Below are 223,394 nucleotides of genomic sequence, written 5' to 3'. Positions count from 1 at the left end.
CCTTACGACACCGGCGCGACCTTGCTGCGACTGCAGGCCGTCATCGCCGACTATCAGCCGTCCATCGTCATCAGCCTGGGCGACAGTTTTCACGATGGCGGCGGCGCCGAACGTATGCACGCAAGCTTCCGCGAACGGCTGGAGGCGCTGATAGCTGGCCGCGACTGGTTCTGGGTTGCCGGCAATCACGATCCGGAAGCGCCCGCTGATCTGCCCGGCGAGACGGTGCGTGAACTCGCCATAGGCTCGCTGCTGTTTCGGCATGAGCCGTCGAAGCAGCGTGTCGAAGGTGAAATAGCAGGCCATCTGCACCCGTGCGCGCGCATCGTGCAACGCGGCCGTTCGGTGCGGCGGCGCTGCTTTGCCGGCGATGGCGGCCGTATGATCATGCCGGCGTTTGGCGCCTATACCGGCTCGCTCAATGTGCTCGACCGCGCCTATGCCGGGCTGTTCCGGCTGGACACGCTGATGGCTTACATGCTTGGCACTGACCGCATTTTTGCGATTTCCCGCTCGATGCTGCGGCCGGGCTAGCGGATATTCAGATTTGCGCCATTGACGATCTGAGTGCAGCCGGGGAGGCCAAACTGCTCGCCCCATATGCATAACGAACCTGCTGCTGCATTGAGCGCCGCTCCGCGTTCTGTCAGCGAATAGACGACCTTCGCTGGGACCTCAGAATAGACCTTTCGGTCGACTAGTCCATCAGCCTCTAGCTCACGCAATTGTTGCGCCAGCATCTTTTCACTGACGCCGGGAAGCGCCTGTCTCAGTCGGCCAAATCTGCGCGAGGCCGTTCCGAGTTCGCAAAGGATATCTACTTTCCATTTTCCTTCGACCATCTTGACGGCCGCTGCAAAGCCATTGTCCGCCGACTTGTTCATCGCGCCTTCCTTACCGTTTGGTGACCACTTACGCCCGGGTGCGTATCGCGCGCCGCTCGTTTTGGCATACCTCTCAAAAAGATTCAGCAAAGCGCGGTCGCGCGCCGCCGATTGATATGGAGCATTGGGATGGAGCGTTCAATCACGGTCATTGGAACGGGCCGCATGGGGTCGGCGCTCGTACATAGCCTGCTTCGGTCGGGATATCGGACGACTGTCTGGAACAGAACAAGACACAAGACCGATCCACTGGTCAAACTCGGCGCGGCAGTTGCGCCTTCCGTGCTGGAAGCCGTCAATGAAAGCGAGATCATCATCGTGAATGTCAGCGACTACGCGGCGACAAAAGCGCTGCTACGCAGCGACCCGATTGCTGCGGTTATTCGCGGCAAGCTGATCGTGGAACTGACTTCGGGAACACCCAGCGGCGCACGGGAAGCTGCTGAATGGTGTACACAGCATGGCGCGTGCTATCTTGATGGCGCGATCATGGCCACGCCGGATTTTATCGGCACGGAAGCTGGAACAATCCTGATTTCGGGGGCCGTTGAGGCTTTCGATTCGAACAGTGACGTTTTTCGCGCTTTGGGCGGCAATGTCCAGCATATCGGCGAAGAACCGGGACGTGCGAACGCGCTCGATAGCGCACTTCTGGCCCTCATGTGGGGCGCTCTGTTCGGAACGCTCCATGCGATCGCCGTGTGTCAGGCCGAAGAAATTGAACTCGGTGAACTGGCGCGGCAGTGGACCGCAACCGCGCCTGTTGTCGACGGCCTTGTGGCGGACCTAATCAAGCGTGCGCGCGCTGGCCGATTTGCAAGCGATGACGAAACGCTCTCGTCGATCTCCGCGCACCATGGATCATTGCAGCATCTGTTGGAGTTGATGCAGTCCCGCAAGATCGACCGCTCCGTGGTCAATGGTTATGATGCGATCTTCAAACGGGCGATAACGGCAGGCTACTTGGAAGATGATTTCGCGGCGCTTTCACAATTTCTGGTGACAGGAAAATAGCATGTCGTTGCTGCATCTGATCGATACATATTGTGCTTCGTGGTCCACCGAAAACGCCGAGAAGCGGCGGGCGTTGCTGTTACCGATCTTGAGCGACGGGGCGACGTATACAGATCCAACTGTTCACGCTATTGGGGCGGAAGAACTGCTCGTCCACATCGCAGGAATTCAGAGCAAGCATCCCGGTGCCAGCATTCTGCGAACAAGCAACGTGGATGTTCATCACGGCATCGCGCGCTTCACTTGGAAATTCGTGATGCCAGATGGATCATCCTTGCCAGAGGGCTTGGACATAGCTTTTCTTGATGCTGAGCAGGTACAAATCACACGCATCATCGGCTTCTTTGGCTTGTTGCAACGGTCTTGATTTTTCGGGCTGGACCGTGTTTCGGACGGCAGGCTAAGGATCGGGCGACTGAGCAGATGACGAAGAGGCTCGAGCATCGGACCCAAAAAAATGGGTATTGGTTTTGAAAAATCCGATTCTCAAACAAGAAGATAGGGCTGCGACACAGTCCGACTTCAAGTTGCGGCTGTGGCTCTATCTTCCGTAGTAGAGCGTGACCGTGTGTTTCGCCTCGGCGAAGAACAGCCATCTTTCGACCAGCATGCCGGCGAACTGAGCGATGGCGGCAAGCACCGACAGCAGCGCCGCGAGTGGCCACGGCAAAGCGAACGCAATAGCAAGAAGCAGGACGGGCAATGCGAAGGCCAGAAGCTGCGTGATCCGGCGCAGGCGGGCGCTGTGCTTGCGCGCGATGCGGAACCCCATTTCCTTGAGCAGGTAGTTCTCCTCGGTATGCGGCCATTCCAGCGACCGTACCGTTCCGTCGGTCAGCCCTGTCGCGGTGTTGGCGGTGGTCGGGATTTCCAGCCGGTCATTGTAGCGCCAGGTCGCCAGTTTCCAACCCCAGCCGAGCAGACCCAGCAGCACCGAGGCCGCCAGAAGGGTCTTCGAGCCGATCGCAAATCCCTGCAGCAACGCGTTCAACAGCACACTGCCGGTCATCGCGGAGAAGATCAGGTAGGCCGGCAAAGTGAAGCGGCTGTACCACTGGGCGATCGGCTTGAGCGACGCATAGATCATGCCGGTGGTGCAGACAGTGACGACCGCGCCGATGGCCGCCAGCAATCCGGCGATGGCCACCCAGCCGTCGGTGCGGCCGAAAAACACCCAGCCGATGCCGAACAGTCCCGCCGGGATGAAGGTGACGACAGAGGCAACGCCTTCGCGCGACAGCCATGAACTGCGCCATTGCGAGAACGCCCGCCATGCGCGTTCAGGCCTGCCGAGGTGACCGGTCGAGGACAACAGCCCGGCCACGATCAGGCCGAGTGCCAGCCCCATGCCGATCAAGCCCAGCCAGAAACCGGGCGCGATGATCTGGAGGCCTCCGAGCACGCCCAGCAGCGCCAGCAGCCCATAGCCGGCGCCCGTGGCGGTGGTGAAGAAGACGACGGAGAAGGCTGGATGCATGGATGTCAGTTCGAAAGCATGCGGTCGACCCAGCCGAGGAAGCCGCCTTCGGCCCGCACCGGTTCGAGTGCCGGCGCTGCCACCGATGCGGCGCGCTTGGTGTGGGCGCGCGGCGGCAAGTATTTGTTGGTCGGGTGATAGCCGAGCTCCGGCATCAGGTCGACGCCGCCGCGCTCCGCCACCAACTGCGAGACGGCCGACGCGGGATCGCCGAGATCGCCGAAATGCCGGGCGCTGGTCGGGCATGCGGCGACGCAGGCCGGCACGCGGTCTTCTTCGGCCAGATTGTCATTGTAGATGCGGTCGACGCACAACGTGCACTTCTTCATCACCCCGACATCGGTGTCGAATTCGCGCGCGCCATAGGGGCAGGCCCAACTGCACAATTTGCAGCCGATGCACTTGTCCTCGTCGATCAGCACGATGCCGTCCGAGGCTCGTTTGTAGGAGGCGCCGGTCGGACAGACCGTGACGCAGGCCGGCGTTTCGCAATGCAGGCATGAGCGTGGGAAGTTCACGGTCCGCCCGCCCATCTCGGTGGTGTGTTCGTAGCTGTGGACGCGGTTGAACCAGACGCCGTCGACATGGCCGCCATAGGGGTCGATGTCGGTCAACGGTGCCATGTGGCCACCGGTGTTCCACTCCTTGCAGGCGGTGACGCAGGCCTGGCAGCCGACGCAGGTATCGAGATCGATGACCAGGCCGAGCTTCTTGCCGCTTTGACTTGGCAGACAGGTCATTCGGCCACCTCTCTTGCCCGCCGGAAGTCAGCGCCGAAACTGAGCTTGTCGGGTGAAGGTTCGAAATGCGGCGGTTGCTGGAAACGTTCGAATTGCGGCTCGGTGAAGCCGGCTTCTTCGGCCGCGCATTTGACGATGCGCACGCGCAGATCGAACCACGCGGCCTGGCCGGTCACGGGGTCGGAGTTCGAATAGCGCTTGCCATTGGTGTCAGCCGAGGTCTGGTCGCCGATGATGTGGTTGAGCAGGAAGCCGCGATTGGATTCGGCGGCGTCGTCCTTCAGCCCCCAGCTGCCGCGCCGCTTGCCGATGGCGTTCCAGGTCCAGACCGTGCTTTCGTTTACCCCGTCGACCAGCTTGATCTGCCCCTTGACCCTGCCGTTGATGCTTTCGATCCACACCCAGTCGTCATCGATCAGGCCGAGACCAGCGGCGGTCCGGTGATGCACGAACAGCCGGTTCTGGCTGGTGATTTGTCTCAGCCACGCATTCTGCGCGCCCCAGGAATGATACATATGCATCGGCCGCTGCGTCAGCGCATGCAGCGGATATTTTTCGAGGTCGACTGCCGCTTCCTCGAAGGGCGTATACCAGAACGGCAGCGGGTCCATGTAGGTCTCGATGCGCTGGCGGTCGCCTTCCGGCGGCAAGACGCGGCCATGGCCACGCGCGGCGAGGCGGAAGCGCTGCAGGGACTCGCTATAGAGCTGGAAGACGATCGGCTCCGCCTTGGGGACAAAACCCATCTGCACCGCGAAGTCGAGATAGGAGCGGTTCGCCATCTTGTAGTAGCGCTGATCTTCAGCGAAATCCTGGTGCCAGAAACCGCCATTGTCGATGTAGCGCTGCAATTGGTCCGGATTGGCCTCGCCCTTGCCAACTAAGCTTCCGTCCTTGCCGCGCCAGCCGGCAAGTGGGCCGATTCCGGGCGTCCGCTCGTGGTTGACGATGTAATCGGCATAGTCGCGGTATCTGGTGGAGCCATCATCATTGACGAAGCCCGGCAGGCCAAGTCGCGCACCGAGTTCGATCAGCACCGACTGGAACGGCCTGACGTCGCGGTCCGGCTCGACGACGGGATGGCGGATGGCGTCGCCCGGTCCGTCGGCATGGCTGATCGGCCGGTCGAGCAGGCTGATGCAGTCATGGCGTTCGAGATAGGTCGTGTCCGGCAGCACCAGATCGGCGAACGGCACGGTCTCGGAATAATAGGCGTCGGAATAGATGATGAAGGGGATCCGGTAGTTGCCCGCTTCGTCGCTGTCGGTCAGCATCGCCATCGTCTCGACGGTGTTCATCGAGGAATTCCAGGCCATGTTCGACATGTACATCATCAACGTGTCGATGGGGTACGGGTCGCCGGCCCAGGCATTGCGGATGACGGTGTGCATGAGACCGTGCGCGGCGAGCGGCGCATCCCAGGAATAGGCCTTGTCGATGCGAACAGCTGTGCCGGCCTCATCGACCAAAAGGTCGTCCGGGCCGCAGACGAAACCGAGTGGCATGCCGTCGAGCGGCGTCATCGGCTTGACGGTCTTGCCGGCGGGCTTCGGCCCGGGCGGCGCGGACCTGGGGTAGGGCGGCTTGAAACGGAAGCCGCCGGGAACGTCCACGGTGCCGAGCAGCACCTGCAAGAGATGGATGGCGCGGCAAGTATGAAAACCGTTCGAATGGGCGGAGATGCCGCGCATGGCATGCATCGAGACCGGCCGGCCCTTGATCGTCTCGTGCCGGCGCCCGGCCCAGTCGGTCCAGGCCACCGGCAGTTCGATCGTCTGTTCGAAGGCGACATGCGCGAGTTCGGCGGCGATCCTGCGGATCGTGTCGGCAGGAATGCCGCAGCGCTCCGCGACCGCATCGGGTGCGTAGCTCTCATCGAGGTAGCGGTCGGCAATGAGCTGGAACACCGGAACGCAGCGGCGGCCGTCGACGGTGAAGCTGCCGGTCAGTGCCGGTTTCGCACTGGCATCGGTGGCGCTGACCGGTCGCTTCGCAACCCTGTCCCAGCCCAGCGGGTTGCCGTCGGCGTCGCGGACGAACAGCCCGTCATCGGCCGCGCCCGGCTCCTGGATGACGAGCAAGTGGGCGTTGGTGTAGCGCAGGAGGTAGTCGAGATCGACGCGACCGGCCTTCAGCAGTTCGTGGATGAGGGCGAACACGAACAGGCCGTCGGTGCCGGGCCGGATGCCGATCCAGTCGTCGGCGATCGCATTGTAGCCGGTACGGCACGGATTGATCGAAACCACCTTGGCACCGCGCGCCTTGAGCTTGCCGAGGCCGATCTTGATCGGGTTGGAATCGTGGTCCTCGGCAACACCGAACAGCATGAAATATCTGGTGTTGTCCCAGTCGGGTTCACCGAACTCCCAGAACGAGCCGCCGATCGTATAGAGGCCGCCGGCCGCCATGTTGACCGAACAGAAGCCGCCATGGGCGGCGAAGTTCGGTGTGCCGAACTGGCTTGCCCACCAGCCGGTGAGCGATTGCGACTGGTCGCGGCCGGTGAAGAAGGCAAGCCTCTTCGGATCGGTCTGGCGGATGGCCGAGAGCCGGTCCGTGGCAATCGAGAAGGCTTCTTCCCACTCGATCTCGCGGAATTCGCCAGAGCCGCGCGGGCCTGTGCGCAACAGCGGCTTCTTCAGCCTTGCAGGACTGTAGTGCTGCATGATGCCGGAGCTGCCCTTGCCGCAGATCACGCCGCGATTGATCGGATGGTCCTTGTTGCCGTTGATGTAGCGGACCTTGCCGTCCTTGATGTGCACATCGATGCCGCAGCGGCAGGCACACATGTAGCAGGTCGTCTTGGCGATGCTGTCGGAAATGCTTGGCGAAGTGTCGACGCCGTCGCCTTCATCGGGCGCGCGCGTGTCCGCAAGCGGGCGTTGCGATGGTGCCGAATTCGCGCCGCGCGGCGGTCCGGGCATCATGATCTGGTGGTGCCTGCGCGGCCGGCGGATTTGGCTCGCGTCTTTGGCCCGGGGCCGCGCATGTAGTGCTCTTCCGGGTGATAGCGGTCGCCGGCCAGCCGCCGCCGGATGCCGCGGGTCCAATGGGCAAGTAGGGATCTGAACCGCCCGATCATTTTAGTCTCTGCCATCCAATGGCGAATTTTTTCTAACTTCGCTCGAAAACGTAGAATAAAGCTATCGATCTGTCTAATCAGTTGTTCTTGTAAATTCGATCGATATTGGTTCTTAATGCGCGCATGACCCTTGACCAGTTGCGGATTTTCGTCGCCGTTGCCGAGCGTGGCCACATGACCAAGGCGGCGGAGCTGCTGGGCATTTCCCAGTCGGCCGCGTCGGCCGCCATCCGCGCGCTTGAAGAACAGCACGGCGTCCATCTGTTCAACCGCGTCGGCCGCAATATCGAGCTCGCCCAGACGGGACACCGGTTCCTGCCAGAAGCCAAGGCTGTGCTGGAGCGAGCCGCCGCTGCCCGCAACGTGCTGGAGCATGTCTCGCAGACGGTCACCGGCAGCCTTTCGATCGCCGCCAGCCAGACCATCGCCAGCTATTGGCTGCCGCGCCGGCTGGCTTCCTTCCACGAAGCCTATCCCGCCGTCAGGCTGAGCGTCACCATCGGCAACACCAGGCAGGTCGAGGCCAATGTCCTCGACGGTGCGGCGGATCTCGGCCTGGTCGAGGGGCGCACCGAATCCGACATCCTGCGCCGCGCCAAGGTCGACGTCGACAGGCTGATGCTGGTCGTCGCCAGCTCCCATCCGGAGATCGCCGAGGTCTCTCAGGGCCGGCCCGATATCAAGGGCCTGCGCTGGATCATCCGTGAGGGTGGTTCGGGCACCCGCGAGGTGCTGGAGGATCTGGCCCGCCGCGAAGGCATTTCACTCGCGGACCTGCAGATATTCCTGGTGCTGCCGAGCAACGAGGCGATTCGCCAGGCGGTCGAGGCGGGAGCCGGCGCCACCATCATCTCGGAGCTTGTCGTGGCGCGCGCCGTCGCCGAAGGCAGTCTCAGATCCGTGCCGCTCGAATTGCCGAAGCGCGACTTTGCCATGATCACCCATCGCGATCGCCAGGCAAGCCTGGCCCAGATGGCGCTCAAGGTACATCTCGGCGCCGGCGCCGATGAAACGGTGCCCGCTCGCCCGTGAGTGGGGCGTGTCAGCCGAACTTCCGTTGTGCGTCCAGCGCGAGGCCAAGTCCGACCGAGCCGAACATGTCGCCGTCGATGACGGATGCCTGTGGCACCAGCGACAGGATCTCTCGTCTTGCCAGCGGGATCGCGGTCGATCCGCCGGTCAGGAACACCGCGGTGATGTCGGATGGCTTGACCTGGGCGTCGCGGATGGTCTGCCCGACCGTTGCGGTGACCCGCTCGATGTCCCGGGCAATCGTGGCGTCCAGCCCTTCGCGCGTGATGTCGGCGGCGAACGCCGCGCCCGGCAGCTTCACCGCCACTTCAGCCGATGATCTGTCGGTCAGCTCGATCTTGGCCTTTTCGACAAGCGCTGCCAGCGCATGTCCATAGCGGTGTTCGACGATGTGGATGAAGCGGTCCACCAGGTCGGCGCGCACCGCCTCGTAGCGGATCTGGCGCAGATGCGTCATCGCCTTGGCGGTGTAGACCAGGTTGATGCGCTGCCATGTCGCGAGATCGATGAAGTAGCTGGCCGGCAGGTTGCGCTTGCCGTCCTTGGTCGGGGTCAGATAGCCGAACTGCGGCATCACATGGGCGATGCTCAGCAGCCGATCGAAATCCGTGCCGCCGATATGGATACCGCGGCTGGCCAGGATGTCGTCCTTGCGGTCGAGCGACCGGGAGCGCTGCGGTGAGACGCGCACGATCGAGAAGTCCGACGTGCCGCCGCCCATGTCGATGATCAGCGCCAGTTCCTCGCGCATCACCTTCTGCTCATAGTCGAGCGCCGCCGCGATCGGTTCGAACTGGAAGGCGATGTGCTTGAAGCCCTGCGCTCGCGCGGCCTTTTCAAGCTCGCCCTGGGCGTTTGCATCGGCCTCGGGATCGTCGTCGACGAACTGCACGGGGCGGCCGAGCACCACCGTCTCGACCATGCCGCCGGCATCTTCCTCCAGTTTTTTGCGGAGATGGCCGAGGAACAGGCCGACGATCTCCATGAAACCGATCGAGCGGGCCTTGATGCGGGTCTTCTCGTGGGCAAGCGAACTGCCGAGCACGCTCTTCAGCGAGCGCATCAGCCGGCCTTCGATGCTGTCGGTGTAATTGGCGATGGCGTGGCGGCCGAAACAGGTGCGATTGTCCTCGAAGTTGAAGAACACGGCACTGGGCAGCGTGACCTGGCCATCTTCAAGCGCAACGAGCCGCGGCTGCCCGTTGCGGACCACGCCGACAGTAGAGTTTGAAGTGCCGAAGTCGATACCGCCGAATGCTGGTCGCATGGCAAGTTTCCTGTATTTCGTCTTTTGGGGAGCGGCAGCTCGTGTCCGGCCGGGCCGGGGGCGTGCTCTAACGCAAGACACCGGAAAGGGAAACCTTTTTTCGGAAAAAAGTCCCGCGCTTAAAGCACGTCTGGTTGAAACGGATTCATACGACGCGCTTCAAGTCTTTGTTTCCATGCATGTCGGTGTCTCAAAACCGGGGCCGCTTTCAAGCGACATGCATTAGTCCTTTCGGAACACCACTCTTCCGAGCCAGCCCGTCAGCATGGCCAGCGACACCGCAAAGACGCCGTAGAAAAAGGAATAGTCGTGGGCGACGCGGAAGATCGATTGCTCGAAACCGGACTTGCGGATTTCGAGCTGGGCCGAGCTTTCCTTGATGAACAGGCCGCTCTTGAACAGGAAGGCGCGCGCCTTGTGGGTGCCGACTGGAACATTCGGCGCCAGCCTGACCGTGGCGCGGAACAGATTCTGCGACAGGAATTGCACGCCGCCGACATTCTCGCTGTAGAGGCCGGTGGCCGACTTGCGGTCGCGCAGTGCCGCGGTGAATTCCTCGATGGTCGCCGGGCTGTCGCCGGCATCGGCGGGCTGCATGTAGAGGTTGGAGGCGCCGAGTGACAGCTGCCTGTAGCTGTTCGGTTCGGTGATGTCCTGCAGCGGCCGCGTCGTCGCCACCGAATAGGACATCGGCACGTTCTCGAAGGTTTCGGACTCAAGATTGACCCACACGCCGAGCACCCGGTCCTTGCGCCGCACCACCACCGGTCTTGGCGGACCCTCGAGCACGACGATGACATCGTATCTACCTTGACGGGCAACCAGCGGGTCGGGATTTTCCAGCGAGCCGAAAATGGTCAGGTCGGCGCCGGAGAAGCCGGCGGTGATCGACACATTGTCGGTGGAGAGCCCGATCTGGATGCCTTCCGTTAGCGGTGTCTGTGCCTTCGCTGGCACAGCGGCCGCAAGCAGCGACAGGAGAAGGACGGTTGCGAACGCTTTCGGGCCTGTCATCAGTTGAGGCCCGCGGCGGACAGCGAATAGAGATTGGGCGGGGTGACGAAGAGATCGATGGCGAGCCGGATCGCCACCGCCAGCACCAACAGCGCCAGCAGCGCCCTGAGTTGCTCGCCGCGCAGCCTCTGGCCGGCCTTGGCGCCATATTGCGCACCGGCAACGCCGCCCGCCATCAACAGGAAGGCCAGCACGACATCCACGGTCTGGTTGGTGGTGGCGTGGACCAGCGTCGTATAGGCGGAGGTGAAGATGATCTGGAACAGCGAAGTGCCGATGACGACGTTGGTCGGCACTTTCAGGAGATAGATCAGCGCCGGCACCATGATGAAGCCGCCGCCGACGCCCATGATCGACGACAGGAAGCCGATGCCGGCGCCCAGACCCAGCACCGGGATGACGCTGACGAACAGTTTTGAGGCCCTGAACCGCATCTTCAGCGGCAAGCGGTGGATCCAGTTGTGCTGGCCGGACTTCTTCAGCACCGGTGCCGCACCGCTGCGCGTGGCGCGTAGTGCATTGACGCTTTCGACCAGCATCAGCCCGCCGACGGTGCCGAGCAGAACGACGTAAAGCAGCGAGATGAACAGGTCGAGCTGGCCGAGCCTGCGCAGGAAGGCGAAGACGAAGATACCGCCAGTGGAGCCGACGATGCCGCCGGCCAACAAGACGCCACCGAGCTTGAAGTCGAGCGTGCCTCGCTTCATGTGCGAAAGAACGCCGGAGAAGGAGGAGGCGATGACCTGGTTGGCGCCAGTGGCGACCGCGATCGCCGGGGGGATATTGTAGAAGATCAGCAGCGGCGTGATGAGGAAGCCACCGCCGACGCCGAACATGCCCGACAGGAAACCCACTGCCGCACCCATAGCCAGCAGCACGAAGACGTTGACGGAAATTTCCGCGATCGGGAGATAGATGCCCACCCGTCAGTCTCGATCAGTTCTGCCTGTCGGTGAATGCAACCGTTGCGGGCATCTTGAACCCGACAAGCCAATTTGGTCTTGCGCTGGAGGTGCAACGAAGTCAAACGCGTCGCGCCGCCGAAACAAAAAACATCTCAATCAGTTAACAGGCAAATGTGTGGCAGGGGCGTCGTGGAAGCGACGCATCTGCCGTTATTTGCGCGCCAGCAGCGCCTTGACCAGTTTTTCATCGACCGCGCCGGTCGCCGGCATCTTGTTGTCGGTCTGGAAAGCCATGATCGCGGTCTTCGTCTTCTCGCCCATCTTGCCGTCGGCGTCGCCCGCATCGTAGCCATTTTTGTTGAGAATGCGCTGGATGTTCTGGACAGCCTTCTTCATGTCGATGCTGGCGGTCGTCTGCGGCGTGCCGTCCTGCCAGGATTCGGGAATGTCGGCCGAATTGGCTGCCGCATCCAGCGGCTTGGCCTTCCACAGTTCGGCCGCAGCGCGGGCGCGTTCGAGCTGCTCGGGCCGCAAAGCATTGGCGATCTCGTCGCGCTTGGCCGCTGCATCCTTGTCGCCGGTCTTGGCGACGAGGGCGAACCATTTGTAGGATTCCTCGAGGTTCTGCTTCATGCCGACGCCCTTGGCGGCGAGGATGCCGAGGTTGAACTGGCTGTCCTTGACGCCGACGTCGGCGGCCGCCTGGAACCAGTGCGCAGCCGATTCGTTGTCGGTGACACCATCCGCGGCCATGGCGAACAGCACGGCCAGATTGTGCATGGCGCTGGCGTTGCCCTGCTCGGCGCCGAGCTGGTACCAGGTCTTCGCTTTCTTGATATCGCGCGCGACGCCGATGCCCTTCTCGTAGAAATTGCCAATGCGGTATTCGGCCGGCGCGAAGCCGAGCTCCGCTGATTTTTCGTACCATTTGGCGGCTGCCGCCAAGTCTTCCTTGACGCCGCGCGACTCGGCGTAGCGCGAACCGATCTCGAACAACGCCTTGGCGTCGCCATTGCCGGCGGCATCGCGCAAGGCGACTGGGCCGACGTCGGTGGGAATGTCGATCTTGGCCGTGGCCGCCGGCGAAGCATCCGCCGGCGGAACCGCGCCTGTCGTGTCCTTGGCGGTGGTCGGCTCGGCCGCCATTGGCTCGGTATCGGCATCGCTCGCTTGCGCGGCGGTCGCGGCAGCCGGGGCCGAACCCGCTGAAGCTGACGTGTCGGACGCCGCCGCGTTCGCATCGGCGGGCGTGGTCGAAGCAACAGGCGCGGGAACCGGCTCCGCAGGAGGCGCGGCATCCATCGACGGCTCGATGGTTGGCGGCGTGGCCATCGTACCTTGCGCGGCCATGTCATCCTTGGTTGCCGGTTCGGACGGCTCGGCCTGTCTGACGGCACGGGCCGGTGCGCTTTCCACCGCCGAGGGCTGAACGTCCTTTTTCGGCTGGGCTGCGGTGTCCACCGAGGCGGTTTGCACCGGTTGCGGGGCGACGATCGGCGCGGCGTCGTTGCTCGCCACCTGCGCCGGATCGGCGAAGAAAGCCTTGCCCAGCTGCAGGCCGGCAAGCGCCAGCATGATTGCGGCGGCCGCCATCAGGATCGGCTTGCGCCGCGCCTTGAGCAGGTCGCCGATCCGCAGCGCCTTGACCGGTCCGGTCATCGTCGATTGCCGCTTCAGGGCATCGGCTTCGGCGGCAGCGGCCTGCGCCGCACGCCGGGCGGCCGCAATGAAGTCCGACTTGGCGGCATCGGTTTCGCTCGACTTGGCCGGCTGGCCGCGCTCGTCACGCACGCGCTTCATGATGGCATTGAGATCAGGTGCGCCGGAACCGGGCTCCAGCGGCCGGTTGGCCATTTTCGGGTCAAGCGGTTCGTCGAGGTCGACACGCGGGATCGAGGCAGTCGGCGCCGAGCCGGCCAGCGGTGGAATGTCCGCCTCCTTCTTGCCTTTGAATGCACGTGCCAGCCCGCCGAACAACGATTTGCGTCCGCCTGCCTGTTCACTTTTCTCGGCGATCGTGTCGGAGCTGAGAGCAGCCATGGCCGCGGCAGCGGCGGCCTCGGCCGGCGAGCGCGTGCCCGGGTCGCTGCGCATGCCCGGTTCATTTCGCGAACCCGGCTCATTGCGCAGGATGGCAGCGGCGCGGCCATCGAGATCGGCCATGTCTCCGGTCAGCGGCATCGGGTGATCGATATCCATCGACGGGGCATCGACGGCCATCTTGGAGCGCCGCGCGCCGCGCCGGCTGTTCGGTTCGACAGACGCCGCATCCAGGAGTTCGCTCACCGCCTCGACCGGCTCGCCGGGTTCCAGCGAACCCAGCCTGTCGACGATCTTGAGCAGCGTGTCGTGGATGGCCTCGAACGTTCTCGAATTGCGCTCGTCCGAGCGCCGCGTCAGTGTTTCAAGCGTCTTCAGGTCCTGGGCGAGGCCGGAAACGGCCGTCGTGTTGGCGCTCGAACCGGCCAGTGAACGCACAGCGTTCTCGGCTGCTTCGCGCGCCGCGCCGAGGATGGAATCGCGGGTTCCGGCCAGCGACTTCTCGATCTCGTTGAGACGCGGGCTGATGTCCTCGAATTCCGGCAGCGGCGTGCTGGGCTTTGAAAGGTGTAGGGACAGACCGGCGACCTGCGCCTCCAGGCTGCGGATGAGCGCCGGATCGATGCCGGCCACCTGCGCGGCCGACGCGTCCAGCCGGCTTGAGATGTCTTCGAGCCGGCTCTCCAGGCCCCGGATCGCCGCTTCGCCTGCGGGATCGGGAACACGCGTTTCGATGCGCTTGGCCAGCGCGGTGAAGCGAGCGTCGATGGCTTCCATGATGCCGGCGCTGTCGACTTGCGGCATGCGCTGGTCCAGCCTGTCGGCGACCTCGTCCAACCGTCGTTCGAGATCGCGAAACAGCATGTTGCCCTGTTCGATGGCGTCACCCTGCCGGCGTTCCATCATGCCCGACAGCACGTCGAAGCGTTGCTCCAGTCCGTGGAAGATATAGTCGGCGTCAGGCATGGCCGGCGCCTGGTCGATCTTGTCGGCGATGAGGGCGATCTGCTTGGCCAGGCGCTCCATCGCCTGCTCGGGCAGGTTGGCGCGGCCGGCGAGCTCGTCGACACGGCTCGACAGCGTGCTCAGCCGGTCCATGACCGCATTGCCGGGACGGTCCTGCGCCACCTCCTCGATCTGCTGGGCAAGCGAGTCGATCCGCCTCTCGATGCGCTCGAAGGCTTCGTGGTCGAATGAATTGGCTTGCGCCGCGACCGTCGAGGCGACGATGGCGCGGGAAATCTCGTCCAGCCGCTCGTCGATCATGCCAAGCGTGTCGCTGCCGCGATTGTCCTGCTGGCTGGCAAAATGGTCGACGGCGCCGGCGAGCGTGCGCACCTTTTCCTCGAGCGAACGCAGCGACAGCGATTCCGGCAGGTTGTTGACGGCATTGCTGATCTGCTCCAGCCGGTCGGTCAGAACAGACAGGCCAGGGTCGTCCGAGCGCTTGCGCTGATCGGCGTCGACGCGATCCTCGAAGGCTGTCCAGCGGCGATCGAAATCGTCCCAGCGGCGGTCGACCTTCTGCACGCTCTCCTCGCGCGCCAGTGTGTCAAGCGCGGCTTTGACCTGCTCGAGCTCGAGCCGCAGCATGTTGACGCTTCTGTCATCACTTTTCTCGGCCAGGGTCTGGATGGCGCCGGAAAGCCGCTCGAATTCAAGGCCGAGTTCGGCGCTGCCCTTGGTCGAGGCGCCGGGCTTGGCGCCTGACTGGAAAGCCCGCTCGATGTCATTGCGCAGCGCTTCGAATTCCCGCTGCAGCCCGGCCGTCATCTGGTGGCGCAGTTCCTCGCGCATGCCGCGCAACTCGCCGGCGATCTTGCCGACCATGGCAACGCCGTCTTCCTGGCCGCGCACGCGATCGATGTCGCGGGCAATGGCCTGGTAATTCTGCTCGAAAGCGGCGGCGGGCTGCATCGGGCTCTTCTGGCGCGGCGCCGGCTGCGGATCCTCATACCAGCGCTGCTGGCCGGTGGGGTGGGCAGCGGGATAGCGTGCGTCGGTGCCGTGTTGGCGGGGATCGGGACGTGCCATCGGGTCCTCGCGCGTCCGCTCCAGCCGCTGCTCCAGCGTTTCGAGGGAACGGTTCAACTGCTCGAGCGTGGTCTGCGGCCTGCGCTGCCTGCCGGCGTTGAGTGTGTCGAGATAGGACCGCTTGCTGTTCATCGTTGCGTCCGTCTTTCAGAATGGCTGGCTCGCGGCCAGGTTCCCCCAAGTCCCTGTCGGAACGAGGCGACAGCGGCTATGCCGCAGTGGAAGACGAGCTTCCCGGGTTCTCACCCGCGCTCCGAAAAACCGTGAAAAATTCGATACAGGATAAACACGGGTAGCCGACGCGCCCACATTTCGCCCAACGTGGTAAACAACGCGTTAACCAAACTTAATAAGTTGCAAGGATGTTGGATGCTGGCCTGACGGTGCGGCATAAAGCTCGGCGCGCAGAACGCCCTTGCGTCATGAGGCGGCTATCGGTATAGAATTGACGTAAACGTAAAAGGCGCATCGAGCGTGCTGTTTGCGATTTGTTTGTTGAAACCACGACCGGAAGCAAGCCCCCGCTTCCAGTCAGGCGACGCACGGTCAAGGACCGCGACGCCACCAGACGGGGAAAGCCAGTGACCATGAAGCTTATCTCGGCCGGCGAGACCGCGGCCAATACCAACAATATGACTGTCGAAACCAGCGAGGACCTTGTCCGCATCGGCGAGATGGCCAAGAAATATGGAGTGACGCTGCGCACGCTGCGTTTCTATGAAGACAAGGACCTGCTCAACCCGCAGCGCGACGGTTCGACCCGTCTCTACACGCGCCGCGACAAGGCCCGGCTGAAGCTGATCCTGCTTGGCCGCAAGGTCGGCTTCTCGCTGCGCGACGTCAAGCAGATGATGGACCTCTACGATCCGACCGGCTCCAACACCAAGCAGTTGCGGCTGGCGCTGGACAAGTCGGAAAAGCAGCTTGCCCGCCTGCAGAAGCAGCGGGCGCTGATCGATGACGCCATCAATGAACTGAGCGGCTCGATGTCGGCGGTGCGCCAGATGCTGGCTGATCGTTCGGCGCCGCAGGCGAGCGTCGCGGGTTAAGTCATCCGCTGATTGTCTGACTATCAAAGCCGCGTGGCCCTGCCGCGCGGCTTTTCGTTGTCTTGGCCACGCCCATGCAGCGCTGGCGTGTGCGACGTCGCACAGCTACGCTTCGCTGCACGCGGCGGGCGGGAAATCTTGTCGCATCGAAAAAATTGACGTTTACGCAAACGTCAATTTTTGCTATCCCGACCCCAACATAAGTCCGTATGCCGCCCCTGGCTGACTTGGGGGGCTTTCGGACCAGGTCTGCAGGGTGGAGAAAAAGCATGCCGACATACAGGGCCCCGGTCCAGGACACGCTGTTCGTGCTCAACGAGGTGCTGGGCTACCAGCGCTATTCGAACCTTCCCGGATTTGCCGATGCCACGCCCGATGTGCTGGAGGCCATCCTCGCCGAAGGCGCCAAGCTCGCCGAAAACGTCATGCATCCGCTGAACCGTGTCGGCGACATGGAAGGCTGCGTCCGCCATGACGACGGCTCGGTGACGACGCCGAAAGGCTTCAAGGAGGCTTTCGACCAGTATCGCGAGGGTGGCTGGATGGGTCTGGCCGCACCGGTCGAGTTCGGCGGCCAGGGCCTGCCCTACGCCGTGCACACCGCTGTCGCCGAATATATGGTGTCGGCCAACATGTCGCTGATGATGTATCCTGGCCTGACGCAAGGCGCGATCGCGGCGATCATCACCCACGGCACCGACGAGCAGAAAGCCCAATGGCTGCCGAAGATGGTCGAGGGTGCCTGGACCGGCACCATGAACCTCACCGAGCCGCATTGCGGTACCGATCTTGGGCTGCTGCGCACCAAGGCGGTGCCGAATGGCGACGGCACCTACAAGATTTCAGGCCAGAAGATCTTCATCTCGGCCGGCGAGCACGACATGTCGGACAACATCGTCCATCTGGTGCTGGCCCGCATCGAAGGCGCGCCAGAAGGCGTCAAGGGCATCTCGCTGTTCATCGTGCCGAAGCTCAAGCTCGATGCATCGGGCAAGCCGGGCAAGAGGAACACCGTCTCCTGCGGTTCGATCGAGGAGAAGATGGGCATCCACGGCAATTCGACCTGCGTCATGAACTATGACGAGGCCGAAGGCACGCTGCTCGGCGAGGCCAATGGTGGCTTGAAGGCGATGTTCACGATGATGAACGAGGCGCGGCTCGGCGTTGGCCTGCAAGGGCTGTCCCTGTCGGAGATCGCCTATCAGAATGCCGTCGCCTACGCCAAGGACCGCTTGCAGGGCCGCTCGCTGTCGGGGCCGAAGGCGCCGGACAAGAAAGCCGACCCGATCATCGTCCATCCCGACATCCGCCGCAGCCTGATGACCATGAAGGCTTTCAACGAAGCAGGCCGCGCGCTGGCGCTGTGGACGGCGATCAAGTCCGACATCGCCCACCGCTCCGCTGATGACAAGGACCGCCAGGCCGCCGACGACTACACCGGCCTGATGACACCGGTGGTCAAGGGCGTGCTCACCGACAAGGGGTTCGACCACGCCGTCATGGCGCAGCAGGTGTTCGGCGGTCACGGCTATATCGAAGAACACGGCATGAGCCAGTTCGTGCGCGATGCCCGCATTGCCATGATCTATGAAGGCGCCAACGGCATCCAGGCGCTCGACCTCGTCGGCCGCAAGCTCGGTTTGAATGGCGGCCGCGCCGTGCAGGCCTTCTTCAAGGAGGTCGGCGAATTCTGCGAGGAAAACCGCTCCGACGAGAAGATGGCGCCCTTCACCAAGGCCCTGAAGAAGGGCCTCAACGATCTGCAGGCGGCGACCATGTGGCTGCTGCAGAACGGCATGGCCAAGCCCGACAATGCGGGCGCCGCCTCGACCGATTTCATGCATCTCTTCGGCCTTGTGGCGCTGGGTTATATGTGGGCGCAGATGGCCAAGGCGGCACTTGGCAAAACGGGCGCCAACGGTTCCCAGTCCTTCTACGACAACAAGGTTGTGACGGCGCGCTTCTTCATGGAGCGGATCATGCCGGAGACCGGCGCTCACCTCGCCCGCATTTCGAGCGGTGCCGATACGCTGATGGCTCTGCCGGCGGAAGCGTTCTAAGCTCGAACGCCGGCACCGCCGGTCCTGTCTGTCGATACGCGGAGGAAATCGTGGCGACAAATCCCGCCGAAGTGCTCTCTTTGCCGAAGCCCGCCTGGGCGGCGGATGAGGTCGGCATGCTCTACGACATGGCGCACCGCTTTATGTCGGAGGAGATCGCGCCGCGCTACGACGAATTCGAGAAGAACGAGATGGTCGACCGCGAGAGCTGGCGCAAGGCCGGAGCTGCCGGCCTGCTCTGTGCCTCGATGCCGGAGGAGTATGGCGGCTCGGGCGGTACCTTCGCGCATGAGAGCGCCATCATCGAGGCGATCGGCCATGTCGGCGTCGACGGTTTCGGCATCGGCCTGCACAATTCGATCGTCGCTCCCTACGTCCTGCACTACGGCTCAGAAGAGCAGAAGAAGAAATGGCTGCCGAGGCTGGCGACCGGCGAATTGATCGGCGCCATCGCCATGACCGAGCCCGGCGCCGGCTCCGACCTGCAAGGCGTCAAGACGCGGGCGCAGAAGGATGGCAACCAGTACAAGATCAACGGCTCCAAGACCTTCATCACCAACGGTCAGTTGGCCAACTTCATCATCGTCGTCACCAAGACCGATCCGGAGAAGGGCGCCAAGGGCACCTCGCTGATCGTCGTCGAGACCGATGAGGTCGAAGGCTTCGAGCGCGGCCGCAACCTCGACAAGATCGGGCTGAAGGCCAACGACACCTCGGAGCTGTTCTTCAACGATATGCGCGTGCCGACCTCCAATCTGCTCGGCCATGAGGAAGGGCAGGGCTTTGTCCAGCTGATGCAGCAATTGCCGCAGGAGCGGCTGCAGATCGGCACCGGGGCGATCGCCATGATCGAGCGGGCGCTGGCGCTGACCATCGACTACGTCAAGGAACGCAAGGCGTTCGGCAAGGCGATCATCGATTTCCAGAACACCCAGTTCAAGCTGGCCGAACTCAAGACCGAAGCGACCATCGGCCGTGTCTTCTACAATGATTGTGTGACCCGCCACATCGCCGGCGGCCTCGATCCGGTGACCGCATCGATGGCCAAGTACTGGCTGTCCGACCTGCAGGGAAAGGTCGTCGATGAATGCCTTCAATTGCATGGCGGCTATGGCTACATGAATGAATATCCGATCGCCCGCATGTTCCGCGACGCTCGCGTCCAGCGCATCTACGGCGGCACCAACGAGATCATGAAATTGCTGATCGGACGCTCGCTCTGAGCTGCGTTCGATAAACCCAAGGAGCAAAAATATGGCCGAAGCTTATGTCTATGATGCTGTGCGCACGCCGCGCGGCAAGGGCAAGAAGGACGGATCGCTGCACGAGGTGCCGGCGGTGCGGCTTGCTGCCAAGACACTCGAAGCGTTGCGCGACCGCAATGGGCTCGACACCGGCACAGTCGATGACATCATCTTCGGCTGCGTCGATCCGGTCGGCGAGGCGGGTTCGGTCATTCCGCGCGCCGCCGCCTTCGAGGCCGGCTATGACACTAAGGCGCCCGGCATGCAGATCTCGCGCTTCTGTGCGTCCGGCCTCGACGCCATCAATTTCGGCGCCGCCAAGATCGCGCAGGGCGCCGATGAGATCGTCATCGCCGGTGGTGTCGAATCGATGTCGCGCGTCGGCATGGGCGCCTCCGGCGGCGCCTGGTTCATGGATCCTTCGGTCGGCCTGCCCGGCTGGTTCGTGCCGCAAGGCATCTCGGCCGACCTGATCGCCACCAAATACGGCTTCTCGCGCGACGACGTCGACGCCTATGCGGTCGAGAGCCAGAAGCGCGCGGCAAGATCCTGGGCCGATGGCCGATTCAAGAACTCCGTCATTCCGATCAAGGACCAGAACGGCCTGACCATCCTCGACCATGACGAGCATATGCGCCCGTCAACCGACATGCAGTCGCTGGCCTCGCTCAACCCGTCCTTCATCATGCCTGGCGAAATGGGCGGCTTCGATGCTGTTGCCGTGCAGAAGCACCCCGAGGTGGAAGAGGTCAATCACGTCCACCATGCCGGCAATTCGTCCGGCATCGTCGACGGCGCCGCCGCCGTGCTGCTCGGCTCTAAGAAGGCCGGCAAGGCGATGGGGCTGAAGCCGCGCGCCCGCATCCGCACCTTCGCCAACATCGGCTCCGAACCGGTGCTGATGCTGACCGGTCCGGTCGACGTCACCGAGAAGCTGTTGAAGCGCGCCAAGATGAAGCTGTCCGACATCGATCTGTTCGAGCTCAACGAGGCCTTCGCTTCTGTCGTGCTGCGCTACATGCAGGCTTTCGATATCGAGCACGACAAGATCAACGTCAACGGCGGCGCCATCGCCATGGGTCATCCGCTCGGCGCCACCGGCGCGATGATCTTCGGCACGGTGCTTGACGAACTCGAGCGCCGCGATTTGAACACCGCTTTGGTGACGTTGTGCATCGGTGCCGGCATGGGCACCGCAACGATCATCGAACGCGTCTGACGGGGAGAGAAGCGATGAGCTACACCAATTTCACCCTCGACATCGATACCGATGGCATCGCGCTGCTCACCTGGGACATGCCGGGCCGGTCGATGAATGTCTTCACCGAAGAGGCGATGCTGGAACTGAACGCCATCGTCGACAAGGTGGCGGGTGACGCCGCCATCAAGGGCGCAGTGATCACCTCCGGCAAGGACAGCTTCTCCGGCGGCGCCGACATCACCTTGCTTCAGAAGATGCTGACCACCTTCGCCGCCGAAAAGGAAAAGGATGTCGAAAAGGCCACCAGAGCGCTTTTCGACAATGCCGGCTATATGACCGGCCTGTTCCGCAAGCTTGAGACGTCGGGCAAGCCCTGGGTGTCGGCGATCAACGGCACCTGCATGGGCGGCGCCTTCGAATTGTCACTCGCTTGCCACGGCCGTGTCGCGGCCGATAGCGACAAGGTCAGGATGGCGCTTCCCGAGGTGAAGATCGGCATCTTCCCGGGCGCCGGCGGCACCCAGCGCGTGCCGCGGCTAACCGATCAGCAGCAGGCCCTGCAGATGCTGACCTCCGGTCAGACGCTGTCGCCGCAGAAGGCCAAGTCGATGGGCCTGATCCATGAGATCGCCGAGCCGGCCAGGCTGGTCGACACCGCCAAGGCGATGATCAGGAACGGCCTGAAGCCAGTGGCGCCGTGGGACGAGAAGGGCTTCAAGCTGCCCGGCGGTCCGATCTATTCAGTGGCGGGCGCCAATCTCTGGCCGCCGGCCATCGCCATCCTGCGTCGAGAGACCTATGGCAACTATCCTGCCGCTGCCGCGATCCTGAAATGCGTCTATGAAGGCCTGCTGGTGCCGTTCGACACCGGGCTGCGCATCGAGCAGCGCTATTTCACCGAGATCATGCAGACCAAGGAAGCGGCGGCGATGATCCGCTCGCTGTTCGTCTCGCTGCAGGAGCTGAACAAGGGCGCGCGTCGTCCGGCCGCAGTGCCGGAAACCAGGTTCAAGAAGATCGGCATTCTCGGCGCCGGCTTCATGGGCGCCGGCATTGCCTATGTCACCGCCAAGGCGGGTATTCCGGTGGTGCTGCTCGACCGTGACATGGAGTCGGCCGCCAAGGGCAAGGCGCATTCCGACAGCCTGGCCTCGGATCAGGTGAAGAAGGGCCGCGCCAAGCCCGAGGAGAAGGACAAGTTGCTGTCGCTGATCACGCCGACGGCCGACTATGCCGATCTCGCCGGTTGCGATCTGGTGGTCGAAGCGGTGTTCGAGGATTCCGCCGTCAAGAAGAGCGCCACCGAACAGGCGGAAGCCGTGCTGAAGCCGTCAGCGATCTTTGCGTCCAACACCTCGACCATCCCGATCTCGTCGCTGGCCAAGAATTCGGCGCGGCCGAAAAACTTCATCGGCATCCACTTCTTTTCGCCGGTCGACAAGATGATGCTGGTCGAGATCATTCTGGGCAAGAAGACCGGTGACAAGGCGTTGGCCACCGCGATCGACTTCGTCCGTGCCATCAAGAAGACGCCAATCGTCGTCAACGACACGCGCGGCTTCTACGTCAACCGCTGCGTGCTGCGCTACATGTCGGAAGCCTACAAGATGCTGATCGAAGGCGTACCTGCGCCAATGATCGAGAACGCGGCAAAGGCCGCCGGCATGCCGGTTGGCCCGCTGGCGCTCACCGACGAAACGGCCATCGACCTCGCGCAGAAAATCATGAAGCAGACCATGCGCGATCTCGGCGACAAGGCGGTCGACCAGAAGCAGATGGCGCTGATCAACACCCTGGTCGATACCCATGGCCGCTTCGGCCGCAAGAACGGCAAGGGTTTTTACGACTATCCCGCCAAGCCGGCCAAGAAGAAGCTGTGGCCGGGCCTCAAGGACCTCTATCCGCAGCTGGCACCGGAGAAGGTCGATTACGAGGAGCTGCAGCAGCGGCTCATGGTCACCATCGCGCTGGAAGCGGCGCGGGTGATGGAAGAGGGCATCGTCACCGATCCGCGCGAGGCCGATGTCGGCTCGATCCTGGCCTTCGGCTTCGCGCCCTACACCGGCGGCGCGCTGTCTTATATCGACGGCATCGGCGCCAAGGCATTCGTCAAGATCGCCAAGAGCCTGCAGAAGAAATACGGCGCCGAATTCAAGGCGCCCAGGCTGCTGCTCGACATGGCCGAGAAGGGCGAGACCTTCTACCAGCGCTTCGATCCCTACGCCAAGGGTGCCGTGAAGCAGGCGGCCTGACGCCAGCCGATGTATGTCTGGGCGTGACTACAGTGCCGCGCGTCCTTGGGACGCGCAAAGCACGCCAGGGCGGGTTGCGCTGTTATGGCGGCACAGAGTTTTGTTGGCGATCCGGCCGCACCCGGTGGACATCGCGGCGGTGGCGCGTTAGACAGGAAGAGGCATTTTTTCCTGTTTAGAGGGAGAGCGAGATTGCTCTCGCATGACCGTGTCTGGGCTGCCATAGATGCTCTCGCCGAACGCTATTCGCTGTCGGCTTCGGGCCTGGCCCGGCGCGCGGGGCTCGATTCGACCGCCTTCAACAAGTCGAAACGTCTGTCGTCGGACGGCCGCCCGCGCTGGCCTTCGACCGAATCGCTGGCCAAGATCATCGAGGCGACGGGCGCTTCCCTCGACGAATTCACCGGCCTGATCGAAGGCCGCGCCGGATCCGTCCAGGCCGCATCGGTCGCCCGCATACGCTCCGTGCCGTTGCTCGGCTTTGCCCAGGCCGGCGCCGGCGGCTTCTTCGACGATGCGGGCTTTCCGGCCGGGCAGGGCTGGGATCTGGTTGAGCTGCCGGCGCAATCGACCGAGAGCTCCTATGCGCTGCAGGTGCAAGGTGATTCCATGCTCCCGCTCTACCGCAATGGCGACGTTCTCATCGTCGAGCCGGGCGCCGTCACCCGCAAGGGCGATCGCGTCGTCGTCAAGACCACCGCCGGCGAGGTGATGGCCAAGGTGCTCGAGCGCCAGACCGTCAAGTCGATTGCGCTGGTCTCGCTCAATCCCGATCATCCGGACCGCGACATTCCCATGCGCGATGTCGAATGGGTGGCGCGGATCGTCTGGGCAAGCCAGTAGGCCCGGCCGGTGCGGCTCCCTCATCTTGCCCTGGCGGTTCTGATGGTCCCTGTGATGGCGGCGATCGTCGTCGCTGGCGGTCGCGCGCTGAAAGGAAGCGAAAGTGTGATCACGGTGGATCAGGTTGATCCGGGCACCGATACGCTCCCGCAGGAGGGCGCCGGGACGGTGCCCGAAGAGCCGGTCACCTCAGCCATATCAACCCCGCAGCCGCCAAAGCCGGCGCCACATTCGAGGGCGATCGATCCCGAAACTATCGCGCCACCTGAACTGCCCGCCGAGGGACTTGAGCGTGTCGAGCCGCGCGCGCCGTTGAGCAAGCTGGCGCTGGCCGTGCCGCCCAAGCCGAAAATGCCCGACGACTGGAACGGGACAAAGCTGTTCCAGCCGGTTGCGCCGGCTGCCGGCCTGATCCAGGCGAAGGGCTATTCGGTCGCGGTTTCCGGCGTCGACGTCGTCAGGCAGGACGAGACCTGTAGCGATGACGGCAAATCCTGGCCGTGCGGCGTCCGGGCGCGGACAGCGTTCCGCGCCTTCCTGCGCGGTCGGGCGGTGGTCTGTACCGTGCCGCCCGAGGGCGGTCGCGACCTGATCGCCGCCGAATGCCGGATCGGCAAGCAGGATGTCGGCCAATGGTTGGTCGAGAACGGCTGGGCGCGGGCCGCCAAGGGTGGGCCCTATGTCGAGGCCGGCGACAAGGCCCGCACAGCGAAGAAAGGCATTTTTGGATTGGCGCCGAACCTGTCCGGCATGCCGGCGATGCCGGCCGCACCGAGCCCGGCGCCTCAGGCGCCGAGCTCGATCCTGGAAGAGGTCGACGGCGTGCTCAAGCCAACTGACCAGCCAGCGCCCGCTCAATGAGCGCCCGCGTCTCGGCAATGCCATAGAGCGCCGCGAACGAGCCGAAGCGCGGGCCGCGCTCCTGGCCGATCAGCACCTGGTAGATCATCTGGAAGAAGGCGCCCGATACGCCGGGCCCGCCTTCCGGGCTCTGTTTGGAATGATCCTGATAGCGTTCGATCCTGCGCGCGACGTTGAGCGAAGCGTTCTGGATCGCTTCGCCGTTGGCGTCTGCCGGCAGCGCGCCAAGCGCCGTGTCGAGGGCTGCCAGCGCTTCGCGCTCGACCTCGTCGGCCGGGCGGAAGGTTTTCGTCGGCTTCACGAAATCGTCGAAATAGCGGATCGCGTGGCCGACCAGCTGGTCGAGCTCGGGATGCGTCTTTGGCGTCACGCCTTGGGTATGGCGCGAAATGAAGCCCCACAGCACATCCTTGTTCTGCGCGTTGGAGGCGCTGACCAGATTGAGCAGCAGCGAGAACGGCACCGGCATGTCGATGGCAGGCGGGTTGCCGTCATGCATATGCCAGACCGGGTTGCCGAGCCGCTCCTTCCAGTCCTGCCTGATATAGGCGGCAAGGAAAGTGTAATACTCGTCCACCGCCCTCGGGATGACGTCGAAATACAGTTTCTTGGCCTGCCGCGGCCGCTGGTACATATAGAGCCCTAGGCTTTCTGTCGGCGCATAGGTCAGCCACTCGTCGATGGTCAACCCGTTGCCCTTCGACTTCGAGATCTTCTGGCCGTTCTCGTCCAGGAACAGTTCGTAGACGAAATGCTCCGGCGCGCGCCCGCCCAGAATGTTGCAGATGCGGTCATAGACCACCGCATTGGTCTGATGGTCCTTGCCGAACATCTCGAAATCGACGCCAAGCGCTGCCCAGCGCATGCCGAAATCCGGCTTCCACTGCAGCTTCACCCTGCCGCCGGTGATCGAAAGTGTGGTCTCGGTGCCCTCGTCGTCGAAGGTGACGGTGCCGGCCTTGGCGTCGACATGCTTCATCGGCACGTACAGCACGCGGCCGCTCTTCGGCGAAATCGGCAGGAACGGGCTGTAGGTCGCCTGCCGCTCGGGGCCGAGCGTTGGCAGCATCACCGCCATGATCTGGTCATAGCGTTCGGCCGCGCGCAGCAGCATCGTGTCGAAGCGGCCCGACTTGTAATATTGCGTCGCGCTGGCGAACTCGTAGTCGAAGCCGAACGTGTCTAGGAAGCGGCAAAGCATCGCGTTGTTGTGATCGGCAAAGCTCGCGTAGTCGCCGCCGAAAGGGTTGGGGACCGACGACAGCGGCTTGTGCAGGTGCTGCTCCAGCGCTGCGCGATCCGGCACGCTGTCGGGTATCTTGCGCATGCCGTCCATGTCGTCGGAAAAGCACAGCAGCTTGGTCGCAACCTTGTCCTGCGTCAGGACGCGGAAGGCATGCCGCACCATCGACGTGCGCGCCACCTCGCCGAAGGTGCCGATATGCGGCAGGCCGGACGGTCCGTAACCGGTCTCGAACAGGATTGTTTCGGGAAAGTCGGTGCCTTTGTAGCGTTCGATGATCTTCTTGGCTTCCTCGAACGGCCATGCCTTGCTCTCGGTCGCAGCCGCCAGCAGCTCGGGATTGAGATCGATGATGTTTGATCCCGCCATGTCACTGTTTTCCAAATCATTCGCCGGGCCAGATCATTCGAAGAGGGGCCGGAGCAGGGGTTTTCAACCGGTCTCTAGGCGTGCATCGCCGGAGCGTCAACGCGTGCAACGCTTTTTCCTTGCGGTGCAGATACTGCGTTCCTACTTTCGGAGCCCATTCAAGGAGAAAAGAATGTCGTTGCCGACGCCGCATGAAGCGCTGATCTACCTGATGGTCATCACCTCGGCCTCCGATCGCGACATGACCGATGTCGAACTGGCACGAATCGGCGAGGTCGTCCGCTCATGGCCGGTGTTCGAGGATTTCAACCACGACCGGCTGGTCGGCGTCGCCCAGGCTTGCCAGCAGATGCTGCTAGAAAAGGACGGGCTGGAAGGCGTTCTTGCGCGGGTTGCCGAGGTTCTGCCCGAGCGCTTGCGTGACACCGCCTATGCCGCCGCCTTCGAAGTGGCCGCCGTCGATCTCGAAATGCGCATGGAAGAAGTGCGGGTGCTGCAGCTCATCCGGCGTCAGCTCGATCTCGACACGCTGACTGTCGCTGCCATCGGCCGTGCCGCCAAGGCGCGGCTGCGTACCTTGACCTAAGTCGGCTCTGTGTTCGCCTAGAAAAAACTGACCGGAAAATAGCGCAAATAGAATTCGGCGAACGTGCCTTTCATCGAGATCTCCTGCAGCGCGTAGTCGAGTGCTGCGGCCAGCGCCGGGTCGTCAGCCCTGGTGGCGATGGCCATGCCCGACCCCAGATATTCGGGCGCCAGATATGGGCCGCCGGCAAAGCGGCAGCAGCCCGCCGCGTCCGAGCCCCCAAGCCAGAAGGCCAGGCGCATGCCGTCGCCGAAGGCGGCGTCGAGTTTGCCGGCCTTGAGATCGGCATAGAGATCTTCCGGCCTGTCGAAGGGGACGATCTGAACGGTGTTGAAGTAGTCGCGCAGCATGCGCTCATGCGCCGAGCCGGCGACCACGCCGACACGCTTGCCGCGCAGCTTGTCGAAGACCGGTTCGACCAGCGCCTTGTTCTTCGGCACGACGAAGCGTGCCGGGAACTGCAGGTAGGAGCGTGAGAAGGCGTATGTCGAACGCGATTCCGGTGTTGCGGCGATGCCGGCGATGATCGCCTCGCCTTCGCCTTTCTGCAGCGCTGTCTCCAGCTCGGCCCAGGGCAAGGCCTGGATCTGGCATTTGTCGACAATGCCGAGCTCGGCGCAGATGGCGCGCGCCAGATCGATGTGAAAACCGGACAGCTTTCCTGCACCATCGAGGAAATTGAAGGGTGGGAAATCCGTGGTCGTCAGGAATCGCAACCGGGGCAGCGCCGAAAGGTCCGGCTTCGGCAACCGCTCCTTGGCATCCCATAGCACCGGAACCTGCGGCTGGGCGGCGCGCGCGGCACCGGCGACCGACAGCGCTCCGACCAGCACCGACGCAAGAGTCAAAAACCTCCACTGTAACGCCACGATAAACTCCGCCGCAGTCGTGTTGGCAGGGTTTTGGTACGAAAATGACACAGGTACAATGCTTTTTGATTTCAAAGCGTCGATTTCAGGGTATGCTTTAGGGGGATTGCAAATAGCAGTGGCTGCCTTGGTGGGGGACCAGGGTTGAGAACCACAACCGGAAACGAGCGCTTTGCAATCCATGGACCGTGGCGAAATGCAAAGCAGGCATGGACCATCGGTCTTAATGCATGAGGCAACATGGGGTTGATGTTGCGATGGGTCAGTTCGATCGCACGCTGGAATACATAGATCAGCTACAACACGCCGGAACGGCGGCGGCAGTCTGTGAAAAGCTGCTGGGCATAACGTCGGATTTCGGACTCACCGCACTGATGGCGGGAACCGTGCCGCAGCCTGGCACGCCGGCCGGCCAGCAAAAGCAGCATGTGCTTCTCTGTGACTGGCCTGTTGAATGGCTGGAGCGCTATGTCGCGCGCAACTATGTCGATCACGACCCGGTCGTCAGCCACATGAAGCAGCTGCAGGCGCCGTTCCAGTGGCGCGAAGCCTCGCAGGGCGCCCGCATCGACAAGGGCAGCGGCGAAGTGATGGGCGATGCCGGCGTGTTCAAGTTGCGCGACGGACTGGCCTTCCCGCTGATCACGCTCGACGGCCAGATCGTCATGGTATCGCTGGGTGGCGAGGCAGTCGAATTGTCGGCGGCCGAGTTTGGCCTGGTGTCGCTGGTGTCGACCTATGCGGTCGGCCGCGCCATGCAGCTCCATACGATGGCGGACAAGACCATCGATCATATCGTATTGACGCCGCGCGAGCGCGAATGCCTGCAATGGGCCGCCGTCGGCAAGTCCGAATGGGAGATTTCGCAAATCCTCGGCATCTCCGAACACACCTCGGAGAAACATCTTCTTAACGCCAAAAGCAAACTTGGTGCCGTCAACCGGGTGCAGGCCGTCGCGGAAGCGATAAGGCGCGGCTACATTAGTTAGGTCGGCCGTGCCGGCCTAGCAATTCTAGCCTACGCGATCACGCAATTTTCTCATCGAAGCACGGCCGTATCTTCCTCTGGAACCAGGAGATGACGGTATGCTTTTTTCTCTCAACCCAAGAATTGATGGAACGTCCAGACCTTTGGGAGGCCGTCCATCGCCTGCGCTACAAGATATTCGTCGAGGAGATGGGATGGGATGATCTCAGGCGCCCCGACGGGCTCGAATGCGATCAGTTCGATCATGACGAAGCCGTCCATCAAATCGTCATCAGGGGCAGTGAAGTCGCAGGCTACCAGAGGCTCTTGCCGACGACACGCGGGCATCTTCTGACCGAGGTGCTGACCGATCTCTTTGAGGGAACGCCACCCTCCGGACCGAGCATATACGAGTTGACCCGTTATGCGGTCGCTCCCGGTTACCGCGATGGCCGGCGCGGTGTGTCGACTGTCGGCACCGAGCTGATTGCCGGCTTCGTCGAGTGGGGGCTGAAGCGCGACGTCAACCAGATGATCATCGAGTTCGAGCCGATGTGGGTGCTGCGTGCATTGCAGCTGCATTTCCTGGCGACCCCGCTGGGCTATCAGCGCACCTATGGTAACCAGCAGGTCGTCGCCACCCTGCTTACCTTCAACGAGCACACGCTCGATGTGGTGCGTTCGCGCCGCAATCATTTTGCCCCCGTGCTCGCCAGGGGATATCCCGACATGCTCGGGCAAAGGCGCGCGTCATGAGATCGGAGACAGTCATGGGCGCACACCCGCAACCCGAACTCCGCAACCACACGCTGATCGTCACTGTATCCTCAGGTGACGGTCGGCCGGTGCTGGACAGAAGAGCCTACGAAAGCCTGGCGAAGACCTTCCACGAAGCCGCCGACAATGAGGAGGTCCGCGTCGTCGTGCTGCGCGGCCTGGCAGGCTGCTTCTGTCTCGGCGGCGATTTCTCCGAATTCCTCGACGCCACCAAGCACCAGAAACTGATCGCCGCCGTCACCGATCTGTTCCGCACGCTGGCGACGTTTCCAAAGCCCATCCTTGCCTGCGTCGATGGCGATGCCGTCGGCGTCGGTTGCACCATCCTGTTCCATTGCGACATGGTGATTGCGTCCGATCAAAGCACGTTCCGGGTCCCGTTCGTCGATTTCGGCCTGGTGCCGGATGCGGCGACCAGCATCCTGGCGCCGCAGAAGCTCGGCTATGCCGGTGCTTTCCGCTTCTTCTGCCTCGGCGACACGCTTCGCGCCGAGGACGCAAGGGCGCTGGGCCTCGTCGCCGAGATCGTGCCGGGTGGCAGCGTCGAGGAAGCGGCCCTCGGCCGGGCGAGACAGCTTGTCAAGAAGCCGGTCGCCGCCTTGCTGCAGACACGCGGCCTGCTCAAGGGCAACACCGGCGCGCTGTGCGACCGCATCGACCAGGAGATTTCGCTCTTCCAGCAGGCGCTGCAGGACGACACCACGCTGCGTCGCCTGCAGCGCATTGCCCGGCTGGTAGCTTAGGAGCCGCGAGCAAAAAGCATCGCCGCGCGGCCTCTGGCTGCGCGGCGCAAAAGCGTCAGTCCTGTCTCCCAGGCCAGCCTATTCTTTCAAAAACGACGGCCCTTCGCCGATGATCTTCTTGTCTTCCTTGCCGATAATTTCGAGATCGCGGCCGTCATAGGGCAGCGACAACAAGATGCGCCGCATCACCGCCAGCCGCGCGCGGCGCTTGTCGTTGGCCCGTATGATGATCCACGGCGCGAACTCCTTGTGGGTGCGCTCGAACATGGTGTCGCGGACCTTGGTGTAGTCGTCCCATTTGGTGATACCGGCAATGTCGATCGGCGAAAACTTCCAGCTCTTCAGCGGACTGTAGCGGCGATCGTGGAAGCGCTCGAGCTGCGTTTCCCGGCCGATGTTCAGCCAGAACTTGAAGAAGTGGATGCCCTCGTTGGAGATCATCCGTTCGAAATGCGGCGTCTCGTCGAGAAACTGTTCGTGCTGCTTCGGCGTGCAGAAACCCATCACCGGCTCGACGCCGGCACGGTTGTACCAGGAGCGGTCGAATGTGACGAATTCGCCCGATGTCGGGAAATGGGAGACATAACGCTGGAAGTACCACTGCCCCTGCTCGGTCGGGGTCGGCTTGGTCAGTGCAACATTGCGCGCGGTACGAGGGTTCAGATATTGGCGCACCACAAAGATGGTGCCCCCCTTGCCGGCGGCGTCGCGGCCCTCGAACAGCGCCATCACCCGTTTGCCGGTCGCCTGCAGCCACGCCTGCGCCTTGACCAGTTCGATCTGCAATTTCTCGAGCGTCTCGTCATAGTCGTCGCTCTTCATCTTCTTGTCGTAGGGATAGTCGCCGGCGATCAGCTTGTTGTCCTCGACCCAGTCGGGAAGCACGGGATTTTCGATATCGAACTCCCGCTCCTTGCCGTCGATCCTGATCTTCAGCGGACCCGACGACGGCGCGGCGGGAGTTTCCTTGGTTTTTTTCATCGAGACGAACCCCTTTCCTGCTTCCGGACTCATGCTATTGGGAGCCTCCGGAGCGGTCCAGCGGAAGTTTCCTTCAACCGTGCGACCGGTGTGAAGACGTGGGGTGCGGGCGCGCGAGCGAATGGCTGACCTGGACGCAGAGCAGAAAGGCATCGGGCAAGCCCTGGCCATCCGGCTGTGGAACAGCCGCTGGCTGCTGACCGCCGGTGTCGTCGCGGTCCTCGCTGTTTATGCTTTGGCGGCGATATCCGCCTATGTCGTCCTTGCGGCGCTGGCGCTGCTGCTTGCAACGGCAATGCTGCCGGCCACCGGCACGCGCCAATCAGCCGAGAGTGGCTCAGCGATCGAGGCAATCGGTCTGCAACGGCTCTCCGGCGAATATCTTGCCGCCGCCGTCGCCGACCCGCTGATCATCTTCGACCGGACCGCCACCATCGTCCATGCCAATGCCGCCGCTTTTGCCGCCTTCGGCGGGATCGCACCTGGCATGTCGCTGTCGCTAAAATTCCGGGCACCGGAAATGCAGGCTCTGCTGGACAGCGTGCTGTCGGGCGATGTCGCCTCCGACGTCGTCGACTATGCGGAAAAGCTGCCGGTCGAACGGGCGTACCGGGTGAGCGTGTCCTCGGTCGGCCATGGCACCGATCTCTACGTGCTGGTGTTCAAGGATCAGAGCGAAGCGCGCAGGATCGACCGCATGCGCGCCGACTTCATCGCCAATGCCAGCCACGAACTGCGCACTCCGCTCGCCTCGATCTCCGGCTTCATCGAAACGCTGCGCGGACCGGCCCGCAACGACCCGGCAGCCCGCGACCAGTTCCTGCAGATCATGCAGAGCCAGACCGGTCGCATGGCGCGTCTGATCGACGATTTGTTGTCGCTGTCGCGGCTCGAGATGAAGCCCTATCTGAAGCCGGGAACCGAGGTCGACCTGCGCGAGACAGTCGACAGCGTCATCGATTCGCTCGGGCCGCTGGCCAGCGAAAACAGCGTTGCCATCGAGCGGGACTACGCCGACGGGCCGTTAGATGTGCCGGGGGATCGCGACGAGCTGTTCCAGGTTTTCGAGAACCTGCTGGAAAACGCCTGCAAATACGGCCAATCGGGCGGGCGCGTCGTGGTGTCGATCGCACACAGCGATGCCGGCCCGCAGCCGGGCATCGACGTGACCATCAGGGACTTTGGCCCCGGAATTCCCGAGGAGCACATTCCGCGTATCACCGAGCGCTTCTATCGCGTCGATGTCGAGACCAGCCGCACCCAGAAGGGCACCGGTCTTGGTCTGTCGATCGTCAAGCATATCCTGACACGCCACAACGCTCGGCTTTCGATCAAGTCCGATGTCGGCAAGGGCGCTGCCTTCTCGGTTCATTTGCCGACGCACTGATACCGCCCTAGTTTCCACGGGACGGTTTCTTTTTTCTGTCATCCGGCTAGCGTATCAGCGGGGATTCGAGGAAACGACTCAAGTCAAAACAGCCGTGGGAAGGCATTCGTCCATGCAGTCCGTGCATACTGTCAGCGCCTATGACGAGGAGTTGAAATATCTGTCGAAACGGATCGCGGCGATGGGCGGCCATGCCGAGCGTATGGTCGAACAAGCGATAGCCGCCCTCGTCAATGCCGACCCCGGCCTCGCCCAGAAGGTCATCCGCGACGATGCCGTGCTGGATGAAGGGCAACGCGAAATCGACGACAAGGCGATCATCATCATCGCCAAGCGCCAGCCGATGGCGACGGACCTGCGCGAGATCGTCGGCGCCATCCGCATCTCGGCCGACCTCGAACGGGTCGGCGACCTCGGCAAGAACGTTGCCAAGCGGGTCGTCGCCGTCACCGACGGCCGCCAGCCGACCAGCCTGTTCCGCGGCCTCGAGGCCCTGGCCAACCTGGCGTTGACCCAGCTCAAGGAAGTGCTCGACGTCTACGCATCGCGCTCGGTCGACAAGATCGGCTTCGTGCGCGACCGCGATGACCAGATCGACGCCATGTACACATCGCTGTTTCGCGAATTGCTGACCTACATGATGGAAGATCCGCGCAACATCACGCCCTGCACGCATCTGCTGTTTTGCGCCAAGAACATCGAGCGGATCGGCGATCACGCCACCAACATCGCCGAGACCATCTACTATATCGTCACCGGGGAACAGATGCCGGCCGAGCGGCCGAAGGGCGACAAGACCGACAAGATCACCATGTCCTCGACACCGCCGGTTAATTGAACGGTCGTGCTCTCGAAGCGTCGGCCGAATTGCGCTAAGCTTTCCGGGCTTTCCTGTATCCTCGTCCGTGGATTTGTTTCGGGAGGTCGTGATGGAAAATGTTCGGAACCTGACCCCGGCGCCTGCGCCGACAGCCGGCATTATCGCTTGCAGCGTCTATACGGCCGGGCGTCGCATCGCCGACATTTCCATCGAGGAAGCTGGCGAATGGGCAAAGAAATCCGGTCATGTCGTCTGGATTGGCCTGCTCGAGCCCGACCGCAACCTGCTGCTGCGCGTCCAGGCACAGTTTCACCTGCATGAGCTGGCGATCGAGGATGCCGAGCACCCGCATCAGCGCCCGAAGATCGAGCAATATGGCGACGCCTTGTTCATCGTCGCCCGCACCGCGCAGCTGATCGACGGCCGGGTCACCTTCGGCGAGACCCATTTGTTCGTCGGCAGCGGCTACATCGTCAGCGTCAGACACGGCCCGTCCACCTCCTATGCCGCCGTTCGTCAGCATTGGGAAAGCTGTCCGCATTCGCTGGCCAAGGGCGAGGACTTCGTCCTCTATGCCATTCTCGATTTCATCGTCGACAACTACATGCCTGTCCTCGAGCAGATCGAGGACGAGGTCGAGGCGATCGAGGACAGGGTTCTGCTGAAACCGATGACCGGCCCCGACATCGAGCGGCTCTATATGCTGCGCCGCGATCTTTTGCGCCTGCGCAATGCGGCGCTTCCGCTGGTCGAAGTCTGCCGCCGGCTGACCAGCGCAGAGCTGCCGCAGATCCATACGGCCATGCATCCGCTGTTTCGAGACGTGACCGACCATATCCGCACGGTGCAGGAAAAGATCGACAGCCTGCGCGAGGTGCTGGCGTTTGCATTCGAGGCCAGCCTTCTGGTCGGCCAGAGCCAGGAAACGGCGAACACCAAGAAGCTCGCCTCATGGGCCGCCATCCTGGCGGTGCCGACGGCGCTCGCTGGCATCTACGGCATGAATTTCGACGACATGCCGGAACTGAAGATGGAATACGGCTATCCGGTGGTGCTGGCCACGATCGCGCTGATCTGCGCGTTTCTCTACTGGCGTTTTCGCAAGAACGGCTGGTTGTGAAAGAGGGCGAATAGCGAATAGGGGAAACAGGATTGCCGCCCTCGCGGACGCTCGATCAGTTTCTATTCGCTATTCGCTATTCGCTATTCGCTATTCGCTCAGCGACTCCGCCGCCGCTCCGATGCCGGCTGGAAAGCCAAGCGGGCGTGGTACTTGCAGTAGGGTCCGGTTTCGGCGGCATCGTTGCCGCAGAAATGGAAGTCCTCCGAAAGCGGATCGCCGTTCGGCCATTTGCAGGTCCGCTCGGTCAGTTCGACGAGCTGCAGATGCCGTGAGATCGGTACCACGACATTCTCGACCGGGCGGATGTAGTGGTGGCGCGCCACCGGTTCGGCGTCGAACTGCGTCTGCAAGGCCGTGGAGCCGATCGATGACGTGACATGACGGACCGCGCTTGCGGCGCGCGACACCGATTTCTGAACGGTCGATCCTTGCGCCGCCTTCTTCTGGCGTGCCGGCGTGGCGGTCGAACGTCCGCGGCCCGACAGCTTCAGCCGGTGCACCTTGCCGATGACCGCATTGCGGCTGACCCCTCCAAGCTGCGCAGCAATCTGGCTTGCGCTCAGACCCTCCGACCACAGTTTTCTGAGAAGTTCTACCCGCTCGTCAGTCCAGTTCATGAGACCGCGCTCCTCTAAGCGTGCGGCAATCGGAATCCGCTCCCGACCCGACAACATTTGCCGGGGCAGACACCACATATATCTGGTGATTAGGTCCGCCGCACGAAATCTAGTTATTTCTCGACTACAACTACTCTATGCGCTGACTCGGTGACAAGAGTCCCAAGTGCAACACGAATCGGTTTTTTCGGTTTTCCCCAACTTGCCCGGTCGCTCGTGAGCCGGCGCTGCGTTGGAGGGCTTGTTGCGCGCCACTACGCGACGTTTTCGTTGACTTCATGGCCGAAAAACACGATAAGCCGCAAAGGCCGCCGCTTTGGCGGCTTTTTTGATTTTCCGGTACCGGAGACGCATATAATGAGCGGTTCGGCGCTTTACGAGACCTTTGCTCGCGCCCCCCTGGCCTTCGACCACGGGGAAGGCACTTGGCTGATTACCGACAAGGGCGAGCGATATCTCGATTTCGCCGGCGGCATCGCCGTCAATTCGCTGGGCCACAGCCATCCGCATCTGGTTGCAGCACTCACCGAGCAGGCCACAAAGCTTTGGCATGTCTCCAATCTCTACGAGATTCCGGGGCAGAGCCGGCTCGGCGAGCGGCTGGTGGATGCCACCTTCGCCGACAAGGTGTTCTTCACCAATTCCGGCGCCGAGGCGCTGGAATGCGCGATCAAGACGGCGCGGCGCTACCATTTCGTCAGGGGGCATCCCGAACGCTTCCGCGTCATCACCTTCGAGGGTGCCTTCCATGGCCGCACGCTGGCGACCATCGCTGCCGGCGGCCAGTACAAGTACCTTGAAGGGTTTGGACCCAAGGTCGAGGGTTTCGACCAGGTCGGCTTCGACGATATCGATGCGGCCGAGAAGGCGATCACGCCGGAGACCGCCGCGATCCTGATCGAACCGGTACAGGGCGAGGGCGGTATTCGCCCGGTGCCGACGCAATCGCTGAAGCGGCTCAGGCAGCTGTGCGAACAGCACGGCCTGCTCTTGATCTACGACGAGGTCCAGTGCGGCATCGGCCGAACCGGCAAGCTGTTCGCGCATGAATGGTCCGGTGTCACGCCCGACATCATGGCGATCGCCAAGGGCATTGGCGGCGGCTTCCCGATGGGCGCCTGCCTTGCTACGGATGAGGCCGCCATTGGCATGACATCCGGCGTGCATGGCACCACTTTCGGCGGCAACCCGCTGGCCATGGCGGTTGGCAACGCCGTGCTCGACGTGGTGCTGGAAGACGGCTTCCTCGAGGATGTGCAGCGCAAGGCGCTGCTGATCAAGCAGGGGCTGGCAGCGGTCGCCGACGAGTTTCCCGAGGTCATCGAGGACATCAGGGGCACCGGGCTGATGCTCGGCCTCAAATGCGCGATGCCCAACACCAAGGTGAACATGGCACTGCGCGACCAGCACCTGCTGGCGGTTCCGGCCGGCGACAACGTCATTCGCCTGCTGCCGCCGCTCACCGTCACCGATGCCGAGATCCACGACGCGCTCAACCGCATCCGCGCCGGCGCCAAGGGCCTGGCGGAGGCGATCGCCTCCGCCGCCGCGAAGTAATCCCGGAACCATTGCTGATGTCAGTTCGCCACTTCACCGATCTTTCCGCCGTTTCCGAAGGCGATCTGCGCTTCATGCTTGACGATGCGGTGGTGCGAAAGGCTCGCCTCAAGGCCGGAGAGCGGACCAGGCCGCTCGACGGCAAGGTGCTGGCGATGATCTTCGACAAGCCGTCGACGCGCACGCGCGTGTCCTTCGACGTCGGCATGCGTCAGCTTGGTGGCGAGACCATCATGCTGACCGGGACCGAAATGCAGCTCGGCCGCTCCGAGACCATTGCCGACACCGCCAAGGTGCTGTCGCGCTATGTCGACGCGATCATGATCCGCACCACCTCGCATGAGCGGCTGCTGGAACTGACCGAGAACGCCACCGTTCCGGTCATCAACGGCCTGACCGACGACACCCATCCCTGCCAGCTGATGGCCGATATCATGACCTTCGAGGAGCATCGCGGTCCGGTCGCCGGCAAGACCATCGCCTGGACCGGCGACGGCAACAATGTGCTGCATTCGCTGCTCGAGGCCTCGGCGCGGTTCCGCTTCAACCTCAACGTCGCCGTGCCCGAAGGCAGCGAGCCGGCGCAGAAGCATATCGACTGGTCGCAAGCGCATGGCGGCAAGCTGCACTTCACCCGCTCGCCCGAGGAAGCCGTCGATCAGGCCGACTGCATTGTGACCGATTGCTGGGTGTCGATGGGCCAGGAGCATCGCGCCCGTGGCCACAACGTGTTCTCGCCCTACCAGGTCAACGCCAAGCTGATGGCCAAGGCCAAGCCGGACGCACTGTTCATGCACTGCCTGCCGGCGCATCGCGGCGAGGAAGTGACCGACGAGGTCATTGACGGGCCGCATTCGGTGGTCTTCGACGAGGCCGAGAACCGGCTCCATGCGCAGAAGGCGGTTCTGGCGTGGTGCCTCGGCGCTTGATCCGGGCCGACTTGATCCGGGACCGCGTGATGCCTATCTGCGGGCCATCACGCAAAAACAGCGCGTTTCGACGCATGCGCCCCGGAGGGCGGCATGGCCGCGCCCCGGAGCTTTGTCATGTTGGAAACCTATCAAGTGACTGAACATCACCCCAAACTCGGCGAATTCGGCTACGCCGGTGACGATCACGTCGTGCCTTTCGAGGTCGGTCCGCTCGATGTGCGCGGCCGCACAGTTCAGCTCGGGCCGATGCTCGATGCAATCCTGACCCGCCACGACTATCCCGAGCCGGTCGCCCGCCTGCTGGCGGAAGCCTGTGTGTTGACGGTCCTGCTTGGCACCTCGCTCAAATTCGAGGGCAAGTTCATCTTGCAGACCCGCACCGACGGGCCGGTCGACATGCTGGTCGCGGATTTTTCCACGCCCTCGGCGCTGCGCGCCTATGCACGCTTCGATGCCGACCGGCTCGAGGCGCTGGTCGCGGCGGGCGAGACGTCCCAGCAGACCCTGCTCGGCAGCGGCGTGCTGGCTCTGACCATCGACCAGGGCGCTCACACGCAGCGCTATCAGGGCATCGTCCAGCTCGACGGCGAAACGCTGGAGGATGCGGCACGCACCTATTTCCGTCAGTCGGAGCAGATCCCGACCGATCTCAGGCTCTCGGTGGCCAAGCTGTTGACGCCAGGCGTCGGCGGCGCCCGTGAGCAATGGCGCGCCGGCGGCATCCTGGCGCAGTTCCTGCCGCAGTCGCCCGATCGCATGCGCGTTCCGGACCTGCCGGGCGGGGATGGCGATCCACGCGAGGAGATCCACGATCCGGCCGACAATTCCTGGCAGGAGCTGCTGGCATTGCTCGGCACCATAGAGCCGACCGAACTGATCGACCCGACGATCGGCGCCGAGCGGCTGCTCTACCGGCTGTTCCACGAACATGGCGTGCGCGTCTTCGGCGGCGTTCCGGTCGCCGACCAGTGCTCATGCTCGCGCGACAAGATCCGCGGCATCCTCGAGGGCTTCTCGGCGCAGGAGATCAAGGACAGCACCGAGGACGGCGGCATCCACGTCGCCTGCGAATTCTGCTCGAAGCAATATGACTTCGATCCAGCGGAATTTACGGCGGCTCAATAGAGAAAAACACGCCTCACCGGCTGCTTCGTGGCCGGTGAGCGAACTAATTCACCGTCCGCCGCGTCCCCGGCAGATCAAGCGAAAAGGCGGGGATGGCGATGTCGAACGTCTCGCCCCGCTTGTTGCGCATGGTGTAGTGCCCGACCATGATGCCGGACGGTGTCGAGAGCGGGCAACCGGATGTGTATTGATAGCTGTCGCCGGGATTGAGTTCGGGCTGGTCGCCCACCACGCCCGGCCCGCGCACCTCCTCGACCCGGCCGGTGCCGTCGGTGATGTGCCAATAGCGAGACAACAGCTGCACGAAATCGTCCGACTGGTTGTCGATCGTTATCTGATAGCCCCAGACATAGCGGTTCTCGGACGGATCCGAGCGGTCCTCCAGATAGAACGGCCTGACCTGCACTTCGATGTTGCGCGTCACGGCGCGGTACATAAGCGGCTCCAAAACAATCCAGGTCGAACTGTCCTCGCTCCGGGCGAGCAGGTCAACATGCGCGTCCCGTCGCGCGCGGCCTGAAAGGCAGGTGCCGACAAAGAATGTCATTTAGGTGACACATGACAATGGTGGTGTGCACGAAGCGGGCGACTCGGCGCTCTATCGAACGGTTGAAAACGGCCATCACGCGAGCCGTCTTTTCTGGAGTGACCAGATCTCGATGGAACTCACGCTCATAACCGCCTCGCTGTCGATCGCTCTCATTCTCTCAAACCTCGCCAGCATCCTGCTCGCCGCTTCGCGTCTGAAGCGCCGCCGCACCATCGCGCCGCCGGCCGGCAAGCCACGACCGGTGTCGATCGTCGTGCCGTCGCGCGGCGTCGAGCCGTTCACGCAGGAGACGCTGGAGCGTGCCTTCTCGCTCGACTGGCCGCGCTACGAGCTGATCTTCTGCGTCGCCCATGCCGATGATCCGGTGGTCAGGCTGATCCGCACCGCCATCGCCCGTTTCCCCAGGGTGCCGGCGGCGACGACCGTATCAGCGCCAATCCGAAGCTCAACAATTGCGTCAAGGGCTGGGAGGCGGCGCGCCACGATTGGGTTGTCTTGGCCGATTCCAACGTGTTGATGCCGAAAGACTATATTCAGCACCTGATGGCGGCGTGGCGGCCAAATACCGGCCTTGTCTGCTCGACGCCGATCGGCTCGCGGCCGGCCGGGTTCTGGGCCGAAGTCGAATGCGCCTTCCTCAACACGTTGCAGGCGCGCTGGCAATATGCCGGCGATGCGCTTGGCCTCGGCTTTGCCCAGGGCAAGAGCATGTTGTGGAACAAGCCGATGCTCGACGCCAGCGGCGGCATCCGTGCGCTGGCCGCCGAGATTGCCGAGGACGCCGCCGCGACCAAGCTGGTCAATGGCCTTGGCCTGCGCGTCAATCTCGTCGCCGCGCCCTTCGAGCAACCGCTCGGCCGGCGCACGTTTGGCGAGATCTGGTCGCGTCAGGCGCGTTGGGCACGGCTGCGCCGCGTCACCTTCCCGCTGTTCTTCGCACCCGAAATCCTGACTGGCGCTGTGGTGCCGCTGGTGCTTGCGCTGGTTGCGGCGTCAGCCGCCGGCGTCGGACTCTGGGCAACCGCCATTGCCGTGCTGGCGGCCTTCTACCTTCCGGAGAGCGTCCTTGCCAGGTCCAAGGGCTGGTATCTGTCGCCGCGCATGGTCGCGGCGATCATGGTGCGCGACATGATCATCCTGCCTGCGATGTGGGCGCGCGGCTGGCTCGGCGGCGCCGTCGACTGGCGCGGCAACGCGATGACCATCAGCACCAAGGCGGCCGAACTGGAAGAGACGCCGTCGGGCGCCTGAAAGCCAAAGGCCGCCTATTTGGCCTTCAGCGCCTGCTCGATGTCTTCCAGAAGATCGTCGGCATCCTCCAGGCCGACCGACAGTCTGAGCGTGCCCGGCCCGATGCCGAGCTCGGCGCGGGCCTCGTCGCTCAGATTCTTGTGCGTCGTCGTTGCCGGATGGGTGATCAGGCTCTTGGCGTCACCGAGATTGTTGGAGATCAGCACGATGTCGAGGGCGTTCTGCAAGGCGAAGGCCGCCTGCTTGCCGCCCTTGACGTCCAGGCAGATCAGCGTCGAGCCGCCCGACATCTGCTTCTTGACGATGGCCGCCTGCGGGTGGTCGGCGCGGCCGGGATAGATGACGCGGGCGATTTCGGGCCGTTCGGCCAGGAAATCCGCGATCTTGCCGGCGCTTTCCGTCTGCTGGCGCACGCGTAGCGGCAGTGTCTCCAGGCCCTTCAGCAGTGTCCAGGCATTGAACGGTGACAGGCTGGGGCCGGTGTGGCGGAAGTAGTCGTGCAGGTTCTCGTCGATCCATTTCTTGTCCGACAGGATGACACCCCCGAGACAGCGGCCCTGGCCGTCAATGTGCTTGGTCGCCGAATAGACGACGATGTGCGCGCCGAGCTGCAGCGGTTTCTGTTGCAGGGGCGTGGCAAAGACATTGTCGACGATCAGCCGTGCGCCGATCGAATTGGCAAGCGAGGCAACCGCAGCGATGTCGACCACTTCCAGCGTCGGGTTGGTCGGGCTTTCCAGGAAGAACAGCTTGGTGTTCGGCTTGACGGCCTTTTCCCAGTTGGCGATGTCGGTGCCGTCGACCAGCGTCGCCTCGATGCCGTATCTCGGCGCCAGCGTCTCGACCACCCAGCGGCAGGAGCCGAACAGCGCGCGCGCCGCCACGATATGGTCGCCGGCCTTGGCGCTGCACAGGAGGGCTGCGGTCACCGCCGCCATGCCGGACGCCGTGGCGCGCGCGTCCTCGGCGGCTTCGAGCGCGCACATGCGCTTTTCGAACATGTCGACGGTCGGATTGGCATAGCGCGAATAGATGAAGCCCGGCTCCTCGCCCTTGAAGCGGGCTTCCGCCGCCTGCGCCGTTTCGTAGACATAGCCCTGGGTCAGGTACATCGCCTCGGAGGTTTCGCCGAAACCGGAACGCAGGGTTCCGCTATGGACGAGTGCTGTTTGAGGCTTCCAGTTGCGCTTCTTGGTGCTCATCGCTTTTGTTCCAGACACAAAAAAACCGGCCGCGAAAGTCGCAACCGGTCCATACGGCCTTGCGGCCCGACGGTCCTTTAGCGACTTGTTTAACGTGGCTGCAAGCCGACCGGCCAAATCACCACGGGATAACGACCCTTTAAACCCGCGCCACGCTTGCGTCAATTGCCGGCTTGATTAAGAGGTTTGTACCAAGCAGGTTCCGCAAAAGTGTTCCACGGTTTTGCGGCAGGAACCTGCGATCAGAAAACGTCTGGCCTAGGAGTGGAGCCTTGCGGCAGACAGGCATTCTTCCCGATCAGGACATTTCGGCGCTGTTCCAGTCCGGCGCGCTGAAGTCGGCCCGCGCGCTCGATATCGACCAGATCCAGCCGGCGAGCCTGGATCTGCGGCTCGGCGACAAGGCCTGGCGGGTGCGGGCCTCGTTCCTGCCGGGTCCCAACCACAAGGTTTCGGAAAAGCTCGACCGGCTGCAGCTGCACGAGATCAATCTTGCCGAGGGCGCGGTGCTGGAGACCGGCTGCGTTTATATCGTCCCCTTGCTTGAAAGCCTGGCATTGCCGGCGGACATTTCGGCCTCGGCCAATCCGAAGAGTTCGACCGGGCGACTCGACATCTTCACCCGCGTCATGACCGACCGTGGCCACGAGTTCGACAAGATCGCCGCCGGCTATCACGGACCGCTCTATCTCGAGGTCAGCCCGCGCACCTTTCCGATCGTCGCGCGCACCGGTTCGCGACTGTCGCAGATACGCTTCCGCACCGGCAATGCGCTGCTGTCTGAAGCCGAGCTGCATGACCTGCATCGCGCCGAGATGCTGGTTGCCACCGAGCCGCCGAACATTTCCGGTGGCGGCATTGCGCTGTCGATCGACCTCAACGGCGATCAAAACGGGCTGGTCGGCTATCGCGGCAAGCATCACACCGGACTTGTCGACGTCGACAAGCGCGCCGCGCAAGAGGTCGTCGACTTCTGGGAGCCGATCCACAAGAGCGGCGCCGGCGAACTGGTGCTCGATCCCGATGAATTCTACATCCTCGTCAGCCAGGAAGCAGTGCATGTGCCGCCGCTCTACGCCGCCGAGATGACGCCGTTCGATCCGCTCGTCGGCGAATTCCGCGTCCACTATGCCGGCTTCTTCGATCCGGGTTTTGGCCACTCTGCGTCCGGTGGTAGCGGCAGCCGGGCGGTGCTCGAAGTGCGCAGCCACGAAGTGCCGTTCATCCTCGACCATGGCCAGATCGTCGGCCGGCTGGTCTACGAGCACATGCTGAAGCGGCCGCAGGCGCTCTATGGCACAGATCTCGGCTCCAACTACCAGGCGCAGGGGCTGAAACTGTCCAAGCATTTCCGCCCCGCGCGCTGACCTCCCATTGCCGTCAGGCAATATGCTTGCCTGCGCCGGCTCGCCATGCTTGGCTGCATTGCTGGCCGTCAAGCTGGCGGCGTTCAAGGGGAACCAAGAAAATGCAGATTTCCAGATGGATCATATCGGCAGCTGGTGCTGCCATGCTGGTTATGGCCGCCGGCTCTCTGTCGGCGCAGGCGGCGGAGAAACTGAAGATCGGCACCGAGGGTGCCTATCCGCCATTCAACACCATCACCTCGGACGGCAAGGTCGTCGGCTTCGACATCGACATCGCCAATGCGCTGTGCGCGCAGATGAAGGTCGAGTGTGAAATCGTCACCCAGGACTGGGACGGCATCATTCCCGCCCTGCAAGCCAAGAAATTCGATGCCATCATCGCCTCGATGAGCATCACCGAGGAGCGCAAGAAGCAGGTCTCCTTTACCAACAAATACTATACGACACCGCTGGCGCTGGTGGCACCGAAGGACGCCGATCTCACCTCGACCGAACCGGCGGCACTTGCCGGCAAGACGGTCGGCGCCCAGGCTTCGACCACGCAGGCCGACTACGCCCAGAATGTCTATGGCAAGGCGGGTGCGGAGGCGAAACTCTACCCGACCCAGGAAGAGGCGATCACCGACCTGACGAACGGCCGCCTTGATGCCGTGCTGTCTGACAAGTTCGTGCTGGTGGACTGGCTGAAGAAGGCAAGCGACGGCTGCTGTAAGCTGGTCGGTGACGTCAAGGGCACCGAGACGCAAGCCGGCATCGCCGTTCGCCTGGAAGACACGGCGCTGCGCGACAAGCTCAACGCGGCAATAGACGCCATCGTCGCCGACGGCACCTACAAGAAGATCCAGGCCAAGTATTTCGACTTCGATATCTATTGAGGCTGTCGCAAGCCCTGGTCAGCCGCGAAAGAGATACTCTTTCGCGGCGCCGAGGCAGGCATGGAAATGGCCGATAAAGAGCAGTTCCCGCACGGCCACTCGCTTCCTGCCCCAGAACGCCGTGGTCCGCTTCTCCTCGTCAAGCGAGGCGCTTGATCCCGCCCCCAAGGGAAACTGCTGCTTGTCCAGGCAACCGAGGACATGCGACCTGGCTGAATCGATGCCGCAGGCTTTGGCATTGTCGTTCAACCTGTCGCTGCGAAGTGCGGAGGTCATCCGATCCGCATTGCGCATTAGGAAGCCGACCTGCGCTGGCGCGCCCGGTCTTCAAAGCGCCTTCACCGCCACCTTCACCGGCTGCTCGATCTCGAGCGGGTTGCGCAGCGGCAGGCCAAAATCCTTGGCCCCGATCTCGAACACGTCGCCGGCCTCGGTGTTGATGCCGTCGGCAAAGGACAGCGTCGCCGTGCCGAACATGTGCACATGCACGTCGCCCGGCTGGCGGAAGGCCGCATATTTGAAGTGGTGGTGTTCGAGATTGGCGATGGTGTGCGACATGTTTGCTTCGCCAGACAGGAACGGCTTTTCCCACAGCACCTCGTTGTCGCGATAGATGCGCGAGGTGCCCCTGATGTCGGCAGGCAGGTCGCCGATCAGGATCTCCGGGCCGAACGAGGCGTTACGCAGCTTGGAGTGGGCAAGGAACAGATAGTTCACCCGCTCGGTGACGTGGTCGGAAAACTCGTTTGACAGCGTGAAGCCGACGCGGAATGGCGCGCCGTCGTCCCCGATGACATAGATACCGGCCACTTCAGGCTCTTCGCCGGCGTCCTTGGCGAAGGCCGGTGACAGGAGTGCGGCCCCTGGCGCCACGGCCATCGTGCCGTTGCCCTTGTAGAACCATTCCGGCTGCACGCCGATCTGGCCTTTCGCAGGTTTACCGCCCTCCAGCCCCATGCGGAACATCTTCATGGAATCGGTCAGCTGTTCCTCGCCGTCGGCGTTGAGCTTCTTGTGCATGGAATCGCGCGTCGCGGCCGAGCCGAGATGCGTCAGTCCGGTGCCGGTCAGATGCAGATGCGCCGGATCGGGATGATTGATCGGCGACAGCAGCCGTCCCTTCTTGTAGGCGGCATCGAGATCCACCGCCTCGCCTAGGCCCTTGCGTTCGATCAGCGCGACGAGGCCGACGCCGGTGCGGGCGGCCTCCATCGCCAGCGAATAGACGCTGCGCGCGCCATTGATGATCCGGGTCTTGCCGCCGTTGCGGGCAACGACGCGGATGGTCTCGGCGTCGTCGAGAATCTGGGAGATCAGCATGATGAATCCTCTCTCATTTGCCTTGGCAGGGCTGCCGGAACGGCAAACCTTACCCAGCGCGGCCAGGACCTCGTCCCATGCCACGGGTGAAATTCTCCATTCGGATTGCGCTCGCGAGCCTGGTCCCTCTTGGGACTTCTTCGTGCCGCCTGGTTGCCGGACAGCGCCGCGATGTGACCCATATGCCTTCCTGGTTCCCTCAGCCCTTGTTCTTGTTGTAGACGTCGAACACCACCGCGCCGAGCAGCACCAGGCCTTTCACCACCTGCTGCCAGTCGACATTGACGCCCATGATCGACATGCCGTTGTTCATCACGCCCATGATAAAACCGCCGACCACCGCGCCGATGACCTGGCCGACACCACCCATCGCCGAGGCGCCGCCGATGAACACCGCGGCGATGACGTCGAGCTCGCTGCCAAGACCTGCCGCCGGCACCGCCTGCCCAAGGCGCGCCGCGATGATCAGGCCGCCAAGCGCCGACAGAACACCCATATTGACGAACACCATCAGGGTCAGCCGCTCGGTCTTGATGCCCGATAGCTGCGCCGCTTTGGCATTGCCGCCCATTGCGTAGATGCGCCGGCCGATCGTCATGCGTTTGGTGACGAACACGAACAGGGCGATCAGCAGGCCCATCACCATGAGTACGATCGGCAGGCCCCTGTAGCTGGCGAATTGGTAGACCAGGAACAGCGCCAGGGCGCTGGTCACCAGGGTCTTGACGACAAAGAGTGAGAACGGCTCGGCTTGGTAGCCGTGCTGCTCGCGGGTGCGCCGTGCCTTGAGCCCGAAATAGGCATAGGCGAGCACGGCGATCAGGCCCAGCACAATCGTCGTCATGTGCAGGGTCAGGCCGCTGCCCATAATGGTCTTGCCGGCGGCGTTCACCGTCGGAGGGATCAGCGTCAAGGGGCCGATCACGTCCGGAATGAAGCCGGAACTGAGCGCCTTGAAGCCGTCTGGAAGCGGCCCCACGGAAGACCCGCCACCCAGCAGCGCCTGGCAGATCCCGCGGAAGATCAACATTCCCGCCAGCGTGACGATGAAGCTCGGTATTCGGTGATAGGCAATCCAGTAGCCTTGGGCCGCGCCGATGCCGCCACCGATGATGAGGCAGATGATGGACACAACCAGCGGATTGCTGAAGGGGCCAAGCGGCCAGATGACCATCATCATTGCCGCCAGCGCGCCGATGAAACCGGCGACGGAGCCGACGCTGAGGTCGATATGGCCCGAAACGATAACCAACAGCATGCCCAGCGCCATCACGATGATGAACGAGTTCTGCTGCACCAAATTGCTCAGGTTCACTGGCTTGAACAGCGTGCCGGAGGTGGTGAACTGGAAGAACACCATGATGGCGATCAGCGCCAGGATCAGGCCGTACTCGCGCAGATTCGTGATCAGCGCCGAGACGGCCACACGCGGCCCCTGCTGCACATCTTCGGCAACGCCGCTTTTCGGCGCGGGAGCGCTTTCGGTGGTCATGATGCTTTTCCTTCTCCCCGAACAATGGCGCGCATGATCTTTTCCTGGCTGGCGTCGCTCGCCGCCATTTCGCCGACCATGCGGCCTTCATTCATGACGTAGATTCTGTCGGTGATGCCGAGCAGTTCCGGCATCTCCGACGAGATGACGACGATCGCCTTACCCTCCGAGGCGAGGCGGGCGATGATGGTGTAGATTTCGTACTTGGCGCCGACGTCGATGCCGCGCGTTGGCTCGTCGAGGATCAGCACTTCCGGATTGGCGAACAGCCACTTCGACAGCACCACCTTCTGTTGGTTGCCGCCCGACAGATTGCCGGTCATCTGATAGACGCTGGACGAGCGGATGTTGGTCTTGGCCTTGTAGTCATTGGCGACGGCGAGTTCGCGCAAATCGTCGATCACGGCGTGGCGCGACACGCCGCCAAGATTGGCCAGCGTGATGTTGTGTTTGATATGATCGATCAGGTTGAGACCGTAGGTCTTGCGGTCCTCCGTCACATAGGCAATGCCATGGTCAACCGCCTTGCTGACCGAGGAGACATCGATCGGCTTGCCCTTGAGCAGCACCTCACCGGTGATACGGCGGCCGTAGGAGCGGCCGAACAGGCTCATCGCGAATTCGGTGCGCCCGGCGCCCATCAGCCCGGCGATGCCCACCACTTCGCCCTTGCGGACGTTGATGTCGATGCCCTTGATCACCTGCCGCTCGGCATGGATCGGATGATAGACCGACCAGTCCTTTACCTGCAGCACGATCTCACCGATCTTGGGTTCGCGCGGCGGATAACGATCGTCGAGCGAGCGGCCGACCATCGAGGTGATGATGCGGTCTTCGGAGATGTCTTTCTTGGCAAGCGTCTCGATGGTCCGCCCGTCGCGGATGACCGTGACCTTGTCGGCGACCCGGTTCACTTCGTTGAGCTTGTGCGAGATCAGGATCGAGGTCATGCCCTGCCGCTTGAACTCGAGCAGCAGATCGAGCAGCGCCTGGCTGTCTTTTTCGGACAGGCTCGCGGTAGGCTCGTCGAGGATCAACAGCTTGACTTCTTTGCTGAGCGCCTTGGCGATCTCGACCAGTTGCTGCTTGCCGACGCCGATATTGGTGATCAGCGTCTTGGGGTCCTCCTTGAGGCCTACCTTTTTCAGCAAGGCGCTGGTCCGCGTCTCATTGGCATTCCAGTCGATGACGCCGAATTTGGCGTGCTCATTGCCAAGGAAAATATTTTCGGCGATCGACAGCATCGGCACCAGCGCAAGTTCCTGGTGGATGATGACGATGCCCTTGTGTTCGCTGTCGTGAATGCCTTTGAAATGGCATTCCTCGCCGCGATAGACGATCGCGCCGTCATAGGTACCGGATGCGTAGACGCCCGACAGCACCTTCATCAGCGTCGATTTGCCGGCGCCGTTCTCGCCGACCACGGCATGGATCTCGCCTTCCTCGACGCTGAGGTTGACGTTCGACAGCGCCTTCACGCCGGGGAACGTCTTGGTGATGTCGCGCATCTCCAAAATCGTCGAGGCCATCAGAAATACCGCTCCTCCGAGGTCCGGAACAATGCCGGGGGGCTAGTATGCGAATTTTGGATTCGCCGCGCTAGCAAAAAGGGGCCCCGCTGTGCGCGGGACCCCTGGCTTTGTAACCGAGATTACTTGAGCTCTTCGGCCTTGATGTAGCCGGAGTCGACCACCAGTGCCTGGTAGTTCGACTTGTCGACATCATGCGGCGTCAACAGGATCGAAGGAACGACCTTGACGTCGTTGTTGTAGGTCTTTTCATCGAGACCGTCCGGCTTGCCGCCCGAGAGCACCTTGTCGACGAGTTCGACAGTGGCCTTGGCCAGTTCGCGGGTGTCCTTGAACACGGTCGAGTACTGCTCACCGGAGATGATCAGCTTGACCGAGGCGGTCTCGGCGTCCTGGCCGGTCACGATCGGCCAGGGCTGAGCGTCCGTGCCGTAGCCGACAGCGCGCAGCGAGGCGGTGATGCCGCGCGACAAGCCGTCATAGGGCGACAGAACGCCATCGACGCGGCTGCCGTCCGAATAGTTGGCCGAGAGCAGGTTGTCCATGCGCGCCTGGGCGGTGGCGGCGAGCCAGCGCAGCGTGCCGACCTTGTCCATGCCGGTCTGGCCGGACTTGATCTTGATCGAGCCGTCATCGATCAGCGGCTGCAGGACGGAGATCGCGCCATTGTAGAAGAAGAACGCGTTGTTGTCGTCCGGCGAGCCGCCGAACAGTTCGACGTTCCACGGCTTGGTGTTCGGGAAACGCTCCTTGAGGCCCTTGACCAGCGAGTTCGCCTGGATGACGCCGACGCCGAAATTGTCGAAGGTGGTGTAGTAGTCGACATTGGCGGTCTTCTTGATCAGGCGGTCATAGGCGACGACGACGACACCGGCGTCAGCAGCCTTCTGCAGCGCATCCGACAGGGTGGTGCCGTCGATCGAGGCGATGATCAGTGCCTTCGGGCCCTTGGTGATTTCGTTTTCCAACTGGCTGAGCTGGTTGGGGATGTCGTCCTGCGCATATTGCAGGTCGACCGTGTAGCCGAGAGCCTCGAGCTGGGACTTGACGGCGTCGCCGTCATTGATCCAGCGCTGCGAGGTCTTGGTCGGCATCAGCACGCCGACGAGACCCTTGTCGGCTGCGTGCGCCGAGTAGGTCATGGCAGCGATGCCAAGGGCCGCGACGGCGGCCAGTGTCTTGATGATTTTCACTTAACTCTCCCTGGTTGATGGACGCGGCACCCCGGGGCTTCGCGGGCCGCGCAGTCGAGCGGAAGCGCAAGCGCGCCACCGCCGGCATATCGATCTCTGGTATCCTCCCAATGGTGCCGAGACGCTGATTTCAGTCGATACGATTTGCTCGTTACCGACCGTCAAGTCTCAGAACGCGGCATAGGGTGTGGCCCTTTGCCATAACTGTCAAATGCGATCTTTGATGGTTGCTATATCGAAACTGATATATATTAGGAGCGGATGAAAACGTGGCCCGATGGCCAGCTCATTATACGCGCGGGAGCACGGAAAATCATGGCGAGGGTGCGCAATTCTGTTGGAATCTCAGGCGGTTACGACGAGCGTTCAAGCGACGGCGAAACCCTGCTGCGTAGCGGCCTCAGCCTGCGCCACATGCGCATGATCGTCGCGCTCGACGACCATGGCCGGGTGAGCGCGGCAGCCCAGATCATGAACATTTCGCAGCCGGCGGCCTCGCGCATGATCAGCGAGATGGAGGCCGTACTGGAGGTCAAGCTGTGTGAAAGGTTGCCGCGCGGGGTCACCTTGACGCCCTACGGCAAGGCACTGGCCAGGCGCGCGCGCTCGATCCTGCTGGAAATGCGCGAGGTCGACCGCGAGATTGCTGAACTCAAGGCGGGCAAGGGCGGCTCGGTGTTCCTGGGTGCCGTGACGGCGCCGGCGATCGAACTGGCGGTGCCGGCAATTCGCGAAATCCGCCGCATCTATCCGCGCATCGAGATCACCATGCAGGTCGAGACCTCCAACGTGCTGGCACGCGAACTGATCGCCACGCGTCATGATTTCATCATCGCGCGCATCCCCGACGATCTCAATCCGCGGCTGTTCGAATCGCGCGTCATCGGCGTCGAGAAGGCCTGCCTGATCGTGCGCCGGGGTCATCCGCTCGCCAAGGGCGAGGCGGTGCGGCTGGAAGAGACCGCCGCCTATGACTGGGTTTTCCAGTCAGGCGGTTCGCCCTTGCGCCAGGCGATGGAGAGCAATTTCCTCAACCGCAACATCGCCCTGCCGGACCGCATCCTCAACACAAGCTCGCTGCTCTTGACCCTGGTCATGGTCGCACAGTCAGATGCCATTGCGCCGGTATCGATCCAGGTGGCGAAATTCATCCAGAATCCCGACGGGCTGGCCGGCGCCATCGACGTCGTCCAGACCGAATTCGACATCGAGGTCAGGCCCTACAGCCTGATCACGGTAAGGAACCGCGTGCTGTCGCCGGCCGCCAAGATGCTGCACGACTTCATTCTGCGAGAGGTGGGATAATGGTCAACTCGGGCACCTGCCGGGCGCCTAAAGCATATGGAAGAGCCGCCTGGCCGAGGCCGGTGAACAGCGAGCCGGGAACATTATTTCCTGCCGACGCGTTCATGATCTTGCAAGGGACGTTTCTTCTGGAGGTTGAACATGCGCAGCTTCGAAATCATCGATCTGCTTTGCGTGGTCGAGGCCTGCAAGCACGATCGGTCGGTCGGGAATTTCGTCTCGATGGCCGAAGGCGTGGAAGAATTGCGGGTCCTGACCGGTGATTTCGTCTCATCGGATGACGTAGTCGCAAACGCCCTCGCAACGGTGGCGCTTGCGCGAGGCTGCTCGGTTTTGTTCGACGAACAGGCAGGCGCTGAAATTGTTTTTGGCGCCTAGGCTGGAGCGGGTAGAGGGAATCGAACCCTGAGAACACGGGCCTGCGGTCGCGGCCTGTGGCCTTGCAATCCGAGCAGCCAAAGAGCCCGACCAAATCCCAATGCATCGAGCCGTGATCCGGCCCGACCCGTTCGACCAACGCTTGGATGTCGAGCTTCGTCGATTTGCAGCACACCGGGTGCTTGGCTGAACGTGATCGCCTATCTGCGAACGTCTCCGACTCGCCGGTTCCGCTGCCCTAATCTGCATGGCCTCGCCGGCGCGCGTTGTCATCGCGAGTGGCTTTCATTTGTCGGGCGGCGTGCAGCAATGCCGCGCCATCTCTTTCAATCTTGTCGACGAGTTCGCGGGCACTGTCCGCGTCTAGGCCCGTTTCTTTGGAGAGGAACAAGGCTCGAAAGGTCTTTTCTTCAGATGGAACAGTAGCAATAGATCCACCGCCATCGTGTCCCTCCTCGGCCAACCTCTTTGCACGCTTCCGCAGTGTGCGCTTTGGCTGGACAGTTGCCGGCATTGGGTCGACGGACATGCTCATGTCGGCCTACCGAAGGCCAAAAAAGCTCAATACCACCAATATGACGACCACCGCTCCAACAAGCCAAATGATACTGTTCATTGTCTCTCTCCTGGTGCTTCCGAAAGCTCGCGCCTGGCACATCCACCTGTTCGGGCCGCTTCTTCTTCGAGTTTCACAAGCTTTTCCCTGATCTCTTCCGGCTCGGCATGCTCCAACCCGACAACGTCGTTTCTGGTCTCGTCAAGCGCTACGATGATCTCATCGAGTTTGGCGTGAATAGCGGCGGTGTCGCGATACCCTTGTATTAGGACAACACCAGTGATCACGATGGCCGCAACCGACAGGGCATAGGTGACCGCATTTGTCAGACCAAAGGGCACCAGGGCGGTGCACAATACCATGGCTATGAGCATCACGTAGAAACCCGGTGGCCGAGATAGAAAGTCGGCCGCCATGAAAAGGAACCGGTTCATATCCTGCCCAAAGTCAACAAGGCGATCAGTGCTGTGATGGCTACGCAAATAGGCACTGCTGCGAGTAAGCCTGCCTCTAGGAAACGACTCTCTCTGTCGCGAAACATCAGTTCACCTGCTGTCTATAATTGAAGAAATAGGGTTCGCTCCCCGCTAGCGGCTTCGCGAACCCTATCAGCGCAGGAAGGGACATAGCTGCGCCGATCTGGAAAATGTCAGCCAAGCACTATTCCGATCGCGAGAAAGGTGACGGCGGTCGCGAACAGCGGTGCGAGCAACCAGCGCGCCTGACTAACACTTCTATCCATCTGATTTCTCCGAGCGTTCCGGAGAAACAATTACCTTCGAAGCTGGCTGTTCCACGCAATGTCATGGGTAGGACCATTGCGTTTTGCGATCAGACTTAGGTCCTGCCCTCCACAGACCGAAGCCTGGTTTGAATGCCGACTTACGATGCGCCGGTCGGAAGAGGAGAAAATCATGAAAATGCATCTTACGGGGGCTGCTGCGGCGTTGTTGCTCTTTGCCGGTGTCGGCGCGGTCGCTGCCAGACACGGTCGAGCTTCATGAAGTGCCCGACGTCAGATACCGCTATGTCGTGATCGACAATCGGACAGTTCTCGTGGATCCGGGCACTCGCAAGATTGTCAAGGTTTACGATTGACCAAGCCTTATGGCTGAAGCCGTCGCCACAAATGGCGACGGGGCTTCAGCTCAAGTGCCCGGTATGCGGCCAGTTGGTTGACATGCGGAATCTTCGGCAGGTGATCTGGCATGATCGTCCGAAGCACAAGCCGCTTAAAATGGACGCCTGGAAGCCCGCGAGCGTGCGCTGCTAGCCAAGGATCATTCCAGCTAGCAGCACCGTAACGAGAAGTGACAACGGAACGGCTAGAAGACCGCAGAACTCAATAGTTTTTGTGTTTTGCCGCGTGCCCATCTTCACCGCCTCGAGTCGTTGGCGTTGTCATTTTGACGCTAACGGGCAGCCGTTGGAAGCGGTTCGGCACGAGGCCGTTCGTAAAGCTCTCCTGTGCTGTATATTAGCAACACCTTGACGAGCTGACTGCTCGACCGGCGAACGAGGGACTTCAGTCTTAGTTGAGCTATCGCTAATATGGCGATAGATTGATCTCGGGCGGAACAGTGGTCGGTGCGGCCATCGTGTCCTCGAAAGCCGCAAGCTGCACCGGCCATTCCTCTACGGCTGGGTAGTGCCTACAGTCGCGTGAAGTTGGCAAGCCCCAGACGTCGCCTCTGGCCTTCCGCAAAGGCTAGGGCGAAGGATTCCAGCTCGAATAATCGGGTAAGTTCCTCGTCTTCCTCGACCACGCGGACGAACCATTCGCCGCAGGCCTCGACCACTTCAATGCAAGGATGAACCTTGCCGTTTAGCGTCACGTCATCCATCGCGTTGCCTCTTAGCAATGGGGAACGTCGAGTTTTGTAAATCCCTCAAATCCGAGTTTTCAAGAGGAAAATCCATACGGATTCGTATAGGGCGGCGGGTTGGCGGAAGGTGCGCCGGCGCGGGCCATGATGGCGCGCCGGACGCGCGCAAAAGCATTTTGGGGTTGGGCTGCAAATTGGGAATCCCTGGCGTTCGCCTTCACAAGAACGCTTCAGATATCGATTCCCATGAAAACATCACATCCAGGGATCGTGTTCAAACCGTTGCTTTGCAAGTGGAGCGGGTAGAGGGAATCGAACCCTCGCGTTCAGCTTGGGAAGCTGACAAGCTACCATTACATCATACCCGCGCGTGCCTTCGTTACCATGATGGCCCGGCTTCGGGCAATCGCCAAAACGGCACCCTGTAGGGCAACGAATCCGGGCTAACGGGTTCCTTCGGGACCCTCGCCGACGCGTTGGTTGACGAGCATCAAACGAAAAACCCGCCTGTGCGGCGGGTCATTGGCGCAAACCAGCACCATGCCTAAATTATTAGCATAACTGCCCTCACATGTCAATGAAAGCTACCGGCACAAGGACACCCGACACCGCTGGACCGGCCGTCGTCAGGCCTTTTGTCAACCAGAGTTCGAAGCCCTGACGGCCACGCGCGCCGGCGCGGCAGCTCAGGCGCCGGGCAGGTAGATCAGGGCGTACTCGTCCGAATAGGCGCGCTTCCAGCCCAACTCCTCGAAGAAGGGAATGCGCTTGTCGCCGGCCGCCAGCAGCGCCCAGTCGACTGCGTATTTCTTCAACTGGGCTTCAAGGAGCGGTTTGCCGTTGCTCTGTCCCATCTCGTCCTCGGTTTTTGTAAAACCGCCCAGGAACAGCTGGTCGGTCCGTCCGTCGATATAGGTCTTGATCCCATGAAAAATCAGCGTGCCGCCGAAATCGTAGGAATTCAGCACGTTGCCGGACAGATGATGGCTTTCGGCGAATGCCAGCGCTCCGCTGGCCGACGTCTTCGGGCTCGGCGTGAGCTGATAGACGCTGCCGAGCACGGCGATCGCGCCGATCAGCAAGACAGCTGCCGCGCCGCAGACCGCGTAGAACCGCCTGGCGACGAATTTTTCCAGTCCGTCGCGCCTTTCAACCAGCCAAGCGGTGACCGACAGCGAGGGAAACTGCTGTGCGGCCTCCATCGCGATCACCAGCGGAACCAGGAGGAAGAACAAATACATGAAACGCACATGGGCGAGAAAGACATGCAAGGTGAAGACGATGAACAACGCCTTGGCCCAGCCAATTCGCAACCGTGACACCAGCAGCCCGAACAGCGCCACCAGCATCAGAACTTCCTGGAGGGGGTAATCCTGCACATTGAACGGTCGCCATTCCACGATCAGCGACACGGCCTCATTGCCATAGGCCACCGCGAAGGTCGCCAGGATGGCCTGGACGCCATAGGGGTGGATCAGGCTGACCAGCGGGCAAAGCAGACCAAATGCGACCCATTTCGCCAAGAGGGCCGGTTTCGAGAGACCCGTACGTGTCAGCAGGTCGAGACCGGCGAAAGCTGCGATGACGAAGCTCACGGTGAAGGTCGCGTGCAGGTTCGCCCACAACACAACAAGCACAAGCAGCCACCAGGGCGGCGCCTGTTCCTCCCTTGCCGCTCGAAAGAGCACCGCCGTCCAGATGACGATGATCGGGAAGGTGAAGATATGTGGGCGCCCGGTATAGATCGGGGCAATCGCGACCGCCGCGACAAAGGCCAGCGTAACCGCCAGGATCGGCTTCAGCCATGTGCTGAGAAACCATCCCATCAGGAAAACCGTCAGGGAAATCGAGGCGATGATCAGCGTGACCACGCCGTTCCAGCCTCCGGCCCGGTAGGCAAGAGCCAGCATGACCTGGCCCAGCCACTCCTTGGCGATCCATGGCTGGCCGGCAAAAGTGTAGGAGTAGGAGTCGACCGTCGGAAATGTCCGGTTTGCCAGGAAATCCAGCCCGACCTTTACCTGCCACCAACTGTCTGGATCCTGCAGGACGGAATTGGCGAAGGCCCCCATTAACGCCGCCGAGACGCAGGCCGTGAACAGGCAGAATATCAGGCGGATCCGCTCGTCGTCCGTTGCGGCCTCCACACTGGCCAGGGCGTTGTCCATAAGTGCGCCGCCTTTAATCGTTTCCGATGACAGTTTGGTTCAAGGAGTTCGACTGGTCGGCGCCCGCCGGGGCCTATCGGTCACATGGATGTCCCGGTCGACCCTGTCGTCTGCGCGACCTTCGCGTCCGACAAACACGAAGTGAGCCGAGCCGAGGTAGAAGACGATCGAATAGACGCAGATCCCCGCCAGGTGAACCAGGGGGCTTTCGGTGATGCCTGCCGAGCGGGCGGCGATCACGACTGCCAGATTGATGCTGTAGGCGACCAGGAAGACGCCCCCATATCGCAACAGGGTTCCGGCTCGGAAGCCATCGGCTCGTGTGAAGGTCCATTGGCGGTTCAGGAAGAAGCCGAGGACAAGGCCAGCGGCATAGCCCGTGGCGTTGGCGACGATGTCGCCAAGACCCAGTGCAAGCCCGGCCAGAATGACCGCGTATCCCAGCGCCGTGTTCAACAGACCGACGGCGCCAAATCGCAGCATCCTCGGATAGTCAAATGGCAGGTTTGACCGCATGCGCAAAATATTGGGCTCCGACAGGAATCTTGGTGAGGAAACGCTCGAATGGCCTCAGCCTCGCAAGCAGCCGGGGAAAGAAAATCCGGTAGACGACCCGGGTGTTGGCAAGACCCGCCGCGGCCATGCGCCTGCGCATCTCGCGCGCATTGATCAAAACCGCGTTCTCGTCGAAGGCGCAATTTCTCACCGCGTGCGTGGTCAGCGGGTTCCACGGATTATGCTCGAAAACAAAGAAGCTGCCGCCATCGGCCAGCACCCTGCCGATCTCCGAGAGCAGTCCGATCTGCAGGTCCTCGGGAATATGGTGGAAGACGCAAGCCGCGAAGGCCAGGTCGAAGCTGCCGTCGGCAAACGGAATTGTCTTGCCATCGAAATGCGTGAAGGCGGCTTGGTCGGGAAAGCGCTTGCTGGCGATGTCGAGCGATTCCCGCGAAGGATCGAGCAAGGTGATCTCGCTGTCGGGAAACGCGTTGCGCATATGGCCGAGCGAATTGCCGACACCGGCGCCGAAATCGAGTATCCGTCGCGGTTTCACGCCGGCCCGCCGCAGCGTCACGGCGATATCGTCGATCTTGTACTTGTGGAAGAATTCCGGCGCTTCACCGCTCAGCTTTATGCTCGCGGCATGCTGTTCCTGGTATTCGCGCGCAAACTGGTCGAACTCCGCCTCAAGCACGTGCGGCCCTCTTTGCCATCTTCTGCAGGCGATGGACCGGCAGATCCTTGTCAGTGGCTGCCCGGTTACGCGAAACGATCTCGTTGACGAAGTAAAGCGGCCGCCGCTTTGTCTCCATGTACATGCGCCCGAGATACTCGCCGAAGATACCAAGCACCATAAGCTGGACGCTGCCCAGGATCAGCACGATCGCGGCAAGGCTGGTCCAGCCTGGCAACACGTTTCCGACCGACCATTCGATGAGGGTGTAGCAGAGCACAACCAGCCCCAGAAGCCCGAACAGCATTCCCAGCAGCGAGGCGAACCGCAGCGGCGCGATGGAAAAGCTGGTCATCGCGTCGACCGCCAGCAGAACCATCTTCTTCAGGGGATAGTGGGTGGTGCCGGCAAAGCGCCGGTGTCTTTCATAGGGGAAGGCAACCTGCTTCAGCCCGATCCAGCTCACCATGCCGCGAATGAACCTGTAGCGTTCGGGCATCGCGTTCAGATGGTCGAGAGCGCGGCGGCTCATCAGTCGGAAATCCCCGGAATTCGGCGCGATCTCGACGTCGACCATGCCGCGCAGCAAGCGATAGAACATCGACGCGGAGGTGAGCTTGAACCAGCTTTCCCCGTCGCGGCTCAGTCTCTGGCCGTAAACGACATCGAAGCCTTCATTCATCTTCGCCATCATGGCGCCGAGGAGCTCAGGCGGATCCTGCAGGTCGGCATCGAGAATCAGAATGCGCTGGCCGCGGCAGAATTCGAGCCCCGCGCTCAACGCGATCTGGTGGCCGTAGTTGCGGGCAAGGTCGATGGCGACGACATGGTCGTCCTTTTCGGCCAATTGGAAAATGGCCTCGCGCGTGCCATCGGTCGCGCCGTCGATGACAAGGACGATCTCATAGGAGGGCCCTTGTTCGAGGCATGCGTCCGTCACCCGTCGATGAAGTTCGGCCACCCCATCCAGCTCATTGTAGCATGGGACGACCACCGACAACATGACGGCGCTTCGCGCGGTGTTTTTCTCCATCTCCACCAAAAGCCCCTTGCTCCCGCTATTGGAATGGCAATAGCGGGAATTGGTTAGAAAACAGATAAACCAGCGGCCACGGCCTTGGTCGGCCTGCCTTTCTGCCGTCAGCGACCAAGATCACGAATGAACCTGCAATTCCATGCGGATCCGGGCGCCCCGCCAGGGCCGGTCAAAATCCGAATGGTGCCATTGTGCAGCAACGCGATCTGGCGGGCAAGGTTCAAACCCAGACCCGCGCCACGTGACATCCCGTAGACCTGTCGGCTTGAAGCCGGCAAGCCAAGTGCGTATGTCTGGACCGACGCCCCTCGGTATGGGCACCTCACTCGGAGACGGGCCTTGTCCGCACTGACGCGCTTTCTCGGCGACTCGCCGCTTAGGGTGATCCTGAAGCTTCTTGTGGTGTCGTTCCTCGTCGGCCTCGTCATGAATGCCTTCGGCTGGTCGCCGATGGACGTGCTTTACGGCATCCAGAGGTTTTTCCGCGACCTGTGGAATCTGGGCTTCCATGCCATCGACCGTTTCCTCGGCTATATCCTGCTGGGTGCGGCGATCGTCGTTCCGGCCTTCATCCTGCTCAGGATCGCCAGCTACCGGAAGTGACTTCTCAAGCGTAACCGGCTGCGACCTCGAACAACATGGCGTGGCGTGCGGCGAGTGCGGGCACATCCGTGGAGTAGCCGCCACCAATCACGCCGCAGACGGGGATGCCGAGCCTGCGGAAGTGACTGATCACCGTTTCGTCGCGGGCGCGCAGGCCGTCATCCGATAACGACAACCGTCCAAGCCTGTCCTCTGCGTGAACGTCGACGCCGGCATTGTAGAAGATGATGTCCCAGCGCCTTTGGGAGCTGAGTTCCGGCAGGATGGCGGCGAGCCCCTCCATGTAAGCCGCATCACCCGTGCCATCGGGCAGCGCGACATCGAGATCCGAGGCGATCTTGCGCGCGGGATAGTTGCGGTCGCCATGCATGGAAAAGGTGAACACGCGCGGATCGTTCGCGAGAATGTCCGCCGTGCCGTCGCCCTGATGCACGTCGAGATCGACGACCAGGATGTTCCGTGCGGCGCCGTCGGCGAGCAGCACCAGCGCGGCGACAGCGACATCGTTGAAGGTGCAGAAGCCGGCGCCTTGCGCGCGTCGCGCATGATGGCTGCCGCCGGCCGTGTTGCAGGCAATGCCGTGGCGCATGGCGAGCCGCGCCGCCAGCACCGTGCCGCCGGTGGCAAGCTGCGCGCGCAGCGAGACACGCGGGCCGACCGGAAAGCCGATCTCGCGCTCGATTTTTTCAGGCACGGAGCAGCTGATGACCTGATCGACATAGTCCGCCGCATGGGCGAGTTTCAACCACGCTGCCGGCGCCGGTTCGGCGGTGTTGAGTGCGTCGGGTCCGGCCAGTCCGCGTGCCCGCAGCGCTTCCATCAGCAGCGGATATTTGCTCATCGGGAAGCGATGGTTGACGGCGAAGCCGGCGTCGTAGTCGGGATGGTGGACGATCTGCAGGGGCATGGACTGGATCCGGCGGGCTCACGCCAGACCGGGGATTTCGGTTGGCCGTCACGGGATGGGTGATTGCGCGATGCCGGGAAAATGGGGCACACCGGCTGTTCGATCAAGCCGCAATCAGCAAGGCAGCAGTCCTTTGGACAAGGGTGCAACCCCAGCCGACGCCAAATCCTTTGTCGTCACCAATCGGTCCGTGCTCGCCATCGCGGTGCCGATGACGCTTGCCTATCTGACGACCCCGATGCTCGGCCTGGTCGACACGGCGGTGGTCGGCCAGTTCGGCGATGCAGCCTTGCTCGGCGGCCTGGCGGCCGGCGCGCTGATCTTCGACGTCGTCTTCACCACCTTCAATTTCCTGCGTTCAGGCACCACCGGCCTCGTCGCCCAGGCTTTCGGACGCGGCGACGAACTGGAGGAACAGGCGGTGTTCTGGCGCGCCGTGCTGATCGCGGTCGTCGCCGGCATCGTGTTGGCAGCGCTTGCGCCCCTGGTCGCCATCGCCGGGCAAAAGTTCATGGGCGCCGAACCGCGCGTCAGCGAGGCGATGGGCGTCTATATCCGCATCAGGCTGCTCGCAGCTCCGTTCTCACTGATCAACTATGCCATCCTCGGCTATGTCCTCGGCCGTGGCGAGGGCGGGCTCGGGCTGATGCTGCAATTGGTGCTGAACGGCATCAACATCGCGCTCTGTTTCCTGCTCGGCCTGAAGCTTGGCTGGGGCGTCGCCGGCGTCGCCTGGGCGACCGTCACCGGTGAATTCCTTGCCATGCTGCTGGGCTTGGCGATCGTCGTCCGCCGGTTCCGGGCGGCCCCGTCGTTGCCGCGCCACCGCCTGCTCGACATGGCGGCCTTCCTGCGCATGCTGTCGCTCAACCGCGACATCATGATCCGCTCGTTCTCGCTGCTCGCCGCCTTCGCGCTGTTCACCCGCCAGGGCGCGCAGTTCGGCACGGTGACACTGGCCGCCAACGCCGTGCTGATGAATTTCTTCCTCGTCGCCGGCTATTTCCTCGATGGCTTTGCCACCGCCGCCGAACAGCTGGCGGGCCGTGCCGTCGGTGCGCATGCCGCCACACCGTTCCGGCAGGCCGTGCGGCTCACCTTGTTTTGGGGGTTCGGGCTGGCGGGCGCGGCCACGCTGATCTTCTGGCTGGGCGGTGCCGGCCTGGTCGCCTTGGTCACAACGTCGCTGGACGTTCGCGGCGTCGCTGACATCTATCTGCCCTGGGCGGCGTTGACGCCGCTCAGCGGTGTGCTGGCATTTCAGATGGACGGTGTCTTCATCGGCGCCACCTGGTCGCGCGACATGCGCAACATGATGCTGCTGTCGTTCCTCGTCTTTTCAGCCGCGCTGCTGACCCTGGCGCCCACCTTCGGCAATCATGGCCTGTGGGCGGCGCTGCACGTCTTCCTGCTGGCGCGGGGCTTCAGCCTGCTGACGATTTTGCGGCTCAGGGTGCGGACGGCGTTCAGCTGAGCGGCTTCGACGCCCATTGATCGAGATGGCTGTCGCGCAATTCGCGAATGGATCTGAGTCGCCCCGTTTCGGCAAAGCGTGCCATTCCCGCGACGATCCGGCCCGGCAGTGCGGGTCCGGCATAGATCATGCTGGTGTAGAGCTGGACGAGATCGGCGCCGGCGCGGATCTTTTCCAGTGCCGCGTCGGTGGAATCGACGCCACCGACACCGATGATGGCGCGGTCGGGGCCAAGCAGCTTGCGCATCCTGGCCAGCACGATGGTCGAGCGTTCGAACAGCGGCCTGCCGGAGAGCCCGCCGGTCTCACGCGCGGCGTCGCCGCTGTGTAGCGGTGGCCGGGAGATGGTGGTGTTGGAGACGATGACGCCGTCGATCTGATTTTCAGTGACCTCGGCAGCGATGTCTTCCAGCTCGGCCTCGGCCAGGTCCGGCGCAATCTTGAGGAAGACCGGCGGCCGTGCTGTTGCTGTGGCGCGCGCGGCCATGACACGTGACAAAAGTTCGCCGAGCTGCTCGCGCGCCTGCATGGTGCGCAGGCCCGGCGTGTTGGGAGAGGAAATGTTGACTGTTAGATAGCTGGCGTAGGGCGCAAAGCGGGTAACGCCGCGCTCATAGTCGCCGATGCGATCGGCACTGTCCTTGTTGGCGCCGATGTTGACGCCGACGATGCCGGCACGCCCCTTGCGGGCAGCGAGGCGCTTTTCGGCGGCCGCTTGGCCTTCATTGTTGAAGCCCAGCCGGTTGATCACCGCTTCATCTGCCGTCAGCCGGAAGATGCGCGGCTTCGGGTTGCCCGCCTGCGGCAGCGGCGTGATCGTGCCGACCTCCGCAAAGCCGAAGCCGAGGCCAAGCAGCGCGTCCGGCACTTCGGCATTCTTGTCATAGCCCGCCGCCATGCCAAGCGGGTTCGGAAAATCGAGGCCGCAGACCGTCACCTTCAGCCGCGCATCGCGCGTCGTCCGCGCGCCGACAGGCAGGCCGCATCGCAGCGCCGCGATCGACATGCCATGCGCGGTTTCCGGATCGAATGTGAACAACAGTTTCTGGCCGATACGGTCGAGCACGCTCATTCGGCCTCCAGCGCCGGGAACTGGTGGGCACCGTCGGCGCCAAGCGGCAACGGTTGAACCCACAGGACGGCTTTCAGGTCCAGCACATCGTAAAGATGCGGAAACAGCGCGCCGCCGCGTGAGATCTCGTATTTCAACGCGGCGCCCAGACGCGAGTCGTCGACGGCGACCAGCAGAAGGCCGGTCTGGTCGGCAAAATGCTTTGCCGCCGTTTCCTTGACCTGCCCTGCGGTGGAGAAATGGATGAAGCCGTCGGCGACATCGATCGGCGCGCCGGTGTAGCGGCCATTGGCTTCGGCCTCGCGCCAGGGCGCTTCCGGGGTTATCTTGTAGATAATCTGAGACATGGTTGCGCTATAGTCCGAACCAGTCACGCGGGAAAGACCACGTCAGGGGTCTTCCCCATTTCCGGCGCAAACATGCGATAAAACTGACTTTGGCCATGGAGGACAACATGCGTCTGCAGCACATCTTGATCCCCGCCGCGCTCGCTTCGCTGGTCGCGGCTTCAGCTTATTCGGAAGAAACCGACCGCTACCGGCTGGAAAAGTCTGATAACGGCTATGTTCGGATGGACACGCAGACCGGTTCGATGTCGATCTGCGAGGAGCGCTCCGGCCAGCTCGTCTGCAAGATGGCGGCCGACGAACGCGCCGCTTTCCAGGACGAGGTCGACCGCCTCCAGACCTCGATGAAGGCGATGGACGAGCGTGTTACCAAGCTCGAGAATTCGCTCTCCGCCCGCCTCGAATCGAAATTGCCGAGCGAGGAGGATTTCAACAAGACGATGAGCTACATGGAGCGTTTCCTGCGCGGCTTCATGGGCATCGTCAAGGATATGGACAAGGACGACGGCGCCCAGCTCAACTCGCAGAAGACCTGAGCGCTCAAAATAGGGAAAACGCGGCGCGCTGGCTTTGCCGCTTGAAAACAGCGCGCAGCCCCTCATAATCGTCCAACTGGTCCCGGAAAAAGCAGAAAAACATCGGGGGATTCGGGGAGGGACATTTGCCGTCAGGCTATTCTTTCGTCATCGCCGACGATCACCCGCTGTTTCGTGGTGCGCTGCGCGAAGCGCTCGCCGGCATCGGCAATGTCGCGGCAATCCACGAGGCCGGGGATTTCGAGAGCGCCAAGGCGCTGGTCGTGGCCAACGAGGATGTCGATCTGGTGCTGCTCGACCTGTCGATGCCGGGCGCCAGCGGGCTTTCCGGCCTGATTTCGCTGCGCGGCATCCACCCGGCGGTGCCGCTGGTCGTGGTGTCTGCGCATGACGATCCGGCGACCATCAGGCGTGCGCTCGACCTTGGAGCTTCGGGCTTCATCTCCAAGTCGGCCAGCATGGAAGAGATCCGCAATGCCGTGCAGTCGGTGCTTGCCGGCGACATCGCCGCGCCCGTCGGCGTCGATCTCGGCGTCGAGCGCGATCCCGAGATTTCCGACCTGATCAAACGCCTGCAGGCGCTGACGCCGCAGCAGACCCGCGTGCTCGGCATGCTGGCCGAGGGCCTGCTCAACAAGCAGATCGCCTATGAACTCGGTGTCTCCGAGGCGACCATCAAGGCGCATGTCTCGGCCATCCTGCAGAAGCTCGGCGTCGACAGCCGCACCCAGGCGGTGATCCTGCTGTCCAAGATCGGCAACGACCCGTTGCAGCCGGCCGGCTGACACGCGTCCCCGGCGAAATCAAACGCCTGAATTATTCGGCCGCGGAGGCCAGTGGCCTGACCCTGGCCATCATCGAACGCAGCCCCGCCGGCTTCAGCGGCTTGTTGATCACCGGAATCTCGAGCGCACCCGCCGCTGTGCGCACCTCGTTGGAGCGGTCCGCGGTCACCAGCACGGCCGGCAGGCTATCGCCATGGATCGCGCGTAGCCTGACGACGATGTCGAGACCGGTTTCGCCGTCCAGATGGTAGTCGGCAAGGACAATGTCCGGGCGGTGTATCGCGGCCAGATCCCTCGAGCCGGACACTGTGTCGACGTTGCAGCCCCAGCCTTCGAGCAGGAGCCGCATGCCTTCGAGGATGCGGGCATCGTTGTCGATGCAAAGCACGCGTAGCCCGGCCAGCGACGCTGTGGCGCGGGAAGGAGCCCTGGTTTCGATCTCGCGTCGCGGCTCCTGCACGGCCGCTACCGGCAGGATGACGGAGAAGCGCGTGCCCTTGCCAGGATTGGAAAAGATCCGGATCTCCAGGCGCAACACCCGGGCGATGCGGTCGACGATCGAAAGGCCGAGGCCAAGGCCTTCGGCTTCGCGCGCGCCTTCGTCCAGCCGGGTGAATTCGTGAAAGACGGTGTTGAGCTTGTCTCCGGCGATGCCGATACCGCTGTCGATCACCTGGATCTCGGCCAGTTCACCGCGCCGGCGCACGCCAACCAGCACACGGCCGTGGCGCGTGTATTTGATGGCGTTGGAGACGAGATTCTGGATCAGCCGCCGCAACAGGTTGCGGTCCGTCTTCACGGTCAACGACGATGGCATGATCGTCAGGCGGAGCTTTTTCTCGGCGGCCAGCGGCTGGAAGTCGTTGCCGATCTGGCGCAGCAGTCCGTCGAGATTGAAGGCGGTGTCGTCCGGCTTCATCGCGCCGGCATCGAGGCGCGAGATGTCGAGCACGGCGCCGAGAATCGTTTCGACCGATTCCAGCGAGGATTCGATGTTGACCGCGGCCTTGCCGGCGGGCCCCTTGCCGGCCTTCTCGATCAGCGACGAGCAATATAGGCGGGCAGCGTTCAGCGGCTGCAGGATGTCGTGGCCGGCGGCGGCGAGGAAGCGCGTCTTGCCGAGATTGGCCTCCTCGGCCAGCATTTGCGCCTGCGCCAGTTCCTCGTTGACGCGGGTCAGCTCTATGGTACGGGTCTTGACGCGCTGTTCCAGAGATTCATTGGCGCGCTTGAGTGCCAGGTCCTGTTCGACGCGCCCGGAAATGTCGGCGTAGGTGGCGACGATGCCGCCATCCGGCATCGGGTTGGAACGCAGCTCCAGGATGCGGCCACTGGTCTTGAGTTCCATCTGCCATGGGCTGACGAAACTGGTCAGCCGGTTGAGCATCGCCACACGCTGGTCCGCGGGAATGTCGCCACGCTCGGCGAGGTGGCGCAGGATGCGGTCGAGCGAGACGCCGACCTGGCCCATCTCGTCGGGCAGGTCGAACAATGCCCGGTATTGGCGGTTCCAGCAGATCAGCCGGAAATCGCGGTCGAAGACGGTGATGCCTTGCTCCATTTGGTCGAGCGCGATCTGCAACAGGTCGCGGTTGTGCTGCAGCGCCTCGGTGGCGTCGTCGAGCAAGCGGAAGGCATCCTTGGATTCGCGGTCATGGCGCCGAAACAGCAGCGACAGGATCAGCCGCGCCGAGGAAGAGCCGACGGCGCTGGCCAGCAACTGCTCGGAAAAGCGGATGACGTCCATGCTCGCCTGCTCTTTGCCGTGCAGCGAGGTGCCGTTGGCCTTTTCGAACGACTGGAAGGAGCGCTCGGTGCGCTCGACGCCGAGATAGCGCGAGATCGTATCCTTGAGGTCATTGACGGTGATGGCGGTGCGGAAGCGGCGCAGGCTGGGCATCGGGCCGGCATCGCGCGGCACGAAGATCGAGGCCTGGATGCGTTCCAGCGGCACCGAGGCGCGGGAGAGGGAGCCGAGGATGAAGAACACCGCGTTGATCGACAGGCTCCATAACACGCCGTGGTTCAGCGGTTCGGCGACGGTGCCGAACAGCGCCTGCGGCCGCAACGCCTCGAAGCCGAACAGCCCGTGCACGATGATGCCGGTATCGGGTGCGGCAAGCGATGGAAACAGCAGCGTGTAGCCCCAGACGAGGATGCCGGCGACCATGCCAAGTGCCGCGCCCCTGCCATTGGCGCCGCGCCAGATCAGGCCGCCGATCAGCGCCGGCGCGAACTGCGCGATGGCCGCGAACGACATCAGGCCGATCGACGACAGGCGTGCGCTGTTGGTGCTCTCGCGGTAGTAGAGGAAGGCGATGAACAACAGGATGAAGATTGCCCCGCGCCGCACATTGAGGATCAGCGTCGACCAGTCTTCGTTCTCGGAGGTCGAGGTCTTGAGCAGGCGGCGCACGAACAGCGGAATGACGAGGTCGTTGGAGATCATGATCGACAGCGCGACGCTTTCGACGATCACCATGGCCGTTGCCGCCGACAGCCCGCCGATGAAGGCCGCCATCGCCAGCACGTCATGGCCGCTGAACAAGGGCAGCGACAATACGTAGAGGTCGCTGCTGGTTCCGGTGCCGACCAGCGACAGGCCGGCAAAGGCGATCGGCAGCACGAACAGGTTGATCGCGACGAGGTAGAGCGGGAACACCCATGTCGCGGTGCGCAACTCGGCCTCGCCGCGGTTCTCGACGATGGTGACGTAGAACTGCCGCGGCAGCATGATGATGGCAAAGCCGCTCAGGCAAGTCAGCACCAGCCAGGTGGCGAGCGAGGTGTTGTAGCCCATTGCCTGCCGGACCTGAGCATTCTGCGCCAGCTTATCGAACATGTCGCCCGGGCCGCCGAAGATCATGAAGGTGACCATCAGGCCGATCGCCAGGAAGGCGGCAAGCTTGACCACGGTCTCGACCGCGACCGCCAGCACAAGCCCGTCCTGGTGTTCGGTCGCGTCGGCGTGGCGTGTGCCGAACAGCACCGCAAACAGCGCCAGCAGCATGGCGACCACCAGCGAGATGTCACTGACGAACGGATCGAAGGAGGGTGGCGAGCCGGTGTAGTGCTCGACCATCAGGCTGACCGAACCGGAGATCGCCTTCAACTGCAGCGCGATATAGGGCACCGCGCCGATGGTGGCGATCAGCGTTGCGATCGCCGCGACAGTGAAGCTTTTGCCGTAGCGGGCGCCGAGAAAGTCGGCGATCGAGGTGATCTTCTCGGTCTTGGCCAGCCGCACGATGCGGTTGAGCAGCGGAAAGCCGAACACGAACACCAGCACCGGGCCGGTATAGATGCCAAGGAATTCGAGGCCGCGTTCCGAGGAGAGGCCGACCGAGCCGAAGAAGGTCCAGGACGTGCAGTAGATGGCAAGGCTGAGCGCGTAGATGAAGGGCCGCGCCCGGCTGGGTCCAGCTATGGCCGAGCGGCGGTCGCCCAGGCTGGCAATGGCGAACAGCAGCGTCACATAGGCGATCGCGATGATGACGATGAACAAGCCCTGCACGCCTGGAATTTCCTCCTTTGCCGTCTTTTTTGTCCGGCTTGCCCGGACGCAATCACAGCTTGGCGTCGGAGTCCATTGCGGCTTTGGGAGCATGATCGCGGCCGCGACATTCAGACAGCACGACCAAGCCGTCATCCGATGTGCCGGAAGGTAAGGAGAAACCGGTTGTTTCCTCTTTTTTGCCCATGTTGCAACCCCAGGTTTTTGTTATCTTGCCTCTGGGTCGATGCCGCAAGGACGGAACGGCAGCACGGCCGGTCATGACATGGAGGGTCGAATGCTGAAAGAATTCCAGGAGTTTATTTCCAAGGGCAACGTAATGGACTTGGCCGTCGGCGTCATCATCGGCGCTGCCTTTGGCAAGATCGTCGATTCCCTTGTCAACGACATCATCATGCCGATCGTCGGCGCGATTTTCGGCGGGCTGGACTTCAACAACTATTACGTCGGGCTTTCCTCGGCCGTCACCGCCACCTCGCTGGCGGACGCCAAAAAGCAAGGCGCTGTTTTCGCCTATGGCAGCTTCGTCACCGTCGCGCTGAATTTCATCATCCTCGCCTTTATCATCTTCCTGATGGTCAAGGCGGTGAACAACATGCGCAGGCGGCTGGAGCGCGAGAAGCCGGCAGCACCCGCTGCACCGCCGCCGGCCGACGTTGCGCTGCTGACCGAAATTCGCGACCTGCTCGCCAAAAGATAGTTCAGCAGAGCATGGCTGGACCAAGACCCCGGTCGTTCGCGGCCGGGGTTTTCTGTTTTCGCATCTGGTATGGAGCGCTGATCAACGCCCGAGATCGGAACGGACCTGCCCATGACCTTGATCGACAGCTTGCGCGCGGAAGCCCGCGCCGCTCCCGAAAGCGGCATTGTCGCCGTCGTCAATTATGGCCGCCTGCGCGAGGGCATGATCCCGCTCTGGGCCGGTGAGGGCGACCTGCCGACGCCTCCATTCATCACCGATGCGGCGTCGAAAGCGCTGGCCGGCGGCGAGACGTTCTACACCTGGCAGAGGGGCATCCCCGATCTCAGGCAGGCGCTTGCCCGCTACTATGCCAGGCATTTCGGCAAGACGTTCCCCGAGGAACAGTTCATCGTCACCGGGTCCGGCATGCATGCCATCCAGCTGGCGCTTGACGCGCTCGCCGGCGCCGGCGACGAAGTTGTCTATCTGTCGCCGGCCTGGCCGAATTTCGACGCTGCCGCGGCGATATCGGGAGCCGTACCGGTGCCGGTCACGCTGGATCACTCCGGCAATGGCTGGTCCTGCGACGTCGAGAAGATCGCGGCGGCGATTACGCCGCGCACCAAGGCGCTGTTCATCAACACGCCGTCGAACCCGACCGGCTGGACGGCCGACCATGAGACCTTGCAGGCGATCCTCGATCTCGCCCGCGCGAAGAATCTCTGGATCATCGCCGACGAGATTTATGCGTTGTTCCACTATGGCCATGGCCGCGCGCCGTCCTTCCTCGACATCGCGACGGCGGAAGACCGCATCCTGTTCGTCAACAGTTTTTCCAAGAACTGGGCGATGACCGGCTGGCGTGTCGGCTGGATCAAGACCCATCCTGCCTTGCAGCAGGTGTTCGAGAACCTGATTCAGTATTCGAACTCCGGCGTCGCCCAGTTCATGCAGCGCGGCGCGGTCGCAGCCCTTGATCAGGGCGATGATTTCATTGCCGAACAGGTGGAGCGGGCGAGGAAGGCGCGCGACCTGGTCTGCGGCATTCTCGGGGCCACAGATCGCGCCCGGTTCACCGTGCCGCAAGGTGCATTCTACCTGTTCTTCACCGTCGATGGCATCACCGATTCGCGGACCGCCGCTTTCGACATCGTCGACAAGGCCAATGTCGGCCTGGCGCCCGGCACGGCCTTCGGCCCCGGCGGCGAAGCCTTCCTCAGGCTGTGCTTCCACCGCCGCCTCGACCAGGTCGAGGAAGCGGCGCACCGTCTGGCGAAGTGGATGAAGACTGTTTGAGCCGCCGACGAAGCTCGAATTGAAAATCGCTCCGACGGATCAGATGGCGTCAGAGCGAGTTTCAAACGGGCTTTAGCCGCCTGATTTGGGCACCAGCAATGGAATGATCCGGTCGCTCTTGGCGACCGACGGCCGGCCGGCCGAGCCGTAGGGTATGCCGAGCGCATCCCAGGTCTCGACCAATGCATCCTGCAGGGCCGCGATCAGCGCGTCGGAATGGAACGGCGTCGGCGTGATGCGCAGCCGCTCCGTGCCGCGGGGCACGGTCGGGTAATTGATCGGCTGGATATAGATGCCGTGCACGCCGAGCAGGCGGTCGCTCGCCATCTTGCAGAGTTCCGGGTCGCCGACCAGCAGCGGCACGATATGGGTCGGCGACTCCATCACCGGCAGGCCGGCGGCGGAGAGGATCTGCTTGGTACGCGTTGCCTGCCGCTGCTGGGCATCGCGCTCGGCCTGCGAGCGCTTGAGATGGCGGATGGACGTGGTCGCCGCAGCGGCGATCGCCGGCGGCAGCGCGGTGGTGAAGATGAAGCCCGGTGCATAGGAGCGCACGGCGTCGATGACAGCGCTGGTGCCGGTGATGTAGCCACCGAGCGTGCCGAACGCCTTGGCCAGCGTGCCTTCGATGATATCGATGCGGTCGGCCAGGCCTTCGCGCTCGGTTATGCCACCGCCGCGCGGTCCGTACATGCCGACGGCATGGACCTCGTCGATATAGGTCATGGCGTTGTGGCGCTCGGCGAGCTCGACGATCTGCCTGATCGGCGCGATGTCGCCATCCATCGAATAGACGCTTTCGAAGACGATCAGCTTGGCGCGTTCTCGGCCCGCCGCCTGCAGCAGGCTTTCCAGATGCGCGACGTCGTTGTGGCGGAAGATCTTCTTTTCCGCACCCGAACGCCGCACGCCTTCGATCATCGAAGCATGGTTCAGTTCGTCCGAGATGATCAGGCAGTTGGGCAAAAGCCGGGCGATGGTCGAGATCGACGCTTCGTTGGAGACGAAGCCGGAGGTGAAGACGAGGGCGGCTTCCTTGTCGTGCAGGTCGGCAAGCTCCAGTTCGAGCTCGACCAGCGGGTTGCTGGTGCCGGAAATGTTGCGGGTGCCTCCGGCGCCAGAGCCCATCTTGCCCGCCGCATTCTGGAACGCGGCGATGACATCGGGATGCTGGCCCATGCCGAGATAGTCGTTGGAACACCAGACGGTGATTTCCTCGGCGCGGCCATTGGAGCGCCAGATGGCGCGCGGAAACTTGCCTGCAATACGCTCGAGGTCGGCGAAGACGCGGTAGCGACGCTCGGCATGGAGCTGGTCGATCGCTTCCTCGAAGAACCGCTGATAGTTCATGTCGACTTCCCAATTTTGCGCGGGATCATAATCATTGCCCGATTGGTCGTCCACCGGGCCAATTTGGTCAAAATGCCACGCCCCGGACCTGTTCCTAACGACCACGAGCCGTGGCCTATTCCATTGATGTGGATCAATTTTGTTTCAAGATGATGCCACATGCCGATGATACCGGTTACCACCGTTCTAATGGCAATGCGGCAGGCTTTCCAGTAAGGCGGTGGTTGAGACAGTTTCCGATAGATCTTGAGATGCGAGGATTTGGGATGACGGTTTTGGTGACAGGCGGTGCCGGCTACATCGGCAGCCATATGGTCTGGGAGTTGCTGGATGCCGGCGAGAGCGTGGTCGTTCTCGACCGTCTTTCCACTGGCTTCGAATGGGCGGTGGCGCCGGAGGCAAAGCTGGTCGTCGGCGATGTCGCCGACAAGGAACTGGTTGGCGGCATCATTCGTGACAATAGGGTCGACGCGATCATCCATTTCGCCGGCTCCATCGTGGTCCCGGAATCAGTCGCCGACCCGCTCGGCTATTACGAGAACAACACCTGCAAGACGCGCACGCTGATCGAAACCGCGGTGCGAGAGGGCGTGCCCAATTTCATCTTTTCCTCGACCGCGGCGGTCTATGGCGGCGCCGGGTTGGAGCCGGTGCGCGAGGATGCCCGCCTGGCGCCGGAATCGCCCTATGGCCTGTCCAAGCTGATGAGCGAATGGATGCTGCGCGATGCGGCGATCGCACATGGGCTCCGCTACACCGCGCTGCGCTACTTCAACGTCGCCGGCGCCGACCCGAAGGGCCGCACCGGCCAGTCGACACCGGGTGCCACCCATCTGATCAAGGTCGCCTGCGAGACGGCGCTCGGCAAGCGCCCGTTCATGCAGGTGTTCGGCACCGATTATCCGACGCCGGACGGTACCTGCATGCGCGACTATATCCATGTCAGCGATCTGGCGGCGGCGCATCGTCTTGCGCTGCAGCGGCTGCGTGCGGGGGGCTCCAGCCTGGTCGCCAATTGCGGCTACAGCCATGGCTATTCAGTGCTCGAGGTCATCGACAGCGTGCGGCGTGCCTTCGGTCATGATTTCGAAGTGAAAATGGGCGATCGCCGTCCCGGCGACGCCGCAGCGGTGGTTGCCAATTCGGATCTCGCCCGCGCGGAACTCGGCTGGACCCCGCAACGCGACGATCTCGACCAGATCGTCGCCGACGCGCTCGCCTGGGAGCGCATCCTGACCGGCAAGAACTCCGCGCGAGGCTGAGGCGCGTTCTCCCAGGGGCTCGCAAGGCGGGCAGTGAAGCGCTATTGAAGGCATTCGCGGCCGGCGTGGAGGCGCTGCGCCGCGGAGAGCTTTGGGGGATGGCATGAAAATAACGGTGCTCGGGGCCGGCGTTGTCGGTACGGCGGCCGCCTATTATCTGGCCGGCGACGGTCATCAGGTCACCGTGATCGAGCGCCATCCGGCGCCGGCGCGCGGCACCAGCCAGTCGAATGCCGGCCTGGTGTCGCCGGGTGATGCCACCGCCTGGGCCTCGCCGGCGGCACTGAAGACCTTCCTGCGCGCGCTCTACAACCATGATCTAGGCATCAAGGTGCGGCTGCGCTTCGATCCCTATTTCCTCGCCTGGAGCCTGCGCTTCCTGCGCCAATGCACGAAAGAGCGCTTGCGCGCCAACAGCCGGGTCAAGCTGCGCCTGGCGCTTTATTCGCGCGACTGCATCAACGCCATCTCCGCCGATACCGGCATCGGCTATGACGAGCGCAAGAAGGGCATCCTTTATTTCTTCCGCTCGCAGCACAGTCTCGACACCGGCACGGACAATTATCGCTATCTGGCCGAGCATGGCCTGCCGATCGAGATCGTCGGCCGTGACCGGCTGATCGAGCTTGAACCGGGCCTTGCCGGCGTGAAGGAAAAGATCGCCGGAGGCGTCTATTCGCCGATCGACCAGACCGGCGATTCCCGGCAGTTCGTGGAAAAGCTCGCCGCCCACGCCGCCGAGAAGCTCGGCGTGAAATTTCTCTACGGCACCACGGTCGAAGGCCTCGACATCGAAGGTGACCGTGTGCGCGCGGTGATGACCTCGGCTGGGCCGATTGCCGGCGATGCCGTGGTGATCTCGATGGGGCCGGAAAGCGGCCTGCTCGGCCGCCGCTACGGCATCGACCTGCCTGTCTATCCCGTGAAAGGTTATACGGCGACGATACCCCTGGAGGACGAAAGCAAGGGTCCGACCATGGGCGGCGCCGACGAAGACCAACTGATCGCCTACTCCAGGCTCGGCAATCGGCTGCGGCTCGCTTCGACCGCCGAATTCACCGGCTTCGATCGCACCCACAGGCCAAGCGACTTCGCCGCCATGTTCAGAACCGGCAAGGATCTGTTCCCCGGCGCCTTCGACGAGAAGAAGGCAGAGCTGTGGGCAGGTCTGCGGCCGATGATGCCGAACTCGGTGCCGGTCATAGGCCGGGCGCGCTACAAGAACCTCTATCTCGACACCGGGCACGGCCATGTTGGCTGGACCATGGCTTGCGGCTCCGGAAAATTCCTTGCCGATCTGGTCGCCGGCCGCAAGCCGGAGATCGATCCGCAAGGGCTGGTCTACGGAGGCTAGGAATGTCAGGACCGCAAGTCGCCATCGACCTTGGCCGCATCGAGCGCAACACGCGCACGATCGTCGAACGTTGTGCGCTGTCGGGCATCAAGGTATTCGGCGTCACCAAGGGCACCTGCGGCATGCCGCAAGTGGCGCGCGCCATGCTGCGCGGCGGCGTCGCCGGCATCGCCGAGTCGCGTTTCGAGAACATTCGCCGGCTGCGCGACAGCGGCGTCAACGCACCGATCATGCTGTTGCGCAGCCCGCCGATGGCGCGTGTCGAGGAAGTGGTGCGCACCGTCGACATCAGCCTGCAGTCGGAACTGACGATCATCCGCGAGATTTCGCGCATCGCCGAGCGCATGGGCCGCGTTCATGACATCATGCTGATGATCGATCTCGGCGATCTCAGGGAGGGCATCTGGCCGAGCGACCTGATCCCCACGGTCGAACAGATCCTGCAGTTCAAGGGCGTGCGCATCGCCGGTATCGGCACCAATCTCGGCTGTTTCGGCGCCATCATGCCGACCGAGGAAAATCTCGGGCAACTGGTCGCCCACGCCTACAAGACCGAGCGCCTGTCCGGTAAAAGCCTCGACTGGATCTCGGGCGGCGCCTCATCATCGTTGCCGTTGCTGCTTGAGGGCAAGCTACCCGCCGGCATCAACAATCTGCGCGTCGGCGAGGCGATCCTGCAAGGCGGGGTCGAAACCTTCCGCGAAGTGCCGTGGGCTGAACTCGAACCCGACGCCTGCCGCCTGACCAGCGACATCATCGAGGTCAAGCTCAAGCCGTCACGGCCGATCGGGCAATCCGGCTACGACGCCTTCGGCAACCAGCCGGTCTTTCCCGACGAGGGCGACAGGCTGCGCGCCATCGCCAATATCGGCCGCGAGGACGTGCTGGTAGAGGGACTGACGCCGATCGCCAAGGGTGTGCGGGTGCTCGGCGCCTCCAGCGACCATCTGCTGCTGGATGTGGCGGATGCCGACCCGCCGCCCGCCGTCGGCGACCGCGTCGCCTTCCGCATGAGCTACGGCGCCATGCTGCTGGCGATGACCTCGGAATATGTCGAGAAGGCCCCGATGCACGATGTCGAGGATTTTTCCGGCCGCAAGATGGTGTCGATACTGGCGGAACAGGGCGCCGCCGGCATCCTGGCCCGGGAAGGCACCGGCGCGCGGCTCGAGGCGATGAATTTCGACGTCGTCGAGTTGGCCGATATCGAGCGGCCGCCATCGGGGTTGATCCGGCTGACCGCCGGCGCCGATCGCCGCATCGCGCACAAGGCGCTGACGGCAACGGCGCGCGCGACGCATTCCTTCGGCCTGATCTGGATCGATTCCATCGCTGCCCTGATGCCCGAGGACGAGGATGGCATCGACCTTCCGGAACGAGCGGTGCTGGCCCGCGCCCTTGGCCTCGATCACAAGGCGGGTGCGCTGCAGCCGCAGCTGTCGCCGGAGAATGTCGTCATCGTTGGCTTGCGCCATGCCGATCCGGCCGAGGCGAGAGTGCTGAAGGATTCGCGCGTCGCGGCCTTCACCATGACCGATATCGACGCGATGGGCATGCGCGACCTGATGCACGAGGCGATCCGCATCGCCACTTCAGGCACACAAGGTTTTCACGTCAGCTATTCGCCTGATGTCACCGAATTCGCCGGCTGGGCGGCAGGTTCCGGTGGCCTCACCGTGCGCGAAACACATCAGGCGATGGAGGCGATCGCGCTCTCCGGCGGGCTGTTGTCGATGGATGTTTCGGGCCTGACCGCGGATCTGGAGCCTCGGATCGGCACCGACACGGTCAACTTCGTCATGTCGGCCTTCGGCAAGCGGATCCTGTAGTCAGCGCTGCGCTTCGACTGCCGCGCGCCATGCACTGACGTAGTCGACCCAGGCCGGATCGGTCGGCGGCTCCATTCTGTCGCCTTTGCCATGAGCCGTTACCGGACCCGAAGCGAGCAGTGCTGCGCCAATGCTGGTGCCGGTGGCGGCCTCTGACGCGACAACGGCGCGGGCCGTGCTTGCCGCCAGCATGCCGACATAGAGCCGGTTGCGGGCAAAGGGCCCCTCGACCGTGGTCGGGCCGTCGGCGCCGATCAGGTCGAGGCAGGTCGCCGTCATCAGCGCCAGATAGAACGAGATGGCGGCGAAGCGCTGGCCGCGTGTGATGCCGTCAGCGTCAAGCCATGTCGCGGCATGGTGCGGGAACGGCCCCGACCCTTGCTGGGTCGATGGCAGCAGCAATGTCTTTCGCGCCAGCACGGCGCCGACATCAGCTTCGGTCCAGTTGTCCGGCTGGCCTTCCGTCAGCACGGAAAACTCGCGGCCGCCCATGAAGCGCGCCGAAGGCACAGGCGCGCCCAGAGCGCTGACGTTGACCAGCGTATCGCGCGCCGCATCCAGCACAATCTGCTTGCCGCCGACGGCCATCGACACCACCCAGGTGCCGGTCGAGACCACGGAGAAAGGCGGCACGTCGGACAGGAGATGCGGGAGCAACGATGCGTTGGAATCGTGCAGGCCGCAGAACACCGGCGTCTGCGGATCGAGCCCGGTTCGCGCGACAAGTGTAGGCAGGATCGGGCCGAGACGGTCTTTGGCTGGCCGCGCTGGCGCCATCAGCTCGCGCCAGCCAAGGCGGTCGACCAGCGACGAAAAATCCGCTGTCCACGGGTTCCACAGATCGGTGTGGCAGCCGAGCGAGGTCACTTCATTGGCGGCGACGCCGGTCAGGCGCAGCGCCCAGTACTGCGGATACATCAGCAGCGCGGAGGCCTTGGCGAACTCCGCAGGGAAGCGCTTCTGCTGCCAGAAGAATTGCGCGCCGAGATTGAGGCCTAGCGGCAAGCGCGGCGTGCCGGTCTCGGCGAAGGGCGGACGGATCCCATCATAGTCTGCTGCCAGACTGTCGGGGCCATCGAATTCATAATCGAGGACGGGCAGCACCAGGTCGTTCGCGGCGTCGACCAGTGCGCCCGTCGCGCCATGCGTGGTGATCGAAATGGCGTCGATGCGCTGCTCGCGGTTAAGGCCGGCCAGGCTGTCGAGGATGAACGTCCACAGCGCCTCGACATCGTGATGCGGGTAGGGCGCCTGCCGCACCGGCGCATTGGCCATGCGGCGCAGCGCCACTTCGCTCAGCGTGGCGAGATCGACCAGCGCCACCTTGGCATTGGTCTTGCCGATATCGATGACGGCGATGTGGCGCATCGCGCTCATTTCATATGGAACACGGTTTCCAGCGGCACGGCCACCGGCTCATTGTCCGGCTTGGTCTCCATGATGTCGGCCATGTGAGCCCACCAGCGCTGCATCACTGGATGCTTCGGCAGATCGTCCATGCCGTGATCGTCTCGCCGCCACAGCACGCCGAACAGGATATTGGTCTCTTCGTCGAGATGGATCGAATAGTCGGAGACGCCGGCCTGCTTGAGGAGAGCGACCAGCGATGGCCAGATTTCGTCGTGGCGCTTCTTGTATTCGGTCTTCATGCCCGGTTTGAGTTTCATCTTGAACGCATATTTCTCAGCCATCATCGTCCTCCGCGCAGCCGCCGCCAGACGATCGGCAGCGCGATGACGATGATCAACAGCAGGCCGATGAAGATCGACATGACGATGCCTGGCACGTTGAGCAGGCCAAGCCCGAAGGTCACCAGCCCCATGATGAAGGCGGCGAGCACGACACCCAGAATGCTACCGGCGCCGCCGAGGATGCTGACGCCGCCGAGCACCACCATGGTGATGACTTCCAGTTCATAGCCTTGCGCGATCGAAGGCCGGGTCGAGCCGAGCCGCGAAGTGATCAGCACCGAGGCGATGCCCGACATCAGCCCGGTCAGGCAGAAAAGCACGAACTTGGTGCGCCCGACGCGCACGCCGGAAAACTGCGCCGCAACCGGATTGTTGCCGATGGCAAAGACACGACGCCCGAAACTCGTCCGGTGCAGCACGAACCAGTAGATGACAGCTGCGATGAGAAACAGCACCAGCTCGAACGACACCACCCACCAGACATATCCCTGGCCGAAGAAGGCGAAGCTTTCCGGATAGCCCTTGTAGGCCTGGTCGCCGAGGACGATGAAGGCGATGCCGCGAAACAGGCTCATCGTGCCGATGGTGACGACGATGGATGGCAATCCCAACCTTGTCACCAGCAGCCCATTGAAGGCGCCGCAACCAAGCCCGACGACGATGCCGATCAGCACCAGCACCGGCGTGCCGGCGCCGGCCTGCACCGCCATGCCCATCATGGTCGACGCCAACGCAATGATGGCGGCGACCGACAGGTCGATCTCTCCGGAAATGATCAGCAGCGCCATGGCAAAGGCGATCAGACCCTTCTCGGTGAAATTGAAAGTCAGGTCGGACAGCGAGTACGGGTCGAGGAAATACGGCGAGGCGAAGCTGTTGATGGCGAAGATGGCGACGGCCACCACGACCAGCAGCGCCTCCCAGGAAAAGATCGCCGAACTCAGCGGCTTGTCGAGCCGGTCGGGAATGTGGCGCGGGGCAGGGACGTCGGTCATGTCACCGCCTCCACTTTTCGCAGGATAATGCGGCCCTGCTGGCGTTCGCCGCGCGCGTTGAGCACGACGGCGAGGATGATGGCGCTGCCCGAAATCGCCATCTGCCAGAAGGGCGAGATGTTGATGACCGGCAGCGCGTTGGAAATGATCCCGAGGAACAACGCGCCCAGCACTGCGCCACCGACCGAGCCGATGCCGCCGGCAATCGAAATGCCGCCGATGACGCAGGCGGCGATGATGTTGAGCTCATAGCCGTTGGCGACCTCGACCGAAGCAATCACATAGCGCGATATCCAGAGATAGCCGGAAAGGCCGCCGATCATGCCGGAGATGCAGAAGACGATGAATTTCGTCCGGCCTACATCGATGCCGGCATAGACCGATGCCGTCGGATTGACGCCGATGGCATAGATCGAACGGCCGAGCGCTGTGCGCGTCATCAAGACGAAGAACAGCGCAATCACCAGGATGGCAATCCAGGACAGCACAGGGATGCCGAGGAAGGCCGCGCGTTGAAAGCCGATGAAGTCGGGGCTCATCTTGTCGGCATTGACCCAGGCGCCACCAGACAGGACGAACGTGGCGCCGCGATAGATGGTCAGTGTGCCAAGCGTCACCACGATCGAGGGGATGTTCAGTCGCCAAACCAAGAGGCCGTTGACGGCACCCAGCACCAGCCCGACGGCCAGCGCAATGACGATCAGCAGCGGGATCGGGATCGCCGGGTGCGCGGCGTTCAGCATCGCCACCACCATGCCGGTGAAGCAGAGGTTCGACGCCATCGACAGATCGATCGACCGGGTCAGGATGACGACCATCTGGCCGAGCGCCAGGATCATGAGGATCGAGGTGTCGTTGAACACCTGGCGCAGATTGCCGGGGTCGGCGAAGGCCGGGAAGCGCGTCGAGATCAGCCCGATGAGCAAAACGATTGCCGCCAACAGCCAGATTTCGCGGTGTTTGAGAAAGGCTCTCATGCCGCGATCCCCGCTGCCGTCCGGACCAGCGTCTCGGCGTCCAGTCCCTTGTTGTCGTAGATCGCCGCGACAAGTCCTTCGCGCATGACGACGACACGGTCGGACATGCCGAGGATTTCCGGCAGCTCCGACGATACCATGATCACCGACAGGCCCTGCGCCACCAGCTCGGCCATAAAGCCGTGCACGGCGGCCTTCGAGCCGATGTCGATGCCCTTGGTCGGTTCGTCGAGGATGATCACCTTGGGCGCGGTGGCCAGCCATTTGGCGATGACGATCTTCTGCTGGTTGCCGCCCGACAGCGTGCCGACATCCTGGCTGAGGGAGGAGGCGCGCAGGTCGAGCCGCTCGGTGTAGGAGCGGGCGAGCGCGAACTCCTCCGACAGCCGCAGCAGGCCGGATTTCGAGGTGCGCTTGAGTGAAGGCAGCGAGACATTCTGGAAGATCGGCAGGCCGATCACCACGCCTTGCTTGCCTCGCTCCTCGGGAACATAGACGATGCCGGCATCGATCGAATCCGCCGCCGATTTCGGCGCGATCGTCTTGCCCTCCAACGTGATCGTGCCGCCTGACGTGCGGGTGATGCCTGAAATCGCTTGCATGACCTCGCTGCGCCCGGCGCCGACAAGGCCATAGAAGCCAAGGATTTCGCCCTTGTGCAGCTCGAAGCCGATGTTGTTGAACTCGGTCGGGTGCGACAGGCCGGAGACGGAAAGCACCGGCGCGCCGATCTCGGCTTTGCGCTGCGGAAAGATGTGGTCAACCGAGCGGCCGACCATCATGCGCACGATCTGGCTCTGGCCGGCATCCTTGATCAGGCCTTCGCCGACCATCTCGCCATCGCGGAACACCGTGTAGCGGTCGGCGATGCGGTAGATCTCGTCGAACTTGTGGCTGATGAACAGGATCGCCTTGCCTTCGCTCTTGAGGAACTCGATGAGCAGGAAAAGCTCCTCGATCTCCTTCATCGAAAGCGCGGCGGTCGGCTCGTCCATGATGACGATCTGGGCGTCGATCGACATGGCGCGGGCGACGGCGACGAGATGCTTGTTGGCGATGCCAAGGTCCTTCAGCCGCGCATCGGCGTCGATATGGCCGGCATGCATGGTGTCGAGCACTTCGCGCGCATTTTTGCGCATGGTGCGCCAGTCGATTGTGCCGAAGCGCGTGCGCGGCGCGTGGCCAAGAAAGATGTTTTCGGCCACCGTCAGGTCGTCGAACAGCACGGTCTCCTGATGGATCGCGGTGACGCCATAGCCGAAGGCGGCATGCGCGCTGGGCAGAGTGACGGCCTGACCGTCGATGCTGATGGTGCCCGTATCGGGCTGGTAGATGCCGGTCATGATCTTGACCAGCGTCGACTTGCCGGCGCCGTTTTCGCCGATCAGTGCTGTCACCTGGCCCGGATAGAGCGACAGGCCGACATCGTGCAGCGCACGCACACCGGGAAAACTCTTTGAGACGCCGGACAGCGTCAGGCGCGGAGTCGAGGCCAGTGGCCCCTCCTTTGCCGTGCCGTGTTGGGCTGTCGTGTCCATAGTCGTATCAAGCCCTGAAACAAGGTCCGTTTAAAGTCGCGGCGGAACGTGAGCCCCGCCGCGACAGCTCGAAGGAGCTCCAGATCAATAGATCTTGGAGAATTTCTCGATGTTGCTCTTGTCGAACTGGAAGGGCGGAGCCATCGCAGCCGAATTGGTGTCGTCGAGCGTGACTTTGCCGACGCGACCGATCGACAGCGTGGCGCCCGGCTTGGCCTCTTCCTTCTTCACCGCCAGATCGTGGGCGAGGTAGACGGCGGAGTAGCCGAGGTCGATCGGGTTCCATAGGGCCACGGCCTGGCTGGCGCCGTTGTCGATGAACTTCTTGAACTCGGACGGCAGCGCAAGGCCGGTGACGTTGACCTTGCCGATCAGATTCTCGTCAGTCACCACCTGGGCGGCGGCAACGACGCCGACGGTGGTCGGTGCGATGATCGCCTTGAGGTTCGGATAGGACTTCAGCAGGCCCTTGGCTTCGTCCGTGCTCTTGGCCGAGTCATCGTCGCCGTAGACGGTGGCGACGAGTTTGATCTTGGGGAACTTCTCCGGCAGGATTTTCTTGGCCGCGTCGATCCAGGCGTTCTGGTTGGTCGCGGTCGAGGACGCCGACAGGATGGCGACGTCGCCGCCTTCCGGCAGATAGTCGGCGGCAAGCTTGATGATGGTCTCGCCGATCAGGCCGGTGTCGGACGGGTTGAGGTGAAGCTGGCGGCCTTCCTTGGCGACGCCCGAATCCCAGGAGATGACGGTGATGCCGCGCTCCATGGCCTTCTTCAGCACCGGCACCAGCGCGTCGGCGTCATTGGCCGAAATGGCGATGGCGTTGACCTTCTGGGCGATCAGCGAATTGACCACTTCGATCTGCGCTTCGGCGGTCGCTTTGGTCGGACCGGTATAGATGATATCGACGTCACCGAGTTCCTTGGCCGCCTCTTCGGCACCCTTGTTGGCGGCATCGAAGAAGCCGTTGCCGAGCGACTTCACCACCAGTGCGATCTTGACGTTTTCGGCATAGGCCGCATTCACGAACATGGCGGCAGAGAAAGCCGCCGTCACCATCAATTTCTTCAAAAAGCTCATCGAATATCCTCCCTTGAGCGTTGCATTCCATCGCCGCTGCGGGCGTGAGTTGGCCTCAGGCCTGCAGTGAAGATTCTTCCTTGTTGGTTGCCGATTTGCGGGCGACGATCAGCGTCACGCCCGCGGTTTCGAGCATTTTGGCTTCGCGATCCTCGATGCCGTCATCGGTGATGACCGTGGCGATGCGCGACAGGCCGCACAGGATCAGGCTGGAGCGTTTGCGGAATTTCGAGGAATCGACCAGCACCACCAGCTCGTCGGCCTGATCGATCAGCTTCTGCCCCGCCTGGATCAGCAGCGGGTCGCCTTCCATCAGGCCGAGCGGCCCGAGCCCCTGCGCGCCCATGAACATGCGGCGCGCATAGAAATTGCGCGTCACGTCATTGTCGAAGGGCGACAGGATGATGTTCTGCTCGCGGTAGATGGTGCCGCCCGACAGCATCACCGTGTTCTTGGAGTGCTTGAGCAGGTGCTCCGCGATCGGGAACGAATTGGTGAAGATCGGCATGCGGCGGCCGGTCAGGAAATGCACCATCTGGAAGGTTGTGGTGCCGCCATTGATGATGATCGGCTCGCCGTCCTTGCACAGTTCGACCGCTTCGCGGGCGATCGCTCGCTTCTGCGCTGCGTTGAGCGTTTCGTTGACGGAAAACGGCCGGCCGGCGAGGCCGATGAACTGCGGCGGCGAGATCGCCTCGGCGCCGCCGCGCACCCGGCGCAGGCGCTTCTGGACGTGGAGTGCCGCGATATCGCGCCGGATCGTCGCCTCGGAGGACTCCGTCAGGTCGACCATCTCCTGCACCGTCACCACAGGCTTTTCCTGGACGGCGGACAGAATGATCCTGTGGCGCTCTTTTTCGTGCATGGTTCCTCCCTGCCTGAGCATCTAGGCACTCAAAACGAGCAGTGTCAATCATTTCCGATCAAATAATTTCATTGTGCAGTGCAATATGACTGATCTTGATCGTTTGTGATTGACAAGCGGCCTGCTTGCGTAGACATTCCCGGCCGAATGGACTGCTCTTTTTGCGTCCCAGGGAGGATATCTATGCTCGACAAGCGCTCCGGTTCGCGCCTCGCCAATCTGTGGGATGATGCTAGGGCCAAGGGGATGAGCGACCCTGAGCTTCTGGTCTATCGCTCGAACACGCTCGGCTCCGACAAGCGCGTCACCAACTATGGCGGCGGCAACACCTCCTCGAAAATCCAGCAGAAAGACCCGCTGACCGGCGAAGACGTCGAAGTGCTTTGGGTCAAGGGCTCGGGCGGCGACAGCGCCTCTATCAAGCTCGACGGTTTTGCCACCCTCTACATGGACAAGTTGCGCGCGCTCAAAGGCCTCTATCGCGGCTTGGCGCATGAGGACGAGATGGTCGGTCTCCTGCCGCACTGCACCTTCAATTTGAACCCACGCGCGGCCTCGATCGACACGCCACTGCATGCCTTCGTGCCAAAGCCCTTTGTCGATCATATGCATCCCGACGCGATCATCGCCATCGCTGCCGCAAAGGATTCCAAGGCGCTGACCAGAGAGATCTTCGGCGATGCCATCGGCTGGCTGCCGTGGAAGCGGCCGGGTTTCGAACTCGGCCTTTGGCTGGAGAAATTCTGCCTCGAACACCCCGCCGCCAAGGGCGTCATTCTCGAGAGCCATGGCCTGTTCACGTGGGGCGACACGCCGAAGGAATGCTACGAGACGACGATTTCGGTCATCAATCAGGCGATCGAATGGTTCGAGCGCCGGTCCGAAGGCCTGGCGATCTTCGGCGGCGAAGCGGTCAAATCGCTCGACGCTGCATCACGCCGTGCCATTGCCGCGAAGCTGATGCCCAGGATCCGCGGCCTGATCTCGGAAAAGAGCCACAAGCTTGGTCATTTCGACGACCAGCCCGCCGTGCTCGAATTCGTCAACTCCAGGGATTTGCGGCCGCTGGCGGCACTTGGCACCTCATGCCCGGACCATTTCCTGCGCACCAAGATCCGCCCGCTGGTCATCGAATTCGATCCGGCCAAGCCCGATGTCGATGCCGTCATTGCCCGTCTTGCCGACGATATTGCCGCCTATCGTGTTGGCTACCAGGCCTATTACGACAGCTGCAAGCATCCGGACTCGCCCGCCATCCGCGATCCCAACGCCGTCGTCTACCTGATGCCCGGCGTCGGCATGTTCACCTTTGCCGGTGACAAGGCGACGGCCCGCATCTCGGGCGAATTCTATGTCAACGCCATCAACGTCATGCGCGGTGCCTCCACGGTCTCGTCCTATGTCGGCTTGCCCGCACAGGAAGCCTTCGACATCGAATACTGGCTGCTCGAGGACCTGAAGCTGCAGCGCATGCCAAAGCCGAAGGCGCTCGCCGGCCAGATTGCGCTGGTCACCGGTGGTGCCGGCGGCATCGGCCGCGCGACGGCCAGCCGGCTGCTGCGCGAAGGCGCCTGCGTCGTGCTGGCTGACATCGACGAGACAGCGCTCGCCAGCGCCAATGACGAGTTGGCGAAAGCCTATGGCAAGGATTTCGTCCGGCCGGTGCTGATCAACGTCACTTCAGAGGACCAGGTCATCTCCGGCTTCGGGGAGATGGCGGTCGAGTTCGGCGGCATCGACATTCTGGTATCGAATGCGGGTCTCGCCTCCTCGGCGCCGATCGAGGAAACCACGCTGGCGCTGTGGAACAAGAACATGGACATCCTGTCCACCGGTTATTTCCTGGTGTCCAGGGAAGCGTTCCGGTTGTTCCGGGTGCAGAAGATCGGCGGCAATGTCGTCTTCGTCGCCTCCAAGAACGGCCTTGCCGCCTCGCCCAATGCCGCCGCTTATTGCACGGCCAAGGCGGCCGAGATCCATCTGGCGCGTTGCCTGGCGCTGGAAGGCGCGGAAGCGCAAATCCGGGTCAATGTCGTCAACCCGGACGCCGTGCTGCGCGGCTCGAAGATCTGGACAGGCGAGTGGAAGGAACAGCGCGCCGCCGCCTACAAGATGTCGACCGACGACCTGGAGGAGCACTACCGCTCGCGCTCGATGCTGAAGCGTTCGGTCTTCCCGGAAGACATTGCCGAGGCGATCTATTTCTTCGCCTCCGACATGTCGGCCAAGTCGACCGGCAACATCATCAATGTCGACGCCGGCAACGCGCAGAGCTTTACGCGATAATCATTGAAGGCGGAGCCGGAGCGCTTCCCTTCTCCCCGTCCCTATACGGGGAGAAGGCGCCGGCAGGCGGATGAGGGGCAGCGCCGACCGAACGCATCTGGGAGGAAACTTTAGTGTCCGAATCCATCATTTCCGCCGACGTCGTCGACAAGGACAACGCCGCGCGCAAGGCCGATCTCGAGCGCGACTACGCGTCGCTCGGCGAGCGCCTCGACCGTCGCGGCATCGCCATCGACGCCATCCAAGACAAGGTCGAGAAATTCGCCGTAGCTATTCCCTCCTGGGGCGTCGGCACCGGAGGCACCCGCTTTGCCCGCTTTCCCGGCGCCGGCGAGCCGCGCGACATCTTCGACAAGATCGAGGACTGTGCCGTCATCCAGCAGCTGACGCAGGCGACACCGACCGTCTCCTTGCACATTCCGTGGGACAAGGCCTCCCCGAACCGGCTGAAACAGGCGGCCTCGCGCTTCGGCCTCGGCTTCGACGCCATGAATTCCAACACTTTCTCGGATGCCAAGGACCAGACACTTTCCTACAAATTCGGCTCGCTGTCGCACGCTGATGCCGGCACACGCCGGCAAGCGGTCGAGCACAATCTCGAATGCATCGAAATCGGCAAGACGCTGGGTTCCAAGGCGCTGACGGTGTGGATCGGCGACGGCTCGAACTTTCCCGGCCAGGTCAATTTCGCCAGGGCATTCGAGCGCTATCTCCACGCCATGAAGGAGGTCTATGCCGGACTGCCAGACGGTTGGAAACTGTTCACCGAGCACAAGATGTATGAGCCGGCCTTCTATTCGACGGTCGTGCAGGATTGGGGCACCAATTACATGATCGCGCAGGAACTCGGCGACAAGGCGTTCTGCCTAGTCGACCTTGGCCATCACGCGCCCAACGTCAACATCGAGATGATCGTGTCGCGGCTGATCCAGTTCAAGAAACTCGGCGGCTTCCATTTCAACGATTCGAAATATGGCGACGACGACCTCGACGCCGGTTCGATCGATCCCTACCGGCTGTTCCTTGTCTTCAACGAACTGGTCGATGCCGAGCTTTCCGGCGCCGAGGGTTTCGATCCGGCCCACATGCTCGACCAGAGCCACAACGTCACCGATCCGATCGAAAGCCTGATGCTGTCGGCGGTCGAGGTGCAGCGCGCCTATGCGCAGGCGCTGCTGGTCGACCGCAAGGCGCTGGAAGCCTACCAGGACAGCAATGACGCGCTGATGGCGACGCAGACGCTGAAAGCCGCCTACCGCACTGATGTCGAGCCGATCCTCGCCATGGCGCGGTTGAAGACGGGCGGCGCCATCGATCCGGTTGCCGCTTACCGGGCGGCCGGGTACCGCGCCAAGGTGGCGGCGGAACGTCCCGCAGTCGCCGGCGGCTCGGGCGGCATTGTCTGACATCTGAATTGATCCGCCTGGTCCACCATTGATGGTGGACTCGGCGGCCCTGACGGGTTCTTCTAGGCGTCCCCCCGCCCGGAGAACCGCCATGCCTCTCACCCGTCGGACATTGATCGCCGCCACACTTTCCATCACCTTCGCCCTGGCCCCATTGACGAGCGTCTTCGCCGCGTCGCCCGCACCAGCCAAGGGCGAGCACGGCATGGTGGTCACGGCCCAGCATCTGGCGTCCGAAGTGGGTGTCGAGGTCTTGAAAAAGGGCGGCAATGCTGTCGATGCCGCGGTCGCCGTCGGCTATGCGCTCGCCGTCGTCTACCCCAATGCCGGCAATATCGGTGGCGGCGGCTTCATGACCATCCGCTTCAAGGACGGCAAATCGACCTTCCTCGATTTTCGCGAGCGGGCGCCGCTTGCGGCGACCAAGACGATGTATCTCGACAAGGACGGCAACCCGGTGAAGGGCGCCAGCCTCAACGGCTATCTCGCGGTCGGCGTGCCGGGCTCAGTGGCTGGTTTAGAGATGGCCCGCGAAAAATATGGCAAATTGTCCAGACAGGATTTGATGGCGCCGGCAATCAGCTATGCCAAGGACGGATTCATCCTCAATCAGGGCGACGCGGCCTCTTTTGCCGGCAGCGCCGACAGGCTGGCGAAGGATCCTGCGGCTGCCGCGATTTTCCTGAAGCCCGATGGCAAGCCCTATGGCATCGGCGAGCGCCTGATCCAGCCTGACCTTGCCGCTTCGCTCGCCGCCATTTCCGAGAAAGGCCCTGATGCGTTCTACAAAGGCGCCATTGCCGATGCCATCGTCAAGGCGAGCGGCGCCAAGGGCGGCATCCTGGCCAAGCCGGATTTCGAGCAATATGCGGTTCGCGAACTCAAGCCGGTGACCTGCACCTATCGCGGCTACGAGATCACATCTTCGCCGCCGCCGAGTTCCGGTGGCGTCATCATCTGCGAAATCCTCAACGTGCTCGAAGGCTATCCGCTGTCCTACCTCGGCGCCGGCTCGGCCGAGACGGTCCATGTCATGGTCGAGGCGATGCGCTACGCATATGTCGACCGCAATTCGGCGCTCGGCGATCCCGATTTCGTCGACAATCCGGTCTCGAAACTGCTGGACAAGGCCTATGCCAAGGATATCCGCGACAAGATCGATCCGTTCCGGGCCGGCGTGTCGCAGGACCTGATGCCGAAGGGCTTTGGCGAAAGCAAGGAGACGACGCATTATTCGATCATCGACAATGACGGCAACGCGGTCGCCGTCACCTACACGCTGAACGGATCGTTCGGCGCCGGCGTCGTCGCCGACGGCACCGGCATCCTGCTCAACAACGAGATGGACGATTTTACGCAGAAACCCGGCGTGCCCAATCTCTATGGTCTGGTTCAGGGCGAAGCGAATGCCATCCAGCCGAAGAAGACGCCGCTGTCGTCGATGAGCCCGACAGTGGTGGCCAAGGATGGCAAGCCGTTCATGGTCATCGGCAGCCCGGGCGGCTCGCGCATCATCACCATCACGCTGGAAGCGATCGTCAATGTCATCGACCACGGCATGAACATCCAGGAGGCGATCGACGCGCCGCGCATCCATCACCAGTGGCTGCCAGACACGGTTTACATCGAGCCGTTCGGACTTTCACCCGATACCGAAAAGTTGCTGGCCGGCATGGGCTATCACCTCGATCTCGGTGATTCGACCTGGGGTCAGGCTGCGGGCATTCTGGTCGGCGGCAAGAGCCTGGCGGAGATCGAGAAGGGCGGCGGCGCCCGCTACAACGGCGCCATCGACAGCCGTGCGGCCTCCGGCGAGGCACTTGGATATTAGAGCATCGGCGTAGAGGGCCGATGCTGGACTTTCTGTCCGATTAGAGCAATTCCAGAAAAGTGTGAAACGGTTTTCCCGGGAAAGCGCGTAGCGCTTTCCCTTAGGGAATTGCGTCGAAACAAAGAGATAGAGTGGTTCTCCGTTTCCGTGAAACGGTGAACCGCTCTAGGCGACCAGCGTGATGGTGGATGCGACCAACATCAAGGCGGCGATGGCGACGAACAGCGCGTAGATTCGCGGCCGGTCGAGCAGCAGCGCGTTTCCCCCTATCCAGGCCGATGTGGCGCCACCAAGCGCGAAGAGGAAACCGTTGCGGTGCCCGAAGGTCATCGACGCGGCCATCAGCCCGCCGATGATCAGGGCGCCGAACACGATGATCACGGCAACCGCATATTTCTCGAAATCGTTGCCGCCGCCAATGGTTGGCCCGATCGCGTTCAACGTCGGCAGATCGTCCGGATCGAAGGGATTCGTCGATCCATATTCGTTTTGACCGGCAGGCTCTCGCATCATTCGTTCTCCGTATTGCGGCAACAAATCATCAAGGCTTGCCGAGCGCAACCCGATCGCACTGCCCTCGATGCGTTCGGCACGGTCTTCTACACCTTCTGTCGCGGCTTGCCGCCGACTTTTTGATTCGTGCCTGGCCGTCCTCTCTCAGGCAATCCCGGGGCGCGGCTGCCCGAAGGCGGCCGTGGACCATGCCATTATGGACTGAATTCGTGGAGGAAAGATGATGCCGGATATGGGTTCGGTCAGGCCGGCGGCGATTTCGGGTGGCGTGATGTCGCACGGGCGACGTAACGGACCGGATCGCCTCGCAGCGTCAACGGATTGCGCGGCCCTCGCCCGATCGCGGCCCAGAGACACGTCATGATGTCACGCGCTCAAGCGCTGCACTTCAAGCCCTTGCTCTCAGCACTGCGGTTTGCGGGCAGGCTGGGCGGCATGCATCAGAACTTCATGCTGAGGCTGCCCTTGATGACGCGGCCTTCGCCATAGATGCAGCTGAGGTCGGGATTGCTGCCGCTCTCGTAGCAGGTCGAGTAGTAGGTCTTGTCGAACAGGTTGGAGACATTGAGCGCCGCCTGCCAGCCATTCTTCTTGTAGCGCAGCGCCGCATCGACCAGCGTGTGGCCGGGCACGTTGACCGTGTTCGTGTTGTCGCCAAAACTCGCGCCGATGTAACGCACGCCGGCGCCGAGGCTCAAGCCCTCGAGCACGCCGCTGCCAACTTCATAGTTGGCCCACAGCGATGCCTGGTGTTCCGGCACCCTGGCAGGGCGGTTGCCGGCGTCGTCGCCCTTGGCTATCTCCGCATCGAGATAGGTGTAGGCCGCTGTCGCGCTCAGGCCGAAAGCAAGATCGGCATTGGCCTCGATCTCGAGGCCGCGATGGCGGACTTCTCCGGTCTGGACCTGGCCAAGCGGATTGCTCGGATCGGTCGTCAGCACATTGGTCTTGCGCAGGTCGAACAGCGAGGCGGTGAGGTATCCGGGGAAGAAGGTCGGCTCGTACTTCACGCCGACTTCGTACTGCTTTCCTTTGGAGGGCTGGAACGGCACATTGGCCAGTGTCTGGCCGATATTGGTGGTGAAGGATTCGGCATAGCTGGCATAGGGCGTCAAACCGTTGTCGAAGAGATAGCCGATGCCGACATTGCCGGTGAAGGCATGGTCCTTCTGATCGTAGCTGCCCGTACCAATCCGGTCCTGATTGGTGTTGTCGACCCAGGCCTGCCGGCCGCCGAGGGTCAGCACCCAGTGGTCGGCGATCTTGGACTGGTTTTGTGCATAAAGACCGATCTGGCCGATCGTCTGCACGCGATCGGCAATGATGAGACCCGGCGGCGTGACCGGGATCGAGTAGTCCGGATTCAGGGTGTCCAGCGGCGGACCTTCCCCATAGCCGTTCTGCCCGTCGACCGACTGCCTGTTGTAATCGAGACCGAACAGCAGCTTGTTTTCGACCGCGCCGAAGGTCGCCTTGTATTCGGCCTGGTTATCGACGTTGAACAGACTTGCCGTCTCATCCACGGTGAACAGCGTACGCGACATCGTATGATCGTTGATCATGTCCGGGCCGCCAAGCCACTCGCCATAGTAGAGCTGCCGGTAGTCGGTTTCCTGCTGCGAGTAGCGCAGGTTCTGCCGCACTGTCCAATGGTCGTCGAACTCATGGCTGAACTGGTAGCCGATCGAACCATGGTTGGCATCGAAACGGTCGAAGTCGGGCGAGCCGGTGAAGAAATTGCGCGGCAGATTGCCATACTGCGCCGGCAGAAACTGGATCGGCGTCAGCCTGTCCCACTGGTAGTTGGCCAGGATGGTCAACGAGGTCTGCGCATCCGGCTGCCATTTGAGCGCCGGCGCGACGAAGATGCGGTCGTTGCGGGAATAGTCGGTTTCGATCTCGCCGTTGCGAACCAGACCGGTCAGCCGGTAGGACCATACGCCGGCATCGTCGATCGGGCCGCCGACATCGAGCCCGGCCTCGACCGTGTTGAAGCTGCCATAGCTGAGGAAACCGTCATAAATCGGCTTGTCCGTCGGCCGCTTGGTAATGGCATTGACCATGCCGCCGGCCTCGTTCTCGCCGTAGAGCACCGAGGACGGTCCCTTCAGCACCTCGATTCGCTCCAGCCCATAGGGTTCGATCTTGAAGCCGGAGAAGTCGATCACCTTCTGCGGCAGGCCGTCGCGATAGATCGCCGACGTGCAGAGGTCAAAACCGCGGATCAGGCATTGGTCGAAGCGATCGTCGATACCCCATGGCGAAGGGGTGACGCCGGCAAGGTAGGATAGACTGTCCTCAAGCTGCTCCGGTTGGCGGTCGTCGAGTTGTTTGCGAGTGATGACCGACACCGACTGCGGAATTTCCTTCAGTGGTGTGTCGGTCTTCGAGCCGGTCGTGGTGTTCTTTGCGATATAGCCGTCATCGGGGCCGACCGGGCTGTCGGTCTGTCCCTCGACATTGATCGGGTTGAGTTCGGTCGTGGCGTCCTGTGCCAGGGCCTGCGCGCAAATCAGCGTCGAGAGCGACGCGACCACAAGGCCCTGGACCCGGCTTCGCCGACGCGCCGCACGACATGCACTCAAACCCATCTCGATACCCCTCACTGCCGGCGATGCGCAGGCCCTTTCGGCCGGCGCGAGAAATTGTTGACTAATTTGGTCATCTTCAATGTTGACTATTAAAGTCATGTTTCATAGTCAACCGGCCATCGGCTGCCGGCAGCCAGTTTTTTGGGATCGCGTCGTTCTGGAGAAAAACCGTGCCTGACATCCACGCCCAGACGGATTTCCGCACAGGCGCCGTGTGGTGATGGCGGCCCTCGAATCTCACAGGGCCGACCGTCGCCGCGGCCAGATCACCCGGCGCGGCGCGCTGGGACTTTTCGTTCTGCCTTTCACCGGAATTGCATCGCCATCTGCCGCGGCGAAGCCGCTGCGCATCGTCTGCCTGGATGACGGGCTGGCCGAAACCTTGCTCATGCTCGGCGTCAACCCGGTCGCCATTGCCGGTCGCGACGTCTGGGAGACCTGGGTGGTCGAGCCGCCGCTGCCGCCCGACATCGCCGATGTCGGCACGCTGCTCGAGCCCAATCTCGAATTGCTGCAGCAGCTTGCCCCCGACATCATCCTGGCCATGCCGTATCTCGATGGCATCAAGCCGCTGCTCGAACGCGTGGCGCCGGTAACGACGATCGGGCTCTATACCGAAGCCGGGCAGCCTTATCAGCGAGCAGTCGAGGCGACGCGCCAACTCGCCAGGCTTGTCGGCAAGGAAAGCGAAGGCGAAACGCTGATCGCGGCGACGGATGCGTATTTTTCAGAAGTTCGCCAGCAGCTGGCGCCGCTTTCGGCGCGGCCGATCTATGTCGTCAGCTTCATGGATCCGCGCAATGTGCGCGTCTACGGCAAGAAAAGTCTGTTTCAGGAGGTGTTCGACCGCATCGGGCTAAGCAATGCCTGGATCGGCGAGACCAACTATTGGGGGTTTGCGACCGTCGGCATCGACGGCCTGGCTACATCAAGCGACGCACGCCTCGCCTATCTGGAGCCTTTGCCCGACGGCGCCGGCGGCACGCTGACCGAAAGCCCGGTGTGGAACGCCATGCCCTTCGTGCGCAACCGCTCGATCATGCGCCTCCCCGCCGTGCTGATGTTCGGCGCGCTTCCCTCGGCCACCCGCTTCGCCCGGGTTCTGGCCAGGGCGATGACAGAGGGAAACAACCGATGAGGGATGGCGCAGCGACCTTGACTGGCGACACCAGCCCCGCCTCGGCCGACCGTGCGCGGTCGGCTGGCATCTTCGACAATTATCCGCTCGGCGCGATCCTGCTTTGCGTGGTGCTTGTCGGCGGTGCGGTGGCCGCAACCCTGTCCAACCTTGTTGTGCAGCTGCCGCCGGCGCTCTGGCTCGAAGCCTTCGCGAAGCCCGACATCGATGACATGGGGCAGGTGCTCGTCCACTACGCCTTCCTGCCCAGGCTTGCTGTCAGCCTGCTGTGTGGCGCGGCACTCGGACTTGCCGGAACCGTCCTGCAACAGGTTCTGCGCAACCCGCTGGCCTCGCCCGAAACGGTCGGCGTCTCGGCCGGTGCCTATCTGGCGCTGGCGCTGGCGACGCTTCTCGCACCGTCCTCGCTCGCCTTCGGCCGCGAATGGGTGGCGCTGGCCGGCGCCTTCGTCGCCCTGGCCGCCGTCATCGCTTTGTCCTGGCACAAGGGCCTGTCACCGCTTTCGGTCGTGCTGGCTGGGCTGGTCGTCAGCCTCTACGCCGGCGCCATCGGTGCGGCATTGGTGGTGCTGCGGCATGAATGGCTGGCCAGCCTGTTCATCTGGGGCGCCGGTTCGCTCGGCCAGCAGGACTGGTCGACGACGCTGTGGCTGTTGCCGCGCATCGGCACTGCTGCGTTGGCGATCTTCCTCATGGTGCGGCCGCTGACCTTGCTTGGCCTCGACGAGGACGGCGCGCGCAGCCTTGGCGTCCCGCTCGGCCTCTATCGCTTCGCCGGGCTGGCGGCGGCCGTCGCGCTGATCGCCTTCGTCGTTGCCGCTGTTGGCGTCATTGGCTTTGTCGGCCTGGCCGCCGCGACCCTCGCGCGCATCGGCGGTGCCCGCCGGTTGGGTCAGCAGCTGGTGATGGCGCCGCTCATCGGCGGTGCATTGCTGTGGGCCACCGATCAGGCCGTGCAGATCGCCACTGGACCGCAAGGCGACCTGATGCCGACCGGAGCGATCACCGCGCTCCTCGGCGCGCCGCTGCTGCTCTGGCTGCTGCCGCGCCTTGCCCTTGGTTCGGAAGCCCCGGCATTGACGGCCGAGCGGCTCCCGCGCGCGAGCCGGCCCGGCCTCGTGCTGGCGGCGATCGGCCTGGCTCTGCTTTTGCTGCTGGGGCTGGCCTTGCTCTTTGGGCCGGGGCCGCATGGCTGGACCTTCGCTTTCGGCGATGCGCTACAGCCGCTGCTGTCGTGGCGGTGGCCCCGCGTGCTTGCCGCGCTGGGTGCCGGCGCGATGCTGGCGCTTGCCGGGCTCATGATGCAGCGACTGACCGGCAATCCGATGGCCAGCCCCGAAGTGCTGGGCATCAGCGCCGGCGCCGCGCTGGGCATGACGGTGGCGCTGTTCGCGCTCGCCGATGCAGGCCGTCCGCTGCAGACCGCGGCCGCCACCATTGGCGCCTTCGCCGCTCTTCTGGTGACGCTGGCCATCGGCCGCCGTGCCGCCTATGCACCGGAACGGCTGCTGCTCGCCGGAGTGGCTTTGACGGCTTTGTTCGACGCTCTGATCCTGGTGCTCACCACCACCGGCGATCCGCGCGCCATGCTGCTGCTCAACTGGCTCACCGGCTCGACATATGGCGTCGATCCGAGCGCCGCCCTGCTGACGGGCGGCATCGCCATCTGCCTCTTTGCGCTGGCGCCTCTCTTCATGCGCTGGCTGGACATCCTGCCGCTCGGGGCCGCCGCCGTTCAAGGTCTAGGCATCAACCTGAAGGAGGCGCGGATTCTTGTGCTGCTGGTGGTCGCAGCACTCACCGCCGCCTCGACGCTGATCGTCGGCCCGCTGACCTTCATCGGCCTGATGGCGCCGCATCTTGCCCGTCGCCTCGGCCTGTCCCGCGCGCTGCCGCAAGCAGCCGGCGCGGTGCTCGCCGGCGCGCTGATCATGGTCGCCGCCGACTGGATCGGCCGCACCGCCATCTTCCCGCACCAGATCCCGGCCGGTCTCGTCGCCACGCTGATCGGCGGCCCGGTATTGATGTGGCTGCTGCGTCGCCGCTGACTTTTTGTCCCTGTGGAGATTTCCATGCCCAAGTCGATGGCAACGCCTGCCCTGATCGCCGACACCACTGTCCGCGATTTCGCGCCCGCTCATGGCGGCAATCCCTGGCGGATATTCCTGCATGTGCCGGCAAAGCCGGCGCCGGCAGCCGGCTGGCCGGTCCTCTACATGACCGACGGCAATGCCGTCATCGGTACCGCCGTCGACGTGGTGCGCGCGCAGGCGAGCTATCCCGCCGGCACCAATGTCTGCGAAGGCGTCATCGTTGCCATCGGCTATCCCGTCGAGGGGGCCTATGATCCACTGCGGCGCTCATGGGATCTCGGCCCGCCGCCGGGCAAGATCTATCCGCCCTTCTATGATGGCACCCCTGATGTCAGGACGGGCGGGGCAGGGGAATTCCTCGCCTTCATCGAGGACGAATTGAAGCCCTGGGTGGCAAGCCGCGCCAGGATCGATGAAAGCCGCCAGGCGCTTTATGGTCATTCCTTCGGTGGCCTGTTCGCGCTCTATGCCCTGTTCACCCGCCCGCTCTCGTTCCGGACCTGGATCGCGGCCAGCCCCGCCATCTATTGGGAAGACCGCGCCGTCGATCGCTTTCTCGAAGCCTTCGAGGCCGCCGTTCCTGCAGGCCTGACGGTGAACGTGCTTCTGTCGGCTGGCGAGTACGAGACCGAGAAGCTGGCGCCGTTCCAGGTTGGCGCCGAGGACGAAGAAAAGCGACTGCAGCAGAAGCAGGTGACACGCACCGACGAATTCGCGCGGACAATGGCGGGGCGTCTCCAGGCCCTCCCGGGGGTGAGCGCGAGCTTCGAACTGCACGCCGGCGAGAACCACATGTCGATCCTGCCGGTGACGGTCAACCGCGCGGTTCAGGCCGCGTTTGCGGTGCGTGGGTCGGGCTAGGCGACTCCGGTCCGGATCTTTGAAATCACCAGTTCCTGTGTTGCGGCGATATCCGCGGTCATCGCGCCAAAGCGCAGGGCGCAGTGAAACATCCCGCCCGGCGCGACAACAACCAGGCGGCCTCTTTCCTTCGCCGCGAGATAACCGTCGGGTTCGGCGGTCGCCGGCAGCACGAGGCCGAGCGCGTCCTGGTCGGCGCCGCGCGTGATCCAGCGAACGGCGTAGTTGAGCTCCGCCGGGCGAAAGCTGACAAAATCCGCGGTCCGGTCCGGATGCACCTGCAAGGCGTGCGCCCAACCTTCGGCGTCTGCCTTGGCTTTCATCGTCAGCACGAGTTCGGGGTCGATCGGCTCGCCTTTGGTCAGCAAACGATGCCGCGAAGGATCGGCGACAATGGCGTCGCGGTAGGCAAGGTAGCTTTCGCTTGGCGTGAAAAAGGGTGGGAGCACCTGGCGCACGACAATGTCGGCGCGGTCATCAGCGACGCTGTCGACCAGGCGTCCGCCGTCCACCGGCCTGAAATTGATGTGCGCCAGGTACATCAGCTCCATTGGCGAGTGTTTCAGGTTCTCGATGGCGATGTCGACGGCCACGCTGGTGCCGTCGCGCTGCAGCCGCACGGTTGACTGTGCCACATAGTCGTGGCTGAAGGCGACCGTCTGGCGGCTACGCCCGGTAACAGCCATGAACGACCCCTCGGCGTTTTCCCCAGCCAAGAGCTGCACATCTCTGTAAGGCGCATTGGGCAGGTCGCCGTGAAGCGGATGGCGATCGCTCGGGCCCGGGTTTCCCATCGCCGTCGCGCCGCAGTGAATGAAGAACGCACCGTAGGACGAGAGATAATCCCGGGTCGCAATCGGCTCGTCGAACATCGAGCGCATGGTCAGTGAACGGCCGAGGAATGTCGCGTCCCAAATCTGCTGCCCCTGGAACGGCAGCATGATGATCTCCCCCTTTTCGTTGCTGACCCGAAGACCGGCGACGCCGGATCGGTAGCGAAATGCGGTTGCGACAAGGCCGGCGTATCGCGCAACGATGGTTTCCGACGAGCCAAACTGCTCTGGCACCAGGTCAATGAGAACGTGGTCGGGGTGCTTGGGGTGCATGTTTCAGCCTCTGTCTGCCGCCGGCAGATAGTCGCAGGAAACGTTTGGAAATCAACGGCAGCGTGTCTCGCATGGCTGCCAAAACGGTAGCGCGCCGCTGCCGGTCACTGTCGATCGTGCGGTGCAGCCGACGTTGCGCCGAAGCAGCGGGACATCAGCCAGCCGTCCACTGGTTGACAGCGTCTTGCAACACACCGCGATTTCCTATCCGCGGGCGGGCGGCAGCTCGAACAGGCTGGCACCGTTCTCCTCGCCGCGCTGGACATAGCCGATGACTCCAAACCATCTTGCGACATCCGGCCCCTGAAGCCAGCTGCGTGAGTGGACGGGGACGTTGCCGGCGAGCGCCTGGATGTGCCTGATATGCCGCTTGCAGAAGCGGACGGTCGCGGCGCGGAAGAAATCCTCCTGTGCGGCGAACAGCGTGTCGGCGGCGTCGCTGTTCTCGTGCCAGGCGATGATCGCCACGGCCTTGTCGCCCTCGACAAGCGCGTGCGCGCGGCCTTCTTTCAAGTTCATCATCAGATTGTCGTACGCGATCTTGCTGTCCTTGCCGGCCGCGACGTATTCGTCGGACATCCGCTTGGACAGACCACGAAAGACGTCCTCCACATCCCCGAGCGTTGCTGCGCGTGCTCTCATTTCTCCTCCTGACGCCCCGACAGGCAGTTTGCCCTAAGGTTGGGGGATCACCAAGCAATTCCAATCCGCCGGCAACCCAATGGGCGCAAAGTCGTTTCAGCTGGCGATGCGTGGTAAAAGTTCCGGAAACCATTTTAGCGCAAGCTAATTGAATCGGGTTCTGGGCGTCGGTTCATCGGTTTGAAGTTCGTCCCGCCCCTGATGCCGGCTCTGCAAAGAGGATCGCGCCGCACGATGTCCAGGAGGAATGAGACAATGAGCCCCACTGACCCGCGACCAGAGCGACGCTCTCACCCGCGCGGGATCGTTCTAAAGGGTGCCACCATCATCACCGATGATGCGAACATCAGTTGCTCGGTCAGAAATCAGCACCAGCACGGTGCGGAATTACGGGTCGACCCCGGCGTCACAATTCCCGACCGTTTCGTCCTTCACGTGCCTGCGGATGACGCAAGCTATCGTGCCGTGGTGCGATGGAGAAGGAACGAGCGGCTTGGCGTGCAGATTTATTAGCCCGGGAACGTGGAGTGTCAGAATGCCAATTCGACGAAAAGCTGTGGAAGCGGGTATTTTTGAACCATCCGAGTTGGCGTTGCTGGGACGAGTTTTCGAGCACCTTAAACTCGGCCACCAATCGCCCGATGCGCGGGATGCGTTGGCGTCTCGGATCATCGCAAACTACATGGCAGGCGTCGTTGACGAATCCGAGCTGATTTCGCTTTCAAGACAGCCCCTGGGCCGCTAGCGGCAATGTGCCCTGTCGGCGGCCTAGGGCTTCAGTCTTCAGCCTTATTTCCGCGACTGCTGATGTGCCTTTAGATTTATCGCAGCGGGATGCCCAAACCCGACGCAGCCCAGCCGCACCGGCCTTCATTGCCTCTGAAGCTAGCGGCGAGAGCCGCAGTGCGACAGGCCAATACCAGGGAGGGAACATGGCTGAGCAAGAGAGCTGGAAGGAACTGTCGAAAGCGGCCGGCAGCGCGAGCCTACCTCGTGCAGTCACCGTGATCGGAGACCATATCCGCCTGGTGCCGCTCTGCCTCGAAGATGCCGACGAAATCTTCCGGCTAACTCATGCTGGCGAACGCGATGATATCTGGGCCGAGATGAAAGTAGGGCCGTTCGATGGGGTTCAGTCTTTCCGGGCACATGTCAGCGACCTGCTCGACGACCAATCGCGCACGTTCCTGACGCTGCGCACCGCAGCCGCGGGGCCTGTCGGTTGGCTCTGCCTGATGGAGGCGAGGCCGGCGCACAGGGTGATTGAATTGGGCTATGTCCTTTTCGCTCCCGCTCTTCAAAGGACCGTCGCAGCCAGCGAGTCGCTCTTCCTCATCATGCGTCACGTCTTCGATGACCTGGGTTATCGCCGCTTGGAATGGACCTGCACCACGGCTAACGCGAAGTCCAGGCGGGCAGCCGATCGGCTGGGCTTTGTCTTCGAGGGCATAATGCGCGAAGGCCTCACGCTGAAAGGCCGCCCGTGCGACATCTGCATGTACTCGCTTCTGGCGCGGGAATGGCAGCCCGCCAGCGCCGCCTTCCTGGCTTGGCTGTCCCCTGAGAATTTTGCCGATGGACGTCAGGTGCGATCCTTGGAGGAGATCAGAGCTTCGTTATGAGCTGGACTCGCCAAATGGCTGCCGAGTCGGCAAAATCCGTCGACGGATGGGGAATTGGCCGGGGATCATTGGATGAAAATCAATGTGGTCTACGCGCATCCTTTAGCCGACAGCTACCAAGCGTCACTTCACAAGCGCGTCGTCCAGACCCTCAAAGCAAGAGGCGACGAGGTTGTCGACTTCGACCTTTACGAAATGAAGTTCAATCCGGCCATGGATGCTGAAGAGAGACGTGGCCACTTCGATCTTTCTCAAACACCGAAGGATTTGCAGATCTATATCGACACGTTGAGGTGGGCTGAGGCGTGCGTGTTCTGCTTCCCCACGTGGTGGTCAGGCATGCCGGCAATTTTGAAGGGCTATTTCGATCGAGTCTGGCGGCCAGGCGTTGCTTACGATTTGCCGGCAGACGGCGGCACGATCAAGCCGGCACTCCTAAACATTCGCCGCATGGGGGTAGTCACCACATGTGGTTCGCCGTGGTGGTATACAGAAATCTACATGCAAAACCCAGGCAAGAAGGTGCTGCTGCGAGGCCTCAAGACGATGTGCGGCCGCAATGTCAAGCACCTCTATCTGACGCGATATTCCGTCGAGAGCATTTCGAATGAACAGAGGGAGGTGTTCGCGCGTCGTGTGGAACGAAGGTTCGAGAAATTCTAAGAGCGGGCTCGGCCGCCCGCGAAACCATCCTAGAGACCCTGTCCAACCCGGTGCGCTGCCTCACGGTGGGGCCTTTTCATTGCCCGGCCGTCGATACGATCGTCGCAACAAGCTGCCTCGCTTGAACCCGCTTCAGACAATGGCCGGGGATATTTGGCCACGTCGCCTTGGCGCATTCTTTCTGAGTGATTGCTACAGTTTCGCCGGGCTGCACATTCGCGGCTTGGCTAGTGGTGGCTGAGGCAAAGAGCACCGTCTGAGTTATGAGCGCCGCAACGGCGGCGACCTGGATCAGAACGGTGGCGAGGGCGATCTTCTTGAGCATTCGACCAAACGCGCGACCGCGCCGCCGGTTCCCTCCGGTATTGCCGGTTTCACGCCCCTCACAGTGGAAGAACGCTTCCAGCGGAGCAAAGACGCGGATAGGGCGCAACAGTTGCCTATGCGCGTGGCATGGCTCGAAGGGCGCTTTGGCAATCGTGAAACAAAAAGCCGGGTCGGGCCGTTTGCAATCTGCCAGACCCCAATCTGGCATACTCTAGACCCTCCCGCTGGCTTCGGCCGGCGGGCTTTTTTCGAAGGCTCCCGAATTTCATCGATAGAGCTGCACCTCGTCGCGCAGGAAGTTATCGAGCGTTCCCTGGCCGCCACGACCGGTGATGTCGACCAACTCTACAAAAACGGATCCGCCGGCCGATGCACCCGGAACAGGCTCCGACAGGAAGAAACTTGCAAACGCCTCAACGGGAAGGTTTGTACTGTTGCCGTTCAGATCGTTGCCAGCGGCCTCGAGCGCATTGCAGTTGAGGATTGCCCCGTAGAGCAGACGACGATCGACGGATGTAACAGGCGATTGACAGGAGCTCGGCGGCGTTCCCACCTCACCGCCTGTCGAAGCGTGTCCGACGAGACCGTTCGCAATCTCGTATTTGTAAACCTGGTAACGCGTCGGTTTGCTCGTGTCCCATGACGAAGGGTAGCTCGTCGAACTGAAATTGGTGCTCCAGTATCCGGAAAAGTTCCAGTTACCGTCTCCCATGCGGCCGCCCATATAGGGCGTGGTGGCATCGCGTGGCAGGCCCATGTTGCCCGTAGCGTTGAACGTCAGCTGATTGTACTGCGGGCACTGGTTGCTGTTTCCGTTGCCGTTGCCATTGCCATTGCCATTCCCGCCAGGCGATGCGCCTTTCCTGACATTCGACGCGGGACCATACTCGGGCGTGTTGAAGGCGTTGCCGTTCGCTTGGATGCCGAAGCGGACATTGAAGGCGTCCTGAATCGGACCTGTATTCTGGCCAGTCTTTGTGCTGACGTCTTGTGCCGAGTAGCAGCCGAGCGGCTTCGATGTTGCGATCGTCTCGGCAAGCCCTTGGGCACCGTTCCCGACGTTGTTCGGCGGCGCCAGGAAGCCAAAATTGCCAGGGCCGTATGCGGCATTGTTGCCAACCGTGCGAAGTTCGATCAAACGCCGGCGAATTGAGGGGTCAGCTGCTGCTTGTTCCAATGTCACGCCGCCGGCGGAGTTGGTGCCGTTCACCATCTCGTAGGGGTTGCAGATAAAGACCGGCGTGTAGTTGCAGACGCTCGATGTGAAGCCAGCCACGGAAACCGCGCCGACATTGAAGCCATTGCTCGCGGTGTTCCCGGTCAGGTAAGACGCCGGGAAAATGGCCGCAAAGCCGACAGGGGTCACTTTCACCTGGATGAACCGAGCGTTTGGGGCGTCTGTCACTTCATCGGTGATGATGTTGGCTGCTGCAACCGGCGAACTATCCAACGCAGGAAGTGACCGAAGATATGTTCTCGTCACTCCGGCGGATGACAATGTTTGGGGTATGCCGGCCGTGGAGAATGAATAGCTATTGCTCACCAGAGTCGATAGCGCGCGATCCGCCCTGGTGATCGAATCCGATCGACCATCCAGTTCCGCGGCGGCTGCCAACGCCATCGCGTCGGCGTCCTTCTGCAGATCGTTTTGCAGGTTATTGACCCGGCTCATGTCGATTGCCAGGAGCGAAAATCCGATGATCGCCGGCAGCATCACGCTGACCAGAATCAGTGCTATGCCGCGTTGATCAGTCCAGAATCTGCGTAGAGCATAAAACATTGCGGCGCCGCCCCCACCGGCGACGGTTGGTTGGCCGACGCCGGGTAGGGTCGTCGTTCTTGATAGCAAATGCGCCCGGTCCAGATGCTTGGACGCGTTGGTTATGGTCCCACCGAAACGCCCAACGGTCCAATCACGAGCTTGCGAGCTAGCTAATATGCATGAACCCGCGTCATACCGGCGCTCATAATCCTTTCGCCGACGCGGCTCCTGTGACATTGCCCGCGGCATTTACCGCGACACTCGGACAAGCCGGTCAGAAGCGACGCGGGATCACGGGACATCGCATGGACGGACGTGAGCCACAGGAGAGGGCATCCTTACAATCGCGGCGATCACTCCGGCACGCCGGAGATGCGCAGCGCCTCGACGTAACGCTCGGCGAACACCTTGTCCAGCCACGGGTTGATCAGTCTCTGCAGGGTGAGCGTGTAGGTCGGGAACGCCTCCATCAGCCGCCGCGCCGCCGCCTTCGCCTCATCCAGTCGGTTGAGTTTGACCAGCGCCATGATCACCACCCGGTGCGAGGAGCCGTAGTTCGGCATCTCGTGCAGCGCACGTTCTCCCCATGCCAACGCTTCGTCGTAGCGCTCGAGCATCAGGTAGCTCATCCCGATGCCGGAGAGCGCGATGCCCTTCTCGGGGTCGACTGGGCTTAGCCGCATTGCCCTATGAAAGTGCTCGATCGCGACGAGCGGGCGGCTGGAATGTGCGTTCACCCAGCCGCAGCCCGTATGGCCCTGCGCCGAATTGGGGTTGAGCAGCAAAGATCGTTCGATCGTGCCCAGCGCCATCTCGTATTCCTTCGCGCTATAGGCGATCACCTGTGCGGCGAAGCGTAGGCTCGTGGGGTCGTCGCGCGCTTCCGCCAGTACCTCGCGCGCCATGCGCGCGGCGACTCGGATATCGTCGGGCTCGTGCCAGCACTGGCTCACGGATAGGCTGCGGATATAGGCGCCGAGTGCCTTCGCCAGGTTGAAGCCAGGGTCGATGCTGAGCGCCTCGTTGGTGAGCCGGCGCACGTCGGCAAAGCCTTCGCGCGTCATGCTGTAGAAGCGCGGCAGCGCGCGAAGGTAGAGGTCGTAGGCACTGATGTAGTCGGTCGGCTTCATGCGTGCCTGCTTGATCTGCTCCAGCCGGATGCTCGGCTCGACAGCGCCGACGACGCTCTCGGTCACCTTGTCCTGCAGTTCGAAGATGTCGCTCACGTCGCCCTCGAAGCGGTCGGTCCAGACATGGTGTCCGCTGATCGCGTCCACCAACTGCCCACTGATGCGCACCCGCGATCCTGCTCTGCGGATGCTGCCTTCGAGCACGTAGCGGACGCCCAGCTCGCGCCCGACCTGGCGCAGGTCCACCGCCCGGCCCTTGTAGGTGAAGGACGAGTTGCGGGCGATCACGAAGAACGAGTTCACCCGGCTCAATCCCGTGATGATGTCCTCCACCAGCCCGTCGGCGAAGTATTCCTGGTCGGGGTCGCCGCTCATGTTGGTGAAAGGCAGAACCGCGATCGAGGGTTTCTCGGGCAGGGGAGGCGGTGCAGCCACCGAGGCGCTGGCGTCGGTCTCGACGCGGTAGGCGCGCACAGGCCGCTCGATGTTCTTGAGTTGCAAGTTGCCGAGCGGTGTGAAGCCGCAGTCGAGCTTGCCCTGAAGGTGGTCGTAGGCGGTGCCCGAGACGACCACGGTGCCGGGATCGGCGATGCTTTCGAGGCGCGCGGCGATGTTGACCCCGTCGCCGTAGAGGTCGCCGTCCTCCTCGCAGACCACGTCGCCGAGATTGACGCCGATGCGGAAGCGAATCCGCTCTTCCTTGGGCGTCTCCGCCTCGTGTTCTGCCACGGCCTGCTGGATCGCCATCGCCGAGGTCACCGCGTTAACGACGCTCGCGAACTCGCACAGCATGCCGTCGCCGGTGAGCTTGACGATCCGACCCTGATGCTCGGAGACCAGCGGTTGGAGGAGGTCCTTGCGGTAGATCTTCAGCCGCTCGAGCGTGCCGCGCTCGTCGCGCTCCGTCAGTCGCGAATAGCCGACCACGTCGCAAGCCAGGATTGCTGCGAGGTGGCGCTGCGTGGTCATCGCACCGCTCAGCCAAGCGCCCGCACGCGGGCCGCCCCGCGTCGATGTCCTGCCAACTGCCAGACGTCCCCCGTGCATGGTATCCATCTCTCCCAGTCTCCGCCCGTCGCCGATACAGAACGGAGAACGCAGCTTGACCTTGCCTTCACGAGATTTCGCTATCTCGCTTGCGAGACGTGGAGCGTTCCAGTCGCTGCGCTAACAGCCAACCGACGACACGCCCACGCAGCCTCTGGGGACACTGACACGCCACGCCCAGAAGGACGGAGATATTTCCTGCCCTGTGTAACCGGCTGACGCCACCGTGGCGGTGCTTTTGTATCGGGCATCACACCAGACCTTCTCGCTTGGAGGTCCTGAGGTCGGCAAGTGGCGCAACGCCATGCCCTCACGCTGACGGGGGCAAGGTCATGAAAGGCTCGGTCGCCCACTACTTGGATACCGCCGAGCGTCTGGAAAAGATCGTCCCGACGGTCGATCCTGCGAACGGGGATATGATCATCGTGTATATCACAGAAGACGCCAGCGGCGGGCGGGCGTTCCGCATGTCGCCCGAAATGGGTGCGGACTTCCGCTCCTTATTCTCCAGGCTGATCCGCGAGAAGGCGAACTGAATTTCCATCCGGTGGTGGAAGAATGGCCCGCTGCCTCAATGGTGGCGGGTCTCTTCAAGGCACGACAACACGACGTACCCACACTCATGGCACTTGAGCAAGTCCTGGTCTTCTCTCCGCTGGTCAACCATGGACTCCTGCCTTGCTCGCCATATCCAGCAGCGCGGGCATTGAGGCTTATCGTCGATAAGGGGCTGATACGTCTCTAAGCGGGCACCGGCAGCGACCTTGTTGTCCAGATCGGATTCCAATTTTGCTTTGGCTTCATCCTGCAGGTCCAGCCTGTGCCTTAGGTCTCCGGCCTTCTTCTTTTCGTCGAAAGCTAACCGTTCGGCGTCGTGCATGAGGGTTTCGCTGAAGCGGACCATTGCTTGATGGAGTGCAAGGACGCACGCGGAGTGCAAGATGGCCCTATGAGGTACACCCGAATGAGGTACAGCGAGCCACGGTGGCTGGCTTTTCGTTCGGGCTCAGCCAATTCAGCGCGTGGCTGGCGATAGTGCGGACGCCGAGCGTACACTTGCGCTTGAGAAAACCACGAAGGCGAAAAGCAGAACCGCTGCAGCCACGATCAGCGAGCCGACGGCAACGACCGGTTCGATTGCCGTATAGCCTCCGTGCAGCATCAGATACAAAGCAGGAAGCATGATCACAAGCCCGACGTTATATAAGCCGTAGTGGATCATCGCGATTTTCCGCCCGGCCTTTGCCGGGTTAAGGGCGTAGTAGCCGCCGAAGATTGCACTTGTAACCCATCCGAGGAGATTGATGTGCGCATGCGCCGGAAAGGCGCTGTGGTCGCCCGAAATCGCCATCTGCAAGCCGGCGCCAATCCCCAGGATGAGCCACACGACTGCCGTCTTAAAGAAGAGATCCGAAACCTTAGGCATGACACTTCCTCCCCGTAATGCCGATTTTCAACGGGGGATATTAGGGTTCCCTAAAAGAGCAATGCAATCAAAATCAAAGATCATCCGCAGGCCCCGACCGCGCCTTACAGTGGTGCGCCTCTAGCTGGCACGACCAGGAACAAAGTGAGCGCGGCCATTCCCGCTGTTCGGCCGCTGATCAAAATTCCCGACGAGAAAAATGAAGCCCGCTGCCTCACGGTGGCGGGCTTTTAAGTTGGGCTCGCGATGAACCTGAGAAATGCGTCCCCAACGCCGGTTGTTCTCTTGCCAGGAAAACGCCTTGGGCTCCTGCGTCGATCGCCGTTCGCGCGACGTGGTAAGCACCGGACCGCGTATCCTTTTCGGGATATGGCGGCAGGCGGTCCTTTTCCTCGCTAATTTGCTTCCCCCATGTCGCATCCATGTCGCGTGGACTCGCCGATAGTCGCAGGAAATCCTTGGAAATCAACGGTAGCGGTTTGCAACATGGTGCGACATGAAATTGGGTACGGGTGCCCATACCTGATTGTCAAGACATTGATTTTCTTGGAGAAAATTTGGTGCCCAGAGGCGGATTCGAACCACCGACACGCGGATTTTCAGTCCGCTGCTCTACCAACTGAGCTATCTGGGCCTGTCCGGCAAACGAAATCTCGTAAACCGGAGTTCATCAGGGCGCGTGGGCACCCCTTGAAAGCGCGTGGGTTATAGCATGGGAATCCGGCCTGTCCAGCGCTCAGGTGGCGATTTCAGACAGGAAAAAGAGATGCCATGCGTCGGCCGGTTCCGGTGCCGCGGCGACAGCCGGGATGGCTCGCGGCGCGCTGCCATTTCGTCCTTCTCTGTCCTTGTCCGCGTTGCGATCGCGGGCCGCGATGCCGTGACCCGTCTTTCAGCCGGCAATCCGGGTGCGGCAACGCATTCGCGGCATCGGTCATGCCTCGCCGGTCGTCGCGTTCTATCTGGCGCCTGTCACGCCCCTGCGGAAATCGGAGGGCGACATGCCGGCCAGCTTGCGGAACGATTTGTTGAAGGCGCTGAGCGAGCCGAAGCCAGAATCCATGGCGACGCGCAGCACATTGGCGTCCTGATGCATCAACAGCGCCTGCGCGTAGCTCAGCCGCAGCAGGTTGACGTATTCGTTGAGCGTCATGCCGGTCGATTTCTTGAACAGGCTCATGGCGTATTTGGGATGGATGTCGGCGGCCGCCGCGATGTTCACGCAATCGATGTCGTAGAGGAAGTTCTCGGCGATGAAATCGCACATGCGCCCGACATTGCGCGACGACTGCTGGTCGAAGGGGTTGCCCGTTTCCTGCCCGGGCGCGGTTTCGGGTACCAGCCGGTATGGCTCGAACCGCACCCGCTCCAGCCGCAGCAGCAATTCGTTGACGGCGTGTTCCGCCTTGGCCTGGTCACCGGACCGGGCGTAGCGGTTCCAGCGCTCGAAATTATGGTTGTCGGACTGGTCGGTGGCACCGGTCACCAGCGTGGCACCCGTCATCAGCCGATGCCGGATATCCGTGGGCAGGTGCAGCCGGAAGAAATGCACCAGCGGCAGATGCGCTCCGGCATAGATGGCGTCGTCGGACAAATCGTCCATCTGGTGCGGCAGGCCACCCCAGAACAGGCACATCTCGCCGGCCGACAGCGAAATCTCGTGGTCGTTCATGCGGTAATGCACGCTGCCGCGCACAATGAAATTCACCTCGACCTGTGCGTGCCAATGCGGCTTGAGCATCACCAGGGGATTGGTGTGAAACATCTGCAGCAGCAGCGGCAGGCCTTCCACGCTGCTGGCGCCCGGCTGGTAAAACGGCCGTTCCGGCATCTTACTTTCCGCCAATTTCATATTCCCTTTGACGGCGACAGGCCCTGCCCACTGCATAGTCTAGCCATGCTCACAGTGAGAGAGCAAATGAAATGGGAGGATTTCAATGCGCATCATACTGACCTGCGCCGCGCTCGCGCTCGCCCTGGGCTCTGCCCCGGCCTTTGCGCAATCCGGCGAAATCACGATCTGGAGCTGGAATGTCGCGGCTTCATCGCTGAAGGCGACCGTTGCCGGCTTCAACAAGCAATTTCCCGACATCAAAGTGACGGTCCAGGATCTCGGCAACCAGCCGACCTACGACAAGTCCATCGCCGGCTGCGCCGCCGGCGGCGTCGGCCTGCCTGACATCGTCACCATCGAGAACGGCGAAGCCGAGAACTACTGGAGCCAGTTCCCCGACTGCTTCGTCGACCTGCATACGCTGGGCTATACCGCCGAGGATCAGAAGAAATTCCCCGACTTCAAACGCACCGAGCTCGAAGTCGGCGACAAGGCCTATGCGATGCCGTGGGATTCCGGCCCGGTGGCGGCCTTCTACCGCCGCGACTTCTACGAAAAGGCCGGCGTCGATCCGGCATCGATCAAGACCTGGGACGATTTCATCGCCGCCGGCAAGAAGATCCAGGCCGCCAATCCGGGCGTCTCGATGACCAATGCCGATTTCAACGGTGACAGCGAATTCTTCCGCATGATCTCCAACGAACAGGGCTGCGCCTATTTCGCCGAGGACGGCCAGTCGATCACGGTCAACCAGCCGAAATGCATCGATGCCATGACCAAGGTCAAGGAGATGAAGGATGCCGGCATCGTCTCCTCGGCCGACTGGGGTACCAAGATAACCAACAACACGGCTGGCACGGTCGCCACCCAGATCTATGGTGGCTGGTATGAAGGCACCGTTCGCACCGAATCGGCCGGTGAAAACGGCAAATGGGGTGTCTACCTGATGCCGAGCCTCACCGCCGACGGCCCGCGCGCCGCCAATCTCGGCGGCTCCTCGCTGGCCATCACCTCGGCGTCCAAGAACAAGGAAGCCGCCTACGCCTATATGAAATACACGCTCGGAACGAATGAAGGCCAGATCACGATGCTGAAGGAGTTCGGCCTGGTGCCGTCCCTGATCTCGGCGCTGAATGACCCCTATGTTTCGGAAGGCCTGCCCTACTGGGGCGGTCAGGCGGTGTGGAAGGACATTCTCGGCACCTTGCCCAAGGTTGTTCCAAGCCGCGGCACGCAATTCCAGAGCGACGCCGAAATCATCGTCCGCGCCGTGCAGACCAAATATCTGGCCGGCGGCTACCCCGACGCCAAGGCAGCGCTCGACGATGCCGCAAGCCAGATCGCCGCAGCGACCGGATTGCCCGTCAAATCCTGATCTGGACGAGATGGTCCCGGGGGGTATTGATGCTGCCCGGGACCATTCCGAACGCGCCCCGGGTTTCGCCAGGGCGCGCCAACCTCTGAACGCGGAAAGGAGGCAACAATGCGCTATCAGAACGCCACGGCGTATCGCTTCCTCGCGCCCTATCTGCTGATCTTTGCAATCTTCTGGGTATGGCCGATCATCGATTCCTTCATGATCTCCTTCCAGGCGACGCGCACCGTGCCGTGGCGGTTCGCACCCGGCTTCAACTGGGGCCGATTGATCGGCGACCCCGCCTTCTTCAACGCATTGAAGAACACGCTGCTCATCCTTGTCATCCAGGTGCCGGTGATGATCACGCTGGCGATCGTGATGGCGGTGCTGTTGAACTCGCCGCTGCTCAAGGCGAGGGGTCTTTACCGCTTCGCCTTCTTCGCCCCGGTCGTGGTCGGCGAAGTTGCCTACTCCGCGGTCTTCCGGCTGATGTTCAACCTCAACTTCGGCATCATCAACAAGCTCTTGAACAGCGTCGGCCTGCCCAGCATCGACTGGTTTTCCAACGTCACACCGGCGATGGCGCTGATCATGATCGCGGTGACCTGGCGCTGGGCCGGTTACAACGCCATCATCCTGCTCGCCGGCATGCAGTCCATACCCGAAGATGTCTATGAGGCGGCGACGCTGGACCGCGTCAGCAAGTTCAAACAGTTCTTCTACATCACTCTGCCGCTCTTGAAGCCGGTCATCGTGTTCTGCCTCGTGCTGTCGATCATCGGCACCATGCAGCTGTTCACCGAGCCCTTCCTGATCACCGAGCGGGGCGGACCGGGCGGCGGCACGGAAACGCTTGGCCTGTTGCTTTACCGCCAGGGTTTTCGGTCGCTCAACTTCGGCTACGCATCGGCCGTTGCCTACACCATGGCCGCGCTGGCGATCGCGATCACGCTGGTGCAGCTGTGGCTGACGAGGGAACCGAAATGAGTTCGCGCTCCTCCGCCAGGCTGGGACGCAGCATCGCGCTGCATCTGTTCCTGACGCCCCTGGCGCTGATCTGGCTGTTTCCGCTGTGGATGATGGTGGTGTTCTCGACCATGCCGGACAACGGCATCTTCAGTCCCGGCATCGAGCTTTTGCCGCACGGCAACTTCATGGACAATTTCAACAACCTGCAGCGTGACACCGACTTCGTCGGCGCCATCGGCATTTCGGTCTCGGTGGCGGTGACCTACACGTTCCTGTCGGTGCTGCTGACGTCGATGGCCGGCTGGGCGCTGGCCCGCTACCGGTTCTTCGGCAAGGGCGTGGTTGTCGCCATCATCCTCGGCACCATCACGCTGCCCTATGCGGTGGTGCTGATCCCGCAATTCATCATGGTGGCGCGCGATTTCAAGCTCGCCAACACCTGGGTGGCGCTGATCGTGCCGCCGCTGTTCAATTCGCTCGGCGTGCTGTTCATGCGGCAGAGCTTCTCGATGATGCCGGACGACCTTTTCGATGCGGCGCGCGTCGAGGGGGTCAAGGAATGGCGCATCTTCCTCTTCGTCGCGCTGCCTCTGGCGCGGCCGATGCTGGCGGCGCTCGCCATTATCCTGTTCCTCGCCTCCTGGAACAACTATTTGTGGCCGCTCCTGATCAACAGCCAGCCGGGGTCGATGACGGCGCCGGTGGCGCTCGGCACGCTGATCGGTCTCACCAAGGTGTCGTGGGGCGGCATCATGGCGGGCGCGGTGATGCTGACGGTCCCGATGCTCATCGTCTTCGTGCTCCTGCAGCGTCATTTCATCGCCGGCATCGCCGCCGGCGCGGTCAAGTAAGGGGCAGCATGGCAACGGTCACGCTCAACAATGTCATCAAGCGTTTTGGCGTCTTCGAGGTCGTCCATGGCGCCAACATCGACGTCAAGGACGGCGAGTTCGTCGTCTTCGTCGGCCCCTCCGGCTGCGGAAAATCGACGCTGCTCAGGATGATCGCCGGGCTCGAGGACATCAGCGGCGGCGAGATCGCCATCGGTGGCAAGCTCGTCAACGATGTCGAGCCGGCCGACCGCGGCATTGCCATGGTCTTCCAGTCCTACGCACTCTATCCGCACATGACGGTCGAGCAGAATCTGAGCTTCGGATTGAGGATGACCGGCAATCCGAAGGCCGACACCGACCGGCGCGTCAAGCGAGCCGCCGAAATCCTGCGCATAAACGAACTGATGAAGCGGCGTCCCAAGCAATTGTCGGGCGGCCAGCGCCAGCGCGTCGCAATCGGCCGCGCCATCGTGCGCGAACCGCAGGTGTTCTTGTTCGACGAGCCGCTTTCCAATCTCGACGCCGAGTTGCGCGTCCAGATGCGGGTCGAGATATCGCGGCTGCACAAGGAACTCGGCACCACCATGATCTATGTCACGCACGACCAGACCGAGGCGATGACACTCGCCGACAGGATCGTCGTGATGCGTGCCGGCCATATCGAGCAGATCGGCCGGCCGCTCGATCTCTATGACGATCCCGACAATCAGTTCGTGGCCGGCTTTGTCGGCTCGCCAAAGATGAACTTCATCAACGGCCGCATTGTCGGGCGCGATGCACGGGGTGTGGTGGTCGAGCTGGCGGGTCAGGAGAAGACCCGTATCGCGCAACCGCTGACGGGTGCCGCACCCGAAGCAGGAAGCAAGGTCATCGTCGGCGTGCGTCCCGAACATTTCGGCAGCGCCGGAGAGGGCGACACCGACCTTGTGGTTCGCATCGACGTGGTCGAGCACCTGGGCGGCACAAGTTTTCTCTATGCCAGAACGGCGCACGGTGAAGACGTGGTGATCCAGCGCGACGCGGCCAAGGTTCCCGACGCGTCCGAGATCACCGTTTCCATCCGCAAATCCTACCTGTTCGACGAAAAAGGACTGCGGCTGCGCTGACCGGCCGCCCTTCCAGCCTTCAAGGAGAATGACAATGACCTCAACCACGCCCATTCGCTGGGGCATTCTCGGCCCGGGCAGCATCGCCCAGGCCTTTGCCGGTGGCGCGGCCGCTTCGCGCACTGGGAAGCTGGTTGCCATCGGCGCGCGCAATCCCGCCAAACCTGGCCTCGCCGAGAGTTTTCCCGGCGCCCGCATCCTCGATGGCTACGATGCCTTGCTCGCCGATCCGGATGTCGATGCCGTCTACATTTCGATCCCGCATCCCGGCCATGCGCAATGGGCGATCAGGGCGGCGGAAGCGGGCAAACATGTGCTTTGCGAAAAGCCGCTTGCGCTGACCGCCTTCGAGGCCGACGCCATGATCCATGCCGCGCGCAAGGCCGGCACCTTTCTCGGCGAAGCCTTCATGTACCGATTGCACCCGCAGACGCTGAAGCTGGTGGAACTGATCAGATCGGGCGTCATCGGCGACATCCGGATGATCAAGTCGAGTTTCGGCTTTGCCATGCCGGGCTTCATGCCGGAGCATCGGCTCTATGCCAACGATCTTGCCGGCGGCGGCATTCTGGATGTTGGCGGCTATCCGGTTTCGATGGTGCGGCTGATTGCCGGGGCAGCGGCAGGTCTCCCCTTCGCCGAGCCGGACAAGGTGGTTGGTGCTGCCCATCTTGGTCAGTCCGGCGTCGACGAATGGGCCTCGGCGCTGCTGCATTTCCCGGGCGGCATCATTGCCGAAGTTTCCTGCAGCATCTCGCTTAACCAGGACAATGTGCTGAGAATCTTCGGCACCAGGGGCCGCATCGAGGTGCCGGACTTCTGGTTCGCAGGCGGCAACCGTGATGTCGGCCTGGGTCGGATCGACGTGATCGGGTCCGATGGCGCGCGCGAGACCATCAGCGTCAACGAAAAGCGCCATGTCTATTCCTTCGAGGTCGATGCTGCCGGGGAGGCCATCCTCGCCGGACGGCAGGAGTTCGCCTGGCCAGGCATGGGCTGGGCCGACAGTCTCGGCACCTTGCGCGTCCTCGACAGATGGCGGGCGGCGGCGGGCCTGGAATACGGGATCGAGAAGGCGCCGCAGCGCACCAACACCATCTCCGGCCGGCCTTTGCGGTCGGGTGGCACGGCGATCGGCAAGCGCACCATTCCGGGCCTGTCGAAGCCGGCGTCGGTGGTGGCGCTCGGCTTCGAGGATTTCCGCACCTTTTCATCGGGCTCGATCCTGCTCGATGCCTTTTTCGAGGCCGGCGGCAATCTCTTCGACACCGGCTATGTCTACGGCGGCGGTTACACCGAGGCGCTGCTTGGCGAGTGGTTGAAAAACCGCGGCGTGCGGGCGCAATCGGTGGTCATCGCCAAGGGCGCGCACTCACCACTCTGCTATCCCGATGTGATCGGCAAGCAGCTTGCCCAGTCGCTCGACCGGCTGCAGACCGACCACGTCGATGTCTACTTCATGCACCGCGACAATCCGGATGTGCCGGTAGGCGAATTCGTCGATGCGATGGATCGTGAGGTGAAGGCTGGCCGCATCCGTGGCCCGTTCGGCGGCTCGAACTGGACGATGGAGCGCATGGACGAGGCTATTGCCTATGCCGAACGCACCGGCAAGCAGAAGCCTGGCGCATTGTCCAACAACTTCTCGCTGGCCGAAATGCTGGAACCGATCTGGGCGGGCTGCGTGACCTCGTCCAGCGACGAATGGAAGGCCTGGCTGAGGTCCCGCCAGATGCCGAATTTCGCCTGGTCGAGCCAGGGGCGCGGCTTTTTCACCGATCGCGCCGGGCGTGACAGGCACGACAATGAGGAACTGGTGCGGGTCTGGTACTCGGAGCGGAATTTCGGCCGCCGCGACCGGGCGATCGACCTGGCCGCGAGGCTGGGCAAGAGCCCGATCCATATTGCACTGGCCTATGTGCTCAACCAGCCCTTCCCATCCATTCCGCTGATCGGGCCGCGCACGCTGGGCGAGTTGGACGACAGCCTGCGCGCCCTCGACATCACACTTTCGTCGGCCGATCTCGAGTGGCTGGACGGCGGCAGCCTGCGCGCCGCCTGATGCATGTCGCCCAAAAGTGCGCAGCGGTTTTGGGGTAACGACATGCATGAACCTGATGCATGTCGCCCAGAAGTGCGCAGCGGTTTTGGGACAACGTGCATAAAAGCAGGACCCCAACAGCGGCGTCAGGTCTCGTCGTCCGGCAGGCTGGCGCCGCGTCTGGCCGGAGTTCTCATGCTGGCATACATGCCGGTGGTGCGGAATTGGCTGGGCGTAATGCCGTAGCAGCGGCGGAAGACCTTCGAAAAATAGTTCGCGTCCTCGAAGCCGCACAGGATGGCGACTTCCTTCACCGGCAGGAAATCCGCCTTGGTCAGCAGCTTCGCCGCCCGTTGCAGGCGCTGCTGCAGCACGAACTCGGCGGGCGGCAGGCCTTCGCTCTCGGCAAAACAGCGCGAGAAATGGGCCCGGCTGAGGCCACTGATCTGGACAAGATCCGCCACCGGGAGCGGCTTGTCGAGGTTGGCACTGATGTGATCGATGACCGGCTGCATGGCGCTCTGTTTTTCGGCAAAGGCATGTGAGCCGAACACATCGTCATAGAGTGCCATCGCAGCTTCGTAGGCGACGGCGGAAGCGGCACCCGGCGAAGCAGCCCCCTTGATGAGGCGCAGGCTGCAATCGGCAAGATGATCGATCGTCGCCGGCTGCAGCCGAAACACCGGACCCGAAGTGCCGAGTATGGATTTGTGGATGCGCAGCGCCTCCTCGCCGTTCATCGAAATCCAGAAATATTCCCAACGCTCATCCTTGGCCAGCCAGTAACGGTGGTTGTGCGGCACCAGCACCAGCAAAGTGTCGTTCTTCTGCAGGCGATAGTTGCGGTTCTCATAGCGCAGCCGGCCGGTCCCGCTGATCGTGTGCTGGAGCACTGTGAACGGTGTCTGGCCGCGCCTGCGCCCGTCCCAGTCGTAGATCTCGTCCTCGCGCACTTCATAGCCCGTGCTCGTCGGCATGGCGTGCAGGCGCTGGCGGCCGCGCGGCAGCGAGATCGTGCGCATGGACTGTCCGTTGGCTATCAAATCCTGCAGCATAAAATTACCCTTGAAAGCATAATCCTTCTCTGGTCGCGCTCGCGAATAAGCGCATAATCCCCCTCGAAAAGCGAGAGAGATCCGCAGTCGAGGAGCGGACAGGGAGGTTGGCAGGCCGGAATCCAGCTTGTCTTGCACACATGTCATGGCATGTGGCTGGACCTTTCCTTGTCATTCCTTGCCTGACATTTGAAGGAAATGAGGTCCGGCTGATGAGTTTCAAAATCGCTATCATCGGTGCCGGCAGCGTCGGCTTCACCAAGAAGCTGTTCACCGACATTCTGTGCGTGCCCGAATTCAAGGACATCGAATTCGCGCTGACCGACGTCAGCGAGCACAATCTTGAGATGATCAAGGCGATCCTCGACAGGATCGTCGAGGCAAACGGACTGCCGACCAAGGTGACGGCGACCACCGAGCGCCGCAAGGCGCTCGAAGGCGCACGCTATGTCATCAGCTGCGTGCGGGTCGGCGGCCTCGAAGCCTATGCCGACGACATCAGGATTCCCCTGAAATACGGCATCGACCAATGCGTCGGCGACACGATCTGCGCCGGCGGCATTCTCTATGGCCAGCGCAACATTCCGGTGATCCTCGATTTCTGCAAGGACATACGTGAGGTCGCCGAGACGAACGCCAAATTCCTGAACTACGCCAATCCGATGGCGATGAACACCTGGGCAGCGATCGAATACGGCAAGGTCGACACCGTCGGGCTCTGCCACGGCGTCCAGCACGGCGCCGAGCAGATCGCCGAGGTGCTAGGCGCGAAGTCAAGGCAGGAACTCGACTATGTCTGCTCCGGCATCAACCACCAGACCTGGTTCATCGATCTGCGCCTGAACGGCCGCGAGATCGGCAAGGATGAACTGGTTGCCGCCTTCGAGGCGCATCCTGTCTATTCCAGGCAGGAAAAGTTGCGCATCGATGTCTTGAAGCGCTTCGGCGTCTATTCGACCGAAAGCAACGGCCATCTTTCGGAATATCTGCCCTGGTACCGCAAACGGCCCGACGAAATCACGCGCTGGATCGACATGTCCGACTGGATCCATGGCGAGACGGGCGGCTATCTCCGCTATTCCACGGAAACCCGCAACTGGTTCGAAACGGAATATCCACAGTTCCTCGAAGCGGCGTCACAGCCGATCGATCCCGAGAAACGTTCCAACGAGCATGCCAGCCATATATTGGAGGCGCTGGAGACCAACCGCGTCTATCGCGGCCATTTCAACGTCAAGAACAATGGCGTGATCACCAACCTGCCGCGGGACGCCATCATTGAGTCGCCCGGCTTCGTCGACCGCTTCGGCATCAACATGGCCGCCGGCATCACGTTGCCGGAAGCCTGTGCCGCCACCTGCATCGCCTCGATCAATGTCCAGCGCATGTCGGTCCATGCCGCGATATCAGGCGACATCGATCTCCTGAAGCTCGCCGTGCTGCATGACCCTCTGGTCGGCGCGGTTTCAACCCCGGAGGAGGTCTGGCAGATGGTCGATGAAATGGTCGTCGCCCAGGCAGCCTGGCTGCCGCAGTATGCCCACGCGGTTCCGGCCGCCAAAGAGCGGCTGTCGACATCTGCGGTGAAGACCCGCGAGTGGGCGGGCGCAGCGCGGCGCAGCGTGCGCTCGATCGAGGAATTGCGCGCCGAAAAAGCCGCGCTGAAGCAGGCCGGCTGAAAACCTCATGCGGTGATGGTGGATCTACGGGAGGCAGATCCACTGCCAGGAAGCCGTTTGAATTCGAGGAGAAACGGAGCAGGTGAAAATGCTCCGGAACAAACAAGAGGGAGAGAGACAGTGAGGAATTTACGCAATATCGGCCTTGCTGCCGGACTGGCGCTGAGCGTCTCGGTCTCGGCACTCAGTGCATACGCTTCCGAGCCGACGGTTCCGCCGGCGCCGACACCGTTCCCCGCCGAGGGCAAGATCAAATATGTGGCGCGTGACTCCATCCTGGAGTTCAAGGCACTCCCGCAATATCACGAGCCTGACTGGGTTACCGAGAAATACGTCAAGACCGGCAAGCTGCCGCCGGTGAAAGACAGGCTGCCGAAAGAGCCGCTGGTCTTCAAGACCGGCAACATGCAGGACGGCATCGGCGTCTATGGCGACACGATGCGCCACGTCATCGGCGGCCGGCCGGAAGGCTGGAACTACGGTGCCGGCCAAACGCAAGGCTGGGGTGGCATCGATATCGGCCTTTCCGAATGCCTGACGCGCACCGCGCCGCTGTTCCAGGTCGAGGCCAAGGACACAGAACCGCTGCCAAACCTCGCCAGGAGCTGGGATTGGTCGAGCGACGGCCACAAGCTGACGATGCACCTTGTCGAAGGCGCCAAATGGTCGGATGGCGTGCCCTTCAACGCCGACGATGTCATGTTCTACTGGGACGACGAGGTCGTCGATCCCAACGTCTCGCCGCTGAACGGCGCGACGCCTGAAACCTTCGGTGTCGGCACCACGCTGAAGAAGATCGACGACTACACCGTCGAATGGACCTTCAAGGAAGCCTTCCCGAAGCAGTATCTCTACGCAATGGCCTACGGCACCTTCTGTCCCGGCCCCGCGCACATCCTGAAGCCGCAGCATCCGAAATATTCGAAGAACACCTACGACCAGTTCAAGAACGCCTTCCCGCCGGAATTCATGAACATGCCGGTGATGGGCGCCTGGGTGCCGGTCGAATATCGGCCGGACGACATCATCGTCATGCGCCGCAACCCCTACTACTGGAAGGTCGACGAGAAGGGCAACCAGCTGCCCTACCTCAATGAACTGCAGTACAAGCTGTCGACCTGGGCCGACCGCGACGTCCAGGCGGTCGCCGGCTCGGCCGACTTCTCCAATCTGGAGCAGCCGGAAAACTTCGTCGCCTCTCTGAAGCGTGCGGCGGAGGCGAACGCGCCGGCCCGGCTGGCCTTCGGCCCGAGGCTCATCGGCTACAATCTGCGCCTGAACTATTCCGCCAATGGCTGGGGCAACCCGGACGAACGCAGCCAGGCGGTTCGTGAGCTGAACCGCAACGAGGATTTCCGCAAGGCCGTCACCATGGCGCTCGACCGCAAGGCGCTCGGCGACTCGCTGGTCAAGGGCCCGTTCACCGCCATCTATCCCGGCGGCCTGTCGTCGGGCACCAGCTTCTATGACCGCGATTCGACCGTCTACTTCCCCTTCGACCTCGAGGGTGCCAAGGCCGAGCTCGCCAAGGCCGGCCTCAAGGATACCGACGGCGACGGTTTCGTGAACTTCCCGGCCGGCACCGCGGGCGGCAAGAACGTCGAGATCGTGATGCTGGTCAACAACGACTACACCACCGACAAGAGCCTTGCCGAAGGTGTTGTCGGCCAGATGGAAAAGCTCGGGCTTCGGGTCGTGCTCAACGGCCTCAACGGCACCCAGCGCGACGCTTCCCAATATTCCGGCCGCTTCGATTGGTTGGTCCGACGCAACGATCAGGAGCTGACGTCGGTGGTGCAGAACACCGAGCAGCTCGCCCCGGTCGGTCCGCGCACCAGCTGGAACCATCGCGCGCCGGAAAACGGCGAGGTCGATCTGATGCCTTTCGAAAAGGACCTCGTCGACATCGTCAACAAGTTCGTCTCGACGCAGGACAATGACCAGCGGGCCAGCCTGATGAAGCAGTTCCAGAAGATCTCGACGGAACACGTCTACAATGTCGGCCTGACGGAATATCCTGGCGCGCTGATCGTCAACAAGCGCTTCTCGAACATTCCGCAGGGCACGCCAATCTTCATGTTCAACTGGGCCGAGGATTCGATCATCCGCGAACGGGTCTTTGTCGCGGCCGACAAGCAGGCGAAATACGAATTGTTCCCCGAAGAACTTCCCGGCAAACCCGGAGACAAGGGGCCAATGAATTAGGTTTACCTCCCTGACCAAGAGAACTCCGGCCGCGCCGCTGGCGCGGCCGGACAAAACCAACCTCCGGACGCAACCAAAGGGCGCGGTCGGCGATACAAGGAAGCGGACCGTCCATGTTGCGATTCCTGCTCACGCGCATTGCGTCGGCAATACCGGTCCTCGCCATTCTGAGCCTGGTCACCTTTGCCATCATCCAGGCGCCGCCGGGCGATTATGCCGACTACATCCGCTCACAGCTGATCAATCAGGGTGGAGCCTCCTTCGCCGAGGCCGACGCGCAGGCCCAGGCCTATCGCATCGAGCATGGCCTCGATAAGCCGCTGCCCGTTCAGTATCTCAACTGGATCGGCGGCATCATCACCCGCGGCGATTTCGGCTACAGCCTCTACTACAACAAGCCGGTCGCCGATGTGGTCGGCGAGCGTCTGCCGCGCACGCTGCTTCTGGCGCTGGTCTGCCATCTGCTCGCCTCGGTCCTCGGCATCGGCTTCGGCATTTGGGCAGCGACCCGGCAATACACCTGGATTGACTCGACGCTGTCGGCCATCTCGTTCCTCGGCATGACAGTGCCGCGCTTCCTGATGGCGCTGATCATCGTCTATCTCCTGGTCTTCCAGTTCAACGTGTCGGAAATCGGCAGCTTCTTCTCGCCGCAATATGGCGGCGCGCCGTGGTCGTGGGCCAAGTTCGCCGACCTGGTCAAGCATGTCTGGCCGGTCGTGGCGATCGCCACCTTCGGCGGCCTCGCCTACAACATGCGCGTCATGCGCGGCAATCTGCTCGACACGCTGAACGCGCAATATGTCGAGACGGCGAGGGCCAAGGGACTGACCGGCGCCGCCGTCGTCATGCGCCATGCCGTGCCCAACGCGCTGCACCCGCTCGTCATGTATCAGGGCGTGGTGCTGCCCTACATGCTGACCGGTGAGATCGAGACGGCGATCATCTTCGCGCTGCCGACCGTCGGCCCGGCGATCGTCGGCTCCATGGCTGTCGGCGACGTCTACGTCACCGCCACCTTCATGATGGTGCTGTCGGCGACGCTGATCGTCGGCAACATCATCGCCGACATGCTGCTCGTCCTGCTCGATCCGCGCGTGCGCCAGTTCGGGGAAAGCTGAGATGCTGGCTTTCGACAATCTGCCACCGCCGCTGCCTGCCGAGGGAGCCATCAACAAGCCGCAGCGCGGCAACGAGAGCTACATCGCGCTTGTCTGGCGCCGGCTGAAGCGCTCCTGGACCGGCATGGCCGGGCTTTGCCTCGTCGTTCTGCTGCTGGTGATGGCCGTGTTCGCCGAGTTCCTGGCGCCGATGGATCCGAAGGTCACCGATGTCGGCTTCGCCCCGCCGCAACTGCCCAGCTTTCACGACAAGGACGGCAATTTCGTCGTGCGGCCGAGGGTCTACGCCCTGGCCGATTCGGCGGACCTCGATCCGGTCACCTTCCAGCCCGTCGTCGGCCCCGACTATGACCATCCAAGGCTGCTTGGGTTCTTCGCGCATGGCGCGCCATACAAGTTCTTCGGGCTGTTGCCGGCGGACCGGCATCTGTTCGGTTCGCTGGACGGCCAGCCAGTGCATTTCCTCGGCACCGACAAGTTCGGCCGCGACGTGCTGTCGCGCGCCATCCATGGCTCGCGCGTCTCGCTGATGATCGCGTTGACGGTCGTCTTCATCATCACCGTCATCGGCACCACCGTCGGCATGGTCTCCGGCTATTTTGGCGGCAGGTTCGATGTCTGGATGCAGCGTTTCGTCGAACTGGTGCTCGCCTTCCCGCAGCTGCCGCTCTATCTGGCGCTGACGACGCTGATCCCGGTTACCGCGCCGACCAACGTGTTCCTCGCTTTCGTCATCATCGTTATGTCGGCATTGGGCTGGGCGCAGATGTCGCGCGAGGTGCGCGGCAAGACGCTGGCGCTGGCGCGGATCGAGTATGTGCGCGCCGCCATGGCCGTTGGCGCCACCGACCGGCGCATCATCATGCAGCACATCTTCCCCAATGTGATGAGCCATGTGATCGTCGCCGTGACGCTGGCCATCCCGACCGTGGTGCTGCTCGAATCCTTCCTCGGTTTCCTCGGCTTCGCCGTGAAGCCGCCGTTGATCTCGTGGGGTCTGATGCTGCAGGACACCGCGACCTATTCCGTCATCGGCACCTATCCCTGGATCCTGTCGCCGGTTGGTTTCGTGCTCGTCACCGTCTTTGCCTTCAACGCGCTGGGAGACGGCCTGCGCGACGCCGTCGACCCCTATTGAGGTGGCTGGGATGACCGTCGTGCTCACTGAATCCTTCGCCCCGACCGTCCGTCACGACCATGACGGACGCCACGACCAGCCCATCATCGACGCCCGCAATGTCGCCGTGTCCTTCAAGGTCGAGCATGGCGCCGTCGAAGCGGTCAAGGACATCTCGTTCCAGCTCTATCGCGGCGAGACGATCGCGATCGTCGGCGAGTCCGGTTCCGGCAAGTCGGTGACGGCGCGCACCGTCATGGGACTGCTGTCGCGGCGCGCCACGGTGTCGCCTACGTCGAGCGTCTGTTATGACGGCCAAGACATCCTGAAATTCCCCGAGCGTGCCCGGCGCCAATTGCGCGGCAACCGCATCTCGATGATCTTCCAGGAGCCGATGAGCTCGCTCAACCCGATTTACACGGTCGGCAGCCAGATCGTCGAGGCGATCAGGGTGCATCGCAAGATGAGCCGCAGGCAGGCGCAGGCGCGGGCGCTCGAACTTCTGCAGCACGTGCAGATTCCCGACCCCGCCGCGCGGCTCAGGCAATATCCGCACCAGCTCTCGGGCGGGCAACGCCAGCGGGTGATGATCGCCATGGCGCTGGCCAACAATCCCGATGTGCTGATCGCCGACGAGCCGACCACGGCGCTCGACGTCACCGTCCAGGCGCAGATCCTGAACCTGATCCGCAGCCTGCAGAAAGAGCTGCGCATGGCGGTGATCCTGATCACCCACGACCTGACCGTGGTGCGCCAGTTCTCCGACTACGTCTATGTCATGCAGCATGGCGAAATGTGCGAGCACAACGTCACCGAACGGCTTTTCGCCGATCCGCAGCATCCCTATACGCGGCGGCTGCTGGCGTCCGAGCCGCGCGGGCGGCCAAAGCCGCTCCCCGACGGCAGCAGTACCATTCTCGAGGCGAGCGGCGTGCGCGTCTCCTTCATGCTGCGCCATGGCAGCTTCCTGAAACCGGACTGGCGCGAACTGGTCGCGGTCGACGACCTCGGCCTCAAACTTTGCCGCCACGAGACGCTGGGGCTGGTCGGCGAGTCCGGCTCCGGCAAGACCACCTTCGGCCAGGCCCTGCTCAGGTTGATCGACGCCAAGCGCGGCGAGATCCACTTCGACGGCAAGCCGATCCACGGCCTGTCGAGGGCCGAGATGCGACCGCTGCGCTCGCGCATGCAGATCGTCTTCCAGGACCCGTTCTCCTCGCTCAACCCGCGCATGACGATCGGGCAGATCATCGAGGAAGGGCTGGTCGTCAACAGCATAGGGGCGACGCGGCGCGAGCGGGTCGAACGGGTGCGCGAGGCGCTGGTCAGCGCCGGCATGCCCGGTGATATCCTATCGCGGTTTCCGCACGAATTTTCCGGCGGCCAGCGCCAACGCATCGCGATCGCCCGCGCCATCGCCCTGGAGCCCGAATTCATCCTGCTCGACGAGCCGACATCGGCGCTGGACCTCTCCGTCCAGGCGCAGATCATCGACCTCTTGCGCAAGCTGCAGGACGATCGCGGCTTGAGCTACCTCTTCATCTCGCACGACCTCAAGGTGGTGCGCGCGCTGTGCCATCGCGTCATCGTCATGCAGCACGGCAAGATCGTCGAGCAGGGCCCCGTCGACGAAGTCCTGTCCAATCCCAAGACCGCCTACACCGAACGGCTCGTCAGGGCCGCTTTCGACGTGGCTTGAACATATGCCGGAGGTTAGCGTGGCAAGAAATCCCAAGATCACTTTCATCGGCGCCGGATCGACGGTGTTCATGAAGAACATCGTCGGCGACGTGCTGCAGCGCCCGTCGCTTTCGGGCGCGACGATCGCGCTGATGGACCTCAATCCGCAGCGGCTGGAAGAGAGCGCCATCGTCGTCAACAAGCTGATCTCGACGCTCGGCGTCAAGGCGAAGGCCGAGACCCATTCGGACCAGCGCAAGGCGCTGGCGGGCGCCGACTTCGTCGTCGTCGCCTTCCAGATCGGTGGCTATGAGCCCTGCACGGTCACCGACTTCGAAGTGCCGAAGAAATACGGCCTGCGCCAGACTATCGCCGACACGCTCGGCGTCGGCGGCATCATGCGTGGCTTGAGAACCGTGCCGCATCTGTGGAAGATCTGCGAGGACATGCTCGCCGTCTGCCCGCAGGCGATCATGCTGCAATACGTCAACCCGATGGCGATCAACACCTGGGCGATATCAGAGAAATACCCTGATATCAGGCAGGTCGGCCTCTGTCATTCGGTGCAGGGCACGGCGATGGAACTGGCGCATGACCTCGACCTTCCCTACGAGGAGATCCGCTATCGTTCGGCCGGCATCAACCACATGGCCTTCTATCTGAAGTTCGAACATCGCCAGCCGGATGGATCCTACCGCGACCTCTATCCCGAGCTCGTGCGCGCCTATCGCGAAGGCCGCGCGCCCAAGCCCGGTTGGAATCCGCGCTGCCCCAACAAGGTGCGCTACGAGATGCTGACGCGGCTGGGCTATTTCGTCACCGAAAGCTCGGAGCATTTCGCCGAATACACGCCCTATTTCATCAAGGAAGGCCGCCCGGACCTGATCGAGAAATACGGCATCCCGCTGGATGAGTATCCCAAGCGCTGCATCGAACAGATCGAGCGCTGGAAGGGGCAAGCGGAAGCCTATCGCTCGGCCGACCGCATCGAAGTCGAGCAGTCGAAGGAATATGCCTCATCGATCATGAATTCGGTATGGACGGGCGAACCCTCGGTGATCTACGGCAATGTCCGCAACAATGGCTGCATCACCTCGCTGCCCCGGGATTGCGCCGCCGAAGTGCCGTGCCTGGTCGATTCCTCGGGTATCCAGCCGACTTACATAGGCGACCTGCCGCCGCAACTGACGGCGCTGATCCGCACCAACATCAACGTGCAGGAGCTGACGGTGCGGGCGCTTATGAGCGAGAACCGCGATCACATCTACCATGCGGCAATGATGGATCCGCACACCGCCGCTGAGCTTGATCTCGATCAGATCTGGTCACTGGTCGATGATCTTCTCGCCGCTCATGGCGACTGGCTGCCGGCCTGGGCACGTATCAACCGCAAGAACGAGGCCGCCTGACCGGTTCCGCGCTCATTTCGGCTCGTTGGCGTCCGGCTCTTCCTCGTCGTCGCGGGCGGAGATGACATAGGCGCCCTTCAGCCAGCGGTTGAGGTCGATGTCCTTGCAGCGCGTCGAGCAGAACGGAAAGGTGTCGCGCGCCGACGGTTTGCCGCATTCAGGGCAGGGGCGTTTCGGCCGCAGCGGCGTGACTTTGGAATCGGAATTCACGGCCGTACACCCGCCAGCCAGCCGCCATGCACCTTGAAGCCTTCGCCGGAAAGTAGCGCCACCGTTTCATAGAGCGGCAGGCCGACGATGTTGGTGTAGGAGCCGACCAGCTTGACCACGAAGGCGCCAGCGAGACCCTGGACGGCATAGCCGCCGGCCTTGCCGCGCCATTCGCCTGAGGCGACATAGGCGTCGATTTCTTCGCGCGGCAGCCGCTTAAAGCGCACCCGCGTCTCGACCAGCCGCTGGCGCAGTTTGCCACCCGGCGTGATCAGGCAGATGCCGGAATAGACCCGGTGCGAACGGCCGGACAACAGCCCGAGGCAATTGGCGGCGTCGTCGAGGGTTTCGGCCTTGGGCAGGATGCGCCGCCCGACGGCGACCACCGTATCGGCGGCCAGCACGAAGCCCGGCGCATAGTCGGCCTCGGCCTGCAGCGATGCGAACGCCTTCTCGGCCTTTTCCTTCGACAGGCGCTTGGCCAGCGAGCGTGGATGCTCGGCGCGCAGCGGCGTCTCGTCGACATCGGCCGGCAGCACGCGGTCCGGCTCGATGCCGGCCTGCTGCAGGAGCTCGATCCGGCGCGGCGAACCCGAGGCAAGCACCAGCTTCTGCAAAATGCTCATCGCGGACCAGTCGGGCTTTGCTTACTTGAAACGATAGGTGATGCGGCCCTTGGTCAGGTCGTATGGCGTCATCTCGACCAGAACCTTGTCGCCGGTCAGCACGCGGATGCGGTTCTTGCGCATGCGGCCGGCAGTATGGGCGATGATCTCGTGTTCGTTTTCGAGTTTCACCCTGAACATCGCGTTGGGCAACAATTCCGTCACGACACCCGGAAACTCGAGGACTTCTTCCTTCGGCATTCGATACCTTTGCTTGGATGGGAGTTCCAGCGCCTGGCCGGAATTTCGGCGGAACCTATATGATAATCGCCCGCTTGTGAACACGCTTAATCGGCAGCCTCCGGAGCGGCGAAACGGCGGTTGATCCGGGCTTTCAGACGCTCGCGCACATCACGATAGGCTGCCATGATATGTTCGCGCGTGCCGGTAGCGTCGGTCGGGTCCGGCGTTGGCCAGTATTCGACCTCGACGGCGAGCGAGCGGGTGAGTTCGAGCGCCGCGTGGTGGGCCTCCGGCGCCAGCGTGATGATGAGGTCGAAATAGTCGTCCTCCAGATCGTCCATCGTCCTTGGATGGCGCTCGCCCAGCGACAGGCCTTCCTCGGCCAGCACCGCGTCGACGAACGGATCGCGCTCACCGGCGCGAACGCCGGCCGAGGCGACGAAGATGGTGGCCGGCAGCGCCCGTCGCGCCAGCTGTTCCGCCATCGGCGAGCGCACGGCGTTCATGCCGCACAGGAACAGGATCGAGCGGGGCAGGGTAGCCAGGGCTAGCCCCGCCAGTGCAGCACGCAGACCAGCGTGAACAGCCGGCGCGCCGTATCGAAATCGATGTCGATCTTGCCGGCCAGCCGGTCCATCAGCGTTTGCGAGCCCTCATTGTGCAGGCCGCGGCGGCCCATGTCGATCGCCTCGATGTGGCTCGGCGTCGAGGAGCGGATGGCGTCGTAGTAGCTTTCGCAGATCATGTAGTAGTCCTTGACGATGCGCCTGAGCGGCGTCAGCGACAGGATGTGGGTAACGACGGCAGCCCCGTCCTCGCGCGCCACGGCAAACACCAGGCGCTGCTCGGCCAGCGACAGTTTCAGCCGGTAGGGCCCGGCGCCGCTGTCATTGACGGGTTGAAAGCTGTTCTCTTCGATCAGGTCGAAGATCGCCACCGCGCGTTCATGCTCGACGTCGGGCGTCGAACGGCCGATCGATTCATCGAGTTCGACATCGATCAGTTTTGCGCGGGTTTGATCGGAGCCCGTCATGATGGCCTACATGTTCAACCGTATGGCGACGGAGCGGCCATGCGCGTCAAGGCCTTCCGCCTTGGCCAGCGCGATCGCCGCCGGCGCCAGAAGCCGCAACTGCTCCGGTCCAAGCTTCAGGATCGACGTACGCTTGACGAAATCGAGCACGGACAGGCCCGACGAGAAGCGCGCCGATCGTGCCGTCGGCAGCACGTGGTTGGAGCCGCCGACATAGTCACCGATGGCTTCCGGCGTGTGGCGGCCGAGAAACACGGCACCGGCATTGCGCATCCGCGCCAGAAACCCCTCGGCATCGTCGATGGCCAGTTCGACATGTTCGGCCGCGATACGGTCGACCAGCGGCAGCGCGGCGTCGATCGTCGGCACAAGAATCACCGCACCGAAATCGCGCCAGCTCGCCGACGCCGTCTCGGCACGCGGCAGGCTTTGCAACTGGCGCTCCACGGCTTGTTCGACAGCACGACCGAAGGCCGGATCGTCGGTGACCAGGATCGACTGCGCCGAGGCATCGTGCTCGGCCTGGGCCAGCAGGTCGGCGGCGATCCAGTCCGGATCGTTGCTGCCGTCGGCCACGACAAGCACTTCCGAGGGGCCGGCGATCATATCGATGCCGACGGTGCCGAACACCTGGCGTTTGGCCGCTGCGACATAGGCATTGCCGGGTCCGACGATCTTGGCCACCGGCTTTATGGTCTCGGTGCCATAGGCAAGCGCCGCGATCGCTTGCGCGCCGCCGACGCGATAAATCTCCGACACGCCAGCAATATCCGCTGCCACCAGCACCAGCGGATTGATGATGCCGCCGGGCGCCGGCACCACCATGACGATACGCTCGACGCCGGCCACCCCCGCCGGTATGGCGTTCATCAGCACCGAGCTTGGATAGCTCGCCGTGCCGCCCGGCACATAGAGCCCGACCGCCTCGATCGCCGTCCAGCGCCAGCCAAGTTCGACGCCGGCGGCATCCGTATAGCGATCATCCCTGGGCCGCTGCCGCTCATGATGCGAGCAAATACGGTCGCGTGCGAATTCCAGCGCCTCGATCGTCTTTGGGTCGGCGGCCTTGTAAGCCTGGGCGATATCGTCCCTTGATACGGCGATACCGAGACTCCCCAGGTCGGCATGGTCGAATTTCCGGGTGTAGTCGATCAGCGCCGCGTCGCCCTCGGCGCGCATGCGGGCAATGATGTCGCGCACCGCAGCATCGACGTCGGCCGAGACTTCGCGCTTGGTCAAAAGGAAGGCGGCGAAGCGCTGCTCGAAATCGGCATCGGACTGACGAAGCGTGATGGCCATCGGACGCTCAAGCCTTGTGCACGGGGCGCGACGTGGCTTCCCACGCGCCGCCAATGTCGGCAAGCCGGGCCTCGATGCACTCGACATCGAGCATGATGGTGCCGCCGCCCGAAAAGATCAGCTCGACGATGCCGGCCGGCTTGCTGATCTCGATGAAGCTGATCGCCAGCAGTGAAAGGATCTCGGCCGGCTTGTCGCGGGCGATGCCATTGGTCTTGGCGCCAAGCACGCGGTCGAAATGTAGCACCGCTTGCCGCCGCTCATTGTGCTGGCGAAACAGGCTTGATTTGGCCTCCCAGACGAAGCGGTTCATGGTCAGCAAGAAACGCTTCGCCGAGGGCAGGAATTCGAGGTCGCTGACTTTCAGTACAGCGTCCTGGACATGGGCCGAGACGATGCTCAGATCCTGATCGTCGAGTGCGATAAGCTTAAGGGCGGTCATGCGGATTTCGCACCTGAAGGTTGATTGTTCAGCCTTCTGTTAGGCGGTCTTTCCGGTCCGTGCAACCGCGACTGGTATAGGCGCCGTCGACGAAGCAGCCGATCTCCCCCCTTGCGGGAGAGATCGGATGCCGCTTAGGCTGTCGCCAATCACCAACGCTGGAAGACAGTTGTCTAAGCCGAAATCCGCTCGATCACCGCGCCGCAATTGGACAGTTTCTCTTCCAGCCGCTCGAAGCCGCGGTCGAGATGGTAGACGCGGTTGACCGTCGTCTCGCCTTCGGCCGCGAGTCCAGCGATGACCAACGAGACGGAGGCGCGAAGATCGGTCGCCATGACAGGCGCGCCCTTCAGCTTCGGCACGCCGTCGACGATCGCCGTCTGGCCCGAAAGCGTGATGTGGGCGCCGAGCCGGGCCAGCTCCTGCACATGCATGAAGCGGTTTTCGAAGATCGTCTCGGTGATGCGCGACTTGCCCTTGGCCATCGTCATCAGGCCCATGAACTGCGCCTGCAGATCGGTCGGGAAGGCCGGGAAAGGTGCCGTCGTCACGTCGACCGGCGAAATGCCCGCGCCGTTGCGCCTGACGCGGATGCCGGAATTGGTCGGCGTGATCTCCGCGCCGGTCTGGGCGATCACGTCGAGCGCGGTCTGAAGCAGATCGGGGCGCGCGCCTTCGAGCACGACGTCGCCGCCGGTCATGGCGACGGCCATGGCATAGGTGCCGGTCTCGATGCGGTCGGGGATGACGCGGACGCGGGCGCCCGACAGTGATTCGACGCCGTCGATGGTGATGGTCGGCGTGCCGGCGCCGGAAATCTTCGCGCCCATGGCATTGAGGCACTCGGCAAGGTTGACTATTTCGGGCTCGCATGCGGCATTTTCAAGCACCGTCTCGCCCTTGGCCAGCGACGCCGCCATCATCAGCACATGGGTGGCGCCGACCGAGACCTTCGGGAACACGTAGCGGTTGCCGACAAGCCGGCCATTCCGGGTCTTGGCGATGACATAGCCGGTGTCGACGTCGATGTCGGCGCCCAGCGCCTGCAGGCCTTCGAGGAACAGATCGACCGGGCGCGTGCCGATGGCGCAACCGCCCGGCAACGACACCTTGGCCTCGCCCATGCGGGCCAGCAGCGGGCCGATCACCCAGAACGACGCCCGCATCTTCGACACCAGCTCGTACGGCGCTGTCGTGTCGACGATGTTGCGTGCCGAGAAATTGATGGTGCGCGAATAGCCCTCATTCTGCTTCTCGCGGCGGCCATTGACCGAATAATCGACGCCGTGATTGCCGAGGATGCGGATCAGCTGCTCGACATCGGCCAGATGCGGCACGTTTTCCAGCGTCAGCGTGTCGTCGGTCAAAAGCGAGGCGATCATCAGCGGCAAGGCGGCGTTTTTCGCGCCCGAGATCGGGATGCTTCCGGCAAGCTTGTTGCCGCCGACAATTCTGATGCGATCCATGGAAGAACGTCCCTCTCGGCCAAAAAAGCCGCTTCAATCGTTTGAGTATCGGCCCGTCTAGACCATTGGCCGGTCCGGTTCAAGAAATAGGATTTCCTGCTATCCGACCCAAGAGTGGCCGATTTGAGTTAATCCTTTTGTATTTCCCTTGCCGCGCCGAGCCCGTCGGGCCGCTGGTCGGCATCCCCGGTGCGCTGCTTGTCAGCCTCGCCGGTGCGCCGCGAGCGCGACTGCGCCTTGCGCTTCTGCAGATTGGCGCGCAATTGCTCGGCGAGCCGGTCCTTGCGGTTCGTGCCGCCTTTTTTCACAGGAATTGTCTTGTCGTTCATTGTCCCGTCCCGGCTGGCGACCCACCAGCCCGCTGATCAGGGATAGCCAACATTGTGGCGCCGCCATGTCATCAAAAGCGATCCGGCAAAGGCTTTCACAGAAGCGTTGCACTTGGCCTTGCGCTTGCCGGTTCGATATGGCAGAAGCCCCGCCATCGGCGGCTGCGGTAGCTCAGTGGTAGAGCACTCCCTTGGTAAGGGAGTAACCAAGATGGCACCGCGTCACTTTTCCTAGCAAAATCATATCGTTATCATGCCGGTCGTTTTCGGCTGGTGTAAGGTCTTGTTGCCACGTTGGTTGCATCGTCACCATTGGCAGATTTGCGCGGTTTCCTCTTCCCAAACACCTTGTCGATCACGCCGCTGCCCTTCTCGGCGTGTGTGTAGTTTTCCATGAGCAGTTTCTTCGTTTTCCAGCGGCCTTTCGCGGCTGTGGTCGCGACGTCGACGCCGTGCCTGACGATCATTTCGGTTGCGAAACTGTGGCGGCCTGGCTGGTGCGTGCCGAGATAGGGCAGGCCTGCCAGTTTGCAGATGCGTTTTATGTCCCTGTAGACCGAGCCGCGACCCATGTAGCCGAACAGCCTGTTATTGGGCTTCTTCGCACCGCGTCCGCTATGGCGCTCACCTGATCGTTTGTGTTTCCATGGGATGCGCACTTCCCATGCCGCCAATCTTTCCTGTTTCCACTCGCGGAGCTGCTGAATCTCGTAGACCATTTCGATGGTGAGATCGGCGTCGCCATCCTCGCCGTTCTTCATGTCCCGGAAGATGACCTTGCGGTTCACCAGGTCGATATCATGAGAATCGTCTTCGAGGTTGATGGCGTCCGAGACCCTGGCGCCGGTCTGGAAGACGAATAGCATCAAGGCGCTGAGCCGAGGATCGTCACTGTGCTCCCTGAACGTGTCGATGTAGGAGCGATCGACGGCGCGCTTCGGCGCCGCCGTGGGTCGCTTTATGTCGCGATCCTTCTTCGTAAAGCCCTTGATCGCTACCGGATGGCATTTGCCCTCGTCGGCGCTGAAATTGATCACTGCGCGCGTCGGGATGACGACCTGCCGGTTCCATGTGGTGTAAACCGCCGTCGGGTAGAGCACCTTCGCCGCTTCGCGGACGTCGGAACCGGTCATGTCGGAAATCCTGGTTCCCTTGAAATGCTCAAGGAGCCTCGCGATGTAGCTTTCGCTCTTGCCGGCCTCCAGATATCGATCGACCGCTTCGTCGAAAGTGAAACGGTCCTTGGGGTTGAGGTTTAGCTCCTCCCGCGCTTTGCGCTCGCGGGCTTGCCGGAAATCGTCCGCTTTCCTTTCGTCAGTCTCGCCAGTGCTCTCGTGTACGCGCTGCTCGCCTTCCCGCGTGAAGAGGGTGCCGGTGAGCCAGTAGAAGCGCCCTCGCTTGTAGGTCGTGAGCGGCATGACTTACTCCACAAAAACAATTCGTCTATCTGCCTGGGCGAGATCAGCACCTGCTTGTCGACATGGTAGCAGAGGCCGGATTTGATCGCCTTCTCGCGCAACGACCTCGCGGACATGCGCAACCCTTTGTCGCGGAAAAGCGCCGACCAATAGTCCGGCGACCGCGCCAGCGTCAGCACCTCGGGAAGGTGATCATTGGCGATCATCGTCGCGCTCCGAGCTGCGATGAGCAGCGTCCTCCAGCAACCAGGTCTGCGAATTGCCTTTCAGGCCGAAGAGGCTGTCGCCGGCCTCGATCACTGCGACAGCCCCATCGCGCACCGCCGCGTGTACGACATGCTCGGGGATGACCTGGTGTGGCCCTTCGAACCACCAACGCCTCTGACCACTGGAGAAGCCGAGGTGCAGGTGGTCGCCCTTCGCAAGTCGCTCGATGACGGTGCGGATATCCATGACGCGGCCTACTGGACCGAGCGCAAGCGAGCGCCGGCGCGCGCTTTGGGTGCCGCCCTATGCAGGCCGAGGCCGAGCGATTTCGCCAGCGCCGAGCGCGTGGCGGAGTAATTCGGAGCGACCATCGGATAGTCGGCAGGCAAGCCCCACTTGTCGCGATAGGCTTCCGGCGTCATGCCGAAGTCGGTCCGGAGGTGGCGTTTCAAGGATTTGAACCGTTTCCCGTCTTCCAGGCAGACGATGTAGTCGGGGAATAAGGACTTCTTCGGATTGACGGCTGGCTCCTGCTTCACTGCCGGCGCCGCAGTGAGCGCGCCGCCGAGCTGGCGAACCGACGAGTTGACGCTTGCGATCAGGTCCGGCAGTTGCGTCGCCGGCACCGGGTTGTTGCCGACAAATGCCGAGACGATGTCGGCAGTCAGTTCGATCATGCGGATATCGTTGTTTTCCATGTGGTAGCTCTGTCTCCTGTTGCAGTCTCAGTCACCAGAGCCGGGCGGCTCCGATTTCATGCGCTGACCTTGCCGCCCTTCCGGGCAATGGCTCGGCACCACCCGCCGCAAAGGCGGGTCTTGGCTGGATCCTCGTGGCAGACGAAGGGCGCGCCAGTGCGGACGGCGCTCTGGTAATCGCGCCGGGTATGGAGGCTCACCGAAGCCTCGCTGTCCTTGCGTGCAGCGCAGCCGCCGCATACCGGCGGAAGGTCGGCCTCGCTTGTGAGGGCGATAGCCCTGCGCTGTTGTCTTGGCATCGCCGGTCGTTCGGAAGGCTGATAGGAAAGGCAGGTGACGCCGGCGCCCGGGTCGGACACCCAGCCGCCTTCCGGCCACGCGCCGCCGTCCTTCATCTCGATCATCGCTTCGACGATCTCGCATTTGAGGTGGTTCGAGCACCACCGGCACAACATGTCGTAGCAGTCGGCCCACTCGCCCCGTCCGGGCTGATATCGCTGGCGCTTCACGGAAGCAGGGCTCAGATTTTTCATCGGTGGTGTCCGTGGCAGGTAACCGAATAAGTAATACGATGTAACCATATTGGTTACAAGTGAGACGTGCGAAAATCCGTCGATTTGAGAGCGGCGGTCTCCAAAAACCGCAGGGAGGTTCGAAACTGCTGCCCGCTCTATGGCGGCACGACGTGCTGCCGGGGAGGCGACAGGGCAGGTCGCTCACCGCTACAACGTCGGCAACAGCATGATCTCCCGGCTGCACCCGTAGTGCAGATGAATGCAGAATTACCTTCCCGACAACACCCGCCGGGAGGGCTGTGCCGGTGACGCCCGCAGGCCCTACAACTGGCACAAGCACGCTTGCAAAGCGGCCATTGCTGCGTACATTGCCGTCCGCCATGACCACCCAATTTCTCAATCATAGCCTCGAGTGTCCCCACTGCCTCACCATCCGGCTGAGAATACCGGCTGATGCGCAGCCCGACACGAGGATCGTCTGCGATGACTGCGGCGAATTCCTCGGCACATGGGACGAACTGCTGACCGACTTTGAAAAGCAGGGCGGCAACACGGGTGTTTTCCGGCTCGACAAAGGGCGTATCAAGCGAATTGAGTGACTACCCCGCCCGCAGATCGATGGTCGGAACGAACACTTTGCCTCTAGGCCTCACCGGCAACTGATGCCTCGACGGCAGCCAACGGCGCTTCCAGGCTCCAGGTGATCCCATGGGGACTGTATTCGAGATTTCCCTGCCCTCCAACTGCTGTGGGTGCAACCCGTTTCAGCATTACGGTCCCAAAGCCGCCTTGCCCGATGGTCTGAACTTGCGGGCCATCTGTTTCGGCCCAGTTGAGGTGAAACAGCCTCGATCCACCGGAACCTGTGGTCTTCCATGTGACCGAGATCTTCCCATCGTTACCTGAGAGCACGCCGTATTTGGCCGAGTTCGTCGCAAGTTCGTGGAAGGCGATACCGAAATACTGCACCGCATTGGGACTGAGCACCAACGCTGGGCCCGACATATCGATAACATCACCCCGCGGGAAAGGCTGGGCCTGGGCCGCCAAGAGTTCATTGATAGTGGCGCCCCTCCAGTCGGCCGATACAAGCAGGTCGTGGGATCGCGACAGTGCCATGATGCGTTCGCGCACTTGGGATTCAAACTGCTTTGGCGTCTCCGATCGCTTGTTGGTCTCCCGGATCATCGACAGGATGACCGAGTACTGGTTTTTGACCCGGTGGTTGACCTCGCGCATCAGCATGCGGATACGTTGCTCGCTCTCCCTAGCTGACGTGATGTCCCGGGCAATCTTGGATGCGCCGACGATCTGCCCCGTTGCGCTGCGGACAGGCGATATCGTGAGCGAAACTGGAAATAGGCTGCCATCCTTGCGCCGCCGAACTGTTTCGAGCGTTTCGACCCGTTCGCCACGGCGAATGCGTTCGATAATGCGGGGTTCCTCGTCCTGATGGTCATCCGGGATCAACATCGTCACTGACTTGCCGATCGCTTCCTCGGCGGTGTAGCCGAACAGCCGTTCGGCGGCATGGTTCCAGCTCTTGATGATGGTGTTCAAATCCTTGCTGACGATCGCATCGAACGAGGATTCCACAATCGCAGACAAATGCTGCCTGGCCTCTTCGGCACGTTGGCGGTCCGTCAGGTCCAGCAGCATGTTCACGGCACCAATCAGGTTGCCATACTCATCCTGCAGCGGTGTGGGGTAGGGTAGGAACGGAAAAAAGGACCCGTCGGGACGCTGCGCTATGGCTTCCTGGTTGCGGACCGGCCGGTTTTCCTTGAGCGCAATGGCCATAGGGCAATCGTCGTGCGGCAATTCCTTGCCGTCCGGGGTGAACAGCTTGAACGTCACGCACCATTTGTCCTTACCGATCGCGGGCTCCCGTCCTGCCAGTTCGGCAGCGGCGCGGTTGTAGTAGGTAATGGTCCCACTCTGGTCCGTTGTGTAGATGGCGACCGGAAGGCCGTCGAGAATCTGGTGATAGGTGCTGTCCTGCTGCCTAAGCTCCGAGCGTGTCCGCTCTAGGTCGGTTACGTCGACAGTGAAGCATCTGGTGTTGATCAGTTTGCCGTCCCGGAAATGGCCGCTTGAGGTGATTTCGACATGCTTGATCGATCCGTCAAGCGCTCTCAAACGCGCCGGATATCTCGCGATCTTCTCGCCACGGGTGAGGCGCTCCAGAATGTCGTCGATCACGTCCTGGTCGGGATAGAATTCGGCAATGTGGCGGCCGACATAGTCTTCCGCAGGATAGCCGAGGAGGTCGAGCTCAGCCTTGTTGGCGTGCAGAATGACCCCATCTGCGCTCACCAGATGGAGTGCAACGGCGCTGTTCTCGAAAAAATCCTGATAATCAAAATCCCGATCCTCACCGGACATTCCCGGGCTGTTGAAGGCGATAACGTTCGCCTGCGGCACTTCCTTCATCCCGATCCCCGATCTGAGCTTAACCGATCACAACGTAGCTCCTACCAGTTCGTTCCGACCGGTCGTCCCCCGTCGGCCAGAGGCATCACCAGCGCCCGCAAGCAAACTTGATGCCCCGACGTCGTTCCCGGCCACACGCTCCCACACGCTCACGGTCATTCTTGCCGTCGCCCATCATAGCCAACCTCTCACTCCGCGACATGTTCCACGACATCCGGATCAACAATGTTGCGCTTTCAAGTCCGCCGGTTCGGCGAAGGACAAGGCCCTGGCGGCGGTACTACGAGCGGTGGGCAAAACTTGACCCTTGAGAACCTTGCTCCGGGGCAGATCGAACTCGTTCCTGAGCTTCAAACAAAGCCGCTATATTCGCGCTGCCTCGGTTCCGACCTAGCCGCCCGTGGGTGTGACACCGTGATCGTAACGGGCGGCGAAACGGACATGTGAGTGCTGTTCGACCGGGCTGGGGGCCGTCGACTATGGCTTGCGGACGATCGTTGTCCAGAACGCGCTGTGCAGCGCCCTCGGCCCAATCGCCCCGTCCGGGCTGATCAGGGCTCAGATTTTCATTGGTGGTGTCCGTGGCAGGTAACCGAAACCAGTTTGGCTACAAGCGAGGCGCGCGAGTGGGTCCCGGTAGTTCCCTTCGGGAAATCGGCAGCGACTCTCGGTGCGAATTTTTTTCAGACCGGGCTCTTGACGCCAAAATCAACCATTCCCAAATCGTCGACCGTCGAGGCCATACTGGCTCGATAGGCGGCGCCGCAGGGCGGCGCACCTTGTACCCATGTTGCTTCAAGGAGAATGTGGCTATGAGAACCTTTGACTCCCTCTATCGTTCGACGGTCGGCTTTGACCGTCTTTTCGACATGCTCGACAGCGCCAGCCGCCCCGACTGGCCGCCCTACAACATCGAAAAAAAGGGCGAAAACGACTACCGCATTGCCATGGCGATCGCCGGCTTTACCGCTGACGAGGTCGAGCTCAGCCAGAACGGCCCCGAGCTCGTTGTGACCGGCCAGAAGGCCGCCGATGCCGAAAGCCGCCAGTTCCTGCACCAAGGCCTGGCACTGCGCAACTTCCGCCAGGCGTTCAAGCTGGCCGACCACATGAAGGTGACCGGCGCGTCGCTGGACAACGGCCTCCTTGTAATCGACATCGTGCGCGAGATCCCCGAGGAGCTGAAGCCAAGGCGGATTCAGATCGCTACCGGTACGGCGCCGGCCGCGCCTCAGCAGATCACCCATGACCTCGGCCAGGCGCGCAAGGCCGCCTGATACTGACACCTCAACCTTCGGTCCCTCCCGGCATCATGCCGGGAGGCCTTGGATTGCGGAGAAACGGAGATGCTGCAACAAGAGCATGCATTCAGCCGCGCTGGCAATGGCGCTCTTTCTCAGGATCCCATCGAGGCTGTCCTGACCAACCCCCACATCGACCCGGACGGCAAACGGGCCTTCTTGGCAGCGTGGGCGTCGGATGCCTGTGCCGTTCCGAACTGGCCGACACTTCGCCAGCTCGAGGACGGCACTGTGGTGGTGCTCGACGACATCCTTCGCGCTTTGCGGACCTTGGACGGCGCGCCCCCAAAGGCCAAACAGGGCGTTGTCCGGTGGCAGGCTTCGGAACGCCGGCGCAGAGTGGTCCGGAGGCCCGGGCGCTGGCCCCGCCGATTCCCGGGCCACGATGACGATGACCCGCCACCTTGCCCGGCTACCATAGCGCCCAGACCCGTTAACCCGGGCGGACCGGCTTTCGCGTGTTTGCTGGAACTCGCATGCGCTTGAATTTTCAGGCAGACGCCGGACGGTAAGCAATTCCAAGACGACGGGAACTTGCCGTCGGGCCGCAGATTAATCATCTGCCCGGGCCTTAGCCGGAATGGCGCGGCAAGAGCCGTGCCTATGGGCTTGGCGTCGTGTTCGACGGCCAGTTGACTTAGGTGAGAGCATGGCCGCTGATCCGACGCTTCGTGACGACCCCATCGGATCCAACGCCGCGCACATTTGCGTCGACATGCAGGGCATGTTCCGCGAAGGTTCGCCTTGGGCGTTGCAGTGGATGGATCGCGTGCTTCCGAATATCGTCGCCCTGTGCAGCGCCCATCCGTCCCAGGTGATGTTCACAAGGTTCATCCCAGCCCGTCGGCCGGGCGAAGGACACGGGACCTGGCGGCGGTACTATGAGCGGTGGGCGAACATGACCCTTGAGCACCTTACTCCGGGGCAGATCGAACTCGTTCCGGAGCTTCAGCCGTTCGCGCCGCCTGCGCCGGTAATCGACAAGCCGGTGTATTCGCCCTGGCTAGGTTCCGACCTGCGGGCGCAGTTGGCGGTGCGCAAGTGCGATACCGTGATTGTTACCGGCGGGGAAACGGACATGTGCGTGCTGTCGACAGTGCTGGGGGCCGTCGACTATGGCTTGCGTACGATCGTTGTCCAGGACGCACTGTGCAGCGCCTCGGACGAAGCCCATGATGCCCTGATCGATCTCTTCAGCAACCGATACGGCCAGCACATAGAGACTGCGGACACGGATCAGTTGTTAGAAGCGTGGCGCGCCGTTTGAGTTTAATAAGTTGCGCTGGCCCGAGGACTGGGAAAGAGCGCAGCGCACCCGCGCACAACGTTGAGGGGTCCAAGACGAGGACCCCTCAAACGAATGACCGGATCAGGCAGCCTGCTGTTCGGCAGCCCGGTCGTTCACGCCCGCTTCGCCGAGTGACGTGAGTGCTTCGTCGGTGGCTTTCTCTTCTTCGAGGTTTGCATCGAGCAGTTCCACCACATCGTCCTTGCCCAGGGAGGTCGCCCAAGCAATAAGGGTGCCATAACGCGCGATCTCGTAGTGTTCGACCGCCTGCGCGGCGCCTACCAGACCGGCGTCAAGCGAAGCCGAGCCCTTGTACTCCTCAAGAATCTCGGAGCCTTCCTCGAGAATGCCGTCGATCGCGGGGCAGGTTTTGCCCCGGGCCGCCACTCCGAGAATCTCAAAGACTTCTTCCAGTCGCTCGACCTGGCCTTCGGTTTCGGCAAGATGCTTCTGGAAGGCGGCGATGACCTGCTGATCGTCAGCGCCGCTGGCCATTTTTGGCAAGGCCTTCAGGATTTTCTTTTCGGCATAGTAAATGTCTTTCAGTCCGTCGAGGAACATATCCTCGAGGCTTTTGGTGCTGGCGGTTGCTTTCTTCGTAGCTGCCATTGCGATGTCCTCCTTGTTGATGAACCCGTGCGGGCAAATTTCCAACTTCATTCGACACACGAGGTTCCATGGATTTGTCTCGCGGCATCTCGGCGGGAGTTACCTCTGTCGTCCGCTCCTTTGGAACAACCGCGCCCACGGCAAGCTGGCGGGTATGCTAGAATTTTTCATCGGCCGAAGTTTTGATGTTGCAGTCGTGGGTGCAGGCCCAGGCTGGCTTGCCGCCGGCATTGGACATGTCCAACTGCGCCCCGAGCCCTGTCCTCCATCATCACCGGAAACCCCGGTTGAGCTTCTGGAAGGGCCTCGACTGCAGCTTCGGCGACGGGATCTTTCGTTTGACCTTTTTCTGACCTGTGCGCCCCTCGAGGCGTTTCAGCTTGGCGATCTCGGGCACGTCCACCTTTGCCGTCTTGACGCCGTGGGTCGGCTTGTTCAGGGCCACGATGAACTCGAGCGCGCAGGACGACGGGATGGTATCGAGGGTGTCCGGATTCCAGCGTCGCCGCTGCAGTGCCGGGTCGTGATCGAACTGGACGCCGTCGAGCGGATTGAGCCGCGCGCCACCGGGTTCCTTGCCGTGCTGGCGAACGACGATCTCCAGCATTTCCTTGGTCGTCAGGGCGCGCGGTCGCCACTTCACGGGCGGACCGAGCACCTGGGCGCCGTGGTCGGGCAGGATTGCGATCCGGCCGGCCATGTCAGCCCCCATTCAATGGGTGGAGCGCAGTCAGCCGCCGCGCTTTGATCCGGTCCGCCAACTGGCGGCTGTCGGCGTCGTCCTGGAACCGGGCTTCCACGTCGAACTCGGTCCAGATGTCCTCGACGTCCGCTTCGCTTCTGGTGCTGGCGAGGGCTATCTGCAAATCCTCGAAGAACTTGCCGAAATTGAATGCCTTGCCTTCGCCGTAATCGAACGGCTCGCCTTCCTCCTCCTCGGAGGCCGCGGCGCCGTCGTGCATGCCCTCCATGTCCCCGTCGAATCCATTGTCGGAAACCGTGTCGATGCCGGTCGGCGCATCCGGGCTTGGCGGCTTGGGTGGCGATGGCGGTGTGAGCCTCGCCGTGGGTGCGGGTTCGTCGTGCTCGATCAGCTCGCCGGCAATCTCACTCGCCTCGAACTCGTCGCGCACACCGCCGAGAACGTCGGTGAAAAGCTCTCTGAGACCAAACCCGGCAGAGCGCCATTGAAGCATCCGCTTGGGGTGACGAAACCATGGGGCGTCGTTGGGAACGTCGTCCCAAACCTGCTGGCCGTTCTTCCAGACCTTGCCGCGCCGCGTGGTGCGCTCGTCCCAAAGGCCTGCCTGCTTGGCGTCAGCAACCGAGTAGACCTCGATCTTTGTTTCGCCAGTGTCGGCACGCGCGGCCTTACACCAGCCGATGGTGCGCTCGTCGAGCGTGTTCATGTTGGCCACTTGATCCTCAGTAAGGCCGAGCCGCAGGAGCGCTTCCTTTGAAGCGTTGCGGAGATATCCGAGTTCCAGCGATTTCGCCCTGCCCGACCGTCGGACGACATTGATCAGGCCATCACCATAGAGGGCCGGCTTGCCGCCGATGACGGTAAAGGACCGAAGCGCCACCATGGGCGGCAGGCCAAGCTCGGCGCCCGACATGATGACGATCGCGACCGCGCTCGTGCCCTTTTTCCCCCAACGGTTCCAGGTCTCGATGTCTGCGCCTTCGCCCGGGTCTCTGCCGACCAGCGCCTGTGGTGCCAAGCCGGCCTCGACGATCATTGTCGAGAGCCTCCAGGTTTCCTCCAAATTGACCGGTATGATCGCGCTGACGGTGGCGCCCGCTTCGAGACGGACCGGAATTTTGGGTCGTTCGTTCATGATGACACTCCATTGAGATGCGACCATTGCTGGCCGCTCTGGATTTTGCTGATGTGCTGGCTGGTGACGCCGAAAATCTTGGCGATCTCGGGCTGCGGAATCCTGCCCGTTATGGTGCGGATCGCGCGCACTTCATCCTCGGTGAGCTTAGCCTTGCCGCTACGTTCCCCACGACTATGAGTGCCGTGAGAGGATGCGGTCCGCCATGTTCTCCGCATGGGTCTTCCAGGAGAGATGGCGCCCGGCGACGCAGGCGAGATGACCGTTGCCGCACGAATGCGCGGCCTCATGTTCAGGAGTCGGCGGCGGGCCATTGCGCCTCTCGCACACGATCCGGTGTACGGTGCCTTGCCATACGATCCCGTAGCCATCCTTGTTCGTGGCGAATGGCCAGAACAGGCAGTCCTTTCCCTCGTACGGAATGACAACGTCGCGCAGGAAATCTTGCGCCGGATGCGGCCTTCTGATGGTGAGGGGATCCCCGTGCCTGAGCCACCGCTGGTGATGCTTTTTGCACCAGCCACGCGCGCTTCGTTGCTGCTCGCAACCATCAATTGAGCAGATCGTCATTTCCAATCCTCGGGGTTGAAGCGGTTGGCGCGCCATGCGTGACGCATTGCATCGTGTTCGATGCAGACCTCGTTCCAGGCGTACCAGCAGGCCGCGCGGGTCTCTCGCAGCAGCGTGGCGACGAAGGCGTACAAGACCACCGGAAGCCACAGGACGATGATGGTGAGGCGAACCGGGCTCATCGCTACCGGTCCACGTCGTCGAAGCTCGACCGGTTGCCGTTCTCGTCCAGCAGCGTGCCGTCGGGCGACCACTGGTGCTGGCCGTTCGGGTGCTTGGCGGCGAGCTGCTCGTCGGTGCGCACGTCGATGCGCAGGATCTCGACCTTCGCCAGATCGGACTCGGTCTTGACCTCCGCGACGAGGACCGAGACCTCCCGGCCGCGCATCGGGATCATGACGCGCTGGCCGACTGCGACGTCGAAGGCGCCGGCGAAATAGTCATAGGTCTTGTCGCTCTCGCCGAATTTCACGGCGACGATCTTGCTAGGCTGCATTGCGTTGCTCCACTTTCTCGACGCCGGCCAGCTCCAGCCCGGCCTTGACGGCACGGTTGGCAAGCTGCTCGACCAGAGCTTTCATTTCGGGGTGATCTTTCAGCGCCAGAAGCGCTCTGTCGTAGTCGACGATGCGAGCCGAGACGGACGTTCTCAGCGACACCTTGGAGCCGGTCCTGCCGGCAAAGACCGGACGGGCCTTGGCCTCGCGCTCCGCGTCAGCGGCTTGCTGAGCCAGCCGCTTGGCTTCGTTCTCGGCTTCGAGACGTTCCGCTTCCTGCCGGCTCTCCTCGGCGAACGTGCTGGCGATACCGGGCGAGGCGTCGGCTTCGCGCCGGGCCTTCTCTGCCTCGGCCGCGCGGGCTGCCTCTGCCGCGCGGTGCGCCGCCGCTTCGGCTTCGCGCCGGATGCGGTCCGCCTCGTCGCGCGCCCTGCGCTGGCGTTCGTTCTCGAGTCGCTGCTGCTCCAGCAGCCACGCCTCACCGTGCTTTTTCAATTTCTTGACGAGGCTGGTGGAATCGGTGCGCAGATCGCGCCATTTGTCGTCGACGGCGTTGCCGCCATCGATCCATGGACGCTTTTCGACGTTGAACTGCTCGTTTGCCTTATTGGCGATCACTGCCAGCTTCTTCGCCCAAATGCCGGTCTGATCGGCTTGCTCCTGGGTGGTGATCGTCTTCTGGAGGAAGGCTTCCGCCATTTCCTTCTCGGCCGCGAGTTCGACGGTCAGGTCCTTGTGCAGATCGCCGGTCTTGGCAGGGAGGTTGTGTTCCTTCGCAACGGAGGGCGGTTCATCCGGCCAATCGCCGCCGGCCAGGACCGCGTGATAGAGCGCTTCCGTGATCGGGTTGCGGCAGGCGTAGCTCCAGACGCGCAACGTGTCGGCTTCCTCGCCGCCCTGCAGGCAGATGATCTTGCCCGCCGTGTCGCGCCAGATGGCGACGGGGACCAGCGGCGAGTCCTTGAACGGACGGTTCCTGAAAAATCCTGACTCCGGGCTATCCTCGGACACGCTGAGAAGCGCCAGCTGGTCGCGCGTCAGCTCGCGGCAGTCGCCGGCCAGCTTCAAAGCCTGTCGCCACCATGCGTATTGATTGGTCATGCGAGTGCATCCTTTTTGGTCACACGTGAAACCATTTTGGCACCACAAAGGGCACGACCAAGCGGTCGCGGGTGCCGTCTGCTGCCTAAGTTGGGAGGACCCGGCCGGGCTGGTGGGAGGTGAGGGGTTGGCGGTTAAACACCAGCCCGGCCGGGAACGCGCAGATACTCAACACATGGACCGCGAGCCATGATGGGGAAATACAACCAGGGGGACTGGGCCATCGGTCTAGCGATCCTTCTGCGTGAAGTGATCGTAACCAATTTGGTGTCTATTGCAAGAGGTGTACCCGAAATGGTTACACTCCGTGCGAAAAAAAGCAGATCAGAGTGTGGAAATTCTCAGTCGAGCACGGCCAATTACCTTCAATTCCTCAGGTTTTACCGTTTCGTTGGTGGAAGCCGGGTTGTCGCTGTGGACCTGGACGGCGCCCGTTGTCGTAGGGGAAAGGTAGCGCCATTGCACCACGCCGGCGATATCGAGGGCATAAAGGCCCGGTCGCGTAGGTTGGTTGTCATCAGTATCGATGACAAGCGCATCCCCTTTGGTGACAAGGCCGTTGGCCTGGGAGGCATCGACCATCATGAACCTGAGGTTGTGGGCGGATGCGTTCGGCAGCATCCGGGCCAGAAACTCGTTTTCAAGAGAGAATCCCGGCGCTTTCGGCTGGCCTTCGCCCTCACTACGGATCTCGAACACGTGGTTGAAGGGGCTGATGTCGATGCGGGCAAGCTCAGGAAACATAAGCTCCTGGGGCGTGCATTTGAGCACCTGGGCGATCCTTGCGGCCCATTCCGGAGTTAGCTTGCGCTCGTCGTCCTCAAGGCGGCCCATCTGCTGGCGCGTGGTGCCGACGCGGCGCGCCAGCGCGGCCTTGCTAAGCCTAGCTCTCAGGCGGAAATGCTTGATTCCGTTCTTCATGCCATGCCGGTAGCGTAAAAAAATTCGCAACGGAACTGATCCAGTTTGGTTACAAACCTTGACGTGTAACCAGAATGGTGCCAAATCCAGCGCATGGAAGCTGATCATCCTCTGAAGAAGTGGCGCCAAGAGCGCGATCTGAGCTCTGCCGAGGTCGGTAGGACCATCGGTAGCACTCGGCTGGCGGTCGACCGCTATGAGGCGGGCAGGAAGCCCAAGCAACCATATCTCGACCGCATCGTCGTTATGACCGACGGCGCGGTGACGGCAAATGACTGGTTGGGCAAGGAGGCTGCTGATGTCGTTGCGAAGCGACAGGCTTCGGCTTGACCTGAGGTACGATCAACAAGGTTCCTCGTTCCGTCCTAAGCCGGTCGGCACGTTCAACAACTCCCCAAGCCGCGAGTCCAAGCGGTATCCAGGTATCATCGTCACGTGTCATTCGCAGCCCCCTTGCACAGGTGGCGACAATGGCGCGGAAATTGTTGGAGGTGTCCGACAGGGCATCCGAGAATCCCGACGGATCGTCGTGTTCCTTCTCCCGTTTCTAGTGAGGAATCGATGCAAGACATTGCAGAAGAGCTACAACAGGTGGTCTTCAAGGCCGCCGGTCCTATCAAGCCAGGCATGGGCATCAAGGCCCAGATCAACGCTGCCTGTGACAATCTCGGCTACCCGCGCGGCCACTGGCGCGTGCGGGAAGCCTGGTATGGCGATGCGTCCAACTGGCGCGGTAAAGCCATCTTCGATCTTCTCGGCCGCTACAATCGGCTCTGCCAGAAGGCCGGTTCCACAATGGAGCCAGCAAACGATCCATTGGCCGATGCAGCGAGGGCGAGGGCGAGGGCCGATTGACGGAGTCTTGATTTCCTCCGGCAATGACTTGGTCTTATGTCACCCACGCAATGTTTCAGCCTGAAACATTCCGGAGGAATTAACTAAAATGAAGCAGACTGACGAGGGGCCATCAGTCAACGGTGAAGTAAAAGCCGTGATGGCCGGATTTTGCATGACGGCCAGGAGTATCGGAGCGTCCGCAGCGGAGCGGGCGGCAAAGGTGCATCTGGTCGCGGCAGCGGCATATCTGGCAGAAACTGTTGGCCCTGGGATGGCAAAGCAAATCATATCGGCTGTGATTACGTCGATCGGATAGGCAATGAACTTATTTACCGAACGGCAATACCATTTGGAACTTGTAGGATTGCCGCTCCTCACTGTTGAGAGAGCGACATGACCATCATCACGCGCAAGCGGTCAGACCAGTACGCCATAATCCCGAACGCTGTCGCTAGTGACGATAGGCTGACGTTCGAGGAGCGTGGAGTGCTGGTCTATCTGCTGGCAAAGCCGCACGACTGGAACGTGTCGGTCAAGAACCTCCAGAACGAGGGCGGCATCGGCCGCGACAAGGTCTACCGGATCCTCCAGACGCTGGAGCAGATCGGCTATCTCAAGCGCGCGCAGACCAAGAGTTCAGATGGCCGCTTCGGCGCCTACAACTACACCATCCATGATGACGCCGTGCCGGAGTGCCTGCCGCTGCCGCGTCCTGGAAATCAGGAAGCGGCCAAGCCGTGTCCTGAAAACACGGAAGCGGCACCGCTTCCTGAAAATCCGGTAACTGGTCCACCGGTTAACGGGAAACCCGACACATACAAAGAACCTATTCAACAAATCTCCCCCCTTACCCCCCTGACGGGGGGGATAGATGGTCTTTTGGAAAAAATGGTTTCCTCCTGGCCGCAGGAGCATCTGGGCAAGCGCGACGTCGCCGAGCGTGAGCTGATGAACCTCCCGGCAGACAAGCGCCAGCGCGCAGCCGATTGCATCGCGGTCTTTCTGCGCCACTGCAAGCTTCGCAGGGAGAAGATACCGCGCCTGTCAGTCTACCTCTCGGCTCAGATGTTCGAGATCGTCTATGGCGCGCCTGACCTCGACGGCGCCGGCTATTACCGCATTCACGCTGATCGGGCGGAATGGGTGCCATGGCTACGGCACGTCCGGGCGAAGTACGGCGAGGAGAAGGCGGCAAAGTGCGAGGCCGCGAAGATCATCCTCGGAAAAACACGCTGGCCCGACGATCTTTCGCTTGCCAACAATGTAACCAATTTGGCACCATCTGTAACTGAAATGGCACCTGCTTCGGCGGTTGAGGAATCGGAATGATGCGGCTTTTTCTCGACACACCAGCCGACCTGGAGAAGCGGATCGACCGCTTCATCGAGCACATGCGCCATGCCGAAGACATCTTCTTCGCCAAGAACAAGCGGGGCCTGCCTACGGCACGCGACCTGCTCTGGATCCTGTTCGCTGACGCCGTCGACACGGCCCGCAACATGCCCGACGCCGAGCGCCGCATGATCTCCAAGGTCGGATCGGCGATGCCGCCGTCGCGAGAGACCGAGCACCAAGCCTATGTGCGCGAGCTGTCACGCATGGCCGACGGAATGCCGCAGTATGACGCGACCGAGGTTCGCATCGTGGTTCACGAATCCGCCGCCGACCGGATGGTCGACGTCATGGACCTGCTGCGCTTCGTGCGCGCCGGCCTCCAGGGCGCGGATGCGCCGCGCTACAAGCGCACATTCCTCGCCCACGCCGGTGGCTATGGCGTCGAGTTCTGCACGCGGGTTTGGGACAAGCACCGCGTCGATTTGATGTCGAGGCAGTCGCTGCACGACGTCAAGAGCCGGGTTCTCGGTCAGATACTCGCCGGGATCGAGCAGGAGTTCGGGCTGGTCCGGACGGTCCGTGGCTTTCGTCGACTGACGATCAGGGAGATCGAGCGTCGCCGCAAAGAGCGCAAGAGCGAGGAAAAACGACGCCGGCGTGAGGAGCAGGAAAATGCGTGACATTGCCATGCCCCTCAACCTCGTCCAACGCCGCAAGAATGCCGGCTATGCCGCGGTCTGTGCTGTCGGCTTCGATGCTGATCCTGGCGTGTTCCGGCTTGCGACAGCCGAGAACATCGAGGGGCATCTGCCGAAGCTCCAGGCGGGCCGGTGGGAGAGGCTTCATTTCGCTCTCGTCGTCTGGACGCCCGGTATGGCAGTGGCCCTAACCCTCGTGCTTGGCGCCGAACGATCCCTGGCGAACTGCCATCTCGGGCAGCACTGGTACCGGGCCAGCCTCGACACGCTCAACAGCGTGCTCCTGGCCGAGGCAGTGGCACTGAAATCAATCCTCTGGTCGCATGCCGAGCTGATCACCCGCCTCAAAGGCCAAGCTGATCGCGAGGCCGATCGCTTCGCTGCGGGGGTCATCTGATGTTAGCCGCGTCGACTGGAAGGACTATCAGCCGGTGGCGGCGCCATGAGTTCCGTTCGCCGCCAGGAGAGAATGCTTTGAACCACTTCGCAGGCTTCACTACGCCGGTCGTCGGCGGCTATCACGCCATGCTGCGCTTCGCAGAGGACGGCAGGCCCGAGCCCGTGATGGGTCCGAAAGGCACGCCCATGCTGTTCCCGACCGAGGCAGAGGCATGGAAGGCTGTCACCGAGCATCTGCTGCGCTACTTCAATGGCCATATGCGGCGCGATGGCGAAACCATCACCAGCGCCCGCGACGCGGCCGAACGCCTTTTCCGCAAAGGCCGGATGATCCCGGTGGAGCACAAATAGCAATGGCCAGTTTTCGAGAGGGTTGGGCGATCAAGGGCCCGACTGCCACCAAGGCGCACTACTTCCGGCGCCCCGGCGTTGGCCTGGCCGTTTCGCTGTGCGGCTCTCAGGACGCAGCTGCCGGCTGGCTGCAGGATCCTGGCAACGTCGACCAATGCGAGCGATGCGCTCGGGTCCAGTTACAAACTCGTAGACAAGCCAGCCAGCTAGCCATCCGGTAGCGCCGCAAAGACCGGAATTTGATATTGTCATTCAGTTGATCTGACGAAGTCCGCGCTACGTGAGCGCATGGCTTTCAGCAGTTCCGCATCGCTGATAGGCATTTGCTGGAAAAGGCCCAACACCGCCGCTGCCACCAAATCGGCGTCTATCGATGTGCGGTTCACATGGGCGAAGCGTGGAAACACTTGGCGCGACCAACGCGAGCTGCTCGATCTGCAAACACTATTCGTCGCCGTGCTGGCCTATCTGTTGCTCGCAGAGAGCCTGTATGACTACGACCTGGTTGGCGCTGCCTTTATCGTAGCGGGGATTGTTCTCGCCACAGTGCTGAAACCCAAGCCGGGTCCCGCATGCATGCGGAGTGATGATTAGTCGTTCTGGATGTCCGTTGGGGGCAGAGCCGGCATCGAGAGCGACGGCTACTGACCCCTAAGATCGACTTGACCAATCACAGGGCCGACGACATTGTGGACGTGCAATTCGTAGCCAAGTGGTCGTGTGGCAATGGATTTTCACGACGCCATCGATAGATCGCTGGCCTGGGCCGGTGGATGGTTCGACTATGCCGCCACGCCGTGGTTTGTCTATCAGGCCGCCATAGTCGTCTCGCTCTTCTTGGTGGCGAAGCTCGCGGCGCTGCGGGTCGAGCCGCTGGTCGAAAACCAGGCACGCCAGATCAAGGGCCATCCCGGACTGCTGAGGGTCGTCATCGCGCTACTGCGGCGCACCGACTGGATCCTTTTCACAGTTCTGCTGTTTGCCGCGCTCAACATTTTCCGCGCCATCACCTGGCCGAGCCGCACCTATCTCCTGCTCGTCGCGCTGTTGCTCTCGCTGGCGTGGCTGTTCGCGGCCGTGCTGTCTCGCATCATCCGCAACCGCGTCGTCGCGCGCACGCTCGGCTGGTTGGCCTGGATCTCCGCGGCCCTTGTCATCCTCGGCGTAGGTGACGAGGCGGCCGCCTTCCTCGACAGCCTCGCAATCCCTCTGGGCGCGGTTCGCGTTTCGGCGCTCATGGTGCTGAAGGCGGCGCTGCTCCTGGTCGCCACCCTCTGGCTTGCGGTGATCACCGGCAATTACATCGACGAGCGCGTCCGCCTCTCTGAGGAACTGACGCCGTCGATCCGCGTCCTCGTCGGCAAGGTCGCAAAGATCGGCCTCGTGCTGGTGGCGGGTGCCGTCGCACTCTCCGCCGTCGGCCTCGACCTGACGGCGCTGACGGTGTTTTCCGGCGCCGTCGGCGTCGGTCTCGCTTTCGGGCTGCAGAAGGTCGTCTCGAATTTCGTCTCCGGCGTCATCATCCTGCTCGACAAGTCGATCAAGCCTGGCGACACCATTTCGCTCGAAGGCACCTTCGGCTGGATCCGCGAATTGCGGGCACGATTCGTCTCGGTGGTGACACGCGACGGCCGCGAATTCCTGATCCCCAACGAGGACTTCATCACCCAGAGGGTCATCAACTGGTCGTTCAGCGACAACCTCGTGCGGCTCGATGTGAACTTCGGCGTCTCCTATGACGCCGATCCGCACAAGGTCAGCGAACTGGCGATAGAAGCCGCGATCAGCGTCGGCCGGGTCGAGGCCGACCGGCGGCCGGTCTGCTGGCTGACCGACTTCGGCGATTCCTCGCTGAATTTCGTCTTGCGCTTCTGGATCCGCGACCCCCAGCAAGGCCTGACCAACGTGCGCGGCAAGGTACTGCTGGCGCTGTGGGACACTTTCAAGGCAAACGGCATAAGCATCCCCTATCCGCACCGCGAGATCATCATGAAGCCGGCGGACGGGCGCTGAGGGTGCGGGCGCGCTGCTGGCCGGCAAGGGCGGGGTGAAGGACAAGGACGTCAAAATCATCGGCGCCGGCCTGCCGCCGGTGGCATCGAGGGAGTGGCGGGTGGCTGGGCGGCGACCCAATGACTGCTTCGCGTCTCATATCGGCCATTTAGGTTAACGCTGCTGTTCACCAACAGCAGACGTTGCGGCCGGGCTCCGACATGGCACGGTGCCATCGGAACCCAATAGCGTAGGACGCGGAACACATCGTCATATAACACACCCTGAGGATGTGCTGGTCTGCGAGCCGAACCCCATCGCGACGTCTCCAGATCGTACGGCCAGTCGTCACCGCGGACTGCCTGGAGCAAGACATCAGCGCCGTCGTCGCCATGACAATCCGGAATGCTCAGGCTCCGAGATTAGATGTCAGTGGCTTTGGGACGGCCCGAATGCCGTTTTCCTGAAATGCCTGGTGCACGGCGAGCATTACGGCGCGGCGGATCATGAAGTGCTTGCCGGCTTTCGCCTTGAATTTGGCCCGGATGACCAGCGTGCCGTCCTCAACCTCGGCAATTCCCTGGCTCTTGAACGGATCGATCAGGTCTCCAGCAAGTTCCGGGTTGGCCGAAATATCCTGGCCGATCTTCTTGAAAATCTTGCGGACCTTTTCGACATCGGTGTTGAACGCAACGCGAAAGGTCAGTTTCTCGATCATCCAATCGCGGCTGAAATTCTGGATCTTGCCAATCTCGCCATAGGGAATTGTCGCCAAGGCACCGCGCTGATGGCGCAGGGAAACCGACCGGACCGAGATTTTTTCTACGGTCCCCTTGGCGCCTGACGTTTCGATGTATTCGCCGAAGCGGAACGCATCGTCGATCAGGAAGAACAGCCCTGAGACCAGGTCCTTCACCAGCGTCTGCGAGCCGAAACCGATGGCCAGTCCGAACACACTCAAGCCGGCGATCAGCGGCCAGACATTGACTCCGATCGACACCAGGACCGAAAGCAGCGCCAAGGACACGATACTCGATTTGCCGACCGCGCTGAGGAGCGGCACCAGCGTGCCCAGCCGTGAACGCGGCGCACCCAGCTCCTCCTCGTCACCACCCACGGCGGGAAACTGCGCGCGCAAGGCACGAGCCGTCGCCGTACCGACCACGTTCCACATAAACGCCGCCCCCAACATGATCAACGCCACACCGGATGCGCCTCTGGCGACCTCTCGCAGATCTATGCCGAATCCGGCAGCCAGCGGTGTCGCCCATAACGTTCCAAGCATGGCAATCATGACAGCCACGACGGTGAAGCGGGCGGTCTGTCGCCCGGCCGCAGCCAATATCGAGATGTCTGGGGACTCCAATCCGCGCTGCGCCCAGTTGCCGATCATTGCGTCTAGATGCGGCGCGGCGAGAAACATCAACGCGGTCAGCAGAACGACCGATCCACGAAGCGATGCTCCCAGGGTGAGCGCGGCCTGAGTGGTGAGAAAGGTGATTATCAGGAACGCGATCACGATTGCCGGCCACATCTTGGCGAGACCGGTGCGCCAGCAACTTCTGGGGCGCGGGCCGGCGACGGCGGCTGCCATTGTGCTTTTGTGCCGCCATACCGCCCATCCGAACAGAAGGTAGATCGGAATTCCCAAGCCTGTCCGCAGCAGGTCCTCCAATGCTGGCCCGACGCTCCAGAGCCGCAACGTCGCGAACAGCGCAGCGCCGATGATCGCCAAGCCAATGGCTAGCGAGAGGTCATGGACGAGAGCCACCAGATGGACGGAACGCTCTGCGAACTCGGCTCGCCGAGATGCCATCAGGAGTGATCTGACGGCGGCGAGGATGATGAAGCCGAGCACGGTCACCACCGTCCAAAGGCGAAGGGTTTGCAAAGGCACAGCAGTGCCTGCCAGCAACCTCGCAGCAACGAAACCGATTACCAGCGCCACCACAATAGCCGCCACGCCGGCGAAGAATCTGCGCCATGCGCTACTTGTGGCACTCGCCTTCTTGAATCGTCGGGCAAGCAAGATGAACACGCCCGCGACGAGCGCAACAACCAACACAATCTGGAACAGGAGCACAAAGAGAGATGTTCCCCCAGTCGCAAGTGAGGCCTTCAGGTTTTCAAACTCGACGGGGACGTTGGTCAAAGCGGCAAACCGCGCGAACAGTCCTGAGACGAAACGCTCCGCGAGTTGTTCGAACCCCCAAATCCACGAAGTAGCGTCCGTTTCCGCTGTCGCGTCCACGATTTTCCCCCTTCATGCACGGCACAGCTGGCAGTCCGTTAGTGCGACCCATCCTGAATCCGCCAACGGCAGAACTTCGACGCCGCTCAAACTGGGGCCTTTCTGTTCCTTAGGGAAGGTAACTAACTGTATGCTACCCGGCCTAATGCAATCCCGATTTCCAGCCCTGCTTTTCTGAGCGGCCGGAGGAAAGACTTCGACGTCTTGCGGGCGAGCCAGGCGCATCGAAACTTGGCGGCCAACGTTCCTCACCAAATTGGCAGCTTAGGCGATCGGCCCCGACCTCCAGACGATCGGCGATTGCAAGAAAGTCGTTGGAGAATTCACAAATGCCAAGGCGGTCAGTCTGACCGATGATCGGCAAGTGTTGTAAGCGGTGCCTGTCCCAGGCAAATCTGGTTGGCGCTTCGGCGGTCGCTGGTGGGTTGCTTGCGATTCGGCCATGAATTCGGTCTTCCTACCTGCCATCCACACCCGAGATTACAGTTAGTTACGTCCCTGCTTGCCAGTCCACGTGCAAAGGATGGGCTGGGAACGTTTCCCAAATTGGAAGTCAAAGCGGACAGGTCCTCGCGGGTCAGCACTTTCGTGAGCCAGCAGCATACGGCATTTCGAGATCGGATGCTTGCGCTGGCCGCCACCCCTGCAACCTGCTTGCAATGCGGCAAGGATACTCGTTGCAGCTTCAGCTGCATGACAAGGGAGGACACCATGAGCAACGACAAATCTGACAAAGAACCGCAGGACAATTCCCCAAAGCGCGGGGAAGGCATACGGCGTCGCGATCTACTGCTCAGCGGTGCCTCTCTGCTTACCGCCGCGGCCATGTCAGGTGGCGCCGTCGCCGTGTCGACGACTCGGGTATCGGCAGAGGAGACGAAGGCGACGCCGGGTCCGGCCGTCGATACAACAGTCGACCGGACCGCTCTGCCAATCGCGGAACCGACCTATCCGCCGATCACCGAACTCGATGCCCGCAATGTGAAAGCGCCGCCGATCTTTCAGGTCACGGCGCCAACTGGCGCCCCCAACGTCATCGTGATCCTGCTCGACAATTTCGGCTACGCCGGTTCCACAACAATGGGCGGCGTCATAAACCTCCCGACCCTGGATCGCCTCGCCAAGGATGGCCTGATCTACAACAACTTCCATGTGAATCCGATCTGCTCGGCGAGCCGGGTGGCGCTGCTAACGGGCCGAAATTGCCACAGCGCCAACATGGGCACGATCTCGGAGATGTCCACTGGCTTCCCCGGTCAGACCTCCATGCTTCCCAACAGCGTTGCACCACTCGCCAAGATCCTGAAGCACAACGGCTACAGCACGGCGATGTTCGGCAAATGCCACGAATACGTGGCTTGGGAAAGCGGTCTCACGGGGCCATTCGACCAGTGGCCCACCGGCCTCGGATTCGAAAGATTTTACGGCAACGTAATTGGAGAATCGGATCAATTCTTTCCGGTAGCTCACGACAACACGACGCTGGTTCCCACATCGAAGGACCCAAACTACTACTACCAGACTGACATCGCGGACCGTGCTATCGAATGGATTAAGGCACAGAAAACCCTTAACCCCGACAAACCCTTCTTTGTCTACTACCCGGCACAAGGCATGCATGATCCAGTGCAAATGCCAGACTCGTGGAAGGACAAATACAAGGGCAAGTTCAATCAAGGTTGGGACAAATACCGAGAGGAGATTCTGGCGCGCCAGAAAAAGCTTGGCATCGTCCCGGAGAACACCCAGCTCACGCCAAAAGCTCCTATTGCCGACGACTGGGACAGTTTGAGCCCTGATGAGAAGAAGATCTGTGTCCGCTATCAGGAACTCTTTGCGGCATTCGCCGAACTGACGGACTACGAGATCGGCAGGGTGATCCAGGCTGTCGATGAGATGGGGGCGCTGGACAACACGCTGATTGTCTATGTTACGGGTGACAACGGGGCTAGCCCCAACGGCGGACGCATTGGCGTTCACAATACGATGAGCACCTTCAACCAATCGCCGGAGACACTTCAATTCCAGCTTGATCACCTCGATGACGTAGGGGGGCCTCACTCCGCCATGACGCCGCCGGCCGGCTGGTCGTTTGCCGACAACACGCCGTTTGCCTATTCGCAACTCCACACCCAGTACGGCGGCATCACCAACGCTGCAATAATCAGCTGGCCGAAAGGAATCGCAGCAAAAGGTGAAATACGCAACCAGTACCACCACCTGATCGACGTCGTGCCGACCATTCTGGAGGCGGCGGGCTTGCCGCATCCCAAGACAGTCAACGGCGCGCCGCAAAAGCCCATGGAAGGCGTCAGTATGCTCGCTTCGTTCACCGACGCACAGGCCAAGTCGGCTCATACAGTGCAGTACTACGAGGTCTACGGAAACCGCGGCATCTACAAGGATGGATGGTACGCTGCGACGCTGCACAAGGTGTCGTGGGAGCCAAAGCCCCGCAGCACCTATGCCGAGGACAAATGGGAACTGTTCAACACGGCCGAAGACTTCAGTTGCGCCATCGATGTGTCAGAAAAGTTCCCGGACAAGCTCAGAGAGTTGCAGGATGCGTTCCTGGTTGAGGCGGTGAAGTACAGCGTGCTGCCGCTCGACGATCGAGCCCAGGAGCGATTCAATGCCGGGCTGGCGGGGCGTCCCGACTATATGGGAGGCCGTACGTCACTGGCGGTCTATCCGGGCATGGTTGGCATGAAGGAGAATGCCTTCATCGACGTGAAGAACCGGAGTTCCTCGGTGACTGCCGAACTGGAAGTCCCGGAGAACGGCGCTTCGGGAGTGATCCTGGCACAGGGCGGTTCGCACTCAGGCTGGAGCCTTTACGTGAAGGATGGCAAGCCCAAATTCGCCTACAACTTCCTCGGCGTCGTGACGACCATCGCTTCCGACGAGCCGCTGCCTGCTGGCCCTGTCACACTCGTCTACGAGTTTGCCTATGACGGTGGCAAGTTCGGGGCAGGGGGCACAGGGACGCTCTCGATCGGCGGGAAGAAGGTCGCCTCGGGCAAGATCGAGCGCACCATTCCGTTCATCTACGGCGTTGAGACCGCAGATGTCGGCGTGGACCTCTACAGCCCTGTGACGCCTGACTACGCCCAGGGCGACAACGGCTTTACCGGAACAATCAAAAAAGTGACAATCGACGTGAACCCTGGGGGCGGCAGCAAGCAGGACGCTGGCGCGCCAAACCCGGATTGACGATCCTTGCGTTTGCCGGTGAAGAAGGCCTGTCCTCGCGAAGCTGGCGCCAGCGAGGACAAACCGTAGATGGGAAAGAATACTCGGATCAAATGACCAGCACCAACCCTGTTGTGAGTTACCCCGATATTGGGGCGCCTCAGGCCAGACCGTCCTCCGCGAAGATGATCTGGATTCCAGGTGGCGCGTTTCTGATGGGCTCGGATAAAGGCTATGCCGAAGAAGCTCCGCCACACCGCGTGCGTGTCGATGGCTTTTGGATGGATTGCTGTACCGTCACCAATGCCGATTTCGAACGCTTCGTCGCGGAAACCGGATATGTCACGCTGGCCGAGAGGCCGGTAAACCCAGCGGACTATCCCGGCGCGTTGCCGGACAGGCTGTTGCCGTCCTCCACCATCTTCAAGAGGCCCATAGGGCCGGTGGATATGCGCAACCACTACAATTGGTGGATGTATGTCGGCGGAGCAAACTGGCGCCATCCACGCGGACCGGCGAGCACAATCAAGAAGCTGAAGGACCACCCCGTCGTCCACATCGCCTATGAGGATGCCGAGGCTTACGCAGCCTGGGTCGGCAAGGAATTGCCGACCGAGGCAGAATGGGAGTTCGCGGCGCGAGGCGGGCTGGAAGGCGCCGAATATGTCTGGGGTGAAGAACTGACCCCAGACGGACGGCACATGGCGAATATCTGGCAGGGCGATTTCCCCTACCGCAACACTATGGATGACGGGTTCGAGTATACCGCGCCAGTGGGTTCGTTTCCGCCCAACGGCTACGGCCTCTACGACATGGCCGGCAATGTCTGGCAGTGGACGTCGGACTGGTATCGGGACCACAGCGCGATCGACAGCCCATGCTGTACGGGGACCAATCCGCGCGGTGGGGACCGGGAACAAAGCTACGATCCGCGCGAGCTCGAGGTGCAGATACCGCGCAAGGTCACCAAGGGTGGTTCGCATCTGTGTGCGCCGAACTATTGCAGACGCTATCGGCCCGCCGCCCGTATGGCACAGCCCATAGATACCTCGATCTCACATCTTGGATTTCGGCTCATCGCACGAAGCCGCGCTTTTGGCCACGATGGGGAGAGCGGAAATGTTGAGACCTACGGGGACAAACTCCGGCCCAAGACCGGCGACGACTAAACTCAATGGCGTCTGGGGATGGCGAAAAAATGAAAGTCGAGGGGTACCAATGATTTATCATCGCGTTTTGTTTGCCGCGCTGGCAGGCTCTGTTCTTCTACCGGCAATTGGTCATGCCGATGAGAATGGCGTCAGCTTTTGGCTCCCAGGCCAATATGGCAGCTTCGCCGCGACCCCCGGGACCCCCGGTTGGTCTTGGGCAACGATTTACTATCACGGATCGGTCGGGGCAGGCGGAGGGCAGGAGTTCCCGCGTGGCGGGCAGGTCGACGTCGGTCTGGACGGGCGGGCGAACCTCGTTATCTTCGGGCCAAGCTATACGTTCGAGACGCCGGTCCTGGGAGGCGCGCAGCTGACGCTGAGTGCTTTGACGGCGGGAGGCCGTAGCGTGGTCGGCGTAGATTCCGTGCTGTCGGGGCCGGGAGGCGTCCCCATCTCCGGCAGCAGGACCGACACGGTCACGGGTTTCGGTGATCTCTATCCAACGGCGACGCTCAAGTGGAACGCTGGCGTCAACAACTACATGACCTATCTTGCCGGGGACATCCCGGTCGGCGCCTATGACGCAGACCGCTTGGCCAATCTCGGCCTCGGCCATGCCGCCATCGATGCTGGCGGCGGTTACACCTATTTCAATCCGACAAACGGCAGGGAAGCATCCGCCGTTGTCGGGTTTACCTACAACTTCAAAAATCCCGACACGGACTACCAGAACGGTGTGGATATGCACATCGATTGGGCCGCCGCGCAGTTCCTGAACAAGCAGTTCTTCGTTGGAGCAGGCGGCTATTATTACCAGCAGCTCACTGGAGACAGTGGGAGTGGAGCGGTGCTTGGGGACTTCAAATCGCGTGTCGCTGGCATCGGCCCGCAAATCGGCTACTTGTTCCCCGTGAGCGATAAGGTTCAGGGCGTTTTCAACGCCAAGGCTTACTGGGAATTCGCCCGCGAAAACCGAGCTTCAGGCTGGAACCTTTGGGTTGGCTTTGCCTTCTCACCCGCCGCGCCGAAGACAACAGAGTAGTGCCGCTTATCGCCGACTAGCGTACGCATCGGGACGGTAATCCCACAGCGGTCAGTCGGCGATTTTCAGCCCCGCTTTGCGAAGCGAGCCGATAACGAATTCGCGATCTTCCGCGCGGCCCAAACGCATCGAAATTTGCTGGCGTATGTTCTTCACCAGAACAGGCTGATGTTGTTCGAGCCAAATGCGTTCCTGGTTAGCTTTGACGGTGTCTCCCGCCTCACCGAAGATAGCTGCGCCATACAAATGGTAGATCGGGTTCTGGAGCGCAGGGGTTCTCTCAAGCCACATGGCTGCCTTCGAATAGTCGCCGCCGAAATAGGAGCAAATGGCCAGGTCCGCCTCATAGTAGGCAGAGGCTCCAGGATTCTGCAGACGGGACTCCGCGATCATCGAACACCCTTCCTTCCAGTTTCCGGACGCTGCCAGGCGCTCGCCATACTCGCCCAGAAACTCGGTGTCGTTCGGATTGACTGTCAGGCTTTCCTTCCCAAGTCTCAAAGATGCTTCGATCTGTCTGTCGAAGTAGAGGGCAACCATTTTTGCCTGGCGGCCTCGCATATTGACAGGATCAAGTTCCACAGCTCGCCCCGCAGCGGCCAAGGCGCTCTGCAGCCTCGCTACTGACAAGGCCGGATCAGCCGAAAGCCCGAATCGATAGTCATCGATGTAGGTCAACGACAAAAGACCCCAGGCACTCGAATAGCTTGGGAAGCGACCCACGGCTTGCTCTAGGCACGTGCGGACAGACGAACGGCGTTCCGGATCAAGGTCCGAGCGATATTCGTAGAAAGCGAGCGTGCAACTGTATGCGGCCCAATCGTCGGGAGGCCTGCTCACAAAAAGATTGCTGTCCGCCTGGAAGATTACACCATCAGTTTGCGCCAAGGTCTTTGAAACGCTATTCGCTATCTCGGTTTGGGCATCGATGAATGCCGCGACATTCAGCGGGCCATCGTACCGGTTGGCCCAAAGAATCGAGTTGTCGGCCCGCTTGATCATTCGCACCTGCAGGTGAAAGGCATCGGTCGACAGTGTGACGCTTCCCGCAACGACGAAGCGTGGTGGCGATATTGTAGGGTCGTCAGGCTTTCCCGCGGACTCCATAACCACGATGTCCTTGAACTTGGAAAGCTTTTCGACGATCTCCTGCTTCAGCCCGCTTGCTATGCGCCCCGCATCCTGGGAGTCGCTCTGATCTTCAAAGGCTTCCACAAGCACGCGCGGTCTTTCGGGGACACCGGTTTTGGCGGACGTCCACCACCAGGCCGATGCTGCAATTCCAACTGCCAGCAAGACAACGAGCGCGGCCGGAACCAGCAATCGCGACGACATCCGCTGCGGTGGGAGTTCGGCGACCGGCAGCGACATGACCGCGGCGGTAGGCTGCGCGACGGGAGTTTGCTCACGACGCGAGAAGTCGGGGACATACCCGCCCTTCGGAATGGTGATGAGAATTGGGTCCGCCTGCCCGGAGGTCAGGTAATAGCGCTCAAGCGCCCGTCGAAGGTGACCAGCCTCGATGCGTACGATCGGATCTGACTGGGGATCGAAGGACTCCCCGCGACCAAACACTTCGACCGCAATCGAGTAGGCCTTGATGCGATCGCCACGGCCAGCCAGCGCCTCTTCCACGACATAGCGAAAAAAACGATGTTCGCGGTCAGTGGCATCGAAATCCTGACTGTTAAGAATAAGAGCAAGCTGCGCGCGGCAATCTCCATCAAAGAGATCTTCTTCTCTCGCTATGGTTGTCCCCGGCTGTATCAACCCATCCTCGCTTGCCCAGACGCCTTTTTTACCGGCTTTTTCTAGGGGACAACTCATTCCTTCACGTAGCTTACATTCCACGACTGGCTCGTGACAATATGGCCCAGCCAATTCACAGCAATACGGGCAAAGCTTTACACCGACGCCCCTGTGGTTGGCCCCGCCTGCGTGATCGATGCTCGCCTTGCCCCCAAGCGCTTTCTGCCGGCTTTTTCGTTGAGCGATTACACACTCTTCCACGTAACTTACATTCCGCCGGAACCTCGCGCCAATATAATTCTGCCAGATCATTGAATTGTGTCATGGCCACTCAAAGCGGACAGCTCAGAAAACATAGTGCGGCTTCGGCGGCAGTACGTCGGTTCCCGCAATTCGAACTGACGATTCATCGTCTGATGGATCGCAACGAAACCTTTCGCGAGATATGCGAGGAACTCACGGAGGCGGAGCTTGCACTTTCAAAGGTAGATCTGATCGCGCCGGAGTTGCGCGCGGCCAGGCGAACCGAGTGGCAGGAACTGGTGGATCGGTTGATCGGGGAAGTTGGAGCAGTCGTGCTTGAATCGGAAGCTGCCCGAAGAGCTGGCTTCAATCTTGGTTCGCAGCGTTGAGCTCCGCGATACCTTTGCCGAAGGGAGTGCTGGCTTTGAAAGCTGTGTCCGGCGGTCGATACCGGAAAACGGCCGTGGCGATGCTCCCGTCATTCCTCATTGGGACAGCAGCTTGGGCGGAAGATAGCAGCGAGGATCTCGCCAAAAAGTTGTCCAACCCCATCGCCTCGCTAGTCAGCGTGCCAATCCAGTTCAACCACGACAGCGGCTATGGCCCGAACGATGGCGACAAGGCCTATGTCAATGTTCAGCCGGTGATCCCGATCACGCTCAACGACGACTGGAATCTCATATCGCGAACCGTAGTGCCTATAGCCTGGCAGAACGACATTGCGGGTCCGTCCGGTGACCACTTCGGGCTCGGGGACATATCTCAAAGCCTGTTCTTCTCGCCCTCTAAGAGAGGCGCCAGCGGGATTATATGGGGCATAGGGCCGGTGTTCCTCTTGCCCACCGCGACCGACCCATTGCTCGGCAGACAAAAATGGGGGGCCGGGCCAACGGTCGTCGTCCTCAAGCAATTCGACGGGTGGACGGTTGGCCTTCTGGCTAATCACATCTGGTCGTTTGCGGGCGATGAGAACCGCGACGAAATCAGCGCGACTTACCTGCAGCCCTTCATATCCTACACGACCAAGGACGCCTGGACGTTCACGCTCAGCACCGAGAGCACATACGATTGGGGAGCAAGCCAATGGTCGGTTCCCATCGGCTTCCAGGCATCCAAACTGGTGCTTTTCGGCAAGCAGCCAGTCAGCCTGAGTGCGAGTGTGCGCCACTGGGCGGAGAGCCCAGAAAACGGACCTGACGGTTTTGGGTTTCGAACCGGCGTCACATTCCTCTTTCCGAAGACATAGTTTTGATAACCGGCCAATAGCCGGGACGTAATGACGACAACTGACCAATGGAGGAAATCATGAAATCGAAGTTCAGCTTGCGGAGCGCGCTCATTTTTGCCCTGGCGCTGGCAACATTTGTTGAAGTTGACCCGGTCTCGCTGGCAACAGGAAATTCGGTGTCGTCTGAAGCGATGGCGAAAGTTGGCCGGCCTGCCACGGCCAGAAGCGCAGCAGGCGTGGCCCGCCGCACGACACGGCGCGTGGTGCGGCGAACAGTCCGCAGAACGAACGTCTATGTGGCTAGCCTTCCCGCTGGCTGCGCAAAAATTTCGGTCAATGGCGCCTGGTACTGGCACTGCGGCGCGACCTACTACCAGCACACCGGCACCAAATACGTGGTCGTTCACATCAACTGAGAATTGTCGGGGACAGGGCTCAAACGGCTCGGGGGGAGCACGCGTGAAAGTATTGAGGTCAAAAGTCGCGCATATGAAGAGGGCACTGATTTTGCCGGCAGTCATTTTACTGCTGGCAGGATGCGCGTCGCGTCCCACCAACGTGCTGTTGCCTGTCGACGACACCTCGCCCTCATCCAGCAAGATAAACATGCTGGTAGCGACCACCCGCAGCCGGTCTTCCAACCCCGCAGAAATGTACACGGGCGAACGCGGAATAGCTCCTTCGTTTGCCGACATGACGGTGTCGATCCCGCCTGCTTCGGTCCGCAAAGTCGGTGAGGTCGCCTGGCCCAAGAAGCTGCCATCGAATCCGGCGACCGATTTCGCGGTTCTGAACGCCGAAGAACTATCGGTGCAGTCGGCCAAGGGTTGGCTGCATGCTTCCGTCAAGAGGAGCCCGGACCATAGCGTCCTGGTTTTCATCCACGGGTTCAACAATCGCTTCGAGGACGCAGTCTATCGCTTCGCCCAGATCGCCAAGGACACGGGCACAAGCAGTGCCCCCATCCTGGTCACTTGGCCGTCGCGAGGCAGCACGCTAGCCTACGGCTACGATCGCGAAAGCACCAACTACACGCGAGACGCGGTCGAATTGCTGTTCCAGTACTTGGCTCGCGATCCCGAGGTGAAGGAGGTTTCGATCCTGGCGCATTCGATGGGCAACTGGCTTGCGCTGGAATCCCTGCGTCAGATGGCCATCCGCAACGGCGGTCTGCCGGCGAAGTTCAAGAACGTCATGCTTGCTGCCCCGGACGTTGATGTCGACGTGTTTCGAACCCAGATCGCCGACATGGGCAAACAGCACCCCAAATTCACGCTCTTTGTCTCTCAGGACGATCGAGCGTTGGCAGTTTCGCGACGGATTTGGGGCAACATCCCTCGACTAGGATCGATCAATCCGGAAGAGGCTCCCTATAAGGAAGAACTCGCGAGCGAGAATGTAACCGTTATCGATTTGACGAAGGTCAAATCCGGGGACAGCCTGAACCATGGCAAGTTTGCCGCCTCGCCCCAGATCGTGCAGTTGATCGGAGCGCGGATGGCCGACGGTCAGACCCTGACCGACAGCAGGGTCGGTCTCGGTGACTCCATCGTGCAGGCGACGACAGGTGCTGCGGCCGCGGCAGGCAGTGCCGCGGGTTTGGTGATCGCTGCGCCCGTTGCTGTTGTCGATCAGAACACCAGAGAAAACTACGGCAACGAGGTCGAGGGCCTGACCGGCAGTGGGGGCAGCAAGAAGTGCGATCTTGCCAAAGGGTGCAAGAAATAATCACTGACGGCGAGGGTGAGAGTGAAACATGGGCACTCGATTGGGCGGCATTTTTGAGAGCGTCGCTGGCGGCATTGACGGTGCCAGCGAATCCAAACCTATCAAGTCGAACTCGTCGCCGGCGGCAAGAAGACAAGCTGCCTGGTTGGTACGGATGGAAACGTCAAATCCGTGGAGCCAGTCTGATCGGCGCCCTTGACCAAATGATCCGATCTTCCCCAGAGGATGGCTCCGCCAGCTCAAGCACGTCTGCTTTCCGGATTTTCGCGCCCCAAAGCTGCCAGTCTCCTTTCGGCCCAATGCTGCCGGGCGGCAATGCGCCTCATCTCAGTCGTAGGATCAGCTTTGCCGCTTCCCGACAGAAAGCACCACCGGCGACCCCGCTGGAGGTCATAGTAACGCCAAGCCTCTGCTAAGCGCGAGTCGCGACACGCAGGCAGGATGATACCTCCGCTTCGTGTGAGGCACGGAACGATTCGCTTCGCCCGCTCTTTCTCCCAAAGCCAATTCGGGCAAAGGAGCATAATGATGAAAACGCTGGCCGATATTTTCGAGCATACCCTTCAGGACATGTATTATGCCGAGAACGCGATTATCAAAGCTTTGCCCAAAGTGGCCGGGGCCGCAAAGGACGCCAAGCTGAAGAAAGCTGCGGAAGACCATCACGAGGAAACAAAGGGGCAAATTAAGAAGCTGGAGCAGGTCTTCAAGTCGATAGGCAGGAAGGCCTCCGGCGAGAAGTGCGACGCTATCGAGGGCCTTATCAAGGAAGCCGACGGACTGATGGAAGAAGCGTCAGGGACAGCTCTCGACGCTGGGCTGCTGGCGGCCTGTCAGGCAGTCGAGCACTACGAAATTTCCCGGTACGGCTCTCTGCGGGAATGGGCAAAGGACCTCGGGCATGACGAGGCGCACAAGCTGCTCAGCGAGATCCTTGACCAGGAGAAAGCCACCAACAACAAGCTGACGAACCTCGCAGTCACGTCGATCAACAGGACACATTGATCATTCGGCGATAGGTGGTGGCATCGCCCTCGGTTGGAAGCCCGAGGGACTTTGTCATGATCGTAGACGCCGGCTCCGCACGGTCCTCTTCCCGTCTGCCTATGTCCCTGAGATCCAATGATCCCCGGCACAGTCTCGTTGGTACTGGAGGGTACGGCTGACCATGGAGATCAGGCGCTAATTGAAATCAAATGTTCAGGATAGCCTTGGCATACTTGTTCATTGCGGACGACCGGATGGCTCGGATGGATGCGCAGAGGAAGACGGTTAAGGGCCTATCGATTGTGGCAGATCCGATGCCCCTCGATGTGAAGGATGACCCTGCCGCTCATCCTTGTCGCCGCCATGGCCGTTACGCCATTCCTCAACAATGCCGCCACCGTCCTTGTCATGGCGCCTATCGCCGCCGAATTTGCCAGTGATCTGGGCTACAGGCCGGAAGCATTTTTGATGGCTGTCGCCATTGGCGCCGGCTGTGACTTTCTCACCCCGATCGGACACCAGTGCAACACGCTCGTCATGGGGCCGGGCGGCTACCGCTTCAGCGACTATCCGCGTCTGGGACTGCCGCTATCTTTCCTCGTAGTCATTGTTGCTGTGCCGATGCTCATGATCGTTTGGCCAATGAACTGACTCTTGCCCACTCGTAATCGCGCCAATTCCCGACATTTGCACACTGCTTCGAGAGTGTCTTGATCCGACCCGGACTTCTGCTGCCGGGCCGCATACGGTCGGCCGTCACTCCGGCAACCCCGCGAACCGCATCTGCTTGATCCAGCGGTCGAGGCTTCCGGGTGCGGTCCAAATCTTGCCCCACTCCCTGCGTTCTTTACGGATGGATTCACTGGGAGTGTTCTGGAGGAAAACCGCAAGCGCTTCCTTTGCCTCCTGCTTGTTTCCCAAGCAAGCGTGGATCCCCGCAAGCATGCGCTGTGCGCCGCTCGGGATTCTGGACATTTTCCGCATCGCCGCCAGCGCCGCCCCACAATCGTTCTTTTCCCAGAGCGCCCAGCCCATCTGCCAGTGGAACCAGTCAGGGTGGAAGGGATCGATGCCCTTAGCCTGCTCGATCCGATCGATCGCTTCGTCGGCGCGGCCAACAAACAGCAGCACGTCCGTACTCATGACGAGGATATGCGAGTCGCTGGGGTTCAAGGCGATCGCCTGATCGTACTGGGCAAGGGCCTGCTCGACCTCTCCGGCTTCGGTTAGGATGCTGGCGCGGATCTCATGCGCTCCAGCGTCATCAGGAGCGAGCAGGATGGCCTTGTCGGCGTATTCGGCGGCGAGTTTCAACGCCTCGTCCCGGTTGTGCTGCTGCGCGTGCCACCCGAATACCGCGTCATTGCGATAGGACCAGGCCAGCCCGATATATCCGAACTGGGAGTTCGGATCCGCTCCGATCGCCTTGAGGCTGAACTGCCTTAACAACTCCGTCCCCTCGGCTGAGATATCTCCCTCTCCGATCTTGGCCCTCCCCACCAGGTAATAGCGGAGCGCGCTGACCCGGGCGGCACCGCTCTCTGGCAAAGGGCGCTCGATGCTCTGCCCGATCCGATCCGCAAGCGTTCGGATGATCTCCTCCTGGACGACGAAAAGATCGCCAATCTCCCGGTTGTAGGTGTTGGCCCAGACATGCGATCCATCATGCGCATTCAGCAACTGGGCCGTCACTTTCAGCCGGTCTCCGATCTTCTGCTGGCTGCCTTCGAGCAGGTAGTCGACGCCGAGTTCGTCTCCGATCTGCCTGATGTCAACCGGCTTATCGCGGTACCTGAAGCTTGAGTACCGGGCGATGACGGCATAGGTCTTGCTCCGCGCAAGCTCGGTGATGATCCCCTCGGCGACGGCATCACTGAGATATCCCTTGTCCCCGCCAGCACTGAAGTCGTCGAAGGGAAGGACCGCAATCCTCGGCATGCCGCTCGAACGAACTGGAGCGGCTCGCCATGCTTCCGCGCCGTAGTATGCGCCGATCGCTGCCGCGACGAGAACGATCGCAGCAAGAATGAAGCTGCGCTGCGAGATTCGTGTCTTGCCACGTTCCGTGCCGGCTGCGGCGTTTGGGTCTGCCGCGTTCGACGGATCGGCATTCAGTCGGTAGCCTCTCCGAGGGACGGTTTCCACGATCACATGCGCGTCGTCCGCCAATGCGCGGCGAATATCGGCAATGCATTGAGTGAGGCTGTCTTCGGTCACGAATGTATCGGGCCAAACCGCCTGCATCATCGCATCCTTGGACACGATTTCGCCTGGTCGCGCCGCGAGCACGGCGAGCACCTCGACGGACTGGCTGCGAAGATTGACCGCTTTGCCTTCCACGGTTCGGAGTTCGTTGCTGTTCGCAAGAAAAACAAAACCGCGGAACGTGACCGTTTCAGCAGATGCCGTTCGGGACATTTCACCCACCTGGCGCGCCTCCTAGCATAGCCCATTCGGCCGTCGCCTCCAAGCGATCCTGGCGGCCCCTGGATTGGACAGGAGGCTGACATGAAACGGACCAGGTTCGTCATCGTTCTCGCTTGTCTTTTCGCAGGGCAAACGGCTGCAAAAGCGGATCCCCGCATCGGAGGCATCGGCACAAACGGCGTGACGGCTGGACTGGGCGCAACCGTGGACGCCAGGAGCGTGATTGGCGTTGGTGCGGCCGTCGGGGTCGGCAATGGCATCAATGCGGGCGCAGGCCCGAGCAACCCGTCCAACCCAGCAAGCTGTCCAATCCGAGCAATCCATCCAGCCCCAAGCACGTCAGCGTGGTCGCCGAATGTCGAGCGCGCAGTTGGCTCGGATGAAGAAGCGCTGCGTGGACATGCTCAGCAGCCAGGACACTTACGATCGCGACCTGCGGCAACTTTGCCTGCTAATCGCCGGCCGTTGATCGAGGACCGGAACGGGAGTGCCAACCAGCCGTGGCGCGGTAATGACGCTCTCCTGCCCTCCGGCCAGTCAGAAAGCTCGCCATTCAATTGGCGGGCTTTTTGAGCTGGAGTCGGGCAACGCGAACTTAGGCGCCAATGACTGATAGGATTTTTTCGATCTATGGAGAGCCGGCCCTTGGCCTGCCATTGTCGCGGCGGGCACCTCGGCCCCACGGAGGAAAGGCCGAGGCTGTTACATCAGCACCGAGCGGGCATGCGCCCCGCGAAGGTTGGATTCCATCGACCGCAGCGTGCGCGATGCAGCGGCCAGTGTGTCGGCCCTCTTCTCGGCCTTGTTAGGTCGACGGTCTTGATGGCGACGAACTCGCCATCCTTGAATCCCGAGGCGATCGCCGAGATGATTTTCTCTGCCATCCTCTCCATGCGGCTGAGCGAGGCCATGTCGTCTTTCGACGGCTCGGGCCGGTTCTCATTGTCGAACATGCCGCCTTGCTCGATCCGGTCGCGCACTGATTGCGCAGCAGCTCGGACACCCGACCAGTCTTTCAGCTTGCCACTCGAGAATAGCCGCACGATGTTGACCTGGTCAGCAGTCGGCAGATCAACCAGATAGTTCGCGTGGCCGAGCGGGAAACCGCCGCCGTCGACCAACTTCTGAATCGTCTCGTCCAGATTGAGCAGAGCGGTCCGGGCGGTGATGCGCGCCGGCTGGACACCAATATCCTTCGCCAGCTGCTCGACCGTCCAGCCGCGGTCTAGCATCGACTGGAACGCCCGAGCCTCTTCGAGAGCTTTGATGTCGGCCCGGGCAAGGTTCTCGACGATGGCTTGAAGCGCAATTTCGTTGTCGTTGATCTTGACGACCTCGCAGCAAATGTCGGCCGCCTCGATCAGCTGGTGAGCGCGCCAGCGGCGCTCGCCGCCAACTATCATGTAGAGGCCTTCGTCGCCGACGGGGCGAACGGTGATGGCCTGTATCAGGCCGCGCTCGCGGATGGATTCGGCCAGCTCGCGCAGCTTCACCGGGTCGAAGGATTTGCGCGGTTGGTCGGGGTTCGGGATGACCTGGGTGAGGGGGATACGCTTTTTCATGGAACTCTCCTCAATCCATATTGCAGTGGACGAGGGCGGTCGCGTAGTCGACGCCGGTCTCTTCGGAGTAGATCGCGGCCTGATCGCCGGGGCGGTTGGTTGCGGCCGGCTGGCGGCTTTCGACTAGCACCACCAGCCGATTGAAATTGGCATCGGGCATGCGGATCGCTTCGGTGACCGGGTCTTCCATGAAGGCTTCGACCTGGTCGCGGTGGGATGCATCTGCCGATCCCCAATTTCCGTCGATCACGCCGGCAGCGGCGAGATCGTGTTGCCCGAGGCCGAGCAGGATGCGCAGGGCGGCGTGGAAGCGGGCGGCGTTCATGCCATTTCCCCTTCGATCTTGTCGGACAGAGGCGTCAGCACCTCGTTCCAGATAGCGTTGCAGACCTCATTGTCCGTGTAGTCGGAGACGACGTCATAGCCATCGTTGCCATAGATCAGCTGAAACCAGCCGGCCCTCGTGCCATCGGCGGTGCGGATCACGATCTCGTCCTGATCGGTCGAAAACAGCGCGGCCAAGATCACGCCTTTGTCGGTCGACTTCCTCACGGCCCACTCTTCGCCGTCGTGGACGGAAACGAGAAAGCCGCGATCGAGGCAGGCAGTGACGAGCGCGGTGCTCATGCGCTTCTCGGCGCGGATTCGACGAGCCAGCGAACGGCTGTAATTCCGGTGATCGGGATTAGAGGCGTGCGCGATGGCCTCGTCGAAGCCGGTCTTCTCAGGCGGGAAACGGAATTTCTCGAGTCCGGATGGTCCGAAGCTCGGAGCATTGCGCAGCCCATGAAGGACCGAGCCGCGGTTCGGCATCGCATCGCAGGCTGACAGGCGGGCATTATACCAATCGAGGCTCAGGGCCTCTTTCCACCTGCGGCCACGCTCGTCTGCATAGGAGCGCAGGGCCGCAAGCTCGTCTCGGCTCAAGGTCATGGTCTTTCTCCGTGGTAAGGGATGAACCAAAGTGCGCATGCGGCTATGCTATGCCCGGCTCGCGCTCCCGAGCGGCTTTCGGCCGCCGGATGAATGGGCGAGAAGTCACCAATCGCCAGCCCGCATTCGTCGGGTTGTTCTGGCAGAGGCTGCAGCGGTGGAAGGAAGCGGCTTTGCGACATCGGTTCCAGATTTCTAAGTTACTTGAATAACTTAGCTTGTAACCAAAACGGTTACAAGTGGCTGAAGGGCGAAAAGCCGAATATTTTCAAGGACTTCCGGGTTTAGGCGACCGGCTGAAACCTGCTCTGCAGGACGTTGCTCGAAATCGAGCGCTTTTCGTCGCCGCACTGCACGAGTGCCTGGTCGACGTGTTCGGGATCGACGCCGATCACCGTCCAGACGCGGCCCTGAGCGTCGGCCGCCTCGGCGCCGAGGTAGGGAGCGACATGGAGGGGTTCGGGCGACGTGGCAGGCAGGCGGTATTGCGCCGGCAGCTTGGGATGCCTCCAGGCGCAACCCTGGTTCTCCAATCCGTATTCAAAGACCTCGAGTCCGAGCTGTTCTTTCAGCCACACCGAGATGTAGGCGCGATGGCAATATTTGTTGTCCGTCGGCGCCTCGTAGCAGAGCAGCGCGCAATCCTTGCCGGCGGACAGGTCTTCGAACTTGGCGACGATCCGGCTGGGATTGAGCTTGGCCAGGATCTCGAAATAGAGCTGCTTGTAGTCGCGGTCGCTGGCGGTCTTAAACCAATCGCCTGGAGCGAGTTCGGGCATCTTGCGATAACCCGCTGCATATCCACGCGGAGTTCCGCGACTGACGCCTATTTTTTGAATGCTATCGGGAAGCTTCGTAAACCAGCTGCTTGTGTAGATTTTCATTGTCCGTTCCATATGACTTTCATCGGTAGGGGACCATGCACCATCTCAAGTGCATGGATCGCGTTACAGGGTTTGCAGAGTAGTTCCAGGGCGACAGTGGTCCGGCGAAGCTCCGCGATAGCTCGGTAGAACTGCATGCTCTTGCTGACTTCCGGCTGCCCGCCGCCATTTATGTGGTTGATTTCGAGGAGGGCGGGCCGATCGCAGCCACATCGAACACATTGAAGAACACCCTTGCCGACAAGCAAAATTGCCGTCGTACGCATCGCCCTAGAGGCGCGCGTCGAGTGATCCGGATTATTTGCAATCCAACGCTTGAGGGAGGCCCTTCCGGCCTCGTCAAATTTTCTGGTGCGAGGGATGCGAACGTCCTTCACGGAACTGCAGTGAGGACACGCTTCATTGATCTTTCGGCCGGATGGCGCTCAGGCCCAAAGGCAATTTTTGCAGCGAGCGACTTTGCGAATTTGAGTTGTGTGAAACGGCTGATGCTCCCGGCAGCCGCAACTCGTGGTGCGGCCGTGGCGAAGGTTCCCGGCGAGCGCAATCTTCTCGCCGCCGCAGGCACATTCGGCTCGAAACCGTCGGTCCTTCGTCCCTGCCGGGATGCCGAGGTCTTCGACAACCAGCAGTTTTCCGAACCGCTTTCTGACTATTGGTGTGCCTCTCATTGACGCAGTCCGTTGTAAGATTCTGTGCCTGGGATTGTAACCAATATGGTTACACAATGCACGTGAATAGTGCCATTTTGGGGGGCCAGACGACCCACTTGCTGATCGCCTGAAGGTCAGCCAGCGCGGCAGGCCCTTTCGTGAATTCTGGTGTCGATGACTGGCGCCTTCTCGGCCTCCCATAGGTCCAGCCACCATGCGCAGAGTTCCGCTTGGTAGCGGCCATCGGCTCTGCGCTTGCGTGGGCGCCTGATCTCCCGCTCGATCCAGCTGAGCCGGTCTTTCAGCGCCGGCCGATAAAGGAGGTGGCGGAAGGCGTCCGCGAGCTGCATGTCGAGGCCGTAATCGCCTGTGCAGCCGAGCGGCGAGCAGTCGCGGTGCCAGCTGCCCCACATGTCGAGGGCCTGGGTGATGGAGGGGCGCAGTTTGCGCCGATCCTCCTCGTCTTGGGGTATTTCTCTGGGGTGAAACATTGGGACTCCGTGGTGCGTACCATGAGCCTAGTTTGTAACCAAAATGGTTACAATGGGGTCAAGCTAAAAATACCGGCTGCGGCCATCCTTCCAGACCTTGACGGTGATCGTGTTCACGTAGGTCCCGACCTCGGCAAATGAGCCGTGAGGCAGATCGTTGAACCTGGCGTTCAGCTTCTCCATCAACGCCCGGAAGGCGATGGCCTTGCGCGTCTCGCGGAACTCAGTCCCGGCTGACATGATGGCGGCGAGGCAGCCGTCATCTTTCAGGAAGTCCAAGGCGTGGACGACGTGGTCGATATCGCGCTCCATGTCGAAGGGCGGGTTCATCACGATCCGATCGTAGAGCCCGGTGACCGAGGGGCGCAGCGACAGGAAGTCGGTGGCGTAGACCTTCCGATAGAGCCCCTGGGCCTGGAGCGCGCCGGCCAGCGCCGGTTGCAGTTCGACGCAATCAACCTGGTTGTCGAACCGGTACTCCTTGCGCCACCGCGCCATCGTGTGGGCTTGGCCATAGCCTGAGTGGTCGGAAAAGTCCTTGATGGTGGAGACGCAGCGCCGCGCCAGATTGCCGGTACCGGCGCTGGGCTCGAGGATGGTGAGCTGGGGCTTGTCGATCGGCTGGATCAAAGGGATGCCCTTGATCAGATCCTCGGCTGCGCCGTCCGGCGTCGGGAAAAAACCGAAGTTCCTGGCCGGCATGGTCTTCCTGTTGCGGAAGAGATCGTCGGGTTCCTTGGTCTGCGCGTCACCGATCACCTCGCCGTAATATTCGGCCAGCATCTTGTTGATCTTCTCGACCAGATCGTCGCGCGTGAACCAGAGATGGGCGTTGCCGTTCTTGTAGCCGACCACTTTGAAATACTCGCCGTGATGCTCGGACTGGTGGGGACCATATTTGCGCTCGTTCCTGATCTGGCCGATGATGCCGCCATAGGCCAGGCCGGGCTTTTGACCGTCCAGGATGCGAAAGGTCCGCTCGATGTCCTGCAGCGTGTCGGCGGTCCTGCCGTAGCTGAGCCCGCCGCTGTATTCGGCGAAGGCATTGGTGAGGATCACCCGGCCGCCGACCTTGAAACCGTCATGCGAGCGAAAGCGGCGATCGAGCGAGGAGAAGGCCACGGCGATGCCGCGCCGGAAGATCATCTCGGCTTCGCCGGCCCACTTGTCGATCGTGGCATAGATGTTGTCGACCGTGACCGGAGGGATGCCCTGCAGGTCGTTGAGGTTGACCAGTTCCCGGCTGTCTCCGCGCCCATGGCGCCAATTCTCGGGCACCCATGCCAGGCTATCGCGCAGCTCGTCCTTGGCCTTGCGGTCCATGAGCATGTCGAGCTCGGTCATCTGGATCAGGTAGTGCCAGCACGAAATATCGACCAGGCGGATGGCGGTGCGCAGATATTGGTCGCGGTCAGGCAGGGCCACGGCATGAAAGAACGCAGTGACCTCGCTGACGCCGCTTTGACGGTCGCCGTGGTAGCTGTTGGCAAAGTCACCGGCAGCGGCCCGCCACAAACCGGCGGCTTCCTTCAACACCTTGTCAGCGTCGGCGATCTTGTCGAATGCGCCCTGATAGGCGGCCACCGCGGCGTCTCGGAACGAAACGATCTGCTCGACGGTGTTGCGGGGGATCAACGCGTTCATGGCTTCTGCCCGACCGGCTTGGCGCTGGTCGCGCCGTGCATCTTCTGGAAGATGAAGACGTCTTTGCGCTCGATGACGATCTCGTAGCGCTTGCTGCCGTCGGGCAGGGTGAACTCGTATTCGGTGGGCTTGGCGGTCACTGGTCTGGTCTCCGTGGTAGGGCTTGGCGGGCGACGGGACCTCTCCTGCCGCCCTGTCGAAAGGGATGGTTTGCCTCTCAGTGCATCGCGCCTCCCTTGCAGGTTTCCTGGAGATCGAAAGCCATGTCGGCTTCTTCGGCCGCGATCTGGTCAACGCGGCGCTCGCGGCATCCAGGGCAGAGCCCGGTATCGTGCCACCGGCAGGGGTCGAGGCATTCGTCGCAGTAGAACATCGTTGGTCGGTCTCTGTGGGCGGGGGAATTACCTTGTAACCACAACAACTTAGAATGTAACCAAAATGGTTACAAGCAAAAGACGGAAAAGATAACCGCGAGCTGGCCGCATTTGCGGCCTTTCGGCAGGCTGTCCCTGTTGGTTTGCGGACTGAGCGCGTGCGGGGCAGGTTTGCGAAAAATTGCTGTGCTTTTACAAAATTGCTCAATTCGACAGGTTCGGTTCTGTACGTTTCGAACGTTGATGGCGGCGACTGGCTATGATTGATTTTCTGTTTTCGATCTGTGGGTGCGAGCCATGGAAGACCAACCAAAGAACAGTGTCTCGATTGAACACGTAGACGGCCAGTGGGCGGTGCAGATTTTCGAGAACGGTGCGGTTAGCCAGCGCCTTTTCGAGACCGAGCAATCTGCGCGAAATTTCGCTGCAGGTCAGTGGCTGAGGCTCAACCCCAAGCCGCTCCCGCCAAAGGGCCGGCATCGGCGTTTCGGTCGAATTTGATACGCATTTTTCCCAATTGCGTCGTCGCCGCCGCCGTGATTTTGTGCCTGCCTTGCTAAGTGGGGTGGGCCTTGATCGAAATTCGATATTACGTGTCGAAAGACGCGGCGCGTTGGAAAGTCCGATACGAGGACAAGGACTACCACTATGGGACGCATGAGATTGCCGTCTTGGCGGCGATCAAGGCTGCCCGCAGTGCAGTCTCAGAGGGCCATTCGGCTGAGGTGCTAGTCCAGGGCGTCGACAGCATATGGCGCACCGAATGGGCTGGCGAGCATAGCGCGGGGTAATACTTCTTCCCGGGTTGGGGGGGCGACTTTGCCCCTCATCGCCCCGGCTGGTGACTGTGAAGCCCCGCGCAGTCAGGCGTATCCCGCCACTGCTTTCAGAATAGCATCCATAAGCAGCGCCGTGGTCTTGTTCGGCGTCCTTTGGGTCGGCCTGGACCAGGGCCTTGTAGGTTTTCGGCAGTATTTTAACTGTTGCGGGCATTCTCTCTCTCCTCGACGGCATCAGTGGCCCGATTGGGCTGGCTGACCTTGTTGGTTGCGGTGTCAGCGCATGCGGGTCAGCTATTCAGAGGAACAAGCCGGCTCTTGCGAGGTTAAGGTCTTAGCGGAGGCGCATATGCTTGCGACTGTCGGCGCGGTGTTGGCTGCCAGGAATAACGAAGCCGAAATCATTGGTGTGATCGACCTCACGAGCCAGACGGAAGTCAAGCTCGATACCACTCGCCTCGGGAACGCCATCCAGTTCATCGCCAATGCATCGGTGCTTGGATATGACGTCCGGGCGGCTATGGTATTCTATGGCGAACCGGGTACGCCAAGCCTGAGGGCAAACGACTGCGAGCGGCTGTGGGCACAATATGGTGCTACCCTGCTGGATCATCGGCGTAAGAATGAAGCCTACATAAATGCCGGCGATGTAGAGGTTCTAGTCTGGGACCAAGATGACGGGACGTTCACCTTGACCGTTTCGCAAAAAGCCTTGGAGGACTACGCTTCTCGTAACGGCCTTACAGGCGACAACATGTCGATCTTCTATGCCGCATTTCCTGCGGTTATTGAGGTCGCGGACAAGCTACACGCGCTCTACGGGAAGCCAAGGAAGGTCCTTGTGAAAACCAGGGACCTGAACGGCTAGATCAGTCTTTTGACGCGCGCGGGGAAACTTCCCCTTCATCGATACGTTAGGCCTCCAGCTATGGAGGAATGTCATGGACGACGATCTGCGCCTGAAATTGAAGGAACTCAGCACCGGCATGCAAACCAGGGCGGCGGAACTTTCACTGCCCGGCGGCAACACAGATATTTCCGCGCTGATGTCGGGCATTGCAGTGACCCTTGAGGCGCTGCTGGTGATAGCCGAAGAGAGTAAGACGCCGCGATCCGGACCGTCAGTCGAGCCTCCGACTTCGCTATCTGATTGAAGCCAAATTGGTTGTAGGAGGTCAGTATGACTGATTTTGTCGTGACCACGATTGACGGAAGACAGCATCTCGGCCAGAGCGAAAATGCACCATTGGAAAGCCTTGTGGATCAGCTCAGTTCAAAAGGACACTTCGAGCTCGTTGTCGTTTCGGCAGAATTAGGCGCTCCTGGCAGCGAAACCAGCACCGTCTTTTTCAAGCACGGGATCATATCGATCAGTGAGAGAAAACCGGAGGCTGTGATCGCGCCAAGTCGGCCGATTGCTGGTTAAAAGACGAATGCGAGCTGGCCGGTCTTCTCCTGTCGCGAGGCAAAGCCGAGCGAAGCGAGGCCGGGAAGCGCGGCAATGAAACCGCCCGGCTGATAGGCAGGATCCTTGCGTCGATCCTCGCGCAAGCGTTCATCGGATGACTCGTGGCGCACCTTGCCGGTCCAGTGGCCGAAGCCGAACGGCGGGTTGTGGAGCTTGGCCTTCGCAAGCCGCTTGCCATTGCCATCGCTGAGCAGCGACTCCTCCATCACGATGGTCAGCATCTCGCCGACGTCCAGAGCCTCTTCGACGAACCAGCGCTCGCGGGAGAGCCCGCCGGTGGTGAAAGATCGAAACCCTGTCTCGCTGAAAAAGGGCTTGTCGAGGTCGATGACCTTGCCATGCAGTCCCGGCCCACCGAGCAGACCAGGGTATTCGACGTCGGTCCTGCAGCCGTGGATCATGAGCATGAACCGGCCCGGCTGGCCGTGCATCGGGATTTCGCCATGGGGCACGGCCAACTGCCTGCCGAGCCATGTCGATGCCGAGTTCCAGCAATCGAAGCGGGATCGGCCCCTCGGCGGCCATGAGCGACCAGTGCCGTCGGACCGCTCTTCGCGACCGCCATATTCAGGGATGCGGTATAGGGTCTCGACGCAGGCGTCGATCACCAGCTCGTAGAGGACGCGCGCTGGCTTGTCGCAAGCCATCATCGCCGCGTGGTAGTGGCCGAGCGCTTCCTGCGCGATCGAGACCAGATAGTCGTCTGGACCGTTGCGCAGCATGGCGACTATGTCGTCTTGCTCGCGGCGGCGCTCCTCGGCCTCGATCTGCCACGCGGCTTTCTTTGGTTCTTTCTTCGCCTTTGCCAGCATGTCCGGTCTCCGTGGTAGGGACGGTGTCAAAATGGTTACGAATGTCTCTTGACAGAAAGGGGGGTGGCGAGCTAAAAACGGGCAGCCTGATTCTTCTGTGCCGCTTCCCAACACCACCCGATTTTGATCAGCCAGTGATGGCGCGCGTACCCGCGCCGCCGTTGATCGGGCGATTGAACGTGGCGCGGTCACCGGCGGCCACACCGGCGTTGAAGGCGCTGCCGTCGCCCTTCATTCCGCCCCTCGCGGAGCCCTTGCGGAGCTTCAAGCCGATCTGGCCGAAGGCCTTGTTGACCAGCGCCATCTTGACGATGACCAGCGACTTGCCGCGACCATTCGGCCGCGCTGTCTGCTCGCGCTCATCCGAGAGCCGGTGAAGTCGCTCGTTGATGCGACTGATGCAGCCGACCATGAAGCCCTTCTGAACGTCCAAGGCCCGGCGCCGGCGCGATTGTAGCGCTCGGTCATGAAGCGAACTGTCTGGTTGCGGACGAACAGGTCCAGGCTTTCGACCAACCAGATCGCGAACTGGCGGTCCTGCTCCGTGCCGAAGAAAGTCATCGTGTCTTCCTTCCGCGAGAGCCACACTTTGCAGTCGCAATAGCGGCCGACTTCGATCGCCAGATGGTCCTTGATGACGTAGGTCTTGAAGTTGTCGCGCTTGGTTTTCTGCGCTGCGATCGTCTCGGCATCGAGCTCGATCTGCTCCTTCGTCAGGCCGTATTTGTCCATGAGTTCGCGGGCCTTCGCCATCGCCTCAAAAGCCTCGGCTTCGGTGGCGCCGGCGTCGGTGGTCTTGGCGAGCAAAGCCTTGATCTTGGCTGCCATCTTCTTCTGCTGTTCGGTCATGTCAGGTCTCCGTGGTAGGGTCGATGTAACCATTTTGGTTACAACCTGGGCAAAGTAAAGCGGAAATGCTTAGCGAGCGATCCGGTACATGCTGATCCGGCCGGCCCGGCGCATCGGAGCATAGACACGCTCGACCTGGCCGAGTTTCACCAGCGCATTGAGTTCGTTGCGGAAAGCCTTGTTGTCCTCGCGACCGGCTACGGCAGCGATGGCTACGGGCGCGAAATAGGCGCGGTCCATTCCGTCGGCTTCGGTCAGGGTCGAGAGGATGTCCATTTGATTGCTCAGGCTTGTTTTGTTGTTTGATATCAACAACTTAGCTTGTAACCAATCCGGTTACAAGTGGAAAGCGATCACGCAACAAAAAAAGTGAAGGCGTCGGCGTATGTTTCAGGGCGTTGTGCCGAAGGAATGCATCGCGCAGATCCTTCGCGTGTCCGAGGTCGACAAGTGGGGCAAGGTCTACAATTGCTGCTCGGGAACGTTCCGGTTTGAGCAGATCACGCTCGCCACTTTCCCCGGCGTCGAGATGTACTCGAACGACGTCAGCCTCTATTCCTCAGCCATAGCCGGCTTCGTGCTGGGCAAGCCTCTCGACTACGAGTTCCACGGCGCGCTCGACTTCGTGAATGAGTTCGATTTTCACGAGCCCGATCAGCGCCTGGCCGCGCTTGCCGTCGCATTCAATCTCGGCCGCTTCGTTGGCGGCAAGGCCAACGCCTACAAGACCAGCCACCGCACGCACCTGGTTGCGAACTTCGCCGGCTATGTCGAGCGCACCCTGGAGAAGGTGCGCAAGCTGCCGGGGATGCTGCCGATCAAGAGCTATTCGCCGCGCGACTGGATCCTGCATCTCGAGGAGGCCATCGACCGCAGGGCCGCGATTTTCTCGTACCCGCCGTTCTACAAGGGCGGCTACGAAAAGATGTTCGAGTTCCTGGCCGAGAACATCAAATGGGACGCGCCCAGGTATGAGCTGTTCGACCCGAAAGCGTTGCGCGGCCTCATCGAGCGCGTGCGCCAAGCAGGCGTCCCGTTCTGCATCCTGTCGGACCAGATTTACGAGGATCTGAAACCCGAGCTGGAGTTCGTCTCCGGCCGGGGCCATCCGCACTACTGCTACGTGTCGACGGGCAAGTCGTCCTACCTGCAGCTGGTGCCGCGGTCGGCGCCGTTCCGCTACAAGCCGATCGACCTCGACAAGATCAAGCCGGATTCGGTGGTGACCATCGGGCGGGCCGACGCGGCTCAGATGACGTTTCTGAAAGACGTCTACCTGAAAAAGGGCATCACCCACACGCCGGGCATGGTGAACTATCTGGTCCGCATCGACGACATGTTGGTCGGCGGCCTGATCTTCAACATGGACAAGTTCACGCGGCGGTCGATCTATCTGCTGTCGGATTTCTCGATTTCGCGTGAGGGCAGGCTGTCGAAGCTCGTCACCAGGCTCGCCTGCAATGGTGAGCTGCTGCGCTATCTGGGCAAACGCTTCATCGACCGCTTCGACAAGGTGCAGACGTCGGCGTTCTCGGACCATCCGGTCTCGATGAAATATCGCGGCATCTTCGAGCAGACCAAGCGTGACGAGATGAACGGGCCGGAAGGCAAGTTCAGGCTGCACTATGTCGGCGCCCGCATCGACGAGACGCCGCAACAAGCGTTCGAGTGGTGGTATGGCAAGCAGTTCAAGCGTTGACTGGAAAACCCTCGACCTCGAGGCGCGGCAGGTTGATCCGAAGACGCTCCGGCGTCGCGAGAAGAACGCCCATTACATGGCTCCGGCCATGTTCAAGCGGCTGGTCGAGAACGTCAAAATCGATGGCCGGCTGACCACCACGGTTCTGGCCTGCCAGGACAAGGACGGTTCTCTCGAGATCCTTTCCGGTCATCACCGCACCGCCGCCGCAATCGAGGCTGGACTGGCAATCGTGGATGCGCTCGTCATCACCACGCCGATGACCGAGAAGCGCAAAGTCGCGATCCAGCTCAGCCATAACTCGATCAACGGCGAGGACGACGCCTCGCTGCTCGCCCAGCTCTACGCCTCGCTCGACATCGATGCCAAGAAGTTCTCAGGTCTCGATGACACCGTGCTCTCTGGCGACAAGGGACCAGGTGCCGCAGCGCTTGGCGGGGCGAACATCAAATACGACGAACTGCTATTCTCCTTCCTGCCGGAGGAGCGCGCGCAGTTCGAGATCGAAATGGAGGCACTGGCCAAAAGGGCCAAGCGCTTCTTCCGCGTCCATGCCGCGCCGCAGTCGGGTTTCGACCCCTTCTTCGACGCCATCGTTCGCACCAAGCAGCAGCTCAACATCGTCAACTCGGGCATCGCGCTTTCAGTTATGGCGCGCCTTGCCGGCGAGCGGCTGGATCAACTCGAAGCCGAAGCCGAAGCGGAGGACAAACCAGATGCGGCATGAACTGCCCAACCTTCTCGGCGCGTTCTCCGAGCCTGGCAATCCGCAGGCCGGCCCGTCTTTCAGCGCGCCTTTCGGGATCGTCAGCGCGATCCTCATGCTCGGCGTCCTCGCCTGTCTCGCACGCGTCCTGTCGGTGTGATCCAGATGCATTGCGGTAAGCGTAGCACTGTGTCGGTGGTCAGCATGGCCGCGGCAGTCAAGCATTCGGGTCGGTTTGCGAATTTGCGCAAGTTCGCCGATCGCATGGCCAGCAAGGCTTTGCACGATGGTTTGGCCGTCTGCATCTCCCCTCGCGGTACGGTGTTCATGGGGTGGGATTTGGCGGGCAAAAAAAAGAGCGCCCCCGAACAACTCGAACACTCGCGGGCGCGAGTCGTCCGATGATCAAGATGAAGGGCACTGCCACCAGCTCGAAGCCGAAGGCAAAAGCAAAGCCCGAGCCGGTTGCGGCTGCTCCTGCAGCGCCGTCGGCGAAGGTGAAAAAAAAGCCGGCGCCAAAGCGCAAGGCCGGCAAGGCGAAGGCTAAACCCGCCGCGCCGAAACCGGCACCGCAGGCACAGGCCAAGGTCGATCCCAAGCCCGCTCCCACGCCGGAACAGGCGCACAAGGGCGGCAACCCGCCGAAGCTCACCAAGGCCGATATCGCCAAGGTGATCGAGGTGATGCGCCAGTGCGGCGGCATCAAGACGGCTGCTGCCGAGCGGCTGAACGTCGGTCGCACGACGCTCTACGCGTTCCTGAACGAGCACCCCGAGGTGCAGGACGCGATCCAGGAGATCGACGAGGACATCAAGGACCTCACCGAAATCCAGATCATCAAGGCCATTCGCGCCGGCGAGATGAACACCGTGCGCTGGTTTGCCGAGATGAAGATGAAGGATCGCGGCTACGTCCGCCGCGTCGAGACTACCGGCAAAGACGGCGGCCCGGTCGAGACATTGCAGAAATTGGACCTGTCCAAACTCAGCGATGAAGAATTGGAAATCATGTACAGGGCCGCCGAGCGACGGGAGAACGGCGCTTCGCAAGGGTGATGTGAATGGCGCAAAGAGTTGCCGCCGTTCAGCCACCGTCGTTCCTGGACTTGGCGATTGAGCGAGACCGTCGCAAGTCAAAGGGCTCGTTCGCCGAGTTCGTCAAGATCGCGTGGCTCGAACTGGAGCCCGAGACGCCGCTGGTCTGGAACTGGCACATGCAGGTGGTCTGCGACCATCTGCAGGCGCTGGTCGAGGGGAAGTTTCTCGAACTCGGGCTGCGCAACCGTCTCGTCATCAACGTGCCGCCCGGCACCTCGAAATCGCTTCTCGTCTCGGTGCTGTTGCAGGCCTGGGAGTGGGGACCGGCTGGCCGCCCGGGCATGCGGTATCTGTCGACGGCCTACAACGACGGGCCGGTAAACCGCGACACCCGCAAGTGCCGCGATCTGATCCTGTCGCGCTGGTACCAGGAGCGCTGGCCGGAGGTTCATCTCAGCCGCCGGGCCGAGACGTCTTTTGCCAACGACAACACCGGCACACGCGAAGGCGTTTCCTTCGGGTCTCTGACCTCGCAGCGCGGCGATCGGCTGATCATCGACGATCCGCACTCGACCGAGACGGCGGAATCGGCGAACGAGCGCACCGCCACGACACGCAAATTTCGCGAAGGCGCGCAAAACCGCCTGAACGACCAGAAGCGCAGCGTGATCATCGTCATCATGCAGCGCCTGCATGAGGCGGACGTGACCGGCGTCATCCTCGACGGCCAGATGGATTATGTTCATCTCTGCCTGCCGATGCAGTTCGAGCCGGATCGCTGCTGCTACACGCCGATCAAGGTCGCCAGTTCTGTCGGTGATCCGATCCTGGCGCGCTACGACGCGGCCAAGCAGCATTGGTATGGCGAGAACGACAATCTGCCGGACGAGCGCCGGGCGGAAATCGAGGCGATCAAGCTCCAGCGGGTCTGGCGGCAGGATCCTCGCACCGTAGACGGCGAAATCCTCGATCCGGTGCGCTTCCCGCCCGATGAGTTGAAGCAGCTCTATAACGACATGACGTCGTATGCCGTGGCTGGCCAGTATCAGCAGCGGCCAGCACCGCGCGCCGGCGGCATGTTCCAGCGCGCATGGTTCGAGGGGCATTTCGTCAGGGCAGCGCCGAAGGGCACGGTCTGGGTCCGCCATTGGGACCTGGCCGGCACTCGAGGCGGCACTGGCGCGCGCACCGCTGGCGTCAAGCTCGGCCGCGATCCGGAAGGCCGCTACTACGTGGGCCATGTCGTCACGCTGCGCGAGGAAGGCAAGTCGGTCCGCAAGACCATCGAGACGCAAGCCACGCTCGACGGCAAGACGGTCCACATCAGCCTGCCCCAGGATCCCGGTCAGGCCGGCAAGGCGCAGGTGCAGGACTATGTCGCCCAGCTCGCCGGCTACAAGGTCCATGCCGAGGGCGAAACCGGCGACAAGGTCACGCGCGCCGAGCCGTTCGCGGCGCAGTGCGAGCACGGCAACGTCTACATCGTCGAGTGTGAGTGGAACACGCTCTATCTCGATGAACTCTGCCTGTTCCCAGCTTCCAAGCTGATGGACCAGGTCGATGCATCTTCCGGCGCCTTTACGAGGCTGCTCAACATCAAGGGGGCCATGGTGATCAGCGACGACGTTCTTCGGCGCGCTGCCCAGCCCGGGCCGCGATGATCAAGAGCATTATCCGCGCCTGGCGCGCTCTGGGCGAAAAGCCCGTTGCCGCGCCGGTACCGCCGCCGGCTGCAGCTCCTCCTGGTGCACGTCCACCCGTGCGCATTTCGGATGCGATGCTTTCGGCGCTGAGGGCGCAGAAGGACGCGCCGGCGCAAGCCGTGCAGGTGTTCGCCCTGCCGCAGCACCCGTCAAGCGTTCTGCCGGAGGGCGCCAAGGGCCTCGCCATGGACAGCGCCATCGGCGGCGTCCAGACGTGGGCCAATGGCTTTGCACTTAGCGGCTATTTCACCGAGGGCATCACGTTCCTCGGCTATGCCTATCTGTCGGAACTGGCGCAGCGCCCGGAATACCGGGTAATCTCAGAGACCATCGCCAGCGAGATGACGCGCAAGTGGATCCGCTTCACCTCGAACGACGGCGACGATAAGTCGACCAAGATCAAGGAGCTGGAGGCCGAGTTCAAGCGCCTCAACGTGCGCGACCTGTTCTGCCGCGCCGCCGAGCAGGACGGCTTCTTCGGCCGCGGTCATATCTACATCGACACCGGCGACACGGATAATCCCGACGAGCTGCAGAAGCCGATCGGGACTGGCTGGGACAAGCTCAGCATTGCCAAGTTCGCGAAAAAGCCGATCGAGGCGCTGCGCACCGTCGAGGCGGTCTGGTGCTACCCGACGGCCTACAACTCGAACGATCCGCTGAAAGACAACTGGTACCGGCCTGACAGCTGGTATGTGCAGGCCAAGATCGTCCACACCACGCGCCTGATCACCTTCATCGGCCGCGAAGTGCCCGACCTGTTGAAGCCGACCTATTCGTTCGGCGGCCTGTCGCTGTCGCAGATGGTGAAGCCGTATGTCGATAACTGGCTGGAGACGCGCCAGTCGGTGAACGAGATCATCAGCGCCTTTACGGTGTTCGTGCTCGCCACCAATCTCCAGGAGACGCTGCAGGGGGACGGCGACCAGATCTTCAAGCGCGCCGAGCTGTTCAACCTGGTGCGATCCAATCGCGGCCTGATGATGGTCGACAAGGACACCGAGGATTTCAAGAACGTCGCGGTCTCGCTCGCCGGCCTCGATATGCTCCAGGCGCAGTCGCAGGAGCACATGGCGTCGGTCAGCCACATTCCGCTGGTCAAGCTGCTAGGCACTCAGCCGGCGGGCCTGAACGCCTCGTCCGAGGGCGAGCTGCGCTCGTTCAACGACTATGTGCACTCGTACCAGGAGCATCTGTTTAGGCAGCCGCTGCACCGCCTCATGGGGCTGGTGATGATCTCGCTTTGGGGCACGCGCGACGAGGGCATCGACTTCGAGTTTGAAAAGCTCTGGGGCCTCGACGAAAAGGAAGCCGCCGACGTTGAGAAGACCAAGGCCGAGCGCGACCAGATCCTGATCGATACCGGCGTGATCTCACCAGAGGAATCGCGCAAGCGCGTCGCTGCCGATCCGGACTCGGATTTCTCCTCGATCGACGTCGACGACTTGCCCGACCTGATCGACGAGGAAGATGACGGCCTGGCGCCGAAGGGCGGCACGATGATCAAGGATCTAGGCAAACCCGGGGAAGAGAAGGACGTGGCAGCATGAACGAGGCGCGCGAAATCCGGCTCAGGCTGCTCGAAATGGTAGGCCGCGAAGGCTTCTATCCGGAGACCATCATCGAAACCGTCCTCAACTTGGAACGGTTTGTCATGGACGCCGTCGGTGCTGAGTTGAAGAAATGTGAGGACAGCATAGCTCTTGGTGCGCGCGCAAGTGACTCAAGCCCGGCCTTGTCGGCCGCGTCAAGTTCCTGAAGGGATTATCCATTGAACCGCAAGCCCTAGCACCGACAAAGCCATTGCGACGGTAGCCAACCATCCCAAAGTTCGCAGCCAACCCTGCACAGGAAACTCGCCCATGATTTCGGAACGCCCCGTCATCAGCATCATCACCACCATCACTGGGACTGCGCATATGCCATTGATGACGGCACTCCAATAAAGTGCCTTGATTGGATCGATTGGCGTGAACATGATCCCCATTCCGAGCACGGTCGCCGCGGCTAAGGTCGCATAAAACGCCATCGCGTCCTTGGGTTTGCGTTCCAGCCCTACTGGCCACCGGCAGGACTCACCCACGGCGAAAGCAGCCGAACCAGCGAGAACCGGCACCGCCAGCAAACCCGTCCCGATTATCCCCATCGCGAAGAGCATAAAGGCGAACTTGCCTGCAACCGGCTCGAGGGCTTTGGCTGCATCAGTGGAGGAGTTAATGTCAGTCACTCCCGCCCTGTGCAGGGTGGCGGCCGTTGTGACGATGATCGCAATCGCTATCAGGTTCGAAAATGTCATGCCGACCAGGGTATCAGCGCGAATACGCTTGAAGGCGGAAGATGCTTGCCATGGCGCCCATTTCAAAGGCTTGGCCGTCGGATCCACTTTCTCCTCCTGCACCTCCTGCGAGGATTGCCAGAAGAACAGATAGGGGGAAATCGTCGTGCCAAGAATGGCCACAAGAGTTGTGAGATAAGAACCGTTCCATTCCAGGTGCGGGACAACAATGCCTTTCAGAGCCTCTCCCCAGGGGATGTGCGCCATGAACGCTGCCGCGACGTAGGCGAAGAGGCTGAGGGTCGTCCATTTCAGAATCGTGACATATCGACTGTAGTCGAGAAAGACGATTGCCCCGATAGATGCCATTCCGAACCCGACCACGTAGAGCGAACTGGGGCCACCCACCAGCAATCGGAGCGCTTCAGCCATGGCGCTGAGGTCTGCGCCGATATTGATCGTATTGGCCACGAACAGCAACACGACCACAAAATTCATCAGCGCCGCAGGATAGTGTCGACACAAATTTCCAGAAATACCTCGACCTGTCGTCCGACCAATCCGCGCTGCAATCTCCTGGATCGCAGCCATAAGCGGAAACGTGAATAGCATTGTCCAGCCGATATCGAACCCCAGTTGAGCTCCTGCCTGGCTGTAGGTACCGATACCCGAAGGATCGTCGTCCGAAGCGCCCGTAATAAAGCCGGGCCCGATTGTGCGCAGAAGTCGCTGGAACGGTCCCCGTCTGTTGACCTGTTTCTCAGTGAGCTCAGCGACTATATCGCCCATGGCATCACTCCACCCCAACCCCAGTGCAGTCGCGCATCGTTCAACCTCGCATAGAGTTACTAGTTCCGGGGGCGTTCCTCTTTCTCGCAAGGGCGGATTTTAGCAGGTGTGGCAAATTCAAAGGCGCGTGATAATGCTGAGGGATGATCACGCTCAACCTGTGGGAACTCCTCAAAGCGCAGACGCCCGACGATCGCGAGATCGCCGAGACGCTGAGGGATCGTGATGTCCAGCCTGCAAGCTCGAAGGACAGCCAAGCGGAACGAAAAGGTTCTGCGCCCGGTCCGGCCAAACGCCGGGATTAGGGCGGCCTACCAAGGCAGGCTGACGCGCCTCGTCGAGGCCATGAGCGATAGCGTGGTCTACTGGCTGCGCGCCTCCTACCGGGCCAATACGCCCCGTATGGCGCAGGACGAGACGCCGGCGGATGCGCTGCGCCGGTCGATCCGCAAACTCGCCGCGCAGTGGACCAAGCGCTTCGACGTGGCGTCCGACCAGCTGGGCGACTATTTCGCATTGTCGGTGGAGAAACGGTCCAGCGACGCATTGCGCAAGATCCTGCGCGATGGCGGCATCTCGGTCGAGTTCAAGATGACGACTGCCATGCGAGACGTAGTGGACGCCACGATCCACGCCAATGTGGCGCTGATCAAGTCGATCCCATCGCAGTATTTCGACCAGGTTGAAGGCATCGTCATGCGAGGCGTGCAGACGGGCCGCGATCTCGGTCAGGTCACCAAGGACCTGGAGGGCAGGCTTGGCGTCGCCAGGCGCCGCGCCGCCTTCATCGCGCTCGACCAGAACAACAAGGCGACAGCGGCATTCACCAAGGTGCGGCTGACAGAAGTCGGCGTCAGCGAGGCCATATGGATGAACAGTGGCGGCGGCAAAGAGCCCCGCCCGACGCATCTTAAGGCCGGGCGTGCAGGCAGGCGCTATACCATTTCCGAGGGCTGGCTAGACCCTGCCGTCGGACGGCACATTCAACCGGGCGAGCTGATCAACTGCCGATGCGTCGGCAAGCCGGTCATCAAGGGTTTCTCCTAGGGTCAAAACCAATCAGCAGGCGCTCGCCAATGGCCGGGATGGGCCGGAAGCAGTAGGTCCGCTTGTGGCTAGGGAAGAACGAGAGTGGACCTTTACCTCCAAGGTCCGATGTCGTGACTCGACCACGCCAGCCTGCAGCAGCATCCGTTTTCGCTCAAAGACTGTGCGATGTGGGGGAATGACCGCAAAAACGACGTGGTTGCATTGGTCGCTTCCCCAGGAGTCGAACACGCTCGCATTTGAAACACCAGTAGAGTACGCCCAACGCTTGTATGACTCCAAGCTAATATGCTACCCCTGCGTCATGCGCGGACTGCTGGCACTTGGTATGCTGGTATTGGCGGCTACAACAGCAGCCGCAGGTGAGCAAGTGTTCGACTCCATCGCCGCCGGCAACAAGGCCGCCGTGGAGCAAGCCGTGGCAGGCGGTGCCGACGTTGACAGCCGGGCACGCGACCAGGCAACCCTTCTCATCGCTGCTGCGCTCGACGACCAGCCCGCAATTGCGGAATTGCTGGTGAGCAAGGGCGCCGACGTCATGGCCCGGAACTCGGGCGGCTTCACCCCGCTTCATGCGGCGGCCTTCTCGGGCAGCCTGCCGATCGCCAAGCTGCTGCTGGAAAAAGGCGCGGTGCTCGAAGATGCCGCCAACAAGGCGGGTGCTACGCCGTTGTTGGTGGCCGGCGAGGAAAACCACGTTGAACTGGCAGAATTCCTGATCGCGAAAGGTGCCGATGTGAACCATCCCGAGGGTCATGATTACATGCCGACAACGCGCGCATTCTGGAAGGGCAACACGGATATCATACGACTGTTCAAACGCCATGGTGCTACCTGCCAAGCCAAAATCCTTGGCGAGGCGAACGCGGCGAAGTGCGCCGAGATCCACGATTGACGGAGGATACAGATGAGCACGATGATCAAGTCACGACTGGTTCGGAATTTGGGGGCTGCCCTGGTCGCGGTAGCTGCGGTCGCCGGCGCGGGATCGGCTTGTGCCGACGATTCGGTAAACACCGGCTATTTCGGCGGTGTGGCGATCATGGGCTACGACACGGTCGCTTACTTCACTGACGGCAAGGCCGTGAAGGGCTCCGAAGAGTTCACTTATGAATGGCTGGGGACACCTTGGCATTTCGCTAGCAAGAAACACCAGGAAATGTTCATGAGCGAACCGGTCAAGTACGCTCCTCAATATGGCGGCTACTGCGCCGGCGAAGTCGTGGGCGGAGGGGTAACGGTCAACGTCGATCCCGAGGCATTTAAGATTATCGACGGCAAGCTCTACCTGATCTACGACGTCGGCAATGCGGACACTTTCGCCGCGCATGCGGATGAAGAAATACCGAAAGCGGACGCCAACTGGCCGAAGGTTGCGGCCAATTTGGAGCTTGATAAGTATCACTGAGACCAGGTCCGTCTACTGGACGACGGTGAAGTGAAACACCTTGCTTGAATTGACAAAGGAGTAGCCTTTGCCTGCTGCGTCGTTGCGACTGTAGACGGGACCGCAGTCGGGGCGCCCGAACATATTCTCGCTCAGCTCGCACAATAGGTCGCCATCGACACGGACGGTCTCGGTGACCAGCCGCGTCGTGGAGCGGAAGGCCGCCTTGCCGTCGCTCCCGATCTGGAGGAAGGCTGGTTGGAGAGCGGGTTCAAGCTGGCCCTGCAGCGTATGGCCCAGCATCAGCGAGGCGATCTCCTCGCCCCTTAATCGGTTGTGCTCGTCGCCGGTGAAGCCGAACGGCCATTCGGGCAAGCCCGCCTGCTGCAACGCGTCGATGATGAGAGCCAAATCCCGGGGGTTACGGTATTGCGCACCGTTAAGCCGGGATGCGGACAATGAATCCGGTGTCGACATGGAACCTAGTCCCTCGGCGACCGCCGCCCTCGCATCCTTCAGGCGGCCGGCGCGGGCGTATGCGGCACCAAGCGTAATTCTGAAATCTCCGACTGAAGGCGCATCGTCGCGGGTGCGTTCGAGCGCCTCGATCGCCTTGTCGATGCTACCTTGAATGAGAAAGACCAGACCGGCAATTTGCCGGTTGATGGGTGAAAGGTTGGGATCGAGCCTGAGCGCCGTCTCGACCGCGGTGGCTGCGTCGGTATGATTGCCGGCGAACAGTTGCACGTATCCTAGAGCTATTTGCGTCTCCGCATCGCCGGGGCCGAGTGCGACGGCTCGCTCGGCCGAAGCGATGGCTTCCTCGTAGCGGCGATCCACGACCTGCATGATGCCAAGAATCGCATAAGGCGACGAAAGATCCGGGTCGAGTTGCAGCGCACGGCTTGCCTTCTCATAGGCGCGCTTGCGCGCGGGGGCGCTCTGCATGATATCGTTAAACGATTCGCGCCAGATATAGACTGTCGTGCTTGCATCCGCCGCGAAGGCTTCGGCGAAAGCGGGGTCGAGTTCCTCAGCCTTGTCGTAGAGCGTGAGCGCCTGCCGCAGCCCGTCGCGCCGGCCGGTCCGTGCTGTCTGCTCGGCCCGAAGGTAGAAGTCGTAGGCCTCGAGGTTTTCGGTCGGCGGGCGCGCCATGCGCTCGCTTTCCGCTGCCGAAGGTTCCATGCCAAGCGCCTTGGCGATCTCCGCGCTCATCTCGTCCTGGACACTGAACACGCCGGCCATGCCACGGTCGAACCGGTTGGCCCACAGATTGTCGCCCGTCGCCGTATCGATGAGCTGGGCATTGAGGCGGATCTGCTCACCGGTGCGGCGGACGCTCCCCTCGACGACGAAGCGGACGCCAAGGTCGCGCGCGACGTCCGCCAGCGCTGCAGGCTTGTCCTTGTAGGCGAACACCGAGTTGCGCGCGATGACGTCCAGACCGGAAAGTTTGGTGAGGTCGGTGATCAGATCCTCGGTGATGCCGTCAGCGAAATAGTCCTGGCCTGGGTCGCCGCCGAGGTTTGCAAACGGCAGCACGGCAACCGATGGCCGCGATGGCACCGAGAACTTCTGCCATGCGAAAATGCCGGCAATCGCGGCAATCGCCAGGGCCGCGGCGCCTGCCAGGATCATGACGCGCGGGCCCGGCCGGTGGGGTGCGGCCGTGACCTTTCCCGAGGCCCCGGGATCGAGCAAGAGGCGATAGGCGCGAACCGGATCAGCGATGTTCTTGAGGCGCTGCTCGCCAAGGCTGGCAAAGCCGACATCCACCTTGTGCACCGCGTGGTCGAACGCCGTGCCCGAGATGCAAATACCCCCAGGCTCGGCCATTGCCTCCAGGCGCGCGGCAATGTTCACGCCATCGCCATAGATGTCATCGCCCTCAACGATGACGTCACCGAGATTGACGCCGATGCGAAACCGGATCTGCCGGGCATCAGTTGTGCCCTTGTTGCGCTCCGCCATCCGGCGCTGGATCACGGCGGCGCACTGGACGGCATCGACGACGCTGGCGAACTCGACGAGCGCACCGTCGCCCATGAGCTTGACCATGCGGCCGCGGAATTCCTCGATCGCAGGGTCGATCAGTTCGCGACGGCAACTTTTCAACCGCTCGAGCGTACCGACCTCGTCCTCGCCCATGAGTGTGCTGTATCCGACCACATCGGCAGCAAGTATCGCGGTAAGCCTTCGCTCCATACCTGCCTGCGCCCTCCCGGTCGATCAAGCGGCTTCGCTGCAGCCTATTCTAGTCCCGCGTCGGACGCGAGCGTGCGCGACTGCTTTCCTGAGGATGTCTGGGTTACTCAGTTGGTGCAACGTGCCGATCCTTCCATCCGTAAGTTCCAAGCTAGGATTGGACGCACGCTGGTCTGTTTCGCACAATGTGGCCAACCGAACCGTCGGCACAAAGCAGCCCTGCCATCGACCGATCTCGAAATCGCCGCAACGGGAGAAAGCGATCGTTCCGCGAGTAACAACCAATGCCAGCCTCTGGCACAACGAGCCTTCTCGCCTGTTCAGTCGGATGTCTGCTCTTGGATGCGTCTATGGCCTGCCCAACGACCGACATGAGGCGCAAAGCGGAATATGGGTATCGCGCCGCGACGGTCGAGATTCAACCGCGGCTCAGAGCTCGCCGGAGAGCACTGAAACGAATGCGATATTGCGCCGGCGTCAGCCCGACCTTGCGGCGGAAGAGACGCCCGAAAAAACTCGCATCCTCGTAGCCGACTTCATTGGCCACCGCTTCGACCGGGAGATCGCCCGTCTCCAGCATCTGCTTGGCGTGCTCGAGCCTGAGCGCGTGGATGTAGTCGATCGCCTTCATGTCCGTAGCCCTGGCGAAGCGGCGCACGAAGGAGCGCTCGGACAGGCCTGACAACTTTGTCATGGCGGCGACGGGCGAGGGCGTCCGGTAGTTGAGCTCGGCCCATTTCTGGCACCGGTTGATCACCGCGTCGCTGGTCTGGCGAAAGCGCATGAGCGCGGCGAAAGGCTGCTGGCCCATGTCGTGCCACTGCAGCATGTAGACCTTGGCGACCTCCATCGCCTCCTTGAGGCCGACAAAGCGCGCGATGAGATAGAGGGCGAGGTCCTGCCAACTCGAGCCGCCCCCGGCCATGACAACCCGTTGCGCCTCGCCGCTCAGCACAAGCGACTGGTCCGGCTTCACCTTCACGCCGGGATAGTTGTTCGTGAGCGTCTCGACATAGCCCCAGTGAATGGTCGCCTCGCGATTGTCGAGCAGCCCCGCCTCGCCGAGCAGCACCGCGCCAGAGCATGCGCTGGCCAACATGGCGCCGTCGTCATGCGCACGCTTCAGCCAGGCGGCTTCGGCGTCATACTGCCCGGCGACGCTTTCGCCCGGATTGACGAAGAAATCGGGGATGCAGACGATGTCGGGGCGGGGGCAATCGGAAAGCGCGTGGTCCGGGCGCACCCAGACTCCGTTTGCGGCGCGAAACGCGCTGCCGTCTCCGGCAACCACATAGGGCCGCATGCGCGGCGTGCCCGAGGCTCCGCTGGTGATGAACAGGAAATCCCTACCGGGCGAGGAAAACAAGTCGAACATGCCGTAGATCGTGGAGGCGGTAGCCTCCGGAGCGGCTAGGATCGCCACGTTTAATGGTCTGGCCTGTTCAACCATGGCAGAAATGACCGCCTTCTAGCATTTTCGACTTTAGCGACCATGCTCGCGCCGCGCTAGCGTGCTTGAAACGAGGAGACGCCCCATGGCCGCCACCGCTACCCTTGCACCTTCGAGCATCGAGAGCTTCCGTTCCATCTTGCGCGGCGAGGTGCTGGAGCCGTCGAACCCATCCTATGACGCGACTCGGGTCGTCTGGAACGGCATGATCGACCGCCGTCCCGCCCTCATCGCGCGCTGCCGGAATGCTGCCGATGTCGTGGCGTCGGTGAATTTCGGGCGCGAGCAGGGGTTGGCGATCGCAATTCGCTCGGGCGGCCACAATGTTGCAGGCTACGCCGTCTGCGACGGCGGGCTGATGATCGACATGTCGCTGATGAAGGGCGTACGGGTCACGCCCGGCCTCGACCGTGCCTTCGTCGAGGGCGGCGCCACCTGGGCCGATGTCGATGCGGCCACCACCCCGCTTGGCCGCGCCACTCCAGGCGGTCTCATCTCGGCGACGGGCGTTGCCGGCCTGACGCTTTCCGGCGGCATCGGCTGGCTGCGCGGAAGCCACGGCCTCAGCATCGACAATCTGCTGGCCGCCGATCTGGTGACCGCCGATGGCCGCCTCATCCATGCCGACGCGACGCAGAACCCGGATCTCTTCTGGGCGTTGCGCGGCGGTGGCGGCAATTTCGGCGTGGTGACGAGCTTCGAGTTCAAGCTACACCCGATCGAGCAGGAGCTGATGTTGTGCGGTCCGGCCTATCCCGAAGAGCGCGCCAACGAGATCATTCCGCTCTGGCGCGACTTCGTGCAGACCGCACCCGACTGCCTGAGCGGCCTGGCCGAGTTCTCCACCCTGCCCGACGACCCCTCAATTCCCGAGCATGCAAGGGGCCGGCGCGTCCTGGCGCTCGCGCATGTCTATGACGGACCGGCCGACGAGGGCGAGCGGATCGTGGCGCCGTTGCGCAGCTTTGGGGAACCGCTCGTCGATTTCAGCGGCCGCATGCCGTATCGCACCATCCAGTCGCTCTATGACGGGCTGTTCCCGAAAGGCCGCGACCGCTGCTACTGGAAATCTACCTACCTCTCGCGCCTCGACGAAGAGGTCATCGTGGAGATCACAGCGCGGATGGCGAAGCGCCCCTCCGAAATGACCTTCGCCTCGATCTGGAAGTTCGGCGGTTTCGTGCAGCGCGTCGCAGCCGATGCGACTGCCTTCGGCGACCGCTCCATGCCCTTCATGCTTAGCCTCGACGCCATCTGGCCAGGCGCTGGGGAGGACGATGCGAACATCGGCTGGGTTCGCAGCTTCTGGCAGGACATGCAGCGCCACTCGACCGGCCGCCTCTATCTGAACTTCCCCGGCCATGGCGAAGGAGCGGATCTCGTGCGCGACGCCTTGGGAGCCGAGGCCTACGCGAGGCTCGCCAAGATCAAGCACAGATACGATCCGGACAATCTGTTCCGCCTCAACCAGAACATCCTGCCAATGCACTGACGCACAATCCAAATCGGGCGTGCGGTGGCGCTCTCGTTTCGGCCGTGGTGGCTTTAGTCGCGCCCAGCGTGGTCGCCGCGATGTCCGCTTGCAATCAGTGGCAAATCTGTCCGCAACGGCCGAGATTGGGCGCAAAGCCACCGGTTGCATTGGGTCGAACTCGGTCGTTCAAAGTGATTGGGTTTTGACCCTATTCTAGAGGATTCAACATGCCTGCCACTTCTGAGGCTGAACATCGCGCGATGTACGCTTTGGCCGAGGGCCGTGGTGTGCTCGGCATTCCGAAAGCGGTCGGCGAAGAGTTCGTCGGCAAGGACAATGCGGGTCAGGCAGCCTCGCTGATGCTGGTTGCGCCCGATGGCGATGTCCTGGTGCTCCGGCGCTCGTCGACCGACACCAGCTGGCCCGGCCACTGGTGCTGGCCTGGTGGCAAGTCGGATAAGGGCGAGGACGCCGAGACAACGGCGGTGCGCGAGACCACCGAGGAGGTCGGCACGCTGCCCTCTGGCACGCGCCAGCTCATCGATACGCGCGACACGCCGAACGGCTGGGTGCATCACACCTTCGCGCAGGCCGTCGACAAGAAGTTCGCGCCGGTGCTGACCGACGAGCACTCCGGCTATGCCTGGGCTCCACTGCGCTCGCTGCCTGAGCCGCTGCATCCCGGTCTGCGCGAAATGCTGGGCGAGCGCCTTGGCGTCGCCGCCGACATGTCGCCGCAGGATTGGGACGCGCTACGCTCCAACTTCGTGAAGTGGACGAAAGAGGAAGAGATCGAGCCCGAGCACGTCGCAGCCAACGATGCGCTGGCGATGGATCGCAACAGCGTTCGCGTGTTCGACCAGGATGGTCATCTGCGCGTCGAGATGACACCGATCTCCAAGGCCAACGTCTGCCCGTACTACGGCCGCGAAATCCCGGATTTCGAGGCGCTTGGCCTCGATCCCGAGCGGGTCTACCGCCTCTATCGCGATGCCGACGAGCTGGCGAAAGCCGCGCCGACCTTCGTCGGCAAGCCGCTTCTCCTGAAACACATCCCGGTCAGTGCCAAGGACCATCCGCGCGAAGCCGTGGTCGGATCGATCGGCGATGCCATCGAGTTCCATGCGCCGTATCTCATGGCGCCGCTGAGCATCTGGGATGGGGCGGCAATCGCTCTGATCGAATCCGATCGGCAGAAAGAACTATCGAGCAGCTACCGCTACCGGGCCGACATGACGCCCGGCATGCTGGCTGGAGAATCCTACGACGGCGTGATGCGGGACATAGCCGCCAATCACGTCGCCTTGGTTGAGGAGGGTCGCGCCGGACCCGATGTAGTTGTCGGCGACAGCAAACAGGAGATCCAGAAAATGAAGAAATCGGCACTGCTGTCGCGCATGGCATCTGTCGCCCACGGCGCGATCCTTGCCCACGTAATGCCCAAGCTGGCCAGCGATCAGAAGATTGATGTCAGCCCGGCTCTGGTCGGCGTCACGGTCGACAATTTCAAGGCCAAGCGGCCCGCCATCATTGAGGCGGTCGGCAAGGCCACGAAAGGCAAGCTGGCCGCTGATGCCAAGCTCGACGGGCTCGAGGCGGTCCTGGTCGCGCTCGACGAGGTCGAGGTCCAGGAAGCCATGGACGAAGACGACGACGAGGACGACGAGGACGACGACAACAAAAAGAAGGCCGAGGACGCGGAAGAGGAAGAGGACGACGAGGACGACAAGAAGAAAAAGGCCGAAGATGCCGACAAGGACGACGACAAGGTCGACAAGAAGGCGATGGACTCGGCTATCGCCGCCGCTGTTTCCACCGCTATCGATCGCGCCAAGCGTGAGGCCCGCGAGGAAGCGGCGCAGGTGCGCGCTGCCGAAGAGGCGGTTCGCCCCTACATCGGCAAGCTCGCCATGGCCCATGACAGCGCGGAAGCAGTCTACCGGACCGCGCTCACCTCGCTCGGCGTCAACATCGATGGCGTTCACCCCTCGGCGCTGCCCGCCATCCTCAAGGCCCAGCCGCTGCCGGGGGCCGCTCAGGTCCAGCGGCCTGCCCGCGTCGCCATGGATGCCGCCGGCGTCAACTCGTTCCACGAGATGTTCCCGGCCACCAAGTCCCACATCGTCAAGTCGCTCTAAGAAGAGCGGCTTAAATCCTGAAACCCCTTCCCAGCCGGCCAGCGAGCCGGCTCTTTTCATGAGGAGAACCGCCCATGTCTGGCTTTCAGACGCAGGCCGCCTACAACCCCGCCCCGGCTGTCGAGGGCGACTTCGCCAGCACCAATCCCCGCAGCACCGTCCTGGCCGCCGCTGGCGCGCTGGTCGCCGGTGCGTTCGGCGCAATCGTGGGCCGCTTTGCCTGGCTGAGCTATGCCCAGGCCGACAGCGACAATGCGCCGGCAGTGGTCAACAACTTCGGCACCGGTCCCGTGGCCGGCTTCATCCACCGTGAGCAGCAGGGCCTGATCGAGGTCTATCTACAGGAATCGACCATGCTGGTTCCTGCAGGCTTCCCGATCACCGCCTTCGACGGCGGTGACTTCTGGGTGAAGAACGCCGGCGCCACCCCGGCTCTGGTCGGCCAGAAGGTCTATGCCAATTATGCGGATGGCAAGGCGACGGCGGCTCCGACCGGCACGCCTAACGGCGCGACCACGTCGGCCGGCTTGATTGCCGCCGCGACCAGCGGCTTCGTCGGCTCCATCGTCGGCAACGTGTTGGCGGCAACCGCCCTTGACTCGGGCACGATCTATCCCGGCACGACCATCTCCGGCACCGATGTCGCGACCGGCACCAAGATCGTGAAGCAGCTGACCAGCGCCGAAGTCGACGGCTCGTTCGGCAAGACCGGCACCTATGCGGTGTCGATCCCCGACCAGAGCGTCGACCCGGGCACCGTCATCGCCGGCACCTTTGGCGTGTTCACGGCTGGCGGCGCCGTCGCTGGTGTCTTCGGCGTCGGTGACACGCTGACCGGTGCAGGCATCACCGCTGTCACCACCATCGGCCAGCAGATCACCGGCCCGGCCGGCGGCGCCGGCACCTATGCCGTCGACGTCAACACTGTCGTCGCCGCGGCGACCATCACCGCGGCCACCAACGTCGAGACCAAGTGGACTGTGCGTTCCTTCGCCCAGCCGGGTGAGCTGATGAAGATCAGCGCGTGGCCCCTGGGCTAAACCCCTCCCGTCAACCTCGAAACCATGCGCCGGCGTGAAAGCCGGCGGTCTGTGAGGAGAACCACCATGCAATTCCACGACTTTAATCAGGCGGCCGCAACGTGGGCGCAGCATCGCCCGATGTTCGAGCAGGCCGGCATCTACCTTCCCGAAGCACGCGCCTACATCGTCGAGGCCTTCCGCACCAACCATCTCGCGATGGATGCGCAGCCTCAGCTGGCGACTGTGTCGAACACCGGTATCCCGGCGTTCCTCACCACGCTGGTCGACCCCGAGGTGTATCGCATCCTTTTCGCCCCGACGCAGGCCGCCGAGATCTTCGGCGAAACCCGCAAGGGCACATGGATCGACCAGACCGCGATGTTCCCGACCATTGAGCAGACCGGCGAAGTGTCGAGCTACGGCGACTATAACGACAATGGTCGCTCCGGCGCGAACATGAACTGGCCGCAGCGTCAGTCCTACCTGTTTCAGACGATCGCCGAATATGGCGAGCTGGAGATCGAGCGCGCCGGCCTTGGCCGCGTCAGTTGGGTCAGCGAGGTCGACGGCGCGGGCGTTACGGTACTCGCCCGCTTCCTGAACACCACTTATTTCAAGGGTGTGCAGGGCCTGCAAAATTATGGCCTTCTTAACGATCCGAACCTCGCGGCACCGATCACCCCGGCGCCGAAGGCCTACGGGGCGTGAAGTGGATCAACAACGGCCAGATCGTCGCCACGGCGAACGAAATCTACGCCGACATCCAGTCGCTTTGGCTGCAACTCGTCACCCAAACCGCCGGCCTGATCGACCAGAAGACCAAGATGACGCTGGCGCTGTCGCCAGAATCGCAACTCGCCATGACTGCGACGAACTCCTTCAACGTCAACGTCGAGGATCTGCTTCGCAAGAACTTCCCGAACATCCGGGTGGAGACGGCAGTGCAGTATGGTGCGCAGACATCGATAAACCCGGTGGGCATCGCGGCCGGCAACCAGGTGCAGCTGATCGCCGACGCGATCGACGGCCAGAAGACCGGCTATTGCTCCTTCAACGAAAAGCTTCGCACGCATCCGATCATTCGCGCGATGTCCTCGTGGAAGAAGAAGATGACCAGCGGCACCTGGGGCGCGATCATCCGCCAGCCGATGGGCATCTCGCAGATGGTCGGCGTCTAACACCGCCTCCATTTCAGAGGGAGCGCCGCGAGAGGACCCAAGCCTCGAAGCCCCTTCGGTGGATCGCAGCCGCAAGGCACCATCGGAAACAGCGGTATCGTTTTCAGGTAGAAAGTCTCAGTTTGAATTTCGGCTACGGGTGGTTTTCAGACGTTGGGCGCGACAGTACTGTTGTAGTGTGGGTCTGCAAGCACACACAAGGGTTTCGAGAGGTGTCGTATGCCCAGAGCGCGAGGCCGAATGGCGCTGACCGCAGATTTGGTCGCGCGCGCCCATCGGGCGATTGAGAACACCGGCCCAGCCCCGGATATGGTTCGCAATACCGACACCGAGTGGAACGTCACCGTTCGGGAAATGCTAGCGTCGCGTCCTGCAGGACAGGATGTGTGGATCTTCGCTTATGGCTCACTTCTCTGGAAGCCGGCTTTGGAGCACGTCGAGGAGCGTCCCGGCGTCGTGCCGGGTTGGCACCGTTCGTTCTGCATTCGCATGGAAGATTGGCGCGGAACGGTCGACCAGCCAGGCCTCATGATGGGGCTCGACAGGGGTGGGCAGTGCGGGGGGATGGTTTTGCGACTGGCCGAGGATACCGTTGAGGACCAGCTCGGAAAACTTGTTCGGCGCGAAATGCCCGTGAGGCCCTCCAGCAAGCCGATCACCCAAACCTCGCGATGGGTGCAGGTACATACTACCCAAGGGCGCTTTCGAGCACTTGCCTTCGTTGTCAATCGAAAGGGGGTCAACTATGCGGGAAGCCTTACGCCGGATGAGACGGCGGGTATTTTGGCCAAAGCATGCGGCCATGGAGGGTCGTGCGCGGAATATCTCTACAACACAATCTCGCAATTGGAGGCTTTAGGCATTCGGGATCGCAACTTGTGGCATTTGCAGTCGCTTGTGGCAGACAAGCTTGTTTCATTGCATCCGTGACAGGGCCTCTGGCGGACCCACATCCCGGCTGGGTTAAGCGCTGAAAGGCCGCAATTGCCATCTTTGGCGAGCCACCAGGGTCGTAAGCAAAAATTCAAACTGAGACACTACCCGTTTTCAGCTTCCCGAAAGGGAGCCAGGGGCCGGCGGACGGACGAGGCTATGGCCCGTGAGACGAACGGCCGGGAGTGGGAGGCAGGTGCCCGGAAACGGGTATCTGGACGCTGAACCACCGAAGCCGTCGCCAAGCACGGAGCATCCGCGTAACTGTCAGGGAGGGCTGGACCGCTGGCTTCCCACCCCGGGTGCCTGTTCTCGCTGAGCCAGGATTGACACCTAGCATCCGCTCCCACCTCCGGGCCGCGTCATTGGCGATAGTTTGGCGGGGCCACCATAGATCATCTCTGGCGCGGCCCGGAAGACCCGCGCCAGCAGCAAGTGCTCCGGCACCTTCGATTTCATCGGCCCGACGGCGATGATGGGTTTCAGTAGCCGATCCAGACGCGGCTTCCTGGTGTTGTCCGTCATGGTCTCCGACCCCCCCGCTGCGGTTCTTCCGTGCTTGCTCGCCGCACATCGCCTCGCAAGTGCAACCAGTCCTTTGATAACAGGAGTATATCGATGTCCGCCACCGTCACTGTCGCCTGCAAGCTTCCGCACGGCCTCGTCCTGCGCCTGCACGATATGATCGAGCAGAATGAGCCAACCGCCGGCGGCAGCTTTCGCAAGGTGAAGCGCGCCCAGGTCATCGGCGAGCCGGTCGTGCTGAAAGGCTACGGCCGTCGGTTCGATCGCCGCACCGAGCAGGCTCCGTCGGCGCAGACCAGCAGCTACGCCCTGACCTATGGCGTCGACGCCGACTTCTTCAGGAAATGGCTCGCCCAGAACCAGGACCTCGAGGCGGTCAAGAACAACCTGGTCTGGGCGCATGCTGAACGCGACATGGTCGAAGGCTTCATCAAGGAGCACGAGGCGCAGAAATCAGGCTTCGAGCCTATCGATCCGAACAATCTGCCGCGCGGTATCCAGGCCTTCAAGCAGGACGCCGCCTGAGCCGATGGCGCGGGCGCTTCTGATCGCGGCGTTCCTCGGCATGGCTGTCTCCATGGCCGCCGGCGCTGGGCAACCCTGCAAATTCTGGCATCCAATTTGCGGCATACTCACCTCGATAGTTTGGCCAACAGCAGACATGCCGTTTTGGCGGTGTGGTAGCGGCGCCACTTCGATGGGTGTAGGGTGATCGGCATACTGCATGTTCATGCAGGGGCACGATGGTGAGTAGTTCCCCGCTCGACCGGAAGATGCTGGCGATCCTGGCGGCCGATATGGTCGGCTATTCGAAGGCGATGGAGGCCGATGAGGCCGGCACCATTGAGCGATTGAAATCCGTTCGTGCCGAGCTGTTCGACCCCACCATCTCCCTGCACCATGGCCGCCTCATCAAGCTCATGGGCGATGGCGCGCTTGTCGCCTTCGACAGCGTGGTCGACGCAGTCGCCTGCGCAGCGGAAATCCAAAGCGCGGCGGCCGCGCACAATGAAGTTCTGCCCGAGCCTGAGCGTATCGTGTTCCGCATCGGGGTCAATCTGGGCGACGTTGCGCTGGTTGACGGCGATGTCTATGGCGATGGCGTCAATGTCGCCGCGCGATTGCAGCAACTCGCTGATGCTGGCGGCGTGACCGTGTCGGGCACAGCCTTTGACCATCTGCAAGGCAAGCTTGATTGGTCCCTCGATTTCGCTGGCGAGCAACAAGTCAAGAATATCAGCCGTCCGGTGCGGATGTACCGGCTAAGGCTCGATGGCAAGCGGCCGCGCTGGACCTTGCGCAAGGCGATGCCGCGCTGGGTTGGGACGGCGGCGGCCATCGTGCTATTTGCTCTGCTCGGCGGCGGGACATGGTGGTTCTTTCATTCAGCTGCTCTGGGTGCCAAGCCGTCGGTCGCAGTGCTGCCCTTCAACAACTTTGGCGGCGACGACGCCACCGGGCGTCTGGCCGATGGCCTCACCGAGGACATCATCACCGATCTCGCCCAGTTTCCCGAACTCGACGTCGTGGCGCGGAATTCGACGGAAGTTTACAAAGGCAAGCCGGTGGATGCCCGCCAGGTCGCGAGTGCGCTCGACGTCGGCTATGTGCTGGAAGGCTCGATCCAGCGGCAAAATGGGCGGGTGCGGATCACCGCGCAGTTGATCGATGCAAAAACCGGCAACCATCTGTGGTCGGAGCGATGGGACCGGCCTGCTGAAGACGTATTCGCCGTTCAAACCGAGATCGCCGAGCAGGTCACCAACCGTCTCGGCAACGGCGTGGGGCTGATTCAGGGAGCGGGGCGGGCTGCAGCGAAGCGCAAACGGCCGGACAACTTGACTGTCTATGATTACTATCTGCTCGGAACCGAAAGGATTGAAAAGATTACCGTAGCGGATGAGAAGGAGGCCATCAGGCTGCTCAACCTCGCTGTCGAACTGGACCCCGGGTTCGCCCGCGCCTGGGTGGAACTTTATCATGCTCATAACATATTGGCTGGCTTCGGTATCAATCCCGAGAGCGAGATCAAGGCGGCTGCTGATGTAGCCGAACGCGCGGTGCGGCTCGATCCGAGCGACGCCGAGGCGCACGCCGTTTTTGGCATGAGCCTCAAAGACAAGGGCGACAACGCCCGCGCCAAGGTCGAGCTGGACACGGCCCTCCGCCTCGCTCCGGGTTCGGCCGAAATCCTGACATTCTATTCCGGCTTCGCGGCAGGCTTCGACGAACCCGAACGCGGCGCTCAGTTGGTCGACCAAGTTATACGGCTCGACCCGAATTACCCGATGTGGGCAACTAGTTTCTACTCCACGGCCTATTTTATGGCTGGCCGCTATGAGGACGCCGTGAAGATGCTGGAGCGCAAGACGCCCGATAACTACGGCAAAGGGGATTGGGTGGTGCGTAGCAGCTCCCTCGCGGCACTGGGTCGAACCGATAAGGCGAATGCTTCGGTCAGGGAAACCCTCAAACGGTATCCGGACCTGACCGTCGAGGGCATGGTCAATGAATTCAGCTCGAGCACGACGGAACGCGGTCGTTTCATCGAGATAATGCCGCTCGCCGGCTTCCCGCTTTGCGCCAAGCCCGAGGCGCTGGCAAAGCTCGCCAAACCAGTGCGACTACCGGAATGCGAGACGGGGTAGGCGAATTCGCCTGGGGAGCCATAGAACAGCCTTGTGCAAGGTGCGCGGGCCGCTGATCGTCTCAGTACCGGCGGGCGCTGACGCAAATGGTTGTGCCGCTGTCGGGCGTTTGTCGGAGACCACGACGGCCATTGCTGGCTTGGTCGTATGCCCCGGCCGCCCCGCGCGGGTTCTTCCGAGAAACGAGCAAGCAACATCCCCCTAGCCGGCATTTACGGCCTTGGCCCGGTTTCATGCAGCGGGGAAACGGCGGCGCCGGGGGTAGATCATGGGTGTGAGGGTCGATTTCAGCTATCCGAATTTCGTGGCGATCTACCCGCAATTCGAGACGCTGAGCCAACCACAGGTCTTGCAGGGCGCGCTGCCCGTGGCCGAGCTTTATTGCCGAAACGACGGCGGCGGCCCGGTCAGCACCGCCGAGACGCAGACGACGCTGCTCAACCTCATGGTCGCCCATATCTGCCAGCTCATGTACGGCGTCAACGGCCAGCCACCGGCTGGGATCGTCGGGCGCATTTCGGATGCGACCGAGGGCAGCGTCTCGGTGTCGGCCGACTTCCCGACCACGCCCAACAACGCATGGTTCATGCAAACCCCATTCGGCGCGGCGTTCTGGGCTGCGACGAGCGCCTACAGAACTATGAGATATGTGCCTGGTCCTCGAAGGGTTTTTAACCCTTGGCCGAACCAGTGATCGTTGCAGAAGTCACGCCTTCGATGTAGAATTATCTAAGCAAAAGCAAAGGCTTAGAAAATGGCAACGAGGCTGATCGATCTTACCAAAAAGCGGTTTGGACGATGGACTGTAGTCGGTCGCCTGGGCGCTAAATCGCCTCCCAGATGGGATTGCCTCTGCGACTGCGGAACAAGACGCTCCGTAAAGGGATCGGACCTCCGGGAAGGTGTGAGCAGTTCATGTGGATGCATTGGTGCGGACCGCTTTCGGGAGTTGGCCACTAACCAGACCGGCGACCGAAATCCTTGGCGGCAGCGCTCGCGAGAGCGGGCCGGTGGCAAGCTCTTGCCGATGGGGGATCCTTGGATCGGGCGCGCCGAGGGTATTAAAAACCGGTGCCAAAAGGGCGGCATCGAATTTGGGTTCGGAACGGCTGCCGAGTGCGCGGTCTTTTTGGACAGCATTACTCCCGAGCGGTGCCCGGTGTTCGGCTTCGTCCTAGAGAAGGGCGATGGAGGCTTTAGTCCCACCGCCCCAAGCGCCGATAGGATCAATCCGCAACGGGGCTACGTCCGAGGCAACATCCAGACCATCAGCATGAAGGCGAACGCGATGAAGGCGAACGCGAATGCGGAGGATTTGGTGATGTTCGCCAAATGGGTGCTGAAAATCACCGGCTAAAACCAGTAGAAAAGGACATCGTCATGGAACAGCTTCTTCGCCAGTTGACGCGCGAATTTCGCGCTTTCCGCGAGCAGGCCGAGGACCGTATCGCTTCACTCGAGCGGAATGCTCGCATCGAGACGCCGGCACCCGTCGTGGTTCCGGCCGAGCCCGAGACGCCTGTCGCCGAACCTGCTGCCAACGCTGGCGCGGGTGCCACCGGCGATGCAACCGGCTCGACCGGCGCGACCAGCGCCACGGGTGATACCGGAGCGACCGGTGCGACCGGTGATACCGTTGCGACGGGCGATACTGGTGCCACAGGTGCGACAAGCTCGACCGATCCGGCCGCCGACGCCAAGGCGAAGGCGGCAAAGGGACCTGGCGCGTAAGGCGATGGTGCAGCTCACCGGCGGCGACAAGGTCGCCGCGAAGCTCGCCGAGATATCGAAGAACCTCCAGAAGGCCGCCTCTGTGGACATCGGCTTCCTGGAGGGCGCGACCTATCCTGACGGCACGTCCGTCGCGCTGGTCGCCGCGCTGAACGAGTTCGGCTCGGGCGACACGCCGCCACGCCCCTTCTTCCGGGGCATGATCGCCGACAAGAGCCCGGAATGGCCTGACGCCGTGGCGAGCCTTCTCGTTACGAATGGCTTCGATGCGGACAAGACGCTCGGGCAGGCCGGAGCGGCGATCAAGGGCCAGTTGCAGGGCGCTATCACCGCCTATGACGGCCCGCCGCTGAAACCTTCCACCATCGCCCGCAAAGGCAACGACAAGCAGCTCGTGGACACCGGCCACATGCTCGCATCGGTCGACTATGCCGTGAAGAAATAGCCCGGCACATCATTTCAAGGAGATCCTAACAATGCGTCTTGCAATCTGGGACAGCCAGCGCGGCACGGTGAATGCCAACGTCGCCCTGGTGAACAACTCTGCGCCGGTGGCGGTCACCGTCTCGGGCACGCTGACATCCGCCGATCTGCTCGCCGGCACCATCACCATCGACCAGGGTGCTGGCGCTGCCTCGGCGCAACAGCTGCCGACCGCCGCCGCGCTCCAGGCAGCGCTGCCCGCCGGCTTCGCCGTCACCGACTCCTTCGACGTTTCCCTGATCAACACGTCAATCGTCGATCTCGAGGACGCGACCATCACTACGAACACCGGCATGACGCTGGTCGGTTCGATGGATTTCCCGGCGCATAGCGGCCCGACCATCCCGTCGAGCGGCATCCTGCGCTTCATCAAGACCGCCGATCAGGCGTTCTCGGTCTATCGCGTCGGCTGACCGAAAATGAACCTGCATGGGATCGTCGCGCCGGCGATCGCCGCGGTGAACCCGTTCGTGCTCGCCACGCTGAAACGGTCGACCGGCTACACGACGGCCGGCGACGGCACCAGGACGCCGCAATACGCCGATGTGCCCGGTGTGTCGTTGCAGGTGCAGGCGCTCAGCTATAGCGACCTGCAGCACCTCGACGGCCTCAATATCCAGGGTGTGCGACGCGCCATCTACCTCAACGGCCCGGCCTTGGCCGTGGTGCGCCCGCTGCAGACGGGCGGCGATCTCTTTGTCTTCCCGGCCGGCACCCTGCCGGAGGGCAACACCTGGCTCGTGGCCTACGTCCTCGAGGAATGGCCCGACTGGTACAAGGTCGCGATAACCCTACAGAATGGAGCCTGACGATGGCGAACGGAACCTTCACGGTGCCATGCCCTGCCGGCGCATGGACGCAGGTGGCCGCCGGCGCCGCCTATTCCACGGTCCAGCTTCAAGCGACCAGCCAGGGCGCCGTGCAGGTGGCAATCGCTGCCGCCGAACCGGCCCCGGGCTCGACGGCCTTCGTCCTGCTCAGCGAGTTCTTCACCCCATTCCCGCTCGCCGTTGGCGACGCGCTCTGGTGCATACCGTCCGGAGCCGCTGACGCGACGGTGCGCGGTATCGGCGTCGGCGTCTGACGTGAGCGGCCCGGTCCCCAGCCAGTCGACAATCCAGACGGTGTTGCGCGGCTTTCTCTTGAAATACCTGCCGGCTGGCGTGGAGGTGGTGGCGTCCCAGGACAACCGCGTCCCCGAGCCGGCTGGCGATTTCGTCACCATGACCGTCATCCGGCGTGGCCGCCTCTCGACCAATGTCGACAGCTACCAGGACTGCGCCTTCGAGGCGTCAATCACCGACACGGTGATGACGGTCACCCATGTCGAGTTCGGCGCGATTGTGGTCGGTGCGACCGTGTTCGGAACTTCTGTGGCGGATGGAACGCTGGTCGGCGAGCAGACCGGCGGCATACCCTCTGGCAACGGTATCTATACCGTATCGCCATCGCAGACCGTCGGCGCTGGAACGCTCTCCTGCGGCGCCGAGACCATCATGCAGCCGACCGAGGTGGTGATCCAGCTCGACGTGCACAGCGCATCGGACGCGACGGCATCCGATATGGCGCAGGTGATAGCGACTTTGATCCGCGATGAGCGGGCGACGTCATACTTCGCCTCTGCCGGCATCGATGGCGCGCCCTTCTACGCGGACGATCCGAAGCAGGTTCCCTTCTTCAACGGGGAGCAGCAATACGAAACCCGCTACGTCGTCGACGTGCATATCCAGGCCAACCAGGCGCTGGAACTGCCGCAGCAATTCGCCGACCAGACCGTGATCGACGTCGTCAACGTCGACGCGGCCTTTCAATCGAAACAGAAAGGACCTGGTCCATGACGACCATCCCGGCCTCTCAGCTTGTGAACGTCATTCCGAACGTTCTCAATGCCGGCGGCAACGCGCTCGTGATGAACGGCCTCGTGCTGACCCACAACACCCGCGTCCCGACCGGCCAGGTGCTGTCCTTCCCCAATGATGGCCTGTCGGTGTCGAATTTCTTCGGCGCTTCCTCCGAGGAGGCCGAGATCGCCGCGGTCTACTTCAACGGGTTCAACAACTCGACCCAGAAGCCCGCCACCATCCTTTTTGCGCAGTATCCCTCGGCATCCGTCGCGGCCTACATGCGCGGCGGGCGCGTGGCGCAGCTCTCGCTGCCCCAGCTCAAGGCGCTCACCGGTTCGCTCATCATCGATGTCGATGGCTATGTGCGCACCGCCAATGGGCTCGACCTCTCCACCGCGACCAGCTTCTCGGCGGCGGCGGCGCTGATCGCAACCGGCCTCAACGCAACCCCGCCGCAAGTCGCGGCGGTGACGGGCGCCATCGCGCCGGCAACGGCAGCGGTGAACGCGTCGATCGCCGGCAACGTCCTTTACGTGACTGGCGTCACCTCGGGCCAGCTCGTGGCTGGCGCGGTCCTGGCGGGAACCGGCGTTGCTGCCGGGACGCAGATCACCGACCAGCTGTCGGGCACGCCCGGTGGCATTGGCGAATACGCCGTCTCGATCGCACAGGTGGTCCCCAGCGAGGCGATCTCGGCGACCTATGGCATGCTGACGGTCACCGCGATCACTTCCGGCACCCTGTCGGTCGGCCAGACGCTTGGCGGCGCCGGCGTGAGCGCCGGTACGGCCATTGCGCAGCTCGGCAGCGGGTTGGGCCTCGCCGGCACCTACTTCGTCAACCTGACGCAGACGGTGGCCAGCGGTGCCGTCACCGCCTCCGCTACGCCGCTTTCGGTTTCCTTCGACAGCGTCGCCGGTGCCTTCGTCATCACCTCGGGCGTTGACGGCGCGGCCTCGAGCATCGCCTTCGCGACGGGCACGCTTTCCGACGATCTCTTCCTGACGCAGGAGACCGGCGCGGTGCTCTCGCAGGGCGCCGATGGGGCGACCCCTGCCGCGTTCATGACCGACATCACCCAGGTCACCCAGAATTGGGCGACCTTCATGTCGATCTTCGATCCGGACGGTGGTTCGGGCTCGGTGCAGAAGCAGGCTTTTGCCCAATGGGTCAATGGCACCAACAAGCGCTATGCCTATATCGCCTGGGACACGGACATCGTGCCCACCGAAAGCAACGATGCCACGTCGAGCTTCGGCAGCATCGTCAAGGATGCCAATCTCGATGGCACCTGCGCGATCTACCAGCCCGACGGTGGAGCGACCACGCCAGCCGAGATCGCCGCCTTCATCTGCGGCACGGCGGCCTCGATCGGCTTCCAGCAGACCAATGGCCGCATCACCTTCGCCTTCCGGGGGCAGGATGGCCTGGTGGCCGGCGTGACCTCGGCAACGGTGGCGAACAATCTCTTCGCCAACGGCTATAACTTCTACGGCGCCTATGCGACGGCGGCGCAGCAGTTCCTGGAGTTCCAGAACGGCACGGTGTCGGGCGAGTTCGAGTGGCTGGACAGCTACATCAACCAGATTTGGCTGAACAACCAGATCCAGCTCGCGCTCATGGAGCTGCTGCAGAACATCAACTCGGTGCCCTACAATGCGGCGGGCTATGAGCTGATCAAGGCGGCTTGCCTCGACCCGATCAACCAGGCGCTGAACTTCGGCGCCATCCGCGTCGGCGTGACACTGTCGGCGCTCCAGATCGCACAGATCAACTCGGCGGCCAGCGTCAAGGCCAGCGACACGCTCCAGCTGCAAGGCTGGTACCTGCAGGTCAAGGATGCCACGCCGCAGGTGCGCCAGGCCCGCCAGAGCCCGCCGATCAACTTCTGGTACATGGATGGCGAGTCCGTCCAGAAGATCGAGCTTACCTCGACCCTCGTCCAGTAAGCGGCAACCAATCCCCCCGTCAGGAGCCAGATCATGTCGACCCTAACCGCCGCGAACGCGGTCATCACTCTTACGGTGCCGAACCTCTTTCCGACACCGGTCCAGCTGCAGGGCTTCTCTGCGGACAACATCTACGACATGGACAACGTCGATCAGATCGAGACTGCCATGGGCGTCGACGGCATCCTGTCGGGCGGCTTCGTCTACAACCCGGTCAACCAGACCTTCGTGTTGCAGGCCGATTCCCCGTCCATCGCCTTCTTCGAAACCTGGGCTCAAACGCAAATCCAGGCCAAGGACGTCTTCAACGCCAACGGCAGCACGACGCTGCCGTCGGTCGGGCGCTCCTACATTTCGACCAAGGGCTTTCTGGTCAGCCTGCCGCCGATGCCGGCGGCGGCCAAGATCCTGCAGCCGCGCCGTTTCGCGATCCGCTGGCAGGGCGTTCAAAGCGTCCCGAACTGAGGGTAATCCATGCGTAAAGAGATCGACATCACGATCACCGATCCTGGTCGTGACGAGGGCAAGACCTTCCATATCCGCGAGATGCCGGCGACACGCGCCGAGAAGTGGGCCATGCGCGCGCTTCTCGCCGTGGCGCGCTCCGGCGTCGACCTTCCCGACGACTTCGCCGGTAGGGGCATGCAGGGCATCGCCGTCGTCGGCATCCGGGCGATCACCAAGATCACCTTCGAGGATGCCGAGCCGCTGCTTGACGAGATGATGGAGTGCGTCACCATCAAGCCCGATCCTCGCAATCCGGCCATCATGCGCATGCTGATCGAAGGGGACATCGAGGAGATCGCCACGCTGGTAAAGTTGCGGCAGGAGGTGATCAACCTTCACGTCGCTTTTTTTACGAACGCCGGCCCATTGACTTCGACGTCTCCCTCGACGCAATCGCCGGCGTCCAGCTCCTCGAATACGAAAACGTCTCCAGAGCCATCGGTCAGGTTCTCTCAAAAGGCACAGCCTCGCTCAGGGAGCTAGACGAATGGCTGTCGATCGAGGACGTCCATGACCTTCTCGAGGTGGCGATGGTCGACGCGCACAACCTGATGCTGCTTAGGAAGAAGAACGACAATGCCAACGGTCATTGACAGCCTGATCGTTACGCTCGGCCTCGATCCCAGCAACTTCGAAAAGGGCCAGAAGAAGCAGGCCGAGGCGTGGCTCAAGACGCGCGACGGGTTCCGTCAGGGCGGCAAGGAGATCGAGGATAGCTCGAAGAAGGCCGCCGAGACGGTCAACCTGATCACCCGGCGCGTGCTCGAACTGTTCGCCGTCGTCACCGGCTCGCAGGCGCTGAGCGAGTTCGTTCGCAAGATCACCAACGCCGATGCTTCGCTTGGCCGCTTCGCCTCGAGTCTGGGTGAATCGCCACAGCGCATCGCTGCCTGGGAGAACGCGGCGGAACGCTTCGGCGGGTCCGCCGATGCGACCGCGTCGACCCTGGAGCGCGTCAACAAGCAGCTCTACGACCTCAACAAGAACGGGCAGGCGTTGCCGCGCGAGTTCTCGCAGCTGCAAGCCTGGACCGGCATGTCGATCGACCCCAATCACGGGCTCGACAAATATCTGTCCGATGTCTCGGCCGCGTTGCAGCGGCTGCACAACATCGACCCGTCGGCGGCCCACAACGTCGCGCAGGCGCTCGGCATCGATCCGGCCACCGAACAGCTCATGTACAAGATGGGCCGTGGCATCGACGCCTATCTCGACAAGCTCGACAAAAGCCTGTCGCCCAGCAATGCGGCGATCGAGTCGGCGCAAAGGCTGCAGGCGAGCTGGGCCGAACTGCTCCAGCACGTCATCGCGCTCGCCAACGCCATCTATGACAAGCTCGGCCCGGTCCTGGTCGAGGCGGCGGACAAGATGTCGGCCTGGATCGACAAGAACCAGGACTGGATCAAGAGCGGCATCGTCGATGCGGTGAAGCGCTTCATCGACTTTCTCAACAAGATCGACTGGAACGCCGTCGGCGCCGGGATGCAGACCTTCGCCACCGGAGCGAAGGACGTGGTCGATGGCCTCGGCGGCATCGTGCACGCGACCGAGATACTGTTCGGCCTTTGGCTCGGATCGAAGTTCCTCCGCGTGCTGGGCAACATGCGCATGCTCGCTGGCGGCGGGGCAGAGGCAGCCGGTGCCGGCGCCGGAGCTGGCATGCTGGGGCTGCTCGGCAAACTATCGCCCTACCTGGCCATGCTGACACTGTCGGGCGATACCCCGAAAAAGGATGGCGGATGGAAGCCTGCTGATTTCGAACTCGACCAGATCACCAAGCTTAAAGGCTGGGATCGGAGCGGTCCGCAAGCGCGCAACCATGCGCACGGTGGCGATACCACTGTCGACGGGAATCCCGTCTCGAGGAGCAATCCGCTTCCTGTCACCATCTCTGACCAGAAAAGCGACAGCGGCGGCTTCTGGAGCAACCTGGTCAGCGGCATCGGCAATCTGTTTGGCGCTGGCGAGCGCAACGCATTTGGCGGCGGGGCTGCCAAGGGCAGCGGTGCCGGTGGCGACGCAATCGGCGGCCCACAAAGCGCATCGCGCGGCACCCGTGGCTGGTGGACGCCTGAGCGGCAGTCGCAGGCCTACCAGATCCTCACGGCTGGCGGGCTGTCAGATGCCGGCGCGCGCGGGCTGGTGTCACGCTGGATGAATGTCGAGGCGGGCGGCGGTCCTGGCACGGTCAACAGCATCGGTGCGACCGGCATGGCGCAATGGCTCGGCCCGCGCAAGGCTCGCCTCATGGCCTTTGCCAAGGCGCGCGGCAAGAACTGGAACGACTTCGACACGCAATTGCAGTTCTCGCTGTCCGAACTCAACGGTCCCGAAAGCGCGGCCGGCCGCGCTCTGCGCAATGCCAGGACCGATGCGCAGGGAGCCACCGGTGCATCGATGTACGAGCGCGCCGAAGGCTACAGCGCCTGGAACGGGATGGACAATTTCACCCGTAAAACCTACCGGGGCATGGCCGGGATCAACACCGGCGCCAAATCGGCCGCACTGTCGAACATCTCCAGCACGCATGGCGCGACGACGTCGAGTAGCTCGGTCGAGAACCATATCGGCAAGGTCGAGGTGAACACCCAGGCGACCGACGCCAATGGCATTGCAGGCGACATCAACGACGCGCTCAACCGCCGGCTCTTCTCGGCGCAGGCAAACTATGGATTGGCGTGATGGCGGGCATTCTGGAACTGTTGGAGAGCGACGCCATCGGCCTGCTGTCGGGATTGTTTCAGCAGCAGTGGGGCATCTTTTTCGGGGGCGTCCCGGTGATCATCGCCGACAATGTAGTCGAGGTTCAATATCGCCAGCAGTGGTCGATCTCTGATTTCCCGGTCGAGCGGGGCGCCTTCGAAAGCTACGACAAGGTCCAAGTCCCCTATGACGCGCGGCTCCGCTTCACCGCCGGCGGATCGCTGGCCAACCGCGAGGCCATGCTGGCGTCGATCGCCGCGGTTGCGGCCGACACCAATCTCTACGACGTGGTGACGCCGGAGGCGGTCTATCTCTCCTGCAACTTCACCCACTACGACTACAGCCGGCGCTCCAATGAGGGCCTTGGGCTCCTGTCGATCGACATCTGGCTGATCGAGGTGCGCGAGGCCGTCAGCCCCGCCATGTCGAACACACAGGATCCGAGCGGCGCTTCCCAGGTCAACGGCGGGACCGTGCAGACGGTGCCGGCGACCGGCGTGCAACTGGCGAAATTCCAGACGTCGTCTGGCTTGCCTGCCGGAGGCCTGTGATGGTGATCATTCCCTTGCAGGCGGTGCCGAACCAGGCGGTCAGCGTGACGCTCGGCGGTCAGGTCTCGCAGATCAGCCTCTACCAGAAAGACACGGGCCTCTTCATTGACCTCTTCGTCGACAACACTCTCGTGATCGGCGGGGTGATCTGCCAGAACCTCAACCGGATCGTGCGCTCGCTCTATCTCGGGTTTTCCGGCGATCTCGTCTTCATCGACAACCAGGGCGACACCGACCCGGTCTTTACCGGGTTGGGGACGCGCTACAGCCTCGCCTATCTGTCGCCGGCCGACCTTCTACCGGGCGAAGGCTGATCACTCGCAGTGCTTGAAACGGTCACCGGCAAAACAGACGTTCATCTGGCGCAGCTGGGCCGACACCTGCTCGCGCTGATCGCAGGCCTTGAGGGTCTGCGGATCGTCGCCTGAGCCGCCACGGCACTGCTCGTTCAAATCGAGATATGTCTTCTCCAGCGCCGCCGGGTTGTGCGCGGCCAGTGCCGGGCTTGCGGTCAAGAGAAGGGCCGCAGTCGCGGCGGCAAGGGCATTCGTCATGATTTCAACCTTGTCTGGGAACTGAGATGGCATTCAGCCAAAAGCGCATTACCGTCGAGTTCGAGCTTGCCAATGGCCAGTTTGAAGGCGGCGGTAACAGCGCGGAAGTTTTCGGCCTACGGGTTTCCTGCAACATCGTGAACGCAGGGCAAGGCTCTGGGCAAGCGGAAATCTCGATCTGGGGTCTCCCGCTCGCACTGATGAACCAGCTATCCACCGTCGGTTCACAGTATCTGCAGATGTACAAGAACGGCATTTCGGTGCTCGCCGGTGACGACGAGACCGGCCAGAACGTCGTGTGGACCGGGACCATCGTCTACGCCTACGTCGACGCGCAGGCGATGCCGGACGTGTGCTTTCGGATCAGCTCCCTGCCGGGCGTCTTCCATGCGGCAAAGCCCATCCCGCCGCTCAGCATCAGGGGCTCGGCCGATGCCTCCCAGATGATGAAAAGCCTGGCCGGGCAGATGGACCTGTCGTTCGAGGACGCGGGCGTCAAGGTCAAGCTCGCCAACCCCTACTATCCCGGCACGGCATGGACGCAGGCGCTGGCAATCGCCCGCGATGGCGCTTTCGACGTCGGCGTCGACCGGGGCACGATGGTGATCACGCCAGCCGGCAAGGCGCGGGACGGCGATGCCGTCCTGATTTCGCCACAAACCGGCATGGTCGGCTATCCGTTCTTCCAGCAGGCGTTTGTCCTGGTGAGGGCGCTCTACAATCCCGCCGTGAAATACCAGGGCAAGGTGCAGATCCAGAGCGATCTCACGCCGGCCAACGGCACGTGGAAAGTCAACCGTATCGAGTATCAGCTGGAGTCGATGATGCCGCACGGAAAGTGGTTCATGCTGCTCGAATGCATCGCCGTCGATGCTGCGGCGCCGGCATGAGCGGGCAAGGGTTTTTCGGCCAGCAAGGCACTTCGGACGACGCCACCGAGATCAACCGGCTGCGCTTCCTGATCCGCCAGGAGATGGCGCAGGTGCGCTCGAACATTCCCGTGAAGATCGTCGCCGTGCACGGCGGCGGCGTCGGCGCGCCGCCCACGGTCGACGTGATGCCGCTGATCAATCAGACAGATGGTCAGGGCAACCAGACGCCCCATGGAACCATCTACGGCGTTGCCACGATGCGGAACCAGGGCGGCACCAACGGGATCATCAACGATCCGAAGGTCGGCGATATCGGCCACATGGCGATTTCGGACCGCGATATCTCGGCGCTGAAAGCCAATGCCGGAGCGCAGTCGAACCCGGGCAGCTTTCGCCGAGGCAACATGTCCGACGGCGTCTACATGGGCACCATCGTCAATCCGGCCAACCAGGACCAGGCCGTCCAGTTCACCGAGGGCGGGATCAAGGTGTTCGACAAGAACGGCCAGATCATCGAGTTTTCGGCGGGCTCCATCACCATCACGACGGCGCAGCTGCGGGTGACCGGGGACGTCATCGCGGGCGCCGGCGGCGAGAACATCAGCCTGCTCAACCATATCCACACCGGCGTCCAGCCGGGTGGCGGAACGTCGGGACCACCGGAGCCGGGAACCTGATGAAGACGCTGCTTCTTGACACCGATGCGTGGGACCTGACGGTTGACGCATCGGGCAACATCGCCGTGGCCGACGAGCCCTATGCGCTGGCGCAGGACGCCGCGAGCGCGATCCGGCTGTTCGTGGACGAACTCTACTACGACACGACGCAGGGCATTCCCTATTTCGAGCAGATCCTGGGCAAGGCGCCGCCGATCGCGCTCATGAAGGCATATTTCAATCGCGCCGCGCTGACAGTGCCCGGTGTCGTCAAGGCGCAGACCTTCATCCTGTCTTTCACCGATCGCATCGTCACCGGCCAAGTGCAGGTGATGGACGCGGCGGGCAACATCACCGCAGCGGGCTTCTGACAAATGGTCGATACCACCAATGTTCCCCCGCCGGTCTTTACCGACAAGGGGTTCGTCATCCCCTCGGCCGCCGCGGTTCTTGCCGGCGTCACGGAAGACATCAACGAAGCCTTCGGCGGCACGCTGAACCCGGCTCTCGACACGCCGCAGGGGCAGCTCGCGAGCAGCGAAGCAGCCGTGATCGACGAGGTCAACGCGACCTTCCTTTTCTACACCAACCAGGTCGATCCGGCTTTCTCCTCGGGCCGCATGCAGGACGCCATTGCGCGTATCTATTTCATCGAGCGCAACCCCGCGCAGCCGACCGTCGTGCAGGCGCTCTGCAATGGATTGCCGCGTGTCTCGATCCCGATCGGCTCGCTGGCGCTGGCCGCCGACGGCAACCAGTATCTGTGCACAGAAGATGGCGTCATCGGCGCCGGTGGCACGGTCACGCTGCCGTTTGAATGCACGGCGGTCGGGCCAATCCCTTGCCCTGCCGGTAGCCTGAGTCAGATTTTTCGGGCGATCCCCGGATGGGACTCGATCAGCAATCCCGACGATGGTGTGCTCGGCAACAACGTCGAGAGCCGAGCCGCTTTCGAGGCCCGGCGCGCTGCCTCTGTCGCGCTGAACTCGCAAGGCTCGCTGCCCTCCGTGCTGGGTGCCGTTCTCGCGGTGCCGAACGTCATCGATGCGTTCGTGACCGAAAACGCCACCAATGCCGTCCAGACCATTAGCGGCGTCGCGCTCTTTGCGAACTCGCTCTATGTCGCCGTGGTCGGCGGCAATGCGGACGACATCGCTCGGGCGATCTGGACGCGGAAGGCGCCGGGCTGCGCTTACAACGGCAATACGTCCGTCACGGTCTTCGACCAGAGCCCCGGCTATGTGCCGCCGTTCCCGGCCTATCAGGTCAGCTTCGAAATCCCCGACCCGCTGGCGATCTTGTTTTCGGTCAACATCGTCAATTCACACCTGGTCCCGGCCGACGCGGCGACGCAAATCCAGAATGCCATCGTCTCGGCCTTTGCCGGGGGCGATGGAGGGCCGCGCGCCAAGATCGGCACCACACTCTTCGCCAGCCGGTTCTACGCGCCTGTCGCGGCCCTTGGCTCCTGGGCGCAGATCATCTCCATCGAGGTCGGCTCGGACAACGATCCTGCCGCAGTCTTCACCGGGCAGATCGTCGGCGCCACCTTGACCGTCACCGAGGTCGCCTCCGGGGCGCTCGCTGTCGGCCAGGTCATTTCCGACACGACGGGGGCCTTGACGGTCGGCACCACGATTACGGCGCTTGGCAGCGGGACCGGCGGCATTGGCACCTACACCGTTTCCAACAACAAGAACGTGCCCAGCCAGAGCATGACGGGGGCAGCGCCCAATCGCTTCGACATCGGTGTCGATATCGACCAGGTGCCGACAATCTCGCCGAACGACATCATCGTAACCCTGAGCTGATCATGGCCGACACCGGACCTCCCTATCCCCGGCCGCCGGCAGGGGTGCCGAATGGCCTTGGCCAGTTCGTCATCGGCGTCAGTCCGCTCGGCGATTTCCCCGCATTCGACGTCTGGCGCACGGTCATCAGCCAGTATGCGAACTCGCCGGTGCTGACGCGGCTCATCACGAACCTGTTCGCCTACCTCGACCAGACCGCCAATTTCGAGGCGTTCTTCGATTTCATCTGGAATGTCGACACCGCACAGGGCTATGGGCTCGACGTGTGGGGCCGCATCGTTGGCGTCAATCGCGTCCTGCAAGTCCCGGTCGGAGATTGGTTCGGGTTCGAGGAAGCGACCCCAGGATCCGATCTCTTCGGGCATGGCGCGTTCTTTTCCGGCGCTCCGCTGACGAGCAATTTTGCCCTTTCGGACGAAGCCTTCCGTCAGCTGATTTTCGCCAAGGCGGCGGCCAACACCACGAACGGCTCGATCCCGGCGATCAACCAGATCCTGCTCGGCCTCTTTCCGCATCGCGGCAATTGCTACGTCACCGAAGGCGGTGATGCGGGGACGTGGTTCGGCTTCGAGGAATCGGCCAACGCCTCAGGCTTCAATCAAGCATCGTTCTATTCGGGCTCGGCGATCGAGACGATGACGATGACCTACACCTTCCAATTCCTGCTCTCCCCCGTCGAACTCGCCATCGTTCAAAATTCCGGCGTTCTGCCGAAGCCTACCGGCGTCGCGGCGTCGGTGGTCATCATCGCTTAGGAAAGCCCCCATGCAGCAATCCGATATCCCTGCCAAATTTCCCCTCTTTTGGGGCGCCAATGCCGGCGGGGGGTTCATTCGAAACATCCCCGTCGGGTCGCAAATCGGCATCAGCAACGGTGCCGCTTCGCTGGCGGATGGCTTTCCGCCGTTGAACTTTCTGCCCGTCGGCTCGGGTGGCGTGCCGCCGTTCGGCCAGGACATGAACGGCATCATGCGGCAGATGACACAGTGGCTGCAGTGGGCCGAGGCCGGCGGCCCGATCACCTACGATGCGTCCTTTCAATCCGAAATTGGAGGCTATCCAAAGGGTGCCGTTGTCGCGTCGGCCGTGACCTTGGGATTGTCGTGGCTGTCGACCGTCGACAACAACGTGACGAACCCCGACACGGGCGGGGCTGGATGGCGGCGGTTCTTCACGTCTGGCGGCCTGATCGCGACGCGAGTTTTCGCCAACAGCGGCGTTTACACGCCCACGCCTGGAACCCAGAGCATTCGCACCATGGTGATTGGTGCGGGAGGCGGCGGCGGTGGCTGTCCGGCCATGGGCGCTCCGCAATTTGCAGCAGGCGGCGGCGGCGCCTCTGGCGGCTGGGCTCAATCGGCTCTCGCTGCTGGTTTTGCAGGTGTCGCCATAACCATTGGAACAGGCGGAGCAGGTGGGATAGGCACAAATGGACAGGGAGGTTCTGTAACCTCGTTCGGTACGCTCATCTCGGTCACCGGTGGTGGCGGCGGCGCTTCCGGTACCCCAACCGGAAATTCATCCACCCAGCAAGGCGGCGGCGGCGGCGTTGCGACCGGCGGCAACTTGATTAATTCCACCGGAAACCCTGGGCAGGCGGCGATCGCGATCGCATCGGTCAATATGGTCAGCGGCGGTGGCGGCGCATCGTACTTGGGCGCTGGCGGCAGGCCCGTGGCTTCAACGACTGCGAACGGAAATCCTGGCGCCGGCCCAGGTGGCGGCGGCAGCGGTGCTGCCGGGGCAAATTCAGGCGCTCAGACGACCGGCGGCGCAGGCGCCAACGGCCTCGTCATCGTTGAAGAATTTGCCTGATCTGATGCCTGCGTAGCGCAGGCCCACACAACACCCTTCTCCCTCTTTTTTGGTCGCGCGCGCGGCGCGCATAGCGTCCCGGGTTCGGCCCGGGCGAAGGATCCCTTATGCTCCGAATTGTTTCGTTCGTGCTCGCTTTGCTCGCGAACTGTTCCATCGCTTTGGCTCAGTCCGCGCCGTCAAATCCGGCAATGACCTATGGCATGGTCCCCACGGTCGGCCAGTGGAACTCCTGGTTCGAGCAAAAGCAGGACGACCTCGGTTTCGTCCCGGTCAATCGCAACGGCGACACGATGCAGGGCAAGCTGATCGTGGCCGCCTCCACGACGAGCACCGCCGGCTTCAGTCTGCCGCCAGGCACGGCTCCAGACGCTCCCGTCGACGGCGATCTCTGGATGACGAGCGATGGCCTGTTCGCCCAGGTCGGCGGGCAGACAATTGGCCCGATCCGCAACGGCAACGTCGCCGGTCCGGCAACAACGGTCGTCGGCGATCTGCCGATCTTCTCGACAACTGACGGCTCGGCCATTGCCGATAGCGGTCAGGCCCTGCCTTTGAGCCCCCTTGTCGGCACGACTGACATTCAGACGCTCACGAACAAGACCCTGACGGCGCCGGTTATCGGTTCCCCAAGCATCACGGGAACGGTGACGGTCGGCGGTGTGGCGATGAATTTCCCGGCATCGGGCCTCATTGCCGGAACGACCGATGTTCAAACGCTGACGAACAAGAGCATCGACGCATCCGAAATAAGCTCTGGCACGCTTGCCAACGCGCGGCTTCCTGTGCCGACGGTGTCGGCCCTTGGCGGTGTGACCTCGAGCAGTGCGCCCGCCAATCAGTTCGCGACGGGCATCAATACATCTGGCGCTGAAACCTATGGGCAACCGACGATCGGCAATCTCGGCAGCATCGCCGCGAATACCTTGGTCGGCAATGCGACCGGGTCGAGCGCAGCGCCGACGGCCCTGACCACGGTCCCGACCGGGCTGACAATTCCGTCCTCAACGCTCTCTGGCATCACCACCTGGAGTGGTCTCGGAAATGGCCAGATCGTCACCAGCCCGAGCGGCGTGACATTCTCCTCGCCGATCTTCGACGGCATCGCAGCCGGCATGAACGGCAACGGAACCTTCGACAATACGACGGTCTTCCAGGCTCTCCTGACGACCGTTGGAACGAGCGGTGGGCAGGTTCGTCTGGCTTGCGGCCACTATAAGATTTCAAGCGCCCTCGCCACGACGATCGCGGCCGGCAAATCGCTGTTGCTGGCCGGAGCTGGCCAGGACTGCACGTACCTCGATTTTCCGTCTGCCGCCGGCAGCACGTGGACCTTTAGTGGAGTTGCGTCGTCGCTTCATGTCCGCGACATGACCGTCACAACGGCCACCACGGCGACGGGCACGGCCTTTACGCTGACGCAGAGCGCCCCGTCCGCCAATCCAGCAAATGCAGCGGATAGCGACTTCACCAATGTCACCTTGCGGGGCTCGGACGGCTACGCAGCCTCTGACTATTGGGCGACTGGCATCAGGGTCAACGGTGTTTCGTCGATCAACTTCTACGGTGTTTTGGTGCCAGGCACGGGCGCCCTTGCGGGGAATGGTGTTGATCTCGAGGGGCTTCCGTCCTCGACGGCTTGCGCGGGCGGTCCGTGTTTCGGAGTTCAATACAACTTCGTAAACTGCACGTTCAATTTCGGAAATATTGGGATCACCTACGGCAGCTTCGTCCAAGGCGTTGCTATCGCAAATTCGAACTTTACCGGCGGTCACTTCGGCATCGCCTCGAACGCCAGCGAGACCGGCACTCTGGACCAGCTGAGTGTAGTGAACAGTCAGTTCGCCGCCTCAAATGCAGGCCTCGACTTCAACACGGTCGTTTCCGGCGTGATGGTAACGTCCAGTGTTTTCATTACACCGGCTTCTGGTGCACAGGCTATCCTAGGCACGATGAACGAGTTTTCGATCGTCGGAAATCAGTTTGTAGCCGCTACGATCTCTTCGACTATCGCCGTTCAAATCTCCAGCGTCAGCAACAACGGCATAGTTACCGGCAACACTTTCACGACTTTCGGAACAGCCGTGACGATTGGTGCCACTACAGCGAATATCAGCGTGCAGTCGAACATCTACAACGCCAACACGACCAACACGTCGCCATCCGCATCGACCGGCAACGTCAAGATTGGCGGTGGATCAGCGTGATCAAGCGCGGCGGCCTCGCATAGGCGAACTGAGATACCCAGCGACGAGCTGGGTTCTCGATGAGCCTATAAGAGAGCCACGCCACGACAGTGGTGCCGATCACCGCAACGCAGATGAACAGGTGCGGGCTCGTCTTGAAAATGGGCAACTGCCGCAGGACGAAATGGACCGGCATGTGCAGCAGATAAACGGAATAGCTGATCATCCCGGTGAAGGCGGCAACTCGGCTGCCCAGCACAATGGCTGCCCAACGCGAATTGACGACGAGCAGGACCGTGGTTGGCACTAGCAGCAGATACACTGGTGAGTTCCAAACTCCTGTCTCTCTGACACCCATGGCGTCGGCAAATTTTGGCATGGCAAGCATCAGAACTATGAATGCTGGAACGACGAGAAACTCTATCAGGCGCGAGTAGGGCACCGTGATCACGGATAGCAGAAGGCCGGCGGCGAAGAACGGCAGGAAAAAGGTGAACAGGTCGTTCGTCGGTATCCAGGACGCCGCGCCCGTGGCGCAAGCGACTACCAAGAGAAGCATTGCCGCCGTTCCGGCTCTGCTGAAAGCCCACCAAATGAGGGGGAAAAGGGCGTAGAACTGCACCTCAACCGGGATTGTCCAGAGCACGTTTGTTCCGCGCCAGAAAAGGAGATGAGCCCATATGGTGGGGGGGTCGACGTAATAGAGCGGCCAGACGTCTTTCCGGGTCAAAAAGAGCACCAGGCTCACGATCACGACAACGTAATAAAGGGGCACCACTCGGGCAAAGCGCTTGACGTAGAAGGCCCTCACGGCCTCTTTCGTGAACGGCGTCTTCATATACAGCTCGCCCATGAGAAAGCCGGATATCACAAAGAACAGCATCACGCCGACCTGGCCGGCAGCCGCCATAACATTGGTCGGATAGGGCGTGCTGATATAGTGGGAAACGACAACCAGATAGGCCGCCACGCCTCGAAGCCCGTCGAGTGCCGTGTATCTCTGGATTGTTTGGGGGGGCATTGACTTCGAATACTTTCACTTTCCGTGCTCTTTATCTGACGGCTGGCGCCCAAGCAATCGCGCCTGATATGCTGGCCCACTACTTGCTCCACTCTGGCTGTTGAAGAAATCGAGTCCGGCCTGCTGGCGCGACTACTTGCGCCACCAATCAAAATCCGAACCTTCATGACCTGCCCGCGAGGGCGGAAAGGACTGACCATGGACACCACGTTCAGGGGCGCTGTCGTGCGCCTGTCCGACACCGATCTGCCTCGCATCGGGTACGGCATCGGTGTCGGCGAGGATGAGCTGCATGCCTTCCTCGACGTCGAGACGTCTGGCGGCGGCTATGACAGCCAGGGCCGGCCGAAGATGCTGCGCGAGACCTATCACTTCTACAAGAACCTGCCGGCGGCCAAGCGCGCCGAAGCGCTCAAAGCCGGTCTCGCCACGACCAGCTGGGCCAACAACTATCCGCAGGACAGCTATCCCGACCTGTTGCGCATGATCGCCATCGATGAGACGGCGGCGCTCATGTCCTGCTCTTGGGGCATCGGCCAGGTGATGGGCGAGAACCACATCGCCGCTGGCTACGACACCGTGCAGGCCATGGTCGCCGACATGGTCAACGGCGGCGAGGCGGCCCAGCTGCAGGCAGCCGTTAATTTCATCAAGGCCGAGCATCTGGACGACGAACTGCGCACCCACCAATGGGCGGCCTTCGCGCGCGGCTACAACGGCTCCGGCTATGCCAGGAACCACTACGACACCAAGCTCGCCGCGCGGTTCAAGTGGTGGCAGGGCAAGCCCGACACGCCGTGGTCCCCGATGCCAGCGAACGCCAATATCTGCCAGTCCTGCGGCAATGCGGTGGCGGCCTGACCAATCCGCGCCGGCCGGTCGCCGGCAATCACGACAAGGAGAAGACCGATGACGGTCCGAGCAATGTTCTACGTCACCGAAATGCACCACCGCGTCACGGGAGACCCGTCGGCGGTGAACGTCCAGATCAAGCTGAGTGCCGCTTTCGGCACCTATCTGAAGGGCTTGCCTGAGGGCAACCGTGACTGGTCCAAGTACACCCCGTCTGGCGATCTTTCGATCACGATCACCAATCCTGCTGCCATCGAGCAATTCGAACTCGGCGAAGTCTACTCGCTGACGTTCGAAAAGGCCGAAAAGGCCCCGGCAGCATAAGCGTACCCCGAGCCCGGCCGGGACGAGCCGGGCACCCCCCAACGAAGGAAACTCTCATGAAACTGCTGTTTGCGGCAGCGGCGATGCTCGCGCTCGCCGGCTGCGCCAATATCACCAGCGCGATCGACACCGTCACGCAGGCCCAGGTCTCGCCCGCCGCGGTCTCGATCGCCGTCAACGCGTTCGATGCCGTGAAGGTCACGGCCAAGAACTATGTCGTCTTTTGCACGCCCGTCCCGGCGCCGGTCGGCTGCAACGACACTGTCATCCAGACCCAGCTCGATCCGGCAATCAAGGCCGGCACCACGGCGCGCAACTCGCTTGAGGACTTCCTGGCCTCGCATCCCGGCGAGCTTGGCGATGCTGGCGTCTATGACGCGCTGAAGACCGCCACCGACACCATCCAACAGATCGTCTCGGCCTTCCACGGCTGAACATCGAACTTTCAAGGAGACACCCCATGAACTGGTCCGCCTTTGCTGCCCTGCTGCAGACCCTGCTGTCGCTGATCCCGATGATCACCAGCTCGGCCAAGATCAACGAGATCATCACCCAGCTGATCAACATCATCCCCGTCGCTGTCCAGGAGGCGCAGGACGTCGTGCCCCTGATCCGAAACATCATCGCCGCGCTGTCGAACAGCAGCTCGGTCACGCCTGACCAGGTGGCGGCGCTCAAGGCCCTCGATGCCGAGATCGACGCCTCCTATGACGCCGCGCGCGCTGCTTACCTGGCAGCGCGCAAAAACCCTCAGACGCCGGCGGCGCAGTAGCGTTTGCCGGCGTTTCTCAAATCTCGAAGGGACTGGCTTCCATGAACTTGCTGAACACCAACACGCTGCACAACGCGCTCAACGTGCTGATCTGGCTTCCCACGGCGATCGCAGGCTTCCTGACCGCCACGGGATGCACGACGCTCGCGAACGGCGGCTTCGACTGCGCCGCTTCGTGGCTCCCGCCGCAGGACGCGTTGTGGATCGCCGCCGGGGCCGGCTTCATCAAGACGCTCGTCAATCTGCAGCGCGACGGCCTGTCGGGCCTGATCAAGCCGCAGCCGCCGGTGAAGTAATGCACTGTGGCGCCAGCTCTTCCGGGGCCGGCGCCATCCAATCATCAAAGCGCAGATCCGGTGAACAGATGACATCGAAGCTTGACGATATCTCGGAGGCCATTGGCAGCCTGCGTGCGGAAGTGGCGGCATTGCGCCGCGACTTCACCGACAGCACACGTCGAGCGGATAATCATCGGGCCTCAATCCATAGGCGTGTTGACGACCTGGTGCATGATGTCGGCGAGGCAAAAACCAGCATCGAGACGATGAAGGCCGATGTCACCGACAGCAAAGAGATCACCGACGAGTTCAAGGAATGGAAGCAGCGCGGCATCGGCGCCCTGTTCGTGGCGGGGATCGCCGGCACCGCAGTCGGCGGCACTGTCGTCGGCTTCATCGCCTACTGGTGGGACATCATCATGAAGGTGCTGCGCACCGCCTGATCTTGCCCATATCGTTTCCAGTCCCCCATCAGCTTCGGGCGGTGGGTTTTTTTTGCGTTTCAACGCTGTTTCGATCCCTATGCAGCAGGCGCGGCCTTGGCTACAGCCTTAGCTTCCGCCTTCGCAGCTTTTGCTTCGGCCTTGGCCGCAATTTTAGCCTGCTTGACCCTCCAGGCCTCAACACGCTGATGCTCGCGCAGATCGTCGGCCATGATGCGCAGATGCTTCTCGATCAGCAGCAGCGCCGCCAGACCGCCACAGAATATCGCAGCGACGCCGACGCCGACTATAGCGCCGATGGCTGTGGCGTTGGGATTGTTGGGCAAGAGTATCGTGCCCATCGCAACGCCAGTCAGTATCAGGACTATGGCGACGACGCCGTTGATCAATCCGAGAATGCTTACCAGTAGACGGCTCATGAATTTCCCCTTGCTGGTTGATCCCAGCACTCCAGATGTTGCCCGCCTGTGGAAAAGCGGGCTTTTTGCATTTTAGATGCAACTAATGTTCCGATCCCGCGTTTCTACAGTGGCCAGCTAAAGTCCCTACTGGCCGTTTTTCCAAGCCCGTCACCTGATCCTAGGTGGCGGGCTTTTTGCGCCCTAAAGCGGCCGGCCGGCGCGCATCATGGCCCGCGCAATTGCATCCATCATCGGCGCGCCTTCCGCCAACCCGCTGCCCTGGCCTCGGCCTCGCTGCAGAACCACCGCTCGCCGAATTCCGGCCGGATGATCGTCTGGGAATAGTACCTCTGGCCCGGCACATGGTAGATGTACTCGCCGGTCTCGATGGAAATATTCCCCTTGATATCGCAGCTGCCCGAGCCGGTAGTGGCGCCCTCGGTTGCGCCGGCAGGTACCCAACCCGCTGGCGCGAGATCGACAATTCCAAGACTGCTACGGTTCGCAGTCAGAAAGACGGCCAGGGGAACCAGCACAATCGCAAAGAGGTATTCAAGTCGCCAGAAACGGCGGCGCCGCCGCTTCCCAGCGCGCTCTCGCCACTGGTTGGCCTGGTCAGCACCTCGATGACGGCGGACTTCTTTGCCCACGCCCCTTCTCCCCTTGGGGAGAATGCTTCCATTGCGCGCAAGAGTCTAGAAGCCTAACAGGCCAGCGCGATGCCAACAGCTGTGCCGAGCCTGGGCGATGGCGTAGGACGGTCTTGGCGACACAGGCCGAAATCGATCGCCTTCTGACGGCAGCGGAGGCGCTGGCGGGGCCAGCAGTCAGCTCGTCAAGGTGTTGCTAATATACAGCACAGGCGGGGCTATACGAACGGCCTCGTGCCGAACCGCTTCCAACGGCTGCCCGTAAGCGTCAAAATGACGACGCCAACGACTCGAGGCGACGAAGATGAACACGCGGCAAAACACAAAAACTATTGAGTTGTGCAGTCTTTTAGCCGTTCCGTTGTCACTTCTCATCACGGTGCTGCTCGCTGGAATGATCCTTGGCTAGCCGGCCGGTGGGAGGTGGAGTCATGCACGCGCTGCCACGCAATATCGATGCCGACGTGGTGCTGGCCATTGGGCGGATGCTCGACGACCATGCAAAACTCGCGTCGGTCTCGCTCGCGGATTCGGTGGAGCAAATCCGCGGAGCTCAGACGACCTCGCTTGCTGACTTTGAGATCGAGGAACTTGTGATCGAGATGGCTGCGTCTCGCGGCCTCGCTGTTCTGCTCGATCGGACAGCAAGATAAGACGCTCGGAACCGAAAAGGCTTGAGGCCTTGTTGAAGACGGTCAGGGATATCACCGGCAAGGATGCGCCGTTCCTTTCGGCAGCGAGGGGTTTGGATGGAGCGGCCCGGCACCCCTGTTGTTGGGGTGCGGGCTAGGGCGCCGGGCCTAACCGGCGGGGTGTGCTCGCGAGGAACATCGCCGGCAGCTGGAAACCTTATGCGCTTCAGCTAATCTAAGTGAAGCACGTTAGTTGCCCCTGCTCGACTAAATGCAACCGTGCCGTCGTCTTTGCGTATTTCCACCGCTACGATACCGTCATCCTGCTTCCGAGCGGGATGGTCGCAAAGACGTGGTCCCTCGCAGCCTTTTCGGCATCAAATGGCGTCTTTTCAACGACGCCCTGTTTCCCATACCAAATCACTGTGTAGCCCACCGCTGCGATGCTGCTTTACTCAGCCGACCCGTTGTCGGGATAAAATGAGGCGCTCGGGAAGCACTGCATCGACCAGCCGGCTGGCGTTGGTTGCTTCTGATATTCGGCGATAGCGGCTGCACACTTTTCACGGGTGTCGAAGGTGCTCGGCATAACAACCATTCCGCCTTGCGGACCGGCGATTACTAGATACCAGATGAACGCTGCGGTCGAAGCCATGAGAATTTCCTCGTCAGATAGGATTCTGGAGCAGCGCATCTGGCCGTCAAGAGGATGCTAATATGCGAGACAGCGACCTCACAGAGCGCCCTGGCTGCGGCTGGTAACGCTGGCGTCCAGGCGAAACGCGCTCTGGCGGGGCTCCGGGAGGTCGAGCTTTCTCTTAAGCGGCCCAGCGGCCGTAGGCGTGGGCTGGGGGGCGGCCACCGGGCCTGACCGGCGGCAATCGGCGTCGCCGGCTGGGGAAGACTGTAGGCCGACCAAGCATTACTGCTAACTTGGTAATGTGGATGCGACATGCGCGGCCCTACTTCCATTGCAGGTGCCGCTTACCCCCAATCTCCAAGTTGATCAAACGACACTTGCTCCTTTAGCCTACCAAGATGTTCGCGCTCGTAGCTCAATCAGGTGCGCACTCGGCAGGGGGCAATTGGGGCCTCGCCGCTTCGCGAATGGAGCGGCGGGCTTTTTCATTTAGGGCCGAGACAGAAGGTTCGCTGCAGGGAGGGGTGCCATGCGAGAATTGCCGTCTAACGTCGATGCAGATGCCGTGATTGAAGTCGGCCGTTACCTGGATGATCACGCGAAAACCACGCCAGTTTCGATATCAGAGGCGCTACGCGTCGTTAGACGTCGCGCGCCCACAACTTGTCCCGGCGATGGGTGGCTGGAGGAGCTGATTGTAGAAAGCGCCGCGACCAGAAAGCTCGCCCTCTTGTTGGACAACCACAATTAAGGGCGCCGGGCCGGCCAAGCAAACCGCTGCTGACCCCAGTCAAAGCTGGGCTTTCCTTCGTCGGGCTATTGGCAACGGAGAAGCGTCAACTCTCACAGTTTCTTCGGAGATCCGCTTGTAAGGTAGGCCGTCCTCGGACCAGCATTGCCGACGCTACCAGCATCGTGGCCAACGGGCCTGCCAAAAACTTCTCCACTTTGGTCCCTTCCGACCAGGGTGGTACATTAGCCACAGTTAATATTTATCGGCAATATCATCTTGCGCCAATCGCAAAGGTGTCCCGTAATGGCTCAGTAGGGTTGGCACCGCAATTGCACTGTCAGCAATGCCGGGTCCAACACACCAC

General features: G+C 62.2%; 223 protein-coding genes, 2 tRNA genes, 3 pseudogenes and 1 riboswitch (1 of these 229 running past the window's edge). Of the genes and pseudogenes, 132 read left to right on the top strand and 96 right to left on the bottom strand.

Going from position 1 to position 223,394, the window contains the following annotated elements; genetic code table 11:
- Nucleotides 1–534 carry the 3' portion of a ligase-associated DNA damage response endonuclease PdeM gene (gene pdeM / locus AC1RZR_RS01140; RefSeq protein ID WP_481827400.1) on the top strand. The gene continues 183 nt to the left of window position 1, outside the view, so only the last 534 of its 717 coding nucleotides appear in the window; its start codon lies beyond the left edge, outside the window; its stop codon occupies nt 532–534.
- Here pdeM and AC1RZR_RS01135 read toward each other — a convergent pair.
- A complete protein-coding gene (locus tag AC1RZR_RS01135; protein WP_477272771.1) occupies nt 531–884 on the bottom strand; it encodes a winged helix-turn-helix transcriptional regulator in 354 nt (117 codons plus the stop codon). The genes pdeM and AC1RZR_RS01135 overlap by 4 nt on opposite strands.
- Nucleotides 885–1,013: 129 nt before the next feature.
- On the opposite strand from AC1RZR_RS01135, the gene AC1RZR_RS01130 reads away from it, so the two are divergent.
- A complete protein-coding gene (locus AC1RZR_RS01130) occupies nt 1,014–1,898 on the top strand; it encodes an NAD(P)-dependent oxidoreductase (RefSeq protein ID WP_481827399.1) in 885 nt (294 codons plus the stop codon).
- A 1-nt stretch (nt 1,899) separates the two neighbouring features.
- The gene (locus AC1RZR_RS01125) at nt 1,900–2,265 is read left to right on the top strand and encodes a hypothetical protein (protein ID WP_481827398.1); all 366 of its coding nucleotides are present in this window, start codon (nt 1,900–1,902) and stop codon (nt 2,263–2,265) included.
- A 174-nt stretch (nt 2,266–2,439) separates the two neighbouring features.
- Here AC1RZR_RS01125 and AC1RZR_RS01120 read toward each other — a convergent pair whose 3' ends face one another.
- From AC1RZR_RS01120 to AC1RZR_RS01110, 3 genes are read right to left on the bottom strand one after another with little or no spacing between them, the layout of a single operon-like run.
- Entirely contained in the window at nt 2,440–3,375 is a 936-nt protein-coding gene (locus AC1RZR_RS01120; protein ID WP_481827397.1) for a dimethyl sulfoxide reductase anchor subunit family protein, read from the bottom strand.
- Nucleotides 3,376–3,380: 5 nt separating this feature from the next.
- Nucleotides 3,381–4,115 (bottom strand): 4Fe-4S dicluster domain-containing protein, encoded by a 735-nt coding sequence (locus AC1RZR_RS01115; RefSeq protein WP_481827396.1) that lies wholly within the window; start codon nt 4,113–4,115, stop codon nt 3,381–3,383.
- Nucleotides 4,112–7,042: a molybdopterin oxidoreductase family protein gene (locus AC1RZR_RS01110; RefSeq protein ID WP_481827395.1), complete on the bottom strand. Its 2,931-nt coding sequence runs from the start codon at nt 7,040–7,042 to the stop codon at nt 4,112–4,114. Before AC1RZR_RS01110 ends, AC1RZR_RS01115 begins: the two co-directional genes overlap by 4 nt.
- 278 nt (nt 7,043–7,320) lie before the next feature.
- Between AC1RZR_RS01110 and AC1RZR_RS01105 the strand changes: the two genes are divergently transcribed.
- Nucleotides 7,321–8,229 carry a LysR substrate-binding domain-containing protein gene (locus tag AC1RZR_RS01105; protein WP_477272783.1) on the top strand — a complete coding sequence of 303 codons (909 nt, stop codon included), beginning with the start codon at nt 7,321–7,323 and terminating at the stop codon, nt 8,227–8,229.
- A 10-nt stretch (nt 8,230–8,239) separates the two neighbouring features.
- Here AC1RZR_RS01105 and AC1RZR_RS01100 read toward each other — a convergent pair whose 3' ends face one another.
- The 4 genes from AC1RZR_RS01100 to AC1RZR_RS01085 form a co-directional block, all read right to left on the bottom strand.
- On the bottom strand, nt 8,240–9,496 hold the full coding sequence (locus tag AC1RZR_RS01100; protein WP_481827394.1) for an Hsp70 family protein: 1,257 nt from the start codon (nt 9,494–9,496) through the stop codon (nt 8,240–8,242).
- A gap of 222 nt (nt 9,497–9,718) precedes the next feature.
- The gene (locus AC1RZR_RS01095; RefSeq protein WP_481827393.1) at nt 9,719–10,510 is read right to left on the bottom strand and encodes a TIGR02186 family protein; all 792 of its coding nucleotides are present in this window, start codon (nt 10,508–10,510) and stop codon (nt 9,719–9,721) included.
- Entirely contained in the window at nt 10,510–11,433 is a 924-nt protein-coding gene (locus AC1RZR_RS01090; RefSeq protein ID WP_379107011.1) for a sulfite exporter TauE/SafE family protein, read from the bottom strand. The genes AC1RZR_RS01095 and AC1RZR_RS01090 overlap by 1 nt, the downstream gene beginning before the upstream one ends.
- Before the next feature lie 192 nt (nt 11,434–11,625).
- Nucleotides 11,626–15,621: a peptidoglycan-binding protein gene (locus AC1RZR_RS01085; RefSeq protein WP_481827392.1), complete on the bottom strand. Its 3,996-nt coding sequence runs from the start codon at nt 15,619–15,621 to the stop codon at nt 11,626–11,628.
- A gap of 455 nt (nt 15,622–16,076) precedes the next feature.
- On the opposite strand from AC1RZR_RS01085, the gene AC1RZR_RS01080 reads away from it, so the two are divergent.
- The 7 genes from AC1RZR_RS01080 (at nt 16,077) to AC1RZR_RS01050 (ending at nt 24,999) form a co-directional block, all read left to right on the top strand.
- Nucleotides 16,077–16,538: a MerR family transcriptional regulator gene (locus tag AC1RZR_RS01080; protein WP_481829180.1), complete on the top strand. Its 462-nt coding sequence runs from the start codon at nt 16,077–16,079 to the stop codon at nt 16,536–16,538.
- A 269-nt stretch (nt 16,539–16,807) separates the two neighbouring features.
- Nucleotides 16,808–18,598 carry an acyl-CoA dehydrogenase gene (locus AC1RZR_RS01075; protein ID WP_477272793.1) on the top strand — a complete coding sequence of 597 codons (1,791 nt, stop codon included), beginning with the start codon at nt 16,808–16,810 and terminating at the stop codon, nt 18,596–18,598.
- Between the two features lie 50 nt (nt 18,599–18,648).
- The gene (locus tag AC1RZR_RS01070) at nt 18,649–19,821 is read left to right on the top strand and encodes an acyl-CoA dehydrogenase family protein (protein ID WP_481827391.1); all 1,173 of its coding nucleotides are present in this window, start codon (nt 18,649–18,651) and stop codon (nt 19,819–19,821) included.
- A gap of 31 nt (nt 19,822–19,852) precedes the next feature.
- Nucleotides 19,853–21,061 (top strand): acetyl-CoA C-acetyltransferase, encoded by a 1,209-nt coding sequence (locus AC1RZR_RS01065; RefSeq protein ID WP_481827390.1) that lies wholly within the window; start codon nt 19,853–19,855, stop codon nt 21,059–21,061.
- A 14-nt stretch (nt 21,062–21,075) separates the two neighbouring features.
- A complete protein-coding gene (locus AC1RZR_RS01060; RefSeq protein ID WP_481827389.1) occupies nt 21,076–23,295 on the top strand; it encodes a 3-hydroxyacyl-CoA dehydrogenase NAD-binding domain-containing protein in 2,220 nt (739 codons plus the stop codon).
- Between the two features lie 192 nt (nt 23,296–23,487).
- Nucleotides 23,488–24,138 carry a S24 family peptidase gene (locus tag AC1RZR_RS01055; protein WP_477272802.1) on the top strand — a complete coding sequence of 217 codons (651 nt, stop codon included), beginning with the start codon at nt 23,488–23,490 and terminating at the stop codon, nt 24,136–24,138.
- Between the two features lie 9 nt (nt 24,139–24,147).
- A complete protein-coding gene (locus AC1RZR_RS01050; RefSeq protein ID WP_477272804.1) occupies nt 24,148–24,999 on the top strand; it encodes a thermonuclease family protein in 852 nt (283 codons plus the stop codon).
- Here AC1RZR_RS01050 and AC1RZR_RS01045 read toward each other — a convergent pair.
- Nucleotides 24,965–26,611 carry a lysine--tRNA ligase gene (locus tag AC1RZR_RS01045; protein ID WP_477272806.1) on the bottom strand — a complete coding sequence of 549 codons (1,647 nt, stop codon included), beginning with the start codon at nt 26,609–26,611 and terminating at the stop codon, nt 24,965–24,967. The two genes, AC1RZR_RS01050 and AC1RZR_RS01045, sit on opposite strands and share 35 nt — an antisense overlap.
- A 172-nt stretch (nt 26,612–26,783) precedes the next feature.
- Here AC1RZR_RS01045 and AC1RZR_RS01040 point away from each other — a divergent pair, with 172 nt between their 5' ends.
- Entirely contained in the window at nt 26,784–27,197 is a 414-nt protein-coding gene (locus AC1RZR_RS01040) for a tellurite resistance TerB family protein (protein WP_477272808.1), read from the top strand.
- 17 nt (nt 27,198–27,214) lie between these two features.
- On the opposite strand, the gene AC1RZR_RS01035 is transcribed toward AC1RZR_RS01040, so the two are convergent.
- Nucleotides 27,215–28,045, bottom strand: a complete 831-nt coding sequence (locus AC1RZR_RS01035; protein ID WP_481827388.1) for an ABC transporter substrate-binding protein — start codon at nt 28,043–28,045, stop codon at nt 27,215–27,217.
- Between the two features lie 278 nt (nt 28,046–28,323).
- On the opposite strand from AC1RZR_RS01035, the gene AC1RZR_RS01030 reads away from it, so the two are divergent.
- The 3 genes from AC1RZR_RS01030 (at nt 28,324) to AC1RZR_RS01020 (ending at nt 30,553) form a co-directional block, all read left to right on the top strand.
- Nucleotides 28,324–29,055, top strand: coding sequence for a helix-turn-helix transcriptional regulator (locus AC1RZR_RS01030; RefSeq protein WP_379107034.1), 732 nt, complete (start codon nt 28,324–28,326; stop codon nt 29,053–29,055).
- Nucleotides 29,056–29,144: 89 nt separating this feature from the next.
- Nucleotides 29,145–29,789, top strand: coding sequence for an acyl-homoserine-lactone synthase (locus AC1RZR_RS01025; RefSeq protein ID WP_481827387.1), 645 nt, complete (start codon nt 29,145–29,147; stop codon nt 29,787–29,789).
- Nucleotides 29,786–30,553 carry an enoyl-CoA hydratase-related protein gene (locus AC1RZR_RS01020; protein ID WP_481827386.1) on the top strand — a complete coding sequence of 256 codons (768 nt, stop codon included), beginning with the start codon at nt 29,786–29,788 and terminating at the stop codon, nt 30,551–30,553. The genes AC1RZR_RS01025 and AC1RZR_RS01020 overlap by 4 nt, the downstream gene beginning before the upstream one ends.
- Before the next feature lie 78 nt (nt 30,554–30,631).
- Here AC1RZR_RS01020 and ppk2 read toward each other — a convergent pair whose 3' ends face one another.
- Nucleotides 30,632–31,534, bottom strand: coding sequence for a polyphosphate kinase 2 (ppk2, locus tag AC1RZR_RS01015; RefSeq protein WP_481827385.1), 903 nt, complete (start codon nt 31,532–31,534; stop codon nt 30,632–30,634).
- Nucleotides 31,535–31,655: 121 nt separating this feature from the next.
- On the opposite strand from ppk2, the gene AC1RZR_RS01010 reads away from it, so the two are divergent.
- The 3 genes from AC1RZR_RS01010 (at nt 31,656) to AC1RZR_RS01000 (ending at nt 34,861) form a co-directional block, all read left to right on the top strand.
- A complete protein-coding gene (locus tag AC1RZR_RS01010; protein WP_481827384.1) occupies nt 31,656–32,921 on the top strand; it encodes an ATP-binding protein in 1,266 nt (421 codons plus the stop codon).
- Between the two features lie 112 nt (nt 32,922–33,033).
- Nucleotides 33,034–33,759 carry a phosphate signaling complex protein PhoU gene (phoU, locus tag AC1RZR_RS01005; RefSeq protein WP_477272822.1) on the top strand — a complete coding sequence of 242 codons (726 nt, stop codon included), beginning with the start codon at nt 33,034–33,036 and terminating at the stop codon, nt 33,757–33,759.
- A 91-nt stretch (nt 33,760–33,850) separates the two neighbouring features.
- Nucleotides 33,851–34,861 carry a magnesium and cobalt transport protein CorA gene (locus tag AC1RZR_RS01000; protein ID WP_477272824.1) on the top strand — a complete coding sequence of 337 codons (1,011 nt, stop codon included), beginning with the start codon at nt 33,851–33,853 and terminating at the stop codon, nt 34,859–34,861.
- A 98-nt stretch (nt 34,862–34,959) separates the two neighbouring features.
- Here AC1RZR_RS01000 and AC1RZR_RS00995 read toward each other — a convergent pair whose 3' ends face one another.
- A complete protein-coding gene (locus AC1RZR_RS00995; protein WP_477272826.1) occupies nt 34,960–35,481 on the bottom strand; it encodes a GcrA family cell cycle regulator in 522 nt (173 codons plus the stop codon).
- Nucleotides 35,482–35,838: 357 nt separating this feature from the next.
- On the opposite strand from AC1RZR_RS00995, the gene AC1RZR_RS00990 reads away from it, so the two are divergent.
- The 3 genes from AC1RZR_RS00990 (at nt 35,839) to AC1RZR_RS00980 (ending at nt 39,095) form a co-directional block, all read left to right on the top strand.
- The gene (locus AC1RZR_RS00990) at nt 35,839–37,038 is read left to right on the top strand and encodes an aspartate aminotransferase family protein (RefSeq protein ID WP_481827383.1); all 1,200 of its coding nucleotides are present in this window, start codon (nt 35,839–35,841) and stop codon (nt 37,036–37,038) included.
- A 17-nt stretch (nt 37,039–37,055) separates the two neighbouring features.
- Nucleotides 37,056–37,967 (top strand): ornithine carbamoyltransferase, encoded by a 912-nt coding sequence (gene argF / locus AC1RZR_RS00985; RefSeq protein ID WP_481827382.1) that lies wholly within the window; start codon nt 37,056–37,058, stop codon nt 37,965–37,967.
- A 93-nt stretch (nt 37,968–38,060) separates the two neighbouring features.
- Nucleotides 38,061–39,095 (top strand): Hsp33 family molecular chaperone, encoded by a 1,035-nt coding sequence (locus AC1RZR_RS00980; RefSeq protein ID WP_481827381.1) that lies wholly within the window; start codon nt 38,061–38,063, stop codon nt 39,093–39,095.
- A gap of 43 nt (nt 39,096–39,138) precedes the next feature.
- Here AC1RZR_RS00980 and apaG read toward each other — a convergent pair whose 3' ends face one another.
- A complete protein-coding gene (apaG, locus tag AC1RZR_RS00975; protein WP_379107056.1) occupies nt 39,139–39,531 on the bottom strand; it encodes a Co2+/Mg2+ efflux protein ApaG in 393 nt (130 codons plus the stop codon).
- Between the two features lie 223 nt (nt 39,532–39,754).
- Between apaG and AC1RZR_RS00970 the strand changes: the two are divergent.
- A pseudogene (locus AC1RZR_RS00970) lies at nt 39,755–40,896 on the top strand (ceramide glucosyltransferase).
- 14 nt (nt 40,897–40,910) lie between these two features.
- Here AC1RZR_RS00970 and AC1RZR_RS00965 read toward each other — a convergent pair.
- The gene (locus AC1RZR_RS00965; protein ID WP_481827380.1) at nt 40,911–42,098 is read right to left on the bottom strand and encodes an O-succinylhomoserine sulfhydrylase; all 1,188 of its coding nucleotides are present in this window, start codon (nt 42,096–42,098) and stop codon (nt 40,911–40,913) included.
- A gap of 57 nt (nt 42,099–42,155) precedes the next feature.
- A riboswitch (SAM riboswitch) is annotated at nt 42,156–42,233 on the bottom strand.
- A 137-nt stretch (nt 42,234–42,370) separates the two neighbouring features.
- On the opposite strand from AC1RZR_RS00965, the gene AC1RZR_RS00960 reads away from it, so the two are divergent.
- Together AC1RZR_RS00960 and AC1RZR_RS00955 are read left to right on the top strand one after the other, a co-directional pair.
- Nucleotides 42,371–43,465: a 2'-deoxycytidine 5'-triphosphate deaminase gene (locus AC1RZR_RS00960; protein WP_477272839.1), complete on the top strand. Its 1,095-nt coding sequence runs from the start codon at nt 42,371–42,373 to the stop codon at nt 43,463–43,465.
- A 101-nt stretch (nt 43,466–43,566) separates the two neighbouring features.
- Complete coding sequence (locus AC1RZR_RS00955) at nt 43,567–44,340, top strand: ABC transporter substrate-binding protein (protein ID WP_481827379.1); 774 nt, start codon at nt 43,567–43,569, stop codon at nt 44,338–44,340.
- Nucleotides 44,341–44,358: 18 nt separating this feature from the next.
- Here AC1RZR_RS00955 and AC1RZR_RS00950 read toward each other — a convergent pair whose 3' ends face one another.
- The 5 genes from AC1RZR_RS00950 to chvE all read right to left on the bottom strand — a co-directional run bounded on the left by AC1RZR_RS00950 (nt 44,359) and on the right by chvE (nt 49,874).
- Nucleotides 44,359–44,589, bottom strand: coding sequence for a hypothetical protein (locus tag AC1RZR_RS00950; RefSeq protein WP_481827378.1), 231 nt, complete (start codon nt 44,587–44,589; stop codon nt 44,359–44,361).
- Between the two features lie 78 nt (nt 44,590–44,667).
- The gene (araD1, locus tag AC1RZR_RS00945) at nt 44,668–45,660 is read right to left on the bottom strand and encodes an AraD1 family protein (RefSeq protein ID WP_477272843.1); all 993 of its coding nucleotides are present in this window, start codon (nt 45,658–45,660) and stop codon (nt 44,668–44,670) included.
- 199 nt (nt 45,661–45,859) lie between these two features.
- Nucleotides 45,860–47,152, bottom strand: coding sequence for a multiple monosaccharide ABC transporter permease (mmsB, locus tag AC1RZR_RS00940; protein WP_477272845.1), 1,293 nt, complete (start codon nt 47,150–47,152; stop codon nt 45,860–45,862).
- Complete coding sequence (gene mmsA / locus AC1RZR_RS00935) at nt 47,149–48,681, bottom strand: multiple monosaccharide ABC transporter ATP-binding protein (protein WP_477272847.1); 1,533 nt, start codon at nt 48,679–48,681, stop codon at nt 47,149–47,151. Before mmsA ends, mmsB begins: the two co-directional genes overlap by 4 nt.
- Before the next feature lie 122 nt (nt 48,682–48,803).
- On the bottom strand, nt 48,804–49,874 hold the full coding sequence (chvE, locus tag AC1RZR_RS00930; protein WP_477272849.1) for a multiple monosaccharide ABC transporter substrate-binding protein: 1,071 nt from the start codon (nt 49,872–49,874) through the stop codon (nt 48,804–48,806).
- 315 nt (nt 49,875–50,189) lie between these two features.
- Between chvE and AC1RZR_RS00925 the strand changes: the two genes are divergently transcribed.
- Both AC1RZR_RS00925 and AC1RZR_RS00920 read left to right on the top strand, forming a co-directional pair.
- On the top strand, nt 50,190–51,179 hold the full coding sequence (locus AC1RZR_RS00925; RefSeq protein ID WP_481827377.1) for a LysR family transcriptional regulator: 990 nt from the start codon (nt 50,190–50,192) through the stop codon (nt 51,177–51,179).
- 141 nt (nt 51,180–51,320) lie between these two features.
- Nucleotides 51,321–51,557: a hypothetical protein gene (locus AC1RZR_RS00920; protein WP_481827376.1), complete on the top strand. Its 237-nt coding sequence runs from the start codon at nt 51,321–51,323 to the stop codon at nt 51,555–51,557.
- A 238-nt stretch (nt 51,558–51,795) separates the two neighbouring features.
- On the opposite strand, the gene AC1RZR_RS00915 is transcribed toward AC1RZR_RS00920, so the two are convergent.
- The gene (locus tag AC1RZR_RS00915; protein WP_481827375.1) at nt 51,796–52,092 is read right to left on the bottom strand and encodes a hypothetical protein; all 297 of its coding nucleotides are present in this window, start codon (nt 52,090–52,092) and stop codon (nt 51,796–51,798) included.
- Between the two features lie 77 nt (nt 52,093–52,169).
- Nucleotides 52,170–52,547 (bottom strand): low affinity iron permease family protein, encoded by a 378-nt coding sequence (locus AC1RZR_RS00910; RefSeq protein WP_481827374.1) that lies wholly within the window; start codon nt 52,545–52,547, stop codon nt 52,170–52,172.
- 541 nt (nt 52,548–53,088) lie between these two features.
- On the opposite strand from AC1RZR_RS00910, the pseudogene AC1RZR_RS00905 reads away from it, so the two are divergent.
- A pseudogene (locus AC1RZR_RS00905) lies at nt 53,089–53,211 on the top strand (DUF1236 domain-containing protein); the annotation flags it as partial.
- 554 nt (nt 53,212–53,765) lie between these two features.
- Here AC1RZR_RS00905 and AC1RZR_RS00900 read toward each other — a convergent pair.
- The 6 genes from AC1RZR_RS00900 to AC1RZR_RS00875 form a co-directional block, all read right to left on the bottom strand.
- The gene (locus AC1RZR_RS00900) at nt 53,766–53,957 is read right to left on the bottom strand and encodes a hypothetical protein (protein ID WP_481827373.1); all 192 of its coding nucleotides are present in this window, start codon (nt 53,955–53,957) and stop codon (nt 53,766–53,768) included.
- Nucleotides 53,958–54,233: 276 nt separating this feature from the next.
- Nucleotides 54,234–54,307 (bottom strand) — tRNA-Gly (locus tag AC1RZR_RS00895).
- A gap of 318 nt (nt 54,308–54,625) precedes the next feature.
- Nucleotides 54,626–56,107 carry a hypothetical protein gene (locus AC1RZR_RS00890; RefSeq protein ID WP_481827372.1) on the bottom strand — a complete coding sequence of 494 codons (1,482 nt, stop codon included), beginning with the start codon at nt 56,105–56,107 and terminating at the stop codon, nt 54,626–54,628.
- A 39-nt stretch (nt 56,108–56,146) separates the two neighbouring features.
- A complete protein-coding gene (locus AC1RZR_RS00885; protein ID WP_481827371.1) occupies nt 56,147–56,590 on the bottom strand; it encodes a GtrA family protein in 444 nt (147 codons plus the stop codon).
- 10 nt (nt 56,591–56,600) lie between these two features.
- On the bottom strand, nt 56,601–57,302 hold the full coding sequence (locus AC1RZR_RS00880; RefSeq protein ID WP_481827370.1) for a class I SAM-dependent methyltransferase: 702 nt from the start codon (nt 57,300–57,302) through the stop codon (nt 56,601–56,603).
- A complete protein-coding gene (locus AC1RZR_RS00875; protein ID WP_477273117.1) occupies nt 57,295–58,314 on the bottom strand; it encodes a glycosyltransferase family 2 protein in 1,020 nt (339 codons plus the stop codon). The genes AC1RZR_RS00880 and AC1RZR_RS00875 overlap by 8 nt, the downstream gene beginning before the upstream one ends.
- Before the next feature lie 342 nt (nt 58,315–58,656).
- Here AC1RZR_RS00875 and AC1RZR_RS00870 point away from each other — a divergent pair, with 342 nt between their 5' ends.
- Nucleotides 58,657–58,920 (top strand): DUF6460 domain-containing protein, encoded by a 264-nt coding sequence (locus AC1RZR_RS00870; protein WP_481827369.1) that lies wholly within the window; start codon nt 58,657–58,659, stop codon nt 58,918–58,920.
- Between the two features lie 4 nt (nt 58,921–58,924).
- On the opposite strand, the gene AC1RZR_RS00865 is transcribed toward AC1RZR_RS00870, so the two are convergent.
- On the bottom strand, nt 58,925–59,827 hold the full coding sequence (locus tag AC1RZR_RS00865) for a histone deacetylase family protein (protein ID WP_481827368.1): 903 nt from the start codon (nt 59,825–59,827) through the stop codon (nt 58,925–58,927).
- A gap of 133 nt (nt 59,828–59,960) precedes the next feature.
- Between AC1RZR_RS00865 and AC1RZR_RS00860 the strand changes: the two genes are divergently transcribed.
- Nucleotides 59,961–61,301: an MATE family efflux transporter gene (locus tag AC1RZR_RS00860; protein WP_477272871.1), complete on the top strand. Its 1,341-nt coding sequence runs from the start codon at nt 59,961–59,963 to the stop codon at nt 61,299–61,301.
- Here AC1RZR_RS00860 and AC1RZR_RS00855 read toward each other — a convergent pair.
- Nucleotides 61,294–62,373, bottom strand: a complete 1,080-nt coding sequence (locus AC1RZR_RS00855; protein WP_481827367.1) for a quinone-dependent dihydroorotate dehydrogenase — start codon at nt 62,371–62,373, stop codon at nt 61,294–61,296. The genes AC1RZR_RS00860 and AC1RZR_RS00855 overlap by 8 nt on opposite strands.
- The gene (locus tag AC1RZR_RS00850) at nt 62,370–62,720 is read right to left on the bottom strand and encodes a DUF952 domain-containing protein (protein WP_477272875.1); all 351 of its coding nucleotides are present in this window, start codon (nt 62,718–62,720) and stop codon (nt 62,370–62,372) included. The genes AC1RZR_RS00855 and AC1RZR_RS00850 overlap by 4 nt, the downstream gene beginning before the upstream one ends.
- A 107-nt stretch (nt 62,721–62,827) precedes the next feature.
- Here AC1RZR_RS00850 and AC1RZR_RS00845 point away from each other — a divergent pair, with 107 nt between their 5' ends.
- Both AC1RZR_RS00845 and AC1RZR_RS00840 read left to right on the top strand, forming a co-directional pair.
- The gene (locus AC1RZR_RS00845; RefSeq protein ID WP_477272877.1) at nt 62,828–63,256 is read left to right on the top strand and encodes a hypothetical protein; all 429 of its coding nucleotides are present in this window, start codon (nt 62,828–62,830) and stop codon (nt 63,254–63,256) included.
- Between the two features lie 125 nt (nt 63,257–63,381).
- The gene (locus AC1RZR_RS00840; RefSeq protein WP_477272879.1) at nt 63,382–64,041 is read left to right on the top strand and encodes a response regulator transcription factor; all 660 of its coding nucleotides are present in this window, start codon (nt 63,382–63,384) and stop codon (nt 64,039–64,041) included.
- A 31-nt stretch (nt 64,042–64,072) separates the two neighbouring features.
- On the opposite strand, the gene AC1RZR_RS00835 is transcribed toward AC1RZR_RS00840, so the two are convergent.
- Nucleotides 64,073–67,555: a PAS domain-containing hybrid sensor histidine kinase/response regulator gene (locus tag AC1RZR_RS00835; protein WP_481827366.1), complete on the bottom strand. Its 3,483-nt coding sequence runs from the start codon at nt 67,553–67,555 to the stop codon at nt 64,073–64,075.
- A 277-nt stretch (nt 67,556–67,832) separates the two neighbouring features.
- Between AC1RZR_RS00835 and mscL the strand changes: the two genes are divergently transcribed.
- Both mscL and AC1RZR_RS00825 read left to right on the top strand, forming a co-directional pair.
- Nucleotides 67,833–68,255, top strand: coding sequence for a large conductance mechanosensitive channel protein MscL (gene mscL / locus AC1RZR_RS00830; RefSeq protein ID WP_477272884.1), 423 nt, complete (start codon nt 67,833–67,835; stop codon nt 68,253–68,255).
- Between the two features lie 111 nt (nt 68,256–68,366).
- Nucleotides 68,367–69,533, top strand: a complete 1,167-nt coding sequence (locus tag AC1RZR_RS00825) for a pyridoxal phosphate-dependent aminotransferase (RefSeq protein WP_481827365.1) — start codon at nt 68,367–68,369, stop codon at nt 69,531–69,533.
- 72 nt (nt 69,534–69,605) lie between these two features.
- On the opposite strand, the gene hemA is transcribed toward AC1RZR_RS00825, so the two are convergent.
- Nucleotides 69,606–70,883, bottom strand: coding sequence for a 5-aminolevulinate synthase (hemA, locus tag AC1RZR_RS00820; RefSeq protein WP_477272888.1), 1,278 nt, complete (start codon nt 70,881–70,883; stop codon nt 69,606–69,608).
- 266 nt (nt 70,884–71,149) lie between these two features.
- On the opposite strand from hemA, the gene galE reads away from it, so the two are divergent.
- The 3 genes from galE to AC1RZR_RS00805 all read left to right on the top strand — a co-directional run bounded on the left by galE (nt 71,150) and on the right by AC1RZR_RS00805 (nt 75,328).
- Nucleotides 71,150–72,145, top strand: coding sequence for a UDP-glucose 4-epimerase GalE (galE, locus tag AC1RZR_RS00815; protein WP_481827364.1), 996 nt, complete (start codon nt 71,150–71,152; stop codon nt 72,143–72,145).
- 103 nt (nt 72,146–72,248) lie between these two features.
- Nucleotides 72,249–73,499, top strand: coding sequence for a D-amino acid dehydrogenase (locus tag AC1RZR_RS00810; protein WP_481827363.1), 1,251 nt, complete (start codon nt 72,249–72,251; stop codon nt 73,497–73,499).
- A gap of 2 nt (nt 73,500–73,501) precedes the next feature.
- The gene (locus AC1RZR_RS00805; RefSeq protein ID WP_481827362.1) at nt 73,502–75,328 is read left to right on the top strand and encodes an alanine racemase; all 1,827 of its coding nucleotides are present in this window, start codon (nt 73,502–73,504) and stop codon (nt 75,326–75,328) included.
- On the opposite strand, the gene AC1RZR_RS00800 is transcribed toward AC1RZR_RS00805, so the two are convergent.
- From AC1RZR_RS00800 to AC1RZR_RS00770, 7 genes are all read right to left on the bottom strand, one after another.
- Nucleotides 75,329–76,705: an FGGY-family carbohydrate kinase gene (locus AC1RZR_RS00800; protein WP_481827361.1), complete on the bottom strand. Its 1,377-nt coding sequence runs from the start codon at nt 76,703–76,705 to the stop codon at nt 75,329–75,331.
- Nucleotides 76,702–77,019 (bottom strand): L-rhamnose mutarotase, encoded by a 318-nt coding sequence (gene rhaM / locus AC1RZR_RS00795; RefSeq protein WP_481827360.1) that lies wholly within the window; start codon nt 77,017–77,019, stop codon nt 76,702–76,704. The genes AC1RZR_RS00800 and rhaM overlap by 4 nt, the downstream gene beginning before the upstream one ends.
- Nucleotides 77,019–78,014: an ABC transporter permease gene (locus AC1RZR_RS00790; RefSeq protein WP_481827359.1), complete on the bottom strand. Its 996-nt coding sequence runs from the start codon at nt 78,012–78,014 to the stop codon at nt 77,019–77,021. Before AC1RZR_RS00790 ends, rhaM begins: the two co-directional genes overlap by 1 nt.
- Complete coding sequence (locus AC1RZR_RS00785) at nt 78,011–78,991, bottom strand: ABC transporter permease (RefSeq protein WP_481827358.1); 981 nt, start codon at nt 78,989–78,991, stop codon at nt 78,011–78,013. The genes AC1RZR_RS00790 and AC1RZR_RS00785 overlap by 4 nt, the downstream gene beginning before the upstream one ends.
- Nucleotides 78,988–80,529 (bottom strand): sugar ABC transporter ATP-binding protein, encoded by a 1,542-nt coding sequence (locus AC1RZR_RS00780; protein WP_477272904.1) that lies wholly within the window; start codon nt 80,527–80,529, stop codon nt 78,988–78,990. Before AC1RZR_RS00780 ends, AC1RZR_RS00785 begins: the two co-directional genes overlap by 4 nt.
- Before the next feature lie 84 nt (nt 80,530–80,613).
- Entirely contained in the window at nt 80,614–81,609 is a 996-nt protein-coding gene (gene rhaS / locus AC1RZR_RS00775) for a rhamnose ABC transporter substrate-binding protein (protein WP_027055502.1), read from the bottom strand.
- Between the two features lie 55 nt (nt 81,610–81,664).
- Nucleotides 81,665–82,474, bottom strand: coding sequence for a DeoR/GlpR family DNA-binding transcription regulator (locus AC1RZR_RS00770; protein ID WP_481827357.1), 810 nt, complete (start codon nt 82,472–82,474; stop codon nt 81,665–81,667).
- A 183-nt stretch (nt 82,475–82,657) separates the two neighbouring features.
- Between AC1RZR_RS00770 and AC1RZR_RS00765 the strand changes: the two genes are divergently transcribed.
- The 3 genes from AC1RZR_RS00765 to ggt all read left to right on the top strand — a co-directional run bounded on the left by AC1RZR_RS00765 (nt 82,658) and on the right by ggt (nt 87,997).
- Nucleotides 82,658–84,760, top strand: a complete 2,103-nt coding sequence (locus tag AC1RZR_RS00765) for a bifunctional rhamnulose-1-phosphate aldolase/short-chain dehydrogenase (protein WP_477272909.1) — start codon at nt 82,658–82,660, stop codon at nt 84,758–84,760.
- Between the two features lie 113 nt (nt 84,761–84,873).
- Nucleotides 84,874–86,166, top strand: a complete 1,293-nt coding sequence (gene rhaI / locus AC1RZR_RS00760; protein ID WP_481827356.1) for an L-rhamnose catabolism isomerase — start codon at nt 84,874–84,876, stop codon at nt 86,164–86,166.
- 91 nt (nt 86,167–86,257) lie between these two features.
- A complete protein-coding gene (ggt, locus tag AC1RZR_RS00755; protein ID WP_477272913.1) occupies nt 86,258–87,997 on the top strand; it encodes a gamma-glutamyltransferase in 1,740 nt (579 codons plus the stop codon).
- A 165-nt stretch (nt 87,998–88,162) separates the two neighbouring features.
- On the opposite strand, the gene AC1RZR_RS00750 is transcribed toward ggt, so the two are convergent.
- Together AC1RZR_RS00750 and AC1RZR_RS00745 are read right to left on the bottom strand one after the other, a co-directional pair.
- Complete coding sequence (locus tag AC1RZR_RS00750) at nt 88,163–88,510, bottom strand: hypothetical protein (protein WP_477272915.1); 348 nt, start codon at nt 88,508–88,510, stop codon at nt 88,163–88,165.
- 440 nt (nt 88,511–88,950) lie between these two features.
- Nucleotides 88,951–91,101 carry a TonB-dependent siderophore receptor gene (locus AC1RZR_RS00745; RefSeq protein WP_477272917.1) on the bottom strand — a complete coding sequence of 717 codons (2,151 nt, stop codon included), beginning with the start codon at nt 91,099–91,101 and terminating at the stop codon, nt 88,951–88,953.
- Between the two features lie 220 nt (nt 91,102–91,321).
- On the opposite strand from AC1RZR_RS00745, the gene AC1RZR_RS00740 reads away from it, so the two are divergent.
- The 3 genes from AC1RZR_RS00740 to AC1RZR_RS00730 are packed head-to-tail and all read left to right on the top strand — an operon-like array spanning nt 91,322 to nt 95,193.
- Complete coding sequence (locus AC1RZR_RS00740; protein ID WP_477272919.1) at nt 91,322–92,239, top strand: ABC transporter substrate-binding protein; 918 nt, start codon at nt 91,322–91,324, stop codon at nt 92,237–92,239.
- Entirely contained in the window at nt 92,236–94,287 is a 2,052-nt protein-coding gene (gene fhuB, locus AC1RZR_RS00735; protein ID WP_481827355.1) for a Fe(3+)-hydroxamate ABC transporter permease FhuB, read from the top strand. The genes AC1RZR_RS00740 and fhuB overlap by 4 nt, the downstream gene beginning before the upstream one ends.
- Nucleotides 94,288–94,311: 24 nt before the next feature.
- On the top strand, nt 94,312–95,193 hold the full coding sequence (locus AC1RZR_RS00730) for an alpha/beta hydrolase (RefSeq protein WP_481827354.1): 882 nt from the start codon (nt 94,312–94,314) through the stop codon (nt 95,191–95,193).
- On the opposite strand, the gene AC1RZR_RS00725 is transcribed toward AC1RZR_RS00730, so the two are convergent.
- Nucleotides 95,190–96,299: a DUF4432 family protein gene (locus AC1RZR_RS00725; RefSeq protein ID WP_481827353.1), complete on the bottom strand. Its 1,110-nt coding sequence runs from the start codon at nt 96,297–96,299 to the stop codon at nt 95,190–95,192. The genes AC1RZR_RS00730 and AC1RZR_RS00725 overlap by 4 nt on opposite strands.
- Before the next feature lie 204 nt (nt 96,300–96,503).
- Nucleotides 96,504–96,941, bottom strand: coding sequence for a hypothetical protein (locus AC1RZR_RS00720; protein WP_477272927.1), 438 nt, complete (start codon nt 96,939–96,941; stop codon nt 96,504–96,506).
- Between the two features lie 201 nt (nt 96,942–97,142).
- Here AC1RZR_RS00720 and AC1RZR_RS00715 point away from each other — a divergent pair, with 201 nt between their 5' ends.
- The 4 genes from AC1RZR_RS00715 to AC1RZR_RS00700 all read left to right on the top strand — a co-directional run bounded on the left by AC1RZR_RS00715 (nt 97,143) and on the right by AC1RZR_RS00700 (nt 99,226).
- Nucleotides 97,143–97,454, top strand: a complete 312-nt coding sequence (locus AC1RZR_RS00715; RefSeq protein ID WP_481829179.1) for a PilZ domain-containing protein — start codon at nt 97,143–97,145, stop codon at nt 97,452–97,454.
- A gap of 22 nt (nt 97,455–97,476) precedes the next feature.
- Nucleotides 97,477–97,686 carry a hypothetical protein gene (locus tag AC1RZR_RS00710; RefSeq protein ID WP_477272931.1) on the top strand — a complete coding sequence of 70 codons (210 nt, stop codon included), beginning with the start codon at nt 97,477–97,479 and terminating at the stop codon, nt 97,684–97,686.
- Nucleotides 97,687–97,873: 187 nt separating this feature from the next.
- The gene (locus AC1RZR_RS00705; protein WP_477272933.1) at nt 97,874–98,563 is read left to right on the top strand and encodes a GNAT family N-acetyltransferase; all 690 of its coding nucleotides are present in this window, start codon (nt 97,874–97,876) and stop codon (nt 98,561–98,563) included.
- A gap of 72 nt (nt 98,564–98,635) precedes the next feature.
- Nucleotides 98,636–99,226, top strand: a complete 591-nt coding sequence (locus AC1RZR_RS00700) for an NAD(P)H-dependent oxidoreductase (RefSeq protein ID WP_477272935.1) — start codon at nt 98,636–98,638, stop codon at nt 99,224–99,226.
- Nucleotides 99,227–99,302: 76 nt separating this feature from the next.
- Here AC1RZR_RS00700 and AC1RZR_RS00695 read toward each other — a convergent pair whose 3' ends face one another.
- The 3 genes from AC1RZR_RS00695 to AC1RZR_RS00685 form a co-directional block, all read right to left on the bottom strand.
- Complete coding sequence (locus AC1RZR_RS00695; protein WP_477272937.1) at nt 99,303–99,761, bottom strand: hypothetical protein; 459 nt, start codon at nt 99,759–99,761, stop codon at nt 99,303–99,305.
- A 57-nt stretch (nt 99,762–99,818) separates the two neighbouring features.
- Nucleotides 99,819–101,333 carry a TadE/TadG family type IV pilus assembly protein gene (locus AC1RZR_RS00690; RefSeq protein WP_481827352.1) on the bottom strand — a complete coding sequence of 505 codons (1,515 nt, stop codon included), beginning with the start codon at nt 101,331–101,333 and terminating at the stop codon, nt 99,819–99,821.
- A gap of 335 nt (nt 101,334–101,668) precedes the next feature.
- Nucleotides 101,669–103,414, bottom strand: coding sequence for an adenylate/guanylate cyclase domain-containing protein (locus AC1RZR_RS00685; RefSeq protein WP_481827351.1), 1,746 nt, complete (start codon nt 103,412–103,414; stop codon nt 101,669–101,671).
- A 410-nt stretch (nt 103,415–103,824) separates the two neighbouring features.
- On the opposite strand from AC1RZR_RS00685, the gene AC1RZR_RS00680 reads away from it, so the two are divergent.
- Complete coding sequence (locus AC1RZR_RS00680) at nt 103,825–104,028, top strand: hypothetical protein (RefSeq protein ID WP_481827350.1); 204 nt, start codon at nt 103,825–103,827, stop codon at nt 104,026–104,028.
- Between the two features lie 35 nt (nt 104,029–104,063).
- Here AC1RZR_RS00680 and AC1RZR_RS00675 read toward each other — a convergent pair whose 3' ends face one another.
- From AC1RZR_RS00675 to AC1RZR_RS00660, 4 genes are all read right to left on the bottom strand, one after another.
- The gene (locus AC1RZR_RS00675; RefSeq protein WP_477272945.1) at nt 104,064–104,372 is read right to left on the bottom strand and encodes a hypothetical protein; all 309 of its coding nucleotides are present in this window, start codon (nt 104,370–104,372) and stop codon (nt 104,064–104,066) included.
- A gap of 135 nt (nt 104,373–104,507) precedes the next feature.
- Nucleotides 104,508–104,918 (bottom strand): hypothetical protein, encoded by a 411-nt coding sequence (locus tag AC1RZR_RS00670; RefSeq protein WP_477272947.1) that lies wholly within the window; start codon nt 104,916–104,918, stop codon nt 104,508–104,510.
- 558 nt (nt 104,919–105,476) lie between these two features.
- Nucleotides 105,477–105,552 (bottom strand) — tRNA-Phe (locus AC1RZR_RS00665).
- Nucleotides 105,553–105,876: 324 nt separating this feature from the next.
- Nucleotides 105,877–106,770: a helix-turn-helix domain-containing protein gene (locus tag AC1RZR_RS00660; protein ID WP_477272949.1), complete on the bottom strand. Its 894-nt coding sequence runs from the start codon at nt 106,768–106,770 to the stop codon at nt 105,877–105,879.
- A gap of 85 nt (nt 106,771–106,855) precedes the next feature.
- Between AC1RZR_RS00660 and AC1RZR_RS00655 the strand changes: the two genes are divergently transcribed.
- The 5 genes from AC1RZR_RS00655 (at nt 106,856) to AC1RZR_RS00635 (ending at nt 113,079) form a co-directional block, all read left to right on the top strand.
- Entirely contained in the window at nt 106,856–108,127 is a 1,272-nt protein-coding gene (locus AC1RZR_RS00655; RefSeq protein WP_481827349.1) for an ABC transporter substrate-binding protein, read from the top strand.
- Between the two features lie 108 nt (nt 108,128–108,235).
- Nucleotides 108,236–109,096, top strand: coding sequence for a carbohydrate ABC transporter permease (locus AC1RZR_RS00650; RefSeq protein WP_477272953.1), 861 nt, complete (start codon nt 108,236–108,238; stop codon nt 109,094–109,096).
- Nucleotides 109,093–109,929 (top strand): carbohydrate ABC transporter permease, encoded by an 837-nt coding sequence (locus tag AC1RZR_RS00645; RefSeq protein ID WP_111546824.1) that lies wholly within the window; start codon nt 109,093–109,095, stop codon nt 109,927–109,929. Before AC1RZR_RS00650 ends, AC1RZR_RS00645 begins: the two co-directional genes overlap by 4 nt.
- Before the next feature lie 8 nt (nt 109,930–109,937).
- Nucleotides 109,938–111,017: an ABC transporter ATP-binding protein gene (locus tag AC1RZR_RS00640; RefSeq protein WP_481827348.1), complete on the top strand. Its 1,080-nt coding sequence runs from the start codon at nt 109,938–109,940 to the stop codon at nt 111,015–111,017.
- A gap of 34 nt (nt 111,018–111,051) precedes the next feature.
- Nucleotides 111,052–113,079, top strand: coding sequence for an aldo/keto reductase (locus AC1RZR_RS00635; RefSeq protein ID WP_481827347.1), 2,028 nt, complete (start codon nt 111,052–111,054; stop codon nt 113,077–113,079).
- Nucleotides 113,080–113,204: 125 nt separating this feature from the next.
- Here AC1RZR_RS00635 and AC1RZR_RS00630 read toward each other — a convergent pair whose 3' ends face one another.
- On the bottom strand, nt 113,205–114,260 hold the full coding sequence (locus tag AC1RZR_RS00630) for an AraC family ligand binding domain-containing protein (RefSeq protein ID WP_481827346.1): 1,056 nt from the start codon (nt 114,258–114,260) through the stop codon (nt 113,205–113,207).
- 65 nt (nt 114,261–114,325) lie between these two features.
- Here AC1RZR_RS00630 and melA (AC1RZR_RS00625) point away from each other — a divergent pair, with 65 nt between their 5' ends.
- The 6 genes from melA (AC1RZR_RS00625) (at nt 114,326) to melA (AC1RZR_RS00600) (ending at nt 123,324) form a co-directional block, all read left to right on the top strand.
- Nucleotides 114,326–115,792, top strand: a complete 1,467-nt coding sequence (gene melA, locus AC1RZR_RS00625; RefSeq protein ID WP_481827345.1) for an alpha-glucosidase/alpha-galactosidase — start codon at nt 114,326–114,328, stop codon at nt 115,790–115,792.
- A 120-nt stretch (nt 115,793–115,912) separates the two neighbouring features.
- On the top strand, nt 115,913–117,997 hold the full coding sequence (locus AC1RZR_RS00620; protein WP_477272965.1) for an ABC transporter substrate-binding protein: 2,085 nt from the start codon (nt 115,913–115,915) through the stop codon (nt 117,995–117,997).
- 113 nt (nt 117,998–118,110) lie between these two features.
- Nucleotides 118,111–119,118 carry an ABC transporter permease gene (locus AC1RZR_RS00615; protein ID WP_481827344.1) on the top strand — a complete coding sequence of 336 codons (1,008 nt, stop codon included), beginning with the start codon at nt 118,111–118,113 and terminating at the stop codon, nt 119,116–119,118.
- A 1-nt stretch (nt 119,119) separates the two neighbouring features.
- The gene (locus tag AC1RZR_RS00610; protein ID WP_481827343.1) at nt 119,120–120,256 is read left to right on the top strand and encodes an ABC transporter permease; all 1,137 of its coding nucleotides are present in this window, start codon (nt 119,120–119,122) and stop codon (nt 120,254–120,256) included.
- 10 nt (nt 120,257–120,266) lie between these two features.
- On the top strand, nt 120,267–121,934 hold the full coding sequence (locus tag AC1RZR_RS00605; protein WP_481827342.1) for an ABC transporter ATP-binding protein: 1,668 nt from the start codon (nt 120,267–120,269) through the stop codon (nt 121,932–121,934).
- Nucleotides 121,935–121,953: 19 nt separating this feature from the next.
- Entirely contained in the window at nt 121,954–123,324 is a 1,371-nt protein-coding gene (gene melA / locus AC1RZR_RS00600; protein ID WP_481827341.1) for an alpha-glucosidase/alpha-galactosidase, read from the top strand.
- A 12-nt stretch (nt 123,325–123,336) separates the two neighbouring features.
- On the opposite strand, the gene yacG is transcribed toward melA (AC1RZR_RS00600), so the two are convergent.
- The 13 genes from yacG to AC1RZR_RS00535 form a co-directional block, all read right to left on the bottom strand.
- Nucleotides 123,337–123,534: a DNA gyrase inhibitor YacG gene (yacG, locus tag AC1RZR_RS00595; protein ID WP_477272975.1), complete on the bottom strand. Its 198-nt coding sequence runs from the start codon at nt 123,532–123,534 to the stop codon at nt 123,337–123,339.
- A complete protein-coding gene (locus tag AC1RZR_RS00590) occupies nt 123,531–124,160 on the bottom strand; it encodes a Maf-like protein (protein WP_477272977.1) in 630 nt (209 codons plus the stop codon). Before AC1RZR_RS00590 ends, yacG begins: the two co-directional genes overlap by 4 nt.
- Nucleotides 124,161–124,181: 21 nt before the next feature.
- Nucleotides 124,182–124,400 (bottom strand): translation initiation factor IF-1, encoded by a 219-nt coding sequence (infA, locus tag AC1RZR_RS00585; protein ID WP_006200926.1) that lies wholly within the window; start codon nt 124,398–124,400, stop codon nt 124,182–124,184.
- A gap of 86 nt (nt 124,401–124,486) precedes the next feature.
- Entirely contained in the window at nt 124,487–124,942 is a 456-nt protein-coding gene (locus AC1RZR_RS00580) for an arsenate-mycothiol transferase ArsC (protein ID WP_477273119.1), read from the bottom strand.
- Nucleotides 124,930–125,415, bottom strand: a complete 486-nt coding sequence (locus tag AC1RZR_RS00575; RefSeq protein ID WP_379093635.1) for a UPF0262 family protein — start codon at nt 125,413–125,415, stop codon at nt 124,930–124,932. Before AC1RZR_RS00575 ends, AC1RZR_RS00580 begins: the two co-directional genes overlap by 13 nt.
- 6 nt (nt 125,416–125,421) lie before the next feature.
- On the bottom strand, nt 125,422–126,714 hold the full coding sequence (gene hisD, locus AC1RZR_RS00570) for a histidinol dehydrogenase (RefSeq protein ID WP_481827340.1): 1,293 nt from the start codon (nt 126,712–126,714) through the stop codon (nt 125,422–125,424).
- A gap of 7 nt (nt 126,715–126,721) precedes the next feature.
- Entirely contained in the window at nt 126,722–127,156 is a 435-nt protein-coding gene (locus AC1RZR_RS00565) for a DUF2948 family protein (RefSeq protein WP_481827339.1), read from the bottom strand.
- A gap of 173 nt (nt 127,157–127,329) precedes the next feature.
- The gene (gene murA / locus AC1RZR_RS00560; protein ID WP_477272984.1) at nt 127,330–128,622 is read right to left on the bottom strand and encodes a UDP-N-acetylglucosamine 1-carboxyvinyltransferase; all 1,293 of its coding nucleotides are present in this window, start codon (nt 128,620–128,622) and stop codon (nt 127,330–127,332) included.
- 128 nt (nt 128,623–128,750) lie between these two features.
- On the bottom strand, nt 128,751–128,951 hold the full coding sequence (locus tag AC1RZR_RS00555) for a hypothetical protein (RefSeq protein WP_477272986.1): 201 nt from the start codon (nt 128,949–128,951) through the stop codon (nt 128,751–128,753).
- A gap of 251 nt (nt 128,952–129,202) precedes the next feature.
- Nucleotides 129,203–130,369, bottom strand: a complete 1,167-nt coding sequence (locus AC1RZR_RS00550; protein ID WP_481827338.1) for a tyrosine-type recombinase/integrase — start codon at nt 130,367–130,369, stop codon at nt 129,203–129,205.
- A gap of 192 nt (nt 130,370–130,561) precedes the next feature.
- Nucleotides 130,562–130,822 (bottom strand): hypothetical protein, encoded by a 261-nt coding sequence (locus AC1RZR_RS00545; protein WP_481827337.1) that lies wholly within the window; start codon nt 130,820–130,822, stop codon nt 130,562–130,564.
- 8 nt (nt 130,823–130,830) lie between these two features.
- Nucleotides 130,831–131,274, bottom strand: a complete 444-nt coding sequence (locus AC1RZR_RS00540; RefSeq protein WP_481827336.1) for a Ros/MucR family transcriptional regulator — start codon at nt 131,272–131,274, stop codon at nt 130,831–130,833.
- A 56-nt stretch (nt 131,275–131,330) separates the two neighbouring features.
- Nucleotides 131,331–131,807 (bottom strand): hypothetical protein, encoded by a 477-nt coding sequence (locus tag AC1RZR_RS00535; protein ID WP_481827335.1) that lies wholly within the window; start codon nt 131,805–131,807, stop codon nt 131,331–131,333.
- A 362-nt stretch (nt 131,808–132,169) separates the two neighbouring features.
- Between AC1RZR_RS00535 and AC1RZR_RS00530 the strand changes: the two genes are divergently transcribed.
- Complete coding sequence (locus AC1RZR_RS00530; RefSeq protein WP_481827334.1) at nt 132,170–132,388, top strand: hypothetical protein; 219 nt, start codon at nt 132,170–132,172, stop codon at nt 132,386–132,388.
- A gap of 43 nt (nt 132,389–132,431) precedes the next feature.
- Here the strand turns inward: AC1RZR_RS00530 and AC1RZR_RS00525 are convergent, their stop codons facing one another.
- Nucleotides 132,432–134,222: a PAS domain S-box protein gene (locus tag AC1RZR_RS00525; RefSeq protein WP_481827333.1), complete on the bottom strand. Its 1,791-nt coding sequence runs from the start codon at nt 134,220–134,222 to the stop codon at nt 132,432–132,434.
- 812 nt (nt 134,223–135,034) lie between these two features.
- On the opposite strand from AC1RZR_RS00525, the gene AC1RZR_RS00520 reads away from it, so the two are divergent.
- Nucleotides 135,035–135,499, top strand: a complete 465-nt coding sequence (locus AC1RZR_RS00520; protein WP_481827332.1) for an Hsp20 family protein — start codon at nt 135,035–135,037, stop codon at nt 135,497–135,499.
- A gap of 673 nt (nt 135,500–136,172) precedes the next feature.
- The gene (locus AC1RZR_RS00515) at nt 136,173–136,790 is read left to right on the top strand and encodes a cysteine hydrolase family protein (RefSeq protein ID WP_481827331.1); all 618 of its coding nucleotides are present in this window, start codon (nt 136,173–136,175) and stop codon (nt 136,788–136,790) included.
- Nucleotides 136,791–136,892: 102 nt separating this feature from the next.
- Here the strand turns inward: AC1RZR_RS00515 and AC1RZR_RS00510 are convergent, their stop codons facing one another.
- From AC1RZR_RS00510 to AC1RZR_RS00470, 9 genes are all read right to left on the bottom strand, one after another.
- The gene (locus AC1RZR_RS00510) at nt 136,893–137,420 is read right to left on the bottom strand and encodes a YciE/YciF ferroxidase family protein (RefSeq protein WP_481829178.1); all 528 of its coding nucleotides are present in this window, start codon (nt 137,418–137,420) and stop codon (nt 136,893–136,895) included.
- Nucleotides 137,421–137,691: 271 nt separating this feature from the next.
- Entirely contained in the window at nt 137,692–138,120 is a 429-nt protein-coding gene (locus tag AC1RZR_RS00505) for a hypothetical protein (protein WP_481827330.1), read from the bottom strand.
- A gap of 1 nt (nt 138,121) precedes the next feature.
- Nucleotides 138,122–139,159: a recombinase family protein gene (locus tag AC1RZR_RS00500; protein ID WP_481827329.1), complete on the bottom strand. Its 1,038-nt coding sequence runs from the start codon at nt 139,157–139,159 to the stop codon at nt 138,122–138,124.
- A gap of 95 nt (nt 139,160–139,254) precedes the next feature.
- Complete coding sequence (locus tag AC1RZR_RS00495) at nt 139,255–139,389, bottom strand: helix-turn-helix domain-containing protein (RefSeq protein WP_481827328.1); 135 nt, start codon at nt 139,387–139,389, stop codon at nt 139,255–139,257.
- A gap of 43 nt (nt 139,390–139,432) precedes the next feature.
- Nucleotides 139,433–139,828, bottom strand: coding sequence for a hypothetical protein (locus AC1RZR_RS00490; protein ID WP_481827327.1), 396 nt, complete (start codon nt 139,826–139,828; stop codon nt 139,433–139,435).
- A complete protein-coding gene (locus tag AC1RZR_RS00485) occupies nt 139,825–140,010 on the bottom strand; it encodes a hypothetical protein (RefSeq protein WP_481827326.1) in 186 nt (61 codons plus the stop codon). Before AC1RZR_RS00485 ends, AC1RZR_RS00490 begins: the two co-directional genes overlap by 4 nt.
- A gap of 2 nt (nt 140,011–140,012) precedes the next feature.
- A complete protein-coding gene (locus AC1RZR_RS00480; RefSeq protein WP_481827325.1) occupies nt 140,013–140,324 on the bottom strand; it encodes a primosomal protein N' family DNA-binding protein in 312 nt (103 codons plus the stop codon).
- Nucleotides 140,314–141,426: a hypothetical protein gene (locus AC1RZR_RS00475; protein WP_481827324.1), complete on the bottom strand. Its 1,113-nt coding sequence runs from the start codon at nt 141,424–141,426 to the stop codon at nt 140,314–140,316. The genes AC1RZR_RS00480 and AC1RZR_RS00475 overlap by 11 nt, the downstream gene beginning before the upstream one ends.
- A 324-nt stretch (nt 141,427–141,750) precedes the next feature.
- Nucleotides 141,751–142,455, bottom strand: a complete 705-nt coding sequence (locus AC1RZR_RS00470) for a helix-turn-helix domain-containing protein (RefSeq protein ID WP_481827323.1) — start codon at nt 142,453–142,455, stop codon at nt 141,751–141,753.
- On the opposite strand from AC1RZR_RS00470, the gene AC1RZR_RS00465 reads away from it, so the two are divergent.
- From AC1RZR_RS00465 to AC1RZR_RS00425, 9 genes are all read left to right on the top strand, one after another.
- Nucleotides 142,441–142,677: a helix-turn-helix domain-containing protein gene (locus AC1RZR_RS00465; RefSeq protein ID WP_481827322.1), complete on the top strand. Its 237-nt coding sequence runs from the start codon at nt 142,441–142,443 to the stop codon at nt 142,675–142,677. The genes AC1RZR_RS00470 and AC1RZR_RS00465 overlap by 15 nt on opposite strands.
- Before the next feature lie 231 nt (nt 142,678–142,908).
- A complete protein-coding gene (locus AC1RZR_RS00460; RefSeq protein WP_481827321.1) occupies nt 142,909–143,202 on the top strand; it encodes a hypothetical protein in 294 nt (97 codons plus the stop codon).
- A gap of 88 nt (nt 143,203–143,290) precedes the next feature.
- Complete coding sequence (locus AC1RZR_RS00455) at nt 143,291–143,500, top strand: hypothetical protein (protein WP_481827320.1); 210 nt, start codon at nt 143,291–143,293, stop codon at nt 143,498–143,500.
- Nucleotides 143,501–143,577: 77 nt separating this feature from the next.
- Nucleotides 143,578–144,513: a hypothetical protein gene (locus tag AC1RZR_RS00450; protein ID WP_481827319.1), complete on the top strand. Its 936-nt coding sequence runs from the start codon at nt 143,578–143,580 to the stop codon at nt 144,511–144,513.
- Entirely contained in the window at nt 144,510–145,199 is a 690-nt protein-coding gene (locus AC1RZR_RS00445) for a hypothetical protein (RefSeq protein ID WP_481827318.1), read from the top strand. Before AC1RZR_RS00450 ends, AC1RZR_RS00445 begins: the two co-directional genes overlap by 4 nt.
- A complete protein-coding gene (locus AC1RZR_RS00440) occupies nt 145,192–145,614 on the top strand; it encodes a hypothetical protein (protein ID WP_481827317.1) in 423 nt (140 codons plus the stop codon). Before AC1RZR_RS00445 ends, AC1RZR_RS00440 begins: the two co-directional genes overlap by 8 nt.
- A 77-nt stretch (nt 145,615–145,691) precedes the next feature.
- A complete protein-coding gene (locus AC1RZR_RS00435; protein ID WP_481827316.1) occupies nt 145,692–145,967 on the top strand; it encodes a hypothetical protein in 276 nt (91 codons plus the stop codon).
- A 288-nt stretch (nt 145,968–146,255) separates the two neighbouring features.
- Nucleotides 146,256–146,561 (top strand): hypothetical protein, encoded by a 306-nt coding sequence (locus AC1RZR_RS00430; protein WP_481827315.1) that lies wholly within the window; start codon nt 146,256–146,258, stop codon nt 146,559–146,561.
- Nucleotides 146,562–146,693: 132 nt separating this feature from the next.
- The gene (locus AC1RZR_RS00425; RefSeq protein WP_481827314.1) at nt 146,694–147,980 is read left to right on the top strand and encodes a mechanosensitive ion channel family protein; all 1,287 of its coding nucleotides are present in this window, start codon (nt 146,694–146,696) and stop codon (nt 147,978–147,980) included.
- Nucleotides 147,981–148,368: 388 nt separating this feature from the next.
- Here AC1RZR_RS00425 and AC1RZR_RS00420 read toward each other — a convergent pair whose 3' ends face one another.
- The gene (locus tag AC1RZR_RS00420; RefSeq protein WP_481827313.1) at nt 148,369–150,210 is read right to left on the bottom strand and encodes a mechanosensitive ion channel family protein; all 1,842 of its coding nucleotides are present in this window, start codon (nt 150,208–150,210) and stop codon (nt 148,369–148,371) included.
- A gap of 711 nt (nt 150,211–150,921) precedes the next feature.
- Here AC1RZR_RS00420 and AC1RZR_RS00415 point away from each other — a divergent pair.
- From AC1RZR_RS00415 to AC1RZR_RS00405, 3 genes are all read left to right on the top strand, one after another.
- Complete coding sequence (locus AC1RZR_RS00415; RefSeq protein WP_481827312.1) at nt 150,922–153,423, top strand: arylsulfatase; 2,502 nt, start codon at nt 150,922–150,924, stop codon at nt 153,421–153,423.
- Nucleotides 153,424–153,515: 92 nt separating this feature from the next.
- Nucleotides 153,516–154,571, top strand: a complete 1,056-nt coding sequence (locus AC1RZR_RS00410; RefSeq protein ID WP_488657411.1) for a formylglycine-generating enzyme family protein — start codon at nt 153,516–153,518, stop codon at nt 154,569–154,571.
- Between the two features lie 49 nt (nt 154,572–154,620).
- On the top strand, nt 154,621–155,595 hold the full coding sequence (locus tag AC1RZR_RS00405; RefSeq protein ID WP_477270619.1) for a SphA family protein: 975 nt from the start codon (nt 154,621–154,623) through the stop codon (nt 155,593–155,595).
- Between the two features lie 51 nt (nt 155,596–155,646).
- Here AC1RZR_RS00405 and AC1RZR_RS00400 read toward each other — a convergent pair whose 3' ends face one another.
- Entirely contained in the window at nt 155,647–157,446 is a 1,800-nt protein-coding gene (locus AC1RZR_RS00400; protein ID WP_481827311.1) for a hypothetical protein, read from the bottom strand.
- A 221-nt stretch (nt 157,447–157,667) separates the two neighbouring features.
- On the opposite strand from AC1RZR_RS00400, the gene AC1RZR_RS00395 reads away from it, so the two are divergent.
- The 6 genes and pseudogenes from AC1RZR_RS00395 to AC1RZR_RS00370 all read left to right on the top strand — a co-directional run.
- Nucleotides 157,668–157,976 carry a hypothetical protein gene (locus AC1RZR_RS00395; RefSeq protein ID WP_481827310.1) on the top strand — a complete coding sequence of 103 codons (309 nt, stop codon included), beginning with the start codon at nt 157,668–157,670 and terminating at the stop codon, nt 157,974–157,976.
- A gap of 80 nt (nt 157,977–158,056) precedes the next feature.
- Nucleotides 158,057–158,833, top strand: a complete 777-nt coding sequence (locus AC1RZR_RS00390) for a transporter (RefSeq protein ID WP_481829176.1) — start codon at nt 158,057–158,059, stop codon at nt 158,831–158,833.
- Nucleotides 158,834–158,892: 59 nt separating this feature from the next.
- Nucleotides 158,893–159,231 carry a hypothetical protein gene (locus tag AC1RZR_RS00385; protein ID WP_481827309.1) on the top strand — a complete coding sequence of 113 codons (339 nt, stop codon included), beginning with the start codon at nt 158,893–158,895 and terminating at the stop codon, nt 159,229–159,231.
- Nucleotides 159,232–159,304: 73 nt separating this feature from the next.
- Nucleotides 159,305–160,543: an alpha/beta hydrolase gene (locus tag AC1RZR_RS00380; protein ID WP_481827308.1), complete on the top strand. Its 1,239-nt coding sequence runs from the start codon at nt 159,305–159,307 to the stop codon at nt 160,541–160,543.
- 528 nt (nt 160,544–161,071) lie between these two features.
- On the top strand, nt 161,072–161,548 hold the full coding sequence (locus tag AC1RZR_RS00375; RefSeq protein ID WP_481827307.1) for a YciE/YciF ferroxidase family protein: 477 nt from the start codon (nt 161,072–161,074) through the stop codon (nt 161,546–161,548).
- A 321-nt stretch (nt 161,549–161,869) separates the two neighbouring features.
- A pseudogene (locus AC1RZR_RS00370) lies at nt 161,870–162,181 on the top strand (SLC13 family permease); the annotation flags it as partial.
- Between the two features lie 105 nt (nt 162,182–162,286).
- On the opposite strand, the gene AC1RZR_RS00365 reads toward AC1RZR_RS00370, so the two are convergent.
- The 5 genes from AC1RZR_RS00365 to AC1RZR_RS00345 form a co-directional block, all read right to left on the bottom strand.
- Nucleotides 162,287–163,948 carry a winged helix-turn-helix domain-containing tetratricopeptide repeat protein gene (locus AC1RZR_RS00365; protein WP_481829175.1) on the bottom strand — a complete coding sequence of 554 codons (1,662 nt, stop codon included), beginning with the start codon at nt 163,946–163,948 and terminating at the stop codon, nt 162,287–162,289.
- 716 nt (nt 163,949–164,664) lie between these two features.
- Complete coding sequence (locus AC1RZR_RS00360; protein ID WP_481827306.1) at nt 164,665–165,519, bottom strand: ParB/RepB/Spo0J family partition protein; 855 nt, start codon at nt 165,517–165,519, stop codon at nt 164,665–164,667.
- Between the two features lie 10 nt (nt 165,520–165,529).
- Nucleotides 165,530–165,844: a hypothetical protein gene (locus AC1RZR_RS00355; RefSeq protein WP_481827305.1), complete on the bottom strand. Its 315-nt coding sequence runs from the start codon at nt 165,842–165,844 to the stop codon at nt 165,530–165,532.
- Complete coding sequence (locus AC1RZR_RS00350; RefSeq protein WP_481827304.1) at nt 165,841–166,452, bottom strand: hypothetical protein; 612 nt, start codon at nt 166,450–166,452, stop codon at nt 165,841–165,843. The genes AC1RZR_RS00355 and AC1RZR_RS00350 overlap by 4 nt, the downstream gene beginning before the upstream one ends.
- Nucleotides 166,453–166,736: 284 nt before the next feature.
- On the bottom strand, nt 166,737–167,336 hold the full coding sequence (locus tag AC1RZR_RS00345) for a DUF488 family protein, N3 subclade (protein WP_481827303.1): 600 nt from the start codon (nt 167,334–167,336) through the stop codon (nt 166,737–166,739).
- A gap of 386 nt (nt 167,337–167,722) precedes the next feature.
- Here AC1RZR_RS00345 and AC1RZR_RS00340 point away from each other — a divergent pair, with 386 nt between their 5' ends.
- Nucleotides 167,723–168,010 (top strand): hypothetical protein, encoded by a 288-nt coding sequence (locus tag AC1RZR_RS00340; RefSeq protein ID WP_481827302.1) that lies wholly within the window; start codon nt 167,723–167,725, stop codon nt 168,008–168,010.
- 113 nt (nt 168,011–168,123) lie between these two features.
- Here AC1RZR_RS00340 and AC1RZR_RS00335 read toward each other — a convergent pair whose 3' ends face one another.
- The 3 genes from AC1RZR_RS00335 to AC1RZR_RS00325 form a co-directional block, all read right to left on the bottom strand.
- Nucleotides 168,124–168,480 carry a hypothetical protein gene (locus tag AC1RZR_RS00335; protein ID WP_481827301.1) on the bottom strand — a complete coding sequence of 119 codons (357 nt, stop codon included), beginning with the start codon at nt 168,478–168,480 and terminating at the stop codon, nt 168,124–168,126.
- A 63-nt stretch (nt 168,481–168,543) separates the two neighbouring features.
- On the bottom strand, nt 168,544–170,124 hold the full coding sequence (locus AC1RZR_RS00330) for a DUF4942 domain-containing protein (RefSeq protein WP_481827300.1): 1,581 nt from the start codon (nt 170,122–170,124) through the stop codon (nt 168,544–168,546).
- Nucleotides 170,121–170,264: a hypothetical protein gene (locus tag AC1RZR_RS00325; protein ID WP_481827299.1), complete on the bottom strand. Its 144-nt coding sequence runs from the start codon at nt 170,262–170,264 to the stop codon at nt 170,121–170,123. Before AC1RZR_RS00325 ends, AC1RZR_RS00330 begins: the two co-directional genes overlap by 4 nt.
- Before the next feature lie 806 nt (nt 170,265–171,070).
- Between AC1RZR_RS00325 and AC1RZR_RS00320 the strand changes: the two genes are divergently transcribed.
- The 4 genes from AC1RZR_RS00320 to AC1RZR_RS00305 all read left to right on the top strand — a co-directional run bounded on the left by AC1RZR_RS00320 (nt 171,071) and on the right by AC1RZR_RS00305 (nt 172,703).
- The gene (locus AC1RZR_RS00320) at nt 171,071–171,289 is read left to right on the top strand and encodes a hypothetical protein (protein ID WP_481827298.1); all 219 of its coding nucleotides are present in this window, start codon (nt 171,071–171,073) and stop codon (nt 171,287–171,289) included.
- Nucleotides 171,290–171,560: 271 nt separating this feature from the next.
- Entirely contained in the window at nt 171,561–172,145 is a 585-nt protein-coding gene (locus AC1RZR_RS00315) for a hypothetical protein (RefSeq protein WP_481827297.1), read from the top strand.
- 73 nt (nt 172,146–172,218) lie between these two features.
- On the top strand, nt 172,219–172,431 hold the full coding sequence (locus AC1RZR_RS00310) for a hypothetical protein (RefSeq protein WP_481827296.1): 213 nt from the start codon (nt 172,219–172,221) through the stop codon (nt 172,429–172,431).
- A gap of 26 nt (nt 172,432–172,457) precedes the next feature.
- Complete coding sequence (locus tag AC1RZR_RS00305; protein ID WP_481827295.1) at nt 172,458–172,703, top strand: hypothetical protein; 246 nt, start codon at nt 172,458–172,460, stop codon at nt 172,701–172,703.
- Here AC1RZR_RS00305 and AC1RZR_RS00300 read toward each other — a convergent pair.
- The 4 genes from AC1RZR_RS00300 to AC1RZR_RS00285 form a co-directional block, all read right to left on the bottom strand.
- The gene (locus AC1RZR_RS00300) at nt 172,700–173,557 is read right to left on the bottom strand and encodes a hypothetical protein (RefSeq protein ID WP_481827294.1); all 858 of its coding nucleotides are present in this window, start codon (nt 173,555–173,557) and stop codon (nt 172,700–172,702) included. The genes AC1RZR_RS00305 and AC1RZR_RS00300 overlap by 4 nt on opposite strands.
- 127 nt (nt 173,558–173,684) lie before the next feature.
- Nucleotides 173,685–173,861, bottom strand: a complete 177-nt coding sequence (locus AC1RZR_RS00295) for a hypothetical protein (protein WP_481827293.1) — start codon at nt 173,859–173,861, stop codon at nt 173,685–173,687.
- Nucleotides 173,822–174,406, bottom strand: a complete 585-nt coding sequence (locus AC1RZR_RS00290; RefSeq protein WP_481827292.1) for a DUF2786 domain-containing protein — start codon at nt 174,404–174,406, stop codon at nt 173,822–173,824. Before AC1RZR_RS00290 ends, AC1RZR_RS00295 begins: the two co-directional genes overlap by 40 nt.
- Nucleotides 174,407–174,475: 69 nt before the next feature.
- The gene (locus tag AC1RZR_RS00285) at nt 174,476–174,682 is read right to left on the bottom strand and encodes a hypothetical protein (protein ID WP_481827291.1); all 207 of its coding nucleotides are present in this window, start codon (nt 174,680–174,682) and stop codon (nt 174,476–174,478) included.
- A gap of 109 nt (nt 174,683–174,791) precedes the next feature.
- Between AC1RZR_RS00285 and AC1RZR_RS00280 the strand changes: the two genes are divergently transcribed.
- The 7 genes from AC1RZR_RS00280 (at nt 174,792) to AC1RZR_RS00250 (ending at nt 181,310) form a co-directional block, all read left to right on the top strand.
- Nucleotides 174,792–176,105 (top strand): putative antirestriction adenine methyltransferase, encoded by a 1,314-nt coding sequence (locus AC1RZR_RS00280; protein ID WP_481827290.1) that lies wholly within the window; start codon nt 174,792–174,794, stop codon nt 176,103–176,105.
- Nucleotides 176,083–176,832, top strand: a complete 750-nt coding sequence (locus tag AC1RZR_RS00275) for a ParB/RepB/Spo0J family partition protein (RefSeq protein WP_481827289.1) — start codon at nt 176,083–176,085, stop codon at nt 176,830–176,832. Before AC1RZR_RS00280 ends, AC1RZR_RS00275 begins: the two co-directional genes overlap by 23 nt.
- On the top strand, nt 176,822–176,971 hold the full coding sequence (locus AC1RZR_RS00270) for a hypothetical protein (RefSeq protein WP_481827288.1): 150 nt from the start codon (nt 176,822–176,824) through the stop codon (nt 176,969–176,971). The genes AC1RZR_RS00275 and AC1RZR_RS00270 overlap by 11 nt, the downstream gene beginning before the upstream one ends.
- Nucleotides 176,972–177,143: 172 nt before the next feature.
- Nucleotides 177,144–177,866, top strand: coding sequence for a helix-turn-helix domain-containing protein (locus AC1RZR_RS00265; protein ID WP_481827287.1), 723 nt, complete (start codon nt 177,144–177,146; stop codon nt 177,864–177,866).
- 5 nt (nt 177,867–177,871) lie between these two features.
- Nucleotides 177,872–179,509, top strand: coding sequence for a phage terminase large subunit (terL, locus tag AC1RZR_RS00260; RefSeq protein WP_481827286.1), 1,638 nt, complete (start codon nt 177,872–177,874; stop codon nt 179,507–179,509).
- Nucleotides 179,506–181,101 (top strand): DUF1073 domain-containing protein, encoded by a 1,596-nt coding sequence (locus AC1RZR_RS00255; RefSeq protein WP_481827285.1) that lies wholly within the window; start codon nt 179,506–179,508, stop codon nt 181,099–181,101. Before terL ends, AC1RZR_RS00255 begins: the two co-directional genes overlap by 4 nt.
- Nucleotides 181,098–181,310 carry a hypothetical protein gene (locus tag AC1RZR_RS00250; RefSeq protein WP_481827284.1) on the top strand — a complete coding sequence of 71 codons (213 nt, stop codon included), beginning with the start codon at nt 181,098–181,100 and terminating at the stop codon, nt 181,308–181,310. Before AC1RZR_RS00255 ends, AC1RZR_RS00250 begins: the two co-directional genes overlap by 4 nt.
- Here the strand turns inward: AC1RZR_RS00250 and AC1RZR_RS00245 are convergent.
- Nucleotides 181,299–182,615 carry an NRAMP family divalent metal transporter gene (locus tag AC1RZR_RS00245; protein WP_481827283.1) on the bottom strand — a complete coding sequence of 439 codons (1,317 nt, stop codon included), beginning with the start codon at nt 182,613–182,615 and terminating at the stop codon, nt 181,299–181,301. The two genes, AC1RZR_RS00250 and AC1RZR_RS00245, sit on opposite strands and share 12 nt — an antisense overlap.
- 143 nt (nt 182,616–182,758) lie before the next feature.
- Between AC1RZR_RS00245 and AC1RZR_RS00240 the strand changes: the two genes are divergently transcribed.
- The 4 genes from AC1RZR_RS00240 (at nt 182,759) to AC1RZR_RS00225 (ending at nt 185,070) form a co-directional block, all read left to right on the top strand.
- On the top strand, nt 182,759–182,920 hold the full coding sequence (locus tag AC1RZR_RS00240) for a hypothetical protein (protein WP_481827282.1): 162 nt from the start codon (nt 182,759–182,761) through the stop codon (nt 182,918–182,920).
- Between the two features lie 40 nt (nt 182,921–182,960).
- Nucleotides 182,961–183,662: a phage head morphogenesis protein gene (locus AC1RZR_RS00235; RefSeq protein WP_481827281.1), complete on the top strand. Its 702-nt coding sequence runs from the start codon at nt 182,961–182,963 to the stop codon at nt 183,660–183,662.
- Nucleotides 183,663–183,966: 304 nt separating this feature from the next.
- Entirely contained in the window at nt 183,967–184,557 is a 591-nt protein-coding gene (locus AC1RZR_RS00230) for an ankyrin repeat domain-containing protein (protein WP_481829174.1), read from the top strand.
- Between the two features lie 12 nt (nt 184,558–184,569).
- Complete coding sequence (locus tag AC1RZR_RS00225; RefSeq protein WP_481827280.1) at nt 184,570–185,070, top strand: YHS domain-containing (seleno)protein; 501 nt, start codon at nt 184,570–184,572, stop codon at nt 185,068–185,070.
- Between the two features lie 12 nt (nt 185,071–185,082).
- Here the strand turns inward: AC1RZR_RS00225 and AC1RZR_RS00220 are convergent, their stop codons facing one another.
- Nucleotides 185,083–187,254, bottom strand: a complete 2,172-nt coding sequence (locus AC1RZR_RS00220; RefSeq protein WP_481827279.1) for a tetratricopeptide repeat protein — start codon at nt 187,252–187,254, stop codon at nt 185,083–185,085.
- 418 nt (nt 187,255–187,672) lie between these two features.
- Complete coding sequence (locus AC1RZR_RS00215; protein ID WP_481827278.1) at nt 187,673–188,629, bottom strand: GlxA family transcriptional regulator; 957 nt, start codon at nt 188,627–188,629, stop codon at nt 187,673–187,675.
- Between the two features lie 160 nt (nt 188,630–188,789).
- On the opposite strand from AC1RZR_RS00215, the gene AC1RZR_RS00210 reads away from it, so the two are divergent.
- From AC1RZR_RS00210 to AC1RZR_RS00105, 22 genes are all read left to right on the top strand, one after another.
- Complete coding sequence (locus AC1RZR_RS00210; protein ID WP_481827277.1) at nt 188,790–190,196, top strand: FAD-binding oxidoreductase; 1,407 nt, start codon at nt 188,790–188,792, stop codon at nt 190,194–190,196.
- Nucleotides 190,197–190,405: 209 nt separating this feature from the next.
- The gene (locus AC1RZR_RS00205) at nt 190,406–192,316 is read left to right on the top strand and encodes a DUF2213 domain-containing protein (RefSeq protein WP_481827276.1); all 1,911 of its coding nucleotides are present in this window, start codon (nt 190,406–190,408) and stop codon (nt 192,314–192,316) included.
- A gap of 74 nt (nt 192,317–192,390) precedes the next feature.
- Nucleotides 192,391–193,356 carry a structural cement protein Gp24 gene (locus AC1RZR_RS00200; RefSeq protein WP_481827275.1) on the top strand — a complete coding sequence of 322 codons (966 nt, stop codon included), beginning with the start codon at nt 192,391–192,393 and terminating at the stop codon, nt 193,354–193,356.
- A 66-nt stretch (nt 193,357–193,422) separates the two neighbouring features.
- Nucleotides 193,423–194,046 carry a hypothetical protein gene (locus AC1RZR_RS00195; RefSeq protein WP_481827274.1) on the top strand — a complete coding sequence of 208 codons (624 nt, stop codon included), beginning with the start codon at nt 193,423–193,425 and terminating at the stop codon, nt 194,044–194,046.
- Nucleotides 194,043–194,516 (top strand): hypothetical protein, encoded by a 474-nt coding sequence (locus tag AC1RZR_RS00190; RefSeq protein ID WP_481827273.1) that lies wholly within the window; start codon nt 194,043–194,045, stop codon nt 194,514–194,516. The genes AC1RZR_RS00195 and AC1RZR_RS00190 overlap by 4 nt, the downstream gene beginning before the upstream one ends.
- 240 nt (nt 194,517–194,756) lie before the next feature.
- Complete coding sequence (locus AC1RZR_RS00185; RefSeq protein WP_481827272.1) at nt 194,757–195,446, top strand: gamma-glutamylcyclotransferase; 690 nt, start codon at nt 194,757–194,759, stop codon at nt 195,444–195,446.
- Between the two features lie 621 nt (nt 195,447–196,067).
- Complete coding sequence (locus AC1RZR_RS00180; RefSeq protein WP_481827271.1) at nt 196,068–196,499, top strand: hypothetical protein; 432 nt, start codon at nt 196,068–196,070, stop codon at nt 196,497–196,499.
- A gap of 248 nt (nt 196,500–196,747) precedes the next feature.
- Nucleotides 196,748–198,622 (top strand): adenylate/guanylate cyclase domain-containing protein, encoded by a 1,875-nt coding sequence (locus AC1RZR_RS00175; RefSeq protein WP_481827270.1) that lies wholly within the window; start codon nt 196,748–196,750, stop codon nt 198,620–198,622.
- Between the two features lie 268 nt (nt 198,623–198,890).
- Nucleotides 198,891–199,316 carry a DUF4054 domain-containing protein gene (locus tag AC1RZR_RS00170; RefSeq protein ID WP_481827269.1) on the top strand — a complete coding sequence of 142 codons (426 nt, stop codon included), beginning with the start codon at nt 198,891–198,893 and terminating at the stop codon, nt 199,314–199,316.
- A 327-nt stretch (nt 199,317–199,643) separates the two neighbouring features.
- Nucleotides 199,644–199,979 carry a hypothetical protein gene (locus AC1RZR_RS00165; protein ID WP_481827268.1) on the top strand — a complete coding sequence of 112 codons (336 nt, stop codon included), beginning with the start codon at nt 199,644–199,646 and terminating at the stop codon, nt 199,977–199,979.
- A 23-nt stretch (nt 199,980–200,002) separates the two neighbouring features.
- Nucleotides 200,003–200,353, top strand: a complete 351-nt coding sequence (locus tag AC1RZR_RS00160) for a hypothetical protein (protein WP_481827267.1) — start codon at nt 200,003–200,005, stop codon at nt 200,351–200,353.
- A 4-nt stretch (nt 200,354–200,357) separates the two neighbouring features.
- Entirely contained in the window at nt 200,358–200,798 is a 441-nt protein-coding gene (locus AC1RZR_RS00155; protein WP_481827266.1) for a hypothetical protein, read from the top strand.
- A gap of 31 nt (nt 200,799–200,829) precedes the next feature.
- The gene (locus tag AC1RZR_RS00150) at nt 200,830–201,249 is read left to right on the top strand and encodes a hypothetical protein (protein ID WP_481827265.1); all 420 of its coding nucleotides are present in this window, start codon (nt 200,830–200,832) and stop codon (nt 201,247–201,249) included.
- Between the two features lie 6 nt (nt 201,250–201,255).
- Complete coding sequence (locus tag AC1RZR_RS00145; protein WP_481827264.1) at nt 201,256–201,645, top strand: hypothetical protein; 390 nt, start codon at nt 201,256–201,258, stop codon at nt 201,643–201,645.
- Between the two features lie 2 nt (nt 201,646–201,647).
- Nucleotides 201,648–201,920, top strand: coding sequence for a hypothetical protein (locus AC1RZR_RS00140; RefSeq protein ID WP_481827263.1), 273 nt, complete (start codon nt 201,648–201,650; stop codon nt 201,918–201,920).
- A gap of 1 nt (nt 201,921) precedes the next feature.
- Nucleotides 201,922–202,674 carry a phage neck terminator protein gene (locus AC1RZR_RS00135; protein WP_481827262.1) on the top strand — a complete coding sequence of 251 codons (753 nt, stop codon included), beginning with the start codon at nt 201,922–201,924 and terminating at the stop codon, nt 202,672–202,674.
- The gene (locus AC1RZR_RS00130; protein ID WP_481827261.1) at nt 202,671–204,629 is read left to right on the top strand and encodes a DUF3383 family protein; all 1,959 of its coding nucleotides are present in this window, start codon (nt 202,671–202,673) and stop codon (nt 204,627–204,629) included. The genes AC1RZR_RS00135 and AC1RZR_RS00130 overlap by 4 nt, the downstream gene beginning before the upstream one ends.
- Before the next feature lie 33 nt (nt 204,630–204,662).
- Nucleotides 204,663–205,094, top strand: coding sequence for a phage tail fiber protein (locus tag AC1RZR_RS00125; protein ID WP_477279612.1), 432 nt, complete (start codon nt 204,663–204,665; stop codon nt 205,092–205,094).
- 9 nt (nt 205,095–205,103) lie between these two features.
- Nucleotides 205,104–205,619, top strand: a complete 516-nt coding sequence (locus tag AC1RZR_RS00120; protein ID WP_481827260.1) for a hypothetical protein — start codon at nt 205,104–205,106, stop codon at nt 205,617–205,619.
- Nucleotides 205,620–205,712: 93 nt separating this feature from the next.
- Nucleotides 205,713–207,818 carry a phage tail tip lysozyme gene (locus tag AC1RZR_RS00115; RefSeq protein WP_481827259.1) on the top strand — a complete coding sequence of 702 codons (2,106 nt, stop codon included), beginning with the start codon at nt 205,713–205,715 and terminating at the stop codon, nt 207,816–207,818.
- Nucleotides 207,818–208,390 (top strand): hypothetical protein, encoded by a 573-nt coding sequence (locus AC1RZR_RS00110; protein WP_481827258.1) that lies wholly within the window; start codon nt 207,818–207,820, stop codon nt 208,388–208,390. Before AC1RZR_RS00115 ends, AC1RZR_RS00110 begins: the two co-directional genes overlap by 1 nt.
- Nucleotides 208,390–208,704, top strand: coding sequence for a phage baseplate plug family protein (locus AC1RZR_RS00105; RefSeq protein WP_481827257.1), 315 nt, complete (start codon nt 208,390–208,392; stop codon nt 208,702–208,704). The genes AC1RZR_RS00110 and AC1RZR_RS00105 overlap by 1 nt, the downstream gene beginning before the upstream one ends.
- Here the strand turns inward: AC1RZR_RS00105 and AC1RZR_RS00100 are convergent, their stop codons facing one another.
- Nucleotides 208,705–208,944 carry a hypothetical protein gene (locus AC1RZR_RS00100; RefSeq protein ID WP_481827256.1) on the bottom strand — a complete coding sequence of 80 codons (240 nt, stop codon included), beginning with the start codon at nt 208,942–208,944 and terminating at the stop codon, nt 208,705–208,707.
- A 26-nt stretch (nt 208,945–208,970) separates the two neighbouring features.
- Between AC1RZR_RS00100 and AC1RZR_RS00095 the strand changes: the two genes are divergently transcribed.
- The 7 genes from AC1RZR_RS00095 (at nt 208,971) to AC1RZR_RS00065 (ending at nt 216,305) form a co-directional block, all read left to right on the top strand.
- A complete protein-coding gene (locus tag AC1RZR_RS00095) occupies nt 208,971–209,834 on the top strand; it encodes a baseplate hub protein (RefSeq protein ID WP_481827255.1) in 864 nt (287 codons plus the stop codon).
- Nucleotides 209,831–210,493, top strand: coding sequence for a hypothetical protein (locus AC1RZR_RS00090; protein ID WP_481827254.1), 663 nt, complete (start codon nt 209,831–209,833; stop codon nt 210,491–210,493). Before AC1RZR_RS00095 ends, AC1RZR_RS00090 begins: the two co-directional genes overlap by 4 nt.
- The gene (locus AC1RZR_RS00085; protein WP_481827253.1) at nt 210,493–210,843 is read left to right on the top strand and encodes a contractile injection system sheath initiator; all 351 of its coding nucleotides are present in this window, start codon (nt 210,493–210,495) and stop codon (nt 210,841–210,843) included. Before AC1RZR_RS00090 ends, AC1RZR_RS00085 begins: the two co-directional genes overlap by 1 nt.
- Nucleotides 210,844–210,846: 3 nt before the next feature.
- Nucleotides 210,847–212,283: a baseplate J/gp47 family protein gene (locus tag AC1RZR_RS00080; protein WP_481827252.1), complete on the top strand. Its 1,437-nt coding sequence runs from the start codon at nt 210,847–210,849 to the stop codon at nt 212,281–212,283.
- A 2-nt stretch (nt 212,284–212,285) separates the two neighbouring features.
- Nucleotides 212,286–213,038 carry a DUF2612 domain-containing protein gene (locus AC1RZR_RS00075; RefSeq protein WP_481827251.1) on the top strand — a complete coding sequence of 251 codons (753 nt, stop codon included), beginning with the start codon at nt 212,286–212,288 and terminating at the stop codon, nt 213,036–213,038.
- 10 nt (nt 213,039–213,048) lie between these two features.
- Entirely contained in the window at nt 213,049–214,098 is a 1,050-nt protein-coding gene (locus AC1RZR_RS00070) for a glycine-rich domain-containing protein (RefSeq protein ID WP_481827250.1), read from the top strand.
- A gap of 107 nt (nt 214,099–214,205) precedes the next feature.
- Nucleotides 214,206–216,305, top strand: a complete 2,100-nt coding sequence (locus AC1RZR_RS00065; RefSeq protein ID WP_481827249.1) for a hypothetical protein — start codon at nt 214,206–214,208, stop codon at nt 216,303–216,305.
- On the opposite strand, the gene AC1RZR_RS00060 is transcribed toward AC1RZR_RS00065, so the two are convergent.
- Nucleotides 216,280–217,305, bottom strand: coding sequence for an acyltransferase family protein (locus AC1RZR_RS00060; protein ID WP_481827248.1), 1,026 nt, complete (start codon nt 217,303–217,305; stop codon nt 216,280–216,282). The genes AC1RZR_RS00065 and AC1RZR_RS00060 overlap by 26 nt on opposite strands.
- 198 nt (nt 217,306–217,503) lie before the next feature.
- On the opposite strand from AC1RZR_RS00060, the gene AC1RZR_RS00055 reads away from it, so the two are divergent.
- The 6 genes from AC1RZR_RS00055 (at nt 217,504) to AC1RZR_RS00030 (ending at nt 219,974) form a co-directional block, all read left to right on the top strand.
- Nucleotides 217,504–218,166, top strand: a complete 663-nt coding sequence (locus tag AC1RZR_RS00055; RefSeq protein ID WP_481827247.1) for an N-acetylmuramidase family protein — start codon at nt 217,504–217,506, stop codon at nt 218,164–218,166.
- 48 nt (nt 218,167–218,214) lie between these two features.
- Nucleotides 218,215–218,481, top strand: a complete 267-nt coding sequence (locus AC1RZR_RS00050) for a hypothetical protein (RefSeq protein WP_477279641.1) — start codon at nt 218,215–218,217, stop codon at nt 218,479–218,481.
- 56 nt (nt 218,482–218,537) lie between these two features.
- Nucleotides 218,538–218,915: a hypothetical protein gene (locus AC1RZR_RS00045; RefSeq protein ID WP_481827246.1), complete on the top strand. Its 378-nt coding sequence runs from the start codon at nt 218,538–218,540 to the stop codon at nt 218,913–218,915.
- 26 nt (nt 218,916–218,941) lie between these two features.
- Entirely contained in the window at nt 218,942–219,253 is a 312-nt protein-coding gene (locus AC1RZR_RS00040) for a hypothetical protein (RefSeq protein ID WP_481827245.1), read from the top strand.
- Nucleotides 219,254–219,294: 41 nt separating this feature from the next.
- Entirely contained in the window at nt 219,295–219,549 is a 255-nt protein-coding gene (locus tag AC1RZR_RS00035) for a hypothetical protein (RefSeq protein WP_481827244.1), read from the top strand.
- Nucleotides 219,550–219,617: 68 nt separating this feature from the next.
- Complete coding sequence (locus AC1RZR_RS00030; protein ID WP_481827243.1) at nt 219,618–219,974, top strand: DUF1515 family protein; 357 nt, start codon at nt 219,618–219,620, stop codon at nt 219,972–219,974.
- A 77-nt stretch (nt 219,975–220,051) separates the two neighbouring features.
- Here AC1RZR_RS00030 and AC1RZR_RS00025 read toward each other — a convergent pair whose 3' ends face one another.
- On the bottom strand, nt 220,052–220,423 hold the full coding sequence (locus AC1RZR_RS00025) for a hypothetical protein (protein WP_481827242.1): 372 nt from the start codon (nt 220,421–220,423) through the stop codon (nt 220,052–220,054).
- Between the two features lie 200 nt (nt 220,424–220,623).
- Entirely contained in the window at nt 220,624–221,025 is a 402-nt protein-coding gene (locus AC1RZR_RS00020; RefSeq protein WP_481827241.1) for a sunset domain-containing protein, read from the bottom strand.
- 431 nt (nt 221,026–221,456) lie between these two features.
- Here AC1RZR_RS00020 and AC1RZR_RS00015 point away from each other — a divergent pair, with 431 nt between their 5' ends.
- The gene (locus AC1RZR_RS00015; RefSeq protein ID WP_481827240.1) at nt 221,457–221,678 is read left to right on the top strand and encodes a hypothetical protein; all 222 of its coding nucleotides are present in this window, start codon (nt 221,457–221,459) and stop codon (nt 221,676–221,678) included.
- Between the two features lie 430 nt (nt 221,679–222,108).
- Here AC1RZR_RS00015 and AC1RZR_RS00010 read toward each other — a convergent pair whose 3' ends face one another.
- Entirely contained in the window at nt 222,109–222,312 is a 204-nt protein-coding gene (locus AC1RZR_RS00010) for a hypothetical protein (RefSeq protein ID WP_481827239.1), read from the bottom strand.
- A gap of 514 nt (nt 222,313–222,826) precedes the next feature.
- Here AC1RZR_RS00010 and AC1RZR_RS00005 point away from each other — a divergent pair.
- Entirely contained in the window at nt 222,827–223,048 is a 222-nt protein-coding gene (locus AC1RZR_RS00005; RefSeq protein ID WP_481827238.1) for a hypothetical protein, read from the top strand.
- The last annotated feature ends 346 nt before the right edge of the window (nt 223,049–223,394 follow it).

Source organism: Mesorhizobium bavaricum (assembly GCF_056781655.1).
Note: the sequence above shows the minus strand (reverse complement) of the source record. Positions and strands in the feature narration are given on the sequence as shown.

Bases quoted from the DNA above. Each gene is read 5' to 3' on its own strand.
- AC1RZR_RS00035 (WP_481827244.1), top strand. From the start codon at position 219,295: ATGAACTTGCTGAACACCAACACGCTGCACAACGCGCTCAACGTGCTG.
- AC1RZR_RS00230 (WP_481829174.1), top strand. From the start codon at position 183,967: ATGCGCGGACTGCTGGCACTTGGTATGCTGGTATTGGCGGCTACAACA.
- AC1RZR_RS00350 (WP_481827304.1), bottom strand. From the start codon at position 166,452: ATGACCTTGAGCCGAGACGAGCTTGCGGCCCTGCGCTCCTATGCAGAC.
- AC1RZR_RS00110 (WP_481827258.1), top strand. From the start codon at position 207,818: ATGGCGGGCATTCTGGAACTGTTGGAGAGCGACGCCATCGGCCTGCTG.
- AC1RZR_RS01045 (WP_477272806.1), bottom strand. From the start codon at position 26,611: ATGGCGGGATCAAACATCATCGATCTCAATCCCGAGCTGCTGGCGGCT.
- AC1RZR_RS00150 (WP_481827265.1), top strand. From the start codon at position 200,830: ATGCGTCTTGCAATCTGGGACAGCCAGCGCGGCACGGTGAATGCCAAC.
- AC1RZR_RS00645 (WP_111546824.1), top strand. From the start codon at position 109,093: ATGAGTTCGCGCTCCTCCGCCAGGCTGGGACGCAGCATCGCGCTGCAT.
- AC1RZR_RS01000 (WP_477272824.1), top strand. From the start codon at position 33,851: ATGGAAAATGTTCGGAACCTGACCCCGGCGCCTGCGCCGACAGCCGGC.
- murA (WP_477272984.1), bottom strand. From the start codon at position 128,622: ATGGATCGCATCAGAATTGTCGGCGGCAACAAGCTTGCCGGAAGCATC.
- AC1RZR_RS00065 (WP_481827249.1), top strand. From the start codon at position 214,206: ATGCTCCGAATTGTTTCGTTCGTGCTCGCTTTGCTCGCGAACTGTTCC.
- AC1RZR_RS00080 (WP_481827252.1), top strand. From the start codon at position 210,847: ATGGTCGATACCACCAATGTTCCCCCGCCGGTCTTTACCGACAAGGGG.
- AC1RZR_RS00520 (WP_481827332.1), top strand. From the start codon at position 135,035: ATGAGAACCTTTGACTCCCTCTATCGTTCGACGGTCGGCTTTGACCGT.
- AC1RZR_RS00100 (WP_481827256.1), bottom strand. From the start codon at position 208,944: ATGACGAATGCCCTTGCCGCCGCGACTGCGGCCCTTCTCTTGACCGCA.
- AC1RZR_RS01095 (WP_481827393.1), bottom strand. From the start codon at position 10,510: ATGACAGGCCCGAAAGCGTTCGCAACCGTCCTTCTCCTGTCGCTGCTT.
- AC1RZR_RS00965 (WP_481827380.1), bottom strand. From the start codon at position 42,098: ATGAGCACCAAGAAGCGCAACTGGAAGCCTCAAACAGCACTCGTCCAT.
- AC1RZR_RS01075 (WP_477272793.1), top strand. From the start codon at position 16,808: ATGCCGACATACAGGGCCCCGGTCCAGGACACGCTGTTCGTGCTCAAC.
- AC1RZR_RS00120 (WP_481827260.1), top strand. From the start codon at position 205,104: ATGCGTAAAGAGATCGACATCACGATCACCGATCCTGGTCGTGACGAG.
- AC1RZR_RS00160 (WP_481827267.1), top strand. From the start codon at position 200,003: ATGGAACAGCTTCTTCGCCAGTTGACGCGCGAATTTCGCGCTTTCCGC.
- AC1RZR_RS01060 (WP_481827389.1), top strand. From the start codon at position 21,076: ATGAGCTACACCAATTTCACCCTCGACATCGATACCGATGGCATCGCG.
- ppk2 (WP_481827385.1), bottom strand. From the start codon at position 31,534: ATGAAAAAAACCAAGGAAACTCCCGCCGCGCCGTCGTCGGGTCCGCTG.
- AC1RZR_RS00005 (WP_481827238.1), top strand. From the start codon at position 222,827: ATGCGAGAATTGCCGTCTAACGTCGATGCAGATGCCGTGATTGAAGTC.
- AC1RZR_RS00295 (WP_481827293.1), bottom strand. From the start codon at position 173,861: ATGGCGCTGGTCAACAAGGCCTTCGGCCAGATCGGCTTGAAGCTCCGC.
- AC1RZR_RS00450 (WP_481827319.1), top strand. From the start codon at position 143,578: ATGACCATCATCACGCGCAAGCGGTCAGACCAGTACGCCATAATCCCG.
- AC1RZR_RS00345 (WP_481827303.1), bottom strand. From the start codon at position 167,336: ATGAAAATCTACACAAGCAGCTGGTTTACGAAGCTTCCCGATAGCATT.
- AC1RZR_RS01125 (WP_481827398.1), top strand. From the start codon at position 1,900: ATGTCGTTGCTGCATCTGATCGATACATATTGTGCTTCGTGGTCCACC.
- AC1RZR_RS00740 (WP_477272919.1), top strand. From the start codon at position 91,322: ATGGCGGCCCTCGAATCTCACAGGGCCGACCGTCGCCGCGGCCAGATC.
- AC1RZR_RS00515 (WP_481827331.1), top strand. From the start codon at position 136,173: ATGGCCGCTGATCCGACGCTTCGTGACGACCCCATCGGATCCAACGCC.
- AC1RZR_RS00130 (WP_481827261.1), top strand. From the start codon at position 202,671: ATGACGACCATCCCGGCCTCTCAGCTTGTGAACGTCATTCCGAACGTT.
- AC1RZR_RS00700 (WP_477272935.1), top strand. From the start codon at position 98,636: ATGAAAATCAATGTGGTCTACGCGCATCCTTTAGCCGACAGCTACCAA.
- AC1RZR_RS00085 (WP_481827253.1), top strand. From the start codon at position 210,493: ATGAAGACGCTGCTTCTTGACACCGATGCGTGGGACCTGACGGTTGAC.
- AC1RZR_RS00155 (WP_481827266.1), top strand. From the start codon at position 200,358: ATGGTGCAGCTCACCGGCGGCGACAAGGTCGCCGCGAAGCTCGCCGAG.
- AC1RZR_RS00890 (WP_481827372.1), bottom strand. From the start codon at position 56,107: ATGGACAACGCCCTGGCCAGTGTGGAGGCCGCAACGGACGACGAGCGG.
- AC1RZR_RS00385 (WP_481827309.1), top strand. From the start codon at position 158,893: ATGAAATCGAAGTTCAGCTTGCGGAGCGCGCTCATTTTTGCCCTGGCG.
- argF (WP_481827382.1), top strand. From the start codon at position 37,056: ATGTCAGTTCGCCACTTCACCGATCTTTCCGCCGTTTCCGAAGGCGAT.
- AC1RZR_RS00045 (WP_481827246.1), top strand. From the start codon at position 218,538: ATGAAACTGCTGTTTGCGGCAGCGGCGATGCTCGCGCTCGCCGGCTGC.
- AC1RZR_RS00910 (WP_481827374.1), bottom strand. From the start codon at position 52,547: ATGAACCGGTTCCTTTTCATGGCGGCCGACTTTCTATCTCGGCCACCG.
- AC1RZR_RS00630 (WP_481827346.1), bottom strand. From the start codon at position 114,260: ATGACATGTGTGCAAGACAAGCTGGATTCCGGCCTGCCAACCTCCCTG.
- AC1RZR_RS00525 (WP_481827333.1), bottom strand. From the start codon at position 134,222: ATGAAGGAAGTGCCGCAGGCGAACGTTATCGCCTTCAACAGCCCGGGA.
- AC1RZR_RS00185 (WP_481827272.1), top strand. From the start codon at position 194,757: ATGGCGCTGACCGCAGATTTGGTCGCGCGCGCCCATCGGGCGATTGAG.
- AC1RZR_RS00710 (WP_477272931.1), top strand. From the start codon at position 97,477: ATGCCAATTCGACGAAAAGCTGTGGAAGCGGGTATTTTTGAACCATCC.
- AC1RZR_RS00825 (WP_481827365.1), top strand. From the start codon at position 68,367: ATGACCTTGATCGACAGCTTGCGCGCGGAAGCCCGCGCCGCTCCCGAA.
- AC1RZR_RS00365 (WP_481829175.1), bottom strand. From the start codon at position 163,948: ATGTCCCGAACGGCATCTGCTGAAACGGTCACGTTCCGCGGTTTTGTT.
- AC1RZR_RS00925 (WP_481827377.1), top strand. From the start codon at position 50,190: ATGGCGAGGGTGCGCAATTCTGTTGGAATCTCAGGCGGTTACGACGAG.
- AC1RZR_RS00980 (WP_481827381.1), top strand. From the start codon at position 38,061: ATGGCCGCGCCCCGGAGCTTTGTCATGTTGGAAACCTATCAAGTGACT.
- AC1RZR_RS00070 (WP_481827250.1), top strand. From the start codon at position 213,049: ATGCAGCAATCCGATATCCCTGCCAAATTTCCCCTCTTTTGGGGCGCC.
- AC1RZR_RS00050 (WP_477279641.1), top strand. From the start codon at position 218,215: ATGACGGTCCGAGCAATGTTCTACGTCACCGAAATGCACCACCGCGTC.
- hisD (WP_481827340.1), bottom strand. From the start codon at position 126,714: ATGGCCATCACGCTTCGTCAGTCCGATGCCGATTTCGAGCAGCGCTTC.
- AC1RZR_RS00675 (WP_477272945.1), bottom strand. From the start codon at position 104,372: ATGCACGACGCCGAACGGTTAGCTTTCGACGAAAAGAAGAAGGCCGGA.
- AC1RZR_RS00660 (WP_477272949.1), bottom strand. From the start codon at position 106,770: ATGAAATTGGCGGAAAGTAAGATGCCGGAACGGCCGTTTTACCAGCCG.
- AC1RZR_RS00270 (WP_481827288.1), top strand. From the start codon at position 176,822: ATGCGGCATGAACTGCCCAACCTTCTCGGCGCGTTCTCCGAGCCTGGC.
- AC1RZR_RS00680 (WP_481827350.1), top strand. From the start codon at position 103,825: ATGAAAGGCTCGGTCGCCCACTACTTGGATACCGCCGAGCGTCTGGAA.
- AC1RZR_RS00275 (WP_481827289.1), top strand. From the start codon at position 176,083: ATGGCAAGCAGTTCAAGCGTTGACTGGAAAACCCTCGACCTCGAGGCG.
- AC1RZR_RS01120 (WP_481827397.1), bottom strand. From the start codon at position 3,375: ATGCATCCAGCCTTCTCCGTCGTCTTCTTCACCACCGCCACGGGCGCC.
- AC1RZR_RS00915 (WP_481827375.1), bottom strand. From the start codon at position 52,092: ATGAGCATGTCCGTCGACCCAATGCCGGCAACTGTCCAGCCAAAGCGC.
- mscL (WP_477272884.1), top strand. From the start codon at position 67,833: ATGCTGAAAGAATTCCAGGAGTTTATTTCCAAGGGCAACGTAATGGAC.
- AC1RZR_RS00530 (WP_481827334.1), top strand. From the start codon at position 132,170: ATGACCACCCAATTTCTCAATCATAGCCTCGAGTGTCCCCACTGCCTC.
- ggt (WP_477272913.1), top strand. From the start codon at position 86,258: ATGCCTCTCACCCGTCGGACATTGATCGCCGCCACACTTTCCATCACC.
- AC1RZR_RS01010 (WP_481827384.1), top strand. From the start codon at position 31,656: ATGGCTGACCTGGACGCAGAGCAGAAAGGCATCGGGCAAGCCCTGGCC.
- AC1RZR_RS00800 (WP_481827361.1), bottom strand. From the start codon at position 76,705: ATGAGCGCGATGCGCCACATCGCCGTCATCGATATCGGCAAGACCAAT.
- AC1RZR_RS00475 (WP_481827324.1), bottom strand. From the start codon at position 141,426: ATGACCAATCAATACGCATGGTGGCGACAGGCTTTGAAGCTGGCCGGC.
- mmsB (WP_477272845.1), bottom strand. From the start codon at position 47,152: ATGACCACCGAAAGCGCTCCCGCGCCGAAAAGCGGCGTTGCCGAAGAT.
- AC1RZR_RS00205 (WP_481827276.1), top strand. From the start codon at position 190,406: ATGCCTGCCACTTCTGAGGCTGAACATCGCGCGATGTACGCTTTGGCC.
- rhaM (WP_481827360.1), bottom strand. From the start codon at position 77,019: ATGGCTGAGAAATATGCGTTCAAGATGAAACTCAAACCGGGCATGAAG.
- AC1RZR_RS00440 (WP_481827317.1), top strand. From the start codon at position 145,192: ATGCGTGACATTGCCATGCCCCTCAACCTCGTCCAACGCCGCAAGAAT.
- rhaS (WP_027055502.1), bottom strand. From the start codon at position 81,609: ATGAGCTTTTTGAAGAAATTGATGGTGACGGCGGCTTTCTCTGCCGCC.
- AC1RZR_RS01085 (WP_481827392.1), bottom strand. From the start codon at position 15,621: ATGAACAGCAAGCGGTCCTATCTCGACACACTCAACGCCGGCAGGCAG.
- terL (WP_481827286.1), top strand. From the start codon at position 177,872: ATGGCGCAAAGAGTTGCCGCCGTTCAGCCACCGTCGTTCCTGGACTTG.
- AC1RZR_RS00900 (WP_481827373.1), bottom strand. From the start codon at position 53,957: ATGGATGACGTGACGCTAAACGGCAAGGTTCATCCTTGCATTGAAGTG.
- AC1RZR_RS00455 (WP_481827320.1), top strand. From the start codon at position 143,291: ATGAAGCAGACTGACGAGGGGCCATCAGTCAACGGTGAAGTAAAAGCC.
- AC1RZR_RS00575 (WP_379093635.1), bottom strand. From the start codon at position 125,415: ATGACGGGCTCCGATCAAACCCGCGCAAAACTGATCGATGTCGAACTC.
- AC1RZR_RS00505 (WP_481827330.1), bottom strand. From the start codon at position 138,120: ATGGCCGGCCGGATCGCAATCCTGCCCGACCACGGCGCCCAGGTGCTC.
- AC1RZR_RS00485 (WP_481827326.1), bottom strand. From the start codon at position 140,010: ATGAGCCCGGTTCGCCTCACCATCATCGTCCTGTGGCTTCCGGTGGTC.
- AC1RZR_RS00845 (WP_477272877.1), top strand. From the start codon at position 62,828: ATGCGTCTGCAGCACATCTTGATCCCCGCCGCGCTCGCTTCGCTGGTC.
- AC1RZR_RS00125 (WP_477279612.1), top strand. From the start codon at position 204,663: ATGTCGACCCTAACCGCCGCGAACGCGGTCATCACTCTTACGGTGCCG.
- AC1RZR_RS00335 (WP_481827301.1), bottom strand. From the start codon at position 168,480: ATGTTTCACCCCAGAGAAATACCCCAAGACGAGGAGGATCGGCGCAAA.
- AC1RZR_RS00640 (WP_481827348.1), top strand. From the start codon at position 109,938: ATGGCAACGGTCACGCTCAACAATGTCATCAAGCGTTTTGGCGTCTTC.
- araD1 (WP_477272843.1), bottom strand. From the start codon at position 45,660: ATGCTGATCTCCCAGATTCTCGACGACGCCGAGACCATCCGCGTCGTT.
- AC1RZR_RS00635 (WP_481827347.1), top strand. From the start codon at position 111,052: ATGACCTCAACCACGCCCATTCGCTGGGGCATTCTCGGCCCGGGCAGC.
- AC1RZR_RS00075 (WP_481827251.1), top strand. From the start codon at position 212,286: ATGGCCGACACCGGACCTCCCTATCCCCGGCCGCCGGCAGGGGTGCCG.
- AC1RZR_RS00375 (WP_481827307.1), top strand. From the start codon at position 161,072: ATGAAAACGCTGGCCGATATTTTCGAGCATACCCTTCAGGACATGTAT.
- AC1RZR_RS00500 (WP_481827329.1), bottom strand. From the start codon at position 139,159: ATGATCGTCGAGGCCGGCTTGGCACCACAGGCGCTGGTCGGCAGAGAC.
- AC1RZR_RS01030 (WP_379107034.1), top strand. From the start codon at position 28,324: ATGGGTCAGTTCGATCGCACGCTGGAATACATAGATCAGCTACAACAC.
- AC1RZR_RS00715 (WP_481829179.1), top strand. From the start codon at position 97,143: ATGCCGGCTCTGCAAAGAGGATCGCGCCGCACGATGTCCAGGAGGAAT.
- AC1RZR_RS00780 (WP_477272904.1), bottom strand. From the start codon at position 80,529: ATGGACACGACAGCCCAACACGGCACGGCAAAGGAGGGGCCACTGGCC.
- AC1RZR_RS00490 (WP_481827327.1), bottom strand. From the start codon at position 139,828: ATGACGATCTGCTCAATTGATGGTTGCGAGCAGCAACGAAGCGCGCGT.
- AC1RZR_RS00855 (WP_481827367.1), bottom strand. From the start codon at position 62,373: ATGAGCGTGCTCGACCGTATCGGCCAGAAACTGTTGTTCACATTCGAT.
- AC1RZR_RS00055 (WP_481827247.1), top strand. From the start codon at position 217,504: ATGGACACCACGTTCAGGGGCGCTGTCGTGCGCCTGTCCGACACCGAT.
- AC1RZR_RS00615 (WP_481827344.1), top strand. From the start codon at position 118,111: ATGTTGCGATTCCTGCTCACGCGCATTGCGTCGGCAATACCGGTCCTC.
- AC1RZR_RS00015 (WP_481827240.1), top strand. From the start codon at position 221,457: ATGCACGCGCTGCCACGCAATATCGATGCCGACGTGGTGCTGGCCATT.
- AC1RZR_RS00060 (WP_481827248.1), bottom strand. From the start codon at position 217,305: ATGCCCCCCCAAACAATCCAGAGATACACGGCACTCGACGGGCTTCGA.
- AC1RZR_RS00605 (WP_481827342.1), top strand. From the start codon at position 120,267: ATGACCGTCGTGCTCACTGAATCCTTCGCCCCGACCGTCCGTCACGAC.
- AC1RZR_RS01110 (WP_481827395.1), bottom strand. From the start codon at position 7,042: ATGATGCCCGGACCGCCGCGCGGCGCGAATTCGGCACCATCGCAACGC.
- AC1RZR_RS00280 (WP_481827290.1), top strand. From the start codon at position 174,792: ATGTTTCAGGGCGTTGTGCCGAAGGAATGCATCGCGCAGATCCTTCGC.
- AC1RZR_RS00010 (WP_481827239.1), bottom strand. From the start codon at position 222,312: ATGGCTTCGACCGCAGCGTTCATCTGGTATCTAGTAATCGCCGGTCCG.
- AC1RZR_RS00095 (WP_481827255.1), top strand. From the start codon at position 208,971: ATGGCATTCAGCCAAAAGCGCATTACCGTCGAGTTCGAGCTTGCCAAT.
- AC1RZR_RS00430 (WP_481827315.1), top strand. From the start codon at position 146,256: ATGGCTTTCAGCAGTTCCGCATCGCTGATAGGCATTTGCTGGAAAAGG.
- AC1RZR_RS00790 (WP_481827359.1), bottom strand. From the start codon at position 78,014: ATGACCGACGTCCCTGCCCCGCGCCACATTCCCGACCGGCTCGACAAG.
- AC1RZR_RS00685 (WP_481827351.1), bottom strand. From the start codon at position 103,414: ATGACCACGCAGCGCCACCTCGCAGCAATCCTGGCTTGCGACGTGGTC.
- AC1RZR_RS00725 (WP_481827353.1), bottom strand. From the start codon at position 96,299: ATGCACCCCAAGCACCCCGACCACGTTCTCATTGACCTGGTGCCAGAG.
- AC1RZR_RS01115 (WP_481827396.1), bottom strand. From the start codon at position 4,115: ATGACCTGTCTGCCAAGTCAAAGCGGCAAGAAGCTCGGCCTGGTCATC.
- AC1RZR_RS00140 (WP_481827263.1), top strand. From the start codon at position 201,648: ATGGCGAACGGAACCTTCACGGTGCCATGCCCTGCCGGCGCATGGACG.
- AC1RZR_RS00875 (WP_477273117.1), bottom strand. From the start codon at position 58,314: ATGGAGAAAAACACCGCGCGAAGCGCCGTCATGTTGTCGGTGGTCGTC.
- phoU (WP_477272822.1), top strand. From the start codon at position 33,034: ATGCAGTCCGTGCATACTGTCAGCGCCTATGACGAGGAGTTGAAATAT.
- fhuB (WP_481827355.1), top strand. From the start codon at position 92,236: ATGAGGGATGGCGCAGCGACCTTGACTGGCGACACCAGCCCCGCCTCG.
- melA (WP_481827345.1), top strand. From the start codon at position 114,326: ATGAGTTTCAAAATCGCTATCATCGGTGCCGGCAGCGTCGGCTTCACC.
- AC1RZR_RS01080 (WP_481829180.1), top strand. From the start codon at position 16,077: ATGAAGCTTATCTCGGCCGGCGAGACCGCGGCCAATACCAACAATATG.
- AC1RZR_RS00040 (WP_481827245.1), top strand. From the start codon at position 218,942: ATGAACTGGTCCGCCTTTGCTGCCCTGCTGCAGACCCTGCTGTCGCTG.
- AC1RZR_RS00090 (WP_481827254.1), top strand. From the start codon at position 209,831: ATGAGCGGGCAAGGGTTTTTCGGCCAGCAAGGCACTTCGGACGACGCC.
- AC1RZR_RS01025 (WP_481827387.1), top strand. From the start codon at position 29,145: ATGACGGTATGCTTTTTTCTCTCAACCCAAGAATTGATGGAACGTCCA.
- apaG (WP_379107056.1), bottom strand. From the start codon at position 39,531: ATGTACCGCGCCGTGACGCGCAACATCGAAGTGCAGGTCAGGCCGTTC.
- AC1RZR_RS01065 (WP_481827390.1), top strand. From the start codon at position 19,853: ATGGCCGAAGCTTATGTCTATGATGCTGTGCGCACGCCGCGCGGCAAG.
- AC1RZR_RS00195 (WP_481827274.1), top strand. From the start codon at position 193,423: ATGCAATTCCACGACTTTAATCAGGCGGCCGCAACGTGGGCGCAGCAT.
- AC1RZR_RS00770 (WP_481827357.1), bottom strand. From the start codon at position 82,474: ATGCACGAAAAAGAGCGCCACAGGATCATTCTGTCCGCCGTCCAGGAA.
- AC1RZR_RS00355 (WP_481827305.1), bottom strand. From the start codon at position 165,844: ATGAACGCCGCCCGCTTCCACGCCGCCCTGCGCATCCTGCTCGGCCTC.
- AC1RZR_RS00720 (WP_477272927.1), bottom strand. From the start codon at position 96,941: ATGAGAGCACGCGCAGCAACGCTCGGGGATGTGGAGGACGTCTTTCGT.
- AC1RZR_RS00220 (WP_481827279.1), bottom strand. From the start codon at position 187,254: ATGGAGCGAAGGCTTACCGCGATACTTGCTGCCGATGTGGTCGGATAC.
- AC1RZR_RS01130 (WP_481827399.1), top strand. From the start codon at position 1,014: ATGGAGCGTTCAATCACGGTCATTGGAACGGGCCGCATGGGGTCGGCG.
- AC1RZR_RS00955 (WP_481827379.1), top strand. From the start codon at position 43,567: ATGCAGATTTCCAGATGGATCATATCGGCAGCTGGTGCTGCCATGCTG.
- AC1RZR_RS00785 (WP_481827358.1), bottom strand. From the start codon at position 78,991: ATGAGAGCCTTTCTCAAACACCGCGAAATCTGGCTGTTGGCGGCAATC.
- AC1RZR_RS01040 (WP_477272808.1), top strand. From the start codon at position 26,784: ATGTCGTTGCCGACGCCGCATGAAGCGCTGATCTACCTGATGGTCATC.
- AC1RZR_RS00885 (WP_481827371.1), bottom strand. From the start codon at position 56,590: ATGCTGCGATTTGGCGCCGTCGGTCTGTTGAACACGGCGCTGGGATAC.
- AC1RZR_RS01020 (WP_481827386.1), top strand. From the start codon at position 29,786: ATGAGATCGGAGACAGTCATGGGCGCACACCCGCAACCCGAACTCCGC.
- AC1RZR_RS00410 (WP_488657411.1), top strand. From the start codon at position 153,516: ATGACCAGCACCAACCCTGTTGTGAGTTACCCCGATATTGGGGCGCCT.
- AC1RZR_RS00705 (WP_477272933.1), top strand. From the start codon at position 97,874: ATGGCTGAGCAAGAGAGCTGGAAGGAACTGTCGAAAGCGGCCGGCAGC.
- AC1RZR_RS00695 (WP_477272937.1), bottom strand. From the start codon at position 99,761: ATGCCAGATTGGGGTCTGGCAGATTGCAAACGGCCCGACCCGGCTTTT.
- AC1RZR_RS00170 (WP_481827269.1), top strand. From the start codon at position 198,891: ATGGGTGTGAGGGTCGATTTCAGCTATCCGAATTTCGTGGCGATCTAC.
- AC1RZR_RS00290 (WP_481827292.1), bottom strand. From the start codon at position 174,406: ATGACCGAACAGCAGAAGAAGATGGCAGCCAAGATCAAGGCTTTGCTC.
- AC1RZR_RS00655 (WP_481827349.1), top strand. From the start codon at position 106,856: ATGCGCATCATACTGACCTGCGCCGCGCTCGCGCTCGCCCTGGGCTCT.
- AC1RZR_RS00805 (WP_481827362.1), top strand. From the start codon at position 73,502: ATGTCAGGACCGCAAGTCGCCATCGACCTTGGCCGCATCGAGCGCAAC.
- AC1RZR_RS00175 (WP_481827270.1), top strand. From the start codon at position 196,748: ATGCTGGCGATCCTGGCGGCCGATATGGTCGGCTATTCGAAGGCGATG.
- AC1RZR_RS00850 (WP_477272875.1), bottom strand. From the start codon at position 62,720: ATGTCTCAGATTATCTACAAGATAACCCCGGAAGCGCCCTGGCGCGAG.
- AC1RZR_RS00865 (WP_481827368.1), bottom strand. From the start codon at position 59,827: ATGCCCCTGCAGATCGTCCACCATCCCGACTACGACGCCGGCTTCGCC.
- AC1RZR_RS00690 (WP_481827352.1), bottom strand. From the start codon at position 101,333: ATGTTTTATGCTCTACGCAGATTCTGGACTGATCAACGCGGCATAGCA.
- AC1RZR_RS00510 (WP_481829178.1), bottom strand. From the start codon at position 137,420: ATGGCAGCTACGAAGAAAGCAACCGCCAGCACCAAAAGCCTCGAGGAT.
- infA (WP_006200926.1), bottom strand. From the start codon at position 124,400: ATGCCGAAGGAAGAAGTCCTCGAGTTTCCGGGTGTCGTGACGGAATTG.
- AC1RZR_RS00245 (WP_481827283.1), bottom strand. From the start codon at position 182,615: ATGGGCGATATAGTCGCTGAGCTCACTGAGAAACAGGTCAACAGACGG.
- AC1RZR_RS00360 (WP_481827306.1), bottom strand. From the start codon at position 165,519: ATGAAAAAGCGTATCCCCCTCACCCAGGTCATCCCGAACCCCGACCAA.
- AC1RZR_RS00250 (WP_481827284.1), top strand. From the start codon at position 181,098: ATGAACGAGGCGCGCGAAATCCGGCTCAGGCTGCTCGAAATGGTAGGC.
- AC1RZR_RS00670 (WP_477272947.1), bottom strand. From the start codon at position 104,918: ATGCCTAAGGTTTCGGATCTCTTCTTTAAGACGGCAGTCGTGTGGCTC.
- AC1RZR_RS00460 (WP_481827321.1), top strand. From the start codon at position 142,909: ATGCAAGACATTGCAGAAGAGCTACAACAGGTGGTCTTCAAGGCCGCC.
- AC1RZR_RS00395 (WP_481827310.1), top strand. From the start codon at position 157,668: ATGGCCACTCAAAGCGGACAGCTCAGAAAACATAGTGCGGCTTCGGCG.
- AC1RZR_RS00285 (WP_481827291.1), bottom strand. From the start codon at position 174,682: ATGGACATCCTCTCGACCCTGACCGAAGCCGACGGAATGGACCGCGCC.
- AC1RZR_RS00240 (WP_481827282.1), top strand. From the start codon at position 182,759: ATGATCACGCTCAACCTGTGGGAACTCCTCAAAGCGCAGACGCCCGAC.
- AC1RZR_RS00180 (WP_481827271.1), top strand. From the start codon at position 196,068: ATGTCCGCCACCGTCACTGTCGCCTGCAAGCTTCCGCACGGCCTCGTC.
- AC1RZR_RS00330 (WP_481827300.1), bottom strand. From the start codon at position 170,124: ATGAACGCGTTGATCCCCCGCAACACCGTCGAGCAGATCGTTTCGTTC.
- AC1RZR_RS00555 (WP_477272986.1), bottom strand. From the start codon at position 128,951: ATGAACGACAAGACAATTCCTGTGAAAAAAGGCGGCACGAACCGCAAG.
- AC1RZR_RS01100 (WP_481827394.1), bottom strand. From the start codon at position 9,496: ATGCGACCAGCATTCGGCGGTATCGACTTCGGCACTTCAAACTCTACT.
- AC1RZR_RS00305 (WP_481827295.1), top strand. From the start codon at position 172,458: ATGACTGATTTTGTCGTGACCACGATTGACGGAAGACAGCATCTCGGC.
- AC1RZR_RS00200 (WP_481827275.1), top strand. From the start codon at position 192,391: ATGTCTGGCTTTCAGACGCAGGCCGCCTACAACCCCGCCCCGGCTGTC.
- AC1RZR_RS00745 (WP_477272917.1), bottom strand. From the start codon at position 91,101: ATGGGTTTGAGTGCATGTCGTGCGGCGCGTCGGCGAAGCCGGGTCCAG.
- mmsA (WP_477272847.1), bottom strand. From the start codon at position 48,681: ATGGCCTCGACGATTTTGGAGATGCGCGACATCACCAAGACGTTCCCC.
- AC1RZR_RS00405 (WP_477270619.1), top strand. From the start codon at position 154,621: ATGATTTATCATCGCGTTTTGTTTGCCGCGCTGGCAGGCTCTGTTCTT.
- AC1RZR_RS00550 (WP_481827338.1), bottom strand. From the start codon at position 130,369: ATGCCGCTCACGACCTACAAGCGAGGGCGCTTCTACTGGCTCACCGGC.
- AC1RZR_RS00480 (WP_481827325.1), bottom strand. From the start codon at position 140,324: ATGCAGCCTAGCAAGATCGTCGCCGTGAAATTCGGCGAGAGCGACAAG.
- AC1RZR_RS00445 (WP_481827318.1), top strand. From the start codon at position 144,510: ATGATGCGGCTTTTTCTCGACACACCAGCCGACCTGGAGAAGCGGATC.
- AC1RZR_RS00030 (WP_481827243.1), top strand. From the start codon at position 219,618: ATGACATCGAAGCTTGACGATATCTCGGAGGCCATTGGCAGCCTGCGT.
- AC1RZR_RS00920 (WP_481827376.1), top strand. From the start codon at position 51,321: ATGCGCAGCTTCGAAATCATCGATCTGCTTTGCGTGGTCGAGGCCTGC.
- AC1RZR_RS00235 (WP_481827281.1), top strand. From the start codon at position 182,961: ATGAGCGATAGCGTGGTCTACTGGCTGCGCGCCTCCTACCGGGCCAAT.
- AC1RZR_RS00995 (WP_477272826.1), bottom strand. From the start codon at position 35,481: ATGAACTGGACTGACGAGCGGGTAGAACTTCTCAGAAAACTGTGGTCG.
- AC1RZR_RS00425 (WP_481827314.1), top strand. From the start codon at position 146,694: ATGGATTTTCACGACGCCATCGATAGATCGCTGGCCTGGGCCGGTGGA.
- AC1RZR_RS00810 (WP_481827363.1), top strand. From the start codon at position 72,249: ATGAAAATAACGGTGCTCGGGGCCGGCGTTGTCGGTACGGCGGCCGCC.
- AC1RZR_RS00465 (WP_481827322.1), top strand. From the start codon at position 142,441: ATGGAAGCTGATCATCCTCTGAAGAAGTGGCGCCAAGAGCGCGATCTG.
- AC1RZR_RS01135 (WP_477272771.1), bottom strand. From the start codon at position 884: ATGAACAAGTCGGCGGACAATGGCTTTGCAGCGGCCGTCAAGATGGTC.
- AC1RZR_RS00255 (WP_481827285.1), top strand. From the start codon at position 179,506: ATGATCAAGAGCATTATCCGCGCCTGGCGCGCTCTGGGCGAAAAGCCC.
- AC1RZR_RS00105 (WP_481827257.1), top strand. From the start codon at position 208,390: ATGGTGATCATTCCCTTGCAGGCGGTGCCGAACCAGGCGGTCAGCGTG.
- AC1RZR_RS00390 (WP_481829176.1), top strand. From the start codon at position 158,057: ATGCTCCCGTCATTCCTCATTGGGACAGCAGCTTGGGCGGAAGATAGC.
- AC1RZR_RS00540 (WP_481827336.1), bottom strand. From the start codon at position 131,274: ATGGAAAACAACGATATCCGCATGATCGAACTGACTGCCGACATCGTC.
- AC1RZR_RS00415 (WP_481827312.1), top strand. From the start codon at position 150,922: ATGAGCAACGACAAATCTGACAAAGAACCGCAGGACAATTCCCCAAAG.
- AC1RZR_RS00650 (WP_477272953.1), top strand. From the start codon at position 108,236: ATGCGCTATCAGAACGCCACGGCGTATCGCTTCCTCGCGCCCTATCTG.
- AC1RZR_RS00750 (WP_477272915.1), bottom strand. From the start codon at position 88,510: ATGATGCGAGAGCCTGCCGGTCAAAACGAATATGGATCGACGAATCCC.
- galE (WP_481827364.1), top strand. From the start codon at position 71,150: ATGACGGTTTTGGTGACAGGCGGTGCCGGCTACATCGGCAGCCATATG.
- AC1RZR_RS00565 (WP_481827339.1), bottom strand. From the start codon at position 127,156: ATGACCGCCCTTAAGCTTATCGCACTCGACGATCAGGATCTGAGCATC.
- AC1RZR_RS00545 (WP_481827337.1), bottom strand. From the start codon at position 130,822: ATGGATATCCGCACCGTCATCGAGCGACTTGCGAAGGGCGACCACCTG.
- AC1RZR_RS00225 (WP_481827280.1), top strand. From the start codon at position 184,570: ATGAGCACGATGATCAAGTCACGACTGGTTCGGAATTTGGGGGCTGCC.
- AC1RZR_RS00380 (WP_481827308.1), top strand. From the start codon at position 159,305: ATGAAGAGGGCACTGATTTTGCCGGCAGTCATTTTACTGCTGGCAGGA.
- AC1RZR_RS00990 (WP_481827383.1), top strand. From the start codon at position 35,839: ATGAGCGGTTCGGCGCTTTACGAGACCTTTGCTCGCGCCCCCCTGGCC.
- AC1RZR_RS00730 (WP_481827354.1), top strand. From the start codon at position 94,312: ATGCCCAAGTCGATGGCAACGCCTGCCCTGATCGCCGACACCACTGTC.
- hemA (WP_477272888.1), bottom strand. From the start codon at position 70,883: ATGAACTATCAGCGGTTCTTCGAGGAAGCGATCGACCAGCTCCATGCC.
- AC1RZR_RS00590 (WP_477272977.1), bottom strand. From the start codon at position 124,160: ATGAGCATTTTGCAGAAGCTGGTGCTTGCCTCGGGTTCGCCGCGCCGG.
- AC1RZR_RS00765 (WP_477272909.1), top strand. From the start codon at position 82,658: ATGCTCGACAAGCGCTCCGGTTCGCGCCTCGCCAATCTGTGGGATGAT.
- AC1RZR_RS01105 (WP_477272783.1), top strand. From the start codon at position 7,321: ATGACCCTTGACCAGTTGCGGATTTTCGTCGCCGTTGCCGAGCGTGGC.
- AC1RZR_RS00300 (WP_481827294.1), bottom strand. From the start codon at position 173,557: ATGCTGGCAAAGGCGAAGAAAGAACCAAAGAAAGCCGCGTGGCAGATC.
- AC1RZR_RS00535 (WP_481827335.1), bottom strand. From the start codon at position 131,807: ATGAAAAATCTGAGCCCTGCTTCCGTGAAGCGCCAGCGATATCAGCCC.
- AC1RZR_RS00310 (WP_481827296.1), top strand. From the start codon at position 172,219: ATGGACGACGATCTGCGCCTGAAATTGAAGGAACTCAGCACCGGCATG.
- AC1RZR_RS00470 (WP_481827323.1), bottom strand. From the start codon at position 142,455: ATGATCAGCTTCCATGCGCTGGATTTGGCACCATTCTGGTTACACGTC.
- AC1RZR_RS00115 (WP_481827259.1), top strand. From the start codon at position 205,713: ATGCCAACGGTCATTGACAGCCTGATCGTTACGCTCGGCCTCGATCCC.
- AC1RZR_RS00315 (WP_481827297.1), top strand. From the start codon at position 171,561: ATGCGGGTCAGCTATTCAGAGGAACAAGCCGGCTCTTGCGAGGTTAAG.
- AC1RZR_RS00210 (WP_481827277.1), top strand. From the start codon at position 188,790: ATGGCCGCCACCGCTACCCTTGCACCTTCGAGCATCGAGAGCTTCCGT.
- AC1RZR_RS00610 (WP_481827343.1), top strand. From the start codon at position 119,120: ATGCTGGCTTTCGACAATCTGCCACCGCCGCTGCCTGCCGAGGGAGCC.
- AC1RZR_RS00145 (WP_481827264.1), top strand. From the start codon at position 201,256: ATGAACCTGCATGGGATCGTCGCGCCGGCGATCGCCGCGGTGAACCCG.
- AC1RZR_RS00215 (WP_481827278.1), bottom strand. From the start codon at position 188,629: ATGTTCGACTTGTTTTCCTCGCCCGGTAGGGATTTCCTGTTCATCACC.